The sequence below is a fragment of the Rhizobium terrae genome (assembly GCF_003425685.1).
GTDB classification, from domain to species: Bacteria; Pseudomonadota; Alphaproteobacteria; order Rhizobiales; family Rhizobiaceae; genus Neorhizobium; species Neorhizobium terrae.
The window spans coordinates 54,920-285,605 of record NZ_QJKM01000001.1 but is presented as its reverse complement, the minus strand read 5'-3'; the positions used below and the strand labels follow the sequence as shown (position 1 = coordinate 285,605).

The 230,686-nt window shown below is 62.0% G+C and carries 193 protein-coding genes and 5 pseudogenes (1 of these 198 only partly in view); 87 read left to right on the top strand and 111 right to left on the bottom strand.

The features are described from left to right. Positions 1 to 500, bottom strand: the 5' portion of a protein-coding gene (locus DMO26_RS01225; RefSeq protein WP_205421160.1) for a helix-turn-helix domain-containing protein. The gene continues 391 nt to the left of window position 1, outside the view; 500 of the gene's 891 nt are visible here — the first part of the coding sequence; its start codon is at positions 498 to 500; its stop codon lies beyond the left edge, outside the window. 299 nt (positions 501 to 799) lie between these two features. Between DMO26_RS01225 and DMO26_RS01220 the strand changes: the two genes are divergently transcribed. From DMO26_RS01220 to DMO26_RS01180, 9 genes are all read left to right on the top strand, one after another. Next, positions 800 to 1,237, top strand: a complete 438-nt coding sequence (locus DMO26_RS01220) for a DUF2231 domain-containing protein (protein WP_117190192.1) — start codon at positions 800 to 802, stop codon at positions 1,235 to 1,237. Further along, the gene (locus DMO26_RS01215) at positions 1,237 to 2,808 is read left to right on the top strand and encodes a PQQ-dependent sugar dehydrogenase (RefSeq protein WP_117190191.1); all 1,572 of its coding nucleotides are present in this window, start codon (positions 1,237 to 1,239) and stop codon (positions 2,806 to 2,808) included. The genes DMO26_RS01220 and DMO26_RS01215 overlap by 1 nt, the downstream gene beginning before the upstream one ends. 90 nt (positions 2,809 to 2,898) lie before the next feature. After that, a complete protein-coding gene (locus tag DMO26_RS01210; protein WP_162894662.1) occupies positions 2,899 to 3,222 on the top strand; it encodes a hypothetical protein in 324 nt (107 codons plus the stop codon). A gap of 517 nt (positions 3,223 to 3,739) precedes the next feature. Then, positions 3,740 to 5,527 (top strand): IucA/IucC family protein, encoded by a 1,788-nt coding sequence (locus tag DMO26_RS01205; RefSeq protein WP_117190508.1) that lies wholly within the window; start codon positions 3,740 to 3,742, stop codon positions 5,525 to 5,527. Next, on the top strand, positions 5,511 to 7,247 hold the full coding sequence (locus tag DMO26_RS01200; protein ID WP_117190189.1) for an IucA/IucC family protein: 1,737 nt from the start codon (positions 5,511 to 5,513) through the stop codon (positions 7,245 to 7,247). The genes DMO26_RS01205 and DMO26_RS01200 overlap by 17 nt, the downstream gene beginning before the upstream one ends. After that, positions 7,244 to 8,524: an AMP-binding protein gene (locus DMO26_RS01195; protein ID WP_117190188.1), complete on the top strand. Its 1,281-nt coding sequence runs from the start codon at positions 7,244 to 7,246 to the stop codon at positions 8,522 to 8,524. The genes DMO26_RS01200 and DMO26_RS01195 overlap by 4 nt, the downstream gene beginning before the upstream one ends. Then, complete coding sequence (locus tag DMO26_RS01190) at positions 8,521 to 9,819, top strand: DUF6005 family protein (protein ID WP_117190187.1); 1,299 nt, start codon at positions 8,521 to 8,523, stop codon at positions 9,817 to 9,819. The genes DMO26_RS01195 and DMO26_RS01190 overlap by 4 nt, the downstream gene beginning before the upstream one ends. A gap of 237 nt (positions 9,820 to 10,056) precedes the next feature. Continuing rightward, positions 10,057 to 10,572 carry a sigma-70 family RNA polymerase sigma factor gene (locus DMO26_RS01185; RefSeq protein WP_117190186.1) on the top strand — a complete coding sequence of 172 codons (516 nt, stop codon included), beginning with the start codon at positions 10,057 to 10,059 and terminating at the stop codon, positions 10,570 to 10,572. A 99-nt stretch (positions 10,573 to 10,671) separates the two neighbouring features. Next, the gene (locus DMO26_RS01180) at positions 10,672 to 11,646 is read left to right on the top strand and encodes a FecR family protein (RefSeq protein WP_162894661.1); all 975 of its coding nucleotides are present in this window, start codon (positions 10,672 to 10,674) and stop codon (positions 11,644 to 11,646) included. Here the strand turns inward: DMO26_RS01180 and DMO26_RS33490 are convergent. After that, positions 11,643 to 11,858 (bottom strand): hypothetical protein, encoded by a 216-nt coding sequence (locus DMO26_RS33490; protein WP_162894632.1) that lies wholly within the window; start codon positions 11,856 to 11,858, stop codon positions 11,643 to 11,645. The two genes, DMO26_RS01180 and DMO26_RS33490, sit on opposite strands and share 4 nt — an antisense overlap. A gap of 13 nt (positions 11,859 to 11,871) precedes the next feature. Here DMO26_RS33490 and DMO26_RS01175 point away from each other — a divergent pair, with 13 nt between their 5' ends. From DMO26_RS01175 to DMO26_RS01140, 8 genes are all read left to right on the top strand, one after another. Further along, positions 11,872 to 14,121 carry a TonB-dependent receptor gene (locus DMO26_RS01175; RefSeq protein WP_226951146.1) on the top strand — a complete coding sequence of 750 codons (2,250 nt, stop codon included), beginning with the start codon at positions 11,872 to 11,874 and terminating at the stop codon, positions 14,119 to 14,121. Positions 14,122 to 14,143: 22 nt separating this feature from the next. Next, positions 14,144 to 14,443: a DUF2218 domain-containing protein gene (locus DMO26_RS01170; protein WP_226951145.1), complete on the top strand. Its 300-nt coding sequence runs from the start codon at positions 14,144 to 14,146 to the stop codon at positions 14,441 to 14,443. Positions 14,444 to 14,483: 40 nt separating this feature from the next. After that, complete coding sequence (locus DMO26_RS01165; RefSeq protein WP_117190507.1) at positions 14,484 to 15,383, top strand: siderophore ABC transporter substrate-binding protein; 900 nt, start codon at positions 14,484 to 14,486, stop codon at positions 15,381 to 15,383. After that, entirely contained in the window at positions 15,380 to 16,357 is a 978-nt protein-coding gene (locus tag DMO26_RS01160; protein WP_117190182.1) for an ABC transporter permease, read from the top strand. Before DMO26_RS01165 ends, DMO26_RS01160 begins: the two co-directional genes overlap by 4 nt. Beyond that, complete coding sequence (locus DMO26_RS01155) at positions 16,350 to 17,291, top strand: iron chelate uptake ABC transporter family permease subunit (protein WP_117190181.1); 942 nt, start codon at positions 16,350 to 16,352, stop codon at positions 17,289 to 17,291. Before DMO26_RS01160 ends, DMO26_RS01155 begins: the two co-directional genes overlap by 8 nt. Then, complete coding sequence (locus tag DMO26_RS01150) at positions 17,288 to 18,046, top strand: iron ABC transporter ATP-binding protein (RefSeq protein WP_117190180.1); 759 nt, start codon at positions 17,288 to 17,290, stop codon at positions 18,044 to 18,046. The genes DMO26_RS01155 and DMO26_RS01150 overlap by 4 nt, the downstream gene beginning before the upstream one ends. A gap of 162 nt (positions 18,047 to 18,208) precedes the next feature. Further along, the gene (locus DMO26_RS01145; RefSeq protein ID WP_117190179.1) at positions 18,209 to 18,559 is read left to right on the top strand and encodes an antitoxin Xre/MbcA/ParS toxin-binding domain-containing protein; all 351 of its coding nucleotides are present in this window, start codon (positions 18,209 to 18,211) and stop codon (positions 18,557 to 18,559) included. Positions 18,560 to 18,568: 9 nt separating this feature from the next. Continuing rightward, positions 18,569 to 19,069 carry an RES family NAD+ phosphorylase gene (locus DMO26_RS01140; protein WP_117190178.1) on the top strand — a complete coding sequence of 167 codons (501 nt, stop codon included), beginning with the start codon at positions 18,569 to 18,571 and terminating at the stop codon, positions 19,067 to 19,069. A 237-nt stretch (positions 19,070 to 19,306) separates the two neighbouring features. Here DMO26_RS01140 and DMO26_RS01135 read toward each other — a convergent pair whose 3' ends face one another. The 5 genes from DMO26_RS01135 to hutI are packed head-to-tail and all read right to left on the bottom strand — an operon-like array spanning position 19,307 to position 25,203. Next, positions 19,307 to 19,909 (bottom strand): HutD/Ves family protein, encoded by a 603-nt coding sequence (locus DMO26_RS01135; protein ID WP_404947001.1) that lies wholly within the window; start codon positions 19,907 to 19,909, stop codon positions 19,307 to 19,309. After that, positions 19,909 to 21,594, bottom strand: coding sequence for a urocanate hydratase (gene hutU / locus DMO26_RS01130; RefSeq protein ID WP_117190177.1), 1,686 nt, complete (start codon positions 21,592 to 21,594; stop codon positions 19,909 to 19,911). Before hutU ends, DMO26_RS01135 begins: the two co-directional genes overlap by 1 nt. Then, complete coding sequence (gene hutG, locus DMO26_RS01125) at positions 21,591 to 22,412, bottom strand: N-formylglutamate deformylase (RefSeq protein ID WP_117190176.1); 822 nt, start codon at positions 22,410 to 22,412, stop codon at positions 21,591 to 21,593. The genes hutU and hutG overlap by 4 nt, the downstream gene beginning before the upstream one ends. Positions 22,413 to 22,414: 2 nt before the next feature. Beyond that, the gene (hutH, locus tag DMO26_RS01120) at positions 22,415 to 23,950 is read right to left on the bottom strand and encodes a histidine ammonia-lyase (RefSeq protein ID WP_117190175.1); all 1,536 of its coding nucleotides are present in this window, start codon (positions 23,948 to 23,950) and stop codon (positions 22,415 to 22,417) included. Then, positions 23,947 to 25,203, bottom strand: coding sequence for an imidazolonepropionase (gene hutI / locus DMO26_RS01115; protein WP_117190174.1), 1,257 nt, complete (start codon positions 25,201 to 25,203; stop codon positions 23,947 to 23,949). Before hutI ends, hutH begins: the two co-directional genes overlap by 4 nt. A 120-nt stretch (positions 25,204 to 25,323) precedes the next feature. On the opposite strand from hutI, the gene DMO26_RS01110 reads away from it, so the two are divergent. From DMO26_RS01110 to DMO26_RS01080, 7 genes are all read left to right on the top strand, one after another. After that, complete coding sequence (locus DMO26_RS01110) at positions 25,324 to 26,679, top strand: formimidoylglutamate deiminase (RefSeq protein ID WP_117190173.1); 1,356 nt, start codon at positions 25,324 to 25,326, stop codon at positions 26,677 to 26,679. A 73-nt stretch (positions 26,680 to 26,752) separates the two neighbouring features. Next, positions 26,753 to 27,466 carry a histidine utilization repressor gene (hutC, locus tag DMO26_RS01105; RefSeq protein WP_117190172.1) on the top strand — a complete coding sequence of 238 codons (714 nt, stop codon included), beginning with the start codon at positions 26,753 to 26,755 and terminating at the stop codon, positions 27,464 to 27,466. 162 nt (positions 27,467 to 27,628) lie between these two features. Then, the gene (locus DMO26_RS01100; protein ID WP_117190171.1) at positions 27,629 to 28,468 is read left to right on the top strand and encodes a metallophosphoesterase family protein; all 840 of its coding nucleotides are present in this window, start codon (positions 27,629 to 27,631) and stop codon (positions 28,466 to 28,468) included. Then, a complete protein-coding gene (locus tag DMO26_RS01095; RefSeq protein WP_117190170.1) occupies positions 28,465 to 29,631 on the top strand; it encodes an ABC transporter ATP-binding protein in 1,167 nt (388 codons plus the stop codon). Before DMO26_RS01100 ends, DMO26_RS01095 begins: the two co-directional genes overlap by 4 nt. Beyond that, a complete protein-coding gene (locus tag DMO26_RS01090; protein ID WP_117190169.1) occupies positions 29,624 to 30,556 on the top strand; it encodes a carbohydrate ABC transporter permease in 933 nt (310 codons plus the stop codon). The genes DMO26_RS01095 and DMO26_RS01090 overlap by 8 nt, the downstream gene beginning before the upstream one ends. After that, complete coding sequence (locus DMO26_RS01085) at positions 30,553 to 31,389, top strand: carbohydrate ABC transporter permease (protein ID WP_117190168.1); 837 nt, start codon at positions 30,553 to 30,555, stop codon at positions 31,387 to 31,389. The genes DMO26_RS01090 and DMO26_RS01085 overlap by 4 nt, the downstream gene beginning before the upstream one ends. A gap of 27 nt (positions 31,390 to 31,416) precedes the next feature. Next, positions 31,417 to 32,682 carry an ABC transporter substrate-binding protein gene (locus DMO26_RS01080; protein ID WP_117190167.1) on the top strand — a complete coding sequence of 422 codons (1,266 nt, stop codon included), beginning with the start codon at positions 31,417 to 31,419 and terminating at the stop codon, positions 32,680 to 32,682. Positions 32,683 to 32,999: 317 nt separating this feature from the next. On the opposite strand, the gene DMO26_RS01075 is transcribed toward DMO26_RS01080, so the two are convergent. Together DMO26_RS01075 and DMO26_RS01070 are read right to left on the bottom strand one after the other, a co-directional pair. Then, positions 33,000 to 34,196, bottom strand: a complete 1,197-nt coding sequence (locus DMO26_RS01075; protein ID WP_404947000.1) for a mandelate racemase family protein — start codon at positions 34,194 to 34,196, stop codon at positions 33,000 to 33,002. Positions 34,197 to 34,247: 51 nt separating this feature from the next. Beyond that, complete coding sequence (locus DMO26_RS01070) at positions 34,248 to 35,048, bottom strand: NAD-dependent epimerase/dehydratase family protein (protein ID WP_117190165.1); 801 nt, start codon at positions 35,046 to 35,048, stop codon at positions 34,248 to 34,250. Positions 35,049 to 35,234: 186 nt separating this feature from the next. On the opposite strand from DMO26_RS01070, the gene DMO26_RS01065 reads away from it, so the two are divergent. Both DMO26_RS01065 and kdgD read left to right on the top strand, forming a co-directional pair. Then, positions 35,235 to 35,972 (top strand): FadR/GntR family transcriptional regulator, encoded by a 738-nt coding sequence (locus tag DMO26_RS01065; RefSeq protein WP_226951144.1) that lies wholly within the window; start codon positions 35,235 to 35,237, stop codon positions 35,970 to 35,972. Between the two features lie 94 nt (positions 35,973 to 36,066). Beyond that, entirely contained in the window at positions 36,067 to 36,999 is a 933-nt protein-coding gene (gene kdgD / locus DMO26_RS01060; protein ID WP_117190505.1) for a 5-dehydro-4-deoxyglucarate dehydratase, read from the top strand. 275 nt (positions 37,000 to 37,274) lie between these two features. Here the strand turns inward: kdgD and DMO26_RS01055 are convergent, their stop codons facing one another. Next, a complete protein-coding gene (locus tag DMO26_RS01055) occupies positions 37,275 to 38,858 on the bottom strand; it encodes an ABC transporter substrate-binding protein (protein WP_162894677.1) in 1,584 nt (527 codons plus the stop codon). 241 nt (positions 38,859 to 39,099) lie between these two features. Here DMO26_RS01055 and DMO26_RS01050 point away from each other — a divergent pair, with 241 nt between their 5' ends. The 3 genes from DMO26_RS01050 to DMO26_RS01040 all read left to right on the top strand — a co-directional run bounded on the left by DMO26_RS01050 (position 39,100) and on the right by DMO26_RS01040 (position 42,156). Further along, positions 39,100 to 39,915 carry an NAD-dependent epimerase/dehydratase family protein gene (locus DMO26_RS01050; protein WP_117190162.1) on the top strand — a complete coding sequence of 272 codons (816 nt, stop codon included), beginning with the start codon at positions 39,100 to 39,102 and terminating at the stop codon, positions 39,913 to 39,915. A gap of 6 nt (positions 39,916 to 39,921) precedes the next feature. Then, a complete protein-coding gene (locus tag DMO26_RS01045; protein WP_117190161.1) occupies positions 39,922 to 41,007 on the top strand; it encodes a mandelate racemase/muconate lactonizing enzyme family protein in 1,086 nt (361 codons plus the stop codon). A 168-nt stretch (positions 41,008 to 41,175) separates the two neighbouring features. Next, a complete protein-coding gene (locus DMO26_RS01040) occupies positions 41,176 to 42,156 on the top strand; it encodes a substrate-binding domain-containing protein (protein WP_117190160.1) in 981 nt (326 codons plus the stop codon). 720 nt (positions 42,157 to 42,876) lie between these two features. Here the strand turns inward: DMO26_RS01040 and DMO26_RS01030 are convergent. The 10 genes from DMO26_RS01030 to DMO26_RS00985 form a co-directional block, all read right to left on the bottom strand. After that, a complete protein-coding gene (locus tag DMO26_RS01030; RefSeq protein WP_117190158.1) occupies positions 42,877 to 43,950 on the bottom strand; it encodes a dienelactone hydrolase family protein in 1,074 nt (357 codons plus the stop codon). Next, a complete protein-coding gene (locus tag DMO26_RS01025; protein ID WP_117190157.1) occupies positions 43,947 to 44,696 on the bottom strand; it encodes a FadR/GntR family transcriptional regulator in 750 nt (249 codons plus the stop codon). The genes DMO26_RS01030 and DMO26_RS01025 overlap by 4 nt, the downstream gene beginning before the upstream one ends. 57 nt (positions 44,697 to 44,753) lie before the next feature. After that, positions 44,754 to 45,512, bottom strand: coding sequence for an ABC transporter ATP-binding protein (locus tag DMO26_RS01020; protein WP_117190156.1), 759 nt, complete (start codon positions 45,510 to 45,512; stop codon positions 44,754 to 44,756). Further along, positions 45,509 to 46,366, bottom strand: coding sequence for an ABC transporter ATP-binding protein (locus tag DMO26_RS01015; protein WP_117190155.1), 858 nt, complete (start codon positions 46,364 to 46,366; stop codon positions 45,509 to 45,511). Before DMO26_RS01015 ends, DMO26_RS01020 begins: the two co-directional genes overlap by 4 nt. Positions 46,367 to 46,392: 26 nt before the next feature. Continuing rightward, on the bottom strand, positions 46,393 to 47,262 hold the full coding sequence (locus DMO26_RS01010) for an ABC transporter permease (RefSeq protein ID WP_117190504.1): 870 nt from the start codon (positions 47,260 to 47,262) through the stop codon (positions 46,393 to 46,395). A 49-nt stretch (positions 47,263 to 47,311) separates the two neighbouring features. After that, positions 47,312 to 48,328 carry an ABC transporter permease gene (locus tag DMO26_RS01005; RefSeq protein WP_117190154.1) on the bottom strand — a complete coding sequence of 339 codons (1,017 nt, stop codon included), beginning with the start codon at positions 48,326 to 48,328 and terminating at the stop codon, positions 47,312 to 47,314. A gap of 61 nt (positions 48,329 to 48,389) precedes the next feature. Then, positions 48,390 to 49,994 carry an ABC transporter substrate-binding protein gene (locus tag DMO26_RS01000; RefSeq protein WP_117190153.1) on the bottom strand — a complete coding sequence of 535 codons (1,605 nt, stop codon included), beginning with the start codon at positions 49,992 to 49,994 and terminating at the stop codon, positions 48,390 to 48,392. Positions 49,995 to 50,358: 364 nt separating this feature from the next. Then, positions 50,359 to 51,495 (bottom strand): gluconeogenesis factor YvcK family protein, encoded by a 1,137-nt coding sequence (locus DMO26_RS00995; RefSeq protein WP_117190503.1) that lies wholly within the window; start codon positions 51,493 to 51,495, stop codon positions 50,359 to 50,361. Between the two features lie 228 nt (positions 51,496 to 51,723). After that, positions 51,724 to 53,298, bottom strand: a complete 1,575-nt coding sequence (locus DMO26_RS00990) for a hydantoinase/oxoprolinase N-terminal domain-containing protein (RefSeq protein WP_117190152.1) — start codon at positions 53,296 to 53,298, stop codon at positions 51,724 to 51,726. Further along, positions 53,295 to 54,374 carry a DUF917 domain-containing protein gene (locus DMO26_RS00985; protein WP_117190151.1) on the bottom strand — a complete coding sequence of 360 codons (1,080 nt, stop codon included), beginning with the start codon at positions 54,372 to 54,374 and terminating at the stop codon, positions 53,295 to 53,297. Before DMO26_RS00985 ends, DMO26_RS00990 begins: the two co-directional genes overlap by 4 nt. Before the next feature lie 144 nt (positions 54,375 to 54,518). Here DMO26_RS00985 and DMO26_RS34265 point away from each other — a divergent pair, with 144 nt between their 5' ends. The 6 genes from DMO26_RS34265 (at position 54,519) to DMO26_RS00955 (ending at position 61,704) form a co-directional block, all read left to right on the top strand. Beyond that, complete coding sequence (locus DMO26_RS34265; protein ID WP_226951143.1) at positions 54,519 to 55,475, top strand: AroM family protein; 957 nt, start codon at positions 54,519 to 54,521, stop codon at positions 55,473 to 55,475. Positions 55,476 to 55,661: 186 nt separating this feature from the next. After that, complete coding sequence (locus DMO26_RS00975) at positions 55,662 to 56,342, top strand: AroM family protein (protein ID WP_162894660.1); 681 nt, start codon at positions 55,662 to 55,664, stop codon at positions 56,340 to 56,342. Between the two features lie 49 nt (positions 56,343 to 56,391). Then, positions 56,392 to 57,984 (top strand): ABC transporter substrate-binding protein, encoded by a 1,593-nt coding sequence (locus tag DMO26_RS00970; RefSeq protein ID WP_117190148.1) that lies wholly within the window; start codon positions 56,392 to 56,394, stop codon positions 57,982 to 57,984. A gap of 95 nt (positions 57,985 to 58,079) precedes the next feature. Further along, positions 58,080 to 59,087: an ABC transporter permease gene (locus DMO26_RS00965; protein ID WP_117190147.1), complete on the top strand. Its 1,008-nt coding sequence runs from the start codon at positions 58,080 to 58,082 to the stop codon at positions 59,085 to 59,087. Further along, complete coding sequence (locus tag DMO26_RS00960) at positions 59,087 to 60,049, top strand: ABC transporter permease (RefSeq protein WP_226951142.1); 963 nt, start codon at positions 59,087 to 59,089, stop codon at positions 60,047 to 60,049. Before DMO26_RS00965 ends, DMO26_RS00960 begins: the two co-directional genes overlap by 1 nt. Then, positions 60,046 to 61,704 (top strand): ABC transporter ATP-binding protein, encoded by a 1,659-nt coding sequence (locus DMO26_RS00955; RefSeq protein ID WP_117190146.1) that lies wholly within the window; start codon positions 60,046 to 60,048, stop codon positions 61,702 to 61,704. The genes DMO26_RS00960 and DMO26_RS00955 overlap by 4 nt, the downstream gene beginning before the upstream one ends. Before the next feature lie 13 nt (positions 61,705 to 61,717). On the opposite strand, the gene DMO26_RS00950 is transcribed toward DMO26_RS00955, so the two are convergent. From DMO26_RS00950 to DMO26_RS00875, 15 genes and pseudogenes are all read right to left on the bottom strand, one after another. Then, on the bottom strand, positions 61,718 to 62,776 hold the full coding sequence (locus DMO26_RS00950) for an ABC transporter ATP-binding protein (protein WP_117190145.1): 1,059 nt from the start codon (positions 62,774 to 62,776) through the stop codon (positions 61,718 to 61,720). A gap of 19 nt (positions 62,777 to 62,795) precedes the next feature. Then, the gene (locus DMO26_RS00945) at positions 62,796 to 63,626 is read right to left on the bottom strand and encodes a carbohydrate ABC transporter permease (RefSeq protein ID WP_117190144.1); all 831 of its coding nucleotides are present in this window, start codon (positions 63,624 to 63,626) and stop codon (positions 62,796 to 62,798) included. Between the two features lie 4 nt (positions 63,627 to 63,630). Beyond that, positions 63,631 to 64,566 carry a carbohydrate ABC transporter permease gene (locus DMO26_RS00940; protein ID WP_117190143.1) on the bottom strand — a complete coding sequence of 312 codons (936 nt, stop codon included), beginning with the start codon at positions 64,564 to 64,566 and terminating at the stop codon, positions 63,631 to 63,633. 33 nt (positions 64,567 to 64,599) lie between these two features. After that, a pseudogene (locus DMO26_RS35165) lies at positions 64,600 to 64,730 on the bottom strand (endonuclease domain-containing protein); the annotation flags it as partial. A gap of 20 nt (positions 64,731 to 64,750) precedes the next feature. Continuing rightward, positions 64,751 to 66,010 carry an ABC transporter substrate-binding protein gene (locus DMO26_RS00935; RefSeq protein WP_117190142.1) on the bottom strand — a complete coding sequence of 420 codons (1,260 nt, stop codon included), beginning with the start codon at positions 66,008 to 66,010 and terminating at the stop codon, positions 64,751 to 64,753. Positions 66,011 to 66,042: 32 nt separating this feature from the next. Next, positions 66,043 to 67,209, bottom strand: coding sequence for a PLP-dependent transferase (locus DMO26_RS00930; RefSeq protein WP_117190141.1), 1,167 nt, complete (start codon positions 67,207 to 67,209; stop codon positions 66,043 to 66,045). Then, positions 67,206 to 67,913 (bottom strand): FadR/GntR family transcriptional regulator, encoded by a 708-nt coding sequence (locus DMO26_RS00925; protein ID WP_117190140.1) that lies wholly within the window; start codon positions 67,911 to 67,913, stop codon positions 67,206 to 67,208. Before DMO26_RS00925 ends, DMO26_RS00930 begins: the two co-directional genes overlap by 4 nt. 901 nt (positions 67,914 to 68,814) lie before the next feature. Then, on the bottom strand, positions 68,815 to 69,627 hold the full coding sequence (locus DMO26_RS00910) for an aldo/keto reductase (RefSeq protein WP_117190501.1): 813 nt from the start codon (positions 69,625 to 69,627) through the stop codon (positions 68,815 to 68,817). A 2-nt stretch (positions 69,628 to 69,629) separates the two neighbouring features. Next, positions 69,630 to 70,478 (bottom strand): carbohydrate ABC transporter permease, encoded by an 849-nt coding sequence (locus DMO26_RS00905; RefSeq protein ID WP_117190137.1) that lies wholly within the window; start codon positions 70,476 to 70,478, stop codon positions 69,630 to 69,632. Further along, entirely contained in the window at positions 70,475 to 71,335 is an 861-nt protein-coding gene (locus DMO26_RS00900; protein ID WP_117190136.1) for a carbohydrate ABC transporter permease, read from the bottom strand. Before DMO26_RS00900 ends, DMO26_RS00905 begins: the two co-directional genes overlap by 4 nt. Positions 71,336 to 71,411: 76 nt before the next feature. Further along, positions 71,412 to 72,629 carry an ABC transporter substrate-binding protein gene (locus DMO26_RS00895; RefSeq protein WP_226951141.1) on the bottom strand — a complete coding sequence of 406 codons (1,218 nt, stop codon included), beginning with the start codon at positions 72,627 to 72,629 and terminating at the stop codon, positions 71,412 to 71,414. A gap of 65 nt (positions 72,630 to 72,694) precedes the next feature. Next, positions 72,695 to 73,819 (bottom strand): mannonate dehydratase, encoded by a 1,125-nt coding sequence (locus DMO26_RS00890; protein ID WP_117190135.1) that lies wholly within the window; start codon positions 73,817 to 73,819, stop codon positions 72,695 to 72,697. Between the two features lie 113 nt (positions 73,820 to 73,932). After that, on the bottom strand, positions 73,933 to 75,111 hold the full coding sequence (locus tag DMO26_RS00885) for a mandelate racemase/muconate lactonizing enzyme family protein (protein WP_117190134.1): 1,179 nt from the start codon (positions 75,109 to 75,111) through the stop codon (positions 73,933 to 73,935). Between the two features lie 34 nt (positions 75,112 to 75,145). Then, entirely contained in the window at positions 75,146 to 75,583 is a 438-nt protein-coding gene (locus tag DMO26_RS00880) for a VOC family protein (protein ID WP_117190133.1), read from the bottom strand. Positions 75,584 to 75,598: 15 nt separating this feature from the next. After that, positions 75,599 to 76,294, bottom strand: coding sequence for an RraA family protein (locus DMO26_RS00875; protein ID WP_117190499.1), 696 nt, complete (start codon positions 76,292 to 76,294; stop codon positions 75,599 to 75,601). Between the two features lie 146 nt (positions 76,295 to 76,440). Here DMO26_RS00875 and DMO26_RS00870 point away from each other — a divergent pair, with 146 nt between their 5' ends. Then, complete coding sequence (locus DMO26_RS00870) at positions 76,441 to 77,223, top strand: IclR family transcriptional regulator (protein WP_226951140.1); 783 nt, start codon at positions 76,441 to 76,443, stop codon at positions 77,221 to 77,223. Between the two features lie 32 nt (positions 77,224 to 77,255). Continuing rightward, positions 77,256 to 78,452 carry a mandelate racemase/muconate lactonizing enzyme family protein gene (locus DMO26_RS00865; RefSeq protein WP_117190132.1) on the top strand — a complete coding sequence of 399 codons (1,197 nt, stop codon included), beginning with the start codon at positions 77,256 to 77,258 and terminating at the stop codon, positions 78,450 to 78,452. A gap of 165 nt (positions 78,453 to 78,617) precedes the next feature. Here DMO26_RS00865 and DMO26_RS00860 read toward each other — a convergent pair whose 3' ends face one another. Next, positions 78,618 to 79,403 (bottom strand): class I SAM-dependent methyltransferase, encoded by a 786-nt coding sequence (locus tag DMO26_RS00860; RefSeq protein WP_117190131.1) that lies wholly within the window; start codon positions 79,401 to 79,403, stop codon positions 78,618 to 78,620. A 114-nt stretch (positions 79,404 to 79,517) separates the two neighbouring features. Here DMO26_RS00860 and DMO26_RS00855 point away from each other — a divergent pair, with 114 nt between their 5' ends. Genes DMO26_RS00855 through DMO26_RS00845 form a run of 3 tightly spaced genes read left to right on the top strand, consistent with a single transcriptional unit; the run spans position 79,518 to position 82,477 of the window. Then, positions 79,518 to 80,654, top strand: coding sequence for an ABC transporter substrate-binding protein (locus tag DMO26_RS00855; protein ID WP_117190130.1), 1,137 nt, complete (start codon positions 79,518 to 79,520; stop codon positions 80,652 to 80,654). Positions 80,655 to 80,660: 6 nt separating this feature from the next. Beyond that, positions 80,661 to 81,731, top strand: a complete 1,071-nt coding sequence (locus tag DMO26_RS00850) for a FecCD family ABC transporter permease (RefSeq protein ID WP_117190129.1) — start codon at positions 80,661 to 80,663, stop codon at positions 81,729 to 81,731. Continuing rightward, positions 81,725 to 82,477, top strand: a complete 753-nt coding sequence (locus tag DMO26_RS00845; protein WP_117190128.1) for an ABC transporter ATP-binding protein — start codon at positions 81,725 to 81,727, stop codon at positions 82,475 to 82,477. The genes DMO26_RS00850 and DMO26_RS00845 overlap by 7 nt, the downstream gene beginning before the upstream one ends. A 60-nt stretch (positions 82,478 to 82,537) precedes the next feature. Here the strand turns inward: DMO26_RS00845 and DMO26_RS00840 are convergent, their stop codons facing one another. The 6 genes from DMO26_RS00840 to DMO26_RS00815 form a co-directional block, all read right to left on the bottom strand. Beyond that, entirely contained in the window at positions 82,538 to 83,764 is a 1,227-nt protein-coding gene (locus DMO26_RS00840) for a c-type cytochrome (RefSeq protein WP_117190127.1), read from the bottom strand. Further along, positions 83,761 to 85,527: a GMC family oxidoreductase gene (locus DMO26_RS00835; protein ID WP_117190497.1), complete on the bottom strand. Its 1,767-nt coding sequence runs from the start codon at positions 85,525 to 85,527 to the stop codon at positions 83,761 to 83,763. Before DMO26_RS00835 ends, DMO26_RS00840 begins: the two co-directional genes overlap by 4 nt. A gap of 14 nt (positions 85,528 to 85,541) precedes the next feature. After that, positions 85,542 to 86,294, bottom strand: a complete 753-nt coding sequence (locus DMO26_RS00830) for a gluconate 2-dehydrogenase subunit 3 family protein (protein ID WP_117190126.1) — start codon at positions 86,292 to 86,294, stop codon at positions 85,542 to 85,544. An 830-nt stretch (positions 86,295 to 87,124) separates the two neighbouring features. Next, entirely contained in the window at positions 87,125 to 87,922 is a 798-nt protein-coding gene (locus tag DMO26_RS00825; RefSeq protein WP_117190496.1) for an ATP-binding cassette domain-containing protein, read from the bottom strand. Positions 87,923 to 87,939: 17 nt separating this feature from the next. Next, positions 87,940 to 89,004: an ABC transporter permease gene (locus DMO26_RS00820; RefSeq protein ID WP_117190125.1), complete on the bottom strand. Its 1,065-nt coding sequence runs from the start codon at positions 89,002 to 89,004 to the stop codon at positions 87,940 to 87,942. A gap of 273 nt (positions 89,005 to 89,277) precedes the next feature. Continuing rightward, positions 89,278 to 90,303 (bottom strand): sugar ABC transporter substrate-binding protein, encoded by a 1,026-nt coding sequence (locus DMO26_RS00815; protein ID WP_117190124.1) that lies wholly within the window; start codon positions 90,301 to 90,303, stop codon positions 89,278 to 89,280. Between the two features lie 332 nt (positions 90,304 to 90,635). On the opposite strand from DMO26_RS00815, the gene DMO26_RS00810 reads away from it, so the two are divergent. Beyond that, positions 90,636 to 91,868 carry an ROK family transcriptional regulator gene (locus tag DMO26_RS00810; RefSeq protein ID WP_117190123.1) on the top strand — a complete coding sequence of 411 codons (1,233 nt, stop codon included), beginning with the start codon at positions 90,636 to 90,638 and terminating at the stop codon, positions 91,866 to 91,868. 182 nt (positions 91,869 to 92,050) lie between these two features. Here the strand turns inward: DMO26_RS00810 and DMO26_RS34260 are convergent, their stop codons facing one another. The 12 genes and pseudogenes from DMO26_RS34260 to DMO26_RS00755 form a co-directional block, all read right to left on the bottom strand. Further along, on the bottom strand, positions 92,051 to 93,241 hold the full coding sequence (locus DMO26_RS34260; RefSeq protein ID WP_226951170.1) for a cystathionine beta-lyase: 1,191 nt from the start codon (positions 93,239 to 93,241) through the stop codon (positions 92,051 to 92,053). A 300-nt stretch (positions 93,242 to 93,541) separates the two neighbouring features. Next, a pseudogene (locus tag DMO26_RS34255) lies at positions 93,542 to 94,327 on the bottom strand (LLM class flavin-dependent oxidoreductase); the annotation flags it as partial. A 69-nt stretch (positions 94,328 to 94,396) separates the two neighbouring features. Next, complete coding sequence (locus tag DMO26_RS00800; RefSeq protein WP_117190121.1) at positions 94,397 to 95,332, bottom strand: ABC transporter substrate-binding protein; 936 nt, start codon at positions 95,330 to 95,332, stop codon at positions 94,397 to 94,399. 61 nt (positions 95,333 to 95,393) lie between these two features. Further along, the gene (locus DMO26_RS00795; RefSeq protein ID WP_117190120.1) at positions 95,394 to 96,332 is read right to left on the bottom strand and encodes an ABC transporter substrate-binding protein; all 939 of its coding nucleotides are present in this window, start codon (positions 96,330 to 96,332) and stop codon (positions 95,394 to 95,396) included. A 28-nt stretch (positions 96,333 to 96,360) separates the two neighbouring features. Continuing rightward, positions 96,361 to 98,151, bottom strand: coding sequence for an amino acid ABC transporter permease/ATP-binding protein (locus tag DMO26_RS34890; protein ID WP_117190119.1), 1,791 nt, complete (start codon positions 98,149 to 98,151; stop codon positions 96,361 to 96,363). Between the two features lie 10 nt (positions 98,152 to 98,161). Further along, positions 98,162 to 98,716, bottom strand: coding sequence for a GNAT family N-acetyltransferase (locus tag DMO26_RS00785; RefSeq protein ID WP_205421158.1), 555 nt, complete (start codon positions 98,714 to 98,716; stop codon positions 98,162 to 98,164). Between the two features lie 13 nt (positions 98,717 to 98,729). Next, positions 98,730 to 99,917 carry a M20 aminoacylase family protein gene (locus DMO26_RS00780; protein WP_117190118.1) on the bottom strand — a complete coding sequence of 396 codons (1,188 nt, stop codon included), beginning with the start codon at positions 99,915 to 99,917 and terminating at the stop codon, positions 98,730 to 98,732. Positions 99,918 to 99,978: 61 nt separating this feature from the next. Next, positions 99,979 to 101,316 carry an LLM class flavin-dependent oxidoreductase gene (locus DMO26_RS00775; protein WP_117190117.1) on the bottom strand — a complete coding sequence of 446 codons (1,338 nt, stop codon included), beginning with the start codon at positions 101,314 to 101,316 and terminating at the stop codon, positions 99,979 to 99,981. Positions 101,317 to 101,336: 20 nt separating this feature from the next. After that, positions 101,337 to 102,332: an MsnO8 family LLM class oxidoreductase gene (locus DMO26_RS00770; protein ID WP_117190116.1), complete on the bottom strand. Its 996-nt coding sequence runs from the start codon at positions 102,330 to 102,332 to the stop codon at positions 101,337 to 101,339. A 283-nt stretch (positions 102,333 to 102,615) separates the two neighbouring features. Further along, positions 102,616 to 103,593, bottom strand: a complete 978-nt coding sequence (locus tag DMO26_RS00765) for a helix-turn-helix domain-containing protein (RefSeq protein ID WP_117190115.1) — start codon at positions 103,591 to 103,593, stop codon at positions 102,616 to 102,618. Positions 103,594 to 103,944: 351 nt separating this feature from the next. Further along, positions 103,945 to 104,907, bottom strand: coding sequence for an aldo/keto reductase (locus DMO26_RS00760; RefSeq protein ID WP_117190114.1), 963 nt, complete (start codon positions 104,905 to 104,907; stop codon positions 103,945 to 103,947). Between the two features lie 155 nt (positions 104,908 to 105,062). Next, the gene (locus tag DMO26_RS00755) at positions 105,063 to 105,956 is read right to left on the bottom strand and encodes a BKACE family enzyme (protein WP_117190113.1); all 894 of its coding nucleotides are present in this window, start codon (positions 105,954 to 105,956) and stop codon (positions 105,063 to 105,065) included. A gap of 278 nt (positions 105,957 to 106,234) precedes the next feature. Here DMO26_RS00755 and DMO26_RS00750 point away from each other — a divergent pair, with 278 nt between their 5' ends. Further along, positions 106,235 to 106,702 carry a nuclear transport factor 2 family protein gene (locus DMO26_RS00750; protein WP_117190112.1) on the top strand — a complete coding sequence of 156 codons (468 nt, stop codon included), beginning with the start codon at positions 106,235 to 106,237 and terminating at the stop codon, positions 106,700 to 106,702. 119 nt (positions 106,703 to 106,821) lie between these two features. Here the strand turns inward: DMO26_RS00750 and DMO26_RS00745 are convergent, their stop codons facing one another. From DMO26_RS00745 to DMO26_RS00725, 5 genes are all read right to left on the bottom strand, one after another. Next, the gene (locus tag DMO26_RS00745) at positions 106,822 to 107,601 is read right to left on the bottom strand and encodes an enoyl-CoA hydratase-related protein (RefSeq protein ID WP_117190111.1); all 780 of its coding nucleotides are present in this window, start codon (positions 107,599 to 107,601) and stop codon (positions 106,822 to 106,824) included. A 27-nt stretch (positions 107,602 to 107,628) separates the two neighbouring features. Then, positions 107,629 to 108,063 carry a Zn-ribbon domain-containing OB-fold protein gene (locus tag DMO26_RS00740; protein WP_117190110.1) on the bottom strand — a complete coding sequence of 145 codons (435 nt, stop codon included), beginning with the start codon at positions 108,061 to 108,063 and terminating at the stop codon, positions 107,629 to 107,631. After that, the gene (locus DMO26_RS00735; RefSeq protein WP_117190109.1) at positions 108,056 to 109,198 is read right to left on the bottom strand and encodes a thiolase C-terminal domain-containing protein; all 1,143 of its coding nucleotides are present in this window, start codon (positions 109,196 to 109,198) and stop codon (positions 108,056 to 108,058) included. Before DMO26_RS00735 ends, DMO26_RS00740 begins: the two co-directional genes overlap by 8 nt. A 27-nt stretch (positions 109,199 to 109,225) precedes the next feature. Further along, positions 109,226 to 111,328 carry an acetate--CoA ligase family protein gene (locus DMO26_RS00730; RefSeq protein WP_162894659.1) on the bottom strand — a complete coding sequence of 701 codons (2,103 nt, stop codon included), beginning with the start codon at positions 111,326 to 111,328 and terminating at the stop codon, positions 109,226 to 109,228. A 123-nt stretch (positions 111,329 to 111,451) separates the two neighbouring features. Continuing rightward, positions 111,452 to 112,552: a LacI family DNA-binding transcriptional regulator gene (locus DMO26_RS00725; protein ID WP_117190107.1), complete on the bottom strand. Its 1,101-nt coding sequence runs from the start codon at positions 112,550 to 112,552 to the stop codon at positions 111,452 to 111,454. A 253-nt stretch (positions 112,553 to 112,805) separates the two neighbouring features. Between DMO26_RS00725 and DMO26_RS00720 the strand changes: the two genes are divergently transcribed. The 3 genes from DMO26_RS00720 (at position 112,806) to DMO26_RS00710 (ending at position 115,860) form a co-directional block, all read left to right on the top strand. Beyond that, positions 112,806 to 113,786 (top strand): Bug family tripartite tricarboxylate transporter substrate binding protein, encoded by a 981-nt coding sequence (locus tag DMO26_RS00720; protein WP_162894658.1) that lies wholly within the window; start codon positions 112,806 to 112,808, stop codon positions 113,784 to 113,786. 99 nt (positions 113,787 to 113,885) lie between these two features. Continuing rightward, on the top strand, positions 113,886 to 114,335 hold the full coding sequence (locus DMO26_RS00715) for a tripartite tricarboxylate transporter TctB family protein (RefSeq protein WP_162894657.1): 450 nt from the start codon (positions 113,886 to 113,888) through the stop codon (positions 114,333 to 114,335). Between the two features lie 4 nt (positions 114,336 to 114,339). Further along, entirely contained in the window at positions 114,340 to 115,860 is a 1,521-nt protein-coding gene (locus DMO26_RS00710; protein ID WP_117190104.1) for a tripartite tricarboxylate transporter permease, read from the top strand. Positions 115,861 to 115,925: 65 nt separating this feature from the next. Here DMO26_RS00710 and DMO26_RS00705 read toward each other — a convergent pair whose 3' ends face one another. Both DMO26_RS00705 and DMO26_RS00700 read right to left on the bottom strand, forming a co-directional pair. Next, entirely contained in the window at positions 115,926 to 116,822 is an 897-nt protein-coding gene (locus DMO26_RS00705) for an AraC family transcriptional regulator (RefSeq protein WP_319025385.1), read from the bottom strand. A 100-nt stretch (positions 116,823 to 116,922) separates the two neighbouring features. Continuing rightward, positions 116,923 to 117,324, bottom strand: coding sequence for a hypothetical protein (locus tag DMO26_RS00700; protein WP_117190102.1), 402 nt, complete (start codon positions 117,322 to 117,324; stop codon positions 116,923 to 116,925). 332 nt (positions 117,325 to 117,656) lie between these two features. On the opposite strand from DMO26_RS00700, the gene DMO26_RS00695 reads away from it, so the two are divergent. Then, complete coding sequence (locus DMO26_RS00695; protein WP_117190494.1) at positions 117,657 to 118,559, top strand: MurR/RpiR family transcriptional regulator; 903 nt, start codon at positions 117,657 to 117,659, stop codon at positions 118,557 to 118,559. Between the two features lie 5 nt (positions 118,560 to 118,564). On the opposite strand, the gene DMO26_RS00690 is transcribed toward DMO26_RS00695, so the two are convergent. From DMO26_RS00690 to DMO26_RS00635, 12 genes are all read right to left on the bottom strand, one after another. Further along, on the bottom strand, positions 118,565 to 119,278 hold the full coding sequence (locus DMO26_RS00690; RefSeq protein ID WP_117190101.1) for an aspartate/glutamate racemase family protein: 714 nt from the start codon (positions 119,276 to 119,278) through the stop codon (positions 118,565 to 118,567). A 24-nt stretch (positions 119,279 to 119,302) separates the two neighbouring features. Next, a complete protein-coding gene (locus tag DMO26_RS00685) occupies positions 119,303 to 120,208 on the bottom strand; it encodes an ABC transporter substrate-binding protein (RefSeq protein WP_117190100.1) in 906 nt (301 codons plus the stop codon). A gap of 14 nt (positions 120,209 to 120,222) precedes the next feature. Further along, positions 120,223 to 121,371 (bottom strand): ABC transporter ATP-binding protein, encoded by a 1,149-nt coding sequence (locus tag DMO26_RS00680; RefSeq protein ID WP_117190099.1) that lies wholly within the window; start codon positions 121,369 to 121,371, stop codon positions 120,223 to 120,225. A gap of 4 nt (positions 121,372 to 121,375) precedes the next feature. Next, a complete protein-coding gene (locus DMO26_RS00675) occupies positions 121,376 to 122,209 on the bottom strand; it encodes a carbohydrate ABC transporter permease (RefSeq protein WP_117190098.1) in 834 nt (277 codons plus the stop codon). Then, on the bottom strand, positions 122,209 to 123,108 hold the full coding sequence (locus tag DMO26_RS00670; protein WP_117190097.1) for a carbohydrate ABC transporter permease: 900 nt from the start codon (positions 123,106 to 123,108) through the stop codon (positions 122,209 to 122,211). The genes DMO26_RS00675 and DMO26_RS00670 overlap by 1 nt, the downstream gene beginning before the upstream one ends. A 26-nt stretch (positions 123,109 to 123,134) precedes the next feature. Further along, on the bottom strand, positions 123,135 to 124,388 hold the full coding sequence (locus DMO26_RS00665; RefSeq protein ID WP_117190096.1) for an ABC transporter substrate-binding protein: 1,254 nt from the start codon (positions 124,386 to 124,388) through the stop codon (positions 123,135 to 123,137). 52 nt (positions 124,389 to 124,440) lie between these two features. Then, a complete protein-coding gene (locus DMO26_RS00660) occupies positions 124,441 to 125,877 on the bottom strand; it encodes a M24 family metallopeptidase (protein ID WP_205421157.1) in 1,437 nt (478 codons plus the stop codon). A gap of 504 nt (positions 125,878 to 126,381) precedes the next feature. Beyond that, positions 126,382 to 127,164, bottom strand: a complete 783-nt coding sequence (locus DMO26_RS00655) for an ABC transporter permease (protein WP_117190095.1) — start codon at positions 127,162 to 127,164, stop codon at positions 126,382 to 126,384. A 4-nt stretch (positions 127,165 to 127,168) separates the two neighbouring features. After that, positions 127,169 to 128,029, bottom strand: coding sequence for an ABC transporter permease (locus DMO26_RS00650; RefSeq protein WP_117190094.1), 861 nt, complete (start codon positions 128,027 to 128,029; stop codon positions 127,169 to 127,171). Beyond that, on the bottom strand, positions 128,026 to 129,066 hold the full coding sequence (locus DMO26_RS00645; RefSeq protein ID WP_117190093.1) for an ABC transporter ATP-binding protein: 1,041 nt from the start codon (positions 129,064 to 129,066) through the stop codon (positions 128,026 to 128,028). The genes DMO26_RS00650 and DMO26_RS00645 overlap by 4 nt, the downstream gene beginning before the upstream one ends. Before the next feature lie 97 nt (positions 129,067 to 129,163). Then, positions 129,164 to 130,201, bottom strand: a complete 1,038-nt coding sequence (locus DMO26_RS00640) for an ABC transporter substrate-binding protein (RefSeq protein ID WP_117190092.1) — start codon at positions 130,199 to 130,201, stop codon at positions 129,164 to 129,166. 103 nt (positions 130,202 to 130,304) lie between these two features. Beyond that, positions 130,305 to 131,279 (bottom strand): isopenicillin N synthase family dioxygenase, encoded by a 975-nt coding sequence (locus DMO26_RS00635; RefSeq protein WP_117190091.1) that lies wholly within the window; start codon positions 131,277 to 131,279, stop codon positions 130,305 to 130,307. A 113-nt stretch (positions 131,280 to 131,392) separates the two neighbouring features. Between DMO26_RS00635 and DMO26_RS00630 the strand changes: the two genes are divergently transcribed. Genes DMO26_RS00630 through DMO26_RS00615 form a run of 4 tightly spaced genes read left to right on the top strand, consistent with a single transcriptional unit; the run spans position 131,393 to position 136,454 of the window. Beyond that, a complete protein-coding gene (locus DMO26_RS00630; protein ID WP_117190090.1) occupies positions 131,393 to 132,502 on the top strand; it encodes a carbohydrate kinase in 1,110 nt (369 codons plus the stop codon). A gap of 35 nt (positions 132,503 to 132,537) precedes the next feature. Next, the gene (locus DMO26_RS00625) at positions 132,538 to 133,467 is read left to right on the top strand and encodes a pseudouridine-5'-phosphate glycosidase (RefSeq protein ID WP_117190089.1); all 930 of its coding nucleotides are present in this window, start codon (positions 132,538 to 132,540) and stop codon (positions 133,465 to 133,467) included. 55 nt (positions 133,468 to 133,522) lie between these two features. Next, on the top strand, positions 133,523 to 134,332 hold the full coding sequence (locus tag DMO26_RS00620) for an enoyl-CoA hydratase/isomerase family protein (protein ID WP_117190088.1): 810 nt from the start codon (positions 133,523 to 133,525) through the stop codon (positions 134,330 to 134,332). A 13-nt stretch (positions 134,333 to 134,345) separates the two neighbouring features. Then, a complete protein-coding gene (locus DMO26_RS00615) occupies positions 134,346 to 136,454 on the top strand; it encodes an acetate--CoA ligase family protein (protein ID WP_117190087.1) in 2,109 nt (702 codons plus the stop codon). A 181-nt stretch (positions 136,455 to 136,635) separates the two neighbouring features. Here the strand turns inward: DMO26_RS00615 and DMO26_RS00605 are convergent, their stop codons facing one another. Genes DMO26_RS00605 through DMO26_RS00595 form a run of 3 tightly spaced genes read right to left on the bottom strand, consistent with a single transcriptional unit; the run spans position 136,636 to position 141,472 of the window. Further along, positions 136,636 to 137,595, bottom strand: a complete 960-nt coding sequence (locus DMO26_RS00605; protein ID WP_117190086.1) for a nucleoside hydrolase — start codon at positions 137,593 to 137,595, stop codon at positions 136,636 to 136,638. Positions 137,596 to 137,623: 28 nt separating this feature from the next. Next, complete coding sequence (locus DMO26_RS00600; protein WP_117190085.1) at positions 137,624 to 141,118, bottom strand: indolepyruvate ferredoxin oxidoreductase family protein; 3,495 nt, start codon at positions 141,116 to 141,118, stop codon at positions 137,624 to 137,626. Continuing rightward, complete coding sequence (locus DMO26_RS00595) at positions 141,119 to 141,472, bottom strand: hypothetical protein (RefSeq protein ID WP_117190084.1); 354 nt, start codon at positions 141,470 to 141,472, stop codon at positions 141,119 to 141,121. 163 nt (positions 141,473 to 141,635) lie between these two features. On the opposite strand from DMO26_RS00595, the gene DMO26_RS00590 reads away from it, so the two are divergent. Together DMO26_RS00590 and DMO26_RS00585 are read left to right on the top strand one after the other, a co-directional pair. Continuing rightward, positions 141,636 to 142,391: a FadR/GntR family transcriptional regulator gene (locus tag DMO26_RS00590; protein ID WP_117190083.1), complete on the top strand. Its 756-nt coding sequence runs from the start codon at positions 141,636 to 141,638 to the stop codon at positions 142,389 to 142,391. Between the two features lie 31 nt (positions 142,392 to 142,422). Next, positions 142,423 to 143,418: an MDR family oxidoreductase gene (locus DMO26_RS00585; RefSeq protein WP_117190082.1), complete on the top strand. Its 996-nt coding sequence runs from the start codon at positions 142,423 to 142,425 to the stop codon at positions 143,416 to 143,418. Positions 143,419 to 143,447: 29 nt separating this feature from the next. Here the strand turns inward: DMO26_RS00585 and DMO26_RS00580 are convergent, their stop codons facing one another. Next, on the bottom strand, positions 143,448 to 144,458 hold the full coding sequence (locus DMO26_RS00580) for a glycosyltransferase family 2 protein (protein WP_404947004.1): 1,011 nt from the start codon (positions 144,456 to 144,458) through the stop codon (positions 143,448 to 143,450). A 350-nt stretch (positions 144,459 to 144,808) separates the two neighbouring features. Here DMO26_RS00580 and DMO26_RS00575 point away from each other — a divergent pair, with 350 nt between their 5' ends. Both DMO26_RS00575 and DMO26_RS35015 read left to right on the top strand, forming a co-directional pair. Further along, complete coding sequence (locus tag DMO26_RS00575; RefSeq protein ID WP_117190080.1) at positions 144,809 to 145,666, top strand: DUF6502 family protein; 858 nt, start codon at positions 144,809 to 144,811, stop codon at positions 145,664 to 145,666. Continuing rightward, positions 145,585 to 146,184, top strand: a pseudogene (locus DMO26_RS35015) (DUF5666 domain-containing protein); the annotation flags it as partial. The gene DMO26_RS00575 and the pseudogene DMO26_RS35015, both read left to right, overlap by 82 nt. 570 nt (positions 146,185 to 146,754) lie before the next feature. On the opposite strand, the gene DMO26_RS00565 reads toward DMO26_RS35015, so the two are convergent. From DMO26_RS00565 to DMO26_RS00505, 13 genes are all read right to left on the bottom strand, one after another. Then, the gene (locus tag DMO26_RS00565; protein ID WP_117190077.1) at positions 146,755 to 148,449 is read right to left on the bottom strand and encodes a PP2C family protein-serine/threonine phosphatase; all 1,695 of its coding nucleotides are present in this window, start codon (positions 148,447 to 148,449) and stop codon (positions 146,755 to 146,757) included. After that, positions 148,449 to 150,521, bottom strand: coding sequence for a hypothetical protein (locus DMO26_RS00560; RefSeq protein WP_162894655.1), 2,073 nt, complete (start codon positions 150,519 to 150,521; stop codon positions 148,449 to 148,451). The genes DMO26_RS00565 and DMO26_RS00560 overlap by 1 nt, the downstream gene beginning before the upstream one ends. 3 nt (positions 150,522 to 150,524) lie before the next feature. Next, positions 150,525 to 151,559, bottom strand: a complete 1,035-nt coding sequence (locus DMO26_RS00555) for an ABC transporter substrate-binding protein (RefSeq protein WP_117190073.1) — start codon at positions 151,557 to 151,559, stop codon at positions 150,525 to 150,527. Positions 151,560 to 151,582: 23 nt separating this feature from the next. Further along, the gene (locus DMO26_RS00550) at positions 151,583 to 153,706 is read right to left on the bottom strand and encodes an MFS transporter (protein WP_117190072.1); all 2,124 of its coding nucleotides are present in this window, start codon (positions 153,704 to 153,706) and stop codon (positions 151,583 to 151,585) included. Continuing rightward, a complete protein-coding gene (locus DMO26_RS00545; protein ID WP_162894654.1) occupies positions 153,696 to 154,484 on the bottom strand; it encodes a hypothetical protein in 789 nt (262 codons plus the stop codon). The genes DMO26_RS00550 and DMO26_RS00545 overlap by 11 nt, the downstream gene beginning before the upstream one ends. Positions 154,485 to 154,627: 143 nt before the next feature. Continuing rightward, positions 154,628 to 154,996, bottom strand: a complete 369-nt coding sequence (locus tag DMO26_RS00540) for a hypothetical protein (protein ID WP_117190068.1) — start codon at positions 154,994 to 154,996, stop codon at positions 154,628 to 154,630. Between the two features lies 1 nt (position 154,997). Beyond that, positions 154,998 to 156,947, bottom strand: coding sequence for a tetratricopeptide repeat protein (locus DMO26_RS00535; RefSeq protein ID WP_162894653.1), 1,950 nt, complete (start codon positions 156,945 to 156,947; stop codon positions 154,998 to 155,000). 16 nt (positions 156,948 to 156,963) lie between these two features. After that, positions 156,964 to 157,611, bottom strand: coding sequence for a DUF3540 domain-containing protein (locus tag DMO26_RS00530; protein ID WP_117190065.1), 648 nt, complete (start codon positions 157,609 to 157,611; stop codon positions 156,964 to 156,966). A gap of 41 nt (positions 157,612 to 157,652) precedes the next feature. Beyond that, positions 157,653 to 158,690, bottom strand: a complete 1,038-nt coding sequence (locus DMO26_RS00525) for a hypothetical protein (RefSeq protein WP_117190064.1) — start codon at positions 158,688 to 158,690, stop codon at positions 157,653 to 157,655. 33 nt (positions 158,691 to 158,723) lie between these two features. After that, a complete protein-coding gene (locus DMO26_RS00520) occupies positions 158,724 to 160,241 on the bottom strand; it encodes a type VI secretion system Vgr family protein (protein ID WP_162894652.1) in 1,518 nt (505 codons plus the stop codon). Positions 160,242 to 160,295: 54 nt separating this feature from the next. Continuing rightward, the gene (locus DMO26_RS00515; RefSeq protein ID WP_117190061.1) at positions 160,296 to 160,700 is read right to left on the bottom strand and encodes a PAAR-like domain-containing protein; all 405 of its coding nucleotides are present in this window, start codon (positions 160,698 to 160,700) and stop codon (positions 160,296 to 160,298) included. Between the two features lie 2 nt (positions 160,701 to 160,702). Next, positions 160,703 to 161,821, bottom strand: coding sequence for a pentapeptide repeat-containing protein (locus DMO26_RS00510; RefSeq protein WP_117190059.1), 1,119 nt, complete (start codon positions 161,819 to 161,821; stop codon positions 160,703 to 160,705). After that, positions 161,814 to 165,032 carry a DUF2169 family type VI secretion system accessory protein gene (locus tag DMO26_RS00505; protein ID WP_117190058.1) on the bottom strand — a complete coding sequence of 1,073 codons (3,219 nt, stop codon included), beginning with the start codon at positions 165,030 to 165,032 and terminating at the stop codon, positions 161,814 to 161,816. The genes DMO26_RS00510 and DMO26_RS00505 overlap by 8 nt, the downstream gene beginning before the upstream one ends. A gap of 455 nt (positions 165,033 to 165,487) precedes the next feature. Between DMO26_RS00505 and DMO26_RS00500 the strand changes: the two genes are divergently transcribed. The 4 genes from DMO26_RS00500 (at position 165,488) to DMO26_RS00485 (ending at position 172,414) form a co-directional block, all read left to right on the top strand. Continuing rightward, positions 165,488 to 165,997: an Hcp family type VI secretion system effector gene (locus DMO26_RS00500; RefSeq protein ID WP_117190057.1), complete on the top strand. Its 510-nt coding sequence runs from the start codon at positions 165,488 to 165,490 to the stop codon at positions 165,995 to 165,997. A gap of 444 nt (positions 165,998 to 166,441) precedes the next feature. Then, positions 166,442 to 169,159, top strand: coding sequence for a type VI secretion system ATPase TssH (gene tssH, locus DMO26_RS00495; protein WP_117190055.1), 2,718 nt, complete (start codon positions 166,442 to 166,444; stop codon positions 169,157 to 169,159). Positions 169,160 to 169,280: 121 nt separating this feature from the next. Continuing rightward, a complete protein-coding gene (locus tag DMO26_RS00490) occupies positions 169,281 to 170,921 on the top strand; it encodes a sigma-54-dependent Fis family transcriptional regulator (protein ID WP_117190054.1) in 1,641 nt (546 codons plus the stop codon). Between the two features lie 164 nt (positions 170,922 to 171,085). After that, on the top strand, positions 171,086 to 172,414 hold the full coding sequence (locus tag DMO26_RS00485; protein WP_162894651.1) for a serine/threonine-protein kinase: 1,329 nt from the start codon (positions 171,086 to 171,088) through the stop codon (positions 172,412 to 172,414). A gap of 35 nt (positions 172,415 to 172,449) precedes the next feature. Here the strand turns inward: DMO26_RS00485 and DMO26_RS00480 are convergent, their stop codons facing one another. The 4 genes from DMO26_RS00480 to DMO26_RS00465 all read right to left on the bottom strand — a co-directional run bounded on the left by DMO26_RS00480 (position 172,450) and on the right by DMO26_RS00465 (position 174,630). Next, on the bottom strand, positions 172,450 to 173,223 hold the full coding sequence (locus DMO26_RS00480) for a MinD/ParA family ATP-binding protein (RefSeq protein WP_117190492.1): 774 nt from the start codon (positions 173,221 to 173,223) through the stop codon (positions 172,450 to 172,452). A 62-nt stretch (positions 173,224 to 173,285) separates the two neighbouring features. Continuing rightward, positions 173,286 to 173,738, bottom strand: a complete 453-nt coding sequence (locus DMO26_RS00475) for a hypothetical protein (RefSeq protein ID WP_117190051.1) — start codon at positions 173,736 to 173,738, stop codon at positions 173,286 to 173,288. Between the two features lie 84 nt (positions 173,739 to 173,822). Then, positions 173,823 to 174,254: an ATP-binding protein gene (locus tag DMO26_RS00470; RefSeq protein WP_162894650.1), complete on the bottom strand. Its 432-nt coding sequence runs from the start codon at positions 174,252 to 174,254 to the stop codon at positions 173,823 to 173,825. A 16-nt stretch (positions 174,255 to 174,270) separates the two neighbouring features. Next, positions 174,271 to 174,630 (bottom strand): STAS domain-containing protein, encoded by a 360-nt coding sequence (locus DMO26_RS00465; protein ID WP_162894649.1) that lies wholly within the window; start codon positions 174,628 to 174,630, stop codon positions 174,271 to 174,273. A 237-nt stretch (positions 174,631 to 174,867) separates the two neighbouring features. On the opposite strand from DMO26_RS00465, the gene tssA reads away from it, so the two are divergent. From tssA to DMO26_RS00395, 14 genes are all read left to right on the top strand, one after another. Beyond that, the gene (gene tssA / locus DMO26_RS00460) at positions 174,868 to 176,541 is read left to right on the top strand and encodes a type VI secretion system protein TssA (RefSeq protein ID WP_162894648.1); all 1,674 of its coding nucleotides are present in this window, start codon (positions 174,868 to 174,870) and stop codon (positions 176,539 to 176,541) included. Positions 176,542 to 176,709: 168 nt separating this feature from the next. Beyond that, positions 176,710 to 177,210: a type VI secretion system contractile sheath small subunit gene (gene tssB, locus DMO26_RS00455; protein WP_117190046.1), complete on the top strand. Its 501-nt coding sequence runs from the start codon at positions 176,710 to 176,712 to the stop codon at positions 177,208 to 177,210. Between the two features lie 79 nt (positions 177,211 to 177,289). Further along, positions 177,290 to 178,771, top strand: coding sequence for a type VI secretion system contractile sheath large subunit (tssC, locus tag DMO26_RS00450; protein WP_117190491.1), 1,482 nt, complete (start codon positions 177,290 to 177,292; stop codon positions 178,769 to 178,771). An 89-nt stretch (positions 178,772 to 178,860) separates the two neighbouring features. Continuing rightward, complete coding sequence (gene tssE, locus DMO26_RS00445) at positions 178,861 to 179,271, top strand: type VI secretion system baseplate subunit TssE (RefSeq protein WP_117190045.1); 411 nt, start codon at positions 178,861 to 178,863, stop codon at positions 179,269 to 179,271. A gap of 15 nt (positions 179,272 to 179,286) precedes the next feature. Beyond that, complete coding sequence (tssF, locus tag DMO26_RS00440) at positions 179,287 to 181,035, top strand: type VI secretion system baseplate subunit TssF (RefSeq protein WP_117190043.1); 1,749 nt, start codon at positions 179,287 to 179,289, stop codon at positions 181,033 to 181,035. 14 nt (positions 181,036 to 181,049) lie between these two features. Next, positions 181,050 to 182,120: a type VI secretion system baseplate subunit TssG gene (gene tssG, locus DMO26_RS00435; RefSeq protein ID WP_162894647.1), complete on the top strand. Its 1,071-nt coding sequence runs from the start codon at positions 181,050 to 181,052 to the stop codon at positions 182,118 to 182,120. After that, positions 182,117 to 184,138, top strand: coding sequence for a type VI secretion system-associated FHA domain protein (locus DMO26_RS00430; RefSeq protein ID WP_162894646.1), 2,022 nt, complete (start codon positions 182,117 to 182,119; stop codon positions 184,136 to 184,138). The genes tssG and DMO26_RS00430 overlap by 4 nt, the downstream gene beginning before the upstream one ends. Further along, entirely contained in the window at positions 184,135 to 184,632 is a 498-nt protein-coding gene (gene tssJ / locus DMO26_RS00425; protein ID WP_117190040.1) for a type VI secretion system lipoprotein TssJ, read from the top strand. Before DMO26_RS00430 ends, tssJ begins: the two co-directional genes overlap by 4 nt. A gap of 49 nt (positions 184,633 to 184,681) precedes the next feature. Continuing rightward, positions 184,682 to 186,013: a type VI secretion system baseplate subunit TssK gene (tssK, locus tag DMO26_RS00420; RefSeq protein WP_117190039.1), complete on the top strand. Its 1,332-nt coding sequence runs from the start codon at positions 184,682 to 184,684 to the stop codon at positions 186,011 to 186,013. After that, on the top strand, positions 186,010 to 186,894 hold the full coding sequence (icmH, locus tag DMO26_RS00415) for a type IVB secretion system protein IcmH/DotU (RefSeq protein ID WP_117190038.1): 885 nt from the start codon (positions 186,010 to 186,012) through the stop codon (positions 186,892 to 186,894). The genes tssK and icmH overlap by 4 nt, the downstream gene beginning before the upstream one ends. After that, the gene (gene tssM / locus DMO26_RS00410; protein WP_117190037.1) at positions 186,891 to 190,463 is read left to right on the top strand and encodes a type VI secretion system membrane subunit TssM; all 3,573 of its coding nucleotides are present in this window, start codon (positions 186,891 to 186,893) and stop codon (positions 190,461 to 190,463) included. The genes icmH and tssM overlap by 4 nt, the downstream gene beginning before the upstream one ends. Before the next feature lie 14 nt (positions 190,464 to 190,477). Then, entirely contained in the window at positions 190,478 to 191,239 is a 762-nt protein-coding gene (gene tagF / locus DMO26_RS00405; protein WP_162894644.1) for a type VI secretion system-associated protein TagF, read from the top strand. Continuing rightward, on the top strand, positions 191,239 to 191,943 hold the full coding sequence (locus DMO26_RS00400; RefSeq protein WP_117190035.1) for a PP2C family protein-serine/threonine phosphatase: 705 nt from the start codon (positions 191,239 to 191,241) through the stop codon (positions 191,941 to 191,943). Before tagF ends, DMO26_RS00400 begins: the two co-directional genes overlap by 1 nt. After that, entirely contained in the window at positions 191,936 to 192,895 is a 960-nt protein-coding gene (locus tag DMO26_RS00395) for a serine/threonine-protein kinase (RefSeq protein WP_117190033.1), read from the top strand. Before DMO26_RS00400 ends, DMO26_RS00395 begins: the two co-directional genes overlap by 8 nt. A gap of 90 nt (positions 192,896 to 192,985) precedes the next feature. Here the strand turns inward: DMO26_RS00395 and DMO26_RS00390 are convergent, their stop codons facing one another. Continuing rightward, on the bottom strand, positions 192,986 to 193,261 hold the full coding sequence (locus tag DMO26_RS00390) for an amphi-Trp domain-containing protein (protein WP_117190032.1): 276 nt from the start codon (positions 193,259 to 193,261) through the stop codon (positions 192,986 to 192,988). A 661-nt stretch (positions 193,262 to 193,922) separates the two neighbouring features. Here DMO26_RS00390 and pstS point away from each other — a divergent pair. From pstS to DMO26_RS00370, 4 genes are all read left to right on the top strand, one after another. Then, the gene (pstS, locus tag DMO26_RS00385) at positions 193,923 to 195,011 is read left to right on the top strand and encodes a phosphate ABC transporter substrate-binding protein PstS (RefSeq protein ID WP_117190031.1); all 1,089 of its coding nucleotides are present in this window, start codon (positions 193,923 to 193,925) and stop codon (positions 195,009 to 195,011) included. 39 nt (positions 195,012 to 195,050) lie between these two features. Then, complete coding sequence (locus tag DMO26_RS00380) at positions 195,051 to 196,781, top strand: Na/Pi cotransporter family protein (RefSeq protein WP_117190030.1); 1,731 nt, start codon at positions 195,051 to 195,053, stop codon at positions 196,779 to 196,781. A gap of 107 nt (positions 196,782 to 196,888) precedes the next feature. Then, positions 196,889 to 197,887 (top strand): DUF808 domain-containing protein, encoded by a 999-nt coding sequence (locus tag DMO26_RS00375; RefSeq protein ID WP_117190029.1) that lies wholly within the window; start codon positions 196,889 to 196,891, stop codon positions 197,885 to 197,887. 141 nt (positions 197,888 to 198,028) lie between these two features. Beyond that, complete coding sequence (locus DMO26_RS00370) at positions 198,029 to 198,994, top strand: magnesium and cobalt transport protein CorA (RefSeq protein WP_117190028.1); 966 nt, start codon at positions 198,029 to 198,031, stop codon at positions 198,992 to 198,994. Between the two features lie 305 nt (positions 198,995 to 199,299). Here the strand turns inward: DMO26_RS00370 and DMO26_RS00365 are convergent, their stop codons facing one another. The 8 genes from DMO26_RS00365 to DMO26_RS00330 all read right to left on the bottom strand — a co-directional run bounded on the left by DMO26_RS00365 (position 199,300) and on the right by DMO26_RS00330 (position 207,706). Beyond that, positions 199,300 to 201,030, bottom strand: a complete 1,731-nt coding sequence (locus tag DMO26_RS00365) for an ABC transporter substrate-binding protein (RefSeq protein WP_117190027.1) — start codon at positions 201,028 to 201,030, stop codon at positions 199,300 to 199,302. 74 nt (positions 201,031 to 201,104) lie between these two features. Then, entirely contained in the window at positions 201,105 to 201,386 is a 282-nt protein-coding gene (locus DMO26_RS00360) for a DUF2160 domain-containing protein (RefSeq protein ID WP_117190025.1), read from the bottom strand. Between the two features lie 16 nt (positions 201,387 to 201,402). Continuing rightward, complete coding sequence (locus tag DMO26_RS00355) at positions 201,403 to 202,230, bottom strand: carbohydrate ABC transporter permease (protein WP_117190024.1); 828 nt, start codon at positions 202,228 to 202,230, stop codon at positions 201,403 to 201,405. Between the two features lie 16 nt (positions 202,231 to 202,246). After that, on the bottom strand, positions 202,247 to 203,113 hold the full coding sequence (locus tag DMO26_RS00350) for a carbohydrate ABC transporter permease (RefSeq protein WP_117190023.1): 867 nt from the start codon (positions 203,111 to 203,113) through the stop codon (positions 202,247 to 202,249). A gap of 2 nt (positions 203,114 to 203,115) precedes the next feature. Then, positions 203,116 to 204,186 carry an ABC transporter ATP-binding protein gene (locus DMO26_RS00345; RefSeq protein WP_117190490.1) on the bottom strand — a complete coding sequence of 357 codons (1,071 nt, stop codon included), beginning with the start codon at positions 204,184 to 204,186 and terminating at the stop codon, positions 203,116 to 203,118. A 10-nt stretch (positions 204,187 to 204,196) separates the two neighbouring features. Next, complete coding sequence (locus DMO26_RS00340; protein WP_117190021.1) at positions 204,197 to 205,267, bottom strand: ABC transporter ATP-binding protein; 1,071 nt, start codon at positions 205,265 to 205,267, stop codon at positions 204,197 to 204,199. A gap of 40 nt (positions 205,268 to 205,307) precedes the next feature. Next, on the bottom strand, positions 205,308 to 206,822 hold the full coding sequence (glpD, locus tag DMO26_RS00335) for a glycerol-3-phosphate dehydrogenase (RefSeq protein ID WP_117190020.1): 1,515 nt from the start codon (positions 206,820 to 206,822) through the stop codon (positions 205,308 to 205,310). 101 nt (positions 206,823 to 206,923) lie between these two features. Beyond that, the gene (locus DMO26_RS00330; protein ID WP_117190019.1) at positions 206,924 to 207,706 is read right to left on the bottom strand and encodes a DeoR/GlpR family DNA-binding transcription regulator; all 783 of its coding nucleotides are present in this window, start codon (positions 207,704 to 207,706) and stop codon (positions 206,924 to 206,926) included. A gap of 426 nt (positions 207,707 to 208,132) precedes the next feature. Here DMO26_RS00330 and DMO26_RS34240 point away from each other — a divergent pair, with 426 nt between their 5' ends. The 5 genes and pseudogenes from DMO26_RS34240 (at position 208,133) to DMO26_RS00305 (ending at position 214,466) form a co-directional block, all read left to right on the top strand. Further along, complete coding sequence (locus DMO26_RS34240) at positions 208,133 to 208,441, top strand: helix-turn-helix domain-containing protein (RefSeq protein WP_226951167.1); 309 nt, start codon at positions 208,133 to 208,135, stop codon at positions 208,439 to 208,441. A gap of 525 nt (positions 208,442 to 208,966) precedes the next feature. Continuing rightward, positions 208,967 to 209,916 (top strand): annotated as a pseudogene (locus DMO26_RS00320) (cytochrome-c peroxidase). A 622-nt stretch (positions 209,917 to 210,538) separates the two neighbouring features. Further along, positions 210,539 to 211,834 (top strand): annotated as a pseudogene (locus tag DMO26_RS00315) (methyl-accepting chemotaxis protein); the annotation flags it as partial. 296 nt (positions 211,835 to 212,130) lie between these two features. Then, entirely contained in the window at positions 212,131 to 214,095 is a 1,965-nt protein-coding gene (locus DMO26_RS34095) for a sensor histidine kinase (RefSeq protein WP_205421154.1), read from the top strand. Further along, the gene (locus DMO26_RS00305) at positions 214,092 to 214,466 is read left to right on the top strand and encodes a response regulator (protein ID WP_117190016.1); all 375 of its coding nucleotides are present in this window, start codon (positions 214,092 to 214,094) and stop codon (positions 214,464 to 214,466) included. The genes DMO26_RS34095 and DMO26_RS00305 overlap by 4 nt, the downstream gene beginning before the upstream one ends. 188 nt (positions 214,467 to 214,654) lie before the next feature. On the opposite strand, the gene DMO26_RS00300 is transcribed toward DMO26_RS00305, so the two are convergent. After that, entirely contained in the window at positions 214,655 to 215,635 is a 981-nt protein-coding gene (locus DMO26_RS00300; RefSeq protein WP_117190015.1) for a mannonate dehydratase, read from the bottom strand. Between the two features lie 111 nt (positions 215,636 to 215,746). Beyond that, the gene (locus tag DMO26_RS00295) at positions 215,747 to 216,463 is read right to left on the bottom strand and encodes a FadR/GntR family transcriptional regulator (protein ID WP_117190014.1); all 717 of its coding nucleotides are present in this window, start codon (positions 216,461 to 216,463) and stop codon (positions 215,747 to 215,749) included. 486 nt (positions 216,464 to 216,949) lie between these two features. On the opposite strand from DMO26_RS00295, the gene DMO26_RS00290 reads away from it, so the two are divergent. The 6 genes from DMO26_RS00290 (at position 216,950) to DMO26_RS00265 (ending at position 223,261) form a co-directional block, all read left to right on the top strand. Beyond that, positions 216,950 to 218,548, top strand: a complete 1,599-nt coding sequence (locus DMO26_RS00290) for an ABC transporter substrate-binding protein (RefSeq protein ID WP_117190013.1) — start codon at positions 216,950 to 216,952, stop codon at positions 218,546 to 218,548. 7 nt (positions 218,549 to 218,555) lie between these two features. After that, the gene (locus DMO26_RS00285) at positions 218,556 to 219,653 is read left to right on the top strand and encodes an ABC transporter permease (protein WP_117190012.1); all 1,098 of its coding nucleotides are present in this window, start codon (positions 218,556 to 218,558) and stop codon (positions 219,651 to 219,653) included. Between the two features lie 5 nt (positions 219,654 to 219,658). Further along, positions 219,659 to 220,591 (top strand): ABC transporter permease, encoded by a 933-nt coding sequence (locus tag DMO26_RS00280; RefSeq protein ID WP_117190011.1) that lies wholly within the window; start codon positions 219,659 to 219,661, stop codon positions 220,589 to 220,591. After that, the gene (locus DMO26_RS00275; protein WP_117190010.1) at positions 220,588 to 221,439 is read left to right on the top strand and encodes an ABC transporter ATP-binding protein; all 852 of its coding nucleotides are present in this window, start codon (positions 220,588 to 220,590) and stop codon (positions 221,437 to 221,439) included. Before DMO26_RS00280 ends, DMO26_RS00275 begins: the two co-directional genes overlap by 4 nt. Before the next feature lie 2 nt (positions 221,440 to 221,441). Continuing rightward, a complete protein-coding gene (locus tag DMO26_RS00270; protein ID WP_117190009.1) occupies positions 221,442 to 222,218 on the top strand; it encodes an ABC transporter ATP-binding protein in 777 nt (258 codons plus the stop codon). 83 nt (positions 222,219 to 222,301) lie between these two features. Beyond that, positions 222,302 to 223,261, top strand: coding sequence for a dihydrodipicolinate synthase family protein (locus tag DMO26_RS00265; RefSeq protein ID WP_117190008.1), 960 nt, complete (start codon positions 222,302 to 222,304; stop codon positions 223,259 to 223,261). Positions 223,262 to 223,362: 101 nt separating this feature from the next. On the opposite strand, the gene DMO26_RS00260 is transcribed toward DMO26_RS00265, so the two are convergent. The 6 genes from DMO26_RS00260 to DMO26_RS00235 form a co-directional block, all read right to left on the bottom strand. Further along, a complete protein-coding gene (locus DMO26_RS00260; RefSeq protein ID WP_404946999.1) occupies positions 223,363 to 224,157 on the bottom strand; it encodes an aldose epimerase family protein in 795 nt (264 codons plus the stop codon). A gap of 73 nt (positions 224,158 to 224,230) precedes the next feature. After that, positions 224,231 to 225,418, bottom strand: coding sequence for a galactarate dehydratase (locus tag DMO26_RS00255; protein WP_117190006.1), 1,188 nt, complete (start codon positions 225,416 to 225,418; stop codon positions 224,231 to 224,233). Between the two features lie 12 nt (positions 225,419 to 225,430). Then, positions 225,431 to 226,663 (bottom strand): mandelate racemase/muconate lactonizing enzyme family protein, encoded by a 1,233-nt coding sequence (locus DMO26_RS00250; RefSeq protein ID WP_117190005.1) that lies wholly within the window; start codon positions 226,661 to 226,663, stop codon positions 225,431 to 225,433. Continuing rightward, positions 226,660 to 228,408, bottom strand: a complete 1,749-nt coding sequence (locus DMO26_RS00245; RefSeq protein ID WP_117190004.1) for an ABC transporter ATP-binding protein — start codon at positions 228,406 to 228,408, stop codon at positions 226,660 to 226,662. The genes DMO26_RS00250 and DMO26_RS00245 overlap by 4 nt, the downstream gene beginning before the upstream one ends. Positions 228,409 to 228,415: 7 nt before the next feature. Next, positions 228,416 to 229,540 carry an ABC transporter permease gene (locus DMO26_RS00240; protein WP_117190003.1) on the bottom strand — a complete coding sequence of 375 codons (1,125 nt, stop codon included), beginning with the start codon at positions 229,538 to 229,540 and terminating at the stop codon, positions 228,416 to 228,418. Between the two features lie 9 nt (positions 229,541 to 229,549). Next, positions 229,550 to 230,536 (bottom strand): ABC transporter permease, encoded by a 987-nt coding sequence (locus DMO26_RS00235; protein WP_117190488.1) that lies wholly within the window; start codon positions 230,534 to 230,536, stop codon positions 229,550 to 229,552. Between the last annotated feature and the right edge of the window lie 150 nt (positions 230,537 to 230,686).

Here is a 230,686-nt window from a genome sequence, read left to right as displayed (position 1 = left end):
CCGACGAGGCTTTCGGCATAGACCGCGTGCCTCGACGGCTTCGAGACCTCATCGACCACCAGGCTCGCCAGCGTTTCCATTGCTCCGGCATCCTGGATTTCGACGGGACGGCGCAAAGCCGCCAGCGCAGCCGATGCTCCGACCGAAGGTGACAGATACCGCAGCAGCCGGTCCTTGTGCATGTGCAAATTGAGATGCGAAAAACGATGCGCCGTATCGCTGTTGGTCCACATGGGGACGCCGGGCGGAACGTAGATCGCGCGCGTCATGGGGCGGTAATGCTGCTGGAGGCCGCCGTCCCGGTTCGACATTCGAATGCGCGATACATCGTTGAAAAAAATCATGATCCGCGGATCGTCCGACAGGTAATAGCCCCTGGCCCCAGACTGGCTTTCGGCTTCCCAGAAGACACTCACCAGGCCGTCGAACTGACGCCATCTAACCGGGGCAGTCACCCGAATCCCTTCGGTATGCCAAATCATGGAATGCCAATAGCTCAATGTCGGAATCCGTTCCTTGCCTAATCTGGACAATATCGCACCATCAGGCCGCGCACCGCCAAAAATGTTCGATTGCAGCAATTTTCTCCGGCAGCATTCTCAAGTTCGTCACAGTGCCCGCAAACCCGAAATAACATGACTATATTAATCATGTTTTATTTACGATCACAACCCGATCGGTGAATAGGCTTAAAACGTCCCTCTTAATACCGTCCGCGGCGGTACACCGACACATGGAACAAATCCGCTCGTTGCGGGTTAATTGTCGTCGATAAGCTCTTGCCTTCGGGAGCACTTCAATGGATGTATTTTCCTCTCCCAACCGAGACGCGGCCGCCTATCCGATCCAGGCCCTCTTTGTCCCCTTCCCATTCGTTTGTTTCACGCTCGCTTTGGCAACCGATATCGCCTTCTGGCAGAGCAATAATCTGATGTGGCAGAATTTCTCGGCCTGGCTTCTTTTCGCCGGGCTGGTGGTAGGCGCGGTCTCGATCCTCGCCGGACTGATGGATCTGATGCGTCCCCGTACCCGCCCGCTGCGACCGGCGTTCGGCTCCATCCTTCTTTATCTCGTGATCCTGGCGCTCGCCGTCGCCAACAGCCTCGTACATGCCGGCGACGGATGGACCGCGGTCGTTCCCTACGGACTGCTGCTCTCTGCCGTCACGGTCTTTCTGTCGCTCGTCGCCGCAGCGGTTTCCGCTCGCAAATATGCCAGACTGGCCTGGAGGGTATGATGATGAAGACGAACGTTGTCGGCGTATCGGTGCTGTCGGTATCGCTCGGCGTCGGTCTTGCCGCCTACGCACAAAGCGGAGGTTTCGACATCTCGCAGCAGATCGGTCCGAATCCGGTACTGCCGGAGCCCTCCCCTTCCCTGCTTCCCGATCTCAAGGTCGCCGAGGTCGTCGGCTGGAAGGATGGGGAGATGCCCAAGGTTGCGGATGGCCTGACGATCTCCGCCTATGCGAAGGATCTCGCCAACCCCCGCACGGTCCACACATTGCCGAACGGCGATGTGCTGGTGATCCAGTCGCGAGGACCATCCGGCGAACCCACTTCGCGCCCGAAGGATATGATCCGGGGATGGATCATGTCGATCGCCCATGGCGGCGGTGGGGGCGAACAGAAGGAAAGCAATATCGTCACCCTGCTTCGCGATACGAACCGCGACGGCACGGTGGACGAAAGGCACGATCTGCTGAAGAAGCTCGATTCACCGTTCGGCGTGGCCTGGGCCGACAATACCCTCTACGTCGCGTCGACGACCGCAATCCTGGCCTATCCCTATGAACTCGGCCAGAATGAAATCGCCGCCCAGCCGAAAATCCTGACCCCCCTGCCTGGCGGCCCGATCAATCATCATTGGACCAAGGATCTGGCGCTCAGCCCGGATGGACGGATGCTCTACGTCTCGGTCGGTTCGAACTCCAACATCGTCGAGAATGGGCTCGAAGCGGAAAAGGGCCGTGCAGCGATCTGGCAGGTCGACCGGCAAACCGGTGCTGCACGGGTCTTCGCATCGGGCCTGCGCAATCCGAACGGCCTTGCCTTCAATCCCGAGACGGGTGCGCTCTGGACGGTCGTCAATGAGCGCGACGAACTCGGACCGAACCTCGTCCCCGACTACATGACCTCGGTCAAGGACGGTGCATTCTACGGCTGGCCCTGGAGCTATTACGGCAATCACGTCGATGCCCGGGTGCACCCGCCGCGCCCCGACATGGTCGAGAAAGCGATCGCGCCGGATTATGCCTTGTCCAGCCACGTCGCCGCGCTCGGGCTCACCTTTTCGATGAATTCGGCGCTTCCCCCCGCTTATGCGAACGGCGCCTTCATCGGCGAGCACGGGAGTTGGAACCGCGACAGCTTCAACGGCTACAAGGTGGTCTATGTGCCGTTCGAAAACGGCAGGCCGTCCGGCAAGGCCCAGGATGTCGTAACGGGCTTCATTCAGGGCGATCAGGCGAAGGGCCGTCCGGTTGGCGTCGGGATCGACGGGACGGGCGCGCTGCTCGTTGCCGACGATGCCGGCAATACGCTTTGGCGCGTTGCAGGGGCCGACGGCAAGATCGTTCCGCAGCCGATCGGCACCGACCAGGTGTCGGCAAACCCGCAGGTGTCCGCGAATACGAAGACGGACCGGGCTCCGGGTATCGGAACGGAAACGACCGGTTCGACCTCCGCGTCCGCAGCGCCGCAAGCCGGTTCGGTGGACGAACGCCTGACCGGCCAGCAGCCGCTCGCAGGACAACCGGAAAAGCTGCAACCGTCGCAGACGCAGATTGCTCCGGCCACGGGTCCGTAAATCAGCTCGCTGCTGCGGCGATGCGGATTGGCGGAGTTTTTCGGGAACGACAGGCGCGGCATCCGGTTGACCTCCAAAGAGGATCAAGCCATGCTGAAGATATTGCCGAGACTGGCCGCGTTTTCCATCCTGCTGCCCATGGCGACAGCAGTCCTCCCCTCGACCTCGTTGGGTCAGGCACCCGCCGACAGATGCACCGCGCCGACGCCCTCCCAGCCGGGACAAAACGACGGATCTGCGGAGAAGCGTCGGGATTCCGTCGGCCAGCTTGATGCATGCGACGGCGAACTGAAAGCACCATCCGTCGGAGACGGCGGCATGGTTGAGCCTGCGCCCGAGACCGGCCCTTCCCGCGTCATTCGACCCGGAACACTACCTCCGGACACCAACCCCTCCAACGGTACCGGCGACTAATCCTGCGCAGCTGGTCTGCCGGTACGATCACCACGCCACGGTCGGAAGACGCCGATCGGCCTGCCCTTCAAATTCCCGGCGGCCTCTCCGAGGCCATCTTTTTCGAGGCCGCTGCGCGCGGAGCGATCGATAACAAGCGCGCCAAAAAAAGCCTGGGCAGTGAAAAAAACGGAAGAGCCGATCGTCTTTGTCCCTGGAATACGTGCAGAGCAGGCACGCAGAGCCGGATGCCAAGGAACGAGTTCGCGTCATGAAACCTCACCGTCATATCCCGCCAGGCGCGCCAGGCCGCTCAACCTCGCGATGCGACTTGCCGGCCATTACATCTAGCAATCCGCATCTTGGATATGTCCCTGTTCCCGCACGGCGCCCCGCAAGTCCCGGGCGAGGCTCGCAGCAGCCGGATCACTGTCGGTGACGGTTTTGCTGAGCGCCGGCACCGATTGCCGACGCTCGCCGACCGACGCCCGAACAAAGAGCCATTGAGTGGGCGTTGCCATGCGCAACAGGGATGGAAATGATGCAATCGTCAAGGCAGGCGGCAGAGGCGGCGACGTTCAAGAGTTTCGCCAATTGTTATCTGCGCGAGATCAATCCGGGGGCGCCGGTCGTGCATCGAACCGCGGCGGGTCCGTCCGATGCGATTGAATGGTCCCTGCCGCGGCAGCAGGCGTTCCTGCGCGCGGAAATCCTTTCCGCGTCGATCTGCGGACCGCAGCATTTCGGGCAATTGTGGGCGCGGACTGCGTCCGATGCCGCCTGGCGGTCGGTCGAACCCCTGGCGGGCCTGCATATGCTCATCCACGAAGCCTATCGCCAGATGGACGACGGTCGCCTCGATGTTCTGCGCACGTACGAACTCGAGCTTCTGATGCGGGTGCTCGACAGCTACCAGCAAATGACGGTCTATATCGAAAAGGCGGAACGAAAACCTCGCGATGAGGGGCATTTCATCGAGACGGAACAGTCGCTCGTCTTCGGCCATTGGCAACACCCGACTCCGAAAAGCAGACAGGGCATGACGTTCTGGCAACAGGAGCGATATGCCCCGGAGCTGCGAGGACAATTCCGGCTGCATTACTTCGCCGTCAAAGCCGGTTTGGTGCGCCAGGCTTCTGCAGGTGCAATGCGTGCGGAGGAAATGGCGCACGCCCTGGCCGGCGGAGCAGGCGATGCCCCCGGGATCGGATCAGACGAGCGCCTCATTCCCATGCATCCGCTTCAGGCCGAGGCGCTTCTGCTCGATGCGGATATCCAGAAGCTGCAGCAGAGCGGCGACCTGCGCCATATCGGGCCGGCAGGCCGGTGGTTCACGGCGACGTCGTCCGTCCGCACCGTCTACAGCGCCCAATCGGATTGGATGCTGAAATTTTCGCTTCCGGTACGGATCACCAATTCTCTCCGCGTCAACCGCCGCCAGGAACTCGAAGCCGGCGTGGCGATGGCGAAGCTGATGAACCGGATCGGTTTTGCGAAGCGGTCCGGAAATTTCCATATCATCCACGATCCTGCTTACATCACGCTGGACCTGCCCGGACGGGAGGAAAGCGGCTTCGAAGTCATCTTTCGGGAAAACCCTTTCCAGGGAGAGCGGGCACGCGGCGTGGCGGCCATCGCTGCCCTCACTGCCGATCCGCTTCCCGGCGGGCTCTCGCGGCTGGAGAAGATCGTGCGGACGCTCTCGGCGGCAAGCGGCGACGGAATCCACCACACCGCACTCGTCTGGTTCCGGCTTTATCTCGCCTGTGCGGTCGAACCGCTGATCCGTCTTTATGATGAGCATGGGGTAGCGCTCGAAGCCCATCAGCAGAACAGCCTTCTCGACATTTCCTCCGGATATCCGAGTGGCGGTTACTACCGCGACAACCAGGGTTTCTATCTTTCGGAACGCCATCGCCGCATGCTCAGTCACCATGTGCCGGAAACGGAAACGATCGCTTCGCTTTATTTCGCGGATGCCGAAATCCGGGACCGGTTCGCCTATTACTTGATCGTCAACCAGGTTTTTTCGGTCATCAGCCGGATGGGGCACGACGGTCTTTGCGACGAAGGCACGCTTCTGCGGGCATTGAGGACTCATCTCGAAGACTGCGCGCAAACGATGTCCGGTGTCGGCAGGGAATTCGTCCGGCATGTCCTCGACCTGCCGACGATTACCTCCAAGGCCAATCTCACGACGCGCCTTTTCGACGTGGACGAGCTGCAGTCCAGCGGCCCGCATTCCCTCTACCGGCCGATCGCCAACCCTCTCCGGGTTCCGGTCGCGCTCGCTTCACCGAGGACCGGCCATGCCATTGCCTCTTGAAGCCGTCGGCAAGCCACGCGACCGGGTGATCCGCCAGTTGGTGGCAGCGCTGCTCTTCGAGGGCATCATCAAGGCGCACGAAAGCATCGACGAGGGCACGACGCGATGGACATGGTCGCTCGGCGGAAGTGACTTTCGATGCCACGGCACGACCGGCGCATTCGGACGTTTCCACATCGCGCCGGGTTCGGTGGAGGTTCTGACGCGGCATGGTCATTGGGAGCCAGCCTCGCTCGGAGTGATCGTACCGTCCCTGCCCGGAAGCGGCATCACGCGCGGCAGGCTGCTTCGCGAACTGGAGCAGACGATCGCGTTTTCGGATTGGAACCACCTTCATCTTCCGGCGCGGGATCGCCGCGTCATGTCGCTGGTCGAGTTGGAAGGGGCGCTGGATGAAGGCCATCCCTATCATCCCTGCTACCGGGCAAGGCTCGGCTTTTCGTTTCAGGATCACGCGGCCTACGGCCCGGAAGCCGGACGGCCTTTCCGGCTGGTCTGGCTGCTGATCGCCCGGAAGCATCTTAGCCAGACGCTCCCGCAGAACGAAGAGGCCTTCTGGTTTGCCGAACTCGGTGCCGAGGCCTGGGCGGAGATCGAGGGCAAGCGGCGCGAACTTGGTCTTTCCGACGAGGACTTCGGACTTGTGCCGCTGCATCCGTGGCAATGGAAGACCCTCCAGGAGAGCGCGCTTGCAGAGTGGATCGCCGCCGGCGAGGGCTATTGTCTCGGTTTGTTTGGCGATCGTTATGTGGCAAGCCAGTCGGTACGTTCGCTGTTCAACATCGATCGCCCGCTTGCGGCGAGCATCAAGCTGCCGCTCAACATCGTCAACACGTCTTCGCAGCGCACGCTGGAGCCGCATTCCGTCTGCACCGCCCCCGCGCTCTCCGCCTGGATCGCGGGTATCGTCAGGAACGATCCGCTGTTCGACGCGGAATATCCGCTGACCGTCCTGCAGGAATATGCCGGAATCATCGCCGATCGCGACGGACCACTGGCGGGCGAGATCGGAGCGATCTGGCGCGAGAACGCCGAGGCGTCGCTCCGTCCCGGCGAAGCGATCATTCCGTTCAACGCCCTGATGATGATCGAGCATGACGGAAAGCCGTTTGCGGACGGGTGGATCACGCGTTTCGGCCTGATGCCGTGGATGAACAGGCTCCTCGAAGTGGCCATCCTGCCCGTCTGGCACCTGCTCGTCCGGCATGGGATCGCCGTTGAGGCGCATGGCCAGAACATGCTGCTCGTACATCGGGATGGCTGGCCGGTGCGGCTCATCCTGCGCGACTTCCACGAGAGCGTCGAATTCTCTCCCGGTTTCCTGCGCGATCCTGAAAAAGCGCCCGATTTCCCTGCACTCGACCCACGCTACCGCAATGCCGAACCGGACCAGTATTACTGGACGGACAATCTCGATTCGCTGCGCGAACTCGTGATGGATACGCTCTTCGTCTATAACCTGAGCGAAATCTCGCATCTCTTCGATGTTTGCTATGAACTTCCGGAATTTCGTTTCTGGCAGCGTGTGGAGAAATTGCTGGCCTCCTATGCGGAGGAGCATGGCGTGCTGCATCGCCATGAACAGCTTGGGTACGACCGCCCGCACATTCTGACCGAATCCCTCATCACCCGAAAACTGCTCGCGCTGAAGCCGGAATATCACCACGAGATTCCGAACGCCCTGACCACGAGAACATCCGAACGGAGGAGAAAGCCATGATCCGCATCGACGGCAAGCTTTACGACCGCGCCTATTTCGACCAGGCATCCGAGCGTATCGCCGCACAGATTGGCCTCAGCGGCCACGATAGTGGCCGTTATGCGGTGTGCTTTACCGATACGACACAGTGGCTCTCCTTCTTTTTTGCCATCCGCAAGGCTGGAGCGAGCGTCCTGCCCATCCACCCCGGCACGCCCTATCCCGCCGCCCGCAGGCTCGCGATGACGGCAAACTGCGACCGGCTTTTCTACAACAGCCTGACCGCCGAAGTGCTCGATGTTCGGGAAGAGGCGCCAGCGCCCGGCCGGCTTTTGCATATGAGCTCGGGAACGACGGGGGCCGCGAAATGTATCGCCCGGCCTTGGGACGAGATCGACCGCGAGGTCGAAAGTTATGTCGCAACCTTCCGCGAGCCCCAAGACATGACACCGGTCATCGCCTGCCCGACCACTCATTCCTATGGGCTGATCTGCGGCATTCTGGTTGCCCTGAAACGCGGGCAAGTCCCTGTCATCGTCGAGACGGCGAACCCGAAATACCTCCTGAAGGTGCTGCGCGAGACCGATCGGCCGCTGCTCTATTCCTCTCCGGCCATCCTTCACACCCTTTCCCGCCTTTTGCCCGAAGGCGAAAGACTTTACGCCGCCATGACCTCCGGCACCCTGCTGCCCGATCCCTGGTTTACGCAGATCCGCGCCCGGAGCGACCGTCTCTTCCAGCAATACGGCTGCTCCGAATCCGGCTGCATCGCCATCAATCCGGATGTGCGCGCCGCCGCTGACATGGGCTTTATCCTGCCCCACCTGCGGGCATCCACGGGAACAAGCGCCGAAGACGCCGGAGAGATCGTCGTGAAGGCCGAAGGCGGCTCTCTGATCCATACCCGCGACCTCGGTTACCGGCGAAAGGACGGCATGCTGGTTTTCCTGTCGCGGATGGACGACATGATCAATGTCTCCGGCCTCAACGTCTATCCGGGCGATGTAGAGGATGCGGTGATGGCCATGCCGGCAATCACCGATGCTGTCGCCTTCCGCAAGGCCGATCGTTTCGCGGGCGAGCGGGTCGCGCTTCTCTATAGCGCCGGCTTGCCGGTGACGCCCAACGACGTCCGCGAATGGTGCAGCCGCCATCTCGCGAGCCACCAGCTGCCAATGGAAATGATCGAGGTCGCGGAGATCCCGCGGCAGGGGAATGGCAAGATCAGTCGCCGCGATGTGGCGGCCCGCCATGCGGCAGGCGAATTCGGCACACCGGCAGCAGGAGTTGCCTCATGACCCGCGACGAAATTCTGGACTCTGTCCGCATCGTGCTTTCCGAACACATGACCCATCCGCACATGCAGGCTTTTGCCCCGGAAGCGCGGCTCAACGAGGACCTCTACCTGGATTCCGTTCTGATCCTGCAGATCCTCCTCAATCTGGAGCTGGAATACGGGCTGGCCATGCCGGAAGAGGCGATCGCCCGCCAGGAACTCGAAACCGTCGCGGATCTGGTCGGGCTCTACATTCCGAAATCCGCCGTTCCGTCCTTCGCCATGACCGGCGGCACGACCGACGAAGGGGTCCATGGGGAGGCCTATTACGACATCAAGGTACATTGCTTCGTAAGTTGCGTCTGCGACGGCCTGAAGCGGCAGGGGCTGGACCAGCGGCCGTTCTATTTCGGCGTCTGGGACGCAAAGTTCACTGTCAGCGATCGTTTCGAGCTTCTCTATCACTCGCCCGAGATCAGCCAGGATTTCTTCCGCGACTGGTTCACGCAGCTCTACCGGGTTCCCATCCGCGAATGGTACGATCCGGCAAGGTCGAAGGCGGAAAACCTTTCAACGTTGATCGACCTCGTCGAAAACCGTCCGGAAACCGGCTCGGTCATGGTCATGCTCGACATGTTCCATCTGCCCGAGCGCGAGAACAAGTTCAACCAGAACCCCTTCCCCCATTATCTCATGCTGCAGAAGACGGCCGATCCGGAAAAATGGTTCGTGCATGATCCGGACTATCGCTGGGAGGGCGAGATCGAGCGGGAAAAGGTCATCCATGCGATCATGCAGCCGACGGTCGGCGGCGGTTACGTTTTCGACAACGCCCTTGCCCGCAATCCGGAACCGCAAGACCTGAAAGCCTATTTCGAGGCATGTTTCGTGGCGGACACGAACCCGCTGGTCGATGCGGTCCGCGGCATCGTGAACGCCCATCTCCACGGCCGCGACGGCTTGACACTGGCGGAACTCGCGTCGGCGGTGCGCGAACTGCCTGTCATCACCATCCGCAAATATGCCTATGAGCACGGCTTCGCCTTTTTCTGGCGGGCGCTGAAGCTGCCCGCCGGTGAATTCGAGATCTGGTGCGAGGAGATCGAAGCACTTTTCCAGTCTCTCAAGAACCTCCACTACGCCTGCATGAAACTCAGCCAGACGGGTGACGGGGAGCAGGCCGCTGCGGTCTTCGACCGGCTGGAGGAATCCGACCGGCTGGAACGAAAGATCAAGGACCGGCTCGGCGAGGTTTTTGGCCTCTGGTGCGATCAAAACCTGCCGGCGATCCTGCTGCCGAGAAGGGCCGCCGGATAAGGCCGTTCGCCCGACGATGTGGGCGAACGCGACGCAAAAGGAATGCGCGAGGCGGCAAGGGTCGATGTCCTTGCCGCCGTCATCATAATATGACTATTGCAATCAACTTTTTAATGATAGATATCCGTCCGGCATGATGAGCCATTCGGACGTGCAATTCAAATCGACCGTTCAGCCGGGAGGCGTCAATGCTTCTGGCCGCCCGGTCCATGAGACAAGTTTCGCCCCCTCGATCATATGACCCTAGAAGCGGAAAACCGGCACAGTCTCTATCTGACCCACCGCTCGGCGCTGGTCGATTATGCGGCACGGATTCTCGGCTCGCGGGAGGCGGCGGAGGACATCGTTCAGGAAGCCTATCTGCGGTTCGCACCCGGAAAGGCGCCCGGCGAATCGGCACGCCAGGGCCTTGCCTATCTCTATCGCATCGTCCGGAACCTCTCCTTCGACGTGCTGAAACGCCGCAAGATCGAGCATCGGGGCCATACGGAGGATGCGCCCTTCTGGACCGTTCCGCAGCCGGCCGACAATCCCGAGCAGACGGTGATGTTCTGCGATGAAGTCCGCATCGCGGCTGCCGTGCTCGATGCGCTTCCGAGCGAGATCCGTATCGCGGTGGAAATGTACCGCTTCGGCGGCCATACGCTGGAGGGCGTCGCCGAACATCTCGGCATCTCGGTTGCCACCGCCCATCGTCACGTACGAACCGCCATGGTCAGGATTGCAACGGCGCTCGACAGGAAAAATGCCTGAGCGCTGCGGCAGGCGAAAAATTCCGGCCCGTCAATCGTTCCTACGCAAGAAGGGGAATTTCGGATAGAAGCGGCGGGACATCCGAAGCAGGTTGAAGACTTGGCTGGGCAAGACGAAACGGACGAAAGCATTCTGGAAGAGGCGATGGACTGGTTCCTGCGCCTGCGCGAATCATCCCGGATGGTGGTCGTCGAACGGGAATTCGGCCTGTGGCTCAACCGCTCGCCGGCGCATCGGGAAGCCTGGCTGAAGGCCTGCAAGACCTGGGAGCTGATGGGTGAGACGACGCCCGTCCACGAGGACCTCTGGCGATCGACGACGCAAATGAAAATGCTTGCCGTCCGGCGACGGCGGCGCGTCTGGAGTGTGGGTACAGCGCTGGCATTGGCGGCCTGTCTTGTGCTGGCGTTGGCCGGCCCCTCCCTTCTCCTCGCATATCGGGCAGATTTCCGAACGGTAACGGCCGAACTCCGCAAGATTACCCTTGAAGACGGCAGTGTGGTCGAACTTGGGCCTGCAAGCGCAATCGACACCGAGTTCGAGAACGGCATGCGGCACGTGGAGCTGCTTGCGGGCGAGGCCTTCTTCGATGTGAAGCGCGATCCGTCGCGCCCCTTCGTTGTTACCGCCGGCGGCGTGAAGGTGACCGTCCTCGGCACGGCATTCGACGTGCACATGAAGCCCGATGATACGACCGTTGAACTCGTCCGGGGCCTTGTCGGGCTCAGCGTCGATGGAACGTCGCATGCATTCGAGCTTTCGCCCGGCGATTCCGTCAGCATCAACCGCGGCAGCGGGCAGATATCGCGCAGAAAGCTGGCGCCCGAGGATATGGCCGCCTGGCGGAGCGGCCGGTTATTCGTCAACGATGTGACGATTGCCTCGGTCGTCGAGGAACTGCAGCGCTATCACGCCGCCTGGATCAGCGTCCCGAGCAGCGAGCTCGCCAATCGACGTGTGACCGGTCTCTACAGTCTTTCCGATCCCGATCGGGCACTCGAAGCGCTCGTCCAGCCTTACGGCGGCAAGGTACACCGCATCTCGCCCTACCTGCGGGTGCTCGCACTTTTCTAGGCGTTAAAATTTCCTGAAAATTTTCGCTGCTGGATGAAAAAAGCGCCGCGCATGGTCGTCTCTACCCTGAAACGCAGGCCGGGGGGCCTTTGCGACAAAAGCATACAGGAGACGGGGCGGATGATCTTGCCGGGAAGTGGAGTAGCGCGTGGGGTAAAGGCAAGCGGCAGGAGAAACGCTTTTGCTTGGAATTTAACGGCGGCGGTCGCCACCGCCGCGATCGTTGTGAGCCCTATTCTTGCCGCTCCCGCCCAGGCGCAGACGGCCACCCGCAATTTCAGTATACCGGCTCAGCCGCTCGCGTCGGCCCTTAATGCCTTTGGCCGGCAGTCCGGCCTTCAAGTCACGCTTGCGGCTTCCACCTCGCAGGGCGTCACGGCTCAGGCGGTCAGCGGCAATTTCACGCCGGATCAGGCGCTCGCACGCATGCTCGCCGGAACCGGTATCGGCTACCGGATCGTCAATGGCACTGCCGTCATCGGCACTGCGGGGAACGCATCCGGCAATCTCCCGGCACAGGACGCCACCACGCTCCAGCCGATCGTTCTGCAGGGCCAGCCCGGCGCGGAGGGCGGCGTCGCCGAAACCGTCATCGGGCCGGAGCAGCTCGAACGCCTCAACCCGACCAGCCTGGCGGACGTCTTCCGCGAGGAGCCGGGTGTGCAGGTCGGCAGTTCGCTTCCCATGTCCCAGAAGGTCTATGTTCACGGCATCGAGGAAACCAACCTTGCCGTCAGCATCGACGGTGCGCGCCAGAACAACAAGGTTTTCCATCACAACGCCACCAACCTCATCGATCCCAGCCTCCTGAAGGCGGTGGATGTCGATGCCGGCATCGCCCCTGCCGATGCCGGTCCCGGTGCGCTGGCAGGCTCGATCAACTACGAGACCAAGGATGCGATCGACCTGCTGGCGCCCGGGCAGTCGTTCGGCGGGTTCGTCACCTCGACCTACAATTTCAACAGCGACACGGTAACGACCGGGCTCAGCGCCTATGGCAGGCGCGAGGGTTTCGAATTCCTCGGCTTCTTCAACTTCGGCAAGGGCGACGACTTCGTCGGCGGCAATGGCAGCGAGGTGCCGGGTACGGAAACGAATATTCTCAGTGGCCTCGGCAAGCTTGCCTACGAGGCCGAAAGCGGCGATCGGTTCGAGATCAGCTACGATCGCTCGCACGACGACGCCACGCGGCCGTTCCGCCCGAATATTGGTTTCATCGCCGGTCGTCCGTTCTGGGAACCGCGCGTCCGCGACCTGAAGATCGACCGGCAGAACACGACCTTCACCTACACGGACACCTCGCCGGAAGGCTGGTGGGACCCGACGATCATGCTTTCTTACAGCCGCACCGAAGTCGAGACGCTCGGCTACGCCTGCCCGCGGGGGTGCCCGACCGGAATTCCCACCACCTATCCATCGACCGGGGAGACGGAAAGCTTCAACGGAAAGTTCGAGAACAAGTTTTCGTTCGACATCGGAAATATCGTCGCGGGCGTCGATTTCTACCGGGATCGCGCCGCGCTCGACGCGTCGAGCACGGTCCTCGGCTTTTCCGACTCCGGGCGCGAGAAGGCGAGCAATGTCGGCCTCTATGCTCAGGCGAGGCTGGAGCCTTGGGAACGAACCCGGCTTTCGTTCGGCGCCCGCGCGGACCATCAATGGTTCACGGGCATCAACGGGCAGGAGTTCGACAATGGCGGCCTCAGCGCCAACGTCTCCGGCGAGTATGACCTTACCGATTTCCTGACCGCCAAGGCTGGTTTCTCGCATGTCTGGGCCGGCATTCCGCTGGCCGAAAACTTCATCATGAACCCCGCTTGGACCTATGGGGCGAATGGTCCGGAAGTCGTGACGGCCAACAACTATATGATCGGTCTGGAGGCGGAATATGAGGGCTTCACCGCCGAGGGCAGCATCTTCCGCACGGATATCGATGATGCGCGCGTTCCTCTTTATGCCTACAACGCCACGACCCCGGCTCCCTTCCCCGGTGCCCTGGCAGCCATCCGCGCCCGTGATCTTGTCTCTCAAGGCTTCGAGATCGGTGCCGGCTATGAATGGGCAAGCGGTTATGTGAAGGTCAAATACGCTCATATCCGTGTCGATATCAACGGCGCGCCTGCCGATTCCGATACCGGCAACTATCTGGCGACGCCGGTCGGCGACATCGTCACCCTCACGGCCGCCCACACCTTCGTCGACTGGGGGCTGACGATCGGTGGCGATATCGAGATCGCCCCGGAATACGATCACGTCACGACCGGTTCGCCGCCCTACAAGGCTTACGAAGTGGTCAACATCTTCGCCGAATGGAAGCCGGAAGCGCTGCCCAATTTCACCTTGCGCGCGGAAGTCCAGAACGTCTTCGACGAGACCTATTCCGAACGTGCCACCTACGGCCAGGAATTCGGTACCGTCACACCGCTCTTCGAGCCTGGCCGAAGCTTCCTGCTGACCGCCAAGGCAACGTTCTGAAAAGCATGGGAAGGAGATGGACGTGGTGCAGTCGATTGCGGAATGGCGTACCGAACATGGCGGGAAATATCTCGTACAACTATGCAAGCATTTCGCGCACAAGATCGACGTCTCCTATTCCGAGACCCATGGCGAGTGCCGCTTCTCCTGCGGCACCGCGACGCTCGATGCGGACGACGACGGCCTGAAAATCATGGCGGTAGCCGCCGACGAAGAACAGCTCGCCGAGACTCAATCGGTGATCGAGAGACATCTCGTTCGCTTCGCCTTCCGGGAAAACCTGGAAGCCCTGCAATGGCAGGCGCCGGACCGGATCGCTTGAGGTGCGGTCCGGCATCCCGCCAAGGAACAGGACTATGGCAATGAAGTTCAGGATAATCGCGGCGTTTGCCGCCTTTGCTTTTTCAGCGATCTTTGCCCATGCGGCGGAAATTCTCACCGCAAGAGGGCCGGTCCAGATCTCCGCAGTGCCGGCCAAAGTCGCCGTGTTCGACATCGCGGCCCTCGATACGCTCGACCGGCTTGGCGTCAGGCCGGCCGGCGTGCCGGAAAAGCTCTATCTCCCGCAGTTCGAGCCTCTCAAACAGGGGGCGGAAATCGTCGGCGATCTCTTCGAGCCCGATCTGGAAGCATTGAGTGCGCTCGGGCCGGACCTGATCATCGTCGGCGGCCGATCCTCAACCAAGGCCCAATCGGCTGGCCAGGTCGCTCAGACAATCGACATGACGATGGATGGCGATGACCTGCTTGCTCAAGCCAAGGAGCGGCTGGCGAGCTACGGCACCCTTTTCGGCAAACGGCAGGAGGCGGCCAAGGCTGCCTCCGAGTTGGATGCGCAGATCGATGCGGCAAAGGCGGCGGTGGCCGGCAAAGGCAAAGGGCTGATCATCATGACCAACGGCCCGAAGGTGACCGCTTATGGCCCCGGCTCGCGCTTCGGCTGGGTGCATGCCGCACTGGGCCTCCCGCCGGCGGTTCCGGACGTACAGGCGGCGACCCACGGCGAAGCTGTTTCCTTCGAATTCATCCGTCAGGCCAATCCGGACTGGCTGCTGGTGCTCGACCGGTCGGCTGCGATCGGCTCCGGCGAGCAAAGCGCAAAGTCGACACTCGACAACGAACTCGTGGCCCAGACGACGGCCTGGAAAAAGGGGCAGGTCGTTTACCTGCCGGCCGCCGAGTTCTATATCGCCGCCGGCGGCGTGCAGTCCATGCAACGGGTGGCGGCGACGGTTGCCGAGTCCTTCGCCGCAGCCAGATGAGCACCGCTGCCGTCAAGCAATCGCCGCTAACGGGTTGGATCGCAGGCCTCGTCCTCGCGATCCTGTTCGTTTTGAGCCTCTTTACCGGGGTCGACGAGTTGCCGTTCGGACGTGTCCTCTCGGATGGAAGGGGAATCGAACTTGTCCTGGTCAGTCGCCTGCCGCGAACGCTTGCGGCGATCCTCGCCGGAGCAAGCCTCGCGATTGCCGGCCTCATCATGCAGACGCTGGCCCGCAATCGTTATGTGGAGCCTTCCACCGCGGGGACGGCCCAGAGCGCCGAACTCGGCATCCTTCTGGTGACCCTGCTCTGGCCGGCGGCAAATCTCCTCACCAAAGGTCTGATAGCCAGCGCCGCCGCTCTCATCGGGACTTCCCTCTTTCTGGCGACGGCGCATCGGCTGCCGCCCACGCAGCCTTTTCTCGTACCGCTTTTCGGGCTCGTCTATGGCGGGGTGATCGGCGCGGCGGTCACCTTCGTCGCCTGGCAGGCGGACCTTCTGCAATATCTATCGATCTGGACCAATGGCGACTTTTCCGGCGTGCTGCGAGGTCGTTACGAACTTCTGTGGCTTGGTGCGCTGATGGTGGTCTTCGCCTGGTTCATCGCCGATCGTCTGACAATCATGACGCTCGGCCGTGACGCCAGCATCGGGCTCGGCATCGATTATCGGCGCATGCTTCAGCTCGGTCTCGTGATTGTCTCGGTCATCTCGGCTCTCAGCGTCGTGATCGTCGGCGTCATCCCATTCGTCGGTCTCGTCGTGCCGAACATCGTCTCGCGGCTGATGGGGGACAACCTGCGCGGCACGCTCCCCGCCGTGGCGGCAAGCGGCGCGGTCCTGGTGCTGGGTTGCGACATCCTCGGCCGCCTGATCCGCCACCCTTACGAAGTCCCGGTCGGCACCGTCATGGGCTGCGTCGGTGGACTGATCTTCCTCTGGCTTCTCTTCCGGCGGCCTTCCGATGTGTAATCGCCGTCTTCTCTGTCTCGGCGCGGCAGCACTTGCCTGCGTGATCGCTTTCATGACCATCGGCCTGCGCGGCAATATCGGCTTCGTCCTCTCCCTGCGCGCCGCAAAACTTGCCGCGCTTCTGCAGGTCAGCGTCTCGATTGCCGTCTCGACGGTCATCTTCCAGACCGTCACCAACAACCGCATCCTGACACCTTCGATCATGGGCCTCGACGCTCTTTATCTCTTCGGCCAGATGCTGCTCGTCTTTATGCTCGGCGGGCTGGGTTATGCGGCGCTCGATAGCCAGCTGAAGTTCGGCGGCGAAGTCCTGGTCCTGATGGCGCTGGCGACCGGCCTTCTGTTGCCGATGCTCCGCCGCCGCACTGACATGGAGCTGATGCTGCTGGCCGGCATCATCTTCGGCGTACTGTTTCGCAGCCTGCATTCGCTGCTGGCGCGGCTGGTCGATCCGAACGACTTTGCCGTGGCGCAAGGTGCAAGTTTCGCCAATTTCAACAATGTCCGCACCGACCTGCTCATCTTTGCCGCCGTCCTGACCCTTATGGGTGCCGTGATCGCCTGGCGAGCCCGGCATGTCCTCGACGTCGTCGCGCTCGGAGCCGACGCGGCGACGGGACTTGGAGTCACTTGGTCCAAAACGGTCACCGGGTTGTTGGCGCTGGTCTCGGCTCTCGTTGCCGTTTCGACGGCGCTGGTCGGTCCGGTTGCCTTCATGGGCCTGCTGGTGGCAGCGCTCGCCGAACGCCTTGCCGATACACGGCGCCACGCGATCCTGATACCGGCTGCGATATCGACGGCCATCATCATTCTCGTCGGCGGCCAGACCCTGTTCCAGCACGTCTTCGGCAACAGCTCGACACTCGGTGTCGTCATCGAATTCGTCGGCGGCCTCGTCTTCCTTTTCCTGCTTGTTCTCGGGAGCCGCAAATGATCCGGATCGAGAATGTCTCGCTGCGGCATGGTTCAGCCGAAATCCTTCACGACATCTCGCTGACCATCCCCAAAGGCGGCATCACCGCGCTGATCGGCCCGAATGGAGCAGGCAAGTCCTCGCTTCTGTCCCTGATCGCCCGGCTGCAGCCATTGCAGTCGGGAACGATCTCCATCGACGGCTTTCCAGTCGATACGACTCCGAACCGGGATCTCGCGCGGATCATCGCCATTCTGCGGCAGGATTCGATCGTGGCAAGTCGTTTGAGGGTCCGGGAACTTGTCGGCTTCAGCCGCTTTCCGCACAGCCGGGGGCGGCTGACTGCGGAGGATCGCGTCGTGATCGACCAGTCGCTGCAGCAGTTCGATCTGGCGGATCTCGCGGACCGCTTCATCGACACTCTCTCGGGCGGCCAGCGGCAGCGAGCGCTAGTCGCCATGGCCTTTGCCCAGGCAACGGACTACCTGCTGCTCGACGAACCGCTCAACAATCTCGACATGTATTTCGCCCGAGACCTGATGCGTTCGCTGCGAAGGATCGCCGATGAGAACGGCAAGACGGTCGTTATCGTGCTGCATGATATCAATCAAGCTGGCGCCTATGCCGACCGTATCATTGCGATGAAGGCCGGGCGGATCGCCGCCGATGGGTCTCCGGCGGAGCTTTTGCGGCCGGAGATCCTGCAGGCGATCTTCGGTTTCCGGATGGAGGTCGCAGACATGGGCGGCACACCGGTCGTCTTGCACTTCCGCTGAATTCTGCCGGTATCGACATGCTCTGCAAACCGGAATTCGATCCCGGCGGTGCCATCTTGCGATGGAGTTCGCCCCCGGACTATTCCTTTCTCGATTGAAAGCCGCCGTTTTTGGCGCTATATAGCGTCATAACAAGAGGCATTCGAAAGTCGGAGTGAGAAAATGGGTCTTGCGCAATATGCTGACCACGGGCTGTTTGCACCGCGCAAGATCGCCGATGTTTTCCGTACGACCAGCGAGGAGATCGCCCGCACCGCCGGCCTCGGCAAGGACGCGATCCAGCGCAAGGACCGTATTCGCTCCGACAAGACGCAGCGGCGCCTGCGAGAGATGGTGGAGATCGTCAATAAGGCCGAGCCGCGTTTCGGTTCGGCTCTGATCGCCTATGCCTGGTATCGCTCGGAGCCCCTGTCGGGCTTCTCCGGCCAGACGGCCATGCAGCTGGTTCGCGACGGGCGCGCGGACGAGGTGCTCGATTATATCGATGCTGTCGATGCCGGCGTATACGCCTAGCCCCGGCCGATGCAGTTCGAAGGAAAGCTCTACCGGGCTCTCAACCCGATCTACGCACGTGAGCCACTCTCCGGCCGGGGAGCCGAGCTTTACGGCGGCCGGTTCAATCCGAAGGGCATGCCCGCTCTCTACACTTCGCTCTCGGTTCTGACCGCGTTGCGCGAAGCCAACCAGGTGGGCAACCTGCAACCGACGACGCTGGTATCCTACGATGGCGCGTTCGAGCGCATCTTCGACAGTCGCGCCGAAAATGCGCTCGATGCCGAAGGGATGGATGGCACGGCGCTTTCAGATCCGACATGGCGCGATCAGATGAAGACGACCGGCGAGGCCAGGACGCAGAGCTTTGCCAGAAGACTGGCCGCCGGCGGCTATCATGGCCTGCTCGTCAGGAGCTTCGCTCCCGGTGCGACCGAGCACGATCTGAATCTCGTTCTTTGGAAATGGGGCAAGCACGCTCCGGCGCGACTGATATTGATCGACGACGAGGATCGCCTCGGGCGTTCCTAACCGCGTTGGAAAGCGGCCTCTGCCCGTTTTGCCGGATCCGGCAGTCACCGGCTTTCAGGACTCTCGCAATGCCCGCATCATCATAGGAGGCGACACTTCGTCCCCCGTCTGAATGAACGCCTCCATAGGCATGCCCTGCACGATCGGAGCCACCTGTATTCCCTTCTTCGCGCTTTTTCCCGGGTTCGATGGAAAATGGTCACTACAATTACGCGAACGGCCGCCGATGATGCAGCGCTACTTCTGGCGCACCATGGCTGGCTCCAACTCTGTGATGAGCAGTTGAGCCGGATAATCCGGGGTGAACGCAACCCCACCCTCGCCCGGCGCCAGTGCCAGCGTATCGAAACGTTCCAGGATCGTGCCCTCTCCGCCGCCCAGGCCGGTGGTCCTGCAATGATCCAGGGCGAGGATGAAGCTGAAAGCATTTTCCGGCGCGGCGAACGGACCATCGGTCGTTATGTGAGGGGATACGTGATGCCGCCAGAGGCCCCGACGCGTCATGATATTGAGGTCGGTTATCGGCCCGCCGAGCAGGCGCGCGCTTGTCGCCGTATCCGCCGGAAAGCTGTGGGGAGCCGAATGCTGAAATAGATCGATGCTCCCCTGGCCATCCACCAGAAGCCGGATCCCATCGCCGCTCAGCACGCTCAGCGTCCGGTCGATACCGTCGAAGACCGAAAACGGCCCGTCTTCCGCGACGGTCGCCATGCTGATGCGCCAGTCGAAATCGTCGATCGCGGCATCCGGCGGGAAGACGGCGATCTCGACCGTCTCGCCCTTGCCGTTCTTCCACGGCATGCGCCTGTAATCCGTGGACCGCAGGATGCGCATCAGCATCAGTTCCCGAGAATGCCTGGTAGGCGAAGCTCCTTTTCCCTGGCGCAATCGAGTGCGATGTCATAACCCGCATCCGCATGGCGCATGACGCCGGTCGCCGGATCGTTCCACAGCACCCGTTCCAGACGACGATCTGCATCCTGCGAACCGTCGCAGCAGATGACCATGCCGGAATGCTGGGAAAAGCCCATGCCGACACCGCCGCCGTGATGCAGCGAGACCCAGGTGGCGCCCGACGCGGTGTTGAGCAGCGCGTTCAAGAGCGGCCAGTCGGAAACGGCGTCGGAGCCGTCCTTCATCGCCTCCGTCTCGCGGTTCGGCGAGGCGACGGAACCGGAATCCAGATGATCGCGGCCGATAACGATTGGCGCCGAAAGCTCACCGTTCCTGACCATTTCGTTGAAGGCGAGACCGAGTTTGTGGCGGTCGCCCAGGCCCACCCAGCAGATGCGCGCCGGCAGGCCCTGGAAGGAGATGCGCTCCCGCGCCATGTCCAGCCAGTTGTGCAGGTGCTTGTTGTCCGGCAGCAGTTCCTTCACCTTGGCGTCGGTCTTGTAGATATCTTCGGGATCGCCCGACAGTGCAGCCCAGCGGAAGGGACCGATGCCGCGGCAGAAGAGCGGGCGGATATAGGCGGGCACGAAGCCCGGGAAGGCGAAGGCGTTTTCGAGGCCCTCGTCCTTGGCGACCTGGCGGATGTTGTTGCCGTAGTCGAGGGTCGGCACGCCGGCTTCCCAGAAGGCGACCATTGCCTCCACATGTTGCTTCATCGAGGCACGGGCGGCGGCTTCGACCGATTTCGGGTCGCTCTCGCGCTTGGCCCTCGCCTCCTCCACCGTCCAGCCGACGGGGAGGTAGCCGTTGCGCGGATCATGCGCCGAGGTCTGGTCGGTGACGATATCGGGACGCGGACCGCCCGCCTTCATGCGCCTGACCAGTTCCGGGAAAATCTCGGCGGCATTGCCGAGCAGACCGACCGACTTCGCCTCGCCGGCCTTCGTCCACGTCTCGATCAGGGCGAGCGCCTCGTCGAGCGTCCTCGCCTTTTCATCGACATAGCGGGTGCGCAGACGAAAATCGATACGGGTCTCGTCGCATTCCACGGCGAGGCAGCAGGCGCCGGCCATGACGGCGGCGAGCGGCTGCGCGCCACCCATGCCGCCGAGGCCGCCGGTCAAAATCCATTTGCCCCTGAGATTGCCGTCATAATGCTGGCGGCCGGCCTCGACGAAGGTTTCGTAGGTGCCCTGCACGATGCCCTGTGTGCCGATATAAATCCACGAGCCGGCAGTCATCTGGCCGTACATGGCCAGCCCCTTCTTATCCAGTTCGTTGAAATGATCCCAGGTCGCCCAGTGCGGCACGAGGTTGGAATTGGCGATCAGCACGCGCGGTGCGTCCTTGTGCGTCCGAAATACGCCGACGGGCTTGCCGGACTGCACCAGCAACGTCTCTTCCTCCGTCAGCGTCTTCAGCGCCGCAGTGATACGGTCGAAATCGTCCCAGGTGCGCGCCGCGCGGCCGATACCCCCGTAGACGACCAGTTCGTGCGGATTTTCCGCGACGTCAGGATCGAGATTGTTCATCAGCATCCGCAGCGGCGCCTCGGTCATCCAGCTCTTGGCATTGAGGTCGTTGCCCCGCGGCGCGCGGACATCGCGGATATTGTGACGCGGATTGGTCATGGTTCGACTCCAGCGAGTGATTTCTTGAGTTCGGGTGCGAGGCGTTCGAGACGCGTCAGGATGTCCTTGAGATGGACACGCAGGCGGTCGGCCTTTTCGGGATCGTATGCGAAGGGCGGCTCCTCGGCGGCAAGGTGCGTCGATTGCGCCAGCTCCATCTGGATCGCATGCACCCCGGTCTCAGGCCTGCCGTAATGCCGCGTCGTCCAGCCGCCCTTGAAGCGGCCATTCAGGATGCCGGTAAAGCCGGTCGCCGATGCGACCGTCGCCAGGGCGGCGTCCTCGATCCGCCGGTCGCATGTCCTGCCGCCATCCGTGCCGATGTTGAAATCCGGCAACCTGCCTTCGAACAGGAAGGGAATATGCGAGCGGATCGAATGGCAGTCGTAAAGGATCACAACGCCATGGATCGCCTTCACTCTTTCGATCTCCGCAAGCAACGCGGCATGATAGGGCGCATGGAAGCGGTCCAGCCGCATCGCGATATCCGCTTCGGTCGGCGACGCCCCATCTCTCCAGATCGGCTTGCCGTCGAAATCCGTTTCCGGAACGAGACCGGTGGTGTTCTGGCCGGGATAGAGGCTGACACCGGCAGGATCACGGTTGGCGTCGATCACATAGCGGTGGAACGTCGCCCGCACGGCCGACGCGTCGTCGAGCAGGCCTTCGTAAAGTCTGTGAATATGCCAGTCGGTGTCGGCGAGCAGTTTTCCGTTGTCGTTCAGGCGATCCCGAATTTCCGGCGGCACATCCGTGCCGGTATGGGGCAGCCCGAGAATGACGGGCGACGTGCCCCGGCGGATTTCGAAAACGCTCATCGTCACGCCTCAAGCACCGGCAGGATGCCGTTCGAAACGGATGCGGCCAATGCTCCGGACGCGACGAGGCCGCTTGCCGCCTTGAGATCCGTTGCCATGTACCGGTCGTCATCGAGGGTCGGAACGCGCGCGCGCAGAACTGCGATCGCCTTCTGAAGTTCGGGACTGGTCTTCAGCGGCCCCCTGAGCTCGACGCCCTGAACTGCCGCAAGCGCCTCGATGCCGAGGATGGCGAACAGGTTTTCCGTCATGGCGAGTAGGCGGCGCGCGCCATGGCAGGCCATCGAGACATGATCCTCCTGATTGGCCGAGGTCGGCGTCGAGTCCACCGAGGCCGGATGCGACATCTGCTTGTTTTCGCTCATCAGCGCCGCAGACGTGACTTCGGCGATCATCAGGCCGGAATTGAGGCCCGGTCTCCGGGACAGGAAGGCCGGCAGGCCATAGGAAAGCGCCGGATCGACCAAAAGCGCGATGCGCCGTTGGGCGATGGCGCCGATCTCGCAGATCGCCAGCGCCGTCTGATCGGCGGCGAAGGCGACCGGCTCCGCGTGGAAATTGCCGCCGGAAACGACCTCGTTGTCGGAAAGGACCAGCGGATTGTCGGTCACCGCATTCGCTTCGATCTCGAGCGTGCGGGCGACCTGGCGCAAGACATCGAGACAGGCGCCGTCGACCTGCGGCTGGCAGCGGATACAATAGGGGTCCTGGACACGTTCGTCGCCTTCGATATGGCTGGCGCGGATTTCCGATCCATCGAGCAGCAGACGCAGCGCGGTGCCGGCATCGATCTGCCCCTTGTGTCCGCGAAGGGCATGGATGTCCGGATGGAACGGCGCCGACGAGCCCATCGCCGCATCGGTCGATAGCGCGCCGGTAATGAGCGCCGTCTGCGCGGCCCGGTGGGCGCGAAACAGTCCGGCAAGCGCCAGCGCCGTGGAGGCCTGCGTCCCGTTGATCAGCGCCAGGCCTTCCTTGGCGGCCAGGACAACCGGCGTCAAGCCGGCCTTGGCAAGCGCTTCGGCGGCCGGCAGCAACCGGCCGCCGAAGAAGGCCTCCCCTTCGCCCATCATGACGGCAGCCATATGGGCGAGCGGCGCAAGATCGCCGGAGGCACCGACCGAACCCTTTTCCGGGATTGCCGGAATGACGCCCTTCTCCAGCATGCCTTCGATCAGGCGGACCAGTTCCAGGCGAACGCCGGAAGCGCCGCGCCCCAGCGAAATGAGCTTCAGCGCCATGACGAGGCGCACGACATTTTCGGGCAGCGGACTGCCGACGCCGCAGCAGTGCGACAGGATGAGATTGCGCTGCAGCGTCGCTACATCGGCACTGTCGATCTTGATCGAGGCCAGCTTTCCGAAACCGGTATTGACGCCGTAGACCGGCGCGTTGCCGGCGGCGATCTCGGCGATGCGCCGGGCCGCCTTCCCGATTGCCGCATCGAAGGATCTGTCGAGGACGGCCGAACCGTTGTTCCAATATATATCGGCGAGATCGGCGAGCGGGACACGGCCGGGATGAAGTATGATGGTCATGCGGACACCTGCTCACCTTTGAAGATGCGGGCATGCAGCGGGTTGAACCCGATGCGGTAGACGAGTTCTGCGGGACGCTCGATATTCCAGATCGCAAAGTTGGCCGATTTTCCGGCCTCCAGCGTTCCTGCCTCGGAAAGCAGGCCAAGCGCCCGCGCCGCCTCGCGTGTCGCGCCGGCGATGCATTCCTCGACCGTGAGACGGAACAAGGTCGCCGCCATGTTCATCGCCAGAAGCAGCGAGGTGAGCGGCGAGGTGCCGGGATTGCAGTCGGTCGCAATGGCGATCGGCACGCCGGCATCACGCAGCGCCTGGACCGGCGGCTTCTGCGTTTCGTTTATGGCGTAGAACGCGCCGGGCAGGAGCACGGCCACCGTGCCGGAAGCGGCCATGGCCGCGGCACCCTCGGCATCGAGATATTCCAGATGATCGGCCGAAAGGGCTCCATAGGAGGCGGCCATCCTGGCGCCCCCGAGATTGGAAAGCTGCTCGGCATGCAGCTTGACCGGAATGCCGAGCCCCCTCGCCCTGTCGAAAACCCGGCGCATCTCTTCCACGGAAAAGGCGATCCCCTCGCAGAAACCGTCCACCGCGTCGACGAGGCCTTCCGCATGTGCCCGTTCAAGGCCCGGAAGAACGACGTCGGTGATATAATCGCCGTTGCGGCCCCTGTATGCGGCCGGCGTTGCATGGGCGGCAAGGTAGGAGGTGACGACGCGGACCGGCCGCACCTTCTCCAATGCACGAGCCGCGCGCAACATGTTCAGCTCGCCTTCGATCGACAACCCGTAACCGGACTTGATCTCGATCGTCGAGACGCCCTCCGCCAGCAGCGTATCCAGACGCGGGAGCGCCGCCGAAATCAGTCCTTCCACCGCAAGCGCATTGGTCGCCTTGACCGACGAAACGATGCCGCCGCCCGCCCGCGCGATCTCCTCGTAGGTGGCGCCCGCAAGCCGCATCTCGAATTCCATCGCCCTGTCGCCGCCGAAAACGAGATGGGTATGGCAGTCGATCAATCCCGGAGTGACGATCCTGCCTTGGCAATCGAAAACCTCCGCCGCCTCGGACAAGGCAGACGGCATGTCCGCTTCTCTGCCGACAGAGGCGATGCGTGTCCCGCGAACGACGATAACCCCATGTTCGATGAGTTCCAGCCCCCGGACCGGGGAGGCCAGCGTCAGGATGCGGGCATTGCGCCAGACGCGAAGCGGCCTGCCGGCATCGGCTTTGGAAATTTCGTTCCCGTCCATGGCGTTTTGCCTTTCTTTATACTGAAACATGTATATACATAATGAGCGACTGGCAAGCGGAAAAATCTGGTTTCCGGCCCGGATGACCTTCACCGGCCCCTTCGCAAGGAGATGAGTGGGATGGCGAAAACGAAAACGCTCCACGCGGCAACTGCGCTTCTGCCGCAGGGTTGGGAAAGCGGCGTGCGGCTGACGATTGCCGGCGACACGATCGCTTCGATCGAAACGGGGGTCGAAGCGGATGCGGGCGACGGCCGCCACCGGGTTCTCATTCCGGCGATGCCCAACCTGCACAGCCATGCCTTCCAGCGGGCCATGGCAGGGCTTGCCGAAGTTCGCGGGCCAACGGACGACAGTTTCTGGAGCTGGCGCACCGTCATGTACAGGCTGGCTCTGTCCATGACGCCGGAACATGTCGAGGCCGTCGCCGCGCAGCTCTATATGGAGATGCTCGAGGCAGGGTTTTCCCACGTCGGCGAATTCCACTACCTGCATCATGACAAGGACGGCCGCCCTTATGCCAATGTGGCCGAGATGGCGGAGCGGATCGGCGCGGCCAGCGCCGAAACCGGTATCGGGCTGACGCTCCTGCCGGTCTTCTACGCCCATTCCGGCTTTGGCGGCGCGGCCCCGATCGACGGCCAGCGGCGTTTCGTCAACACGCTCGACGGTTTCGCACGGCTCGTGGAAGGCAACGTCAATATCGTGTCCCGACTGTCTGGCGCGAAGCTTGGCATCGCGCCCCACAGCCTGCGCGCGGTCACGCCGGAGGAACTGGCGGAGCTTGTTGCGCTGGCAGGCGGCCGTCCCGTGCACATCCATGTCGCCGAACAGGTGAAGGAAGTCGAGGATTGCCTCGCCTGGTCCGGCGCACGGCCCGTCGAATGGCTGCTGGCCAATGCCCCCGTCGATCGGCGCTGGTGCCTCATTCACGCGACCCATATGACGGACGCCGAAACCCGGCAGATGGCAATGCGGGGCACCGTTGCGGGACTTTGCCCGATCACCGAGGCGAACCTCGGCGACGGTTGTTTCCCCGCCCCGGCATTCCTCGCGGCGGGCGGCCGCTTTGGCGTCGGGTCGGATTCGAATGTGTCGATCTCGGTGCCGGGAGAACTGCGCCAGCTCGAATATTCGCAGCGCCTGGCCTTGAAGGCACGCAATGTCGTCGCCGCGCCGAATGGCTCGACCGGGCGCCGGCTGTTCGACGATGCCATGACCGGCGGCGGAGCGGCGCTCGATACCACCGCGGCACTTGCGGTCGGCAATCGCGCCGACATGGTCTCTCTCGATACAGGCAAGGTGCCCTATCTTTCCGGCGACCGGGTCCTCGATCACTGGATCTTCGCCGGGAGCGTATCGGTCGACAGCGTCTGGGTGTCGGGAGAAAGGCATGTGGAAGCGGGCCGGCACAGGAAGCGCGATGCCATCAACCGCCGCTTCCTCTCCGCCATGCGGGAGTTGATGGCATCCTGATGGACCTTGCATTCTGCGGGTATTGCTGTAACCCGCGATCGATGCTGGCCACAGTGCGGGGACGACTTCGGATTTGAGCGACGCAACGCTGCACAGCAGGATATTGATCGATATCGAAGGCCGGATCGTATCGGGCGAATGGCCGCCCGGATACCACCTGCCTTTCGAGATCGATCTCGCGGCACGATACGGCTGCTCGCGCATGACCATGAACAAGGTCATGGCGCAGCTCGTAAGGGCGGGCTTGATCGAACGGCGAAAGAAATCCGGCAGTTTCGTCACCCAGCCGAAGGCGCAATCCGCCGTCCTCGACATCCATGACATCCGCGACGAGGTGCAATCGCTCAAGCTTCCCTATTCCTATTCGCTGATTTCGCGCACGCGGCGTCTGGCGAACGAGGATGATGTTCTGCATCTCGGGCTTGCCGAGGCGGCGGACATCGTCGATGTCACCTGCCTTCACTTCGCCGGCGCGGAACCCTTCTGCCTCGAAGAGCGGCTGATCAACCTCTCCACCGTGCCCGAGGCCGCCGACTTCGATTTCGAGGCGCTGGCGCCCGGCCCCTTTCTTCTGGCTCAGGTCCCCTGGACCGCCGCGCAGCACCGGATCCAGGCCGTGTCGGCGGGCAAGAAGGAGGCAAAGCTGCTCGCCCTGGAGAACAAGCAGGCCTGCCTGGTCGTCGAGCGGCAGACCTGGGGGCAAGGCGGCCCCGTAACCAAAGTGCGGCTGACCTATCCCGGCGATCGTCATGTCCTCACCGCCCAGTTCAAGCCCGGCGGTCTTTGAGGTCCGCACGCGGTTCGCAGGAGGCGTTGTTTGACAGTTCTGTGACCGAAATGAAAAAGAACCGGAAAACTCTGTAACCGGCCTGACACGAGAGCCCTCTAAAGAGGCTCGAAAGCCCACCTTCGCATCTGCGAAAGGCCTTTCGAGACCGGAGAGTTGCCCGTGAAAATCATCCAGATCACCGACACGCATTTCAGCCCGGAAAAGACCCATTTCAACGGCAACTGGGCGCCGCTGCTCAACTGGATCGAGGATGCCGGCGCTGATCTGATCATCCATACCGGCGACCTGACTGTTGATGGCGCCGACAAGGCGGAGGACATCACCTTCTGCATGGACCTGATGCGCCAGGTGTCCGTCCCGATGCTGATCGTACCGGGCAATCACGACGTGGGTCACCTGCCGGGTTCCGCCCAGCCGGTCAATGCCGAGCGCCTGAAGCGCTGGCGCGATCTTGCCGGCGAGGACCGCTGGTTTCATGACGCCGGCGATTGGCGCCTCGTTGGCCTCAACTCGCTGCTGCTCGGCCATGAGGACGACGAGGAAGAGGCGCAGTTCGAATGGCTGCGCGAAACGCTGGAGGACCGCAAGGGCCGCCGCGTCGCCCTCTTCGCCCATAAGCCGCTTTTCGTCGACGAACCGCAGGAAGGCGAGACGGGCTATTGGGGTGCGCGCCCGAGGGAACGCGCCCGGCTTTTCGATCTGATCGCCGCGCATGACGTGGCGCTCTTCGCCAGCGGCCATCTTCACTGGGCCTGGCGGGGTCGTTATCGCAACACGGCGCTGACCTGGGCCCCCTCTGCCGCCTTCATCATCGACAAGCTCGAGCGCGAAATGCCGGGCGAGCGCCTGATCGGCGCCGCCGTCCACAGCTTCGGCGACGATGTTGAGACCGAGATCGTCGCCGTGCCGGGCATGACTGCTTACGTCATCGACGATGTCATCCACGAGGTCTATCCAAGCCCGGCCAAGCCCCTGGTCGGGACTGAGGAGGAAGCATGAGCACGCTCTCCCTCCGCGGTATTCACAAGTCCTTTTCAGGCAACCAGATCCTCAAGGGCATCAGCCTTGATGCGGGCGAGAACGAGTTCATCGCGCTGGTCGGCCCGTCCGGCTGCGGCAAGAGCACGCTGCTGCGCATCCTCGCCGGCCTCGAAAGCGCCGATGGCGGGGAGATCATCGTCGGAGAGCGGGATCTTTCGCCGGTGCCCGCCGCCGACCGCAATATTGCCATGGTGTTCCAGTCCTATGCGCTTTATCCGCACCTGACGGCGGCGCAGAACATCGCGGTGCCGCTCGTCATGCGCAATCTGACCCGCACCCAGCGCCTGCCGCTCATCGGCCCGCTGATGCCCGGCCAGCGGAAAGCGATCGCCAATATCAGGCGTGACGTGCGCGAGATGGCGGTATCGCTGAAGATCGACCATCTGATGGACCGCAAGCCGGGGCAGATGTCCGGCGGCCAGCGCCAGCGCGTTGCGCTCGGCCGCGCCATGGTGCGCCGTCCGGCCGTCTTCCTGATGGACGAGCCGCTGTCGAACCTCGACGCCAACCTGCGCGTCCATGCGCGCGGCGAGATCGTCGACCTGCATCGCCGCGCCGGCGTGCCGACCATATACGTCACCCACGACCAGGCAGAAGCGCTCTCCATGGCCGACCGCGTTGCGGTGATGATCGGCGGCGCGCTGCGTCAGCTTGCTTCGCCGCAGGTCATTTACGACGATCCGGCCCATGTCGAAGTCGCAAAATTCATCGGCCAGCCGCGCATCAACCTGTTCGCCTCCCAGGTCGGCCCCGATGCCATCGTGGCGATCGGCGACAACCGGCTGCGGCTTGCCGAAACGATGGCGCCCGGAGCGCCGGTCACGATCGGCATTCGTCCGGAATTCGTGACCGTCAACCGCAGCGGCCAGCACGGCCTGCCCGCTCGCCTCGACCGCGTCGAATTCCTGGGTTCGGAAATCATCCTTTATTGCCGGCTCGATGCGATCGGCGAAACCGTCATCGCCAAGCTCTCGCCCTCCGAAGGTTCAGGCCTTGCCGCCGGCATGCCTGTACGCCTCGAATTTGCGGCCGACCGGCTTTTCGTCTTCGCGGAAGACGGCCGCCGCCTGCCTTCGCTCCCGGTGGGCGCGGATATCGCACTGGAGAAGGCGCATGGCTGAGGCGATCGCCGCTCCGCTCCCGCTCGGCAGTGCGTCGGCACGTTCGGCGGCCGAGAAACACGAGGCGCGCACCGGCTGGCTGCTCTCCCTGCCGGCGCTCGTGCTGCTCTTCGTGTTCATCCTGCTTCCGGTCGCAGCCGTCATCCTGATGAGCTTCACCGATTACGAGCTCGGTTATGCCGGCTTCCGCTGGGTCGGCTTCGACAACTACGCCGACCTCTTCACCAGCCGCACCTTCCGCAGGTCGCTCTGGAACACCACGGTCTATACGGCGATCGTCGCCCCCGTTTCGATCTTCATGGCGCTCGGGCTTGCCATGCTGATCGAGAGCGAAGGCATCGGCCGCTCCTTCTTCCGGACCGCCTTTTTTCTGCCGGTCGCCTCGCTGCTCGTCGCCATGGCGACCGTCTGGCAATATCTCTTCCATCCGACGATCGGCCCGGTGAACGCGCTCCTGCGGCTCGCCGACATCGAAGGACCGAACTGGCTCGGCGCGTCGAGCTATGTGCTCTACGGCCTGTCGATCATCGGCATCTGGCAGTCGGTCGGCTTCAACCTCGTGTTGTTCCTCGCAGGCCTCACCGCAATCCCCCGCGAACTCTATCAGGCGGCGCATGTCGATGGCGCGCGCTCCGCGTTCGACCGGTTCCGGCTGGTCACCTGGCCGATGCTCGGCCCGACGACCCTCTTCGTCACCACGATCAGCATCATCAATGCCGTGAAGGTGTTCGAGACCGTCAAGACGCTGACCGAAGGCGGGCCGAACAAGGCGTCCGAGGTGCTGCTCTTCACCATCTACCAGGAAGGCTTCGTCTATCTGCGGGTCGGTTACGCCTCGGCGATGACCGTCGTCTTCCTGATCATCCTCGTGATCCTGATGTTCCTGCAATACCGGATCCAGGACAGGCAGGTGCATTACACATGAACGCGCGCTCCTTCACCCTCGGGCGGGCGATCCGCCTCTTCATCCTGAGTTTCGGTGCGCTGATCTTCCTGGCGCCCTATATCTTCATGATCTCGACCGCCGGCAAGGCGCAGAGCGACATCTTCTCCTCGTCGCTCTCGCTCATTCCGCAGCATCTTTCCTATGTCGCGAACTTCACCAAGGCGCTGACCCGGGTCTCGATGACCACGCTCCTGTGGAACGGCGTGGTAGTCTGTGCGCTGATCTTCGTCATCCAGGTGGCGATTGCCATTCCCTGCGCCTATGCCATGGCCAAGCTGAAGTTCCGTGCCGCCCGGGCGATGATGGTGCTGGTCATGCTCGGCCTGCTCGTTCCGATCCATGCCACCGCCTTGCCGATCTACGTCGCCTTCGATCGCGCCGCACTGCTCAACAGTTATTTCGCGCTGGTCGCGCCCTTCACCATCTCGGTCTTCGGCATCTTCCTTTTCCTGCAGTTCTTCCGCGCCATGCCGGACGATTTGATCCACGCGGCAAGGCTCGACGGCATGTCGGAAACCGGCATCATCGCCCGCGTCATCGTGCCGAACGCGTGGCCGGCGATCACCGCGTTTGCGATCTTCTCGGTCGTCGCCCACTGGAACGATCTTTACTGGCCGCTGATCGTCGTTTCGAACCAGAGCTATGCCACGCCGCCTCTCGGCCTCCTCTATTTCAGGGCCGCCGAGGCCGGCGACGACTACGGCGCGCTGATGGCCGCCACTCTGATCATCACCTTTCCGCTCGTCGCAGCCTTTCTGCTGGCCCAGAAGCGCTTCGTCGAGGGCATCACCATGACCGGTCTCAAGGGCTGACCGGCATCAACTCAAGGAGAACATGCGATGAAGCATTTCACCAAATTCCTGGCCGCCGCCGCGGTCGCCATGACCGTGTCGCTCCCGGCCCAGGCCGAGACGACGCTGACCGTTCATTACCCGATGCCGGGCTTCTTCAAGGACGTGATGGACACGATCTCGAAGAAGTTCATGGAAGAGAATCCGGATATCAAGATCCAGTTCGCCAATCCGTCCGCCACGTATGAAGAAGGCATCCAGTTGATCATGCGCCAGGCCGGCACGGCGGAAATGCCGGACCTGACCTTCATCGGCCTCAATCGCCTGCGCATGGTGCAGGAACGTTCGATCCCGGTCGATCTCGCCCCCTTCATCGCCAAGGAAGGCGATATGGGCAAGCTCGGCTTCTCCGACAATATTCTGAAGCTCGCCCAGGTCAACGGCAAGCAGGTCGGCCTTGCTTTCGCGACGTCGAACCCGATCATGTACTACAATGCCGACCTGGTGAAGGCCGCCGGCGGCAACCCGGATCAGCCCCCGAAGACCTGGGACGAAGTCATCGCGCTCGGCGCCAAGATCAAGGCGCTCGGCAACGGCGTTGAAGGCATCGACTTCCGCTGGCAGGGTGACGACTGGATGTTTTCGGCACTTCTGTTCGGCGCCGGCGGCCAGATGCTGAGCGCCGACGAGAAGTCGGTCGCCTTCGCCGGTCCGGAGGGCGAGAAGGCCGTCAACGTCCTAGACCAGATGGTCAAGAAGGGTGGCCTGCCGATCTTCACGGCCGCCGCCGGCGAACAGGCCTTCTTTGCCGGCAAGGTCGGCATCGAGTTCAAGACCACCGGCGCGCTGCGCAACACGATCAAGAGCGTCGGCAACAAGTTTGACCTGCGCACTGCCCAGATCCCGCTGATCGATCCGGTTAGGGGCAAGCTGCCGACCGGCGGCAACGCCGTCGTCATCCTCACCCGCGACGCCGCCAAGCAGGAAGCCGCCTGGAAGTTCGCCAAGTTCTCCGCCGGCCCCTATGGCGCTTCCGTCGTCGTTCCGGGCACCGGCTACGTCCCGAACAACGAACTCGCCGCCAAGTCGCCGGAATATCTCGGCAACTTCTACAAGGAAAATCCGCTCTTCGTCGCCGGCCTCAGCCAGATGGACCGCATGGTTCCCTGGTATGCCTTCCCGGGTACGAACGGCGTCAAGGTCACCCAGGCGATCGTCGAAAACCTGTCGCGCATCGTCGAACAGCAGGCAACCCCGAAGGAAGCCCTGCAGGACGCCGCCGACGAAGTGAAGGGCCTGCTGCCGCGCAGCTGAGAAGCCCGCTTCAAAGACCGGAACCGCCGCTTCCGAGGGGAGGCGGCGGCCATTTGTCTGAAGACAGCGCTGATTGCTCCACGTCATCCTCGCCTTCGGGTTTAACCCGAGGGTGACTCGGCCCAAACACAGGCCGGAAGAAGTCATACGGCCTTTCCCTTGCAGGAAAGGCTCCAGAGCGATGGCAAGGGCCGTAAATCAATGAGACCGATTTCAACGGCCGGCGATCCCGGGCGCATGCCTGTACAAACGCAATCGGCGCTTGGCCAGAAACCAAGTGCCGATCTTTCCGATAAGGGCACACCCTCCCCTATCATTCAGCCGACGAGATTGGCGTTGATGAAGTCGAAGTTGATGTCTTCGCCCAGCCCCGGCTTGTCCGAGATGTGCACGAAACCGTCCGAGTCCATCGGGTCGACGAGGGCGTTCAGGTATTCGAAGCCGTCGTCATATTCGAGGAAGGGGTGCAGCAGGCCGCGCTCGTACCACTTGGCATTCTTGGTGCAGGCCGCAACGATCAGGTTCGGCGCGCCGTTGCCGTGAATTTCGCAGTTCATGCCGAAGGATTCGGCAAGATGCATGCATTTCATGGCCGGGCTGATGCCGCCGACGTCGTGGACGCCGGTGCGCAGGATGTCGCAGGCCTTGGAGGTGATCCATTCGGCGCGGCTGAAATGCTTGCCGCCGGCGCTTTCGGGTCCGAGGACGGGAATGTCGAGGTTTTCCGCCAGCCAGGCGTAAGAGGCCGAACTGTCCTCGTCCATCGGCTCCTCGATCCAGTCGAAGCCGAGCTTTTCGAGGCCTTTGCCGAGCTCCAGCGCTTCCGTGCGGCTATACCAGTGGAAGGCGTCGATCATCAGGTGGATATCCGGACCGACGGCTTCACGCACCGCGGCGCAGGCCTTGATGTCCATTTTCACGTCGGGCGCCCAGGAGACCGGCGGCATCCAGGTGTGCAGCTTGATACCCTTGTAGCCGCGCGCGACCAGTTTCTCCGCGAACCGGCCGTAATCCTCGGGCGTTGCGAGGCCGTTTTCCAGCTCGTCGCCGCACATGATCGAGCCATAGGCCGGGATCTTTTCACGGTACGAGCCGATCAGCTTGTGGACCGGCATGTTGAGCTTGCGGCCGGCGAGATCCCAGAGCGCGCAATCGACGATCGCCAGCGCCCGGTCGGTCAGCTGCATGGCGCTGCCGCGCTGCCAGTGGGCGAGGTCCTGCCACAGCCGTTCGCGCGCAAACGGGTCCTCGCCGATCAGCACCTTCTTGACGAACTTGTCGATGACATGCGGGCGGATGACTTCCGGCGGCGCAAAACAGTAACCTTCCGTGCCATCGTCGGCAATGATCGTCAGGAGTGCCAGGTTGACCTTGTGCGGCGGGCCGGGATGAGCATGGCCGGCGCTGTCCTGGTGGCGGCGGGTGGTGTGGGAGAATACCCGCACATTGACATCTACGATCTTCACGAACTTCCTCCTGTCAGAAGCGGAAGGAGCGAGCTTCCGCCATTTCATGTCAAAGCCCGGTTTTCACGGGCGGAACCGCCGGCCGGCGGCGAATTGCGTTTATGCGTCGTCCGGATGGCCGGCCGAGGCAAAGGCGCCGCCCTGGTAGATGACGGCCGGGTCGGTCGGATCCTCCCTTCCGGCCGCAGCTTCCACTTCAATGCGCCATTTCGCCGATGTGTCCTCAGGCTTCCAGCCGAGGAAACCGGCGTTGCGGTTGTCCCACCACTGTTCGTCGTTTGCCGAGGCGCCGTAGACGACGGTGTGGGCGATCCTCGGGGCGACAAAGGCCCGCTTACAGAGCGAGAAGAAGTCGCGGGCGCTGAGCCATGTCGCCAGCATGCGCGTGTTGACCGGCTTCTCGAAACAGGAGCCGCTGCGGACCGACAGCGTTTCCTGCCCGAACTTATCGAAATAGAGACTGGCGACCGCTTCGCCGAAAACCTTCGAAGCGCCATAGAGCGAATCCGGCTTCGGTGCGACGGTGTTGTCTAGCCTCTCGTCGCGCCGGTAATAGCCGACGACGTGATTGGAGCTGGCGAAGACGATGCGTGGCCTGCCGCTGTGCCGCGCCGCCTCGTAGAGATTGTAGAGCCCGACGATATTGCCCCCAACGATGAGTTCGAACCTCTTTTCGACCGAGATGCCGCCGAGATGGATGATGCCGTCGACATTCTCGACAAGTTTCGCCACGCCGGCGGCGTCCGCAAGATCGCAGCGGATGAAGGTCTCGCACGCGCCGACGTCGTCGATCTCGCCGATGTCCGACAGCACGACGTGTTCGGCGATGTCCCTCAGCATCGGGCGGATTGCCCGGCCGACACCGCCTGCGGCGCCGGTTAAAAGCAGTCTCTTGAGCATTCTTCCCTCGCGGCAAACCAACGGCGAATAGGCGTTGGTTTGCCATGTCATCATACCTCATAGGTCATCTCATACTATAGGTTCGGCGCCCAACGTCAATAAATTTCTTGTCCCGCGCTTGACAACCGGATGGGGTTTTACCCCTCTAAGTGACTGAAATGGCGAAGCGAGTGGAGCGGACAGGCCTTGAAGAGAGCAGATAACATCACTGGAGAAAAGGCTTCGCGAAGGGGTCGCAATCTCGTCGAGACGGTCGGTCGCCGCATGCGGGATGCGATCGCGAACGGCGAGCTGAAACCCGGTGACAAGCTGCCGACGGAGAGCGGCCTGACCCAGCAGTATCAGGTCAGCCGAACCGTCGTCCGCGAGGCGATCGCGTCGCTGCGCGCGGATAACCTGGTGGAAGTCCGCCACGGTGTCGGCGTTTTCGTCCTTCCACCTCAGAGTGGAGCACAGAGCGGCTTCCGCAGCGTCGATGTCAATCGCGTTTCCTCGATCATCGAAATGCTCGAGGTCCGCGCAGCGATCGAGATCGAAGCGGCTGGCCTTGCGGCGGTCAGGTCGTCGCCGGCGCAGCAGGAGCTAATCTTCGAATGTATCGAGACGATCAAGCGGCAGATCGCCGCCGGCGAGCCGACCGTGGAGAGCGACCGCGCCTTCCACTTGGCCATCGCGGATTCGACCAACAATCCCCGGTTCCGTGAGCTTCTGGAGGCGATCGGTCGGCAGATGATCCCGCGCTCGCTGCTGCAGGAAGGCGATGTAGAGATTTCTCCGGCGGAATATCTGGCCCAGATCCAGAACGAACACGCGGAAATCGCCAGTGCGATCGCCGAAGGAAACGATTCGGCTGCACGTGAGGCCATGCGTGCGCATCTGAAAGGAAGCCAGCAGCGGTATCGGTCTCTGATCCGGCGGACATGATAGGAGCGGTAGCAGGAGATAATATCAAATATTGACAGTCATAATATGACTTGTTAGCCTTCCGAAAATCAACCAGGAAGGAAAAGCCATGTCCATGGATCCCAACGAACTGAAGCATGCGCTCGGCGCGGGCCTCTTGTCGTTCCCCGTCACCCCGTTCGGCGCCGATGGCCTCTTCAATCGGAAGGCCTATGAGCAGCATGTCGGCTGGCTGGCTGGGTTCGATGCTTCGGTTCTTTTCGCTGCCGGCGGCACGGGCGAATTCTTTTCGCTGGAACCCTCCGAGATTCCGGAAATCATCGCCGCCGCCAAAGCATCCGCCGGCAGGACGCCGATCGTCTCCGGCTGCGGTTACGGCACGCGCATCGCCGTCTCGATCGCCAAGTCGGCGGAAAAGGCCGGCGCCGATGGCCTGCTTCTCCTGCCGCATTACCTGATGGACGCCAGCCAGGAAGGCCTCTACCAGCATATCAGGGCGGTCTGCCGGTCGGTCGGCATCGGCGTCATGGTCTACAACCGCGACAATTCGATCCTGTCGGCCGAGACGCTGGCCCGCCTTTGCGAAGCCTGCCCCAATCTCGTCGGTTTCAAGGATGGGTCGGGCGATATCGGCCTGGTGCGCAAGATCACCGCCGTCATGGGCGACCGGCTGACCTATCTCGGTGGCATGCCGACGGCGGAACTCTTTGCGGATGCCTATCTCGGCGCCGGCGTCACCACCTATTCCTCGGCGGTCTTCAACTTCGTTCCGGCGCTGGCGCAGCAGTTCTACAAGGCGCTCCGCGCCGGCGACACGGCGACGACCAACCGGATCCTCATCGATTTCTTCTATCCGTTCATGGATATCCGCAACCGTCAGAAGGGGTATGCGGTGTCCGCCATCAAGGCCGGCGTACGGCTGATGGGATTCGATGCCGGTCCGGTCCGCGCGCCGCTGACAGATCTGGCCGCCGAAGAGATCAGGATGCTCGATGCGCTCTGCGAGCCCTATCGCAACATTGCTCCCGGGGCGCAGGCGGCTGAATAAGCGTCCTTATCTCCACCCTCTCCCTGGAGCAGCCGGCAGGTTCGTCCTGCCGGCCTCTTTCGTTGGAGCCTGCATCTTTCCGCCGTCATGCTCGGGCCTGTCCCGAGCATCCATCCACGTCTATCGTGTCGAACCGGCTTAGATCCTCGGGACGAGCCCGAGGATCACGGCAACGCAGGCTCGAGTGCAAAGGCTTGGCAATCCAATCGATGCAACAAAAACGCCCGCGGCCGAAGCCACGGGCGCCGTCCTGGGAGGGACTTTTGGCTGGTTGACTACCGCTGCTTGGAGACGGTGCGCAGGCGGACCGTCCACCCGTAGTGGTTCACATAGCCTTTCACGTCGGCGCGGTAGACGACGCTGTCGACAACCGCGGAGATCGGCTGGAGTGCCGGAACCAGTTCCTCGTATCGCTTCTGGATGTCTTCGTACGCCGCCTTCTGCTTGGCCTGATCGCGCTCCACCAGAGCCTTGGCCGACATGTCGTTCAGCTGCTGGTCGAAGAACGAGGTACGCCAGCCGATGATGCCGCTGAGCTTGGCGTCGTCGGCATTGTTCGGGTTGATGACGAGGGCGCGCAGGTTGGAATGCGGATGCGGTTCCTGACCGCCGCCGCCGCGGCCGACGATCATCTCGAACTTGCGCTCGCGCATCGGACCGTAGATCTGGTCGCCGGCGCCCTGGACGATCTCGGCCTTGATGCCGGCCTGGGCAAGCGTCGCCTGGATCGCGGTGGCGGCGTCGGCAAACGGAGGCTCGTTGAGCGTCAGGAGCTTCACCGCGAAGCCGTTCGGATAACCCGCCTTGGCAAGCAGTTCCTTGGCCTTGGCGACATCGACCTTGTAATCCGGATCCGGCAGGCTGCCGATGACGCCTTCGGCGACCGGGCGAAGACGTTTGGTGCCGTAGTTCGGCATGATCGTCTTGTTGATGCCGTCATAGTCGACCAGATGACGGATCGCCATGCGGACGTCCTGGTTCTTGAAACGCTCGTCCTTCATGCTGACGGCGAGGAAATAGAAGCCGGAGCTCGGCGTGCTCTGGACCTCGACGTCCTTGTTCTTGCCGAGGGCAGCGATATCCGGAACCGAAAGGCCGATCGCCACGTCGACGTCGCCCTTTTCGAGCATCAGGCGCTTGGTCTGGGATTCCGGCATGTGCCGGAAGATGACCCGCTTCATCTTCGGCTTTTCGCCCCAGTAATCGTCGAAACGTGTCAGGATGAGCATTTCGTTGGAGGACCAGCGCGTCAGGCCGAAGGCGCCGGAACCGGCGGCATTGATCTTCAGCCAGGCGGCGCCCTTGTCGCCATTGGTCTCGTGGCTCATCACGGTCTTCATGTCGATGACCGCGCTCGCATCCGGCTTGCCGAAGATATCTAGGGTGAGCTGCGGGTCGGTCGGCTGGGCAGGCTTCAGGGTAATCTTGTTGCCGTTCGCCGTCAGCAATTGGTCGATATTGTTGGCCTTGTAGCCGAAGGACGACCAGACGCCTGCGCCGACGAGGCCGAGGCTGATATTGCGCTTGATCGACCACACGACATCTTCAGCCGTGACGGGATTGCCGGAGCTGAACTTCGCACCGTCGCGCAGCGTGAAGGTGATCGAGCCGTCGTCAGCGATCGCCCAGGAGCTGGCAAGACCCGGATTGACGGTCTTTTTGTCTGCGGCAAGCTCCACCAGCGTGTCATAAAGATTGGCGATGACGGCTGTCGCCTCGCGGCCCGAGATCGCAGCCGGGTCGAGCGTCAGGATATTGTTCATGCTCAGGCCGACGATCAACTGGTCCGCAGGCGTATCCGCGAACGCGACGATCGGCGCAGTCATCGACAGAGCCGTGGCGAAGACCACATGCCTCATCCATTTCATTGGGGTTCCTCCATTCGGGCACTCAGGGTATGACGTCACATGAGTTGCACTCTTGTATGAAGACCTAAATGGCGGCTTTCGTCAACAGATGCGCCCGGTGTCGCGTGAATTTGTCTCAGCATAAAAGAGCGAGCAGGTTCAGTCGCGCTGCAGCATCGTATTTCAGACGTCTTGTCATATTATAACTTGACTGGTATTCGCTGATGACGGCATGCAGTTTGAGGAGGAGAGGATGAAGCGGCTTCTGATCACCGGAGCGGCCGGCAACATGGGCATGGCCATGCGCCAGAAGCTTGGCCATCTGGCCGAAACCATCCGTATCTCGGACATCGCTCCGCTGGCGGACGTCGCGGCCAAGGAAGAACCGTTCACCTGCGATCTTGCGGATACCGACGCCGTCATGAAAATGGTGGAGGGGTGCGACGGCATCCTCCATTTCGGCGGCATACCGTCCGAAAATACCTTCGCGAGCATTCTCGATGCCAATATCCGCGGCCTCTACAATCTCTATGAGGCGGCCCGGCATAACGGCATGCCGCGCATCCTGTTCGCCAGCAGCAACCACACGGTTGGCTTCTACCGCCAGGACCAGTTCATCGGCGTCGACCAGCCGACTAGGCCGGACGGTCTTTACGGCGTCTCGAAATGCTTCGGCGAAGGCCTGGCGCAGATGTATTTCCACAAGTTTGGACAGGAGACGGCCATCGTCCGGATCGGCGCCTGTTGGCCGAAGCCGACGACGGTGCGCATGCTGTCGATCTGGCTGAGCTTCGACGACATGGCGTCGCTTGCCGAACGGGTGTTCAAGGCGCCTTATCTGGGATGTCCGACCATCTGGGGCGTTTCCGACAACCAGCCGAAATGGTGGGACAATTCAGCCTCCGCCTATCTGGGATGGGTGCCGAAGGATAGCGCCGAAATCTATCGCGCCGAACTGGAGCGCGATCCCGGCATACCCGACAAGACATCGTCGCAGGCCAGATGGCAGGGCGGCGGTTTCGTCGACGATCCGATCCATACCGAACCTCCCCGTTCTGCGAACCGGTAAGGCGTCATGAAAATCACCGACCTCCGCACCACAGCCGTCAGCCTGCCGCTTGCCGAACCGCTCGGCAATGCGACGGCCACCATCCGCAAGTTCTCCTGCATCGTGGTCGATCTCGTCACCGACGAAGGATTGCAGGGCGAGAACCTGATCTTCACCATCCGCCCGGAGCAACTGAAGCTTCTCGACGCCATGGTGCATGTGCTGCGCGATGCGGTGATCGGTCGCGATCCGGACGATACCGGTGCATTCTGGGCCGACGCCTGGCGGCGCATCAACTTCATCGGTTTCACCGGCGTCTCGATCATGGGCATTTCGGCGATCGACGGCGCCATGTGGGATCTGAAGGCCAAGCGCGCCGGGTGTTCGATCTCGCGGATGCTCGGACGCTGCCGCGACACTATTCCGGCCTATGCGAGCGGCGGACTGTGGCTCACCCAGGACATCCCCTCGCTGGTGCGGCAGGCGGAAGGTTTCGTCGCGCAAGGGTTCAGGGCGATGAAGCTGCGTCTTGCCGGCAGGGTCGAAATCGACCTGCCGCGCGTCAAGGCCGTCCGCGAGGCGATCGGCGACGAGATCGGCCTGATGATCGATGCCAACCAGGTGCTCGGCGTCGATGAGGCGATCAGGCTCGGCGACGCGCTGGCGCCGTTCGACATCGCCTGGTTCGAGGAGCCGGTCCCGGGCCATGCGCTGGAGGATTCGGCCAGGGTGGCGAAGGCCCTGCGGATGCCGATCGCCTCCGGCGAGAACGAATATACCCGCTATGGCTTCCGTCGGATGATCGAGACGGGCGCGGCCTCGATCCTGATGCCGGATTTGCAGCGGGTCGGCGGCGTCACGGAATTTGCCCGCGTCGGGGCGCTTGCCGCGAGTTTCGACCTGCCGATCTCGTCGCACCTCTTCCCGGAAATGAGCCTGCAGCTCCTGGCGCATGTTCCGACAGCGCATTCCCTCGAATACATGGAATGGTTCGCGCCGCTCTACGAAGAAAAGATCCATCTCGCCGGAGGCATCGCCCGGATTCCGGATGCGCCCGGCTGGGGCATGTCTCTGGATCGGAATGCCATTCACCGCCATCTCCTGGACACGTGAGAGAGCGGAATATCGGTGCGACGAGATGGGAATCCGGGGACGGTGCGAGGATATTGTCCATCGAACAGAAACCGGCCGCCACGCACTGACATAAATCTTTCACATGGCGAGGGGAAATCTGCAGCATCGGGCCGCGGCGGCCCGCGAGCGGAAAGGATTTTCTCTTCCATGACCACACTTGAACAGGTGGCACTCCGGGCAGGATGTTCGCTCGCCACTGCGAGCCGGGCCCTCAACCGCAACGGCAGCGTCAGTGACGGCATGATCCGCAAGGTCCGCCGGGCCGCCGCCGAACTCGGCTACCGCCCGGCGGGTTCCGCGGCCGGCAGGTTGGGGCGGCGGCCGGTCATCGGCGTCCTCATCCCGAGCATCACCAATCCCGTCTTCGCGTCCTCCCTTTCCAGTATCCAGAATCGCATGCTCGTGGCCGGGCACGGTGTCCTGATCGCGCAATCGAACTACGATCCGGCGCGCGAAGCCGATGCGGTGGCGGCCCTTCTCTACGACCATCCGACCGGCCTGATCCTCACCCTCTGCGATCCCGCCACCAGCAGCGTGCTGCATTCGGAACTGCCGCCGACCGTGCTTCTCAACAACATGCCGACGCCGCAGGTTCCCGCAGCGGTGACTGTCGATAACCGCAGCGCCGGGCGTGAACTGACGGAACTGCTGATCAGGCTCGGCCATCGCCGCATCCTGTTCGTTTCCGGCAATTTTGCCGCATCCGATCGCGCCCGGCTTCGGCATGAAGGTTATTGCGAGGCGATGGCCGCGCATGGAATGCCGACACTGGAAGCGGTCCAGATCCCTTTCGTCGGCGGATACGATCAGCTTGACCTCAGCGCCGCGATCAGTTCCTTTTCGCCGACCGCGATCATCGCTTCCAACGACCTTCTCGCTTTCGGCGTGATCGGGGCGCTCAGGCGCGAAGGCCTGTCCGTGCCGCGCGACATTTCGGTCGCGGGTTTCGACGGGATCGCCATCGGCCGGCTGATGGACCCACCGCTGACGACGATCGAAATGCCGGACGCCAGCATGGGCGCCGCAGCCGCCTCGCTGCTCCTCGACATGGCGGAAAACGCCGTGCCCGCCCGCCATCTCGACATTGCCTATATGCTCCGCCGCGGCGGCACGGTGCGGGCAATTTGACCCCAATCCGCTCGTGCCGAGCCAGCCTGTTCCGTCATGCTCGTCCTCGGGTTGGACCTGAGGATGTCCTGAGAATTCAAAGACAGGCGAACAGAGCGTGACGGAAGGTTCCTTGAACGCACTCATTCACCCCGCGCAGTTTCCTGCCGTGGTTTTGTCAAAGATCGGAGAGCCCACACGAATGCGGAACCTCATTTAGTTTATATGTGTGGCTCCGCATTCGCGTGGCCTTCGGCGTTTTCTCGGGACTTCCGGTCCCTACAGGTGATCACCTCGCCTCGCTGCGTAGTCTTCTCAGACCACTTGCACGGCTCAACCGAACCCGGCCCGGCGGCCAGGGGGAGGCTTGACAGGAACACCTGCCTTGCGGACACGCGCTCCATGGCTTTCACCTCTTCCACCTTCCCCGCACGTTACGGTTCCGATGAAAGCGCCGGCCCCCGCCTGCCCGCGAACGTCTCGCGAAACACTCCGGCGACGGAAACGAGGCAATTGTAGGCACAGGTCCGGGAAGCGGGAAAGCGGGGGATGAAATATCGCACGCCGCCGACCTTTCCGCTTGGGAAGAGGAAAGAAAATCAGCAGCTTACTGAAAAGACACGGGCCTGAATTTTAAAGCGAGGGGTTAAACCGTCCCCCTTGCCTGCCACTCGATTATACTGAGGTGTTCATCGACAATCGGCTGCCCCGACCATACCGAATCGCTTCTGGATGCCGCCTTCACATCGCAGCCGGATCATATACCCGGTCCAGCCAATCCATGGCATGGTCCTGCTGGTCGACGGGGAACGAATGGGCCGCGCCTTCGAAGAGCCGGGTTTCGACCTGTTCACCCGCCCCGGCCGCGGCCCAGATGCCATGGATCTGCCGATGTGCCGCCAGGGCGGCCGGCTCAGGGAAATGCCGGTCCTCCGCGCCGCTGAAGATCAGGGCCGGCTTCGGCGCGGCGAGCCCGGCGAAATGCGGGTAGTCCAGTTTTCCGGCGATCGGCGGATGCAGCATGGTAAAGGCGGACTGGCCGCGAAGCTGGTTGTTGCCCGGCTGCATGAGGCCCTGCAGCGTTCCCATCCAGCCGCCGGCGACGCAGGCCTTCACGTCGTCGGAAAGGGCCGCCAGTTGCCAAGCGCGCGAACCGCCCATGGAATAACCGAAGCTCGCCGTCCGATCCCCATCGACGCCGGGCAATCCTCGAAGCCACGCCAGCGCTTCGAGGTCTTCCCGCAGGATGACCGACGCATACGACACGCCGAACTGCATGAGATTGGCCGCGAGTGCCTGCTGGGCTTCGTAGCCGTTTCCCCTGCGGCTTCCCCAGCCGAGCGCGTCGGCGCACAGCACCGTATACCCGCGCCGGACGAGTTCGTTGCCCACGGGCCGGCCGCCATAAAGTTTTGCCGTCCAGTGGTCGATATCGGCTGCGATTTCGGGCGTCTCGCCGGGCCGCCGGATCATCTTTTCCTTGCCGATCGAAAAGAACGAGCCGTGGTCGTGCAGGAGCAGCGCGGCCGGCGTCACCACATCGGTGGCCGGTCGCAGCAGATAGGCCCCGGTGATCTCGCCGTTGGAAAAGCCAAGCGCAAGCTCCTGCCCGACGCAGCCTTGTTCCGACCATTCGCCAATGACCGAGGCGGTGGCTGGGGAAATCGTTTCCACGCCGAGGGCCTTCCTCACGGCCCTTCTCGTCCGGCCGCTCCAGACCGAAAAACTTTCCGTCGCCGGGTCGAAATTCCAGGGGAACGAGCGGTCGTCGCGCAGCCTTCTGGCGAGGCCGGACATGTTCTCGCTATCGATCATTGCTCCCGCCGCAGCCTTTCCAGCATGCGGTCGCGGCTGTCGCCGAGATGCTTGCGCATCGCCGCGCGGGCGCCTTCGACATCCTGCGCCTCGATGGCGCGCAGGATGGCGCGATGTTCTTCGTTGACCCGCGCAAGATGCACCGACAGGGACGCGTCATCCACCGCATGGGTCGAAAGCCGCATGCGCGGCATCAGCGTCTCGCCGAGATAGTTGAAGATGCGGAAGAAATGTTCGTTGTGGCTGGCGGTCGCGACCGCGCAGTGGAAATCGAAATCCGCCTGGGTGTCGCGGCTTGCATTGCGCACGGCAATATCCATCGCATTGCAGGCGTCCGCCATGGCGTTGAGATCGGCCTTGGTACGCCTCGCCGCGGCGAGCGACGCCGCCTCGGACTCGATGCCGATGCGCAATTCGAGCCCCTTCACGAGATTTTCGACGAGAGCCAGGTTTTCGTCGCCCAGCCGGAACGGCGTGACGCCGGCATCCTGGCGCACGAAGACGCCGATCCCGTGATGGATCGAAACGAGGCCGCTCGCCCTCAGGTTGGCGATCGCCTCGCGGATGACGGTGCGGCTGACGCCCAGTTCGTCGATCAGCGCCTTTTCCGTCGGCAATTTCGATCCGCGCGGATAATCGCCGCTCTTGATGCGCTCCGCGATGGTACGCACCACCTGGGAGCTCAGGGTTTCCCTGCGGGTCCAGGTGGCGGCTGGCAAGGCGGGCTTTCCGGCTTCGACTGTCATCGTGGCACCTCCCTGCCCTATTGGCCTGCCCCTTTTAGCCTGCCCTTTGCGGCCGAACTAGACGGCGTGATCGTATTCGAGGCTCGCCTGGATCAGTTCGCGGGCATAGGGATCCTGGGCTTCGCCTGTCGCCAGCACGTCTCGGTCCATGATCTCCACGACGCGGCCATGCTGCATCACTGCAAGCCGCTCGCACATATGATCGATCACCGCAAGATCATGGCTGACGAAGAGATAGGTGAGATTGCGTTTTGCACGCAGATCCGCCAGCAAATTGAGCACTTCCGCCTGTACGGAGACGTCGAGCGCCGAGGTCGGCTCGTCGAGCAGCAGGATGCGCGGCTCCAGGATGAGCGCCCGGGCGATCGCCACGCGCTGCCGCTGGCCGCCGGAGAGTTCGTGCGGATACCGCTGCAGGAAGGCCGGATTCAAACCCACGTCGATCAGCGCCCGCTCCATGCGCTCCACCTGCCGGTCCATGCGATGGATGCGCAGCGGCTCCTGCAGCGCGGTGCGGATCGACTGGCGCGGATGCAGCGAACCGTAAGGGTCCTGGAAGACCATCTGCACCATGCGGCAATATTCGGCAAAGGGCATGGCGCTGACCGATCGGCCTTCGAGCTGGATATCGCCATCCCAGGCATTCAGCAGGCGGGCGATGCAGCGCAGGATCGTCGATTTGCCGGAGCCGGATTCACCGACGAGACCGAAGGATTCACCCGCCTCGACGGAGAAGCTGACATCGCCGAGGATGCGCTTCTTCGCGGCGCCATAACCAAGGTCGATCGACAGGTTGCGGACGTCGATGGCGGTCATGCGCGCACCTCGTTGACTGCATTGGTCTGGGGCTCGCGATTCAGCACCGGAAGCGGCTTGCGGGGGCCGCCGATATGCGGCTGGGCGGCGAGCAGGCCTTGCGTATAGGGATGCGTGCAGTTCTTCATGTCGCGCGCCGCGCGCTCCTCGACCACTTCGCCATGGCGCATCACGAGAACGCGGTCGCAGAAATTGCGCACGAGGTTCAGGTCGTGGCTGATCATGATGAGGCCGATGCCCTTGTTGGTGACCAGTTCATTCAGGATGTTCAGGACCTGCATGCGCACCGTGACGTCGAGCGCCGAGGTCGGCTCGTCGGCGATGATGATCTGCGGTTCGGGGATCAGCATCATGGCGATCATGATGCGCTGGCCCATGCCGCCCGAGACTTCGTGCGGATAGAGGCCGAAAACACGCTCCGGATCGCGGATCTTTACCGCTTCAAGCATTTCGAGTGTCTTTTGTTTCGCCACCTGCGCCGAGGCTTTGGTGTGGACCCGATAAGCCTCCGCGATCTGGTCGCCGACACGATGCACAGGATTGAGCGAGAATTTCGGGTCCTGCAGGATCATCGAGATGCGCCGGCCGCGGATCGACAGCATCTGTTTCTCCGTGGCGGAGAGGAGATCGGTACCGCCGAAATCCATCCGGTCGGCCTCGATCCTCGCCGTCGGCAAGAGTTTGAGCAGCGCGCGACCAATGGTCGACTTGCCGGAGCCCGATTCACCGACGATGCCGAGGCGCTCGCGGCCGAGATCGAAGGAGACACTCTTGACGACGGTGTTGTAGGCCTTGCCGCTGCGATAGCCGACGCGGAGATTTTCGACTTTCAGAAGAGCCTGATTGTTTTCCATGGCGGAATCCTAACGCTGTTTCGGGCCTATCTTTGCTTGGGATCCAGCGCGTCGCGCAGACCGTCGCCCAGAAGGTTGAAGGCGAGGCTGACGAGCAGGATGGCGCCGCCCGGGAAGGCGACCAGCCACCAGTTGTCCAGCATGTAACGCCGGCCGGTGGCGATCATCGCACCCCATTCGGGAAGCGGCGGCTGCGCGCCGAGCCCCAGGAAGCCGAGGCCGGCGGCGGTCAGGATGACCGTCGCCATGGAGAGCGTGACGCGCACCAGGACGGAGGGAAGGCACATCGGCATGATCGACTTGACGATGATGCGCAGCGCCGATGCGCCCTGCATGCGTGACGCGGAGATGTAGTCGGCGCCGCGGAAGGTGAGCGTTTCGGCGCGCGCCAGGCGGGCGATCGGCGGCCAAGTGGTCAAGCCGATGGCGATGATGGCGTTCTCAAGGCCGGCGCCGAGCGCCGCCACGAAGGCGAGCGACAGGATAAGGCTCGGGAAGGACAGGAAGATGTCGGTGATGCGCATCATCACCGTATCGTACCAGCCGCCGAAATACCCTGCGGTCGTACCGACCAGCAGCCCGATCGGGCCGACGATCACCGAGACGATCGTGATGATCGTCAGGCTGATGCGGGTGCCGTGGATGATGCGGCTCATAATGTCGCGGCCGAGTTCGTCGGTTCCGAACCAGTGCTCGGAACTCGGCGGCTTCAGCGTATTGCCGAGGTCGACGACGTTCGGATCGTAGGGCGCGAGCAGCGGGGCGACGATGGCGGTCAGAAGCAGGATCGTGACGACCACCAGGCCGAAAGCGGAGGTCGGGCTGTCGAGCAGCTCGCGGATGATCGCGAGAAAGCGCCGGAAGGCCGAGTTTGGATTGGAGCGATAACCGGACATGAGCTTTTCCTGGGCGCCATCCTGAATGGAAAGGGATTCTGCTGCCATATCACCGCGTCCTCGGATCGAAGATCTTGTAGAGCGCGTCGGAAAGCAGGTTGAGCGCGATGAAGATGATGCCGACCAGGAGCACGCAGGTCATCACCGCGTTCATGTCGCCGATCAGCATGTTGTTGGTGATGTACTGGCCGAAACCCGGCCAGGAGAACACGGTCTCGATGAGCACGGCGCCCTCGAGCAGGGTTCCGTAGGCGAGCGCGACGATGGTGACGAGCTGCACCCGGATGTTCGCGAAGGCGTGGTGCCAGATGGTGCGGTTCTTCGACAGCCCCTTCACGCGCGCCGTGGTGATGTATTCCTGGTTCAACTGGTCCAGCATGAAACTGCGGGTCATGCGGGTGATGTAGGCGAGCGACGAATAACCGAGGATGCTCGCCGGCAGGAGCAGATGGTTCACCGCATCCCGGAAGACTTCCATGTCGCCGGCAAGAAGCGAGTCGATCAGCAGGAAGCCGGTCGCTTCCGGCACGAGGCCGATATAATAGTCGGACAGGCGACCGCCGCCGCCGACGAGGTCGAGCATGGCGTAAAAGACGATGAGGCCGATCATCCCGGTCCAGAAGATCGGCATGGAATGGCCGATCAGGGTGACGAAGCGGATGGCGTGGTCGATGGGGCGGTTGCGGCGCACCGCCGCGAGGATGCCGAGCGGGATACCGAGACCGGCCCCGAAGATGATCGCGAACGTCGCGAGTTCGATCGTTGCCGGCATCACATGCAGGATGTCGTTGATGACCGGCTGGCCGGTGCGGATCGAGGTGCCGAAATCGCCATGGGCCAGGTCGTTCACGTAACGGAAGAACTGCTGCCAGAGAGGCAGGTTGGCGCCGATCCGCTCCGCGACCATGTCATAGGTGGCCTGGTCGGCCTCTTCGCCGACGATGGCGCGGACGGGATCGACCGGCATCAACCGTCCGATGCAGAAGGTCAGGATCAGCAGCCCGATCAGGGTTGCCAATATGGTGCCGGCCTGCCGCGTGAAGGCGGTGAGACGCTCGTTTGTCATGGGGGCTTCCTCAGGATCGCAACAGCCGCCGCGGCGTTTCACACGCCGCGGCGGCTGACGATCATCTTTCTTTCTTGACCGTGCGGAGCTGGGTCGACCAGGACGGGTTGAGTTCCAGACCCTTGATGTCGGCCCGGAAACCGACGCTGTCGACCACTTCCGAGAAGGGCTGGATCGACGGCATCATGTCGGCGTAATAGGTCTGGATGGCTTCGTAGTCCTTGATCTGCTTGTCCTTGTTGCCTTCGACGAGAGCATCATCGATCATCTTGTTGATCTTCTCATCATAGAAGGACGTGCGCCAGCCCTGGAAGTTGGTCAGCTTCGCTTCATCCGCATTGTTGGGATTGTAGACGATGGCGCGGAAATTGGAGTCCGGATGCGGCAGCTGTCCGCCGCCGCCGCGGCCGACGAGAAGCTCATATTTGCGCTCGCGCATCGCGCCGTAGATCTGGTCCCCGGAGCCGGTGATGATCTCGGCCTTGATGCCGGCCTGAGCGAGCGTCGCCTGGATCGCCGTCGCAAGGCTCATGAACGGAACGTCAGAGATGGCGCGCAGCGTCGTCGAAAAACCGTTCGGGTAACCGGCCTCGGCAAGCAGCGCCCTGGCCTTCGCCACATCGAGCTTGTAGCCTGCATTCGGCAGGGCGCCGAATATGCCCGCCGGCACGGGTCGGTCGCGCAGCTTGCCGAAATAGGGCAGCACGCTGTCGTTCAGGCCCTGGTAGTCGATCAGATAACGCAGCGCCTCGCGAACCTTGGGCTTCTGGTACTTCTCGTCCTTCATGGAAACGGCGAGATAATAGAAGCCGCTGCCGCCGTTCGTCTGGATCCTGACGTCCTTGTTGTTTTCGAGCGCCTTGAGGTCGGCCGCCGACATGGAATAGGCGATGTCGATGTCGCCCTTTTCGAGCATCAGCCGCTGGCTCTGGGATTCGGCCAGATGCCGCATCATGATGCGGCGCATCGCCGGCTTCTCGCCCCAGTATTTCGGGTTCTGCTCGAGCGTGACGCGCTCGTTCGACTGCCATTGGCCGAGCGTGAACGGACCGGAGCCGGCGGAGTTGTTGGTAAGCCACGCCGTCCCCATGTCGCCGTTCTTGTCGTTTGCCATCACCGTCTTCATGTCGAGGATGGAACCGGGCCCGACGATGCCGAGCGTCTGGACGATGATCTGCGGATCGACCTTCTTCGGCAGCTTGATGACGACCGTATTGTCGTCCGGAGCGGTGAAGCTCTGATCGGCATTGGCGGCGGAGAAGCCGTGGGTCTTCAAGAACGACGCCTGGGCCAGGTTGAGCTTCATCAGCCGCTTGAAGGACCAGACGACATCGGCCGACGTGACCGGGTTGCCGGAGGCAAACGCCGCGCCCTTGCGCAGCTTGAAGGTGATCGAGCCGTTGTCTTCGGCGATCGTCCAGCTTTCGGCGAGTTGCGGATCGACCTGAGCGCGATTGACCGCATCGAGCGCCACAAGGTTGTCATATATGTTGGTGAGAACCTGTACGGTCTCCTTGCCGGTAATGGCGGCGGGATCGAGCGTCAGGATATTGTTCATCGAAAAACCGACGACCAGCATATTCGGCGGGGTTTCGGCATAGGCGGGCTGGAAAAGCAGCGTGGAACCCAGCAATGCCGGTGCCATTATCTTCATGAACGGCTTCATGGCCGATCCTCCCTTGGATTGCCGGTCTCCTCCCGGCAGATAGATAAGTACCTCCGAGAGATATGATGTCTTACGACAGGTGTCAATCGGGTGCTTGGATGTCGTCTGCGCCCGATTGACCGAATCCGGAGGCCAGGATTGGATTTCAGCATATTTTTTCGGATCTGACGGCTGGTCGATCAATACAGGCTGATGGTGTATCCGGTGGTCCTCGACAAGCGCTCGCCGATCTTATCGAGACCGTCCCGCCAAGGTGCTTGAACCGATCGGCTCGAAAGTCTTTGTGAAGGGCGCGGCGGCACGGATCTATCGGCCCGCGTGACCGGCCTGAAGATGTGGGCGTCCAACGGGCGGTCGGTTCGGATCAGTCCCCTGCGGCCCTTTCGCCGGAGGAGGCGATCGCGAGCAGGCGGTCCGCCACGAGGTCGCCGTCGTGCTGGCCGCGGTTCCACGCATCCTCCAGTTCGTCCAGAACGATCTCGTAACCGCCGCCTTCCGGTAGGTCGTCCGCAAGATAGGGGAAAACCCCGACCGTCTTTTCGAAGGGGAAAAGCAGCCGGTTGCCGAGGACATGCAGGAACGGAAGCTCTCCGGAGCCGCCTGACTGCTGCCAACGGTCGCCGAAGGCCGTGACGACATCCCTGAGTGTCATCCCCAGGGTTTCCCGGCATTGCAGAATGTTGCCGATCACCACCTTGGGGCAGTTTGCCCGCTCGACTGCCGCGACGATGCCGTCGACCAGCAGGTGCGGAAGGATGCTGGTGTAGAAGCTGCCCGGCCCGAAAGCGATCAGGTCCGCGCGCTCGATGGCTTCCAGCGCGGCGGGATTGGGAGACGGGGTTTGCCCCTGTTCGCGGGTGAGCTCGATTTCGCGGATGCCGATCCCGGCATCCTCCTCGGAAAGCCTGGTGATGACATCCTGCGGCGCGAGGCGGCTGCCGTTTTTCAGGGTCGCCGAAAGCACCAGGTCGCTGTCGAGGGACGACGGCCAGACATTGCCGTTGATGCCGCAGAGCTTTCGGAAGACGAAGATCGCCGTGTTGACGTCGCCGTTATGGGCGATGCAGGCTCCCGTCAGGATGAAATTGCCGATGCTGCCGTTGCGGAAGTCGAAGTCGCTGCCGACCGTCGAAGCGAAGGTCTTCAGGTAGTTGAGGATCGCGCCGCGCAATCCCGCTTCCATCCGCTCCAGCAACGGATGGCGCCCTTCGGCATAGAACAGGAATTCCTTCCACGCTTCCCCGATGCCCCGGTTGGCGGAGAGGCGCGTATTGCAGATCCGGACGACGTCGCCCGAGCAGCCCTCTCCATGCGCCATCGTCATCAACGCCTGCCGGATGTCGCCCACCGACAGGATGCCAAGCTTCTCCCGGATGACCTTCGAGCTTCCGCCGCTGTCCCATGCCGGCACGATGCGGGTCAGGTGAACCTGCCTGCGGCTGAGCGCGATATTGATGGTGCGGCAGGCACTGCCCCCGGAAAACAGGACGATCCGCTTCATGTAAACCTCGCCCCGGAAGGCCGCCGGACTGAAAGACCAATGCTGCTTACCGTGGAATGCGAAAGCGATAAAGCCCAAAGCCGGAGTTCCGCCGGGGATCGCAGTTCGCTGCGGCCCGGATCGGGATTTGTCGGCGCCGAATACGCATCGCGGTCTGAGGGACTGCGTCTCCTCTCCGGGGAAAGCCGGTCGGGCCAACATGGCCGGCCGGCCCTCTTGTTGCAGGCGTCAGCGCAAGCCGCCCGCCGCCCGCTTCTTCTCGTCCTTCATGAAGGCGATATCGCCGACGACGCGGACGCGGACGCGGCGCGCGTCGCCCGGCAGGTAGGCGATCGGAATGTCTTCGGTATCGAGCGTGACGATCGAGTTCGGATCGGCACCCGCCTCGACGGCGCGGTTGCGGGCGATCCGTTCGGCTTCGGCGATCGCCTTGTCGCGCGACATCTCGGAGAACACCTGGTCGACCTCGCCGGAAACCTGCGCCATGGCGGCACCGAGTGCGTTGGCGACGCCGGCATGTTCGACGCGCAGAACCTCGCTGGCACCCTTCAGCTTTTCCGGAATCAGGAAGGCCCCGCCACCGACGGCGATAAGCTGCACGCCTTCAGCCGAGGTCTTCATCCGGTCAACGCCGTCTTCCACCATCGCTTCGACGCGCTTCAGAAGATCGGCGACCAGCGCCTTGTCGAGATGTTTGACCCGATCCCTGTCGCCGATCTCGACGAGGCCGGCGGCGACCGCGACGTCGGTCGTGGTCAGGGTGTCGCCGCCAAACACCAGCGCCTTCTCGGTGATCCGGTACCCGACCGAACGCGGGCCGATCTTGCGGGTTTCCGGATCGATGATCGTGCCGCCGCCGAGCGCCATCGGCAGCAGGTCGGGCATACGAAACAGCGTCCGTACCCCGCCGACCTCGACGACATTGTTGGCTTCCCGCGGGAAACCGCCGACGAGGCAGCCGATATCCGAGGTCGTGCCGCCGACGTCGATGACCATGGCCTCCTTGAGCCCGGTCAGGAAGGCAGCACCACGCATGGAGTTGGTCGGGCCGGAGGCGAAGCTGTAGACCGGGTTGGCCGCCGCGACATCCGCCAGCACGACGGTGCCGTCGTTCTGGGTGAGGTAGAACGGCGCGTCGATGCCGGCCCGCAGCAGCGCATCCTTGAAGGCGTCGATTGTCTTGCGGCCGAGGCCCTGCAGCGCGGCATTCAGCAGCGTGACGTTCTCGCGCTCCAGAAGGCCGATGCGGCCGAGCGTGTGGGAGAGCGTGATGCGCGCACCCGGAATGATCGAGCGGACGATGTCCGCGGCTTCCAGCTCGCATTCCGCCGTCAGCGGTGAAAAAAGTGCAGTGATGCCGACAGACGTGATTCCGGCATCGTGGATCTTCATGGCCGCGTCGCGGATCTCGTCGCGCGCGAGCGGCACCAGCGGCCGGCCGTCATATTCATGGCCGCCATGCACCATGAAGGACAGCGGATCGACAGCATCGCGCAACTCGTCCGGCCAGTCGATCATCGGCGGCAGCGAGGCGCCGGCCGGCATGGCGATGCGGATCGCGGCAACGCGTTCCAGGCGGGCGCGCTCGACGACGGCATTGGTGAAATGCGTCGTGCCGATCATCACCGCATCGACCGGCGAGACACCCGGCGGCTGCGAGGCGACGACGTGGCCGATCGCGTTGACCACGCCCTGCATCACGTCGGCGGTGGTGGGAAACTTGATGGCCGAGAGTACCTTCTCGCCATCGATGAGCACGGCATCCGTATTGGTGCCGCCGACGTCAATTCCGATCCGCTTCATGCTGCAAACACCGATTTGAAATCCAGGTCATATCCGAAGGCGCGGGGGCCGACATGTTCGAGGCCCTTGGGGCTTGTCAGCACGTCCGGCGCCGGCAGGGCGACGACCGTCACGCGCTGACCGTAACGCACCGTTTCCGTACCGATCGCTTCGCCCGACACCGTGTCGAGCAGGCAGATCAGGTCCGGCGTCATGGCGATCGGCCGGCCGTCGCGGAAGGCGACCGCCCATTCGTTCTGGAAGGCGAGCTCCACCTTCGATCCCTTGTCGCCGTCAAGGCCTTCGATCGCCGCCGAACCCCGCAGGAAGCCGCCGGTCGTGGTTCGGTCCACGTCGGCGATCTTGCCCTTGAACAGTATCTTGCCGCCTTCATGGGCGAGCACGGCCTCGACCGGATCTGTATGGGCGGCGCGGGCATCGAGCACGGCGCGACCGAGGCTGACGGCCTTGGTGACCGTGTAGAGCACGCCCCAATCCTTGACTTCGCGACCGGTGCGCGGCGCCTTGCAGGTGGCTGCGGTCGAGCCGACTTCGGTGCAGATCTTGCGGGAGATGCGCTCCATCCACTTCCAGGACGCAGCCTTGGCGACGACGGCCTCGTTGTCGCGGCAATCGACCAAAGTCAGCGGATACATCGGTAGGTCGCCGATCGCGAAGCTCGTCATCTGCGCTTCCGGATAGGCGCGGCCCATCGCATCGGCATCGACGACGGGAATGTCCAGCATGGCGGCGGCGAGGAAGGGCGAGAGCGCGTTGCCGCCGCCGATCTCGACGCTCATCACGGCACGGAACCTGCGGCCGGTATATTCCTCCATGAGTTGCATGGCGCGGGCAAGATGCGCCGGGTCCACCAGCCGTTCCTGGCCGACCAGCGGCGCGCCCATCTTGGAGACCACCGCAACGGCATCGCCGTCATCGAGCGCCTTCGGATCGATGAGCTTGACGCGCCTGCCGTCCTTGTAGAGTTTTTTCAGGTTGAGCTGCGCCAGATAGGGGCTGCCGCCACCGCCGGTGCCGAGAATCCAGGCGCCCACGGCAAGCGGGTCGATCTCGCCCGCTTCGAAATCACGGATCATGTTTACCTCCGAAGAATGTGCTAGAACCTAGCCATGTGCGACGAAGGATGCCTATAGGGGACTGCCCCTAGAATGAGCTTGCCTTGATTTTGGGCACGCCTCAAACCATCATGCCAAGACGACGAAAGGACCGATTCCCTGCCCGTGACGAAGCATCCATACAATCCGTCTTCGCCCTTGCCGGAAGCAGCGGAATCCCGCCATCGCGTCATGTTCCTGAGCGTCGGCCAATCGCCGCGCACCGATATCATCGGCGACATGCTGGAAAACCTCGACATCCCGATCGAAGCGATGGAAATCGGCGCGCTGGACGGGCTTTCCAAGGCGGAAATCGACGATCTCCGCGTGCGTCCGGGCGAAACGAGCATCCTGACGCGCCTCTCCGACGGAAGCGACATCGTCGTGTCCAAGCCGCGCATTGCCGAGCGCATGGCGAAGATCGCCGCCAATTTCCAGCCGAATGAATTCGATCTCGTGGTCATCCTTTCGACCGGTCTGTTCCGGGATTTCGAGAGCACCTGCCCGACCGTCAATGCCCAGCGCGCCATGGAATCCACCGTCATATCGCTTGCGGCCCACGGTTCGGCCGTCGGCCTGATCCAGCCGCTGCAGCAGCAGATCGGCGAGCTCGAAATCCCGGCGCTGGCGCCCTACAAGATCAGCGCCAGCTATGCTGCGGACGGCGACAAGAAGCTGCTGGCGAGCGCCCTTGTCGATCTTGCCGACGCAGAGATCATCGTCCTGAATTCGGTGAGCTTCACGGAAGCCGATCGCCAGATGGTGGCTAAAGCCAGCGGCAAGCCGGTGGTGCTCGCCCGCCGCATCGTCGCAAGCGCCATCCGCCTTTTGCTGCACGGCACCCATCCCGTCACGCTGCCCGGCGTTTCACCGGAGTTTTCCGAAAAGCTGCTCAGGCTGACGCCCCGCGAACGCCAGGTGCTGTCGCTGGTCGCCGAAGGCCTGTCCAACAAGGCGATCGCCCGCCAGCTCGGCATCAGCCCGAAGACGGTCGAGATCCATCGCTCCAACGTGATGGGCAAGATGGAGGTCACCTCCTCCAACGCGCTGATCCGCATGGTGGTCGCCGCCGGGCATCCCTAAGCCATTATCCAGAAGAATTTTGTGGCTTGCGCAAGAAAATTGCTGTGAACGGCCCTTTTGCCTAAAATTTGGTCGCAACAAACATGTCAGAAACATGTCGCTCTAGGGGCATTACCCTATAGTGAAGCCGCGCTTCCGGGCGTTAGGCTCCCTGCCAATGATGCCATGCAGGGAATGAACGTGAGCATGCCTTCCACATCCAAGATCGCCTTCGTGACCATCGGCCAGACGCCCCGCGTGGACCTCGTTCCGGAAATGGTGGCGGAGATCGTCGCCGGACTGCCGGCCGGCCGCGTCGAATTTCGCGAGTTCGGCGTGCTGGACGGCATGAACACCGAGGAACTCGATGCGATACGTGCCAGGGACGGCGAACATTCCTTCGCCACGCGGCTCGCCAGCGGCGAGGAAATCGTCTCCTCCAAGGCGCGGACGGAGGAAAAGCTCAACGTGCTTCTCAAGAAGATCGACGGCGAAGGCTTCGATCTCGTCGTTCTGCTCTGCACCGGTACCAGGATCGATCCGCTCGAAAACACGCTGGTCGTGGAAGCGCAGCGCATCGTCGATTCCACCGTCGAGGCCTTTGCCGGCTCCTCCCGCAAGCTTGGCGTCATCCTGCCGCTCGAGCGGCAGGTGAAGGAATTCGCCGAACGCCACGTCTTCAGCGGCGAGCCGAAAATCGTCTCCGCCTCGCCCTATGCCGGCGAGAACGTCTATGAGCGCGCCAAGCAGCTCGAAGGCTGCGACCTCGTCGTTATGCACTGCATGGGTTATTCCGCCGCGATGCTGGACGAGGTCCGCCGCGCCGTCGATGCGCCCGTGCTTCTGTCGCGCCGCGTCGTGGCGGGCGTCGTACGCCAGATGATCTGACCACCCGTAAGTCTGACCAACAAGCCGCATCCATAAAGAGAGGGAACGAATGTTCGGCAAAATCATCAGGAATATCGCGATCGCGGGGCTGCTTGCCTCGTCGGTCCTCGCCTCCCCGGCCGCCGCCTTCGAGCGCACCGACAAGGGGAACGTCATCGTGTTCGGCGGCCGGCAGGCGATCCCGGTCCTCGATCCGCACGTCCGCTACGACTGGTCGACGCGCATGATCCAGCAGGCCGTCTACGATGCGCTTCTGAAATATGAAGGCGATCCGGCCGAGTTGAAGCCGTGGCTCGCCGAGAAGTGGGAAACCAGCGCCGACGGCAAGACCTGGACCTTCCACCTTGCCAAAACCGCCAAGTTCCACAACGGCGACCCGGTGACGGCCGAAGCCGTCCGTTATTCCTTCGAGCGGGGCCTGAAGCTCAACAAGGGCGTCGCCTGGATGCTCAAGGACTTCTTGGCGCCGGAAGGCATCAGCGTCGTCGACGACTACACCGTCAAGTTCGACCTGAAGGCACCTTACGCACCGTTCCTCTCGTTCCTCCCCTGGTGGTACATCGTCAATCCGGCCGAAGTGAAGGCGCACGAGGTGGACGGCGATTACGGCCAGAAGTGGCTGACCGACCATGCCGCCGGCTCCGGCCCGTTCAAGCTCGGCCGCTGGGAACCGAACGTCCTTTACGAAGTGGAATCCGTCCAGAACTACTGGAAGGGCTGGCCGCAGGGCGACAAGAACCGTCCGGCCGGCGTGATCTTCAAGATCATCCGTGAGCCGGCCGCCCAGAAGGCGGCCCTGCAGCGCGGCGAAGCCGATATCGTCGAGGGATTGACGCCCGACGACTACGTGCAGATCAAGCGCGTGCCCGGCGTCGTCATCGAAGACCACAAGGGCATGACCACGTTCGGCATCAAGTTCAACACGCAGAAGGGACCGACGGCCGACATCAATCTGCGCAAGGCGATCGCCTACGCGCTCGACTATGACGCGCTGATCCAGGTCTACAACGGCGCCGCGACGCTGGAGACGAGCCCGCTGCCGGACGCCATGAAGGGTCATGTCGCGGTTCCCGGCATGCCGCGCAAGGATCTCGCCAAGGCCAAGGAATATCTCGCCAAGTCCGGTTATGCGAAGGGCGGCATCACCCTGCCCTACGTTCACGTCGCCGGCCTCGAGGAAGCCCGCCGCATCGGTCTCGTGCTGCTCGACAGCCTGAAGCCGCTCAACATCAATGTCGAGATCAAGCCCGAGCAGTGGCCGAACATGGTCGCCAACGGCTCGAAGGTCGAGACTTCGCCGGCCATGACCTCGGTCTACACGACGCCGGTCTCCACCGATCCGGACGCCGTCGCCTACCAGTACCACAAGGCGAGCTGGGGCCAGTATTACGCGATGATGTTCTACGACAACCCGAAGGTCTCGGAGATGATCGACAAGGCGCGCGGCTCGACCAACTGGGATGAGCGCGCCAAGCTCTATGCCGACATCCAGACGCAGATCGTCGCCGATCAGCCGGAAGTCTTCGGCATGCTGCAGAACCGCCGCTGGGCGCGCCGCGACTACCTGCAGGGCTTCAAGTTCAGCCCGGTCCGCTTCACGGGCGAAGTCGATCTCTATCCGCTGTGGGTAAAGGCCGAATAACCACTGGCTGTCCTCCCACCTTGCAGCCAGAATGGCGCGCATGGCCCGGCCTCCCAGGGCCATGCGCGATCTAATGAAAAAGCCTGGAGAAGACGATGCTGACGTTCGCCTTCCGCAAATTGCTGACGCTGGTCGGCACGATGATCGGCATTGCCGCCCTGACGTTCCTCATCACCAATGTCGCGCCAGGCGATCCCGCTCGTCTCGTGGCCGGCCCGAACGCAACCGAGGACATGGTGGCGACCATTCGCACCGAATACGGCCTCGACAAATCGCTGCCGGAACAGTTCATCGTCTACATGGGCGACCTTATGCGCGGCGATCTCGGCCAGTCCATCGTCACCACCCGCCCGGTCATGGAAGAGGTGCTGCGTTATGCGCCGGCAACGCTCGAACTCGTCTTCGTCGCGATGGCGCTCGGCATCGTCGTCGGCGTGCCGCTCGGCATGCTCTCGGCCGTCTACAAGGACGGGCCGCTCGACCATGTGACCCGCATCTTCTCCATCTCCGGCGTGGCGCTGCCGGCCTTCTGGTTCGGCATCATCCTGCAATTGATGTTCGCGGTCGATCTCGGCTGGCTGCCGGTGTCCGGGCGTTTGCCGCTCGTTACGCGTCCGCCGGAAACCGTCACCGGCCTGCTGCTGGTCGACAGCCTGATCTCCGGCCGTTTCCAGACCTTCTGGACCTCGCTGCAGCACATCATCCTGCCGGCGGTGGTGCTCTCCTTTCCGTGCCTTGCCTCCATCCTGCGCGTCAACCGCGCGGAAATGATCGAGGTGCTGCAATCCGACTACATCGTCGCCGCACGCGCCCATGGCATCGCCTCCTTCCGCATCGTGGCGCTCTATGCGCTGAAGAACGCCATGCTGCCGACGCTCGCCATGATCGGCCTGCGTTTCGGCTGGATGCTCGGCTCCACGGTACTGGTCGAAACCGTCTTCGACTGGCCGGGCATCGGGCTTTACGCCGTTTCGTCCGCGCTCTCGTCCGATTTCAAGCCCGTCATCGGCGTGACGCTGATGATCGGCTTCTTCTTCATCGTCGCCAACACCCTTGTCGATCTCGCTTATGCCTGGATCGACCCTCGTCTCAGGAGCGCGTGATGACGACCCCGATTACATCCCCGTCGACGCCCCCTGCAGCTGCCATCACGATGATCGATCAGACGGAGCTTTCCCGGCCGCTGACCTTTCGCGAACGGCATGCGAGCCAGATCCGCCAGTGGCGGCTCTATGCCCACATGTTCCGCAAGAGCTTCTCCTCCATGCTCGGCCTGACGCTGGTCGTGCTCTTTCTGCTGCTGGCAGCCTTCGGCCCGCTGCTCGCCCCCTATCCGGAGGCGGCGAGCGGCGCGATCGACATGTCGAACAAGCTGATGCCGCCGACTGGCGCCAACTGGTTCGGCACAGACGAGATGGGCGCCGACATCTTCTCGCGCGTCATCATGGGCGCCCGTACCTCGCTCTGGATCGGCCTGATCATCACCGGCATCGGTGCTCTAGTCGGGGTGCCGCTCGGCATCATCGCCGGTTACGGCGGCGGCTGGCTGCGTGCGATCATCATGCGCATCACCGAGCTTTTCCTGGCCGTTCCGGGCCTGGCGCTTGCTCTGGCGATCGTCGCGGCCCTCGGCCCCGGCATCACCAACTGCGTTCTCGCGCTGGCACTCGTCTGGTGGCCGGGTTATGTCCGCCTCGTCGAGGCCAAGACGCTTTCCGTCAAGGAGGAGCTTTTCGTGGAGTCCGCCCGTTCGATCGGCGCCAGGACGCCCTGGATCCTCTGGCATCACATCCTGCCCAACTGCCTGTCTCCGATCATCGTCAAGATGAGCATGGACATGGGCATGGCCATCCTGTCCGCCGCAAGCCTCGGCTTCATCGGCCTCGGCGCCCAGCCGCCGGCACCCGAATGGGGCGCAATGATCTCGGTCGCCCGCACCTACATGCCGGACTGGTGGTGGTATTCGCTGTTCCCCGGCGCCGCCATCTTCCTCACCGTTCTCGGCTTCAACCTGCTCGGCGACGGCCTGCGCGACATTCTCGACCCAAGGAGCCGCGACAGATGACCGGACCTCTTCTCGACATCAGGGATTATCGGCTCGACATCGGCACGTTCGACGGCCCGGTGCATGTGCTCAAGGGCATCAACCTCACCGTCAACCGCGGCGACACGCTCGGCATCGTCGGCGAAAGCGGCTCAGGCAAGACGGTGCTGGTGCGCTCCGTGCTCGGCATCGGCCCGAAAAACTCCAGGGTGGTCGAAGGCGGCATCACCTTCGACGGTCAGGACATCACCCGGCTTTCGGAAAAGGACTGGACGAAGATCCGCGGCATCCGCATCTCGATGATCTTCCAGGACCCGATGACCTATCTCAACCCGCTCTTCACGGTCGGGCGGCAGATTTCCGACGTCATCGCCGCGCATGAAAAGGCCGCCGGCCAGGGCGTCTCCCCGAAAGCCGCACGCCGCGCCCGCACCGAGGAACTGCTCGACCAGGTGGGACTGCCGAACCCTTCGATGCTCTTCGGCCAATATCCGCACCAGCTTTCCGGCGGCATGCGCCAGCGCGTGCTGATCGCCATGGCGCTTGCCGGCAAGCCGGACCTGCTGATCGCCGACGAACCGACGACAGCGCTCGACGTCACGGTCCAGGCGCAGGTGCTCGATCTGATCAATTCGCTGGTTGAAAAGCTCAACCTCACCGTCGTCATGATCAGCCACGACATCGGCGCGATCGCCACGGTCGCGAAGCGCTGCGCCGTCATGTACAGGGGCGAGATCGTCGAGCAGGGCCTGACGGCCGATATCCTCAGCCGTCCGCAGCACGAGTATACGCGGCGCCTGCTTGCTGCCGTTCCAGATATCGATGCCGCCGCCGCAAAAATACCCGCAGAACCGGTCGCACCCGAACCTGCCGGACCAGGCGCGCTGCTGGAGGCGATCGATCTCAGGAAGATCTATCGCAGCCAGTCCGGCGCCGAAGTGGCGGCGGTCAAAGGGATCAGCCTTTCGGTCAGGACCGGCGAGATCTTCGGCGTGGTCGGCGAATCGGGCTCCGGCAAGTCGACGCTGGCCCGCATGCTGCTTCGCCTGATCGAGCCGACATCGGGCGACATCATCTTCGACGGCAGGAATATTTCGGGCCTTGCCGGCGAACCGCTGCGCCAGATGCGTCGTCACATGCAGTTCGTCTTCCAGAACCCGCATTCGGCGCTGAACGGCCGCCACACGATCGGCGATGCGATCGGCGAGCCGCTGCGCATCCAGACCGGCATGAGCCGCCGGGATATCGAGGCCCGCGCCGAGGCACTGCTCGACATCGTGCAACTGCCGAAGATGTTCAAATACCGTTACCCGCACGAACTCTCCGGCGGCCAGAAACAGCGCGTCTGCATCGCCCGCGCGATCGCGCTCAATCCGCGCCTGCTGATCCTCGACGAACCGACCTCGGCGCTCGACATCTCGGTGCAGGCGCAGGTGCTGGACTTCCTCCAGCAGCTTCGGGCCGAACTCAACCTCACCTACGTCTTCATCTCCCACAATCTCGCCGTCATCCGGCAGATCTGCGATCGGACGATCGTGATGAAACGCGGCGAGATCGTCGAACAGGGCGAAACGGAACGACTGTTCCTGTCGCCGCAGCAGGACTACACCAGAACGCTGATCGAAAGCGGACGCAAGACCTCACGGGCGGCGAACCTCGCCGATCACGCCGGCTGACGAACAGCAGACGCTAACCGATCCGCTTGCCTTCGTCGTCGAACAGATGAACGTGCTCGGCCGGGAACGACACCGTGACCTCTCCACCAAGGGCAAGCGCCTGCCGGTCGAGCGTGAACACTTTCACCGGCAACCCGTGCATGGAAAGATGCAGGATGATGCCAAAGCCCGTCGGCTCCACCAGTTCCACCCCGGCCCGCATGCCGCTGCCGTCGGTGGTGATCACGATATGCTCGGGGCGGATGCCGAGCGTCAGGCCGCTCCCTTCCTGAACGGCGGCGGGCGAATTCACGGCAATCCGGCTGCCGTCCTTCAGGATCGCGGCGCCGCCGAGATAGGCCGCATCGAGAAAATTCATGCCCGGCGAGCCGATGAAACCGGCGACGAACAGGTTGGCGGGGCGGTCGTAGAGTTCGAGCGGACTGCCGACCTGCTGCACCACCCCGCCATGCATGGCGACGATCCGGTCCGCGAGCGTCATCGCCTCGATCTGGTCATGCGTCACATAGATCGACGTCGCTTTAAGATCGGCATGCATCTTCTTGATTTCGGCGCGCATCTGCTCGCGCAGCCGGGCGTCGAGGTTGGACAGGGGTTCGTCGAACAGGAAGGCCTTCGGCTGGCGCACGATCGCGCGACCCATCGCGACACGCTGGCGCTGGCCGCCGGAAAGCGCCTTCGGCCGCCGTTCCAGCAGCGGTTCGAGCCCGAGCTTGGAAGCGGCACCCGCCACGGCCGCGCCGATCTTTTCCTTCGCCGTCTTCCTGAGACGCAGGCTGTAGCTCATGTTTCCGGCGACACTCATATGCGGGTAGAGCGCGTAGGACTGGAACACCATGGCGATGTCACGATCTTTCGGATGCAGGTCGTTGACCCGGTTTCCGGCGATGCGGATCTCGCCCTTGCTGACGTCTTCCAGCCCGGCGATCATCCTGAGCAGCGTCGACTTCCCGCAGCCCGACGGGCCGACCAGCACGATGAACTCTCCATCGCGGATGTCGAGGTCGATGCCATGCAGCACGGAGACGTGGCCGTAGGATTTTTCGAGTTTTTCGATCTCAATGGATGCCATCTTGACTAACCCTGCTTGACTAACCTTTGACCGCGCCGGCCGTCAGGCCCTGGACGAGGTAACGCTGGATGAGGAGAAAGAAGAGCCCGGCCGGGATGAGGGCGAGCACGCCGGCCGCCATCATCTGGCCGAAGTCGACCGAAAATTTCGACACGAAGGTGAGGAGCCCCACGGGGAATGTCGCCGCATCGTTGCCGTTGATCAGCATCAGCGCGAAAAGTAGTTCGCTCCAGGCGGCGGTGAAGACGAAGCCGAGCGTCGCGGCGATGCCGGGCAACGTCAGCGGCAGGATGATCTGCCGGAAGGCCGTGAACTTGGTCGCCCCGTCGATCATCGCCGCCTCTTCCAGGTCCTTCGGGATGCCGTCGAAGAAGGACTGCATCAGGAAGGTGGCGAAGGGCACGTTGAACGCCGAATAAACGACCACCAGACCCGTCAGGCTGTTGGTGAGGCCGAGCGGCGAGAGGATCTTGAAGATCGGCGCCACCAGCATGACCAGCGGAAACATCTGGGTCAGCAGCATCAGCGCGACGATCCAGTATTTCGCCCGGAAGCTGAAGCGGGAGAGCGCGTAACCGGAAAGCGAGGCGCAGGCCGTCACCACCACGGCCGTCGACGCCGAGACGATCAGGCTGTTCTTGAAGAAGGTCGGAAAGGCACTGTGCCGAAGCACGAAGGCATAATGGTCGAACGTCGTGCGCGACGGCCACATCCTGACACCCTCCGAATAAAGAAGGTCGTTCGGCGTCACCGACACTTTCAGCAGCCAGAACAGCGGGAAGAGCGCGAACACGATGTAGCAGAGGATCGCCAGGCGATGCGCCACGATCGGCAGAAGGGATTGCTTCATGGGTTCAATCCTTGTTCAGCAAGGTCTGCCGCAGCAGGATGATCAGCATCGAATAGACGAGCAGCAGCACGAGCAGAACCAGCGCGATCGCCGATGCATAGCCGAAATCGAGCGCCTTGAAGGCCTGGGTGAAGATGTAGCTCGCGACGATCTGGGTGCGGTCGGCCGGACCGCCGCCAGTCATGACGACGATGAGGTCGGCGAAATTCGAGATCCAGACGGTGCGCAGCAGCACGGTAATGGCGATCGTCGGCGCGAGAAACGGCAGAGTGATCGAAAAGAACCGCTGGGACCAGCTTGCCCCGTCGATCGAGGCCGCCTCGTAGAGATCGCGCGGGATCGCCTGAAGTGCGGCGAGCAGGGTGATGGCGAAGAACGGAATGCCCCACCAGACATTCGCGACGATCGGCCCCCACATCGCATATTGCGGATCGGAGAGGATGTTGCCCGGTTGCGCCATCAGGCCGAGCCCGGACAACCAGTGCGGTATCGGCCCGATCACCGGGTTGAACAGCCAGGCCCAGTTGAGGCCGGCGAGGAAGGAGGGAACGGCCCAGGGCAGAAAGACCAGCGCCTGGACGAGCCCCCTTCCCCAGAACGGCTTGTCGAGCAGCAGCGCGAGGACGAGCCCGAAGACGAACTGCAGGAGAACGGAGGCGCCGGTCCACCACAGCGTATTCCTCAGCGCTCCATAAAAGGCCGGATCCTCGGAGAGCGTCCGGAAATGCTCGATCCCGATGAAACCGCCGGAAAACGGATTGAGCAGCTGGATATCCCGGAAGGCATAGGAAATGCCGATGACGAGGGGCACCAGCATGACCACGACGATCAGGATCAGCGACGGCGCGCTGTAGAGGTAGGGCTCGGAGGCATGCGCGAGCCGCGTCAGCCACGGCCTGCGGTCGTGGCGCCTGCCAAGCGTATCGGCGGTCATGGTCATCGGTGGTCGGCTTTCGTTTTATTATGGGCCACAGGAAGCCGGAGCCCCCTCATCCGCCTGCCGGCACCTTCTCCCCGCTGGGAGAAGGGAATAAGCCGCGACGCCTCCGTCCCCTTCTCCCCCGCGGGGAGAAGGTGGCCCGTGGGGCCGGATGAGGGGGCTCCGAGCTCGAAGCCAGCCTGCGTTACTTCTTCGCCAGGAACTTCTGCTGTGCCTTGGTAAGATAAGCGGCCCACTGGTCGGCGAGCTGTTTCGGGGTGATGTCGCCGAGAAGCGCCTGCTGCGAGGTCTTGATGGCGAGCGAATCCTTGAAAAGGGCGAACTCTTCCAGGTAGGTCGGCATCACGGTCGGCACCGTGTTCGGGTCGGCCAGTTCCTCGAACCAGCCCTTGAACTGGTCGCCGGCGTAGAACGGGTCCTTCTCGGCGGAGGTATAGGCCGGCAGGGCGCCGATCTTCTTGTTCCATTCGAGATTGCCTTCCTTGCCCTCCAAGGTCGCGATCAGCTTCCAGGAAAGATCCTTGTTCTTGGTCGAGGAGAACATCGACCAGCCGGCGTAACCGATCGTCGGGTAAGACTTGCCGGCCGGGCCCTTCGGCAGCGGAATGACACCGAAATCTTCCTTCTTCATGCGTTCGGCAATCGCGATCAGTGCGTCGGGGTCCTGATCCAGGAAGGCGCAGGTGCCGGAATAGAAGCCGGCGACGACTTCGTTGAAGCCCCAGTTGACGCTGTCCTTCGGCGCATAACCCTTCTTATAAAGATCGACCATCCACTCGATGCCCTTTGCCCAGCCTTCGCTGTTCATAGTCGAGGTGCCGTCCTCCTTGAAATACTTGTTGTCGCCGGCCATCGAGGCGGCGAAGATCATCCAGCCGTTCAGGCCGCCGGGGCCGCCGCGCATGCAGTAGCCGTATTTGCCTGGCAGCTTCGAGACGGCAGCGGAAGCCTTGGTGAAGTCTTCCATGGTCTTCGGCGGTTCCTTGACGCCTGCCTGCTCGAGCAGCTTCTTGTTGTAGAACATGGCGCGCAGATAAAAGCCGTAGGGCAGCATATAGGCGGTCTTCTTGACGTCGCGGCCGAGTTCGAGCGCCCGCGGCGTCAGTTCCTTGGTGTGCTCCCACTTTGCCAGATACGGCTCAAGGCTCTCCAGCATGCCGTTATTGGCGTAGAGCGACAGCCATGTGTCCGGCATTTCCATCACGTCCGGCCTATCGCCGGCGGAAACCATGGTCGCGAACTTCTGGAAGGCTTCATTCCAGGGCAGCGAGATGATCTCGACCTTGGTGCCGGGATTGGCGGCTTCGAACTTGCCGACGATCGACTTCAGCGTCTCGGTGCGTTCCGGGCTGGTGATCACCTCGACCAGCTTGAGCGTGGTGTCTGCCATCGCGCTGCCGGCCATCAGCGTCGCGAAAAGCGCGGTCGTTATCAGTGTCTTCATTGTCGTTCTCCCAGTTGTTATCGGTTGATGTTCTAAGAAGCGACGGCGATCGCCTCCTGAAGATCGCTCCACAGGGCCTCGGTTCCCTCGAGGCCGACATGGAGGCGGACGGACCGCGCATGGATGCCGAAGGCATGCGCGGAATTCGGCTGGGCCTTCTGCTGCAGCACCACTTCGCCCGGGACGATCAGGCTTTCGTGGCCGCCCCAGCTGACGCCGAGCTTGAAGAGCTTGAGATGGTCGGCAAAGGCGCGGATATCGACGCCCTCGCGGAAGATGAACGAGAAGAGGCCCGACGTGCCGTTGAGCCCCGCCGGAAGCCGGTTCGCCAGGCCCGGATGGCAGACCGTTTCCACCACATCGAGCTCCTGCAGGCGGCGGGCGATAGTGAGCGCGGCGGCCTCATGCGCCTTCATGCGGATCGGCAGCGTTCTGAGCCCTCGGATCAGAAGCCAGGCATCGAAAGGCGAAAGCTTGCCGCCGAGATAGGGATAGGCTTCCGCCTTCAGCCGCGCGATCATCTCCTTCGAGCCCGCGACGACGCCGGCCACGACATCGCTGTGGCCGCCGAGATATTTCGAGGCAGAATGGATGACGAGATCGACGCCGAGGGTCACCGGCCGCTGGAAAAACGGGCTCGCCCAGCTGTTGTCGATCATCGAAACGACGCCATGCTTCCTGGCGAGCGCCGCCAGCGAACCAACGTCATGAGCCTCCATCACCCAGCTCGTCGGGCTTTCCATGTAGAACACCTTGGCCCCCGGCAGCGCCCTGGCGACGGCCTCCTCGTCGCGGCCGTCGACATAGGTGACCTCGACCTTCATCCGCTTGAGAATGGTTCCGAACAGCCTGAACGCGTCGGGATAGACATGTTTGACCGCAACGATCCGGTCGCCCGGTTCGACGAAGCTCAGGACGGCGGACGAGATCGCCGACATGCCGCTCGCAAAACCGAGCGCATCTTCCGCACCTTCGAGCTTCGCCAGCATTTCCTCGAAGGCCCGCACGGTCGGATTGAGCCCGCGCGTATAGATCGGCCGCACCTTCTCGCCGCGATAGGCGGAGATCATGTCGTCGTAGTCGGAAAAGGTGAACAGCGACGTCTGGAAGATCGGCGGAACGACCGCCTCGGCGAAATTGCCGTCATCATGCGCGGTGATCAGCGAGGCGAGTTCGAACGGTTCGAGGCCGTCTTTCATCTGGACATTTCCTTAATATCTTCCTCGACGATTCCGAGGATCTTCAGTGTCTCGCCCCGCGCCGCCTCGGGATCCTGCGCGACGATCGCGTTGAACAGCGTCCGATGAAACGGGAAGGACCGGCGCGCGAAATCAAAGCGCTCGAACGGATGGCTCCAGAAGCGCTCGAAGGTCCCGCGCATCTGTTCGAGAAGCTGGCGGAAGAGCGGATTGTGGGTGGCGTCGTAGACGGCGAGATGGAAGGCCAGGTCTTCCGGTCCGGACGCGCCCTTGGCGTGGTGGACACGCTCCATCTCTTCGAGCCGCGCCTCGATGATCTTCAGGTCTTCGGCCGTGCGCATCCGCGCCGCGACCATGCCGGCTTCGCATTCCAGCCCGCGCCGCACCTGCAGCGTCTGCAACAGTGCGTCACGCAGGTTCGCCGTGTCGAGGGAAAGCGGCATGTGGATCGTGCGCCGGGAAATCGGCTTCAAGAGATAATTGCCGCTTCCCTTGCGGGATTCGACCACGCCGAGCGCCTGGAACTGGCGGATGGCTTCGCGGATGGTCGAACGTCCGACGCCAAGCGCCGCCATCAGTTCCCGTTCAGCCGGCAGCCGGTCCCCCGCCTTCAGGTCGGCATCCTCCACATAGTCGGCGAGCGCATCGACGACCTGGCGGGCCCGGTCGATCGGCGGCAGCGAGGGGATCAGCGGCTTGTCCATGGCTCTCAAAAAATTGGTCTGACATCTGAGCAATAAAATCTACGCAACGATGCGTGTCAATGCTGCCGGCGGCGATCGGCGGCGATATTGGGGTGGCAATTCCGATCCTCAGGCAGCGGACCCGAAAGTGACCGACCTGAAATCGGCACCGGAGCGGCGGCCGCGGTCACGAGCCACGGTTTTCTCGTCGGGCTCCACCCAATGGGAGCCGACAATGAGGATGATGATCACGCCGGCCCGTGCGGCTTCGGAAGATCGGAAAGGCCGACACGGTGCAGCATTTCCGCCCGCGGCCGGTCGAGCACGGTGAAGCCGCCGCTGCATCGGCATTCTGGACCATATCGAGGATGCGGGGCGCGCCCGGCGGAAATCGGGATGCGGGCCGGCCGAACGGAGGCTTCCAGCTCACTGAGGCACTTCAATTCCGATGTCTTCGGACATTCGTGCCGGCAGGGAAAGTTATCGCCGAGAGGGGCGATGCCCTAGCAGCGGCCTTCCTCCCTCTCGCCGGTTCCGGTCTGCGGCGGTGCGGAGTTGAACCCAGGCCCCAGTTCCTCCCGGCTTCCCGGATGGGCGTCGGGCGGGCTCTGCTCCGTGTCCGAAGGCTGCGGGAAAAGCAGTTGCTCGAGACGGGCTCGGGTCAGGGTCGGGGCAAAACTACGCAAAAATATCATCCTCCGCTGGACGGGCTCCAATCGTGACCAACCGGGCCGCCATCGGCAACGGACTTTGATCGATTTCCCCAACAATGCTGCAACGCGCAGGCCTGCGCCCAATCTCCCGCAGCCGCCGTCGATGGCGATATCGACCGAAACGCCGTGGAGAACTTCGAGCGCCCCCCTTAGGTCTTGAGCGCCTGCCCGATGTTCACCGAGCCCAAGGATCAACTCCATTCAAGATTTCAATCGTCCCAGCGGGGTGATTTTTCGGGATCGATACGACGGTAGCCGCGATCGAGCGTGCGGATCTCGGCCATTTCGGCCGCGTCCAGCACGACGGTGCGGGCCGCGAAATTGGCCTTGAGATTAGCCTCGCTGCCCGAGGCCGGAATGACGATGTGCCCTTCGGCCATCAGGAAGGCGAGCGCGATCGCCGCAACCGTGACGCCGTGCTTCCCCGCGATGCGCATCAGGACGGGGTCGTTCGCGACCTCGCCCTTGGCGAGCGGTTGGTATGCTGTGAGCGGCAGGCCGATCTGCCGTACGTAGGCCGTGAGCTTCGGCGACTGCAGATAGGGATGGATCTCGACCTGGTTGGTGGCCAGAGCGTCCCCGCCGATCAGCGCCCGCGCCTTTTCCAGAAGGGCGATCGGATAGTTGGAGACGCCGATCAGGCGTGCGTATCCCCGCTGCTGCGCCTCGACGAGCGCCGACATATAATCCTCGAAGGGCACCATGTCGCGATGCGACGGCCAGTGGATGAGCAGCAGGTCGACCTGGTCGACGCCGATCGTGTCGAGGCTGGCGCGCACCGACGGCATGAACTGTGCACTGTCGAGGCGGGTGTCGGCAACCTTCGTCGTGACGAAGAAGTCGCCGCGCTTGAGGCCGGAGCGGCGCATCGCCTCGCCGACCGGCCGTTCGGTATTGTAGCTCTGCGCCGTGTCGAGATGGCGGTAGCCGATCTCGATCGCCTTCAAAAGCGCGGCAACGCCTTGGTCTCCGGTCCTGCCGAAGGTGCCGAGGCCAAGCCTGGGGATGGTCCTGTCGCTCATGATCATCCTTTCGTGGCGCCGGCGGTCAGCCCGCCGACGAAGAGACGCTGCATCGAAAAGAACAGAAGCGCGATCGGCAGCGTCATGACGACCGAGGCGGCCATGACCGCACCCCAGTCGGTGTTGAATTCGGTCGAGAACTCCGCAAGCCCGATCGGCAGCGTCTTCACCGAGGAGTCGGTTGCAAAGCAGAGGGCGAAGACGAATTCGTTCCAGGTGGTCACGAAGGCGTAGACGACGACCGCGACGATGCCGGGCGTCGAGAGCGGCAGCGTGATGCGGAACAGGATGCCGAGCCGGGAGGCCCCGTCGATGATCGCCGCCTCCTCCAGTTCCACCGGGATCGCCTTGAAATAGGAGGTCAGCATCCAGACCGAGAGCGGCAGGGTGATGATCATATAGACCAGGATCAGGCCCCAGTAGGTGTTGACGAGGCCAAGCACGCGCAGCGTAATGAACAGCGGCACGATGATCGCCGCCGTCGGCAGAAGCTGGCCGATCAGCACGAAGCTCTGCAGCAGCGGCTTGCCGCGGAAATTGAAGCGGGCGAATCCGTAGGACGCGAAGATCGCCAGGATCAGCGCCAGAAACGTCGAGCCGACGGAGATGATGACGCTGTTGACGAAATAGCGCGGAATGTTGCTCTCGAAGAGCACCTTGTAATAGTTGCCGAGCGTCGGCGTCGCCGGCCACCAGATCGGCGGAACGGTGTAGAGTTCCGGCAGGGTCTTGATCGACGAAACGCCCATCCACAGGAACGGGAAGAGGCAGGCGAACACCACAAGGACCACTCCGAGGATGGTGATCGGGATCGGCAGGCCGATGCGCTTGAGGGTGCTGGCTTCGCTCATTTCGCCTCTCCCGGCGTCGCGGCGAGCGCCTTGATGTAGATGATGACGATGATGAGCGCGACCGCGAAGAACATCACCGAAAGCGCCGCGGCCTGGTTGAACTGGGTGCTTTCGAAGGCGAGCCTGAAGATCTGGATCGGCGTGATCAGCGTGCGGTTGGCAGGGCCGCCGCGGGTGATCGCGTAGATGATGGTGATCGAGTTCAGTCCCCAGATGACCAGGAGCAGGGTCACCGCGACGATGACCGAGCGCACCTGCGGGATCATGATATGGTAGACTTCCTGCCAGAAGTTGGCCCCGTCGACGCGTGCCGCCTCATAGAGGTCGTTCGGGATGGACTGCAGGCCGGCGAGCACCATGATCGCCACGAAGGGAAAGAGCTTCCAGACGTTGATGGCGATCAGGACCGGCATCACCGTGTCGCGGTTGGTCAGCCAGCCGATCGGCTCCGGCATGATCCCGGGTCCGGTCAGCATGTAGTTGATGATGCCGAATTCGGTGTGGAACATCCAGGCCCAGGTGGTGGCCGCGACGATGCCCGGAACCACCCACGGGATGAGCGTGATGGAACGGACGATGCCGCGGCCGACGAAACTCTGGTTGAGCAGGATGGCCGTCGCGGTACCGAGAAGGACCTGGAAGACGATGGAACCGCCGACGAACCAGATCGTGTTCCAAAAGGCCTGCGGCGTTGCACGCGCGGCAAGCACGGCCCGGAAGTTGTTGAGGCCGACGAACTCGCCCTGCCGGTCGGTGACGCTCAGGAGGCCCGTATAGGCAACCGGATAGGCGATGAGCATCGCCAGCACGATCAGCGCCGGCAACACGAAGACAAGGCCCGTCGAATTGCGGTCCATCTCAGGCTCCTTCAGGAATTCGCATGCTGTCCCGCTCCGGAAAGAGGGGGCTTTCCGGAGCAGCGGCTTTCCGGCATTACTTCTGGTCGAGCAGCGCCTGGATTTCCTCAGCGGCGCCGTCCATCGCGGTCTGCACGTCCTCGTCGCCGAGCAGGATGCGCTGGATGCCGTCGAAATAGGCCTGGGTGATCTGCACCCAGTTCTTGTTGTTCGGTACGGCACGCCCGAAGGGCAGCATCTCCTTGAACACGCCAAGGATCGGATCGCTGAAGCGCGGCAGCGACATGGCCGACTTGCGGGCCGGGAAGGTATCTGTCAGCGCGCCCTGGTTGGGCGCTTCCGCCAGGAAGGCGACGAGTTTCTTGGCTTCATCGGGGTTTTTGGCCGATTTCGGCACGACGAAGCTCCAGCCGCCGAGGATGGCGGCCGTCGGCTTGCCCGGCGGATGCGGGATCTGCATCACGCCGATATCGATCTTCGGGTTTTCCTTTCGGATCGAGGCGATGTCGAACTGGCCGGACTGGTAAGCCGCGACCGTCTCGGCGATGAACAGGCGACGGTTCGCCGTGCCGTCGTTTTCGAGCGTCGATGCCGGCGACTGCTTGTTCTTGAAGAAGTCGGTGTAGAACTTGACCGCCGCCACTGCCGGCGGCTGGTTGACGACCGCCTTCTTGCCGTCCGCCGAGATGATGTCGCCGCCATTCATCCAGATGAACGGAAGCGAGCGGAAGATCGTATTGCCCACCTCGCCGCCACCGGTGATGGCGAAACCGGACACCTTGTCCTTCGAAAGCGCCTTGGCGGCCGCGACCAGTTCGTCCCAGGTTTGTGGCGGTTTGCTCGGATCGAGGCCCGCCTTCTTGAATTCTCCCTTGTTGAAGATGACCGCATGGGTCTCGATGCGATAGGGAATGGCCCAGAGCTTGCCGTTCCAGGTGTTGTAGTCGAGCGAGGCCGGGATGTAGTCGTCGCGGTCCTTCAGAACGTCATCGACCGGCAGCACCAGGCCGTTCTGCGCGTAACCGTTCACCCAGGCATGCTGCACGTCGATGATATCAGGCGCCGCGCCCGACTGCAGGGCGGTCAGCACGCGCTGCGGCAGCCCGTCGGTCGTGGTGATCTCGAGCTTGACCTTGATGCCCTGGTTGGCCCGTTCGAACCTGGTGACGAGTTCGCGCGCCCGCGCCTCGTTGAAGTTCGGCGTCCACCAGACGACTTCGCCCGCAAGCGAAACGCCGCTCGCAAGCAGCGTCATTGCGGTGGCCATGACGGCCAATTTCCCGAATTTCATCATCTCCTCCTCCTCCATGCGGCTTCAGCGCCGCCCTCCTTCAGACCGGCGTCAGCCGAATTTCATCGTCAATATGCAGCCTGCCTCGCCTCGAATGTCGCGGCCTTTGCGGAACGCGCAGGTCCGAGCGACGCCGCATTCGCCGCCAGCGCCTTCATGAAACCGATCGTATAGGCATTGCCGGCATGCCAGGGCGCGGGGCAGTCGAGGTCCGGCACGTGGTCGGGCACCATCACGCCGTCGAAACCCTCGTCCCGCAGCACGCGGACGATCTCCGCCATGTCGACGTCGCCGTCGTCGACGAAGCTCTCGACATAATGCGGGACCTTGCCACGCACGTTGCGGAAATGCACGTAGGCGACCGCGCTCCTCCGGGCGAAATGCCGGGTCGTCTCGTAGACGTCGCCCTCGACCATCTCCTGCAGCGAGCCGATGCAGAATTCCAGCGCATTGGCGGGGCTGCGCACGATATCGAGAAGCCGCTCATATTTCGCATGGCTGTTGACGAGCCGGGCATTGCCGCGCAGCCGTTCCGCCGGCGGGTCGTCCGGATGGGCCGCGAGGCGGACATTGGCCTTCTCGGCCACCGGCACCAGTTCCTTGAGGAACCATTCGAGACGCGACCAGAGTTCCGCTTCCGAGACGCGGACCGGCGCCGCGCCCGCCTCCGCCGGGCGATAGCGCATGTTCCACAGCATCCCGTCCGGGATCGGCGCCTGTGCATCGAATTCCTCGCCGAAGAAGACCGCAGTCGTCGCCCCGCCGCGGGCAAGGCGCCTGCGCTGCCAGCCCCAGACGCCGGCGATCGAGAAATTGTAGCCGATGACCGGGATGCCGGCCCGGCCCGCGTCCCGCACCAGCTGTTTCAGGCCATCCATCTGTTCGTGTTTCCGCGGCCCGTCGAGCAGGATGTCCGACCAGAAATTCGGCGACAGGTTTTCCATCGCCGCGACCTTGAGGCCGTGCCTTGCGAGCATCGAGACGACACCCGCCATATCCTCGTAGGTCCAGAGCGGCACGCCGATGCAATCGCCGTTGACCGGACCGACGCCGCCGTCGCGGTAGCTGCCGTTGTCGGCGTTGCGCGCATATTGCGTAAGATGGATGACCACGTCGGCGACACCGAGCTGGCTTGCGAAGCGCGCACCATCCTCCGTCAGATGATCGCCGAAAAGCGTCAGTCCTACCCTCACGCTCGCCTCCCCGATTGATGCCCGGCTTTGCTGCCAGCCAGTTCATATTTGAATGTCATCAATTCGAACTATAACTTGAGCCAAGACGACCGCGTTGTCAATCATTCGCCCGATCACGAGCGCGAGCGGTCCTTCAGGGTTGCGGCGCCGGTCGCAACGCCGCTGGTGTTCATGCTGCCGTCGAACAGCGGCACGTTATAGGGTGCGTAAGGGTAGCGCCCGCAGGCTTCCTCGATGAGCTCGACGCCGAGGCCGGGCGCCGTCGGCGCGAGAATCGCCCCGTCCTCGAACTGCAGCGTCTCCTTCACCAGTTCCTTGCGCCACGGCACATCCACGGAAACGGTCTCGAAGATCGAGAAGTTCGGGATCGCGACGGACATGTGCAGCGTCATCGCGTTCATGACGGGCCCGACCGGATTGTGCGGGGCGACCGGAACCAGGTGATGATGCGCCATATGCGAGATGCGCTTGGTTTCCCCGAGTCCGCCCGCATGCGAGACGTCAGGCTGCAGGACATCGACGGCCTTCTTGTTCAAGGCTTCCAGGAACTTGCCGGGCTCGTACCAGCGTTCGCCGGCCGCAATCGGAACCGGGCTTTTCTCTCGCACGTCGGCCAGTGCGTCGATACTTTCCGGCGGCGTCGGCTCTTCGATCCAGCGAAGATTGTAGGGCGCGAGCTCGCGGCACATGGCGATTGCGGTCGGCACGTTGAGGCGGCCATGAACGTCCAGCATCAGGTCCACGTCCGGGCCCACCGCGTCACGCACCGCCGCGACGATCTCGATCGTCTGCCGGCGCTGCCTGCGGTCCATCTCCAGGTCCGCCACATCGAAAGGGTCCCATTTCAGGGCGCGATATCCCATCGCGACCGCCTTGCGGGCGTTATCGGCATATTGTTCAGGGGTCACGGCCCCGAAGAACCAGTGATTGGCGTAGCACTCGACGCGATCGCGGTATCTGCCGCCCAGCAGCTCGAAAACCGGCACGCCGAGCGCCTTGCCCTTGATGTCGAGAAGTGCAGCCTCGATCGCCCCGAGCGCGGTGCGGAAGACCGCACCCGTGCGCCAATAGGAATCCCGGTGCAACTGCTCGACGATCGCATCGACCTGGAACGGATCGCGGTCGATCAGCACGCGCTCCAGCTCTTCCAGCGCCGAGACGACCGTCTTCGTCTTCCATTCCAGCGTCGCCTCGCCGACGCCCTCGTAACCTTCGTCGGTATAGAGTTTGACGAAGACGAAGTTGGTCCGCGACACGTTCGCGACGAAGACTTTCTGCCTGACGATCTTCATGAGGCCCCTCCCCGGGCGGCTCCCGGCCGAAACCCTATCCGCGCGCCGCGCGAAGCCGCTCGATCGCCTGGAACTGCAGGCTGTCGTCGGCCATCTGCATCAGCTCGATACGATGGCCGTCGGGGTCCTCGATCCAGGTCTGCCAGTTGTTGTCGGCGGCCTTGATGGTCGGGCGGATGCGTTCGATGCCGAGCGCGTCGAGTTCGGTCACCGTTTTCTGGATGTCCGGCACGGCGAGGCAGAGGTGATTGTAACCGACCGCCTCGCGTTCCGCCGCGCGCTCGCCCTCGCCTTCGGGAAACACTTCCAGATACTGGTCGTCGGTGATCCGCAGGTAGACGAGCCAGAGCCGGCCGTCCTTGTCGAGGCGCATCATCTCGGAAAAACCGAGCTTGTTGACGTAGAAATCGAGCGTGCGGTCGATATCCTTGACGCGGATCGCCACATGGGCAATCGAGGAAACGGTCAGCATGGCAGTCACTCCGGGTTAAAGGCGGCCGTATTTGGCATAGACGTCGGCGACATCGCCGCCGGCACGGATTTCGTTGCGGGAGCGGTTTTCGATCCCCATGATCTCTTCGGCCCGGTCGAGCACCGCGCCGACCTTGCCGGCCGGAACGACGACGACCCCATCCATGTCGCCGAAGATCCAGTCGCCGGGATCGACTCGGATCTGCGAGGTCAGCGTCCCGGTGACCGAGATCGGCACTTCGATGCCGCTGATGCGGGTGCGCTTGCGGGATTCGATCGGTGAGAGATAACGGGTGAAAACCGGCCAGTTCTCCATGCCCATCAGGATGTTGCCGTCGCGGATGCCGCCGTCGACGACGACGCCGACGGCGCCCTTGGCTTTCGATCCGGTGCTCATCAACTCGCCCCAGTGGCCGGCCTTGCGCTCGCCGGCCGCGGAAATCAGCACCACGCAGCCCGCATACATGCGGCGGAAGAAGGTGAAGGTCTTCACCTCCTCGTTGTCGTATTCCTCGTCGGTGCGCACATCCAGCGCGCAGGCGACGGTAAAGGCGGGACCGGCGATCCGCATGCCCCGGTCGAGCGCGCGGATATCGAGGTCCATGCACTGATTGGGCAGGCCCATCTCGTCGAGAATGTCGTAGACGGCAGCGGTATAAAGCTTTTGAAAACGCGCGGCCGTGGCCGCGATCGCCGCGGTATCCCTCTCCATGATGCCTGCCTCCTCCAGCAGAAACCCTGTCGCAACACCTGCGGATCGATCGCCTTCAATGTGTTGCTTATCCATATTTGAACTTCCAAAGTTCAATAATGCATGATAAGGAGATAAAAAATGGAAAGTCAACGGCGAAGATATGCATGGACCAGATGAATGATGCCGGTGCGGCCAAACACACCATTCCCGTCATCGACCGGATGATGGACCTGCTGGCCGCCCTCGAACGCAGGCCGAACGGCGTCACCATCCGCGAGCTGACCGCCGTTCTCGGCCTGCCCCGCACCACGGTCTACCGGATCGTCAACACGCTGCAGGGGCACGACATGGTCCGCCGCGACGATGCCGGCGCCTATCACCTTGGGCGGCGCCTGCTGAAGCTTGCCTCGCATGTGGTCGCCAGCGTCAGCGACATCGACCTTGCCGCCTTCGCCCAGCCTTTCCTCGACAAGCTTTCGGCCGACCTCGGCGAGGGTACCAAGCTCTCCGTCATCGATCCGGAAGGAATACTGGTGCTCGCCGCCTCGCAGGGACGTCGGGAATATGCGCTGACGGTGGCGCCCGGGCAGCGCATGCCGATCCAGGCCGGCGCCGCGAGCAAGATGCTGCTGGCGCACCTGCCGCCGGACGAACTGGCGGCATGGCTCGCCAAGCCGCTGATCGCCTTCACCTCGAAATCGATCACCGATCCGAAGCGGCTGATGACGGAACTGACCCGCATAAGGCGTCTTGGCTGGGCGCAGGACCGCGGCGAGAACGCACCCAGCATCCACGCTTTTGCCGCCCCCGTGTTCGACCGGTCCGGAAGGCTGGTCGCGGCCATCAGCGTGCCGTTCCTCGCCGGCGCCGAACCGAGCCGCATGGAGGAGATCCGCATCGCCGCGATCGACGCGGGGCGGGCGATGAGCGAGGCGATGCCTGTCTGACGGCGCGAAAACAAAAAACTCCGGGAGGAAGAATGAAGATTGTCGATCTCAAATGCGCGGTCATCGGCAAGAGCCCGATCGTGCGGATCGTTACCGACGATGGCATTTCCGGTTACGGACAGGCAGAGACCTGGAAGCCCTATCTCAAGACGCATATCCTGGCCTTCCGCGACGCGCTGATCGGCGAGGACCCGACCAATGTCGAGCGCGTCATGCTGAAGATCCGCCAGCGCGGCGGTTTCAAGCCCTGGGGTTCGGCCGTCAGCGTCATCGAGATGGCGCTGTGGGACGTGGCCGGAAAGGCGGCCAACCTGCCCGTCTACAAGCTCATCGGCGGCAAGGTGCGCGATCGCGTCCGCGTCTATAACGGCTCGATCCGCTTCCCGCTCGCCGACCACCGCCCCGAAGACCTTGCGGACGACCTGAAGAAGATGATGGCCCTGCCGGAGGGTTTCACCATCATCAAGCAGCCGATCGGCTTCCACTCGCCGATGAAGCGGGAAGTCGAGAATTTCTATTACCATGAACCGAATGCCGGTCCTTTCCACGGCGCGCTCGATCGCGGACCGATCACCGAAAAAGGCCTTCGGCATTTCGTCGATTGCGTCGCGGCGATGAAGGAGGTCGCCGGGGACAGGATCGGCCTGGCGCTCGACTGCGGTCCGGGCTGGATGCTGCCGGACGCGATCCGGCTGGTGCGCATGCTGGAGCCTTACAATCTTCTCTGGATCGAGGACCTCTTGTCCGGGGACTATACGCCCTGGGTCAATGCCGGCGTCTATCGCGAGCTCACCCGCATGAGCACCACGCCGATCCATACCGGCGAGCAGATCTATCTGCGCCAGAACTTCAAGGAACTGATCGAGGGACAGGCCGTCAACGTCGTCGGGCCGGACCCGGCCGATGTCGGCGGCATCGCGGAACTCAAGTGGATCGCCGAATACGCCGACCTGCACTCCATCCTGATGGCGCCGCACGGCACCGCGAACGGGCTGCTCGGACTTGCGGCGCTCATCCAGGTCTCCGCCACGCTGCCCAACAATTTCATCGCTTTCGAATATACGACCGGCGATCCGGACTGGTGGTACGACATCGTCGACGGCCTGCCGGAGACGATCGTCAGGGACGGGTTCATCGACGTCATCGACCGGCCCGGCATGGGTGTCGACCTCGTGCCGGAAAAGGCCAGGCGCTACCTCGCCGATGACGACCGGACATTCTTCGACTGACGCCCTCAACGCAATCGAGCCTGCACGCAATCGAGAAGGAAGAGAAGCGGCGGATCGAGACGATAGCGCCTGCCGCCGGACCGGGCATCGATTTGGGTGGACGCCCGCGTCAACCCAAGTCGCGTCGGACGCTCCCGGACAGGCCGGATCGGGCGGCTGTCCCGGTCACTCCGGCTTCGTCGCGCAGATCGCGAAACGGTCCTGCACCATGCGCTCCAGGCCGCGCAGGAAAGGCATCTTGCGCGCCTGGGCCCAATGGATGTCGGAAAGCTTGCGGTCCACGACGATGTTGACGAACCCCGCCTGCCTCAGCAGTTCGACGACCGCCTCGGCCGGCATTTCCTTGGAAAAATAGACGCGCGAGCGGATGCTCTGGTGCCGCGCCATCATTTCCGGCTTCATATGGCTTGCCGGCGCCTTGCCGGTCACCTTCGTCCAGAGCTTCTGAAGACCCTTCACCCAGGTATCCTTGCCCATGTTGCCGTCGACGATCAGCACCTTGCCGCCCGGCTTCAGCACCGAATACCACTCGCGAAAGGCCGCCGCCGGGTCGACCAGCGTCCAGACGAGATGCCGGTTGGTGATGACATCGTAGCTGTCCTTGGGCTCCATCGTGTTTTCCGCATCGCCCGAGACGAAGCGGATATCGGTGCCGCGCTTCTTGGCCTTGGCGCGCGCCTGGGAAAGCATCGCATCCGACCAGTCCAGGCCCGTCACCTGGAAGCCCACATCGTTCATGAGATGGGAGATCACCGCCGTGCCGCAGGCGAGATCGAGCGCCGCCCTGCCCCGGCCCTCGCCGAGATGCTTGCGGATCAGCCGCTGCCACCCGCGCCGCTCGTCTTCCGAGAATATTTCATGGCCTACACTTTCGTCGAAAGTCGCCGCTCTTTCCGACCAGAAGTCACGAATCTCGTCACGGATGGAATAGTTGGTGTTCATCGAATTCATCTTTGGCGTCCCGGCCCAGCACTACTTTGGAAAAGCTCTAAAACATAAAACTTGATTCCGAAAGTCACATTTCTTATGCCTGCGGACATTATCAGACATCGGGGGAGTTTCCAGATGAATCTCGTGAGAATGCTCGCAGTGTCCACGGCTGCGCTGGCCAGCCTTCTGCCGCTTTCGGCTTTGGCTCAATCTTTTACCGTGAAGGACGTGGCCGGCCGCGAGGTAACCTTCGACAAGCCTGTGGAGCGCGTCATCCTCGGAGAAGGCCGGATGCTCTACGGCGTCGCTCCGATCGAAAAGGAAGACCCCTTCGCCAAGATCGTCGGCTGGCGCAACGATCTGTGGACCACCGACAAGGACGGTTACGAGACCTATGTCGCCAAGTTCACGAAGGGCAAGGACCTGCCCTATCTCGGCAACCTGACGGACGGCACGCTGCAGACGGAAACCGTCGTCAAGCTGAACCCCGACGTCATGCTTCTGCCGATCGGCAACAAGAAGGCTGCCGACGAGGTCAAGCTCGAGGACATGCTGAACAAGATCGGCGTGAAGATCGTCTATATCGACTTCCGCGAACACATCCTCGCCAATACCGAGCCGAGCCTGAGGATCCTCGGCAAGATCTTCGGCCACGAAGACCGCGCCGAAGCCGTCGCCGCCTACTGGAAGCAGCAGATGGCCCGCGTCACCGACAAGCTGAAGGCAGCCAATCCCAAGAAGCCGAATGTCTTCATGTACCGCGCGGCCGGCCTCGTCGAGTGCTGCGGCACGTTCGGCCCGGACAATTTCGGCCTGATGGTCGACTGGGCCGGCGGCCACAATCTCGGCTCGGATTTCCTGCCCGGTTATACCGGCTCCATCAATGCCGAACAGGTCGTCGCCTCCAATCCGGACATCGTCGTCGTCACCGGCTCCAACTGGAGCAAGACCAAGGACGCCAAGGACTATGTCAATGTCGGCCCGGCGGCGGCCTCGACCTCCGACGACAGCCGCAAGGCGCTCAACGCGCTGATGCAGAACCCGGCCTTCACCGGCTCCAAGGCGGTCGCCGGCGGCAATGTGCATGCGATCTGGCACCAGTTCTACACCAGCCCCTACCAGTTCGTCGCCGTCCAGAAGATGGCCAAGTGGTTCCATCCGGAGCTGTTTGCCGATCTCGATCCGGACGCCACCTTCAAGGAATTCCACGAGAAATTCCTGCCGGTCGCCTATCAGCCGGGTTACTGGGTAGACGCCAAGGCGGCCAGGTAAGCTGCCATGGCCGAGATCGCCGCAACCTCGATCGAAGCAGGAGCCGGAAGGGCGCGCTACCGCGCCCTTGCCCGGCGCAAGCTCGTGATCCTCATCGTCATGACCGCAGCGCTGTGCCTGTCGTTCGCCGTCGATCTGGCCTGGGGACCGGCCCGCTACAGTCTCGGCGAGGTCGTTTCGGCCCTCCTCGATCCGCAATCCGTCTCGGCGCAGGTCCGCGCCGTCGTCTGGGACATCCGCATGCCGGTCGCCGTCATGGCGATCGTCGTCGGCGCAGCGCTTTCCGTCGCCGGGGCGCAGATGCAGACCATTCTCGCCAATCCGCTCGCAAGCCCCTTCACGCTCGGCATCTCGGCGGCTGCGAGCTTCGGCGCGGCGCTGGCGATCGTCACCAGCGTACCGCTCCTGCCGGTTGCCGCGAGCATGCTCGTGCCGATCAACGCCTTCATCATGGCGCTGATCGCGACCCTCTTCATTCATTTCATATCGCAGATGCGCGGCGTGACGGTGCAGACCGTCGTGCTGCTCGGCATCGCGCTCGTCTTCACCTTCAACGCGCTCCTCGCCTTCCTGCAGTATCTCGCCTCGGAACAGGCGCTGTCGGCGGTCGTCTTCTGGACCATGGGCAGCCTTACCAAGGCGACATGGCCGAAGATCTGGATGACGCTCGCCGTGCTGCTGATCGCCCTGCCGCTGTTTGCCCGCAATGCCTGGGCACTGACCGCCATCCGGCTCGGTGAGGACAAGGCGGCGAGCTTCGGCGTCAATGTCCGCCGCATCCGGCTGGAGACGATGCTGATTATCTCGCTGCTTGCAGCCGTCCCGGTGAGCTTCGTCGGCACGATCGGCTTCGTCGGGCTCGTCGGGCCGCATATCGCCCGCATGATCCTCGGCGAGGACCAGCGCTTCTTCCTGCCGGGATCGATCCTGTCGGGCGCGCTGCTCCTGTCGCTCACCTCGATCGTCTCCAAGTCGATCATCCCGGGTGTCGTCTTCCCGATCGGCATCATCACCGCGCTGGTCGGCGTGCCGTTCTTCTTCTCGCTCATCCTCTCGAACAGGAGCCGCTCATGGTAGCGCTTCAGCTGCAGTCGGTCGGCGCCTATCATGGCCGCAAGCTCTTCGTCGAAGACGTCACCACCCCGACGATCCGTTCGGGCGAAGTGGTCGCGGTGATCGGACCGAACGCGGCGGGCAAATCGACGCTCTTCAAGCGCATCACCGGCCTTCTCAAGGGGCCGGGCGACGTGGTGGTCGAAGGCTCGAAGGCGAAGAACGCCATCAGCTACATGCCGCAGGACACCTCGGCAAATGCGGTGCTGACCGTCTACGAATCCATCCTGCTTGCCCGCAAGCAAGGCCAGTCCTGGGCGGTCAGCGACCAGGATCTGCGCTTCATCGACGAGATCATGAAGGCGCTCAACATCACGTCGATCGCCTTCCGCGATCTCGGCGCGCTGTCCGGCGGCCAGCGGCAGCTCGTCTCGATCGCCCAGGCCCTGGTGCGCGAGCCGGAAATCATGCTAATGGATGAGCCCACCAGCGCGCTCGACCTGCACCGGCAGGTCGAGGTCCTCGATTTCATGCGCCGCCAGGCCCGAACGAAGGGCATGATCGTGCTGATCGCCATCCATGACCTCAATCAGGCGCTGCGTTTCGCCGACAAGGTGCTGATCATCGAAAACGGCCGGATGCGCGCCTGCGGCAATCCGCGCGAAGTGGTGACCGTCGAGATGCTGCGCGACGTCTACAAGATCCATGCCCGCATCGAAAAATGTTCGATGGACCACGACCACGTCATCGTCGACGGCACGGCCCACTGAACTGCCGGCGCTGCGGCTTTCCGCTGCGGCGTCCGTCATTGTCGGCAGGGCAAATCGCCATCACCGATGCGCGCCGATATCCGACGGACCGACCGAGGGTGCGGCATTGCCCCAGCTGTTGCGGATATAGGTCAGCACGTCGGCCACCTGCTGGTCGGAGAGCTTCCAGCCGAGCGAGGGCATCGCCGGTGTCGTCCTGGCGCCATCGGTGTGGACGGCCTGGCTGCCCTGCAGCACCAGCCGCATCAGCGTTTCCGAACTCGGCTGCTGCACGATGGCGCTGCCCGCAAGTGCGGGGAAGAGCTGGCGGGCACCCTTGCCGTCCGCTCCATGGCAGGCCGAACAGGTGTCGTGGTAGATCGCCGCTCCCATCTGCATGCGCCGGTCGTCCGCCGGGATCGGCTTCGGTTTCTCCGCCGGGCCGCCGGTGGTGCTCTTCAGATAGGTGGCGATCGCCTTGACGTCCTCGTCGGTCATCTGCGAGGTGGACGCCTCGATCGCTTCCGCCATCGGCCCGGAGGCGATCGTGCGGGCATTCGCGCCGGTCTTCAGGTACTGGACGATCTCCTCCTCGCTCCAGGAACCGATCCCGATATAGGGATTGCCGGTGATGTTCGGCGCGAACCACCCCTGCAGGGACGCGCCTTCCAGAGCCTGGCTCGTCTCGTCGGCGCCGAGCGAAGTCTTCGGCGAGTGGCAGGTGCCGCAATGGCCCGGTCCCTGGACGATATAGGCACCCCGGTTCCAGGCTTCCGACTTCGACGGATCGGGGCGGAACTCGCCCGGCGTGAAATTCAGCATGTTCCAGCCGAGCATCGACATGCGGATGTTGAACGGGAACGGCAGCTGGTTCGCCTCGACCGGATTGAACACCGGATCGACGGTGCGCAGATAGGCCCAGAGGTTGGAGATGTCCTCATCGCTCATCCTGGTATAGGCCGGATAGGGCATGGCGGGGTAGAGCCGCTTGCCGTCATGGCCGATGCCGTTCTTCAGCGCGTTGCGGAAATCCGCCTCCGTCCAGCTGCCGATGCCGCTCGCCTTGTCGGGCGTGATATTCGGCGGGATCAGCTGTCCGAAGGGCGTTTCGAGCGGCAGGCCGCCGGAGAGCGGCTTCGCCCCCGGCGCGGTGTGACAGGCTTCGCAATCGCCGAGGATCGCCTGGTAGCGGCCGCGGATGATCCGGTCGGCCTGGTCGGGCGCCTGTGCGAGGGCAGACGGCGCGACGGCGAGGCCGGCGGACAGGGCGCCGGCTGCGAGGGTGAGGGAAAGACCGAGCGTTTTCATGCCGACACCAGAGGCTGACCCGGGTTGCGGAGATACTGCTGGCGGATCGCGTCCGCCGCGAAATAGGCCAACGCACCCACCGTGCCGGTCGGATTCTTGCCGGCATTGTGCGCGAAGGCGGAGGCGCCGACGACGAAGACGTTCGGCACGTCCCAGCTCTGCAGGTATTTGTTGACGGCGCTGGTCCTCGGGTTTTCGCCCATGATCGCCCCGCCGGTATTGTGAGTGCTCTGGTAGGGCACCGAATCCCAGCCCTTCCGGCGCGGCGATATGTTGTACTGCCGCCCGCCGAAGGCCTTGGCGATCCCCTCCATCTTGTTCGTCACCCAGGCGGACATGCGGATGTCGTTGTCCGGGAAGTCGAAGGTGATGCGCAGCAGCGGCCTTCCGAACCGGTCCTTGTAGGTCGGGTCGAGGTCGAGATAGTTGCCGCGGGTCGGATAGCTGGACCCTTGCGAGGAAAAGCCGAGCGTCGCCTTGTAGGCTTTCACGGTCGCCTGTTTCCAGGCCGAACCCCAGCGCGGCGTGCCGGGAGGCGTGGGCCGCGTCTGGATCGGCCGGCCGTTGGACGGGATGCAATTGATGCCGGCGCCGCCGACGAAATCGAGCGGGCCGTGATCGAAGGCATCGCCGTTATAATCGTCGCAGGTCTGGCCGAGCGCACCTGCCGCGATGAACGGATTGAAGTTCTTGTCGTCGAAGAAGACCTGCGCGCCGGAATTGGTCTGGTAACAGTAATTGCGCCCGACCGTGCCTTCGCCGGTGCCCGGATCGTAGATCTGGCCGATGCCGGAGAGCATCATCAGGCGCACGTTGTGCAGGCCGTAGGCGCAGAGCAGAACCATGTCCGCCGGCTGGAAGAACTCCTCGCCGGACGTGTTCACGTAGGTGACGCCGCGGGCGTGCTTCTTCGAGACGTCGAGATCGACGTGCAGCACTTCGGAATCGGTGCGGACCTCGAAGTTCTTCTTTCGCATCAGCACCGGCAGGACGGTCGTCTGCGCCGAGGATTTCGAATAGTTGGCGCAGCCGAAACGCTCGCAGAAACCGCACATGGTACATTGGCCCATGGCGATGCCGAGCGGGTTGATATAATCCTCCGAAAGGTTCGCCGAAGGCGTGGGGAACGGATGCAGGTCGAGCGACTTCGTCACCTCGGCAAACAGCGTCGGGGCATAGGTCATCTGCATCGGCGGCAGGGGATAGTCGCGCGAGCGCGGATCTTCGAAGGGATTGCCGCCCGTCTGGATCTCGCCCTTGATATTGCCGGCCTTGCCGGAAATGCCGGCCAGATATTCGAACCGGTCGAAGGCACTTTCCAGCTCCTCGCCGGCCACGCCCCAGTTCTGCAATTGCAGGTCGGCGATGCGGGCCGCACCGTATTTCCGGGTGAGGTTGTCGACGATGCGGAAATCCGAATCCCAGAACCGCCAGGTATGGCCGTTCCAGTGGACACCGGCGCCACCCACCCCGTTGCCGGGCAGGAAGGAACCGTAGTCGCGCATCGGCATGGCCGTCTGCGACGTGTTGTTGCGCATCGTCATCGCTTCGGTGACCGGCTGCAGGAAGAGGTCCTTGCGGATCGCGTAGCGGAGTTCGTCCTGGGCATAACCGATGTTGAAGTCGGTCGCCGTATCGCGCCAGGGGCCGCGTTCGATCGCCACGACGTCGAGACCGTCCTCGGTCAGTTCGTGGGCAAGGATCGAGCCCGTCCAGCCAAGGCCGACGATGACGACGTCCTTGCGGGGTAGAATAGTGGTCATGATCGTCTCGTCCCCTACCTTGTCGTCCATTCCATCGAGCCCGCGATCGAAACCGGAGGCAGGGGATAGGGCTGGTTGTGCTTGGAAACGTGGTCGCGGTAATCGTATCGCGCGCCGGGAAAACCCAGCATCTTCCACGAGGCCATGTCCCTGTTGCCGCCATAGACGGGATCGGCGAAGAAGCCTTCCATCACGTTGGTCAGCATCAGGTTGAAGAAGGACCTGGCGTCCACCTTGTCGGGCAGCGTGATCTTGCCGGCCTCGAGGTCCTTCAGGACCGCGTCCTGATCCTCAGCCGCCAGTTCGGCGAAACGCTTGCCGCCCTTGGCTCCCGCCGTGAAGCCGTTCAACGCCGCGATACCGGCGCGGTAGCGCTGGGCGGGCGTATCCGGTGCTTGATACCCTTGCGTCGGCAGGCCGGGCATGAATGGCCCCTTCGTATAGAGCCGGCTCGAATTGCCGTAGGAACCGACGAGCTGCCGGTCGAGATAGACGACGCAGCCTGCATCCTTGCCGCCGATCGAAAGGTCGTCGGCCGGGATAAGCCGGTCCGCCACCGCCTCCATGGTCCGCGCCTCTTCCGGGGTGAAGAACAGCCAGCCCCCGGGCTTCACCTGCACCGGCGGATCGGCGGACCGCGCCTCCCAGGGCAGAGCGCCCGAGATGCTGCGGGCCAGAACCGGCGCGGCCGAGCCGGCAAGGATGGTGAAAGCGACGGAAGACAGGAATTGGCGCCGCGTCGGGCGCTTGAGACAGTGGGTTTCCATAAAGAAGACCTCCCCGGAGAAGAAAAGGTCGGTGACGCGTCAGGACAGACGTCATCGATGTGGGATCGAACCGAGCGGTTCTGACACTTCAATTAGAGGCGATCGCGGGGACGGCAAGCGCCGAAAATCGAATTTTTCGCGCGGGGGTAAAATTCGGGAGAGAGGCGATGCGGAGGCAAGGTCCCCGGCGTCGCCCGCTTCCATGGCGAATCCTGAAATTGTCCGAGATCAAAGCAACCGATATGCGCCGATGACCGGCGATCCCGATCTTGCGGGCATGGCAAATATCCACGGCGGAAGGGGTTCCGCCACGGTGAGCCAGGGATGGGCAGGCAGTCGGCATTGGGTATGGGATTGTCAGGCATTCTGCCTGCCCGATCGCCTCGGCATTTCCTGAAGACCCGGTGCCGGAGGGTCCAAATTACGACACCGGGGTCTTCCGGCGGTTGGCGCCCTGACGGCGCGGCCCCTGCCTTGAACGACCATCATCGGACGCCGGATTGCTTCCCGTGGAGAAGACCGGTTCGCGACCCGGTTCCCTGCCCGATGACCTCGCCATTATGCGGGCCATCCAAAACGCGGGGACGAAACGGGGACAATTTTACGCTCCTGCCCTTGAAATGGAACGGTAATTTCTTCCGGACAGGGTGAATTCGTCCCCGCTTCGCGTGCGATGCGGCCGGCTATGCGCAAGCCGGCTTCGGTGCAGTCCCCGTGCAACCTCGCCAAGGGCGCGTCTTCACCTGCGCGGGAAGTTCCGATCCTCTTCCGGTCACCTCCCGCACCTGTCTTGAAGCGACGGTACCAGAAACTATCCCTGTTCCGGCCGTTCAAGCCGCAACCGGTTCGGAAGGTGCCTTGGCGCCCGTCATGAAGGCGACGGCGTCGGACATCGTGTAGTCCTTGGGATTGATGACCGTCAGCCGCCGACCCAGGCGATGGATATGGATGCGGTCCGCCACCTCGAAGACATGCGGCATGTTGTGCGAGATGAGCACGATCGGAATGCCGCGGGAGCGCACGTCGAGGATGAGTTCCAGCACCTTGCGGCTTTCCTTGACGCCCAGCGCCGCGGTCGGCTCGTCGAGGATGATGACCTTCGAACCGAAGGCCGCCGCGCGCGCCACGGCAACGCCCTGGCGCTGGCCGCCGGAGAGGGTCTCCACCGCCTGGTTGATGTTCTGGATCGTCATCAGTCCCAGTTCGGAGAGTTTTTCGCGAGCGAACTTGTCCATCGCCTTGTGGTCCAGCTTGCGCAGCACCGTGCCCATGAAGCCCGGCTTGCGGATCTCGCGGCCGAGGAACATGTTGTCGGTGATCGACAGCGCCGGCGAGAGCGCGAGGTTCTGGTAGACCGTTTCGATGCCGGCATCGCGGGCTTCGAGCGGCGACTTGAAATTCACCACCCTGCCCTCCAGCGTGATCTCGCCGTCGTCGGGGCGGATGGCGCCGGAAATCGCCTTGATCAGCGAAGACTTGCCGGCGCCGTTATCGCCGATGACGGCCAGGATTTCGCCCGGATAGAGGTCGAAATCGGCATTGTCGAGGGCGGTGACACGGCCGTAGCGCTTGAAGAGGCCGCGGGCGGAGAGGATGGGCCGGACGTCCCGTTGCGTGTTCGTTTGCATATTCGCTTCCGGAGCCATCAGACGCCTGCCTTTCTGATCCACTGATCGATCGCGACGGCGGCGATGATGAGCCAGCCGGTCAGCATGACTTTCCATTGCGGGTCGGCGCCGAGCATGTTGAGGCCCATCGACACGACGCCGACGAGCATCGCCCCGAACAGCGTGCCGAGGATGGAGCCGCGGCCGCCGAAGAGCGAGATGCCGCCGATCACCGTCGCGGTGATGGCCTGGAGATTGTAGTCGGTGACCGCAGCCGACGGGGATACCGAGCCGTTGCGGCCGATCGACACCCAGGCCGCGAAGGCGGCGATGACGCCGGCCAGCGTATAGACGCTGAGCAGCACCTTACGGGTCTGAATGCCGGAAAGCTTCGCGGCTTCCGGATCGTCGCCGACCGCATAGACATGCCGGCCCCAGGCGGTGTGGTTCAGCACGTACCAGAGCACCCCGACCAGCACGACCATCGATATGACGCCGAGCGTCAGGATCGCGCTGCCGATCCGGAAGTTGATCGCGAAGAGGTGCAGGAGCGGCGCGTTGGCGTCCACGTCCGCGTCGCGGATCGTCTGATTGGCGGAATAGATGAAATTCGTCGCCATGACGATGTTCCAGGAACCGAGCGTGACGATGAAGGGCGGCAGCTTGACGATCGCGACGAGAAAGCCGTTGAAGAGGCCGCACAGCCCGCCAGTAAGCAGCCCGGCAAGAATGGCGATCGGTGTCGGCAGACCATAGGTGACGGCGACATTGCCCATGATCACGGCCGAGATGACCATGACGACGCCAATCGACAGATCGATGCCGGCGGTGAGGATGACCAGTGTCTGCGCCGAACCGAGAATGCCGACCACGGCGATCTGCTGCAGGATCAACGTCAGGGTGTAGGACGAGAAGAACCGCCCGCCGATCGTCAATCCAAAGATCAGGATCGACAGCACGAGCACGATCAGCGGCACGGCCGCCGGCGTCGAGTGCAGAAAATGCTGGGCGCGTTTCAAGAAAGAGATGTTCTGGTGCTCGAACGACGCGACGTTCTTGTCGCTGCCATCGAGGACGCGCTCGAATTCCTGTATGCCGCTCATGTTTCCTCCTCCGCTGTTTTTGTGGGGTGGGGGCTGCGGTCTCCCTTCCTCCCCCTTACGGGGAAGATGTCAGCGGAGCTGACAGATGGGGTGGTTCAGCACATTCTACCGTTCGGTTCATGGCACCACCCCCTCTGTCGCCGCTGGCGACATCTCCCCCGCAAGGGGGAGATGGGAGAATGCCGTACCGTCCGGCCCTTCGCTTACGCTTCGGGCGTTCAGCGCTGCAATCGATTCACTGAATCGATTGCTCAGGCTACGCCTGACCGCGCTTCACCCCCAGCACTTGTCCGTGCCTTCCTTGACGCTGATCGACTTCACGCCGGGGACCGGCTTGTCGGTGACCAGCGAGACGCCGGTGTCGAAGAAGGACTTGCCCTCGGTCGGCTTCGGCTTTTCCTTGGTGTCGGCGAACTTCTTGATCGCCTCGATGCCGAGCGAGGCCATCAGCAGCGGATATTGCTGCGAGGTCGCGCCGATCTGGCCATCCTTGACCGACTTGACGCCCGGGCAACCGCCGTCGACGGAGACGATCAGCACGTTCTTTTCCATGCCAACGGCTTTCAGCGCCTGATAGGCGCCGACGGCCGACGGCTCGTTGATCGTGTGGATGACGTTGATGCCGGGATCCTTCTGGAGAAGGTTTTCCATGGCCTTGCGGCCGCCTTCTTCGTTGCCGTTGGTCACGTCATGGCCGACGATGCGCTTGTCGGTCTCGTCGCCGATCTTGTCCGGGTTCTTGGGATCGATGCCGAAGCCGATCATGAAGCCCTGGTCGCGCAGCACGTCCACGGTCGGCTGGTCGGGCGTCAGGTCGAGGAAGCCGACCTTGGCATCCTTGGCCTTGTCACCCATGGTTTCCTTGGCCCACTGGCCGATCAGCTTGCCGGCGAGAAGATTGTCGGTGGCGAAAGTGGCGTCGGCCGAGTTGATCGGGTCGAGCGGTGTGTCGAGCGCGATGACGAGAACGCCGGCATCACGGGCCTTCTTGACGGTCGGCACGATGCCCTTGGTATCGGATGCGGTGATGAGAATGCCCTTGGCGCCGTCGGCGATGCAGCTTTCGATCGCCGCGACCTGGCTTTCCGAGTCGCCGTCGATCTTGCCGGCATAGGACTTCAGCGTCACGCCGAGTTCCTTGGCCTTGGCGGTCGCGCCTTCCTTCATCTTGACGAAGAAGGGATTGGTATCGGTCTTGGTGATCAGGCATGCGGATACGCCGGCGGCCTGGGCCGGCGCGGAAAAGGCGACGCCGAGCGCGAGTGCGCCGAAAGCGGCGGTCAGTACGGTTTTCTTCATGGTCTCCTCCCGAGAGTAAGCTGTTCGCAACGGACCAGGCCGCTGGCGGATCGATGGTCGGGCACAGGTGCCATCGAGTTGGACAGGTGCCTCCTCCAAAGCTTCCCGTGCCCTTGCGATGCTAATTAAGGACGAGTTCATTCAACCTGTCAATAATTAATTCCGATTGAATTATTTATCGCACGTGGCATAGTTCGGAAATTGGAGGAACCGAATTCCACCTGCCGCGATATGCCGCCTTGTCAGCTCACCGGGAATCTCGAACAAGCTGTCCGGGCAGAACAAAGGCACCTTCGAGGTCGAGCAGAATTCTGGGAGGAAGGCCGATTTCGATGTCGGACGGAATAGATCAGGGCCATACGCCGCTCGGCAGCTTCACCGGCGGGTCGAACCAGGTGCGGGTGCGGGCCTATAACGAAAGGCTGGTGCTTTCCCTCGTCCGGCTGAACGGCTCCATGTCCAAGGCGGAGATCACCCGCATGAGCGGGCTGTCGGCGCAGACTGTCTCGGTCATCATGCGGTCCCTCGAAAAGGACGGGCTGCTGTTGCGCGGCGAGCCCGTGCGGGGCAAGGTAGGCCAGCCGTCGGTGCCGATGCGGCTCAATCCCGACGCCGTCTATTCCTTCGGCGTCAAGATCGGGCGGCGCAGCGCCGATCTGGTGCTGATGGACTTCGTCGGCCGGATGCGGCTGCAATATCACGAAACCTATGCCTATCCGGTGCCGGACAGGATCATCGAGACCATCACCTCCGGCATCGCAAGGCTGGAGGGACAGCTCGACGAGATACAGCGCAGCCGCGTCGCCGGTATCGGGATTGCCGCACCCTTCGAACTCTGGAACTGGTCCGACGAGGTCGGCGCGCCGCCGGGCGCGATGGATGCCTGGCGCGACATCGACCTGCAGGCGGAAATCGCCGGCCGCGTCCGCCATGCGGTCTACCTGCAGAACGACGCGACGAGCGCCTGCGGCGCGGAACTGGTGTTCGGGGTCGGATCCTCCTATCCGGATTTCGTCTATTTCTTCATCGGCTCCTTCGTCGGCGGCGGCATCGTCCTGAATTCGGCGATCTTTTCCGGGCGCACCGGAACGGCCGGCGCCGTCGCGCCGCTTCCCGTGCGCGGCAAGGACGGAGAGACCCGCCAGCTTCTCGACATCGCCTCGATCTTCGTACTCGAAAACCTCCTCAAGGAGCGCGGCATCAATCCGCAACCGCTCTGGTATTCCGCCGACGACTGGATCGATTTCGGCGAACCGCTCGAACTCTGGATCCAGGAGACGGCGAATGCGATGGCGCAGGCGATCGTCGCAGCCGCCTCGATCATCGATTTCGGCGCCGCGGTCATCGACGGCGGCTTTCCGGTCTGGGTGCGCAGGCGCATCGTCGCCGCAACCATCGAAGCCGTCTCCCGACTGGATCTGCAGGGTGTCATCATTCCCGACATCATCGAGGGCCGCGTCGGCGCCCATGCCCGCGCGATCGGCGGCGCAAGCCTGCCGATCTTCGCCAAATACCTCACCGACCAGAGCGTGCTGTTCAAGGACGTGCGGGAGACCGCACGTTGACGACATCTCCGGAGAAGGGCCGGATCGCGCGCCTTCCGATCGATCCGACCATTCGGGCATGTTATCCGGTTGGCTACGCGTTGAGCGAACCGGCCATCGCGGCCAGCCGCTCGGCCCGTACCTTACCCGCCGGAGGTTCGGACGCCCGTAGCGTCTGTTCTGAACCGGAGCTTCGCCATGCGCTATGCCGCCGCGATCGCGGCAAATCCTTTTTCCAGATCGGCAATGAGATCGCTCACATCCTCAAGCCCGATCTGAAGACGCAGGACGGGCCCGCCGGTCGGGGGCGGAGTTACCTTGCGGTCGAACAGGTTGACGTGCAGCGCAAGGCTCGTGAAGCCGCCCCAGGAATATCCGAGCCGGAAGAGCGTCAGCGCATTGAGGAAAATCTGTGCCTTGCGCTTATGATCCTGCTTCCGCTCGACCGCCGGCACAAAGGAGAAGATGCCGCTCGCGCCCTTGAAATCCCGCTTCCAGAGATCGTGGCCCGGAAAGCCCGGCAGCGCCGGGTGCAGCACTTGCGCGACATCATCCCTGCTCTCCAGCCATCTTGCGACGGCGAGCGCACTCTCCTGATGCCGCTCCAGCCGCACGCCCATCGTGCGCAGCCCGCGCAGAACCTGGTAGGCGTCGTCCGGTGCGCCGCAGATGCCGAGCGCGCCGTTGGTTTCCTTGAGCCGCGGCCAATGCCTCTCATTGGCCGAAACTGTCCCCATCAGGATGTCGGAATGGCCAGCCGGATATTTGGTGACGGCCTGGATCGAGACGTCGACGCCGAAATCCAGCGGCCGAAAATAAAGCGGCGTAGCCCAGGTGTTGTCCATGGTCACGACCGCGCCGTGCCGGTGCGCCACCTCGGCGATCGCCGGAATGTCCTGCATTTCGAACGTGTTCGAGCCCGGCGCCTCTGTGTGGACGAGCCTGGTGTTCGGCCGGAAGAGCTTTTCGATATGGACGCCGATCATCGGATCGTAGAAATCCGCCTCGACACCGAAGCGCGACAGCATGGTCTCGCAGAAATGCCGGGTCGGCCCATAGACGGAATCGGCCACCAGCGCATGGTCACCGGGTGAAAGATAGGCAAGGAAGGCAATCGTCACCGCCGCAAGGCCGGAAGGCACGAGAATGGTCCCCGCCGATCCCTCAAGCTCGTCGATCGCGTCGCAGAGCGCGTTCGTGGTCGGCGTTCCGCGCGTGCCGTAGGTGTATTTCTGGGCATGCGTATCCATGATCTCGGCGGTCGGAAAGAGGACGGTCGATGCCCGGACGGGCGGCGGATTGACAAAGCCGTAGTAGTCGAAAGGATCGTAGCCCGTCCGCACCAGCTGTGTATTGATGCCGAGGCTGCGGGCCGGATTGCCGTCTTTGGTCATGCGGATGCTTTCACGCTGTTGAGGGCACGCGGTTGAGGGAAATGAGTGAGTGCCGGAACCCCTCTCCGGCGGGCACCAGCCGAGATGCGGTGCGATCTTTTGCGAAAAATCGGTGATGATCTGGATATATTCCTCGAGTGCGAACTCGTAGGGCAGTTCCAGCCTGAGTTCGTCGACTTCCGGCAGGACGCAGTCGGCAAACAGCCTTTCCAGGATTTCGTCCGAACTGCCGACCAGGTCGCGGCCGAAGAGCGTCCGGCGCGGTCCCTGCGGAGCAAGCGTCCGCTCGTGGAGGCTGGCGGCATAGGCCCGGTATTTCTCCCGGGTTCTGCCGTCGGCGCTGTCCGTCGGCACGATCACCCGGCCGGCGGCGACGCGAGGATGGCGCCCGGCCGGCAAGGCGGCGCGATAGGCAGCGAGCTGCTTGGCCTGTGCCTCGAAGAAATCGTCGGCAACGTCGCCGGAGGTCAGGCTGCCGATCATCAGGTTGAGGCCGGTCCGCCCGGCCCATTCCGACGACCGCAGCGACCCGCCGCCATACCAGACCCGTTCCTTCAAGCCTTTGGCATAGGGTTGAAGACGGGCACGCTGCCGATTGCCTGGCGAGGTGACGTAGGTCTCGCCGTCTCCCAGATAGTCGCCGGAAAGACTGGCGAGCAGCCGTTCCACGCGGGCGTAGGAAAAATCGAACGTCTGCCAGTCGCCGTCGAAGACCAAGGGTGCGACGATCTCGGCATGCAGCGGCGGCCCGGCGCTGACACCCACGTTCAGGCGCCCGCCCGAAAGCGCATCCGCCATGGAAAGATCCTCGGCGAGCCGGAACGGGCTTTCATAACCGAGCTGGATCACCGCCGAACCGAGCTCGATCCGCCGGGTGCGCTGGCTGGCGGCGGCAAGGAAGACGGGCGCCGAGGAAACGCCGTGCTCCAGATGCCGCTGGCGCACCCACGCACTGTTATAGCCCAGCGCTTCCCCGGCTTCGAACAGTTTCAGTGATGCTTCAAGCCCGGCGGAAGGATCGTCGTCGGGATAATTGCCGGGCGTGAGAAAACCGATGTGACGGATGTCGAACGAGGATTCTGCCATGGTTTCGTAAATGTCACGAGGAAAATGATGGAACCGCAAGCCCTTGCCGCGGCTCCAGGGACGAAAGGCTCAGCTCTTCGGCAGACCGGGCGGATTGGTGCGGGATTCCGGCAACGCTTCCTCGGAAAGCTGCCAGCGGGCGAGCACCTTGGCATAGACCCCGCTCTTGATGAGATCGTTGGTGGTAAGCGTCAGCGCATCGGCGAGCCCCGAGCCCTTGCGCGTGGTGATCGCCACGTCGGACCGCTCCGGCCAGCCGGCCGAAAGCGTGCCGACGCGCCGGATGTTCCTGTCGCGCGCCGCGATGTAGACGAGCTGGGCATGCGGCTGGACGATCACGTCGACGCGGCCGGAGCGCAGCGCAACGAGGCGGGCAGCATCGTCGTCGTGATACACGAGCTCGATCGGCCTCAGCCCGGCCTTGACGTTCTCCTCGCTCCACTTGAGCAAGATGCGTTCCTGGTTGGTGCTGGCGCCGACGGTGATGCGCAGGCCGGCCGCATCCTTCGGCTCCCTGATCTCCTTGATATTGCTGTCTGCCTTCACGAAGAACCCGTGCAGTCCCTGCCGATAGGTGGAGAAGTCGAACTTCTCCTTGCGCAGTTCCGTGACACCGACATTGGAAATCACCGCGTCGTACTTGCCGGAGACGAGGCCGAGCGGCCAGTCCGGCCAGGAGACCGGGACCAGCTGCAGTTCGAGGCCGAGACTGTCGGCAATGGCCAGCGCGTAATCGGGATCGGCACCGACGACGGTCTTGGCATCCGTCGCATAGGTCGCGAGCGGCGGACCGCCGGGAGAAACGGCGACGGTAAACTTGCCCGACGTCACGAACTTGAAGTCCTTGGGTATCGCGGCGATTGCGGCTGCGTCCTTTTCGGCGCGGATGCGACCCGGTTGGCCGGGTGAGAGATCGAAGATGTCGCCGGCACTTGCGGCCGAAAGGCCGAGAGTGAAGACCAGGCCTGCGGCGACGAAGCTGGCGGTTTTCCTGAAGAGGGTCATTGTAGACTTCCGTGTTCTATAAAAAGGACGCGGGCACAGAGAGGGACCCGCGCCAAACGAGTTATTTCTTCGGCAGGCCGGGCGGGTTGGTCTGCGATTTTGCGATGGCTTCGGCCGAAAGGTTCCAGCGGGCGAGCGTCTTGCCATAATTGCCGTTGTCGATCTGGGCGTTGATCGCCGCCGTGATCGCATCCGCCAGGCCGGCGCCCTTTCTGGTGGCGACGGCGATCTCGGCGGTCACCGGCCAGCCGCCGGAAAACGTGCCGACCAGGCGCGTCTTGTTACCCTGCGAGGCCTTGAAGGCGGAGATGGCATTGGGGCCGAGATAGGCGTCGGCGCGGCCGGACTGCAGCGCCAGATCCTGCACCACCACGTCGTCGTAATATTGAATCTCGGCGGGCTTCAGCCCCTTGGCGACATTCGCCTCGTTCCAGCGCAGGAGAATCTGCTCCTGATTGGTGCTCGCGCCGACGATCACCTTCAGGCCGGCGATATCCTCCGGCTTGCCGATGCTTTGGATCTTGCTGTCGTTGGCGACATAAAAGCCGAGCAGGTCTTTCCGATAGGTCGAGAAATCGAGCTTTTCCTTGCGCTCTTCGGTGACGGTGACATTGTGGATCACCACGTCGAACCGTCCCGAAACGAGGCCGAGCGGCCAGTCGGCCCAGGCGACCGGGACGAGTTCGAGCTTGAGGCCGAGGCTGTCGGCAACCAGTTGGGCGACATCCGGCTCGGCTCCGACGGGCGTCTTGGTATCGTTGCCGTAGATTGCGAAGGGCAGGTTTCCCGGCACGGAAGCCACCGTCAGCTTGCCGGAATTGGCGAACTTGTAATCCTCCGGCAGGAGATCGATCGCGGCCTGCACCTTTTCGGCCCTCACCCGGCCCTTCTGCTCCGGGGACAGATCGACGGCCTGCGCATGGGCAGATGAAGCGAAAACGGGCGAGAGCGACAGAAGACCGCCGGCGACGATGCTGAAAAGCCTGGTTTTATAAGACATTGCGGTGTTTCCCTTGGGTTTTGGTCGTTCAGAGGACTTTTGCGAGGAATTCGGCGGTGCGCGGATGTTCCGGACGGCTGAAGACCTTGTCCGGCGTGCCGGTTTCGAGGATGCGGCCCTGTTCCATGAAGACGACGAGGTCGGAGACTTCGCGGGCGAAACCGATTTCATGGGTGACGATGATCAATGTCGTGCCGGAACGGGCGAGTTCCTTGATGACGTCCAGGACTTCTCCCACCAGTTCCGGGTCGAGCGCCGAAGTCGGTTCATCGAAGAGCAGGACCTTGGGCTTGAGCGCCAGCGCCCGGGCGATCGCGACCCGCTGCTGCTGGCCACCCGAAAGCTGGCGCGGATAGACGTTCGCCTTCTCGGCGAGACCGACGCGGGCAAGCAGTTCGCGAGCCTCGGTCTCCGCCTGCTCCCGCGGAATGCCGCGCACGGCGACCGGCGCCTCGATGATGTTTTCGAGCACGGTCAGATGCGGGAAGAGATTGAAGTTCTGGAACACCATGCCGACTTCGACACGGCGCTTCAGTATGTCCTTTTCCTTCAGCTCGTAGAGCGTCTCGCCATCCTGGCGGTAGCCGATCAGCTCGCCGTCGATGGCGATGAAGCCGTCGTCCACTCGTTCCAGATGGTTGATCGAACGCAGGAGCGTCGACTTGCCGGATCCCGACTGGCCGAGGATGGTGGTGACGGTGCCGGCCGGCACGGAAAGGGTCACATGGTCCAGAACCCTGAGCTGGCCGAAGCTCTTCGAGACGCCGTGGATCGTCACTTCACCACCGCGGGTATGCAAGGGCGCGATATCGGGACGGCGCGCGACCGCACGGGCCTGGGGTTCCTCCACCGGCCTGGCTGCGGAAGCGGTCCGCGGCAGAAGGCGGCGATAAAGGCCGGAGAAGATCGACGGCGGCGGGTTGCGCAGCGCGCCGCGGGCATAGTGGCGTTCGATATGATGCTGGACGATCGACAGCGCCGTCAGGATGACGAGATACCAAACGGTCGCCACCATCAGCAACGGAATGACTTCCAGGTTGCGGCGGTAGATGATCTGGATCGTATAGAAGAGTTCCGGCAGCGCCAGGATGTAGACCTGCGACGTGCCTTTCGCCAGGCCGATGAAATCATTGAAGGCCGTCGGCAGAATGGAGCGCATCGCCTGCGGCAGGATGATGCGCGATGCCTGGCGGCCGCGCGGCAGGCCGAGTGCCGAGGCCGCTTCGAGCTGCCCCTGATCGACGGAGAGGATGCCGCCGCGGATGATCTCGGAGGCGAAGGCCGCCTGGTTGAGCGTCAGGCCGAGCACGGCCGCGGCAAACGGCGTGATCAGTTGCGTGGTGTTCCAGCTGAAGAAGTTGATGCCCGTATAGGGAACACCGACCGTGATCGTCTCGTAGAGATAGCCGAGATTGTTGAGGATCAGGAGCAGTACGATCAACGGGATCGAGCGGAAGATCCAGATATAGGTCCAGGATACGCCGACCAGCAGCGGCGAGCGGGAAACGCGCGCCAGCGCCAGACCGGTGCCCAGAAGAAAGCCGAAGAAGGCGCCGAGCAGGGTGAGGAGCAGCGTACGGCCGAGGCCGACGAGCACCGGTTCGGCAAGGAACCACTCGGCAAACACATCCCAGCCCCAGCGCGGATTGCCGAGAACCGAATGCAGCGTCGCGGCGATGACCAGAAGCGCGAAGACCGTTCCCGCAATGCGCGCCGGATACCGGGCCGGCACGATGCGGAAGTGGGAATAGTCGCCCTTGGTGGCGGCAGTTTTTCGCGAGGCGATCTGGATGTCGTTGAAATCGGTCGTGATCGTCATCGCCGTCTCCTCACGCCGCGCCTTGCAGGGTGGCCGAGACGACCGCCTTGCGGGCTGCATAGGTGCCGAAATGGAGCGACTTCTCGAAGGGCAGCTTGCGGATGGTCTCCGGGTCCGCCGTGGTGTCGAACAGTGCGGAATAACCGTTGGTGAGATAGAGGCCGACGGCCTCCGGCTGGCGGAAACCGGTCGTCAGGTAGATGCGGGAATAACCCTGGCGCACCGCCTGCTCTTCCAGCTCGACCAGAACCTTGCGGGCAAGCCCCTGCCGGCGATGGGCCGAATGGGTCCAGACGCGCTTGAACTCGACCGTGCCCTCATCCGCATGTTTCATGAAGGCGCCGCCGGCGATCGCCTCACCGTCGCGCAGGAGCAGAAGGAAATTGCCTTGCGGCGGCGCAAAGACCTCCGGGGCGTAGCGGTTCATCTCCTTCGTCGCGCCTTCGGCGTCGTAAAAGCTGCCGTAGCGGCTGTCGTATTCGAAGGTCAATTCGTCGATCAGCGGCTTGGCCAGCGGATCAAGCGGTGTGGTGTAGAGAAAACGATCGCTCACGGTGCTCTCCATGGATATGTGCCAATCAGGATAGGAAGGTTTCGGCGAGCCGCACCCAGAACCGGGCCGCCGGCGCGATGATCTCGTCGTTGAAATTGTATTGGGGACTGTGCAGGGGCGTGCTGTCGCCGTTGCCGACGAAGAGATAGGAGCCCGGCCGAGCCTGCAGCATGTAGGCGAAGTCCTCGCTCGCCGTGCGCGGGCGGAAATCCGCGGCGACCTGTTCGGCGGGGAAATTCTCCTCCGCCACGCGCCGTGCAAGGCGGGTTTCCTCGACATGATTGACGACCGCCGGGAAACCGCGTCGGTAGTTGACCTCGGCATGGGCGCCAAAGCTCTCGGCCTGGGCTCGGGCGAGTGCCGGCACCCGCTCTTCCAGCCTGTCGCGGACGGCGGGTGAATAGGCGCGCGCCGTCAGCTTCAGTTCGACGCTTTCGGGAATGACGTTGGAGGCCGAGCCGCCATGGATGGAGCCGACCGTCAGCACCGCCATTTCCAAGGGATCGACATTGCGGGCGACGATGCTCTGCAGGGCCGTGATGAAGGAGGCGGACGCGAGCACCGGATCGACCGCTTCGTGCGGAGCCGCGCCATGTCCGCCCCTGCCGACGATGCGGATCAGGGCCTGGTCGACGGAAGCCATGGCGGGGCCCTCGACGAAACCGAACTGACCCGCCGTCACGCCCGGCCAATTGTGCAGGCCGAAGATCGCATCGACGGGAAAGCGTTCGAACAGTCCCTCGTCGATCATCTTGCGGGCGCCGGCGCCGACTTCCTCGGCCGGCTGGAAGATCAGCGTCAGCGTGCCGGAAAACGTCCCGTGCTCGGCGAGATAACGGGCAGCCGCAAGCAGGATGGTCGTGTGGCCATCATGCCCGCAGGCATGCATGACCCCTGGATTGCGGCTGGAATAGACGAGGTTCGTCGCTTCTTCGATCGGCAGCGCATCGATATCCGCGCGGATACCGATGCGCTTGCCGCCCTGTCCTCGCCTCAGCGTCGCAACCACGCCGTAGCCGCCGACGCCTTCGGTTAACTCATAGCCGTATGAGAGGAGGTATTTGGCCACGATGCCGGAAGTCCGCCGCTCCTGGAACGACAGTTCGGGATATTGATGCAGATCGCGCCTTATGGCGACGAGCTCATCGATCGAGGCAAGGATCGCGCGTTCGGCGCCGTCGCGGTGACGCGCGTCGTCAATGTGGATATTCATCGTCTTGCTTTCCGAAGGTTGGAGCCGCGCGATCCGCGCGGCCGTTTACCTCTTCAATGCGTCAGGCACGGACCTTCTGCGTTTCCGGCTGCCCGGCGGCATAAACGCTTTCACGCCGCGGCAGTCCAAGGTGATCGCGCAGCGTCTCACCTTCTAGATGCGGATCGAAATAGCCGCGCTCCTGAAGGATCGGGACGACGAGACGGATGAAATCGTCGAGACCCTCGGCGATCACCGGGAAGCCGAGGATGAAACCGTCGGCCGCACCTTGCTGGACCCAGCCGATGATCTTGTCGGCGATGGCTTCCGCCGTGCCGACGAACCCCTCGCGCGGGGTCGCCGCCTCCAGCGCGGCCTCACGCAGGGTCTGGCCCTTCTCCCTGGCGACACGCTTGATGCGATCGGTGGTGGAGCGAAAACTGTTCTTGCCGATATCGCCCAATTCCGGGAAGGGCTCATCCAGCGGATAGACGCTGAAATCGTGATGGTCGAAAAAGCGCCCGAGATAGGCGAGCGCGTCGTCGATCGAGATGAGATTGCGGATGATCTGGTATTTCTCTTCCGCTTCGGCCTGCGTCTCGCCGACGACCGGGCCGATGCCGGGGAAAATCTTCACGTCGTCTGCCGAACGCCCCTGCGCGATCGCCGCCTGCTTCACCCGGCGGGAGAAAGTCTGGTTGTCTTCAAGTGAGACCGCGTTGGTGAAGACCGCGTCCGCGTGCTTGCCGGCGAGCCCGATGCCCGCGTCGGAAGACCCGGCCTGAAAGATCACCGGCTGGCCCTGCGCCGAGCGCTGGATGTTGAGCGGGCCTTCCACCTGGAAGAAGCGTCCCTTGTGGTCGAGCCGGTGCAGTTTGTCGCGGTCGAAGAACTTGCCGCTTGTCCGGTCCCGAATGAAGGCGTCGTCGTCCCAGCTGTCCCAGAGACCCTTGACGACCTCGATATATTCATCCGCCATCTCATAGCGCAGCGCATGTTCCGGATGACTGCGGCTGTAGTTCTTCGCGGTCCCTTCGAGCGGCGTCGTCACCGCATTCCAGCCGGCCCGGCCGCCGCTCAGGAGATCGAGCGAGGCGAACTGGCGGGCAATGGTGAAAGGATCGCTGTAGGAGGTCGAGACCGTGCCGGCAAGGCCGATCTTCGACGTCACGGTCGCGAGCGCCGAGAGGATGGTCAGCGGCTCGAACCGGTTGAGGAAATGCGGAATGGATTTCTCGTTGATATAGAGTCCGTCCGCCACGAAGGCGAAGGCGATGCCGGCGGCCTCGGCCTTCAGTGCCGTCTGCTTGAAGAAATCGAGATTGACGCTGGCATCCACCGGGCTCTTCGGGTGGCGCCAGGAATTCATGTGCCCGCCGGCGCCCTGCAGCATGATACCGAAACGAATTTTCTTGCTCATCTTACAATCTCCTTGGGAAATCATGCGGCTGCGGAAAGCGGCCTGCGCGCCAGAAGCTCGACGGACGCGAGCCGCTCGTCGGCACCGACCGCCGGCGGTTCGAGAATGAATTCCTCGATGCCGTGCAGCTTCGAAAGGCGTGCCAATTCGTCGTGGATGCTTTCCGGCGTGCCGTGCAGCACGCTCGGCCTGCGCTCCTCGATGCGGTACTCCCTGGCACCGGCCTGTTTGGCGAACTCCTCGGCCTGCTCGCGGCGCCCGAGGCTGACCGACTGGCCATTGTCGAGAAAGACCTTAAAGACCTTCAATTCCGAAACCTGGGCCGCGGCATGCGCCGCACTTTCGGAGGCGAATGCCGCCAGCGCCAGGATCGCCGACCTGCCGCCGCTTTCCTTCCGGTAGATATCAAGGCTGAGGCGCAGGTTTTCCGGATCGCCGTTGAGATGTCCGGCGAAAACGAAATTCCATCCATGGTTGGCAGCAAGCCGCGCGCTATCCGGACTCGCACCCAAAAGGAACCTATCGGCAGTCACCGGCGGTTTCGGCCCCGAGAAGGCCAGGGCCTCGTCAGGTTCACCGGCGACGGCATTGTCGAGAAATGCCGTGAGGTCCGAGAGCTGAGCCTCGAAATCCGGCTTGGCGCCGCGATAGGCCTGAAGAGCGGCAGTCGCTTTAGGAAGGCCACCCGGTGTCTTGCCGACGCCGAGATCGACGCGTCCGGGCGCCAGCGACGACAGGAGGTTGAAGACTTCCGCCACTTTGTAAGGGCTGTAATGCTGCAGCATGACGCCACCCGACCCGACCCGGATGCGGGACGTATTGGCGAGGATCCACGAGACCAACACTTCCGGCGCGGAACTCGCAAGCTCGGTGCCGCCGTGATGTTCCGCAACCCAGAAGCGCCGATACCCCAGTTCCTCGGCCCTTTTGGCCAGATTGACCGTATTGGAGAGCGCCCCCACGGCGCTTTCCCCGGAGGAAACGGGGCTTTTGTCGAGAAGGCTCAGGGCGTACATCGGGGACCTCATGAATCATCACTGGAATGCCCGACTATTTGTCTATGGATTTAATAGACATTGAAGGGCGATATTTCTGATTGCAGCGACGAAAGCGGAAAATCATTTTGCCATCCGGCCGGGTGATCCGCCGCGTATTTCCATGAACCGATCAGCGCGACCCTTGCTTGTGGTCGTCGCTTTGCAAGCTTCAACGATTGTCGAGATAATGCGAGGGGAGAGCCGGAGCATCTTGATGTTGTGGCCAGCTTCGACGCCGCAAAAACCCCTGCAGGACCGTGCCTCAGAACGCTGGTGGATAGTCCATGACATCGCCGTCAGCGATATTCACTTGGGATCTGCGGCGCCGCATGAAGGCGATGACGGTTTCGATCCTGTCAACCGTTTCCTTGAGCGGCTCGATGATGCGTTCCTCGATCTTGCTGCGCGGGACGGCGGTGATGAAGAAGCTGACAGTCATCGACGCCAGAACGGCGCCGTCGTGGCGGATCGGCACGGCGACGGTGGTATTGCGTCGTGGCTCCGTCCGAGGCGATCTCAGCGCGTAGCCGTTCCTGCGCACATTGGCGAGAAGGGCGTTGTGCTGCGCTTCCTGCTCGGGGCCGAAGCTCCCGCCGCCTTTGGCGCGGATCATGGCGAACAGCGATTCCCGCTCCGCCTCCCCGCAAAAGGCCATATAGGCCCTGCCCATGGCGGAGGTCAGCAAATTCGGCCGGTTGTGCAACAGGGTATTGACGTGCACCCAGGGGCTGATCGCTCCCGTCCAGAACTGCACCGCGATCGCATCGCCATCCAGCGTGCCGATGCCGACAGGCCATTTGATGCTGTTGGTCAGATCGATTGCGAAGGGCCGGGATGCCTCGATCACTTCAGCAATGCCTTCATAACCGGCATGGAGCTCCTCCACACGATGCGTCACGCGATAACCGCCGCACATGTTGTCGCGCACGACATATCCATCGGCAATCAACGTATCGAGCATTCGCACGATGGTCGGTTTGGGAAGCCTGGTGGCCGCGTGAATGTCGCCGACGCTGCCGATCCGCAGCCGGTTGAGTATGCGCAGGATTTCCAGCGCGCGGCGCACCGATTCCACCGGGGGATAGGAGGGTTTGATCGCATCCGTCGTGCCGCGGCGGGAATTGGCGCGGCAACTCGGCATCTCGCGGCGGAAGCCGTCTTTCCAGACCGGGGGACGATCGCTCCCGGGAAGGACGTCTTCGCCGGCAATTGCATCGCTCGTCTGCGCGCTGAACTCCATGACAACCTCTCCGCGCCTTCTTCCCGCAGCGCCGCGGTCACGTCACCGGACGACGTCGGTCTTTCCGGATCGTCCGGCGAGCCATGCCTCCCCGCAAGAGACTCGCCCTCTGCCGATCACGGCATCCGTCCCGCCGCAGCATGGGCCGTCGCACTGGCCGGTCGCAACGGAGGACCCAACGAGTTTCGCATCGCGAAATCTTTAGCGAGTTTTCAATGCCGGGCAACGGCGATACCGCAGCCGATCCCGGCATAGACGCGATCGGAATGCCGCCGCATTCAGCGGAGACGGCGAGCTCCGGTCAGGCCGATCGCCGGACCGGTCCGCGACAATATCTATTCAAGATCGCGTCTATTCGAGATCGCCCGTGGCGGACGTAACCTTGCCGAAAGCCGCAGACAACCTGTCCAGAACGCCTGCGGGCAACGACGTGCCGTTGATCGCCGCGATATTTTCTTCCAGATGTGCGAGGCTGCCGGTTCCGGTCATCACGACGCTGATGCCCGGCATATGGCGGCAGAACCTGTAGGCAGCTTCCGTGAGCGATCCGGCAACGCCGTTTTCCAGCAGGAATCCCAGCGGATCTTCGGGATCGAGTGCATCTGCCGGGACTTCGCCCTGCGCCACGAGCTTCGCAACGAGGCCGTTCAGCGTCTCCTTGCGGGCCAGCGCACCACGCACGGCATACATGGCCATGACGCCGAGGTTCTTTTCCGTCGCCTGCGGCAGGACGAAACGGGCAACCGAAGGGTTGACGAAGTTGCAGCCCAGCATGAGCACATCCCAGACGCCATCCGCGACGGCGCTCTGCGCCATCCTATGCTCCGGATCGACGCCGAATGCTTCGGTGACGCCGAGAAAACGCAGCTTGCCCTCGTCGCGCAACCGCTGCAGTTCCGGCAGCAATTCGCCGCGGCAGAACTCGTATTGATGCGGGCGCACCCCGTGCAGCTGCAATATGTCGATATGATCGGTGCGGAGCGCCTTCAAACTGGCTTCGACGCTCCTGCGCATGTCGCCGGGAGCAACGAATTCACTGCCTTCGTAGGAACTGCCCTGGACAGTACAGCGCGCCTTGGTGGCCAGGATCACGCTGTCGCGCCGCCCCTCGATGCCGGCGCCGACGACGTCTTCCGTGCCATAGGCCGGGGCGGTATCGATGAAGTTGACGCCGCGATCAAGCGCAGCCCGGACGAGATCGATCGCCTCCGCCTTGCTTCCTCCGCGGCGCAGGCCGAGCCGGCTGTTGCCGCCGGCTCCGAGGACCGCCACGCTGACCTTCAGCCCGGTCCGCCCCAAGATTGTCGTATCCATTGTCTTCCGCCTCAGCCGCGGGGCATGGGATCGTCGTCCCCGTTCAGGACCCTGCCCGGTTTTCGAAAGTCGTAACGGGGCAGAGCCGAGATATCAACCAACCGGCCGGCTCCCTCAACGTGTATCGGTCGCCCCCCGCTCATGCGAAACCTCCCTCAGCTCGCCCTGGGAAGCTGCTTCCTCAGCCCCAGGATTTCGCGCGCTTCCGCCGGCGTTGCGACCCGGCCGCCAAGTTCCTTGAGGATACGCACCGCCTTTTTCACGAGAATGGCGTTGCTTTCGGCAAGCACGCCTTTTTCGAGATAAATATTGTCCTCCAGGCCGACCCGGACGTGGCCGCCGAGAAGCCATGCCTGCGCCAGCATCGGGAACTCCCATCGGCCGACGCCGAAGGCCGCCCAATGCGAACCGGCCGGCAGCAGCGATTTCATGTACATCAGGGTCTCCGGCGTGGCGATCGCGCCATAACGAATGCCGAGCACGATCTGGAAGAGAGCCGGCATGTCGAGCCGCCCCTCTTGAAGGAAATGATTGGCGAGCTGGATATCGCCGCTATCGAAGACTTCGAGTTCCGGCAGAACGCCCGCTTCGCGGATGATGTCCGCCATGATGCCGAGATTGCGAGGCGTGTTGATGACGACCGACGAGCCGGAATACATCGTGTTGAAATCGAGGCTGCAGATCTCGGGCCTCAGCGCGGTGACGTGTTCGACCCGGCGCTCCGGCGGCAGGAGGGTCGTGCCCGGCGCGGCGATGCTCGGCTCCTCCTCGCCTGGGATGAAACGCCCGCCGGGGCCAGTGGTGAGGTTGATGACGACGTCCTCGTCGGCCGCACGCAGACGATCGACGACCTCCCGGTAGTGAGCCAGTTCCATGCTCGGCCTGCCGTCCGGATGACGGACATGGATATGGACGATTGCCGCGCCGGCACGCACCGCCTCGAGACATGCATTTGCGATCTGCTCAGGCGTTATCGGCAGATAAGGCGTCTGCGAGGGACTCGTGATATTGCCGGTCACGGCACAGCTGATAATCGTCGGATTGGCCAATACGTTCTCCCTGGAAGCCGCCGTTCGTATTTCGAACGGCCTCTGGTGCCATTTGCCGGCGACCAACGGCAAATGGTTTGCTTTTCCATTTCGCGGACAGAAAACCTGGCCGGCAATTCCGGCTCGCCGATCGATGCCGCCAATCTTTTCGCGATAAGAAATAGCCTCCGTCTTTCCGGACGGGAACCGAAGCGCTGCCCTAGAACGGCGCGAACGGGCTGCGTCACCTGCTTCCGGCAAGTCGATCCAGCCCCTCGCCCGGACGACAGGAGTCGGCATTGTTCAATATCGAAGGGTTCAATATCGAAGACCAGATGAGCCTTGCCCGGGAACTGGAGCTCCGCCTCCACGATTTCTGGCACGACGTCGACACCAACTGGGGACGCCAGGCCGCCGATTTCTATACCGAGGACGGCGTTTTCGAAGCGAGCGAACAGACCTACCGCGGGCGCGAAAAGATCCGGCAGTTCTATGAATACCGGATCAGCCGCGGGCCGCGTGTGGCGGCCCATATCGTGAGCAATTTCCGGGTGGGTTCGGTATCTCGGAACGAAGCCGAGACCACCTGGTACCTGACCCTCTACGCTCATGATGGAGAACCGGTTCAGGTGTCCGCGCCACCGATCCAGATCGCACTCGCGACCGACCATTGCGTGAAAGGCGACGACAGTGTCTGGCGTTACAAAAACCGGAAATTCGAGACCTGGTTCAAGGGCGGCGTACCGACGACGACGTTCAAGGGATAGGGACCGGACGCATGTCCGTTGCAGCTCCGCAAGGCACCGGACTTCCAACCGGCGGTCTGACAGGCTTCGCGACGCTTCCAAGCCCCGCAACAGCTGTTGCCGGACAACGGCCCCGAAATTTACCGGTTTTTCCAGACCGGCTTCCGTTTTTCGGCGAATGCCCGGGGGCCTTCGAGAAAATCCTCCGTTGCGTTCAGCGTCGAATGGATCGGGTAGGTCGCCCGGATCGCCTCTTCGAGGCAGGGCTTGTCGAGGCTTGCGTACACGGCCTCCTTTGCAGCGCGGACCGCGATCGGAGCCAATTCAAGAATCTGCTCCGCCCAGGCGAGAGCCGCATCCAGCGCCTTGCCCTGCGGGACGACCTCGTTGACGAAACCGAGCCGCCGCCCCTCCTCCGCCGGCACCCGGCGACCGGTCAGGATGATGCCGAGCGCCTCCTTCTGGGCAATGATGCGCGGCAGACGCTGCACGCCGCCACCGGAGGCCATCATCCCCACCTTGCCTTCCGGCAGGCCGAAATAGGCGTTTTCCGAAGCGACGATCAGGTCGCAGGCGAGCGCCAGTTCGAAACCGCCGCCGAGCGCCAGGCCGTTCACCGCGGCGATGACCGGCTTAGTCAGATCGCAGCGCATCGCCAGCCCGCCGAAGCCCGTATGCGGCCGCGGACCGCGCTTGCCGGCGGCCTGCGCCTTCAGATCGTTGCCGGCCGAAAAAGCCCGGTCACCTGCCCCCGTTATGATGCCGACCCAGAGGTCGTCATTGGCGGCGAAATCGTTCCAGACCGCTTCGAGTTCGTGGCTGGCCTCGCGATTGAGCGCGTTCGCCACCTCCGGCCGGTTGATGGTGACGATCCTGACGCGTCCCCGATCCTCGACCTTGCTGTAAAGCAATCCGTCCATTGCATCCTCCCTCGCCAGTCAGATCCGTTATGCGCCGTTCTCCGCCGGCGACCAATGGATAAGCGTCATTTCGCCATTCGGCCCGGCGGTCACGAAATGCCCCTCGAGGGCCATGCCGATCCGGATCACGGAAGGATCGACATCGACGACATTGCCGATGATGCGCACGTTCGAAACCGCGTCGAGCGTGACGAAACCGACCGTATACGGCACCGAGGAAAACCCCTTGGCCGTGGGGCGGCCAACGATCGTGTAGGTGAAGAGCGTTCCCTTCGGTTCGACGCTCACCCATTCGACCTCCGTCGAATGGCAGCTCCGGCAGGTGATGCGCGGCGGCCAGCGATGCATCTGGCAATCGCAGCACTTCTGGATCCTCAATTGATGTTCGCGCGTGCCTTCCCAGAAGGGTATGAAGTTCGGATCGGTGAGGTCCGGCACCTGTATCTGGTCGAGCTCAAACATTCCGTCCTCCCAAAACGGCGAAACTTCCGTCGCCCAGCTGTCCCCACCCGCTCACGGCGATGAGACGGGCATTCTCGACCTGACGGACGCCGCATTCCCCGCGCAGCTGCCGGACGGCCTCGACGACGTGGTTGAGGCCGGCCTGATGCGCCTCCGACAGCATCCCGCCATGCGGATTGACCGGGAGTTTGCCGCCGAGCCGGATGCCACCGTCCGCAATCAGGGCCGCTGCCTTCCCATGCCCCGCAAATCCCGCCTCCTCAAGCTGATGCAGCAGCTCGAACGTGAAGCAGTCGTAGATCATGGCCGCATCCATATCCTCCGGACCCATGCCGAGATCGTTCCATACCCGGTTGGCGGCATAAGTCAGGCCGATGTCCATGAACGGCTCGCGGTTCGAGGTGTCGTCCGGCGAGACGCCCTGAGCCTCCGCAACGGAAAGGATGCGGATATCCCGCGCCCCGTTGCGGGCGGAAACGATGATCGCGCTCGCCCCGTCGGTTTCCAGGCAGCAGTCGTAGAGGGTATAAGGGTCCGCGATCAGGCGGCCGGCGAGATATTCCTCCATCGTCAGCTCGCGCCCATGCATCTGGGCATTTGGATTGAGATTGGCGTGAGCCCGGGCGGCGATCGCGATTTCGCCGAGCGTGCGCCGGTCGAGGCCATATTCGTGCCTGTATCGCTGGCAGAGGACCGCATAGCGCTGAGCCGGCGTATTCATGCCGTACACATATTCGAGATGGCGGCGAAAAGGCTGTCCGGGAAGGAAAGAGGGGCGATCCGCCTTGCGGGCCCCCGAACTGCCCTTGAGGCCACGAAAGAGCAGTACGTGCCTGGCGGCGCCGCTCAACACTGCCATCGAGGCAAGCCCGAGGCCGGAAACGGCGCCACAGCCTCCCATGTCGATCGTGGCCCGGAAGCGTATGCTCAGGGAAAGTTCCGCCTGGATCACGTCGTCGCCGACATGACCCGGATAGGGGATGATGCCGTCGATCTCCCCCGGCTCTATCCCGGCGTCCGCCGCGGCCGCCAGAACGGCCTCCACCGCCAGAACGTCGGCCGGCCGATCTATCTTCCTACGGTATTCGGTATTGCCGACCCCCGTGACGCAAGCCTTGTTCACTCCCCCGAACATCTCTTTCCTCCCCTCGCCTCGCTTATCTCAACGCCAGACGGCCCGCGCATCGACGATCGATATGCGCCCGCCCGACACCATGACCGGGTTCAGATCCACCTCCTGCAATCCATCTCCCTTGCTCAGAACCCAGTCTGCAAAATCCGCAAGGAACGAAACCAATGCTTCGCGATCGACGGCAGGCTGGCCGCGATATCCGTCGAGCAGCATGTTCAGCCGGCTGTTTCGCGCCAGAAGCCTGCGCAGCATCGACGGCGTGGTGGGGAGCACGGTTGCGGCGATTTCGCCATGCAATTCAGCCAGGGTGCCTCCGAGGCCGACCACCAGGACCGGGCCGAATGACGGATCGCGCTTCATCCCGACGAGGATCTCGACACCCTGCACCATCTTCTGCACCAGAACGGCGGCGCCCCTCAATTTCCTGCGCGAAGCGATCCCGATGAATGTTTCCACGGACGCTTCGACGGCCTGCCGGTCGGTCAGGCGTATCGCAACGCCGCCATCATCGGATTTATGGTTCAGATCGGCTGAACTGAGCTTCAGTACGACGGAAAAGCCGATCTTTTCGGCGCGGTCGGCAACATTTTTCGGATCGAGTGTCGCGGCAACGTCGAAGGGAGCGCAGGGCAGACCCGCTTGACGCAGGTCTTCGAGGGCTTCCGTCACGGTCCAGAACGACGCCGCGGAAGCCGGCGCCATCGAACCGCGTTCCGTCGGCGCGTCGAGAAGGGCCAGCAAACGCTCGGCCTCCTCGCGGTCCGCCTGGCTCTCCGAAAATCTAGCACAGGCTTTCCCGGCGCGGACGGCAAGCGGAAAATCGGCGAAAACCGGGATGCCGGCATCATCGAAGACCGCCTTCACCGCCTCCGACATTCCGACCCACGAGACGAAGACGTCCTGGGTGATCGTCTCGGCCGCCGCGACGATCGCCCGCGCCACGCCTTCAGCAAAGACGCCGCCCGCACCCATGGACAGAAAGATGGTATCGATGCCGTCATCCGTCGCAATCGCCGCGATCGCGCGCCGCATCTTGTCCGTGTTCCGCCACGTCCCACCGAAATCGGCGGGATTGCGGACGCCGTCCTGCCCCGTCGCCTCGGCTATCGCCGCGACCAGTTGCGGCGAGAATTCCGGCAGCTGCCAGCCCAACGCCTCGATCTGGTCTGCGCCAAGCGACGCGGCGCCACCGGAAACCGTCACTATGGCTGCGCGCCGGTTGCGGGGCAGATTGCCTCGCCGCTGCGGGCACTGCGCCATGGTGCGCGCGGTGCCGAAAAACTCCACGAAACTTTCCGTCTCGATAATGCCGGTCTCCCGCGCCACGGCCTCGAAGACCTCCTTCGTCCCGGCCACCCGGCCGGTATGGGACTGGACCGCCTCGCGCCCCTTGTCGGATTTTCCGACCTGCAGCATCGTCACAGGCTTGCCTGCCATCCGGGCCGCCAACGCCGCCCGCCGGAATGCCCGACCATCGCCGACGCCTTCCAGGAACAGCATGATCGAGCGGACGTCGTCGTCGTCGACCATCGCCTGCATCAGTTCCTCGATGCCCGTTGCGCTCTCGTCCCCGGTGCTGACGAGCCATGAGAACCCGACCCTGGACTGACCGAACCATTGGAGCATCGTCGAAAGCGTCGCCCCGCTCTGGGAAAGGCAGGCAATGTCGCCGGGCGGCACGCGCCCTCCGACCGTGCCGGATGCGAAACTTCCGTTGAGGCTGAGAGTGCCGTTCATGACCCCCATGGAATTCGGCCCGATGATCCGCATGCGAGAGGTCCGCGCAAGTCCGGAAATCCGCTCGCGGAAACTGTGCCGCTCGCTTTCGCTGCCGCTTTCGGCCGTCACCACGACGCTGGTGGCAACGCCCAGCCGAGCCGCCTCCTCCAGCGTGGGGATGACGAATTTGATGGGTGTCACCACGAACACCATGTCGGGAGGCGACGGCAGGTCCGACAGGGAAGCGAAGACAGGCAGGCCGAGCAATTCGGAACCCGCCAACCTCGGATTGATCGGATAGATCCTCGCACGCGACCCGCCCTCGACGAGGTTCGCAAGCACCCGCGCGCCGTAATAATTGCCGCCCTCGATGTCGGAAGCCCCTGCGACGGCGATTGCCTTGGGGGAGACCATTGCACCGCCTATGGCAGCCGCTTTCAAGGAAGTTGACGACATCTGCGAGGAATTACCGGCTTAGACAACGTTGTCTCAATTGCTAAGCAGAGTTGTTACCGCTGTCAAGAGCAGCGAAAGATTTCACGCCCTGGCGATCCCCGGGTAGTCGGCGGCCTCGTTTCGAGGCTCCTCGGCGCCACCGAGGCGGACGAAGGATTCACCGATGACAAGCGAATGAGGAATGATCTCTCCGGATGCATCGGCGGTCGAGGCCGCGGGCGACGCGATGAAGTCCAGCGCCGCGCTGCCTGCCTTGTCGAAATTCATTTCCACCGTCGTCAGCCGCGGCGTGCACAACGTCGCAAGCCGCGTATTGCCAAGCCCCATCACGGAAATTCGCCCCGGAATGTCGATGCCTTCCCCGCGAAGGTAGCTTACTGCGCCGAAGGCAATCGCATCCGAACCGCAGATCAACGCGCTGAAATCCGGATTGCGGGCGAGCATTTCGGCAGCGCCTCGGGCGCCGGCTTCCGGCGTCGAATCGATGTTGGCGATCGCGTAATCCACCATGTGACCCGACAGGTAGCTGGTCATCGCCTGCATCCGCTGCTTGGTCATGTCGTTCCGCGCCGGCCCCAGCAGAATGCCGATCCTGGTGTGTCCGTTTTCGACGATGAACTTCGCCTTGGTAATTCCGATGGCTTCATTATCCGCTGAAAAAACAGGGACTTCTATATTGCGTGGCATGAGGGATGCCACGACCGTGCCCGACCTTTTCAGCTCGTCTATCGTCTCCGCCAGAGCCTCTTGATGGGTCCATTGGTCAAACCCGCCGCCGGCAAGGATGATGCCGTCCACCCGATATTCCAGGAGTTTGCGCAGGTATTTGATTTCGAGCAGCGGATCGCGCTGCATGTTACAGACGATCGCGAAGGTGGAGTGCGCCGTCTCTGCCCGTTTCGTCACGCTTTCCGCGATCATCCCGTAATGCGCATCCAGCATGTCGCCGATCACCAAGCCGACGACGCCCTGCCTGCCGCCTCGTAGCCTCCGCGCCACGAGATTGGGAACGTAGCCTACGGCTTTCGCTGCGGCATTCACCCTTTCCTTGAGCTTCGGGTCCACCGAATAGGTGGAATTGCGCAACACGCGGGCGGCCGTGCTGAGGGAAACTCCCGCCGTTTTCGCCACGTCGACCAGCGTCGGATTTTTCGTGTCTTTCTCGTCAGGGGCGTTGCTCACTGTCCTACCCGTGTTTTGGCCGCCGCGGCTCCATGCGATGCATCGCGAACCATCAGGGTCTACCCGATAGCTCGAAGGCCGTCAAAACACTATAGACAACGTTGTCTCGCTTCGCTAGTCTATCCTTCACATGCCCGTCGCAAAGCTCGCCGGACATCAGGGAGAGGTCACTGCAGCGCAGGTCACGCTTGGAGGCGCGCCTGCCGCCCAAGCTGCAGGAAAGAGAAAGAAATCCATTCGAGGAGGAGAGGGAATGGGACAGATTATCCGCACCTTGGCGCTGGCCGCCACCATGGCAGTGACATCGGCCATATCGATGACCGGCGCCCTCGCCCAGAACGCGTCCTATCCGACAAAGCCGATCAAACTCATCATCCCCTACGCCCCGGGCGGCGGAACCGACGCGGTCGCTGCGGTATTCTCGGACAAGCTGGCCAAGAAATTCGGCCAACCGGTGGTCAAGGAGAACCATGCAGGCAGCAATTCAGTCATCGGAACGGCCCTGCTTGCCGATTCCGCTCCCGACGGCCACACCCTGCTGGTCGTCACGGGTGCCATCGCCAACAATCCTTTTCTCTATGCCAAACTGCCTTACAAAACGCCGGAATCCTTCGTCCCCGTCTCCATTCTGACCGCCTATCCGTTCGTGCTTGGCGTACGCAGCAACCTGCCGTTCAAAACCATGCGGGAGCTCATCGATTACGCCAAGGCCAATCCGGGCAAGCTGACCGCAGGCACGTCCGGCCGCGGTGCGGGCGCCCAATTGGCGCTCGGCCTTCTTAACAAGAGCGCCGGTATCCAAATCCGCGAAATCCCGTTCAAGGGCGCCGGCGACAGCCTGAACAATGTCGCGGGCGGCTTCGTCGACATGGTCTTTTCCGGCTACGAGACCGTGCGGCCCTTCGCCGAAAGCGGAAAGATGAAGGCCTTTGCCCATACCGGCACCGGACCGCTGGGCAGCGAAAAGATCCCCGCGATCGCCGATACGCTTCCGGGCTTCGAGTATCAGAACTGGCTGGCCCTGGTCGCGCCCGCAGGTACGCCCACCGCCGTGACGGACAAGCTCAACGGCGCGCTGAAAGAGATCTTCGCGGAGCAGGAGGTCAAAGACCGGCTGGCCGGCCAGAATATCACGGGTATAGCCAGCAATTCGGCCGAGGCGAAGGATTACCTGGTCAAGGAAATGGCGACCAGCAAGACGATCATCGAAAGCATCGGGCTGAAGCCCGAATAAGGTTTCGCAATGTCGCGATTATCGATCCGGCGTCCTGCGCGTCATGCACCGGGCGGCGGATCGAACCAAGGTCATCGCATGGACGCCGGGAGGTTCAAGGTGTCTTCAAGGCTCAACAACAAGGCAGATGTCGAAGCGGGTCTGTTTTTCACGCTCTTCGGATGCCTGACCGCGGCATTGTCTCTGCAATACCAGATGGGCACCGTCGCCGCGATGGGTCCGGGCATGTTCCCCCTGATCCTCGGCGTCATGCTGACAATCCTTGGCCTGGCGATCCTGGTGAAGGGTATGCGCGGCGGCGGCGAGGCTGCGAAAAACCTGCCATGGAAACCGGCGATGCTGATCACCGTATCGCTGCTGGCTTTCGCCTTTCTTCTTCTGTCGGTGGGCCTTGTCGCCGCGGTGCCGGCGCAAGTCTTCATCGCATTATGGGCTTCCGACCATTTCACCATCAAACGCGCGATCGCGCTCAGCATCGGGCTCCTGCTCTTCTGCTACGTGGTCTTCATCCATTTCCTCGGCATTGCCGTGCCCATGATCGCGGTCTGAGCCCATGGACTTCCTGAACAATCTTGGCCTCGGTTTCGAAGCGGCCCTCTCGCTGAACAATCTCATTTTCTGCTTCGTTGGCGTGCTGGTCGGCACCGCCATCGGCATCCTGCCGGGGCTCGGCCCGCTGGCGACGATCGCCATGCTGCTGCCGCTGACCTATGCGCTGGAGCCGGTCACCGGTCTGATCATGATCTCCGGCATCTATTACGGCGCTCAATATGGAGGCTCCACGACGGCGATCCTCGTCAACCTGCCGGGCGAATCCTCCTCGGTGGTGTCGTGTCTCGACGGCCATCAGATGGCGCGCAAGGGCCGCGCCGGCGCGGCGCTGGCCATCGCCGCGCTGGGGTCCTTTTTTGCCGGGACGGTCGCGACGATGCTGATCGCCGCGTTTTCCCCGATCCTGGCGGAAGTCGCGTTCCTCTTCGGCCCCGTCGAATATTTCGCGATGATGGTGCTCGGGCTGACCGCCGCGACGCTTCTTGCCCACGGCTCGTTCATCAAAGGCGTGGCGATGGTCCTGACGGGGCTGATCCTCGGCCTCGTCGGCGCCGACGTGAACAGCGGCACGTACCGTTTCACATTCGGCTCCTTTTCCCTGACCGAAGGGATCGAGTTCGTCGCAGTGGCGATGGGCCTCTTCGCGTTCACCGATATCGTGACCAACATCCGTGACGACCAGACGCGCGAAGTGACCACGCCGTCGCTGCGCAATCTCTGGGTCAACGGCAGGGAAGCCAGGCAGGCCGCGTTTCCAGTGATGCGCGGCACGGCGATCGGATCCGTGCTCGGCCTTCTTCCCGGGGGCGGAGCGATGATTTCCTCATTTGCATCCTATGCCGTCGAAAAACGCCTTTCCAAACGACCCGAAGAATTCGGCCACGGCGCGATTGCCGGCCTTGCCGGCCCGGAGGCCGCCAACAATGCCGGCGCACAGACTTCGTTCATCCCGATGCTGACGCTGGGGATCCCGAGCAACGGCGTGATGGCGCTGATGATCGGCGCCTTGATGGTGCACAATATCGCGCCCGGCCCCTATGTCATGGTCTCCAATCCCGAAGTCTTCTGGGGGCTGATCGCGTCGATGTGGATCGGCAACGCGATGCTGGTGGTTCTGAACCTTCCGCTCATTCCGCTCTGGGTGCGGCTGATCCAGGTCCACTACTGGATCCTCTATCCGATCATTCTCACGGTGTGCTGCGTGGGACTGTTCAGCATCGAGAACCGCCTGCTGCCGATCTATTTCGCCGCCGGATTCACGCTGGTCGGCTGCCTGTTCTGGCGCTTCCGCGCCGAAGCGGCCCCCCTGCTTCTCGGCTTCATCCTCGGACCGCTGATGGAAGAACATTTCCGCCGCGCGCTTCTCCTCTCGAACGGCGATCTGGCGATCTTCTATCAAAGCCCCCTTTCGATCGCGATGCTGTCCATCGCGGCCGTCATGTGCCTGCTCGTCCTGCTTCCCCAGATACGCCGCGGTCGCAGGGCGGCTTTTATCGAGGAAAGCTTTGACTCGAACCGATGAGGCGGGAGCAGGCTGTCGCTTTCCTCTCACGAGACGTCATGAGGGGATGCAGTTCACGTACCGGATTATCTGCGCAGCGGGACGACATTCGGCGCAGTCTCGGCCGCTTGCGCGATGCCATGGTCAATGTCGCCGCGAGCCAGGAATTTTCGTTCACCGCGCTCCGAGGCGCCGGAGATCGTTTCACCGAAATAACGCGCAGGCGTCGTTCCAAGCATTCGTCTGAACATCGAGATGAACGCACTGACGCTCTCGTAACCGAGATCTCCGGCAATGTTGGTGACCAGATCGCCTTGCGCAAGACGCTGCAGCGCCAAGCCGACATGCAGCTGCTGTCTCCAGCGAACGAAGGACATGCCGGTCTCGCGCTGAAACAGCCGACTCAATGTCCTATTGCTTGCCCCGACGCGAGCGCCCCACTCGTCTATGGTGAAGCGAACACCCGGATTTTCGATCATGGCTTCCGTCAGCCGCCGGAGCCGCCTGTCGTTGGGCATCGGCAGGTGGATCGGTTCGAGCGGTGCCGCGGCCAGTTCGTCGAGCAGCACCGCTATGAGCCGCGCCTCGCGGTCGCAATCCATGGTCACCGGCGGCGATCCGATATCGAACCGCAGAATGAGTTCGCGGAGAAAGGGCTGCACGAACAGGATGCCGCAGTCTTGATCGAACGGAGTGACCAAGGTCGGATCGATGTACAGACTGACGATCTTGATGTGGCCGACCACTCTGCCGGCGTGGGAAGCGCCGCTCGGTATCCACAAGGCACAATGCGGCGGGACCGTCCAGACGCCGCGTGCCGCCCGCACCGTCAGGACCCCGCTGATGACGTACATCAATTGCGCCTTGTTGTGGCGATGGGGCTCCGTCTCGCCGACGAACGCCGCTTCGGCGGCGAGACTGAAGACAGGGCGCGGAACATCATCCACGTCGTCGACGCCAGGTATATGCGGAAACTCCATCATGTCATCCCGATCCGACCTTCACCCGGATGGCAGCGTATCTTACCCCTGATCGGGGGCGTTTCGCTTTCAGGTGCAGGGCAACACCATTCGATATAACGCCTCAGGCAGCGTGTTTTTCAAGCAAGACCGCGCCTTTCGCTGCAGCGCTCTCCTCGTCGGCGACAAACTGGACGGAAAAGCCCAATGCTTTGCTTGCCCCTGCCGCGGCGATCCGCGCAGCGGCATTTACCGGGGAGCGGCCTTCGATCACGATCAACCCGAGGCAGTATTTCCTCATCCGGTCCTTGATCCGCTTGAAGAACAGCGCCTTTGCCTTGCGCTCCTCGGGTGTTTCATCGTCGTGGTCATGGGCAGAGTGATCGGCGATCAGGACGAACGGCATCTGCCTGTCCAGGAGGCTTTCAAGCTGCGTGTTCCTTTCAAGCTGCTCATCGATGGAGGAGTCGGGTTCCTCGTGCCCACGCAGGAAGACAAGCGGAAAGCGGGAATCATCCAAGAGCATCGTCTATTTCCTTCTGCTAGCCGGGGGAACCACCAAGAGCCGCCGAAAACCGATGTCTCTCTTCGGTTCAACAAATCGGCCCATGGCAATAGCTGATGCATGCATCCCTATCATGGACAGTCGCCCCGCCGCTCTCGCGGTCCTGCCAACAAATGCCGCGATCCCGCCACGGCGGCAGGCGTCCGAGTGCCGGTCATCTGCCCGATCCCCCCGGGCGCCGATAGGGCGACCGTCCGAAGGCGCGCGATACGAACGAGTTCCCATGTTGAAAACTTGCCGGCCGATAATTTTCCAGGTTAGATCGCAGGAGAAACGCAAATAAGGGAAGCTTGGTGAGATCCGCTACAAAGCTGGAAGGCGTGCAACGCCCGCGATCGCTCGAAGCCCGTATCTATGCGATCTATTCGTCGTTATCCCCGGCCGAAAAGCGTCTGGCCGACGTGCTGCTGCAGTACCAGATGGAACTTCCCAGCTACACGGCCGGTGAACTCGCAGACAAGGCGCATGTCTCGAAGGCGACGGCAGCGCGCCTGATCCGGACGCTCGGCTACAAGACTTATCCCGACGCGAAACGCGAGATCCGCACCGACCAGCATTGGGGCTCTCCGCGGGCCGGTCTTGCAGATCCGGATCGCGCGCCTTCCGAAAAGGTCTCGATTTCGACGACGGTTCGGATGGATCTCGACAACATCAGGACCACAGCCGAAGGCCTGTCCGACAAAACGCTGGAAGACGTCAGCAACGCGATCGTAAAAGCGCGCCGCGTCTGGATCATGGGATTGCGCAGCGGCTATGGCCTCGCCCATCAGGCCGCCCATTATTTCACGCTGATGAAAAACGATGTGCAGGTGCTGCCGGCGGGAGGCGCAAGCTATTCCCACGAAATCGCTTCCATCGCGAAAGGCGACGTGCTGCTGATCATCGCCTTTCGCCGACGGCCCCGCCTGCTGCCGACGATCATCAAGGAGGCACGGGGCGCCGGCGCGGTGACGGTGCTGATCACCGATCTCAGCGCCGCCGCGAGCGCAAAGGCGGCGGAACATGTCCTGCGCTGCAGGTGCCAGTCCCCCTCCCCCTTCAACTCTTTCGTGGCGGCACTGACGATCATCAACTATCTCGCCTGGAGCGTCGCGACGGCGATGGGCGAGGAGAGCCTGAAGCGCTATGAAAAAATCGATCGGCTGGTGAAACTGCTCGACGACGTATCAACGCCGCAGACGAACATCGGGCGCTGAAGGAATCAGAATTTTTCAAGGACGTGACGCCGCGTCGGCTGCGCCCAGACACCGGACTTCGACGTGGAAAGGCGGCATCGCACAAGCGTTTCCGCCAGCCCGACGGCAGCCGTGACGCCATCCACCACCGGAATGCCATGGGCGCGCTGAAGGTCTTGCGCAAACTCCGTCATGCCGGCGCAGCCGAGAGCCACCCCTTCCGCTCCGATCTCCATGCCCTCGCGGATGAAGGCGGAGATCCGCTCGCCGGCGCCGTTTTCCGGTTTCTCCAGGTCCAGCACCGGAATATCCGTTGCGAAGACACGGCGGCAGCGCTGGCTGAAACCGTAGCGCAGGATATTGTCCTCGATCACCGACGCGGAACGCGACAGGGTCGTCACCACGCAGAAGCTGTGCGCGACGAGGCTCACCGCATGGAACGACGCCTCGCCGATGCCGATCACCGGCCTGGTTGCGACGGCCCGCGCGGCGTCTAGACCAGTGTCATCGAAACAGGCGATGATATGCGCATCGACGCCCTCAGCTTCGGCGGCGACAATTTCCTTCAGCAGGCCTGGCACCGACAAGGCGCCATCGAAAGGCCCCTCGATGGCATCCGGCCCAAGCGACGGCTGGCGTCCGACAATCTCCGTGTCGGGGCTTGCGACCCTGCGCGCCGCCGCGGTGATGCGGACGGTCATGGACTCGGTGGTGTTGGGATTGATGATCGCAATGCGCATGATCTTTTCCCGTTCCGCCTTATGTCAGGCCTTGACGAAGTCCGCTGTTGGACGGCTGTCGATCAGTTCGCCGTATGGAATCGGCGCGCTCGTCAAATGCCCATCGGAAATGCCCCGCTGCCAGCGGGCATAGGCATCGGGATCTATGCGCGGCGTCGTCCACATGCCATTGGCGCGATAGACATTCGCCAGCCTGACCAGAAGTTCCGGCGCAAATTTCGGAAATGTCCTTGCCAGAAAATCACGATAATTTTCCGCGTCGTTCGCGAGGATCCAGTCCATGCCGCGGCCGAGTGCCCGAGCAAAGCGGGTCTGCATGTCGAGTTGCGCTTCGCCTGCCTCGCCGTCCGTATAGTAGACGCTCCAGGGGACGTTGCCGCCGGTGATGGGCAAGGCCTGCACGACATAGCCGCCGCCTGCGGTTTCGAGCGTCACCGCAGATGGATAGTCGATCACGAGATAATCGCCCATGCCGCCGACGAAGAGGTCGGTCAGCATCCTGCCATCCAGATCCTGGACGAAACGCACGTCACGCGGATCGACTCCCTGCTCGCGCAACAGCAGCTTCATGAACAGGCCGACGCTGGCGCCGTTGCTGCCCTTCATGGAAATGAGCTTTCCCGACACGGCCTTCCAATCGAAATCCTCCGGCTTCTCGCGGCCGACGAACGCCAGCGGTGCGCGGGCGGCGACCTGTGCGAAAGGCACGTAACGCTTGCCGCGCCCATGAAACATCGAGGGCACCCAGATGCCGCCGAGCGCCGCCGCGGCCTTGCCGGAACCGATGTCGCTGAGGACGAGATCCCAGGGCGAGGGCACGCTTGCCGTGACATTCAGCCCCTCCTCTTCGAAGAAGCCCTGCCAGACGGCAACATATTCAGGAAGGTAATTGAGGCTATGCCCCGTAGCGGAAACGTGGAAATTCTGCATGTCTCTTCTCTTTGTCAGGACAGGCGCTGCCCATTGTCGATATCGAACCACAGGACGTCTTCGGCTCGGTAATCCAGGGAACAGGTCTCGCCGATCTGCATTTTCGGATTGCCCGAGACCCGGACGAAGACGAGATCGTGCTCGATCAGCAATTCTTCGGCATGTCCCCTGGCCGTCACGAGACGGCATCCGACGACCGTTTCAGCCCCCAGTCGCTCGACAACCGCGACCCGCGCCGGAAGGCGGCCTTCCCCTTCCGCCTTGAGCTCAAGCTTCTCAGGCCGGATGCCGAACGTCGCCTCCCGGCGGCCGGGCAGAGGGGCTGCGTGATCGACGGCAATCTCTCCCGAAAGCCTGAGCCCATCCGCCCGCAGCGAAGCCGGAATGAGGTTCATCGGCGGCGAGCCGATGAACCGTGCAACGAAGGTGTTGGCCGGATTGTCGTAGACGTTGTCCGGCGTATCGACCTGCTGCACCACGCCCTTGTCCATGATGATGATGCGGCTCGCCATGGTCATGGCTTCCACCTGATCGTGGGTGACGTAGACGAAGGTCTTGCCGACCTTGTGGTGCAGCGCCGAGATCTCCGAACGCATCTGGGTGCGAAGCTTGGCGTCGAGATTGGAAAGCGGCTCGTCCAGAAGATAGAGCGACGGGTTGCGGACAAGCGCGCGGGCGAGCGCGACCCGCTGCCGCTGGCCGCCGGAAAGGCTTGCGGGACGGCGGTCGAGCAGCGGCTCCAGCTCGAGCTGACGTGCCATTTTCAACGTCCGTTCCGCGATATCCTGACGCTTCATGAGACGATGCCGGGCGATGATGTTGACGACCGGCAGGTGATACCATTTGCGGAAGGCATCCATGACCAGCGGAAAGGCGATGTTTTCGCGGACCGTCATATGCGGATAGAGCGCGTAGGTCTGGAAAACGAAGGCCACGCCGCGCTGCTTCGGCTCCCAGTCGTTGGCGACATCGCCGTCGAAGAGCAGATCTCCGGAGGTAATGTCGCTCAGGCCCGCGATCATCCGCAGGAGCGTCGACTTGCCGCAGCCAGAAGGGCCGAGCAGGACGAGAAATTCGCCATCGTGGATATCGGCGTTGAATGCCTTGATGACGGTGTTGTCGCCGAAGGTCTTCGAGACGTTGTTGAAAGTCAAAGCGGGCATTGGGTTATCCCTTGACGGCACCGGCAGTCAGGCCGGCGACGATTTTACGCTGGATAAGGAGGAAAAAGACGATGGCCGGGATGCTGAACACAAGTGCTGCACCCATGACCGCCGACATCGGGGTTTCGTACTGCCCGACGAACGAGGCGAGGCCGACGCTGGCGGGCCAGTTTTCGCGGTCCATCAGGAAGGTGGAGGCAAAGAGGAATTCGTTCCAGCCTGCGAAGAACGCGACCACCGCCGCCGCAGCGATGCTCGGCATGATCAGCGGCAGGATGATCATCGTCAGTACGCCGAAGCGTGGGCAATTGTCGATGATCGCCGACTCCTCGATCTCGTAGGGAACCGCATCCATCGCTCCCTTGAGCACGAAGCAGGCGACCGGCAGCGAGAAGCCGACATTGGCGAGCACCAGACCGGTCAGGCTGTTCAGCAACCCGAAGGTGATGAACATGGCATAAAGCGGCACGAGGATCAGCGCTTCCGGCACGACCTGCGTCATGAACAGAAGAAAGCCGACAAGTCCCCTGCCGTGGAAACGGAAGCGGCTCAGGGCATAACCCGCCAGCGAACCGAGCGTCAGGCTGAGCACCGTGCCGCCCGCGGCGATCAGCAGCGTGTTGAAGAGCCACAACCCGATCGGCACCTGGCCGAGTTCGCGCCACAGCTCGGGGAGGTTCTGCACCTGCGGCCAGATGACCTGTCCGCTCCCGTAGAGTTCGGAATTCAGGGACAGGGCGGTGGTCGCCATCCAGTAGACGGGAAAGCCGGCGAGAACGACGAGCACTCCGATCAGCAGATAGCGCAAGAGCTTGAGCGTGAGTTTCTTGAACGGCATCAGCGGGACATCCACTTCATGCGGCGCTGTTCGACAGCGTAATGGAGAGCGGCGATCGCGAGCGCCAGGACGAGGCCGACGGCGCCGTAAGCGCTCGCCATGCCGAGTTCATGGCCCTCGAAAGCGGTCTGGCGGATCTTGACGACGAGCGTGCTGGTCGTACCGACCGGGCCACCGCCGGTGAGCAGATAGATGATGTCGAACCGGCGGATCGACCAGACGCAAACGAGAAGGGATGCGAGCTGGATGGCTGGCCGGATATGCGGCAGCGTTACCGCGCGGAAGGTGCTGAGCTCGTCGGCTCCGTCGATGCGGGCAGCCTCCCTCACCTCGTGCGGCACGGACTGCAGTGCCGCCAGCACGACGAGCATCACGAACGGTGCCACCTGCCATACGGTAACCGCCAGGATGGAGCCGAGCGCCAGTTCGGTGCTCGTCAGCCACGGAAACCGCCCGAGGCCGAGGAACTCCGTCATCCGGTTGAAGACGCCGGAACGGTCGTTGTACATCCAGAGCCAGATCAGCGAAGCCGCAACGTTCGGTACGGCCCAGCCGAAGAGCAGGATGGCGCGCACGATCGCCCTGCCCTTGAACGGCCTGTCGATCGCCAGCGCCGAGATGACGCCGAGCGAGACGCCGAAGACCACCGCGAGCACTGCATAGACAAGCGTTGCCTTCAGCGACAGGTAGAACGCCGGATCGTCGAAGAGCCGCTCGTAGTTGCCGAGGCCGATGAAACGGCCCCGGTTGGGATTGATGATCCTGGTATTGGTGAGACTCATGTACATCTGCCGCGCCAGCGGCCAGAACATGAACACCATCAGATAGATCATGGGCGGGAGAATGAAGGCATAAGGCACGAGGCGGGTCATGCCACTACGTATCTTCGAACCCGTCATGGCGGTTCACCCCTTTTCCGACAGGATCAGAACTGCTTGTCGACGGCCAGTTGCGCCTCGGCGAGCGCGGCCTTGGGATCGGCGTTGGACAGGATCACCTTCTCGACCGCCTGCATGACGAACCGCATGATCTGCGCCGTTTCCACCTCATAGCCCGGAATGAGCGTGCTGCGCGATGTTTCGCCAAGTTTCGCGAATGCCGGCGCCCATGGGTTGGCAGCCGCGAAGGCATCGGTGACCGGAACATCGGTGGCGAGCGCATCGGGGCCGGATGCGTCGCGCAGGGCCTGCTGACCCGGCTTGCTGACCAGCCAGCTGAGGAACTTGATCGCCTCTTCCGGATGCTTGCTGTGCGCGCTGACGCCGAGAAAGATCTGCTGGTGCGCGCCCGGATTCTTGAAGGGCATCGAAGCCGCACCGATCTCCAGGCTTGGCAGCGCGCCGCCTGAGGCGATGTTCAGCGTGCCGCCGGAGTTGTCGATCGAGAAGGCGACGTGCTTCTCCTTGAAACGGGTGCGCTGCGTCGGCATGCTGTCGCCGATCGGGATGATGCCGGACGCATAGGTTTCCTTGAAGGCCTGAACCGCGGCTACGGCTTCCGGGGTGTTGATGGTCAGTTTGCCGGACTTGTCGATCCAGTTGACGCCGTAGCCATAAGCCCAGTTCTGGAAGTCCATGAACCAGCCGCTGAAGTCGTTGATCTGATGACGGGCGGTAAAGCCGATGACACCGGGCGTCTTCGCCGAAGCCGCCTTGGAAGAGGCGATCAGTTCCTCCACCGTGGTCGGTACCTTTACTCCGGCGGCGTCGAGCACCGGCTTGTTGTAGATCAGCGCATAGGCGGCCCGCTGCCATGCAATGCCGTAGCGGGTGCCGTCGATCATGCCGTTGTCGTTCGTCTTGTTGAGCGTCACGCCTGCGGCAGCCTTGCTGATGTCGACCAAAAATCCGGCATCCGCCATGGCATAGAACAGGCCCTCCTGCATGATGGCGATGTCGGGTCCCTGACCGGCCCCCATTTCCGTCGTCAGCTTGTCGGCGAATTCGGCCGACGGAATCGCTTCCTGTTCCAGCGTGACGTTCGGCGCGACAGCCTGATATTTCTGGACGGCGGCCCAGAGGTTCTTGCCGCGCAGCGCATCGAGCCACTGCGAATTGGCGATTTTCAGAGTGACTTTTTCGCCCGACTGGGCGTGGCTGATGCCGGACGTGCCAACCGCGAGCGCGGCACCCAGGGCGGCAGTGGCAAGGAATTTGCGGCGATGAAGTGTCTTGAACATTCCGGTTCTCCTTCTGAGGTTTGTTTTTTCATTCTTGTTATTGTTCGGATCGTCAGCCCGCCCTGACGCGGTGCGGCGCTAGCGGGGTATGGCAGCTGAGGTTTTCGGCGCCATCGGCGGTAACCAGGTAGCAATCTCCGACATTGCAGCCCGCGACCTCCGGCTCAAGCCATTGGGAATGCAGGACGAAGGTCATACCCTCCTCCAGCCTGTCGTGATTGTTCGACTGAATGTTGTAGTTGGCGAACTTTTGCATGGACACCGAATGACCGACATTCGGGTTATGCGGCCCGAGCGTTGCCGGGTAGACATGCATGAGCTTTCGCCCCTGGCGCTCCCAGTCCTCGTCGACCACGTGCTTGCGGGGGATAAGCCGCGGCTTTCCATCGTCTTCGGAAACCCAGTTGTAGGGCATGGTGCGGCTGTCGGCAGAGGTCAGATAACCACGCGCGATGTAAGGCTCGAAGGAAGCATTGGCGACATCGGAGATCAGTGCGCCCGGCTTCACCAGCGAGGCGGCCTTCTCGACGCCCTCGACGCACATCTGCAAGACCTCTTCCTGTTTGTCGGTAATATCTCCGACCGCGATCATTCGGGCGATCTGGGCGGTGTACCCCTGGTAGATGACCGCGGAGATGTAGAGATTGATCAGGTCGCCGTCGCGCACGACGTGCCCGTAAGGCTTGCCGCAATGGGTGCCGTGGCGATTGATGCCGATCTGGTAGCCATCTCCGGTTTCACCGCCGCGCGACATCTGGGCATAGGTGAATGCGGCATAGATTTCATAATCCGTTACGCCGGGCCTGATGACGTGATAGGCCGCCTGGATGCCGATATCGGCAAGCTGGGCGGCGGCGCGCACGACGGCCCGCTCCCGCGGGGAGCGTATCTTCTGCATCCGGTCGACGATGGCTTCGCCATGGACGAAAGCGCTTTTCGGCAAACGTGCCCTCAGGCCGTTCCAGTAAGGTGTCGAGGTCGCGTCGCCGATCAGGCCGATCTGCGCGACGGCAAAACCTTCCCGTTCCAGGAACGAGGCAACGGCTTCGGCCACCTTGTCGACCGTCTTGCCGGGGCGGTTGTAGGTTTCACGACCCCAGGTACCGACCTGCCAGATATCTTCGACCAGAACCGGTTCCCCCGCCGGCGGCAGCAGGACGGAACTGCTGAAGATGGAGAACATGGTCAGCGGTCTGTCGTCGTCCGTCGGGATGACGAGGACGCCTTCGCGAGCCCAGTCGCAGACATAACGAAGGTAAGAGTTCGAGACCTTGTAGGACCCGATCGAGTCCGCATGGACCAGGATCACGTCATGACCGGCGACGACTGCCTCGCGCCGGATGCGGCGCAGCCGGTCGACGAATTCGCTCTCCGGCAGGGGACCGACCGGTTCGAACTCGAAAGTCGGCACGAAGCCGTCCAAAAGACGTTCGAACCGAGCGTCCGGATGCGGGATTGGCGTAATACGCGAGGCATTGGTGGCAGTCATAGCGGGTCTCATCGGTCATAGTCGTCACTTTAGATTATCGATGAAAATTAATTTGCAAAGAGGTGGATCCCGCTATCGGCTAGGCAATTCGCCAATAATTTAGGCAACGGTAATTTTTGGGCGAAAGCGGCAATGAAAATGGTCTTTCTTGGGAGGCACAACACATCCAGGCCTTTGAGAAAACATAATTATCCCGCGGTAAGCGCAATCCTTTAGAAAAAAATATTTCAAAAAACCTGCAAAAGTCGTCATCGACTTTTGGGAAGCGTGCTTAATAACTAGCACCGCGAAGCCAAAGCTTCGAAGCGATATCCATCTCGGCCTTGGCAACTGCGACGCAGTCTCGATGAAGCGAACCGCCGGCCGATCTTCTCGAAGCCGTAAAACCCATGCTGGGAATATCTTCGCAATGCGGCTGGGGAGGATGCAGATGCATCTCGGCTGGGCGTCCGGCTTGAACGCGAAGTCGATTGGCAGGGTATCGGCCCCGAAAAGCGGATACCGCTAAAATCGGTGTATCCGCAATCCCAGCACCTTTTCCGAAATGATCACCACGGCCATCGTCAGCACGATCGAGCAGGTCGAGACGGCCGCCGCTTCCGGGGTGAAATTGGTGCGCAGGTAATCGAATAACTGGATCGGCAGCGTCGACATGCCGACCCCCTTCAGCATGAAGGAGATGGTGAAGATGTCGAAGGAGATGATGAAGGCGAACAGGCAGCCGCCGATGACGCCCGGCTTGATCAGCGGCAGCATGATCCGCCGGAAGCGGGTGAACCGTCCTGCGCCAAGGCTCTGCGCCGCCATGCTCCAAGATGGATCATAACTTTCCATCGAAGCCGAGACGTTGATGAAGACGAAGGGCAGCGTGATCAGCACGTGGCCGACGATCATGCCGAACATCGTTTGCGTGCCAATGCCGACCGAATAGACGAAAAACAGCAGTGCGATTGCCGTCAGCACTTCAGGCAGAAGCAACGGCGCCAGCATCGCCACCCGCACGGCCTCCTTCAGCCGGCCGGCATATTGAACATGGAACATTGCCGCCATCGTGCCGATGATGCCGGAAATCACCATGGTGACCGCCGCGATCCACAGCGAGGTGCGGATCGCCCGCATGAAGACCTCGTTATTGAAGAACACCACGTACCAGCGGAATGAAAAGCCCTGTGGCGGGAAGGTCAGAAAAGCGCCCGAATTGAACGAGGCGATTACCACGACTGCGATCGGTGCCAACAGGAAGGCGTAGATGATCAGGCAATAAAGGGTGAGGAAGGGTTTCGACATTGACTCACACCTTCCATTTCATGACGGTGAGCCGCCCGAATGCGACCACCACGACCGCGCCGGTGATCGACAGCATCAGCGCCAGGGCCGAACCGAACGGCCACTGGAACGTGTCGATCAGCGCATCGACCACCGTTACCGCCATCGTCTTGACCCTCAAGCCCCCGATCAGCGATGGCGTGACATAGGCGCTCAGCGACAGCACGAAGACAAGGATGCAGCCCGCCTGGATGCCGGGCAGCGACAAGGGCAGCGTGATGCGCCGGAAGGACGTGACCTTGGACGCCCCGAGCGAACGGGCCGCGGACTCGAGCGACGGATCGATGCCCTGGATGGCGCTCATGATCGGCAGGATCATGAAGGGCAGGAAGACGTGCACCAGCGCGATGACGATGCCGAGCGCGTTGTACATCAGCGGCAACGGTGCATCGATGATGCCCCAGTTCGACAGCGTGCGGTTGATGATGCCGTTGTTGCCGAGCAGGATCGTCCAACCGTAGCTGCGGATGACAATGCCGACGAGCAACGGCGACAGAACCAGCCCGTAGCCCACCGCCCGGAATGCCGAATTGCCGCGCGCCAACTGCCAGGCGACGGGATAACCCAGCACGAGGCAGAGAAAGGTCGTCAGGAAACCGATCCAGAGCGTGTTGACGACCTGGAGGATATAGAAGCTGTCGGCGAAAAACTTGCCGTAATTGCCGAAGGTGAAGCCAGGCGCATAGGGCGTACCCTGCCCCGGCATGCGGAAGCTCATCACGACGATGTTGAGATAGGGCAGCACGAGGAAGAGGCCGATCAGCACCGCCGCGGGCGCGATTAGCAGCAACGGCCCGAGGCCTTTTCCGGCGGGAGCGGCGTTCATGCGGTGGCCCCGAGCGGCCAGAAACGCTCCGCCGGCGCATGAACCAGCACGCGCTCGCCATCTGCAAAACGCGTACGCGGAAAGGCCTGGACGTTCACTCTCGCACCGTTCTCAAGCTCCAGCCGGTAATCGACCAGACTGCCGGAGTAATAGCTGGAGAGGACCTTGGCGAATACGCCAGCGCCTGAACCGGCGGGCAGAAGCTCCACCGCTTCTGGACGAAGGGCCAGCATCAGCTCGGTGCCCTCGGCGAGGTTGCCGGACACCGGCACGTCGCCGAAAGCGGTGGCGACGATCCCTCCATTCACCTTGCCGCGGATGATATTCACCTGCCCGACGAACTCGGCGACTTCCAGACTGGCCGGCCGTTCGTAGATATCCGACGGCGTGCCGATCTGCGCGATACGGCCGCCGAACATCACCACGACCCGATCGGACATGGTCATGGCTTCCGCCTGATCGTGCGTGACGTAAACCGTGGTGATGCCGACCCGGCGCTGCAGGTCGCGGATGAAGACCCGCATTTCCTCGCGCAGCTTGGCGTCGAGATTGGCCAGAGGCTCATCGAGCAGCAGGATCTTCGGCTCGATAACCAGAGCGCGGGCGAGCGCCACACGCTGCTGCTGTCCGCCGGAAAGCTGGCGGGGGTACCGCTCGGCATAACCTGCCAGTTGCACCATATCCAGCACCTTGGCGATTTTCTCGCGGATCTGTGCCCTGGAAACTTTCCGCATTTCCAGTCCGAAAGCCAGGTTCTTCTCGACCGTCATATGCGGAAAGAGCGCATAGTTCTGGAAGACCATGCCGATATCGCGCTTCTCGACCGGCACACGCACCACATCGCTGCCGTCGAAGCGGATCGCCCCCTCGGTCGCGTCCTCGAAGCCGGCGATCATCTTCAAGGTCGTCGTCTTGCCGCATCCGGAAGGTCCCAGCAGCGAGATGAACTCGCCCTCGGCGATCTTTATCGAAATGGCGTTGACCGCGGGACCTTGCCCATAGTCCTTGGTCAGCTTTTCGATGCTAACCTCTGTCATGGAATTTCACTTTCAAAATCATGCCAAAAAGCCGATCATGGTTCGCCTATTGGGATGACGAGCCATGATCGCAGTGGGGGAAATCAGGCGGTGAAAATCACTTGACGGTCTTCGCCCAGCGTTCCGCAAGCTCACCTTGCTTTTCGTTGACGAATGCCCAGTCCCAGGTGAGGATCTTGTCCATATCGGCGCCGGAAACCGGCACGTCGGCCCTGAGATCCGCCGGCACGACGACCTTGGAATTGGTCGGCGAGATGAAAAACTCCTTCATCATCATCGCCTGCACCTCCGGCGACAGCAGGAAATTGGCGTATTGATAGGCCAGTTCCTTTTCCGGCGCATTGGCGAGGATGTTGATCGTCTGGTCGAACATGAACATCCCCTCTTCCGGAATGACGCAGTCGACCGGCAGGCCCTGGCGGCGCAGGCGGGCGATTTCGCCGAAATCGAACGGTGCGACAACGATTTCGCCGGAGGCAAGACCAGTCGAAAGGTTGAAGTCCACCTGGATCACCGAACCGAGCTTCTGCAGCGCCGCAAAGCCGGCATCGACATCATACTGATCCTTGCCGAAGATTTTCGAAAACAGCAGCAGCTCCATCTTGCCGGCGCTGTTGGCGAAATTGTAGAGGCCGATCTTGCCCTTGAGCTCCGGGTTGTTCCAGAGGTCCTTCCAGGACTTCGGCTTGGTCTTCACCAGATCGGTACGGTAGCCGATGCCGATCGGCGAAACGGCGCCGATCGCGCCCCAACCGTCGGTCTTCTTGGCGAGCGGGTAAAGGTCATTGTAATTCGGCAGCTTGGTCAGATCGAGCTTCTCGAAAAAACCTTCCTTGCGCAGGCCCGACGCAAAAACCTCGTTGGTCATTACGATCGAATAGGGCGGCTTGGCGACGCCTGCGGCACGCAGGTTGGCGCCGAAGACGCGGCCGTTGCCGACATCGAGCGTCACGGCAGCACCCGTCTGCTTGGTGAAGGCCGGCGCGACCGTGGAGCGCCAGTATTGTTCCCAGACCCCGCCGAGCGTCGGCACGATCAGCGTCTTCTGCTGCGCCCTCGCGGGCAGGCCCATCATGCCGGCCGCCGCAAGTCCACCCATTCCGGCAAGCATGTGCCGCCTTGTCAAATCCATCATGGCAGTTCCCCTTTTTGCGATCCTTGATCGGTCGGGGCCGGCGGTATTCCGCTTCGGCCCTCACTTTGTTTCAGATTTGCGTTGATCAGAGCTTAGTTCGTCCTCAGCCTTTCGAAAAAGCCTGTTTCGTCTTCAGGTCGATATATTCGCCATAGGTGATCGGCTGATATTTTGCTCCGCTTTTTACGAAAGGCGGCAGGCATTCGATTACCGTATCCTTCGACGGATTGAGGAAAAACGGGATCGACTGGCGGCGCGCCGTGCCCTTGAAACCGCTCGGCGGGTTAGCGACGCGATGCGGCGTCGAGACCCATTCGTCATTCGTCCAGCGCATGAACGCATCGGCGATGTTGATCACGTAAGCGCCCTCGATCGACGGCGCGTCCAGCCACTCGCCGTTGCGATTCTGCACCTGCAACCCGCCTGGAGACGCCTCGGAGCGCAGGATGGTCATGAAGCCGTAGTCGGTATGCACGCCCGCGCGCAGCTGGCCCGGCAACGGCGCCTCGCCCTGTTCGGGATAATTGATGACGCGCAGCGCCGAGAGGTGGTTTTCAAAGGAGGGTTCGAAATAATCCCGGTCGAGCCCGATCGCCTGGCAGAAGATACGGCGCATGTGCTTCGACAGCGTTTCCATTTCCCTGAAATAATCGCGAAAGGCTTTTTCGAGCCCCTCCGGCTTGTTCGGCCAGGCATCGCCCGGCAGGTTTTCGCCGAAATTCAGGCTCTCCTTGTAGTCGCCCGGCGTCTTGATGCCGAGCGTCGCGGCCAGCGCCTCTTCGGCGATCGGCGAGAAGGAAACGCCGCCCGTCACGCCCGCGCCGCGGCCGATCGTCTTCTTCCAGTCCTGCGGCTCATCAAAGAAGGCACGGGCCAGATTGTAGAGCCGTGAGGTCGCTTCCGGCGATACGCCGTGACCGGTGACGAGGAAGAAGCCGGTATCCCGGCAGGCAGTCTCTATGGCTTTCACCACACCAGCGGCGCCAGCCTTGTTTTTGATGAAAGGGTCGACATCGATGACCGGAATGCCGGCCACGGCGGCTCCGGATGGTACGGGGTTGGCATTCGAAATCGACATCGCACACCTCCATCACGTCATCTGACAAACAGATGTTGACAAAAACATCTGTTGTTGTCCATATCAAAAATAACGAAGTTTTAAGGCGTGCCTCGCCGGAAAGACAACTCAGGATGGATGACCTCGCCCCCCAGGAAGCGGCGGTCCTGGCGATCATCAGGGACAACCCGTTCGCGGGTCAGCAGGAGATCGCGACCCAGCTCGGCCTGGCGCGCTCCACCGTCGCAGCCCATATCGTCCAGCTCATGCAGAAGGGTTACATCCTCGGCCGCGGTTACGTGATGCCGGCGGAAACCCGCGCCGTCTGCATCGGCGGCGCGGTGCTGGACCGCAAATACCGCGCCAAGGCGGATCTGGTGTTCGAAACCTCCAATCCCGTCGACGGCATCCGCTCCATGGGCGGCGTCGCCCGCAACGTGGCGGAAAACCTCGCCCTTCTCGGAACCACGACCAGCTTCGTCTCGATCGTCGGTGACGATGAAGGGGGGCATGCGCTTTTGAAATACATGCGCGACCGCGGCATCGACATCAGCCAGGTCGTCACCACGACCGAGCGCCCCACGGCCGAATATGCGGCCATCCTCGACACCAGGGGCGACCTCGTGCTCGGCATTGCCGACATGGGCATTTTCGACCTCCTGCTACCGACCCATTTCGAGCGCATCTGGCCGCATCTCGCCGCCGCAAGCTGGGTCTTCTGCGATACCAACGTACCGGCGGAGACGCTGTCCGCGCTTATCGCAAAGCGCCAAGGTGCACGGTTCAAGCTGGCGATCGACGCCGTCTCGACGCCCAAGGCGGCCCGCCTGCCGAGGGACCTGTCCGGCATCGATCTCCTGTTCATGAATATCGACGAGGCGAACGCCGTCCTGCACCGCACGGCGCACGAGACGATCGACGACGCCAGGGAGGCGGCGCTCGCCCTTCAGGCCGCCGGCGCCCGCGAGGCGGTCGTCACCATGGGGCCACGAGGCATCGCCGTTGCAGGCACAGAGGGCGCCCGCACCTTCCCGGCCGTGCGCGCAACGCCGGTCGATATCACCGGCGCAGGCGACGCGATGATTGCAGGCACGTTGCACCGCATCCTGCATGGCGCAGACATCTACACTGCGGCGCGCACCGGCTCGCTGCTCGGCACGTTGACGATAGAAAGCACGGCCAGCGTCCATACCGAACTTTCCGAACGCTTCCTGGAAGCCAATATGCACCGTCTCGCCGGATAGGCCGGACGGTCAACATGACACTTGAGGAATACCCGATGACCCTTCTGAAGCCCAAGCTTAGCCGCGAAGTCGCCGAAACGATCGCCAGCGGCGGCCCGGTCGTGGCGCTGGAATCGACCATCATCACCCATGGCATGCCCTATCCCGCCAATCTCGAAACCGCGCTCGGCGTCGAAGCCGTGATCCGCGAAAACGGCGCGACCCCCGCGACCATCGCGGTGATCGAAGGCGAATTGCGCGTCGGCCTCGAACGCCATGAACTGGACGAGCTCGCCCAGGCCAAAGACGTGGTGAAGGCCTCCGGGCGCGACCTCGCCGTTGCCATGGTCAAGAAACAGTCGGCCGGCACGACCGTTTCCGCCACCATGCTGCTCGCCGATCTCGCCGGCATCGACATTTTCGCCACCGGCGGCGTCGGCGGCGTGCATCGAGGTGCCGAACAGACCTTCGATATTTCGGCCGACCTGACCGAGCTCGGCCGTACCAGGACCGCCGTCGTCTGCGCCGGCGTGAAATCCATTCTCGATATCGCCAAGACGCTGGAATATCTGGAAACCCAGCGCGTGCCTGTCATCGCTTACGGCACCGAGGATTTCCCGGCTTTCTTCACCCGCAAGAGCGGCTACAAGGCCGACCACCGTCTCAACACGCCGGAAGAGATCGCCGAAGCCATGTACCTGCACCACGAGCTCGGCACCGGCACCGGCCTGATGATCGCCAACCCGATCCCGGAAGCCGCCGCACTGACGCCGGAGTTCATCGACGGCACGATCGCCGACGCGGTGCGCGAGGCGGACGAAAAGGGCATCGGCCGCAAGGAACTGACACCCTTCCTTCTCGCCCGCATCAATGAGCTTTCCAGGGGCGAGAGCCTGAAGGCCAATATCGAACTGGTGAAGAACAATGCGCGGCTCGCCGCGAAGATGGCCGTCGCCTATGCGGCGCTGAAAAAGTCCGGCCGATAAATTGGCCGGCAACCAGCGGGACACGGCAAGTCATTCAAGAATACGGGGAACTGCCATGAGCTACGAAACGATCCTTTACGAAAAAGATGCCACCGACAAGTTCGCGACGATCACCATCAATCGCCCCGAGAAGATGAACGCGATGAACAAGACGGTGATCCGCGAGATCGACGCGGCGCTGAAGAGCGCCGTGGAAGACCCGGATGTCAACGCACTGGTCATCACCGGCGCCGGCCGCGCCTTCTCCTCCGGTTACGACCTGCAGGGCGGCGATTTCGATGTCGATATCGACTTCTGGCGCGAAGACATGACCGAAAATGCCGAGGCGCTGCTCAACATCTGGCGCGCGCCGATTCCTGTTATTGCGTCAGTCAACGGTTACGCTCTGGCCGGTGCTCTCGAACTGATGATGTCCTGTGACCTCGCGATTGCCGCCGACAACGCCAAATTCGGCGAACCGGAAGTACGCCACAATTCTGGTCCGCCGGCGCTCATGATGCCCTGGCTGCTCGCCACCCGCGACGTGCGCTGGCTGATGTTCACCGGCGACATGGTGGATGCGGAAGAGGCGTTGCGCATGCACCTGATCAACAAGGTCGTGCCCGCCGATCAGCTCACGGAAAAGACCGAAAACCTTGCGCGAAAGCTCGCCCGCATGCCGCTGCCGGCACTGAAATATACCAAAGCCTCAATCAACAACCAGCAGATGGTCGCGGGCCTGATGCCATCCTTTCAATACAATATCGAGGCGATCGCCGCCCTTCACGTCACCAAGCAGGGCCGCGAGTGGATGGCAAACCTCGCGAAAATGTCGCTCAAGGAATACCTCGCCTTCCGCGACAACCCGTTCAAGGGTCTCGACTGAGGAGGTTTTGCCGATGCCCGCAAACACATTTGATGCGATGCGGGCTTTGATGGCGCCGCACTCTATTGCGGTCGTCGGCGCTACCGAGCGTGCCGACGCCTCCTCCAGCTACGTGATGAAAAACCTGATGCGCTTCGGTTATCAGGGAAAGATCATGCCGGTTCATCCGAAGGCGGAAACGGTTTTCGGCTATAAAGCGGTTCCCTCCCTCTCAGCGCTGGATGCCGCCCCTGACGTCGCGGTCATCGGCATCGCCGCCGACAAGGTGATTGCAGCCTTGGAAGAGGCCGCCCAGACAGGCGTGAAAGCTGCCGTCGTGCTGGCCTCCGGTTTTGCCGAACTGGACGAGACCGGCCGCGAGCGCCAGCAGCAGTTGATCGAGATCGCAGGCCGCCACGGCATGGCCATCTGCGGCCCGAACTGTCTCGGCCTCCTCAATCTCGGCACGGGCGCGGCGCTTTATTCCTCCAGCCTCTCGACCAATCTCGAAAAAGGCCGCTTCGCGATCCTTTCCCATTCAGGTGCCAGTGCCATCGCGCTCGGCAATACCGGTCGTTTCGGCCTCAGCCACATCGTCTCCTCCGGCAACAGCGCCGCGACCGACATTCCCGACTATCTGGAATTCCTGGCGACGGATGAAGCCACGAACGCCGTCGGCATCGTCATCGAGGCAATCCGTGAACCGGAAAAGCTTAGCCGCGCGATGGAAAGGATGCATGCTGCCAACAAGCCGGTTATTGCACTCCGCGCCGGTCGCTCCGTCCGCGGCGCCCAGGCGACTGCCGCCCATACCGGCTCGCTTGCCGGCAGCAATGAGGCCTATCGATCCTTCTTCAAGCGGGTCGGCATCATTGAGGTACCAGACATGGACGGTTTCATGGAGACGGCGACGCTTTGCCTGAACCTGAAACAGCGCCCAGCCAAGCCGGGCGTTGCGATCGTCGGGGTCTCGGGTGGCGGCGTGGCGCATGTCTCCGACATCGCCGACGAGGCCGGCCTGTCGCTGCCCGACCTGCAGCCGGAAACCGTCGCGAAGATCAGAACCCTGCTGCCGCCCTTCGCGACGCCACAGAACCCGCTCGACACGACCGGCGTCGTCTTCGCCAACGGCGGTATCTATCGCGACGTGCTGCACGCCTTGGCAGATGATCCGTCGATCGGCCTGATCGTCGCCGCGCAGGATGCACCGGCAGGCCTCGACGGCTTCTGCGCCTCCGAATATCTCGGCATCGCCGAAGCCGTCTCCGCCTATGCCAAAACCGGCAGGGCGCCGGTCGTTTTCATGAGCAACCTCTCTTCCGGCCATCATCCTGCCGTCGAGGCCAAGCTTCCAGATGTGCCGGTATTGCGCGGCACGCGGAGCTCGTTGACGGCGATTGCCAGCCTGATCGCGCAAAGTCGCAACGTCTCTTGGCCCGGCCAGGCTTCCCTTGAAAAGAAGTCTTTGCCAGCCGGAGCCCTGACCGAGCGGGAAGCCAAGGCATTACTGGCCGCCGAAGGCCTGCCCGTTCCGAAAGAAGCACTCGTCACCACCGCCGATGCCGCCGCCGAAACCGCCACCTGGCTTGGCTTCCCGGTCGTGATGAAGATCGAATCTCCCGACATCCTCCACAAGACCGAAGCGGGCGGCGTAAAGCTCGGCATCGGTTCGGAAGCTGAAGCCCACACCGCCTTCGACGCCCTCATGTCAAGCGCCCGCGCCTATGCACCCGATGCCGATCTACGCGGCGTCTCGGTGCAGGAAACGGTGTCAGGCGGCGTCGAGGCCCTGGTCGGCCTCGTACGCCACGAACCCTTCGGTTTCGGCCTCGTCGTCGGCATCGGCGGCGTGTTGGTGGAATTGGTCAGGGACGGCGCCTTTGACCTTCTGCCTATCGACCTTGCCCGCGCGGAAGCGATGATCGGCGAGACGAAACTCGCCTCGCTGCTGGACGGCTATCGCGGTGCGCCGAAAGCGGATCGTAAGGTGCTTGCCGAATTGCTGGTTAAGCTCTCGGATTTTGCCGCGAAATATGGCGACGATATCGAAGCGATTGATCTCAACCCGGTCGCGGTGCTATCGGATGGCAAGAGCGTGCGGGTGCTGGATGCGCTGATTATTCCAAGAAATACGCTGCAATAGAGCCGACCTCATTGTCGGAGGGAGTCGCTTGCCCCATTCTCTGTCATTCCTGTGCTCGTCACAGGAATCCAGCAGCCGCGCGTCTGCGCGGCGAAAGACGCTTTTCAGCTCAAAGACTTGAGCTGGCTGGATCCCTGTGACGAGCACAGGGATGACGGAGAGAACAGGCCCTGGCGAAATCTCAAACTAAAGCCACCCGCTTCGCCGCAATCCCTGCCAACCGTTCGGTCAGCAGCGCATAAAACCCGTCAGCATCGACATCGCGCATGAACATCGCGTTCTTAGGCCGGCCGGAAACACCCCACCAGTCAGCCACCGTCATGCCCTTAGTCAGCTCGGATTCCGTCTCGATCTCCACATTGCAGAGTCGCCCGGAATAAAGCTCCGGCTTCAACAGATAGGCGATGACGTTCGGATCGTGCAGCGGCCCACCCTCGCTACCGTATTTCGCCACGTCGAAGCGCTCGAAATAGTCGAGCCAGCCGACCAGCACCTCCGAAAAATGTCCGCCGATCGCCCGGAATGCGTCGACGCGGGCGCGGGTCGTCAACGTCTTGTGGGTGACATCGAGCGGCATCATGACGATCGGTACGCCGGAGCCGAACACCACGGCCGCGGCCTGCGGATCGACATAGACGTTGAATTCCGCCGCCGGCGTGATGTTACCGCCCTCGAAACAGCCGCCGCCCATCAGCACCACCTGTTTGATGCGGCCGACAATCTCAGGCGCCTTGGTCATCGCCTTGCCGAGATTGGTCATCGGCCCGAGCGTACAGACGGTCACCGTGCCGGCCGGCTCTGTCATCAGCGTTTCGATGATGAAATCGACGCCGTGCTGCTCCTGCAGCGGCATCACCGGATCGGGCAGGTCGGCACCATCCATGCCGGTCGCGCCATGCACATATTCTGCCGTGACGAGCGTGCCGGACATCGGCTGGCTGCAGCCCGCGAACACCTTTACATCGGACCGGCCCGCCAGTTCGCAGACCTTGCGGATATTTACATTGGTCAGCGACAGCGGCACGTTGCCGGCAGCAGCGACGATGCCCAGCACCTCGATCTCCGGACTTCCGAGCGCCAGCAGAATGGCCAGCGCGTCGTCCTGGCCGGGGTCGGTATCGATGATGATCTTTTCTGCCATGCGGGTCACTTTCGGGATTTTGAAAAAGTCAGGCAACGTGGGTCATCGGTTCGTTGGCGCGCAATCGGGCCAGCAGCTCGGCCTTGCGCTTTTCAAACCGGTCGATGGACAAAAGTTTGACGGGGCCGAAACCGCGGATCATGTCCGGCAAGCCGGCAAGTTCAATGGCAGGTCCATGATTGCCGGCTTCCAGTGCGGAGGAAAGCCCGGCCACCAGTGCGAAATAATCTTCGATCAGCTTCCGCTCCATGCGCCGCTCGGCGGTGCGGCCGAAAGGATCGAAAGCCGTGCCGCGCAGGAATTTCAGCTTTTCCAATAGCGCAAACGCAGGCCTGATCCAGCCGCCGAAGGCGATCTTGGCCGGATGACCGGTGCGACCGTCGATCTTGCGGGAGAAGAGCGGCGGCGCAAGGTGATGCTTGACCTTGAAGTCACCCTCGAACTGCTCGGCAAGCTTCTTTTCGAAGCTTCGGTCGCGGTGCAGCCGGGCGACTTCATATTCGTCCTTGTAGGCCATGAGTTTAAAAGCGTTCTTTGCCACGACCTCGGCAAAACCCGTCATCCCGCGCAGCCGTATTTCGGCGTTTCTGGCGGTCTCAACAAGACCTGTATAGCGTTCGGCATAGGCCGCATCCTGGTAATCCGTCAGGAAAGCAATCCGCTTCGCAACGATCTCTTCCAGCGTCTCGGCCTTCGTCTCCGCCTTCACCAGCCCCGCCTCGCGCGCCACAGCCTCGACATCCACCGCCGCGCGCCGGCCCCAACCGAAGGCGGCACGGTTCATGGCGATGCTGGTGCCATTCAGCTCGATCGCCTTGTCGATCGCATCAAGGCCGATCGGCACGAGGCCGCGCTGCCAGGCATGGCCGAGCAAGAACATGTTGGCGGCAATCGCATCGCCCATCAGCGCCGTGGCAAGATCCGTCGCCGGAACGGTCTCGACCGCCTCGTCTCCGGCGGCACGGCGCAACGATTTCAGCGTCGCCTCCTGCCTGAAGTCGATCATCGTATCCTTCACAAACGAGGCCGTCGGCGCGAAATGATCGTCGATCACCGCACGCGTCCTGTTCTTTGCAAAAGAGGCCAGCGAATTCTTCTGCGCCGCCACGACGATATCGAAGCCGAGCACGAGATCGCTTTCGCCGGGGCCGATGCGTGCTGCATTGATCTGCGCCGGGTCCTTTGCCAGCCGGATATGCGAGACCACCGAGCCGTTCTTCTGCGCCAGTCCAGTCTGATCGAGCGTCACCAGCGCCAAACCGTCGAGAAACGCCGCCTGGGCCAGGATGGCGCTTACCGTAATGACACCCGTGCCGCCGATACCGGCAAGCAGCATGCCGTAAGGTTTCGCGAAATCCGTGACGAATACCGGTAACGGCAGGTCGTCCGTCCTTACCGATTTCGACTTCGCCGCCGGCTTGCGGACGCTGCCGCCCTCGACGGTGACGAAGCTCGGACAGAAGCCTTTGATGCAGGAGAGATCCGTGTTGCAGCTCGACTGGTTGATGCGCCGCTTGCGGCCGAATTCCGTCTCCTGCGGCTCGATCGAGATGCAGTTGGAGACGGCGGAACAGTCGCCGCACCCCTCGCAGACCAGTTCGTTGATGAAGGCACGCTTGTCCGAGACCGGGAAGGCACCACGCTTGCGGCGGCGCCGCTTTTCGGCAGCACAGACCTGGTCGTAAATCAGCACGGTGATGCCGGGGACTTCCCGCAACTCCCGCTGCACGGCATCCAGCTCGTCGCGATGGTGGACGGAAACCTCGCGCGGCAGATTGCCCTGCCATACCTCCGGCCGCTCGGCGACGACCACGACGCGCTTCGCCCCTTCGGCCAGCATCTGCCCGACAATGCCGGGCACGGTGACCTCGCCATCATGCTTCTGCCCGCCGGTCATCGCGACCGCATCGTTGTAAAGGATCTTGTAGGTGGCGTTGACCTTGGCGGCGATTGCGGCACGGATGGCGAGAAGGCCGGAATGGAAATAGGTGCCGTCGCCCATATTGACGAAGATATGCTTTTCGTCGGTAAACTGGGACAGCCCGATCCACGAACCGCCTTCGCCACCCATCTGCGTGAAGGTCGAAGTGTTGCGGTCCTCGTTGCCGATGATCATCATATGGCAGCCGATGCCGGTCGAGGCACGGCTGCCGGCCGGCAGGCGGGTCGAGACACTGTGCGGACAACCGGAGCAGAAATAGGCGTCCCGGCGAAGCGCCGTCGCCTCCACGCCGAGGGAGGCCGTCATCTCGTTCACGAACCGAGCCTTGGCCTGCAGATCCGCATCCAGAGGACCGAGCCGGGAGAGAATGACCCGCGCCACCGAAAGCGCGCTGATTTCGCCGGTCGAATTGAGAAGCGTAGTACCGTCGTCGCCAGCCTTGCCGAATACGCGCGGCCGCATTCCGTCGGCCAAGTTGAAGAGCTGCGCCTTGATCTGGTCTTCGAGGATGGAGCGCTTCTCCTCCACCACCAGCAGTTCGTCGAGACCGGAGGCGAATGCCGCAATGCCTTGGGGCTCCAGTGGCCACACCATGCCGACCTTGTAGAGCCGAATGCCCAGTTCCCTTGCGCGAACCTCATCGATGCCGAGCAGCGCCAGCGCGCTCATCAGGTCGAGCCAGGATTTGCCGGTCGAGACGATGCCGAGCCGGGCACGCCCGTCTCCGCCCCACACGGAGCTGTCGATCCGGTTGGCGCGTGCAAAAGCCTGCACTGCAAGTATTTTACGCTCCAGCCGAAGCTCCATCGCATGCGGCCCGTCCGGCCAGCGCAGCGACAAACCGTCCGGCGCGAAGACCTCGTCCGGGATGACGATTTCCGGCCTATCAGGGTCCAGATCGACCGTTGCAGAACATTCGACGATCTCGGTCTGGCACTTGAAGCCGATCCAGGCACCGGAATAGCGGCTCATGGCAATCCCGAGCAGGCCGTATTCTATATATTCGCCGACGCCGGCAGGCGAGAGCAGCGGCACCATGGCGGAGATCAGGTTATGCTCGCTCTGGTGCGGCAGCGTCGAGGACACCGCCCCGTGATCGTCGCCGACAAGCAGCAGTACGCCGCCATTCGGGTCGGTCCCCACCGCATTGGCGTGGCGGATGACGTCCATGCTGCGGTCGACGCCGGGCCCCTTCCCGTACCACATGGCGAATACGCCGTCGTAGCGCGAACCTTCGAACATGCCGGTCTGTTGCGTGCCCCAGATCGCCGTTGCCGCCATGTCTTCGTTGAGGCCCGGCTGGAATTTGATATGCGCCGCGTCGAGATATTTCTTCGCCTTGCCCATCTCGCGGTCGAAGCTTGCCAGCGGCGAGCCGCGGTAACCGGAAACGTAACCCGCGGTATTCAGGCCTTTTGCAAGATCGCGCAGGCGCTGGATCATCGGCAGGCGGATCAGCGCCTGCGTACCCGACACAAGGATACGGCCTTTTTCCAGCATATAGCGATCGTCGAGGCCGACCTTGCGATCAATAGAGGGGCGATCAGGGGAAGGTGTATCCGGTGCAGAATGGATGGACATCTAGGCTTGCTCCAGTGCCCCACCGCTCAAGGCCTGCGTTTCAAAGACAAGGCCACGGACGAGAACGTGATCGACTTCACATGTCTCCTTCATTCGCCGCACGGTGGAGGTTCCCATCGCGTTGCGAGCATATCCTGCATCGCTGTCGATGGGCTTTTCGCGCGCAGCCACATCGGCACGTCCTTCCGAAAACGCTTTCCCGACAAGGATGGCCGAAGGATTGGGCTTGCCTTCAGGATGCGCAGCAAACTGTATTAGCCAACCAGCCGGCGCGGGGACGGGCGAGGAGACATCCCCTCCCAATCCGGCTCTACAAAGCGCAGCGTCTTGCCAGGCCCGAGCCATCTTGCGCATATTCTTCCCCTTGCCTTGGTGGCTTTGCGAGAGACGTTATTCGCATTCCTCTATTTGTCAAACCTATATTTAAAAAGCGATAGCTTTTCGATTTCAGCCATGGCATGACTGACACGGAAGATACGGCCCAACGAGGCCGGGGCGCTTATGGGAAGGCCGCGACATGATCCTCAAATACGACGAGGTTGTCCGCACCGGGATTGCCAAACAGGTTGCCGACAACATCCGTTCGGCGATCATGGACGGCCGGCTGAAGGTGGACGAACGCCTGCCGACCGAAGAGGAACTTGCCCGCAGCTTCGGCATTTCCCGCCCGACAGTGCGCGAGGCCCTGAAGCGCCTCGCTGCCCAGAACCTTATTCATTCCAAGCGCGGGCCGACTGGCGGCAATTTCGTCAAGCGGCCGGACCCGGAAGGCCTGTCCAAGGCGATCACCGGTGCCGCGACCCTGCTTGTCGGGATCGGCGCCTTCGATATCGAAGAAATCATCACTGCCCGGCTGGAGACGGAGACTGTCTGCTGCCGACTTGCCGCAGAAAATCGCAGCGATGCCGATCTCGCCGTCATGGAAGAAGAGATCGCGCTGCAACTCGACGAGACGATCAGCGACGAGGATTTCTGCGCCTCCGACGTTCGCTTTCACCGGGCGCTGGTGGATTCGACCGGCAATGGCCCTCTGAAGCTGATGATGTATACCGTCATCGAGGCCTTCATTCCGATCACCAACATGATCGTCTTCCGCGTCCGCGAGCGCCACCACGTTGCCTCGCTGCATCGGGAAATCCTTGATGCGGTGCGCGAGCGGCAGGATGCCAGAGCCGCCGGCGCGCTCGCGCGGCTCCTCGCCTATGTGCGCGAAAGCTATTCCGCCGCGCTCGGCGCGCGTGCCGAGCGCGATGCCGTACAGGCCTCCGCCTGAACCCAATCCACCATAATATCGGGAGAGAGACATGACCGAGACGTTCAGGGCCATGGTGATCGACGCCGTCGACGGCAAGCCGCAGGGCATTTTCAGAGATATCTCCGTGGCCGACCTTCCCAACCACGACGTGCTGGTCGAGATCGCCTATTCGACTCTGAACTACAAGGACGGACTGGCGATCACCGGCAAAGGCCGCATCGCCCGACGCATGCCGATGATAGGCGGCATCGATCTTGCCGGCACGGTCCTCCAATCCCGCTCTCCCGAGTGGAAGCCAGGCGACAAGGTGGTATTGAACGGCTGGGGACTTTCCGAGACCGAATGGGGAGCCTATGGCCGCTACCAGCGGGTGAGACCGGAATGGCTGATCCCGCTTCCGGACGCTTTCTCCATGGAACAGGCGATGGCGATCGGCACCGCCGGCTACACATCCGCGCTCTGTGTCGATGCGCTCGAAAAATGGGGCTCGATCAAGCCCGGCGAAGGTGAGGTTCTGGTAACGGGTGCGGCCGGCGGCGTCGGCTCCGTGGCGATCGCCCTTCTCGCCGCCCGCGGCTATAATGTCACCGCCTCCACCGGCCGGCCGGAAACCCATGGATATCTGGCCTCGCTCGGCGCCACGAACTTCGTCGACCGCGCCGCGCTTTCGGAAAAGGGCGGCCCGCTGCAGAAGGAACGGTGGACAGGCGGCATCGACAGCGTCGGTTCCACCACGCTCGTCAACGTGCTTTCCCAGACCGTGCGCGGCTGTGCGGTCGCAGCTTGCGGCCTGGCCGGCGGCGCCGACCTGCCTGGCACCGTGCTGCCGCATATTCTGCGCGCCGTCACCCTGATCGGTGTCGATTCCGTCATCGCCACCCGCGAGCAGCGGCTTTCCGCCTGGGCACGGCTCGCCCGCGATCTCGATCCGGCCAAGCTGGCGGAAATTACCACGATGGAACCGATGTCGAACCTGCCGCAACTCGCCGAGGATATTGTCGGCGGCAGGATCCGCGGACGTGTGGTAATCGATGTGACGAGGTGAACGCAGGCTAAGCGGCTGCCAAAGTTGTCTCAACATGCCGGCCCTGAGATTCCGTCGGAGCCGGTAGCGGTCGCGGATTTTGTCGGCCGGCGTTCCTCCGCGCATTGAAGACGGTCGGCTGCTCCGAACATCCGCCTCATAAAACCGTATTCTATCATTTGCTCCGGCCCTTCGAACGACGCGGATGTGACAGGCTCGTTGAAATCCGGTCCAGCGCCTTTTTCGAGCATCGCCAGCATCCGCTCATAGGCCGCCGCGCCATCGAAATATTGTTTGTCCTTCACGGCCGCCAGCGAGCGGCTGCGCAGATCGGAAAAAAGCTTGAAATGCAGCAAGACCCCGGAAATCGGCGGGAAATTGCGCTGATAAGGCGTCGGCTGGTGGATACTCACTCCGAGGGAGCAACTCTGGTCCCATTTCAAAAGCGGATACTTCATGAGTTCGATCGCCTCGCCGAAAACACGCCGCCTCGGACCTCCGGTCATGCTCAAGTGACGCAATGTCGGGGTAATATGATAACCGGTGCGGTCGAAGCAGTTGGCGATTTCCCACGGCATGCCGCCGTCCGTTCCGTCGAATGCAAATTCGTCGATCGGGCCTGGCGGGTAAAGGTCGATCATCGGCGCGGCCAGGCGGTTTTCTCCCCGCCGTTCCAATTCTCCAATGAGGTCGGTGATGGGCCGATTGAAGCAATCGTCATAGATCAGGTATTCATCCGAATCGATGTTGAGATACCATCTGTCCGATCCGTAGAGAGCAAACAGTGCCTCCCGCCACAATTTGCCACGCGCCGCATGTCGGAAGCGGACGGGCGAAAGCCAAACGTCGACGTCACGCTCCTTGAACAAGAGGTCTCTGGTCGCGTCTTCGGATTGATCGTCAACGCAGATGAAGCGGGTAACCCCCAGGCGGCGATAGTGCCGAAGCAATGACGGTATGAACCGCGCGTCATTATGAGTGAGAACAACCAAGGGCACGTCCTGCGGCTGCAAGGGACGGACACGATACCCTGACGCTGGAACGAGAGTGACCGGCAATATTTCCCGCCGGCGGCGCCGGGTGACTTTCAAACTTTCACAATAGGTCCTGAGCCGCGTGAACCATCCATGAGGCCTGTGCCGCGCCCCTTCGCAGCCGCCGTCGCGGCTCGGATAGGAGAATCCCGAAATCGGGCCTCTGGATGGCGAACCCTCAAGGCCATGCTTCTGGAAATGGTGTCTCAGCAACTAATAGGCCCTCCGATAATAAGTGGGATTTTTTCCCACATATCTCATCGAAAGGCCGCAGTCTTCCCCTTTTCTCACATTCACCTTAAAAAGTGTGCAAATTTCCCACGCAGCTTGTCTGCCGACGAAAGGAAGCGTAGAGAAGCCTTATTCGGAAACCCAAAATGCCTCCACCGCGTCCCAAAGCTCCGTTCTCAGAAGATGGCCTTCAGAAGGCGCTGGTTCGCATTCTGCGCCCGCTGGTGCGGCTATGCCTGGCGAGCGGCTTCACCTTTCCGGCCTTCACCGCCCTGCTGCGCAGGCTGTTCATAGACGTGGCGGAGAAGGATTTCGCACTTCCTGACAAGCAGCAGACCGACAGCCGCATCTCGTTGCTGACGGGAATCCACCGGAAGGATGTCAGGCTGCTTCGGGTCGGCGAATTGCCAATGCCGTCGCTTCCGGCTCCGGTTTCACGGACGAGCAGCATCATCGCCCGCTGGCTGGCGGACCCGCGTTATTGCGACGAAAATGGTCGGCCGGCGTCGCTGCCGCGCAGTGCGCCCGAAGGTGCTCGGTCTTTTGAAACGCTGGTCACCGATGTGACCCGTGATCTGCGGGCTCGCGCGGTGCTTGACGAGTGGCTCGACCGTGGCGTTGCCGTGATCGATGACGATGACATGGTGCACCTGACCGCCTCGGCGATCGTGCCGCAGAACAGCGACGATGCAAGACACCACTACTTCACCCGCAATCTGCACGACCATGCGGCAGCAGCAATCGACAATCTGCTGACGGACCCGCCTCCTTTTTTCGAACGAGCGGTTCACTACAACAATCTCTCGCCGGAACTGGCCGCCAAACTCGAGTCTCTGAGCCGGGACGATGCAATGGAGCTCCTCCTCAACCTCAACCGTACCGCCAATCAATCGGTCCAATTGGATACGGGCGGCGCGGCGCGATGGACCGTCGGCATCTATATCTACCGGACGGAAGAAGCCGCAGTTCCTGGCGAAGACGAAGAGCAGAAGGAGGGTGTGTAGTGTCCCCCTTGTCGCGCCGTGGTTTCCTGTTTTTGGCCGCAGGCCTGCAGTTTTGTTCAGTTCGCGAAGTTCTCGGGAACGACCGGCCGATCGCGCAAAACGATCACGGGATCGGCGGTACGGGCCTCTCGGTCGACGGTGGTGACGACAATGGTATTGGCGGCACGGGGATCGTCGGGACGATCCAACGGTTTGGAAGCATCATCGTCAACGACAAACGCGTGACCTACGACCGGTCCACGCCGGTCTTCATGGACGGCGTAAGATCGACAACCGATGCGATGCGGCTCGGCCATGTCGTTCGTATCGTACTCTCGAACAATTCGATCCAGCCGCATGCCAGCGCCATTCACGTCACAAGCGAGGTAAAAGGCCGTATCGAGGCAATCGACAGGGGACGCATGACCGTTTTGTCCCAGTCGGTGGAATTGACGCAAAATGCGGCTATGCCCCGTCTTCGGAAAGGAATGATGGTGGCAGTCTTCGGCATTCGCAAACCGGACGGCACGATCGTGGCCAGCCGCGTTGAAGAGATTGCGCGAAACGCTATGCCGGCCTTGCGTGGCGTTGCGGAATTCGGCGGCGGCCGATTGACGGTAGGCGGCCTTCCGCTGGAGAGCGGTCTTCGCCAGATGGCGGGAAAACGCATCGTCGTGGAGTTTGCCCTGCGCGGCCAGCAACCCGTGATGAAACGCTTGCGGCAGGAAGAACTGGTTCCGGGCCTCAGGTCCGGAACGGTCAATGTGGAGACCTATGCGGACCGGCGCGGCGAACAGGTGCGCCTGGGCGTCGGGATCAACGTAAAAGTTCAGGGCGGTTTGCCGGCGCAGGCTTCCAGCCCCTCGTTCTTCGATCTTTCGGTGGATCCGAGAGGAAATCTTTCAAGTCCGGTACAGGATCACGGTGGAAGACTGCCTGGCTTGCAGGATCGGGAAGCGCCGCGCGGACCGGCGCCGCCCGATGCAAGCCCGCCCGGCTCTCCTGGAAAGGGTGGTCTTGGAGGGCTTGGTCCTCTGTAAAAAAATGCAAGCCGGCTCGCTGAGAAGAAGACGGCTATGCCTTGGACGGGCTATCAACGGGATCGGCCATCAGAAAGCGCAGAGGCAGAGCGTAATGTCGTCATATTGCGGCCGACCGGCTGCAAAAGAGATAACCGCGCGACGGTATTCGTCTATCAGGATGTTCGGCCTTAACTCAGTCTTTTCGGCGACCATCTGCATCAATCGCGCGTCGCCGAACTGTTCGTCTCCGGCATTGAAGGCCTCCGGAATGCCGTCGGTGTAACAGACCAGCAGGCTGCCCGGCGCAAGCGGAATCTCGACGGTTTCGTAAACCACTTCGGGGATCATGCCGAGCACAAGATCGCCGGTGACCGGCAGATACGAGACCGCCCCGTCGATCGTCTTCATGATCGGCGGTACGTGGCCGGCATTGGAGTAACTCAGGCGGCCGGCGCCGCGATCGACGACCCCGTAGAAGACGGTCACGAAAAGGTTCTTGTCGTTGGTTTCGGCAAGTACCCGGTTGGCCTTGGTCAGCACCTCGCCCGGCGACTGCCCGGTCATGGCGAGCGACCGCACGATCGTGCGCGACATCGCCATGAAAAGGGCGGCGGGCGTGCCTTTGCCGCAGACATCGGCAATCAGGAAGCCTGCGCGGTTCTCGTCGATGGTGAAATAGTCGAAGTAGTCACCCGCCACTTCCTGGGAGGGCACCATCTGGCCGTAGAAGGAGACGCCGTCGAGCACCAGCGGCCCGCGCGGCAGCAGCGCCTGCTGTAATTCGGAAGCGACGGAAAGTTCAGCCTGCAACTGTCGCAACGCCTCCTGGTCGAGATGGGCCGCACGCAGCGCCTCCACCGCTTCGGAAAGGCGTTGGATCTCGATCGTTCCCTTGTCGGTGTCGAGAGGCGGAGCCTCTTCGCCGCGGGTCAGCTTGTCGATCACCTCGATCGCCGCATCGAGCGGCCGGAAAGCGCCGCGCACCATCCACATCAATCCGCCGAGGACATGGCCGACAAAGACCACCACGAGGCCACCGAGGAGCCATTGCAGCCAGCGCGTCCGCAGAAAATCCTCGCTCCGGTCGTTGGAGACGCCGAGATAACCGAGCGTCCGACCATCGCCGAACCCGTCCTTCAGGGGAATATCGATCATCCGCGAACCGAGCCAGCCTTCGCTCATCTGCTCGGCTTCGGCAAGCGGCACCAGCCGGGCGTCGAGGTCCACGGTCTGATTGAGGCGTGCCACGATGCGTGAAACCGGCGCGGCGACGAGGGCGTAACCCACGATGCCGAAGCGGAAACGCAATGGCACAAGCTTGGTCTGGTAGATCATCTGGGATCCGCCGCCAAGATTGAGGCGGGCGAAGCCGTCCGTATCCGTGACCCGCACCATGCGCGTCAGGGAGGCGGCGAAATCGGACGGCAGGCGAAGCGAGGGAATGTGATGAAAATTCTGCAATGCCTGGTCGAACACGATAACGATCTGCCCCTCCGCTCCGGATTCGGCTTCCGCCATCCGGGCTTCCACGACATCGGGTTCATCGCGCGACAGCGCATTCAGGAGCTCGACATCGCGGCGGATGCGATTGGCGATTCCTTCCTGCGCCGCGGTCACGTCGGTGACATAGCTTCGCCACATCGCTTCGATCAGCAGTCTGGTGTCGCGTCGCGCGGATTGGTCCGTCACCCTGATGCTGAGCACCACCTGGACTACGAAGATGAGGCTCAGAAGCAATGTCGCCACGCCGACGAAAAGGGCAATGCGCGTGCGCAGGTTCATCAGCCGGTACTCCCGCTAAAGATACGGCGCGGCCTGATCCGCATACCGGCGATGATCGTGAACGCAAGCGGAGCCAGCATCATCAGATAAACGAGGATCGCCGGCAGGGCTGCTTGCTCAGGAATGGCAGTTTCCTGTGCAATTGCGCCCGCGGCGGCAAAGGCCGTCAATCCTGACGCAAGAACGCGCGCGCCGCGGAAATGGCCGGCGCCCAGCGTGAAGGGTAGCTGCGACATCCAGCGCCCGACCGCGCCCATCAGAACCGCGGCGATTGCGGTATTGACAAGGACAGGGCCACCCGCGGCGTAAGCTTGTGCGACGATGAGTGCGACGGCAAACACCGCGAGCTCAAAAAGTACCCAGCGAGCTCGCCGCCAAGTGCCGACCAGACCGGCCAGCAGTCCACCCGCGGCATAAAGCACGGCCGTCACGAGAAGGTAGAGCGCGGGGCCGGAATTGCCGAAAAGCAAGGCGGGCATCTGGCGGGCGGCAAGGGCCAGCAACAGGAAACCCGCCGTCTGCATCGCGAAGAGGCAGAGCCAGATCCAATTGTCCAACAGGATGCGCAAAGTGAACCCGGCTATCATTGGCGGCGATCGCGATGCTTCGACCTTTGGACGGATTTCCGCCAACACAAAAACGAGCACCATAAGCAGGGCAATCGCCCCTTTGGCCATGAGCGTTTCGACCGCAAAACCGACGGCGGTGATGCCGGCGAAGCATACCGACGGCAAGAGAGCGGCGCCAAGATGAACAGGCTTCGCACCGTCCTCATTCCAATGAAAGCCTAGACCGCAGGTGAGAGCCGAGGCCGCCATGAGCGGCAGGCCGTCGAGCCACAAACCGAGACCGCCTGCAGGGACGATGACGACGAGCGGAAAAAGCCGCACGCGCCGCTGCAAGGCAAGCCCGAGCACGAAAGCCACGGCGATGCTTGCAAACTGCGCGACGGGTGGCGCAGCCGACAATGCCGAAGGTCCACCCCAGCAGAAGAAGAGCAGCAGGAAGAAAAGACCGAGCGGCAAGGTGGATCGCACCGCCTCGTATAGCGATCGCCCCTCGCCTTGCCAGATGGCCCGCAGCATCGCACCGCCGCTGACGAAAAAAACGAAGGCCACGAGAGCAAAGGCTCCGACCTCGGCCAGAACGGGCAGAATGTTGACGGAGGCCTTGAGCCGCACGCCCTCTTCCAGCACCTGCTCCACGCCCAAACTGACGAAACCGGATAAACCAAGCCAAGATGTCCACTTGGCCAGGATCTGCCCGAGCGGATCCGAGCCTGCCGCATAGGTAACGCCGCTTGCGCCGCTTACCTCGATCGCCCCTATGGCAGGTTTGGACGCGACCTGCTGCTTGAGATAATCCAGCATGCCGACCAAATTATCGAAGGGAATGCCGAGCGAGAGCGCACGGTTGAGATGGCCTGCGGTATCGGCAACCGCGAGTGCCGCCGCCTGTCTTGATATGTCGGTCGCTTGCCAGCCCAGACTCGCCAGCATGAACAAAACACCGCCGACAAAAAGAACCGCCGGAACGCGAATGGCATCCCATGGAGGCGAGAACACCAGCAGGAGCGCAAGGAGAGCGGCGATGAGCGAAAGACCGATGGTGATCGCCCGGTCCCGTTCGGCCAGTGCGGCGTCGATGCCCGCCATCGAGCGCGTGACGTAAAGACGGGCGATGCTTTCGCCATGGCTGTCGGAGACGGCGCGTTCGGCTACCATGGTTCCGGCAATACGATGCCGGGAGTTTTCGACGGCACGATCAACCGTCTGCAGTTTTTCGAGCCGGAGCGACAAGGCGTCCGGACCTTCGGCCAGTGTCGACGGCGGCTGGAGCAGTTCCTCGGCACTGCCCAGTCCGTTGACTGGCAGACCGAAGTCCAACGAGGCCTCGGCCCTGGCGCGGTCGGAATCGGCGATCGCGTCGAGGCTCAGCCCGACGCGTGTTTCGATGGCGCGCGCGCCGATGTCGTTGAGCACCAGCAGCGTCATCGCCGCCAGGGCGCTCGCCGCCAACCAGAACGCAAGACGCGACAAGGCAAGGTCCAACCGTCTTGCTTCACTGCCCATGGATCATTTTTTATCCGGCTGATTGACGATTTCCGCATAGCTCAGCAGCGTCATCGGCGGGTAGAGCTTCAGCGCAGCGGCCGTCCGCATGTTGATGATGTAGGAATGCCGGTCGAGTGCCGCAATCGGCAGCTCCTCCGGTTTCACATGATCCATCAATATCCGCTTGGCCTGATAACCGGCAAGCCGGCCGACCATGCCGTATTTTGAAGCGATGGCGAGAAGAGCCGAGCTTTCCGTCACAGATGTTTCGTAACTGGATGCGACCGGAATGCCGAGCCGCACGGCCGTTTCGGTGTAGATATCCGCATTGACACTGATGAACGACGAGCTGCCGATATAGAGAAATTCGACGCCGCGATCCGCCGCTTCCTGGATCAGACTCGGAATGTCGTCACGGCGCGGCGTGCCGTTGTAGAGCGGCATCGGCAGCATGACGAGATCCAGGCCGAGCTCATCGGCCGCCCGCTTGACGATATCTGCATTGACCTTCGAATTCAGTTCATTTTCGTTGTAGATGATGCCAAAGCGCTTGAACGAGCGGTATTCGAGCATCGCCTTGAGCTGAATGATTTCGGAGACGCGGTTGCGTGTTCCGGTCACGAACGGCCGGTTGGAAATTTCCTGGGATTTGGTGATCTTGGCTTCGACCGGATCGGCGACGATCATGAAGATGCTTGGAATATTGCCGATGAACTTGGACGGATCGGGCGCATCGTAAGGACCGACCATCTGGGCCGTGACGTTCGTTCCCCAGGTCACGACCAGATCGGGACGGGTCGCCTTCACCTCCTTGATGAATTCATTCAGCGTGTTCTTATCAGTCTTGGCGTCGCGGACGACGACATCCGCCGGCATGCCGCTTTCCTTGACATAATCGATGAAGCCCTGACAGGCCTCCTCGCAGCCGCGCCAGGCCGCCATGTAGATGGTAAAACGCTTGTCCTTCGGTGCGTTTTGCGCCAGGGCTGAGTTCGCGCCGGAGAGCGACAGAGCCAGTATCGCAGCGAGGCCGATAAGCCGTCCAAGCAGAGTCATGGTAATTCCCCAATCCTTCTCAGTCAGCTCGACAGGGCAGGTTTCGCCCCGCTCGCACCTTCACGGGCGATGATCAAGTAGAAGAATGCCGATGCGGCTACGATGCCGATGCCGAAGAACAGGATGGCCTGCTTGAAGCCGAACTGGGCGACCAGGAAAGCGGCGAGCATCGGGCCGAGTACGCTGCCGATACGCTCCGTGGTGCGCAGCACGCCGAGCACTGTCGTGCGGCCGACCCGGATGGCCTCCTCCTCCGAAATTTCCAGCGCGTAGGCGATCTGCGGGCTCTTGGTTACCGAATGGCCAAGGCCCATGATCAGCACCATCAGCACGACGGACCAAATGTTTTCCCATCCGTGGAAGAGCACCAGGCCGATTGCCGACATGATGCCGCCGAGCGCCAGCATGAACCCGGTGCGGCCAAGCCAATCGACGATGCGGCCGCTCGCCGAGCCGAACAGGATGATCGTCAACGAATAAAGCAACATGACGCGGCCGATTTCCGCTTCGTTCGAGCCGAGGTTCGCGAGATAGAGCGGCACCATGTAGAAAAGGAAGCCAGTCAGAAGGACTTTCGACGGAATGGCGGCGAGCAGGACCATCGCAACATAACGGGTATTCTGCGTGAGCGCCTGAATGCCGCGCAGCAGGCTCATCTGCTTGGCGTTCTTGTCGGTTGCGAGTTCCGAGATCAGCATCGAACGGGCCAGGAAACCGGCAGCAAGCGCGAGACCGAGGGAAATCCAGAAAACTGCCCGGTATCCGACGCGGTCGGCGAGAACACCGCCGATCGCCGTGCCGCACATGGTGGCGCTCATCAGCACGCCGACGAACATCGCCATGGCACGGCCACGATTCTCGGCCGTGGCAATCGCCGCGATATAACCCTGGCAGGCGATGGTGATGATGGCGTAGCCGAAGGCGGTGACGCCGCGGCCGGCGACCAGGAACAGCGTATCCGGCGCCATGGCGCAGAGGATATAGCCGAGGACGGCCGGAAAAAGCCCGATCAGGAACATCAGCCGGGCGCCATATTGATCGGCCCAGCGGGAAGCGAAAGGCGTCACGACGGCGATCGTTCCCATATAGACGGAGATCGGCAGGCCGACGACAACCTCCTCGGACAGCACGGAATTCGGTCCGGCGAGGCTTTTGGCATAAAGCGGGAGCCAGGATTTCTGCAACTCGTCAGCGAAACTGAAAAGGAAAAGTGGCACGCGCACATCGACGAAACTGCCGATGAACAGGCGCTTGGGCCCTTCCGGACTCAAGCTGAAACGCGAAGACGTGTCGTCGATCTGGCTCCGCAACGTGGGCGTAGCGCTTGATATCGAGGCCACGAGACTGCTGAAGCGGCGATGCAAGGCAATCACGACATCTGAGACGCGCCGGGTGATCTGGCCGATTTCGTCGTTGTTTTTCGGCACGATATAGGTGTCGAAGCGACCGCGCGCGCCGTTGACCACGAGGAACATCAGCCGCCTGATCGGGCTGACGACATGGAAGAGGATGAAAGCGGTCATCAGTTCGAATGCAACGAGCAACGAGACGATGAGGATCACCACCATGTCGAACAGGATGTCGCGGAACTGGCCGTTGATGAAATCCTTGGCGACCTCGACCCTCAGCGTCGCATAAAGCACGCCGTTCCTCATGATCGGCTGGTCCAGGACAGGCGCCTCGGCCGAGAAGATTTCGAGGAGATTTTGAGCCGAGGAGAACAGGATGTCGCTCAGGCCATCACCCCCTTTCTCCGCCTCCTGGACGACCGCGGCTGGAGCCAGTTCGTCACCATAACGTGCCAGCATGGTGCCATCGGGCGCTAGAAGCTGAAGGGACTGGATCTGCGCATTCTGTGTCACGGTCATCTGGAACAGCTGGTCGACACCGCGCAGTTCCTTGGCCGGAATGCCGAGTTCGGCGGCGAACTCGACCGAATTGCTGAGCGACCGGGCGATCTGCGTGCCGGCCGCCCGGATGTCGGGCTCGAGGTCGCGCTGGAAGGACTGGATCGTCAGCATGAAGACGACGCAGCTGGCGATGACCACCAGAACGCCGACCGAGATGCCGATATGACGCGTAATTCTCTGCGCGGAGGAATCGACCAGCCGTTCGCTGCCGGCCATGCTTTCGCTGTCACTTGCCATGGCGGCGCCCCTCGGCGGTTGCTATTGCTTCGATTTCATTCAACGCGCTCAGGGCCTGGCCGCGCTGCTGCTCGAGATCGCCAAAAATCCGCCCGAACCAGTGCAGCGTCGGGGCAAGCGGTCCGCGCACCTCGCTGATGTCGGCTGGCTTCTGCTCCTCGACCACCGAGCGCATGGCCCTGATCGAGCGGCCGAGCGGCCGGAGGCTGAAGAACACGACGATGGCGGCGATGATCGCCGTCGGTAGCAGCGTGAGGGAGGAGAAGCTGACGAGATCCCGCAGCATGGCGGCGTTGCGGCTCTCGATGATCGCATCGGGCTGGATGGCGATGATCGCCCCCTCCGCCTCGCCAAAGGAGTTGATCACCGTGCTGCCCGCGACGAGATAGCCGTTTTCGCGCAGATGCCAGTCGGACTGTTTGGCTTCGATCCGGTCGACCAGCGCATCGACCGAAATCGGCAGGCCGGCCGCTTCCCCCGGCCGGCGGATGAGATCGCCGCGCGGATCGACGACGACAACACGCATGCCGTTCGGCAAAAGGCCGGCCGCCACTTCTATCGGCCCGCCCGGCTGCTGCGTCAAGGCCCTGAGCGATACGCCGAGCGCATTCGCCTTTTCGGCCGAGGCCCGCGCATCCTCCGTGACGGTCGTCAATCGCTTCGCCAGCGTTTCCGTCAGAATGTTTTCGTATTTGACGATGCTCATAAGCCCGAGAAGGGAGAGAGCCGCGATGATGACGAACATGCTGTAGATGTAGACGCGCAATCCTATGCGCATTTTCAGCCATCCCTTCAGAACCACCCCAACGCGTAAGCGTTATCACCGCCGATTGACGTTTCCATGACTATGTAAGCCATTCGTCACATCGCCGAACAAGAAAGCGCCCTGAAGCCGGTGGATAAGGCCAAATTTACCATTTATTACCCGTTATAAACTTCAGGTGCCGCAACAACGGCAGAGACAGTGACGTCGAGCAAGAGGAACGCAAGCGTCTTGCGGTCGAGAACGATCTGTCCGCCGATTTCATAACCGGCCTGGCGATTTGCAGCATGGCCACTGATGCCGAAGTAGATCGCGGCCCGTTCGGAAAAGGCGGCCGCCCGCTCGGGCGTCACGACCAGGTCGATCGTAAGGTTGCTGCCATCGCTCGCGACGACGGTGGCGCGTCCAAGCGGGCGGGCCGACGCCGTACCATCGAGGTAAACCTGCGCCGCCCGATTGCGCAGAAAGTCCAGGATGGCTGCGCGCAACGCATCCGGCTCGCGGGTGAAGGGGCGCCACGACGCCATATCAGAGCACTCCTTCCATGGGAGCCGGCAGGACGCTATCGGCCTGCATGACATGCGCCGTCCGATCAAAACGGGCAGCGGGCAGATCTGTCAGGAACTCGTTCAGCCCGCTTTTGAGGTCGCCGCACCGTTGTGCCCAATGGCCGATGGCGCTGCTTTTCAGGATGCTGATCGAAGGATACCAGAGGGCGCGCCCCCCGCGTTCGCACCAATACCAGGGAGCATTGGGCTGCACCAGAACCGCACCGCGCCTTTGCATCGCGCCGGCGAGATGCAGTGCCAGGCCGTCCGGGCCGACAAGGGCATCCACCTCGGCCAGAACTGCCGCCAAATCGCCAAGGCTCTCGAAATGAACGCCGGCGTCGACGATATGCGGTGCGTGCGCCAGCTGGTGACGGCTATCGTCCCAGATCACGCTGATCAGACTGCCTGTAAATTCGGAAAACAGCGGCAGGAGATCATCGAGCATCAGCCCCGGACGCGCAGCATTCCAGGACAGCGCAACCCAGGGCCGGGGCAGCTGCGCGAGGCTCTCCCGCCAGACCGCCCGTCGGTCCTCGGGAGCGACGACGTAGGGGCCGGTTTCGACAGGGCCGCGAACTTTCGCCGGCAGCGCGAGGATGGCCGGCAAGGGAAATCCGTCGATCCCGGGGATCGGACGGTCGCCTTCGACAGACCGAAAGTCCGTACCCGGCAACAGGGCGGCGAGTTCCGCGAACGCGGCAGGCCCCCGAAGCAACAGTGGCTCGGAAGAATCGCACGCCACGCGAAACCGCAAAAGCGGCAACGCCTCCAGCATGGACATATGCTCGCCGATCAGTATCGGCAGCGCCGCAAGCCGGGCCTGATCCGTGCTTGGCTCTGCACCGAGTGGCGTTTGCTCCGGCGGCCCGTCAGAAGCAGCGGTGGAGTGCCGACGACCGATACCGATCTCCTGCATCAGCAACGACGTCTCTTCGATCATGCCGAGCGATAGACGGCTTTCGCGCATGATCGCCAGAATGGCCTGCCTCTGCCGCAGGTCCAACGCCGAATGCTGAACCTTCAGCGGCTCGAGCAGACGAAGCGCTTGTCCATGCTGGCCTGCCTGACGATAGGCATCGCCGACGGCAATCAACGCATCGATCTTGTCCTTGTGACGACGGGCGGTCTCGGCCAGTTCAGCAAGCGCCTCGGCGACATCTCCCTGCTGAATCCGGATCCGGGCATGAACGCGCCAGGCGGCCAGCTGCTCGGGATGCAAACCAATCGCCCGCTTGGCGATCCTCATTCCCTCGGTCGGTTGCCCAAGTGCCGCATGCGCCTCGGCCATGAAGATCATCGGCAGGAGATTGGCCGGATCGATGAGACTGGCCCGCTCGAATTGTTCGAGCGCTGCCGCATGGTCTCCAACTGCCGAAAGCTGGGAACCCAGCAAAATCAGATGCGCGCTGGATTGGGGATCGATCCTGACCGCTTTCATCGATAATTCCAGCGCATCGTCCATCAGTCCCGCGGACATATATGTTCGGGACAGGGCGCCGAGCAATGCCGCATCTTCGGGATGCCGTCGCAACGCCTCCACGAGTATGCGCTCGCTGCCGGACATATCGCCCGCTGTCTGAACCTTTTCGGCACGCATGCAGGCCGTTGCGGGATGCAGCGGATCGATGGCTGCGGCCCGATCGAGCGCCAGAGCCTCGCCGGCCTCGTTGCCCGAAGCGCGCGCGGCGGCGGCCAACAGCGTGAGCGCCCCGAGGTCGGAAGGCGCAAGAGCAACCGCCTGCGCGGCAATCCTTGCCGCATCCTCGATCCGTCCGAGTTCGAGCAGGACCTCGCCAAGGCCCTTCAAGGCTTCTTTGTTGGCCGGGCTTATATCGAGGATTTCCTGATAGATGGCCAGCGCGTTCTCGCCACGCCCTTCGCTGCGATGTCTGATTGCGGCAGCCAATCGATGTTCGAGGAGGATCATCGCATTCGTCCTGTCTTCAACCGACGCTGACGCGTTCGCCGTCGAGGCGCATGTCGCGTCGCGCGGTAATAAGGGCGATTTCGCTTTTCTGGCTCGAAACGCTTTCGACATTCTGTACCAAACTGCCAGCCTCGAGCATCTCGACATCCTTGACGACGGCCATGCGGCTCTCGGCCCGCGTGGTAATGGTACGTGCCCCGACCATCTTGTCGACAACGGTCTCGACGATGTGGCGGAAATTGGTCGTCAGGCTTTCGCCCATCTGCACCAGGCGGCGCGCGACCAATTCCAGTCGATCCGCCTGGAGCGACACCAGAGGCGCTGTGATATCGATCTTGGCGGCTGCCTTGATGGTGATATGATCGGCATCCGGCACGGAGATTTCAGCGGCGTGTTCGGCACGACGAACAAGAACCGCAAGAATGAAGGCTTCGGTACCATCGGAGTGGACGAGCACCAGATCGCCGATCACCGGCGCCAGCAGACAGCTCGCTGCCTGACGGGCGATCAGGCTCTCGCCGGCTTCCGTCTCGACACCGGCTTCCGTTGCCGTCAGAAAGGTCCGCACATGCGCACGCTGCAGCGCCAGGGCGTCCGCCGTTCCATCAGCGGAGCGCACAGCCTGGGCAGCAGGGTTGGCTTGTCTGTCAATCAACTCTTCCATATTCGTCTCCCGCACCTGAGCATCTGACGATCGCGGCTGCCTTACACAGCGTTGATCACGCCCTTGACCCAAACCTGAGTTGCCCCTGTACCGACGCCTACGCCGTTGTTGGCCGATTCGACCCCCTTGGCCTGAGAATCGACGGCCGCGTCGGTTTTCTTGACGGCGGCCTGGCTGGCTTTAATGGCCGCCGCGCTCTGCCATATGTTCGTCGCCTTGCTGTTCCAATTGGACCATTGAAGGTTTCCTTCCTTCAGCTCCATTTTGAATTGAGTGAAGTCCATTTTCAGAACACCGACCTCGAATTTCAAAACATAAAGCAGGACCAGGGCAGCAAGGGCGATGGTGATTTCGATCGAAACCTTGAAGCTATAGGTCGCACCCATAAAGAAGCTCAAGGAATCGCCCAAGGTTACCGACTCCGAACGACCGAGCTTGTAGGCATAGGTATCGGCCTGCGTGTAGGTATATTTATCCTCGGTGATATATTCGTAACTGTTGCCGGCGACCGTGCGGGTCTCCTTCATCGCTTCGATAGAAACGTCACCGGCGCCACCATCCGCGCTAATGGTGATCGGCTGGGCATTGTTGGTCAGGATGGAGATGGTCGCATCGGAGGTAACCGAAATGTCGGCGGCGGCAAAAACGGTCAATGTGCTTTCGGTATCGACATGCATGGCCGATACCGCATGCAGGTAAAACCGCTCGCCGGCGCGCATCAGCATCCGGCCGTCACAGGCGAGCATGATTCCGCCCTTGTAGGTTTTGGCGGAAGACGTCGGGGTCGCGTCAACCGGAGCCCCGGCGGCATGTTCGACCACATTGGCGCCTGCATCGGTGATATGTTGGCGCGGATAGAAGAAAGCCGTGTTGTCCGCTGAGCCCTTCTTGTTCGGATTGGCCAGCGCATTGGATTCGATCCCGGAATATCCGCCGAGGCGAAAATAAGCGCCCGGCTGGCGGGCGTCGTCGGCCACGGACCGGGTCGGGCCGGCAGAATACGGCACGAACAAATGGGCCGAACTGTCCTGAACAGAAGTCTTCATCTCACCGGCTTTCGTCGGGCTCGTCGTAGCCATGGTCTTTCCTTTCCGTTATCGCCAAGCCGGCGCTCAAGCGCCACCATCGTAAAATTCGAAGACAATGCCTGTGGATGTTCGCGTCCGCTGGGCCACATTGGCGTTGGTATCGACGACAGGGTTGGTTTTTTCCGCGTTCGACAGCGCGCCCAGGATGATCGGCCGGTCAGGATCGCCGTTTACGAAAGCGAGCAGGACTTCCGTGCCGACCAGCAACGTCGAGTGGGAGCCGTACTGATCGCCGCCGCCGTAAGGCTCTGCCTTGCGGACGAGATGGCTGGCCTTGCCTCCCGACAAGCCGCTCTCTTCATCAACGATACGCACGTGATAGCGTCCATATTCGTCGATCTGCGCCTTGGTGGCGTTTTCGTCACCGTCGATGAAGGCGACCAGCACGCCGTCGACGACCGGTTTCGGAGTCGACTGCTTCGGCCGATAGGGCACATCGAAGGGTATGCAGGTGAAACGATTGGAATAGGGTTCCGCTTGTCTGTCGGACGAGGTGAAGCCGAGTGGCGTGGGCTCCGTGAGCCTATGTTCGACCTCGGTGACGACATAGAGCGTCTCCAAGGTACTGTCAGGATGATCGACGAGCTTGAAAAAGAAACCTGGCCGCAGCAGCGGAATATTACTTTCCCCGTGAAAGACGAGCTGCTCCGCCGCCAGTTGCTCGGCGCGCACGCGGGCCAAAGCCTGGCCTTCACCGGTCGTGCGGTAGTTTTCGCCGTAACGCACGGTCAGACCCTGGCCGGAAAACGCAGCCTTGGACGAAACGCCGAGATCGACGCTCGGGGTTATCTCGTAATATTCCCGCAGCTCCACCCGGTCGGTCGAGGCTCTGTAGCTCGAATTGAAGGCGCGGATGGCAAAGCCCCCCTCTCCCATCGACATCGAGCGGTGGCGATAGGGCAATTCGTTCGAGAGGGTCTGGCCGGACACTTGGCGGAAATGCACGTTTCGGTCGCAAAACAGCACGTCCTCGCGGCTGCCGTCGTGGTCGAAAGCGTAGAAGATGCCGAACTTTTCACACAATCTTGAGATGAAATCGAAATCGTTCTCCCGATACTGCATTACGAAATCGAGCTTGGGATAATCACCGCCGGCGAGCATCCGATAACCGATGCGGCGATCGGCCCGGTTGCCTCCCGTCCGCGAGCCGGCCTTGACCGCATCCTTCAGCTCGGTCTCGATGATTTCGATGACGGTGACGTCTCGATCCGTACCGTAGACCTGATTCTGCGCACTGAACCGCATCAGCGCCAATGAAGGCCCGATGACGAAACGGTAGCAGAATTGCCGGTTTTGGGTGGGATCGAGGCTTTCGGCCTTCAGCACCACGCCCTTCACTTCGGCCGTCTCGTCGAGACTGCGTATCTTCAACGCCACGGCCTGGCCGATCATCTCGCGGATGTTGAGTACCTTGGCCGAAATCACATCGACTTCGAACTCGTAGGGCGCGCTCAAGGCCTCGCGACCCCTGACCCGGTCGGCAAAGACATCGCCTTCCTTGAGGGTCGGCAGCGTGATCGAAATTTCCTGTGCGGTATCCATTGCGCTCATCTTGTTGGAACCTTTGCCTTCATCTGGTAACCGGCGCCGAAAGCCTCAGCCGCAGGGATTGAGAAAGCGCACCTGGGAGGGCACGATGGTCGCCCCGACAGAATTCGGCGTAACGCCGTTCTGGACTGTCGGGTCCATCAATGCCCGTGTCGCCGGTGCGGCCTGGATGATCAGCTTGACCGAACCCTTAACATTCCGACTGTTCGAGCAGACCATGCCGGAGGCTACGCCCGGCCCCGGCCCGCTGATCGTCACCGGCGCTATATTCATCATGTTGTGGGAAGGCATGCAGCTGATCAGGAACCGGAAATTGGTCGGAATTTCCGTGGCGCGCATGCCCATACTGAAAAACGGCACTGGGATGGGGCCGACGGGAGTGGGCTGCAGATAAACGTCCGGCACCGAAAAATCCATGCCCGGGATCGGTCCCTGCGAATTCACAAAAGGCATGATCACCCCTCCCCCTGGTTCAGCTCATCGCCAAGTGCCACACGGTGCGGCTTGTAGACCTCCGCGATCATGCGATCCTGATCCGTGCCGATCGTGCTGCCGCCTGCTCCCAGAAACAGGGTGCCTTCGGTCCGGGCACCATGGAATTTCGTGTGCGCGAAGGTGGCGGCAGAAAGATTGGCGCCAGTCAGATCGGCATGCGAGAGATCGGCCTGACGCAAATCGCATTTTTCCAGCCGGGCAGCGCGACAATCGGTTTCACCGAGATAAGCCGCAAAAAGCCGGCTACCGTCGAGAATCGCACCTGACAACGAGGCTTCCGCGAAATTCGCCATGGTGAGGTCGCTGCCGGACAGGTCGACACCGTCCAACCGGCTCTTCGGAAAAACGGCAACCTTCGCCTTGACGCCGGCAAGCGAGGCACCGGCAAAATCGCATTCGGAAAACACGCTGTTTTCGAGCTGTGCACCGGCCATGTTGGTGCCGACGAACCGAGCTTGATGGAATGTGCAGCGCTGCCAGGACTGCCCGCTCAGGTCGAGACCGGAAAGGTCGGCCTCGGCGAAGAGACCGGTGTCGATGGCGATGCCGGAAATATCCACCCGGTTCAGCGCCGCCTTGGTCACGGTGATGGTCGTGAGCGCCGCTCCGGCGAGCGACATCCCGTCGAGTTCGCAATCAAGCAGGCAACTGCGATCCAGCGCCGCCTCCTTGAAATTGCCCAGATGCAGGCCGGCCTTGACAAAGATTGCCCGGTCGAAGGAAGCCCTCTCGAAGCCGGCTGAACGAAGGTTGCCGGTCAGAAACTGCGTCTCACTCAGTTCGCAATCACAGAACTCGACCGCGATCAGGCTGCAATCCAGGAAACTTGCCCCGGTCAATTTGGCATCGGTGAAGATCGCCCGGTCGAGCCGACATTTGATGAAGCTTGCACGGCTAAGATCGACGCCCTCGAAATTGCAGTCGGTGAAATCGCACTGGATGAATTTTCCGTCCATCAGGGCAATACCGCCGAAATCGATCTGCCGGCCGTCGCGCATCAGCAGCGGCTGCTCGTGGACGACATAATCCAGAAGATCGTCCAAGCCGATCGGCGTGATTAGTTCCGTTTCTTCAAACATCAGTAGCGCTCGCCATGATCGTTTTTCCGAGATTGGCGCCGGTCAGATCGCAACTGCCGAGCTTGGCTCCGTCGAGATTGGCGAAATAGAGATTGGCGCCGCGCAGCGAGGCGCGGGTCAGATCGCAGCTCGCCAGCGACGCTGCATAAAGATTGGCGCCGAACAGGTCGCTGCCGGCGAGAGCCGAACGGTCCAGCCTTGCCTCGTGGAAGGAGGCGAGCCGTAGGTCGGATTCAGGCATGTCGCAGGCGTTGAAAAGGCTGCGGTTCAGCGTGGCGCGCAGGAAACAGGAACCGCCGAGCCTGGAGCCGTTCCAAGAGGAACCGGTGGCAGCCGCCTCGACAAACATGCCACCCGTCAAATCGCAGGCGCCGATGAAGCTGCTCCCCTCCAGATGGACGTGTGAAAAATCGGCGTTCGGGGCAATGACGTCGCCGAAGGTCGTGCGTTCGAAGCCGGCGCCCTTGAACACGCCCTGTTTCATCGACACTTCGATGAATACGCCGCGGGCCACTTCGGCCTCGGCCATGACAATTCCGTCGGCATGGCCGCGCAGGATCTGGAAATCGGCAAGCATGGCGCCGGAAAAGTCCACGCCGTCGAGCTGACAGTCGATCAGGACGACTTCGGAAAACGTCGTCCGACGGAACGACGTTCCGCGCATGTCGAGCCCGACCAGGGTCGTCTTGGCGATCCCGCAACCATCGAACCGGGCGCCGCGCATGTTGGCTTTGCTGAAATTGACGCCACTCACACGGGCGCCTGCGAAATTCGTCCCTTCGAGATCCGCCTCGGCAAAAACTGCGCCTTCCAGATCGGCACCGGCAAAGTTGGCGCCGTTCAGGTTGCACTTCTCGAAAAAGGCGGATCGCAGCGACCGGCCGCTGAAATCTGATCCGGCCAGATCGGCCCCGGCGAGATCGGCACCCGAAAAATCATGACCTTCGGCAAGCTTCGCCACGATGAATGCGCCGAGCTTCTGAGCCACGATCGGCTCAAGAGGCTCCAGCGGGAAGATGGCGGCCGGTGTCTTGCGACGTGTTTCCGACATGACCTCGTCCACCTTCGCCTCAATGGCGACGATCTCCTGCGAAGCATCGGCAATCTTATGTGACGTCATCTGGGCAAGTGTCTGGTCGGCCCGGCTCGACGGCGGGGCAGGAAGGCCGGCAATCAGCGAGGCCAGCATGTCGTCGAGGCTGTCGCTTTTCGCCGCTGCCGCGACGCCTGGAAGGAGATCGGCAAGGCCAGCAGCGGCAGATTGCATGCCCGCAGCAATCTTCGCAGTCTCTCCCTCGGCATTGCCATCGACACCAGGCATGCCTGAAAAGGCAATTTTTGGCGTCGAGCTCGGAGCAAATTCGCCGACCGGCCGCTCGGAGATTTCGCTCAGGCGATGCCCGACGTCCGCCATGAAGCCCGGCTCGTCGGGTCCGACCTCAAGACCATCGCCGATCGTCCGCACGCCAAGTCCTTCGACTTCCATGCGAATGTCATGAAGCAGCGACCCTTCGGGCAGTTTCATCGCCCGGGCGCAGGCCTTTTGATATTTCGCTTCGATGACCTTGGAATCTACGGCCTTCGGCACATTGAGCGTCGCAAGGATTTCATCGATCTGTTTCGCGACAGGGTCTACCTGTTCGGCGAAGAGATCGTCGGTCGGAACCCTCGTCCGCATAGCCGAGATGTCGACCCCAAGTTCGCCGGAGATACCTTCGAGGGGCGCAAGACCGGGATAACGCGCCAGATCCTCCTCGGAAGCTAGGGGCTTCAACAGGAATTCCGGCAGGAGCGAGAGCGGGGTCGCCTTGACCACGACCCGGCGGGAAAGTTCGGCCTTGGCCGTATAGAGGTGGTTCTTGGCCGCGATCGCCTCGCTCAGCGCCTCCACATCGTCCAGCAGTTCGGCGATGTCGACGTCCCCGCGCTCGATCTCTTCCCGGTCCGGCAGGGGCACAAGCGGCAGTTCGGCGAGCTCGCCGACCGTCATAGGCGGAGCGAGCGACGGCGAAACGCCTTGGTCCGCCATGGCCTTGCGGATCATCCAGTTCTGGTTGTCCACGAAGGTCTGGAGCTGGTCGCGAGCCTTTTCGAGCCGCGCCGCACGTCTTGCTCCGACAGCCGCTTCGTTGCGGAGCGGCATCAGTTCGAAATCGGAAAGCACGTGCCTGTGGGCCTCGTCGGGATCGCTTCGGAGCCGGAAGATACGCTCATAATATTCGGCCGGACGCGGCTGATCCTCCCCGTGCTCGCAGGCGAGCATGACCGAGCCGATATCCTCGCAGAACGGATCCTGCGCCCTAACAAGGCCGCGGAAGGTCATCACAGCCTTGGTGACGTTCGGGAAAAGCGTCACGGTATCGCAGACCATGCGCGTCTCGGTCAGACTGTCGTCGGCCGAACGGTGCACGAAGGCGCGGAGGAACATGTTCGGCAGAGCGCCGCCGACCATGGCCGCGCCTCGGCTCATGCCGCTCACCGAAAAGCGCTCGTCACCGGAGAAAAATGTCTCCAGGCGTTGGTCGTCGGGGGCATCGCAATGAAACAGCGGATTGAAATCGTCCGGTTTCATCGGCGCGCGGTTCTTGATCCAGCTCTGGTCGTAAGTACCGGCATAACGCATGCGGAAAGCTGAATCTGGGGCTAGCGGACCAAAATGGGCAGGACGCACCTGATCATCGGGCGAACGGATGAGGCGTTGCGGATTTTCCACGTTGGGAAGCGGCGCATCATAGCCCGCTTCCAGGATGGCGCGCGCGTCATGTCCCTTGCCGCGCGGGTTTTCGGCAAAACGCGGCCCGCCGAAAGCATGAACCTCATCGATCGGCATCCGGTCGAATGGAAGGGCGGGGGTGAGCGTGACACCGCGATCGGTGCGGCGCCAGAAGCGGTCGCCAAAGACGTTCAACGTCTTTTCGATCGATCCGAGGCGCGCCGCCACCTGCAGCCCGGTCACAGGGATATTCGAAGGCGCAAGTGCGGCGCCGACGACGATCAACTCGCCCCGGGGCTTCAGGTTACCCTTGTCGAAAATGGCCCCCGGCGACATCTGCTCCGTCACCATCGGCCAGAGAGCTTGCTCGCTCAACAGCAGGCGCGGGTTTTCGAAATCGAACAGGATGAATGCCGACACGGTCAGCAGGCCCCCTTGCAGGACAGGCTCGGCGCGCAGCGCCGCGGCGAGTCGAGAAGGCTTGATGAGCGCGGGCATTTCTCGATCTTCTCCTAAAAGACACCGATTGTTGGACGACAGGCCCGCTCAAGAAATCCGTTGGGCGGCCAATGGCGTTCACGATTTCATCGGGCGGATGCGGGGTCAATTTGCGAAAATATGCGCAGTGCAAAATACCACTTCCTGCATGCCCGGAAAAACGGAGCAAAAACAGGCTTGGTGAAACCGATCGACGGACGGCCAAGGCCCGATCCGGCCGTCACAGAAAATTCGTGTCTTCCGGGACGGATAGGAAAGCTGCGCTAGAGGCGGCGCAACTGAGAAGTTTCCTTCTCAGTCAAAACCACGTCGAGAATGGGCCGCCTTGAGATAAACATATGATTTAAAAAGGTCTTTCTCAGATGCCTCGAAACTGGCACGGCGCTTGCTGTTCACAAAACTATCGGCTGACGCTGATACCGGTTTCCTCATCCCCAAAACCATTGGAGAGAAAAATGGCAAGCATCGCATACATCACCATCAAAGGCACGACCCAGGGCGAGATCAGCAAGGATGCTTCTACCGCCGACTCGATTGGCAACATCTGGCAGGAAGGCCATGAGGGCGAATCCCTCGTTTTCGCTTTCGAAAGCAACGCAATCGTTCCGCGCGATCCGAACTCCGGCACGGCCATCGGTACCCGCCGCCATGAGCCGGCCCGCTTGGTCAAGCCGCTCGACAAGGCTTCCCCGATGCTGTGGCAGGCGCTTGCCACCGGTGAAAACCTGGAGATCGAGCTGAAGTTCTGGCGCACGTCCACCAAGGGTACGCAGGAACACTACTACACCATCAAGTGGGAAGATGCCGTTCTGGTCGGCGGCAAGGTTATCCTGCCCGACACCGCTGACACCGCAAACGATTCCCGCGGTCATTGCGAAGACTGGTCCTTCACCTACCGCAAATGCGACTGGACCCACGAAATTGCCGGCACGTCCGCTTCCGACGATTGGCGCAAGCCGGTCTGAGTCATTCCATCCAAAAGCACCTGCCGTCCGCTTTCTTGCGGGCGGCTTCCCTCACCGGCTGCAAGTTCTGCATGCTTCAGGCGCCGGTGAAAAATTCCTGTCATATGGATGTACTACCGAAATAGCGTGCCGATCGTCTCCGGTGCGGGGGTAAGCCGTGGCTGTTGCCGGATGCAGCAGGTTTCGGCCCGGGGCGACTGGAAACACAATGGGGGCCTTTAAAGCGATGTGTTTCGTTATTTCTCTGCGAATGCTCGAGCCGCTCGACGTCCTCCCGCGTGTCTCAAGACCAGCCTTCTGAAGCATTGCAAGAGTAGTTTCACATAACCTGCAATCAAGACCGCCCCGCCGAACCCTTGGGACAGGCCAAACTGACCAAATGGAGCGCGGATATTTGTCGACTATAGCCGGGCCGACAGCCTGGCTGAACACAGGGACACTGCAGTGTTGGACATCGATCTCCGTCGCCTTATCGGCCGCCTCAACACCTATTCGCGACGCTCGCTGGAATCGGCCGCCGGCGTCGCGGTTTCCAGGGGCCATTACGAGGTTTCGGTCGAGCATCTCCTGTGGGTGTTCCTCGAAGACGCGACGCATGACGTTCAGGCCGCCTGCCGCCATTTCGAGGTGGATACCGGCGCTTTCAAGCGCAAGCTGCAGGCCGTGCTGGAAGGCATCCGCAGCGGCAACCAGGGCCGCCCGGTCTTCTCGCCACTGCTGATCGAATGGCTCACCGAAGCCTGGCTCGTCAGCTCCGTCGAGCTCTCCCTCGACCAGACCCGATCCGGCGCACTTTTTGCGACTATCTTCGCCCGCCCGAACCGCTTCGGCGACGACCGTTGGCTGAACGGCCTCGAAGCGATCACCTATACGCGGTTCAAGGTAGAATTCAGTGCCATTATCGAGGGCTCACAGGAAACTGTCGCAGCCTCTGCCGCCCGCAGCGGCGAAGCCGGCAAGAGCGACGTGGCACCCGGCCTCAACGCCGACAGCGCGCTCGCCCGCTTCTGCACCAACTTTACCGAGCAGGCACGCAAGGGCAAGATCGACGCCGTTTTCTGCCGCGACCGCGAAATCCAACAGATGATCGACATTCTCGGTCGTCGCCGCAAGAATAACCCGATCTGCGTCGGCGAGCCGGGCGTCGGCAAGACCGCTGTTGTCGAAGGTCTGGCACTCAAGGTCGCCGAAGGGGATGTGCCCGACTTCCTCAAGGATATCGAACTGATCGGCCTCGACCTCGGTATGCTGCAGGCCGGTGCGGGTGTGAAGGGCGAGTTCGAAAACCGCCTCAAGAGCATTATCGATGAGGTCAAGGCCTCGCCGAAGCCGATCGTGCTGTTCATCGATGAAGCCCATATGCTGATCGGTGCAGGCGGCGCGGCCGGCGGTGCGGATGCGGCCAACCTGTTGAAGCCGGCGCTCGCCCGCGGCGAGCTGCGCACCGTTGCCGCCACCACCTGGAGCGAATACAAGAAATATTTCGAAAAGGATCCGGCGCTTGCCCGTCGCTTCCAGCTCGTCAAGCTCGACGAGCCGAGTCCGGAACAGGCGATCACAATCCTGCGGGGCTTGCGCAAGTCCTATGAAAAGGCGCATGGCGTCTACATCCGCGATAGCGCCGTCGAGGCCGCCGCAAAGATGTCGGCCCGCTATATTTCCGGACGCCAATTGCCCGACAAGGCGGTCGACGTTCTCGACACCGCCTGCGCGCGCGTAAAGCTGTCGCTGTCGTCGACGCCGCCGACGACCGAGCTCAAGCAGAAGCGCGTCGCCGAACAGAAGCGCGCGCTCGACGCGCTGGAACGCGACCATCATTCCAACCACGGTGCCGACGATGCCCGCATCGAGGCGATCAAGCAGGACATCGTTGCGCTCGAAGCCGAAATCGCCGGTCTCGTTTCAAAGCGCGAGGAAGAGCTGGCGCTGGTGCACCAGATCCTCGATATCCGCTCGAAGCTCGGCCTCTCGCTCGAGGGCGACAAGCCTGTGGCCGAGACGACGCCGACCCCTTCGGCCGGCGGCGAGCAGGAGACGCAGGAAACCGAGGAAGAAGCCGCCGGCATCGGTCACGATGCGTTGCGCGCCGAATTCCGTGAGGCTGCCGACAAGCTCAAGAAGCTGCAGAAGGGCAATCCACTCGTCTCCTTCGAAGTCACCGAAGAGGTCGTCGGCCAGGTCATCGCCGAATGGACCGGCATCCCGCTCGGCAACATGGTGAAGGACGAGGCCCAATCGATCCTGACGCTTGCCGAAAATCTCGGTGCCCGCGTCGTCGGCCAGGATCAGGCCATCGAGGCGATCGACCACGGTGTCCGCGTCTCCAAGGCCGGCCTGCAGAACCCGGATGCGCCGATGGGCGTCTTCCTGTTCGTCGGCCCGTCGGGTGTCGGCAAGACCGAACTGGCGACGGCCATCGCCGACCAACTGTTCGGCGGCGAACGTTTCCTGATCTCGATCAACATGTCGGAATTCCAGGAAAAACATACCGTTTCCAAGCTCGTCGGCTCGCCTCCCGGTTATGTCGGCTACGGCGAAGGCGGCGTGCTGACCGAGGCCGTGCGCCAGCGCCCCTATTCGGTCGTGCTGCTCGATGAAGTCGAGAAGGCCGACCTTGAAGTCATGAACGTCTTCTATCAGGTGTTCGACAAAGGCGTATTGTCGGATGGCGAAGGTCGCCTGATCGATTTTAAGAACACGATCGTCGTGCTGACCTCCAACCTTGCTACCGACCTGTTGACCGAACTCGGCACCCGCGGAGAGCGTCCGAGCGTCAAGGAACTGGTCGAGGCGATCCGGCCGACGCTGTCGGCTCATTTCAAACCGGCGCTTCTCGCCCGCATGCAGATCATCCCCTTCTACCCGCTGATCGGCGCGCCGCTCGAAAAGATCGTCCGCCTCAAGCTCAACAAAGTGGGGAAGCGCCTGCGCGAAAGCCAGAAGATGCAGTTTGCGTATGACGATGCGGTGGTGGCCGCGATCGCGGCGCGCTGCACCGAGGTTGAAACCGGGGCACGCAATATCGACCATATCGTCAACCGGACGATCCTGCCGGAGATGGCGACTGAACTGCTCAGTAACATGGGCGAGGACGGCAAGGCTCATACGGCAATCGATGTCGGCGTCAGCGAAAGCGGTAGCTTCACCTACACGTTGACCTGATATGCAGGGATGATGGAAAGGCCGCCCTTGCCGTTTGCGCTGCCGCAAATTGCAGAGACCGGCGGGCCAGCGGAATTGATGTGCGAATGGTCCGGAGCACCGCAACCGGGGAAGCGGGGAGATGAGCAGCGAGGCGATTTACGAGAACCTTCTCGAGCTGACGATCACGCTTGCCAAGGAGCGACGGGTCGAAGCACTGCTCGTGCATGTTCTCGAAGCCGCGCTCAGGCTCTCCAATGCCGAAGGTGCTGCCATCTTCACGCTCGACCGGCTGGCGCGCCATCTCCACCGCGTCTGCTTCAATTATCGCGGCATTACCAGCACCAATCAGGCCGACAACCGCATCGCCCTCTACGATAAGTCGCTGACGCCGAACCTGCGCGATCCCGCCACCTTCGCGGTCTCGACGGCGACGATCGTCAACGTCGCGGATATCGACAATGCGCCCGGATTCGATTTTTCCGCCATCCGCGAGATGGACAAGGCGATCGGTTTCCGCTCCCGCTCGCTGGTGATCATGCCGCTGTTCGTGGACGGGGAGGAGACGATCGGAACGCTGCAGCTCGTCAATATCCGTGAACGCGGCGGGCTGCCGAAATCGCTCATCAGACCGCTTCAAGGACTTGCGGCGCATGCTGCGGCGGCAATCCTCAATGCGCGGCTCTTCGAGGAGAACCAGCGCCTGATCAAGCAGCTTGGGCGCATGAACGAGGAACTGTTGCAGGAAAACACGCGCCTTCTCAGTAAGTCCAGAACGAAGTCGTCCAAACCGAAGGGAATGATCGGCAATAGTCCGCCGATCGAAAAGATATTCGACCTGATCGAGCGGGCAGCCGTCTCGTCGGTTCCGATCCTGCTGCGCGGCGAAACCGGCACCGGCAAGGAAATGATGGCAAATTACATCCATCTTTCCAGCGAGAGAGCCGAGCGCCCCTTCATCGCGCAGAACTGCGCGGCCCTGCCCGAAAGCCTGCTGGAGAGCGAATTGTTCGGCCATGTCCGCGGCGCCTTCACCGGCGCCGTCGGCAACAAGGCCGGCCTTGCCCATGAAGCCCATGGCGGCACGCTGTTTCTCGACGAAGTGGGCGACATGCCGCTTGGCCTGCAGGCCAAGGTGCTGAGGCTTCTGCAGGAAGGCGAGGTGCGACGGGTCGGCTCGACCAGAACCGAACACGTGGATGTGCGCATCGTCGCGGCTACCAATGTCAACCTGGAAGAGAAGATCGAGCGCGGCGAATTTCGCAAGGATCTCTATTACCGCCTCAATGTTTTCCCGATCGTGGTGCCGCCGCTGCGCGAGCGGCCGTCGGATATCCCAGGCCTCATCGACCATTTTCTGAAGGAAGCATCCGGCAGCCGCGAGGCGGCGGCGCTATCGGCCGAGGCGCTGAATGCCTTGTTGCGCTGGAGCTATCCCGGCAATGTGCGCGAGCTGAAGAACATTCTCGAAAGGGCCGTACTGCTCGTCAATAAGGGCCAGCAGATCGGCCCGCAGCACCTCCCGCCGGAGGTCGGCGGTTTTCGCGAAGAGCAGAACCTGCGTTTGCCTGGCTTCATTCCCGATGGCGACCTGAAGACAATTGTGGGATTATACGAGGCGCTGGTGATCGAGACGAAGCTTAGGGAAGCCAACTGGAACCAAAGCCATGCGGCTCGCAACCTGAAAGTCAGTCGCCGCACCATCGTCGAGAAACTTAACCGGTATGACATTCGCCGTCCCGGCACCTCCATGCGCAATGATTTCGAAAGAGCGGAAAACTGAGATTCTTCCAGGGCAAATCACGCCGCGGATCAGCGGATGAGGCGGTCGGGGCCGAAGGCGCTCTGCGGGCCTTCGTGACCGGCCGCCTGACCTTTGACGCACTGGTGGCGCAATTGAGATCCGAGGCCGATGCCGAGGCAGCGCGACGCGCGGTGACGGATGGGATGGAAACTGGCAGACTGCCGCTTGATATCGCCCAAATCCTGCTTTCGGCGCTTCCGGCTGGGGCACCGACCTCCCTATCCGTCGCAGACGATATATTCGACGAAGATACCGTCCCCCATGCTTTCGTGCCATCGCCCGATTGGCCCACGGCAAGGCCGGCGCCGGAGGCGACCGCACCCGTTTCGCCTCAACCTCCCCTGCCCGAGGATCGAGCGCCTGGCGTCCTGCCGCCTGTCACGGTCATATCGGCTGGCAATGCCCTGCCGAAGTTCGACGAATTGCGCAGCCGGGTCGAAGATGCGGTGCTCTCCGACCTGATTGGCGACTACAAGGGCCGGCGCGGCGGCGAGCGCGTGGACGACGGCGGATCACGGCGCAATGATGCGCTCGACGGCCTGCTCGGCAGTTATCGCAGCGTCCGCTTCCGCTCCGCTGCCAAAAAGGCCGTGCGCAACGGGGCAACGGAAGGCGCCCCGCTCGGCAAGCTCGGCGACGCCAGCGCACAGCGCGCCGGGATCGGCTCGATCCTTCGGGATCGTTTCATCCTCGACAGCGAGGTCGGACGCGGCGGCATGGGCATCGTCTACAGCGCTGTCGACCGGCGCAGGCTCGAAGCGGGCAGCGCCCAGCCTTATGTGGCGCTGAAGCTCCTGAACGACGAATTCCGCGCCAATTCCAATGCATTGAGGACATTGGAAGCGGAAGCCAGAAAATCCCAGAGCCTCGCTCATCCGAATATAGCGACGGTGTACGATTTTGACCGCGACAAGTCGGAAGTGTTCATCGTCATGGAGCTTCTGACCGGCAAGCCGCTCAACCGCCTGCTTGCCACGTCCACCGGCCAGCAGATGCCGGTCGGCCTCATCGCGCCGATCCTCAAGGGCATCTGCGCAGGTCTGGCCTATGCCCACGCCAATGGCGTGATCCATTCAGACCTCAAGCCCGGCAATATTTTCGTCGGCGAGGACCGCCAGGTGAAGCTCATCGATTTCGGGCTTGCCACGGCCGGCAATCTCGGAAGTTTTAATGTCGGCACGCTGGAAGCGTTGACGGTGGCCTATGCCAGCCCGGAAATGTTCGCCAACGCCCCGCGCGACCCGCGCGACGACATCTATGCGCTCGGCTGCATCGCCTACCAGATGTTCATGGGTTTTCATCCGTTCGCGATGAAATCCGGCGTCGATGCACAGCTGCTGGAGTTGACCCCGGAACCGATCGTCGATCTCGATCCCGATGCCTGGAGCGCAATCCAGGCTGCCTTGCGGTTCGATCGCAACGCGCGGATTGCGAGCGTCGATGCTTTCGCACAGGCAATATTCGAAAGCTGATCTGCCGGCCGGCGGACGGCAAGGCCGTCCATGCTCTATTCGATCGCATCCAGGATCGCTTCGATCCCTTCCGAAAAGGCGTGTTCGGGATGGATGGCGCGAACCAGGCCGGTGCTGCCGATCTGAACCAGTTCCGTCGACAGGGGCAGGACGGCGGCGACGGGCGTGCGGTAACTCGCAAAAACCCGTTGCGACAATTCGCGGAAATCGAAGCTCTCCAGCACCTTGTTGACGACCAGAAGCAGCTGCGGCACTTCGAGCTTGCGAGCCAGTTCAAGCGTCACGGCCGTTCCCTGATAATCCTGAATATCGGGACGCAACAGCAGCATCAGCGTATCGGAAATGGCGATGGAGAGAAGGGTTTCCTCGTTCACGCCCGGGTGCGTATCGATCAGCAGATAATCAAGCTCAAGTTCGCTGCAGAGATCGTGAAAGCCGGTGTTGAGATCCTCGACGTCGTATTTTTCCTTGAGGATGCGCGCAATTTCGCCGGTTTTGATACTGGATGGGACGAGATAGACCTTGCCGCCGTCCGGAACAATCTCGCGGCCGATGCCATCGACCACGCCGGCCGTGACGTCCAGCGCCGTTTCGGCGACGCCGCATTTGCCCCAAAGATAATCGTTGAGCGTGAAACGCAGCGCATGCGGATCGACCTTGAAGAGCGTGTGGATGCCCGGCGACTGGATATCGGTGTCGACGACACCAACCCTATGGCCGCGCAGCGACAAGCCGGCGGCAAGATTGGCCGTCAAGTTCGATTTGCCGGTGCCGCCGCGATACGAATGCGTGGAAATTATCTTCGTCATTTGATCTACCATGAAAGTGCAGATGAAGCGGATGTCGCCGGGCAAAGCCGGCCCTTGCGGCGTCAGGATTTTTCCTTGAAACGCGAGCGCAGCGACTTGGCGCGCTGCTGCAGGTCACGGAAATATTCGCTGTCGGCGATCTCGCGGATTTCCTGCTCGGCTTTTTCCTCGTCAAATTTCACGTCGAGTTTCTTCAGCCGCTGCCTCAGATCGGTGTTTTCCTTACGCAGCGCGCTCTGCGCCGCTTCGAGCTGCCGCTGTGTTTCCTTCAGCTCGTCGATGAGCTGATTGGCGTGGAATTCCCTCGCTTCGACCTGCACCACCATGCCGGCGAAAGTCTCCGCCAGCTCGCGGATATCCGCGGGAAGCGTTTCGTCCGCCACGATGCCGAAGAGCAGTTCCATGTCCTCGAACCGTCCCTGGGCGATCGCCTCGCAGGTGGAGCTGAGGCTCGCCATCGCCTTGCGCCGCTTGTTGTTGGCCAATTCCCTGATCTCCCCGCTTGCGCCTGCCATCCGACGCCACCACTTCAACGTTCGGCCGGATGCCTCGCTCAGCAAATCCAAACCTCTCCGAGAACCGCCGCCCGTCGCTCCGGTTCAATTCACCTCGGCATTCTTGAGGACGATCTCCGTGACATTGGTCGCGCCCTCCCGGTCCTGGGTGATGGACTGGGCGAACTCATGGACCAGGAAGAGCCCCAGCCCGCCGATTTCCATTTCCTCCAGGCTCAGCGTCTCGTCAGGCCGGCGCGGCGGCGCGGTAACGTCGAACGGCCGGGCCTGGTCGCGGATGATCACCCGCATCGTGCCGTGCTGATAACGGGCGGAAATGACGATCGTATCCGCCTCGTTCTCGTCGTAACCGTAACGCACGGCATTGGCGAACAGCTCCTCCACTACCAGGATGGTGGCATGCCGCGTCTCGGCCGTTACCCCGCAGACTTCGGCGAATTTCTCAAGCGCCGCATGGACCTGCACAAGCTCCTCAAGGCTGTTGTTTACCGAAACAGTGCAGGAAGCGCCGGTCATGATCCCGCCATGCCTCCTAGCCGATATCGACAGGCGGTGGACCAACCAGATCAAGCGCCTGCGCGCGGGTTGCGACCACGGAGATGATCTTGAGAAAGCCCGAAACGCGCAAGACCTCATGCACCTGCGGGTTGAGGCCGAACAGAATGTATTTGCGCCCGGCGGGAGCGAGCTGTTTTGCGGCAATCAACAGCGAACGAAGGCCGAAGCTGCTGACGTAGTCCACCGCGCTCATATCGACCAGCAAGGCGCCGGTCTCCCCGTCGATACGCTTCTTCATCTCGGCCTCGAAGGCCTTCGCCGTCAGTGTATCGATTTTTCCGGTGGGGGCGATGATCGTGGCACCCCTCTCCGTCGTCTCAGCAATCGCAAACATGCACGCAACAGCCTCCGTCATCCGCGCGCCCATCGGTCAACCACGCCATCCGGCGCCGCCATATCCAGCATCGATGAGAAGAAAAATCGCGACGCCCAACCATCGCTCATATGATCTTCAAACTACACGACTATGACGATTGCCACATTTTGCGGAAGCGGCCTCCATCTTCTTTCGACAATTCAGCTTGCGGACCGCCTTTTGGGAGTCCGCCATTCACATGACCGGGGATACTTCATGGCAGCAATCGATCTCGACGCCTTGCTTACCGACCCGCGCGCCTCCATCGGGGGACTTGCGATCGACGGTGCGCCCGCCGGCCGCGACCTGCGCGACGAAGCGGAATTCGAGGCATTGGACAGCGAGTTCCGCAAGATGGAGACGGGAGGCCCCTCGGCCGTCGACTGGAAGCGTTACAACACGAACACGATCGACATTCTGAAGAGCCGCTCGAAAGACATCGTGCTCGCCTCCCGGCTGATCTTCGGCCTGCAGCGCGAAGAAAGCTACAAGGGCCTTGCTGTCGGGATCACCATCCTGCAGGGCATGGTGGAAGCGCATTGGGACGGTCTTTTCCCACCGCCCGCCCGCGAAAGGGCCCGTGCCGGCGCGCTTGACTGGATGGCGGAAAGACTGGCGCCGCTGGTGGAAGCAACCCCGCCTTCCGGGGATGCCAAGCTCTTCGCACTGATCGCCCACGATCGGTTGGTCGCAGTCGATGAACTTCTCTCGGAGCGGATGCGCAAATATCCAGCCGCCATCGGCCCGCTGATCCGGGCGCTTCGTCCCCACGCCCGGGAGGCAAAGGCGGAGCTGGAGGCCCGGGCCGCGGCCGCCGCGGCTCAAGCAGAAGCCGCCGCACGGCCGAACCCGGAACCTACGCCCGGGCCCGTCGCAGCCGCGCCGGCAGCCGAAGCGCCGCAGCCTGCTGTTCCTGCGCCTCAACCGCAGCCTCAGCAGCGGCCGGTCGCTACGGTCGAAATTGCCGAGGCGCCGGTCGGCGAAGGCGTCGAAAGAACCTTCCAGGCGCTGTTCGCCAATGCCATGCGCGCCGCAAGCGCCCTGCGGCCGTCGGCCCCCACCGATCCGCGTATCTATCTCGCGACCCGTTTCGCCGCCTGGGGCGACATTCTGAAGGCGCCGCCCGATAAGGCCGGCCGCACCCAACTGCCGCCGCCGCAAAAGCCGCGGCTTGCCGAACTTGCCGCGCTGAAAGCCGCCGGAAACAACCAGGGCCTGCTGCTTTCCGCCGAAAGCGTATTGGCCTCTTCGCCCTTCTTCCTCGATGCGCAGCGTCTGGTCACCAACGCCATGCAGGCTCTGGGCGCCGAATACGACGCGGCGCGTGCTACCGTTACAGGCCAGCTTTCCGCCTTTCTGAAACGCATACCGGACCTGACACAGCTCTCGTTCAGCGACGGCACTCCCTTCGCCGACGGAGAGACCCGGAGCTGGATCGCCAGCGAAATTGTCGCCCGCGGCGATGGGCAAGCGGCGGGTTCCGAACGCGACAAGGCAAAGGCAGCCGCCGGCCAGCTTGCCCAGCAGGGCCAAGTGCTGGCGGGATTGAAGCTGCTCTCCGACTATGGCGAGCGCTGCCCCGGCGGCCGGGAACGGTTCTGCGCCAAGCTGGACATCGGCGAATTCTGCTTGCGCCACGAACTCCTGCAGCCGCTGTTCGCGCTCATTCCCGCCTTGGAACGCATGGTCGAGGAACAGGCATTGGCCCTATGGGAGCCGCCGCTCGCCGCCGCTCTGGCTGCCTTGTCGTGGCGGGGCTATTCCCACCGCAACGCGGTTCGCCACCTTGAGGAGCGGGAGATCGTGCTTCGAAAGGCACGCATCGCAGAAACGCTAAGCGCGCTCGACATCGTCCAGGCGGTGCGACTTACTTCTCCGCAAATTGCATAAAGATGCGCAATGCATCGTATCCGTTATAAAACCTACATATACAGGCGCAATTATAGCTGAAGTCTAGGCAAGGGCAGCCAGACCGGCAATCGCAATTTTCGCGGCAGATATAGGTTATCTGCTTGGATTTCATGAATTGCATTTGGGGTTTTACGGGGGAAATCAGACATGACGAAGGACTCGTCTGTGGCGCCGAAGGAGCGCGTCAACATTCGCTATAAGCCGGCAACTGGCGACAGCAAGGAAGAGGTCGAACTGCCTCTGAAGATGGTTTTCCTCGGCGACTATACGCTGAAGGGCGACGACACGCCGGTCGAAGACCGAGAGCTCATCAACGTCAACAAGGACAACTTCAACGACGTGATGAAGGGCCACAATCTGCAGCTTGATATTGCCGTCGAGAACAAGCTTTCCGAAGAAGCCGATGCCGGGCAGATGAACGTCTCCCTGAAGCTGGAAAGCCTCAACGATTTCACGCCCGAAGCCATCGTGCGCCAGACGCCCGAGCTCAACAAACTGCTCGAACTGCGGGAAGCTCTGGTCGCGCTCAAGGGTCCGCTCGGCAACGTCCCGGCATTCCGCAAGGCGATCCAAGGCGTTCTCGGTGACGAGGAAGCCCGCGAGAAACTGCTGGCCGAAATCACAGCCGCGGCCTCCAAAGATAAATAAATCGCTCCGATCCCTCGGGAAACTGCGGCACGATCGACGCTTCGTATGATTGCGTCCGAATTCGAAAGAAGGCTTTTTCATGGCTGAGAGAGAAACTGCCCAACAACAGGCTGTCCTTGAACAGGCAGAGGGTTCTCTGCTGGACCAGATCCTGCAGGAAACCCGGCTGGTGCCGAGCGACGACGGCTACGACGTGGCCCGCAAGGGCGTCAGCGCCTTTATCGCCGAGCTACTGAAGCCGACCCGCGCCGACAGCACCGTCAACAGCGCCGCAATCGACCATATGATCGCGGAAATCGACCGCAAGCTGTCGTCCCAGGTTGACGAAATTCTGCATAACGACCAGTTCCGGACGCTGGAATCGGCTTGGCGCGGTCTGAAATTCGCCGTCGACCGAACGGACTTCCGTCAGAACATCAAGATCGAGATCATGAATGTCTCGAAGGACGAGCTGCTGGCCGATTTCGAAGACAGCCCGGAAGTTGCGAAATCCGGTCTCTACAAGCATATCTATACTGCAGAATACGGGCAGTTCGGCGGCCAGCCGGTCGGCGCCGTCGTGTGCAACTACGCCTTCAGCCCGAGCGCACCGGACGTGAAGCTTGCCCAGTATTGCGCCAGCGTCGGCGCCATGGCTCACGCGCCGGTCATAGCAGGTGCCGCTCCAGCTATGTTCGGCGTCGATACGTTCGAAGAAATTCCGAACCTCAAGGATATGGAATCGATCTTCGAAGGCCCGAAATACGCCAAGTGGAACGCGTTCCGCGAAAGCGAAGACTCGCGCTATTTCGCGCTCGCCATGCCGCGGTTCATGCTCCGCTCGCCCTACGGCGCCGAGACCGTCCCGGTCAAGGCCTTCAACTATGAAGAACGCTCCGCCGGCGAAACCGAGAACTATCTCTGGGGCAATGCCTCGATCGCGCTTGCGACCCGCCTGACCGACAGTTTCGCCAAGTTCCGCTGGTGCCCGAACATCATCGGCCCGCAATCGGGTGGCGCTGTCGAAGACCTGCCGGTCCACAGCTTCGAGGCCATGGGCCAGCTGCAGACCAAGATCCCGACGGAAGTTCTGATTTCCGACCGCAAGGAATACGAACTTGCCGAACAGGGCTTCATCGCGCTGACCATGCGAAAGGGTAGCGACAACGCAGCGTTTTTCTCCGCCAACTCTGCCCAGAAGCCGAAATTCTTCGGCAACACCACGGAAAACAAGGCTGCCGAGCTCAACTACAGGCTTGGCACCCAGCTTCCCTACATGATGATCGTCAACCGTCTCGCCCATTATATCAAGGTTCTGCAGCGCGAGAACATCGGGAGCTGGAAGAACCGCGGCGAGTTGGAAAGCGAACTCAACAACTGGATCCGGCAATATGTCTCGGACCAGGACAATCCGTCCGCCGACGTGCGCTCCCGCCGGCCGCTGCGCAAGGCTCAGATCACCGTGTCCGACGTTGAAGGCGAACCCGGTTGGTACAGTGTCGGCATGGCGGTGCAGCCGCATTTCAAATACATGGGCGCCGACTTCACGCTTTCCCTCAAGGGCAAGCTCGACAAGGCCTGACGCGCGGTCGTCGCGGCCATGACGGCGGAGATAGACCAGTGGCCGGACAGTCGTGTCCGGCCAAAGGCTTTAGAGAGTGAGTAAGCGCAATGGTATCGGTAAGCTTGCTTCAGCGTCTGGAGCTTGACGGCGTCGGAGCCGAAAGGTCCGGCCCGCGGGACGATTCCGCCGTGCTTGACAGTATTCTCGCCAACCTTCTGGTCATCCTCAACAGTCGCAAGGGATGCTGCGAAACCCGCCCCGACTTCGGCCTTTCGGACTTCAATGCGACGACCGATTATCGCAGCCTCATCTCTTCGATCGCCCGGGACGTCGAAAAGCAGTTGCGCAATTTTGAGCCACGCTTGCGCAACATTGCGGTGCGGCCCGTTGAGGACAAGACGCGCCCCCTCGAGTTCATATTCCATGTGAATGGAGAATTGGCCGAGGATGATCGCACCGTCAGGGTTGCTTTCGACTCGGTCCTGGGCAGCGACGGGCGCATGCGGTTCAACGGCTAGTCGAGGGTTGGACCGATGGCGATCAACAACTATTACCGGGACGAGCTTTCCTATCTGCGCGAGATGGGAGCACTGTTCGCCAAGGCTAATCCGCGCCTTTCACGCCATCTCGGCAAGGACGCCAGCGATCCGGACGTGGAGCGCCTGCTGGAAGGCATGGCATTCCTGGTCGGGCGCCTGCGCCAGCGGCTTGACGCGGAAATGCCGGAACTGGCGCTGAGCCTGCTGCAGCTGGTCTGGCCTCATTATCTTCGTCCCGTCGCTCCCATCACCATGATACGCTTCGGTTTTGCCGAAGGCGCCAGCGGCATGTCGATCGACGTGCCGCACGGCACGCGGGTTCAATCGCGGCCAATCGAAGGCCAGGCCATTTCGTTCCAGACGAGCTTCGATCTCAGCGTCCTGCCCTTCGAAATCACCGGCGCGGAACTGGAAAACCGCAAGAACAGCAGCCGGATCACCCTCTCGTTCCGCCAGGTTGGCGGCGAAGGGCTGCGGGCGCTGGCCGCCGGCCCGCTGACCCTGTTCATCAACAGCGCCCGGGACACGGCCACAGCAAGATTGCTCTACCTGTTTTTCCGGGAGCGGCTGCGCAGCGTTCAGTTCATTACGCCGAACGGACAGCCAACGGAGGCTGCGCTCACCCTCGAGCCCATGGGCCTCGCGCCCGGCGAGGCAGTGCTGCCCTATCCCGAAGGCGCCTTCGACGGTTTCCGTATCATGCAGGAATATTTCTCCTGCCCTGAGAAATTCATGTTTCTCCGGATCAAGGGGCTCGAAGCCTTTGCCGATTCCGGAGCCGACCGTTTCAGCCTCATCTTTGAAATGTCGCAGGCCTTTGCGGAATCCACCCGCATCAGCGCCGATCTCTTCGCCCTCAACACGACGCCGGCAATCAATTTGTTCGAGTCCGAAGGCCGGCCGCTGACGGTGTCCCACGAACGTTCGGAATATCCGGTCCGGCCGGCCGGCGATTCCAACCATTTCAGCATTCACACCGTCGAAGCGGTCGAAGGCTGGGTACAGGGCAGCGGGCGGCGTATTATTTACGAGCCGTTCGAGAGCTTCCGCCACGATCTTTCCGAGGACGGCAGGCCGAAGCTTTATTACCGGACGCAGGTGAAACCGGGCGTGCTCACCAACGGCATCGACCATTCCTTGTCCTTCGTGACCCGGCTTGGCAAGGTCGGCCTGCCCGAAACCGAAATGGTATCGATGCGGCTCAAGTGTTCGAATGGGGCGCTGGCCAGCCGCCTTGGAGTGGGCAGCGTCAACCAGCCGACGTCATCGACACCTGCCAAGCTCGAATTTTCCAACATCACCCCGGTGCTGAGCGAAGTGTCGCCGCCGCTGGCGGAGGATATTCTTTGGACCTTGATCGCCAATCTGGCGCGCAATTTCTCCTCGATTGTCGACGTTGAAGCGCTTCGGACAGTGGTCGGTTCTTATGACTTCCGAGCCAGCACCGACCGACAGGCAGCCATGCAGCGCGACATGCTGCTGCAGAGCTTCAGGAGCTTCGAGCGAAGAAGCGTCGACGTCATCACCCGCGGCCGGCCGGTGCGCAGCTTCGAACTGTCGCTTTCCGTCTCCGAGGGAATGATGGGGGGTGAAGGCGAAATGTATCTTTTCGGCTCGATCCTCGATCATTTCCTGAAGTCCTATTCGAGCATCAACAGCCTGCACCGGTTCTCCATGACCGGGCTCGATTCCAACATCGTGTTTCGCTGGGCCGCCAAATGGGGTGAGGCCGCGACGCTATGAGTGGGATCGAGCGGATGGCGGTGGACGCGGACGCCGGCCAATTGGCCGGCGCACTCGGGGATGCACATCTTTCGCAACTTGCCCATTTCCGGTTCCACCAACTGGTTGCTCTGATGGAACTGAGGCGCGGCGACGCATTGCCTGTCGGCAGCCTCGGCGATCCCGCGCGCGAATATCTGCGGTTCCGCGCGGCCCGCTCTTTGAGCTTCGGGCCATCGGATGTCAGGGCCGTCGCCTATGATCCGACAGCGGACCTTCTCGACATCCGGGTCAATTTCTTCGGTCTTTACGGCCCGGCTTCGCCGCTGCCGGCTGCCTTCACCGAACGGATCATCGAAGCAGACACCGTACCGTCACCAGTCGAGGATTTCCTCGATCTCTTCAATCACAGACTAATCTCGCTGCTGCACGTCATCTGGCGGAAATACCGCTACTATCTGCGCTACGAGACCGGTGGCGCCGACCCGCTGTCCAAGCGTTTTCTGGCGCTTTGCGGTTTTCCGATCGAGGATCGCGACCGGATCGGCGAGATTTCCCGCTCCGCGCTCCTGCCGCATCTCGGGCTGATCTCGCTTTTCTCCAACTCGTCCGAGGTGGTCGGCGCGACACTCTCCAATTTCTTTGCCATCCCCTGCCGGATCGAGGAATTCATCCCGCGAAAAGTGGCAATCGGCGAAGAATCGCGGCTGGCGCTCGGCCGGGCGAACAATGTCCTGGCCGAAGACGCGATCCTCGGTTTCGAGCTGGACGACGACTTCGGCAAGTTCCGCATCCGTGCCGGGCGGGCGAGCTTTGCCGTGCTGGAGCCTTTCCTGCCGCATGGTGACAAGCATCGCCAGTTCTGCGAACTGCTGGTGATGGCGACACGCGAACCGTTGGAGTGGGAACTGCAATTCGCGTTCGACGCGGAAACCATTCCCATGGCAAGGCTCGGCGAATGCCGCCTTGGCTGGACGAGCTGGTTTTACGCGGACAATCCGGAACCGCTGGAAGACACGATCCTGCTGTCGGCCGACAGTATCGTGTCGTCCTTCGACAAGCAGCCTGCCGCTGCAGGTTTCGAAAGCATGGGAGGCCGGGCATGAAGATCAGGCTTTCCCTGGTCGGCGGCGCGCCGAGCGAACATGTGTTTGGCCCCGAAGGCGGCACGTTCGGCCGCTCGCTGAAATGCCAATGGGTGCTTTCGGACGACGAGCGCATTCTTTCCGCCATCCATGGCCGCGTCGCCTTCGAGAACAACAAGTTCATACTCATCGATGAGAGTACGAACGGCATTTTTCTCGATGGCCGGCAGCAGCCTCTTGGCCGCGGCAATGGCATCGCGTTGGTCAACGGCCTCAGGTTTCGCGCCGCTAAGCATTTGATCGAGGCGCAGATCCTGCCGGCCCAGGATGCTGCAGTCTGGAACGGGTCGCCGCCACCCATGCCGGTCATGCCGCAGGCCTATCAGCCCGTCTGGTCAAACGCCGCAACTCCATCAGCCGAACAGGCGCTGCGCGAGCGCGGTGACATGGGTGATGTCTGGGCCAAAAATTCGCAGGACCCGCTTGTTTATCTGGGATCGGCTCCATGGCCTGAAATCGCGGCATCGGCGCCGGCCGCACAAGCCGTTCTCCATGCCGATCCGCTTTTTTCGCTCTCGCCGCGTCAATCGGATCCATTCGCCGGCCTTCCCATCAATGGCTACAACCAGACGGCATTGCCAACCGCCCGGTCGATGCCGGCGTCTCTCATTCCGGGACCGATCCCTCGCGATCCATTGCCCGGATCGGATTTTCCGCCGCAGCCGCCTACGCTACCTCCGGCATCACCCATCCATTCCGCCCCCTCGCTGCAGCATCCGATTGCTCCATCATCGCCTGGCATCACGCCTACTTCCGTGTCCGCATCGCAGCCGGCGCCGATGCCGGCCGAGGCGCCTCGGAAGCTCATTCCCGATGATTTCGATCCGCTGTCGATCCTTGCCGGTCCGGTGCGACGCTCGTCGGAGCCGCGGCAGGATGTCTGGAACGGCGCGCCTTCCCCCGCTCCTCTTCCGGCAGCCTCAAATCAGGTGCTTGATCCGCAGTCTATGGCTGTTCTCCCACCGATACAGCCGGTCTCCAATATCCCGCCCGTTGCACAGACACCGCTGCCGCCTGTCCGCGAGTCGCTCAGCCCGTCGTTGATGGCAGATATGGCACGGCTCGGTGAGCCGGCGGCCTTCCGTCCACCCGCACAAGATCACGCCCTGGGCGACTTCGACGCGATCGGGGCGATGAGAGCACGCCGCGAGGAGCGTAAGGCACGGCTGATCGAGAAAGCCGCAGGTAACAACGGAAATCCACTGCCGGCCGTTACGCCGCCTCCAGCCGTGCCGGGCGTACCATTGGCTCCCATGCCGATACCGGCAGCGCCGCTCATGCCACAGCCGCCGCTCGATACCAACGCAGCCCTCTCTGCCGGACTGGGCTCGGTCCAATCGTCGTTGTCAGCCGTCCAGACCTCGGCGGCCGAGGACAATGCTGCGCTGATTGCGCTTTTTGCGGGCATGGGCCTGCCGGGTGCCGATATTGCATCAGGCCGGCAAGTGCAGGTGATGCGCGAGGTCGGCGAAATGGTGCGGGCTTTTTCCGAAGGCCTCATCCTGCTGCTTTCGGCGCGCCGCATGGTGAAATCCGAATTCCGTATGGACGAAACCCAGGTGCAGCCGGAAGAAAACAATCCTTTCAAGCACTTCAAGATGGCGGAACTTGCGCTTGACGAATTGTTCATAACCCGCGCCGGCGGTTTCCAGGCGCCGGGCGAGGCAGCCGCATCGGCCTTGGAAGACTTGAAACAGCACGTCATGCTGACCATGGCCGCGATGCAGCGGGCGATCAAACTGCTGATGGAGCGGCTGAACCCTGAAAATGTAGCCCGCGACAACGAGGCGGAAGGTGCCCACCGTCTCCGTGGTTTAGGCGTCCGCAAAGGGAAATGGGAAACCTATGTCGAAATGCATCAGCGCATGAGCGGTAATTTCGACGGCATGGCCCGCCAGTTGATCGCCGAAGCCTTCACCCAGGTCCAGGAGGAACAGGCAAGACGGGTCGCTTCGCAATATTGGGAGAGCAAGAAATGAGTTTAAAGAGGCTGACAGGCATCGGCATCGCCCTTGTTATTTTGGCAGGCTTTCTTGCGGCCTGCGGCGGCGTACCCAAGCCGACACCGGTCGAAGTCACCATCAATGCGGATGCCGCCGTCAATCCCGGCGAAACCCGCCTTGCGTCTCCCGTGGTGATCCGCATCTACGAGCTGAAGTCCCTCAAGGCGTTCAACAACGCCACCTATTTCGACTTCGACGACGAGGCCAAGCTGCTCGGCGCGGACCTGATCTCCAGCCGCGAATTCGAGATGCTGCCGGGAACCGAGAAGAAATACGATCGCGAGATCTCCAGCGAGGCGGCCTATATCGGCGTGGTCGCCAGCTTCCGGGATATGCAATCGGCGCAATGGCGCGATTCCGTAGAACTCGAGAAGGAAAGCCAGAACCGTTTCATGATCTATGTCACGAGCCTGGCGATCAGGATCCAGAAATACTCGCGCTTCAACTTCGGCAAGTCGCCAAATTCGTGAATTTGGAAGTGGTCATGGGGCTTCGGCCCAGGGGGTATGATTGACATCGATGGGCAAGCCACTCTGGCTGGAAGGCATGTTCCTTCGTCCGCAGCACCTGCAGCAATATGATCGCTGGATCGAGAGCAACCTCGACCAGCGTGTGACGGGGCTCGTTCCCTATCCATGGGGCGTGCGGCAGCTCGAGTTCGACAAGGAAGCGCTGAAGACAGGGCAGGTCCGCCTCAATGCCGCCGACCTCGTCTTTCCCGACGGCACGCTCTATAGCGCTCCCGGGCCGCAGCCCTTGCCGCCGGCAATCCACGTCCCGCCGGGCGCCCAGGGGAAGCGCGTGTTTCTGGCGCTGCCGATCCGCGCGCCGGGGGCAAGCGAAGTCGCCGAGGGCGCCAGCATGGCGCAGCGTTTCCGCAATACAACGGTCCGCGTCACCGACAATGCGCAGGCCGGCCGCCCGCCGGCCGAGATCGGCGTCGGCACGCTGAACGTGCGCATCGTCATCGAAGGCGAAAAGCTGGACGAACTCACCTATCTGCCGGTCGGCGAAATCGACGCTGTCGGTGCACTCGGCCAGGTAACATTGACCGAAAGCTACATTCCGCCGGTGATCTCGATCGGCGCGAGCCTCAAGCTCGTCTCGATCCTCGAACAGATCCGTGGTCTCCTGCGCAGCAGGGCGGTCTCTTTGACCGAGGGTGCAAGCGGACAGGCCGGCGACACCCGTTCCGGCATGCTCGATGTCATGCTGCTCGGCATCGTCAACCGAGCCGAAACCGTTTTTGCCCATTTCATTGCAAACGGTCTGCACTCTGCCGAGTATGCCTATCGCGAACTCATCGCGCTTGCCGCCGAAATATCGGCCTATGCCTCGCCGACCCGCCGGCCGCCGGAAATCCCGCCTTACAGCCATCTCGACCTCAGGATGAGTTTCGAAGGCCTGCTTGATATTCTGCGCGGGATGCTGAGCGTCATCGTCGAACGCAATGCAATCAGCATTCCGCTGACGGAACGCGATTTCGGCATCTGGCTCGGCGAGATCAAAGACCGGATGGCCTTCGCAAGCCGCCGCTTCGTGCTGATCGCGCGGGCCGACCTGGCGCTCGAGAGCATCCGCCAGCAATTGCCGCTGCATATCAAGATCGGTCCGGTCGAGCAGATCCGCGATCTCGTCAATCTCCAGCTTCCCGGCATCGCGATCCAGCCGCTTTCGGTGGCGCCGCGCGAAATCCCCTTCATTCAGAACGCCGTCTATTTCGAGGTCGACACATCCAATCCGCTCTGGGCAAGGCTGAGGGATTCCGCCGCCTTTGCTTTGCATGTCAGCGGCAGCTATCCCGCGCTCGGGCTGGAGCTCTGGGCAATTCAGCGTGAGGCCGGCCGATGAGCAGTTTCGGCGACGACGATGCTCCGACGGTTGTGCGCCACCTGAGCCCGCGGGCCAGAACGGCGCTTGGCGGAGACACGGGCGAAGATCCGACCGTCGTCGTACGGCAATCATTGCCGTCGTCGGCAACTGTCGGCGATGCCTCGTCGCTTCAAAATGCCATCAGCCTCGTCCAGCAGCTCGATACGGCGCCGGAGCGCAAGCTGGTGAGGGCTGCCGCCCCTCTGCTTCTGGTCGTGGCACAGCTGCGCAATTCGACGGAACGGGCGGATGTCGCGGCACTGCGACGCCAGGTCGTCGAGGAAATGGACCGTTTCCAGCAGATTGCACAGAAGAGCGGCACAGAAGCCGGCGACATCGTCGCGGCCCGTTACGTGCTGTGCGCAACGATCGACGAAACAGTGCTGATGACGCCTTGGGGCAGCCGCAGCGAATGGAGCTCCAACAGTCTGCTCAACCAGTATCACAACGAAACCTGGGGCGGCGAAAAGGTCTTCGTCATCCTAGATCGGGTCAAGCAGAGCCCATCGCAGCGGCTGCCTTTGCTGCTTCTCATTCATGCCTGCCTCATGCTCGGTTTCGAGGGACGCTACCGCATCATCGAACGTGGCCGGGACCAGCTGGAAGACCTGCGCAACGATCTTTCGCGCGTGATCGCCAAAGCGGCCGACAGCGGCCTGGATGAGCCGCTTTCGAAGGTTTCCAGGGGAGAACGGGGCGGCAAGAAGATTCGCGCCGTCTTTCCGCTCTGGATGGTGGGGGCGATCGCCGGGCTCTTGCTCGTCGTCGTCCACACCTATCTGGAGTTTTACCTCTCGGGTGCTGTCAGCCCCCTCCTTGCCAAGATCGCGACACTGACGCCGGGAGGAATCGGTCGATGATCAGAACCTATCTCGTCAGCATTCTCCGGCCCTCCAGCCTCATCATCCTGCTGATGATCATCGCGCTCGCGACGCTGTTCTGGCTGTTCGGCGGCCAGGTGACGGTCGGCGGCGTCACGCCTTTCGACACAGTGCCGAGCCGTACGCTTCTTTCGGTCGGCGCGGTGGTGGCCTTTTTCGTCGTCACCTTCCTGCGGTTTTTCCTGGCACGCCGCGCCAACGCCAAGCTGATCAACTCCATGCTCGTCAACGACGAGCTGATCTCGATGGGCAGCGATCTTTCGTCCGACGAGGTGGAACTCATCCGCGAGCGCTTCGAAAAAACCTTGAAGACACTGCGGGACAGCCCGCTCGACGGGCGTAAACGGCGCAACTATCTCTTCGATCTGCCGTGGTACATCATCATCGGTCCGCCGGCGACCGGCAAGACCACCATCCTGCAGAATTCCGGGCTCGACTTTCCGTTGGCGGAAACGGGTCACACGGCTGCCCTGCAGGGCATGGGCGGCACCCGCCATTGCGACTGGTGGATATCCAATGACGCGGTGCTGATCGATACCGCCGGCCGTTACACCACCCAGGACGTCAACCAGGGCATCGATGCCGCCGCCTGGGGCGGCTTCCTGAACATCCTCAAAGAGAATCGCAGAAGGCGACCGGTCAACGGCGTGTTGCTGGCGATCAGCATTGCCGACGTTGCGCTTGCCAGCGAGACCGAACGGCAGCGCCATGCCGAAATCCTGAGGCAGCGGCTGCGCGAGCTGCATCGCAGCTTCGAAATGCGGCTGCCCGTCTATGTTCTGTTCACAAAATGCGACCTGATCGCCGGTTTCGAGGAATATTTCGACGACGCGACCGAGGCAGATCGCGAACAGGTCTGGGGTATCACCTTCCCGCGTGACGAAGAACAGGCAACGTTCGGGGCGACATTCGAAACCGGCTTCCTGGACCTCGTCAACCGCATCGAACGGCGCTTGCCGGCAAAACTGGCGGCCGAACGCAACAACGGCCGCCGCTGCCGCATCTACGGCTTCCCACATGAATTCGCTTCGCTTTCCACGGTGTTGCGCGGTTTCATCACCGATGTCTTCCGCATCAACCGCTATGAGGCGCAACCGTTGCTGCGCGGCGTCTATTTCAACTCCGGCACCCAGGAAGGCACGCCTTTCGACCGCCTGCTCGGTGCCATGGGCCGCAGTTTCGCGCTCGCGCCGAGCCACCAGCCGCCGACAAGCGGCCAGGGCAAGGCATTCTTCATCAAGCGGTTGCTGACCGACATCATCTTCGCCGAACAGAATCTCGTCGGACGCAATACCAGGATCGAACGGCAATTTGCAGCCGCCCGCAGCGCCGCCTATGCCGGCATCGCCGCACTCGTCGCGCTTCTCTGCAGCTACTGGCTGATTGGCCTCGACAGCTCGCTTTCGCTGATCAAGCAAGCGAATGAATCCGCCGACAAGCTGAAGGCGGGCATGCAGCAGATCGGCAATAACCGGTCGCTCGAAAGCCTGCTGCCGATCCTCGACGAAGCGCGCAAGCTGAATGAGCTGCCGAATTCCGGCTGGCCGACGCCGGACATCCTGTCGATAGACGCACGCCCCGAACTGCGCCGCGTGACGCTGCAGAGCTACGATGCGCTGCTCAAGACCTATCTTCTTCCGTCCGTCGTCGCACGGCTGCAAACCCAGATCCAGCTGCTTTCCACCAGTGCCGACCCCAACAACTTGCTTCTGCGCAGCCAGCTGGAAACCTATCTGATGCTGACCACGGGTCAGAAGTTCGAGCGCGCCCGCGTCGAGGGCGAATTCGTGCGGCAGAACGAAGCGGCCTTCTCGCTCAGGCCCGACGCCAAGGCGCGCATGGATGATCACGCCGAAAGCCTCGCCGCCCTGTTGCCCGGCGGCACGGTGACCGACCAGGTGACGGTACAGGCGGCACGCACACGGCTGAGCGACGTTCCGCAGGCTTCCGACATATATGCGCGCATGGTGCAGGATGCGCAGCGTCGCTATCAGTTGCCGCCGATCAGCATCGTCAATATTCTCGGCCCCGGCGTGCTGCAGGTCGATACCGCCGCCGGCGGAACGAGCGTTGTCCCCGGCCTCTATACCAAGAGCGGCTTCTACCAGTTCTTCCTGCCGCGGCTGCCCGAATACATACGCAGTTCCACCGGAACCGACTGGGTTCTCGGCGAGAACGGCATGAGCAACGACGCCTACCAGAAGCTCTCCGAGGAGATCGCCAAGGCTTATGTGCGGGACTACATCACCATCTGGAGGAATGCAGTCAATCCGGTGCGGGTGATCGATTTCGACTCGCTCAACCGCGGGCAAGGGGTGCTGCGCGATCTTTCCAGCCCGCAATCGCCGTTGACGGCGCTGCTGACCACCTTGCGCGACAATACCGAACTGCCGCTGCCGGGTGACAATGCCGATAGCCAGAGACCGGGAGGTGCCCTTGCCCAGGCGGCCGCGCCGCCCGGAGCAGCTCTCCCCATTGCCGGCGCGGTCACCGATGCGATCGCCAAGACGGCGATCTCCACGGCCTTCGGCTCCACGCCGTGGCCGGGCACGACGATCCGCAACGCATTCCTGCCGCTCACGTCTCTCGTCGATCCGCAGAACGGCCCGGGCCTGGCGCAGATGCAGCAATTGTTCGGCGAGCTTTTCGGCACCGTCGCCGGCATTGCGGCGGCGCCAAGCCCCGAGGCGGCCGCCTTCGATTTTGTGCTCCAGCGGAGCAAGAGCCCGACCAGCGACAGTTTCTCGAGGCTGCGAGCCGACGCGGCCACGAAGCCGACGCCGCTCAGGCCGATGGTCGAATTCATTTCGAACCGCACCTGGCAGATCCTGCGCAGGCTTGCCTACACGCATGTGAACCGGCGCTGGCAGGAGGAGGTGCTCCCCACCTGCAATGCGATGCTGACCGACCGTTACCCCTTCTCGCTGGAAGCACAACAGGAAATCTCGCTTCAGGACTTTGCCGATATCTTCAAACCGGCCGGCATCCTCGACCAGTTCTTCAAGGACAATCTGTCGCCCTTCGTCATCATCAGGGGCCGGCAACCCGTGGCGCTCGATCCCGACCGAAGCGGCATCGGCCTGTCTCCCAATGCGCTGGGCCAATTTGCAAGGGCAGCGGCAATCCGCGAGGCGTTTTTCGGCGCAGCAGGCACGACGCCGGAAGCGAAATTCACCGTCGAGCCCGTCTATCTCGATCCGAAGGCGCTCAGATCGTCTTTCGCTGTCGACGATGCCGATCTCGTCTATCGCCATGGTCCGATCAGACCGCGCGATTTCGTCTGGCCCAGCAAACGGGATGCGAGCACGGCACAACTCAGCATCACGCTGCTCGACGGCAAGACCGAAACCGTGCAGCGGACGGGCAACTGGGCTATTTTCCGGATGCTGAGCGGAACCGGCATGGCCAGAACCAGCGGACGAGACCAGTTCGAATTCTCGATCGAAAAGGACAAGATCAGAGCCAGCTTCCGCCTGCGGGCAGCGAGCGTCGCGAATCCATTCAATGGTGAGCTCTACGCCTCGTTCCGCTGCCCGCCGGCCCTTTGAGGGAGATTGGCCACTTGGAATTGCTCGGCTATTTCGGCAAAGTTCCCTCCGCCCGGGATTTCGTCTTCCACGGCCTGCCGGCCCGTGTCACCGAAGCATGGGCCGGGATCGTGGCGGGCTGGATGGTGTCCATTCGCAACGAAGGCGACGACGCATTTCAGCGCGGCGTGCTTTCCTCACCCGTCTGGCGGTTCCTAGCACCGGCCGGTTTCGGTGGAGCGGCTGGCGTCAATGGTGCGGCGGGGCTGCTGGCGGGGTCGATCGACGGAGCCGGCCGCGTCTTTCCCTTTTCCGTGCTTATGGTTTCCCGCCATCCTTCCGGCGTCATCAGGCCGGACGCACGGCTGGACAAGGCGCTCGACCGGATTGAAGCCGCCATGTTGGCTTTCATGGAAGATCAGATTGCCAAGGAAGACTTCATTGCGGCGCTGAAAGCTGTCACGGGCGACCTTTCGCTGGTGGCGCGCGAGACGACCGCCAGTGGTTCGATGCTGTCCGAGACAGAGGCGGCCGCCTGTTTCACGGGCGTCGATCCCGCGTGGTCGGGTGAGCGGGCTGTCCAGGTTATCAGCCTTCCCTTCGATCCAGCAGCACCGGCGCTTCAGAAAGCCGTATCCTCCGAGAGCTACTGGTGGCACGATGGTCATGCTTCACGGCCGCCGCAATTTTACGTTGTTCGCGGTCTGCCTGCGGATGCGACCGTGCGCCCTCTTTTTCTTGCCGACTGGCCGGTGGGCTGGCAGATGCGGACGCATGATGGTGAGGTGCCTGCCTGATGGGAAGTCTGATGTCCGGTCCTCGTTCTCCTACGCGGCGCGTCGTAGAAGCTGAAGCGGCAACCCGTCGTGGATATTCCCATGCTCATAACGAGGATGCCTATATGGTGGACCTCGATGGGCGGCTCTTTGCGATCGCCGATGGCATGGGCGGCCATCGCGACGGCCACGTCGCCAGCCGGACCGTGATCGCTTCGCTTCAACAGCGCGGCGCCACCACCAGCCCCTTGGAAGCAAGGATCGGCGACGCGACATATGCGCTGGAAGAAGCGAATGCCGCCCTGTTCAGCCAGACGCTTGCCAATCCGGCGGCCGGCATTTCCGGTTCGACGGCCGTGGTACTGCTTGTTGGAGAAGACTATGCATGCTGCCTCTGGGTCGGCGATTCCAGGCTCTATCTCATGCGCAATGAGCAGCTTTACCTGATCTCGGAGGATCATGCGACGCCGGACGGCACGCTGACCCGGGCGATCGGCTCCGCAGACAAGGTCGAAGTCGAACGGCGGATCGTCGAACTCGCCGATGGCGATCTCTTTGTTTTGTGCAGCGACGGGTTGCTCAAGGGTATGGATGAGCACGAATTGATCGGCATTCTGTGCGAAGAAAAAGAAAACTCCGCGGATCGGCTGCTCGCCAAGGCAATTGCAGGCGGATCTGTCGACGATATCACGCTGGTGCTGGTCTGGGCCCTTGCCGATGAATGAAGAAGACACGTCGCGGTCGACGGCGCTGGTTCCGATCGAGGACCAGCCCCGGGTCGATCCGGTGCGTCTCCTGCGGGGACGGTTTCAATTGACTGCGGAAATCGGCCGCGGCGGTCTGTCGCGTGTCTTCAAAGCCCGCGACATGGTGGCGGTGCAGGCCGGCCTCGCCGATCCCTATGTCGCCCTGAAACTGATTGCAGCCGGCAAGGATACAAATCCCGATATGATTGCGCTGATGCATCGGGAGGCCCGGCGGTTGCGCGATCTCGTCCATCCGAACATCGTTCGTGTCTATGATATGGATGCAGAGCGGCGCCTTCACTTCATGATCATGGAATACCTTCAGGGGCAGTCCCTGTCGCATATGCTCCGCAACGCTCAGGGGCACCAGCTGGCGGTGTCGACGGTCGACCGGCTGATCGCGAAAATCGGGGCGGCGCTGGAGTTCGCCCACAGCAAGGGCATCATTCATGCCGACCTCAAGCCAGGCAATGTGTTTCTGGAAACGTCAGGCGGAATCAAGCTGATCGATTTCAATATTGCCTATCCGGTCGCGCGACCGATGAAGACCCGCGAGGAGGATACGGTCGCCATCCTCGGGCGGCTCGGCGCCCTGACACCGGCCTACGCGTCGCCGCAGCGGCTGACCGGCGCCGAGCCCAGTACGGGCGACGACGTTTTTTCCCTTGGCGTCATCACTTATCTCGCCTTGACCGGCAACCGGCCTTACGGCCCGGGCGGTGCGGAGGTTGCTGCGAAAGCGGAGCAGACTCCTGTCCGTCCCGAGGGTCTTTCAGGCCAGCGATGGCGGGCGCTTTCTCGCGCGATCTCGCTCGACGACGGGACCCGTACCTCTTCCGCCGCCCAATTTGTACGAGATTTTGCTGGTGGACCGTTTCGCATGTTCTCCGGTTGGCGCCCGAACATCGTTCGGATCCGATCCGCCGGATGATCTATTTCTGTTGCCTGAAGATAAAAGTTCCTCCCGCTTCGCATGGAGGAACTTTCTTCACTACCATATGATCGTTGGAGAGAAGCAGGCTTACGCGTCGGCTTCTTCGGTCTCGGTATCGGCCTCGTCTTCGTCTTCTTCTTCAGTCTCGCCGACTTCCCAGCTCAGTTGAAATTCAAGTTCCGCACGTCCTTCGTCGATTTCGAAGGCAACCGAAGCAACTGCCTCTTCCGGCACGACGACCTCTTCTTCGTCGATGCTCATCGTGAACCGTCCGTTTGCTTCCAGAGTATCCGCCAGCCGGCGGAGTTCGGCGACAAACTCGACCATAGAGTATTCCTTCTCAACTTCACGTTCGCCTTCCATGTCTCGCTCCTGTGATTGGAAATGGGCAATCAAATCAAAGCACAGTATTGTAAACCCGGCATGACGGTATAATAGAGCGCGCGAGAATTTATATCATAATAAATCAATATTACGTATTTCAGATACGCGAATTCATCTTAGACATATATCAACATAGAGCGCAGAAATATTTTTTATGCACAGAAGATAATTAAATTTGATCGTCCGATGCATGTTATGCCCAGTCATTCCGACTGATCCGGCGGCTTTTCAAGCTAATAGCGATGCTTCAGCCGTTTTACGCGCGTGACAACTGCGGCGTGCCCTGCAGGGCTGAAAGACTACTTTGATCAGACATCCGGCATCTCCGTAAGCTCTAAAAAACAATTGCTGAAAAAGGAATTCGCATCGACGGCGTGAGTAGGGCCAGTCGCCGTCATTTGACATGCAATTTGGAACACACCGGCATTTCACCAAGATGACAGCTCTGATTTGCATTGTTTTCATCACTTACCAAAAATTGTCATTTGGCCGTCAAGCAAGGCCGTTACTGAAAAACTCTTGAAATAAGCCGACTGCTAGTTGAACTCGCCAGTTTCTGGTGCGTACTGCGCTAGGTCTTGCTGTGCGCCTTCACAAGTCGGCTGTCGTTTCACGCGATACTGGTTTTGAGGGGCGGTTCATGTTGCGACTTTTCAAATTCTGCACATTCACGGAGTGGCGCAAAGCCGGTCGCCTGGCTGGCGTCATGGCGCTTGTCTCGCTGACGTCAGCCTCCGTCGTTCAGGCGGAGCCGATCCGCGGTGCCGGATCGACCTTCGCCGCCCCGATCATCAATCAATGGTCCCGCGACTATGAAGCCGTGCGCACGGACGGCGGCGACTTCACCTCGCCCGACTGGCGGGTCGATTATGAGCCGGTCGGCTCGCTGGCGGGTATCATGCGTCTCGATCAACCCGAGATGGACTTTGCGGCGACCGATGCGCCGCTGCCGCCGGAAGATCTCGGCAAGCGCCGCCTGGCGCAGTTCCCGATCGTCATGGGCGGCATCGTCGTCGTCGCCAACCTCGGTAATGTCGGATCCAGCCAGCTTCGCCTGTCGGGTCCCGTTCTCGCCGATATCTATCTCGGCAAGATCACGAAATGGTCCGATCCCGCTCTCAAGACACTGAACCCGGATCTGGCGCTGCCGGATGCGGCGATCGAGGTGCTGTTTCGTCAGGATGGCTCTGGTTCGACATTCACCTTCACCAGTTTCCTGTCGAAGGTAAGCCCCGAGTGGAAAGAGAGGGTCGGCGCCAATACGCTCGTCAACTGGCCGCAGGGCCGCGGCGAACGGGGCACCGGCGGACTTGCCGCGGTAGCGGCGGCGACCAGAAACAGCATCGCCTATCTCGAATACGGCCAGGTCGTCCGGCTTGGCCTTCCCTATGCATCGCTCCAAAACCAGTCAGGTGCCTTCGTCAAGCCGGAACCCAAGTCCTTCCAGGCCGGGCTTTCCGCCGTCGCCTGGGACGCCGCACGCGGCTTCAGCGCCGACACCACCAATCTCCCCGGCGCTGACGCCTACCCGATGGCGGCCGTCACTTATGCGGTCTTGTCGCTCAACCGCGGCGAAGAACGCATCAAGCGGGTGATCGACCTGTTCAGGCTGGCTTTCGCCCAGGGCGCCGACAAGGCGACGGCACTCGGATACATCCCTGTTTCCCGGGAACTCGCCAATCGGATCGAAGCCTACTGGTCAAACAGCCTGCGCTCGTTCAGCAACTGATCCTTAGACGCCTCTGCTCAAATAGAAACAGGTGTTTCCATGCAAATTGACATCTTCAAGGACATATTGGTGCCGGTGATCGGCGGGTTGGGCATCTTCATGCTTGGCCTGGAATTCATGGCAAACGGCATCCAGGCGCTCTCCGTCAACAGGATGCGTGAGTTCCTGGCCAAAACGGCCGGTACTCCGATCAAGGGCGTGCTCGCGGGAACGTTCATCACCGGCGTCATCCAATCCTCAACGGCGATGACCGTCATGGTCGTTGGCCTCGTCAATGCCGGCGTCGTGGGCCTGCGTCCCGCCATCAGCGTCATTATGGGCGCCAATATCGGCACGACGCTCGGCAACGGCCTGATCGCCCTGCCGCTCGGCCCGCTCGGCCTGATCCTCGGCGGTATCTTCGCCCTCATCTACTGCTTTGCGAAGAGCGAAAAGGTTCGCAATATCGCGCTGGCTTGCATGGGCTTCGCGCTGATCTTCTACGGCCTCAACCTGATGACCGGCGGTCTGCGCCCGCTGCGCAACCTGCCGGAAGTCATGGACCTCCTGCGCTCGCTGCAGGCCGACTCCTATTTCAACCTCATCAAATGCGTGCTGATCGCAGCCGCCGTCACTGCGATGATCCACTCGTCCTCCGCGACGATCGGTATCGTCATGGGCCTCGGCGCCGCCGGCATTCTCGACTGGACGACCGCCGTGGCCTTCTCGCTCGGCGCCGATCTCGGCACGACCATCACCTCCTGGATGGCATCGCTCAATCTTTCGAAGAACGCCAAGCGCGCCGCATACGCACATATCTCCTTCAACATCATCGGCGTCTGCATCACGGTCCCGCTCTTCTTCGTCTCGATTGGAGTGCTTGAATGGGCGATGCAGTGGTTTGGCGGCGATCCGGCCATCCCGGTCGTCGTCGACGGCAAGGAAACCTTCCCGCTGGTGCCGGTCGCGGTCGGCCTCTATTCGACCGTCTTCAACATCTTCAATACCCTGCTGCTCTTCCCCTTCACCGGCGTGTTCGAACGCGTGCTGTCGCGCGTCGGCCGCACCGACGAGGAGGATATCGAGGACTATTCGACGCCGAAATTCCTCGACCGCAAGCTCGCCAACGATGTCGCCAAGGCCGTGCCTGCCATCCAGCAGGAAACCGCCCGTCATCTGCAGGCTGGTGCAGTATTCCTCGACATCGCTCGCGGCGACAAAAAGGCTCCGTCGGACCCGGGCGAGCACTACCTGGCGACCGATATCCTCAGCCGCGACATCCGTCGCTACACGGCCGACCTGATGAAGGAAGACCTGCCCTATGAGCAGCTCGATCTCATCGCCAGCCTGATCGAAGAAGCCGATTTCACCGCAGCACTGACGGAATCGATGCATCAGGTCGCCCGCCGCGTGAAGCGCGAGAGCTTCGGCAGCCAGGCTCAGCCGATCGTCAACACCGCGCTCGACAGGCTCGATGCGGCGCTGCGCATGATCATGCCCGATTACGGCGTTGCCGACCCGAAAATGCCCGCCGGCCATGTCAGCTATCCGGAAATTGAGGAACTGCGCGCAAAAACCCTGTCGCTCGGCCCAAATGCCGGTGCCGGTGAGCGCGGGACGATCCTGGCTCTCCTCGGCTCGATCGAACGTGCGGAGATCCTGATCCGCCGCATCGATGAAGAGCGCAAGTCCGTCAACCGTCAGAGCGTTCTCGCACGCGCAGCCGCTCGCAGCGAAAGCCGTGAGCGTCCGATCGCCGAAAGCGGCCTGAGCCCGGTTCCGGCCGAGTAGGCCAAAACCTGCCATGGGGCGCCGCAATATCTGTTGTGGCGCCTCTTCCCGGTCGCCTTCCGGCTGGGTATCCTCATCACTCGTAATAGTGAAACGAGAGGTTCCCCGTGAGTGTCGGCCTGATTGCCCTCCTGGACGATGTCGCAGCGCTTGCGAAAGCTGCGGCCGCCTCCCTCGATGATGTGGCGGCCCAGGCTGGCAAGGCCGGCGCGAAGGCCGCGGGCGTCGTGATCGACGATGCGGCCGTCACGCCGCGCTACGTCACCGGCTTTTCGCCCGCGCGCGAACTGCCGATCATCGCCAGGATCGCGCTTGGTTCGCTCCGGAACAAACTTCTGCTCCTCCTGCCGGCAGCGCTCGCCTTGAGCCTCGTCGTGCCGCAGGCTATCACGCCGCTGCTGATGCTCGGTGGACTCTACCTCTGCTACGAAGGCGCCGAGAAGGTCTACGAACTCGTCGTGCCGCATGCGGCGCATGCCCACGAGGCCGAACTCAACACGACCGATGCCGATCCGAAGGCCTTCGAGGACCAGAAAGTAGCCGGCGCCATCAGGACCGATTTCATCCTGTCCGCCGAAATTATGGCGATCACCCTCGGCTCGATCCCCGAGGCCGGCCTGGCGATGCAGGCGCTGGTACTCGCCGTGGTCGGGATCGCGATCACCGCCGGCGTCTATGGTGTCGTCGCGCTGATCGTCAAGGCAGACGATCTCGGCCTCTGGCTCGCCGGCCGTTCTTCCGCTTCGCAGGCAGGGGTGTTTCTGCGCCTGCTCGGACGCGGTCTGGTGCAGGGCATGCCCTATCTTCTCAAGGCGCTCGGCGCGGTCGGCACGGCGGCGATGATCTGGGTCGGCGGCGGCATCATCGTGCATGGCGCCGAGGAGTTCGGCTTCGCCTGGCCAAGCCATCTTCTCCACGAAGCCGGCGAAAGTGCCGCACATGCCGTACCTGCCTTCGGCGAGCTGGCTTCCTGGCTGGTTCAGGCCGCAGGCTCCGGTCTCGTCGGCATCCTCATCGGATTGGCGGCAATCCCCGCCGTCAGCCATGCCGTAGCCCCCACATGGCGGTGGTGCATCACGCGCCTGCGTGGGACAAAGACCGCATAGCGAGCAGTCGCCGTAGCGGTAACAACCACAATCACCCGGTTTCGCTTGAGGCACGAAGCCTCCTCTCGGCTTTCACAACCATGTCAAAGCCGCGGACTATCCGATATGCCAGTGCTGCACCGATCCCAGCAAGGAGTCGCCATGACGGTCGTCGCATCTTATCTTTACCGCGATGGAAGACGGAAGGAGGAAATCCCCTTCCACTCCGCCGCCATACCGGCTGAGGAAACCGACTTCATCTGGATCGGCCTGCATGAACCGACATCGGACGAACTTGCCTTCCTGAAGGAAACCTTCGGCCTGCACGAACTCTCCGTCGCCGATGCGCTGAATCCGCTGCAGACCCCGAAAGTCAGTTCCTACGAAGATCAGATCTTCGTTCTCGCACAGACGGCCAAGCTCGATGGGGATCGCATCACCTACGGCCGCACGGCGATCTTCGTGGGTGATCGGTATATCATCACCGTCCGGCACGGGTCCGACCGCGGCCATGGCGAGCTGCGCGACCGGCTGGAGACCGCGCCGCATACGCTGCGCCACGGCACCGATTATATTCTGCACGCCATTCTGGATTTCATCGTCGACGGCTATCTGCCGATCGTCCGCACGATCGAGGATTCAGTGCTGGACATGGAACGGAAGATGCTCGACAGCTTCCTCGACCGCGCCCAGATCAAGCGCATTTTTCGGTTGCGCCGCGAGGTCATCCTCTTCCAACGTGTACTGGATGCCATGCTCGATCTCTGCGGCAAGCTCGTGCATCTCGACCTGCCCTGCCTTGATGTCGAAGCCAAGCCCTATTTCCGCGATGCCCTGCAGCATATGCACCGTGTCGAACAAATGGTCGGGGGCCTGCGGGACGTCATCACGTCGGTATTCGAGGCCAGCAACCTGCTCGAACAGCAGCGGCAGGGAACGATCACCCGTCAGCTCGCCTCCTGGGCGGCAATTCTCGCTGTACCGACCGCTATTGCCGGCATCTACGGAATGAATTTCGAGAACATGCCGGAGCTCCGAATGACCTACGGCTATTTTGTGATCCTTGGCGTCATCGCCATTTCATGTGCCATTCTCTACATTGGCTTCAAGCGAGCCAAGTGGCTATGAAGCTTAACACCGTTTGCTCCGCAGAAGCGTTTTGAGCATATGTCACAACTGGTTGTGTCGATCCGAGCTCTTGACGGGAACGGGCTGTTGGCCCTCGGCGATTGGGACACCGCAAACCGATGTAAACTTCCGAGGACTTAAAAATGGGCATTTTTTCTTCCAGCCGATTAATGAAGTCGACAGCATTGGAGAACCGACCGCCTCCCAATGCGAAGCGAGCGCTGTAAAAGTTTGCCGCTTGTAAGATCAGACGCCGCTCGCTCGCCTGAAGGCTGCCGGGCGCACGAGGCGCCCGGCGAACCGGTTTACTTCTTGGCGTCAGCCCAGCTCTTCACGAGCTCGTCATAGTTAACGGTGATAGGTTTTTCCTTCTCGTTTGCAACCTTGAGCTGAGGAGCAAGATTGCCTTTCGCAACGGCATCCTTGTTCCAGTATGCGAGGTCATGCTCCTCGGCGAGCTTCGGCCCCATGTCGCCCTGAACCTTGGCACGCTCCAGGCGCTGCAGAACCTTCTCCTGCTCGGCGCAAAGCGAGTCCATGGCCGCCTGGGCGGTCTTGGCGCCCGAGGACGCATCGCCGATGGCCTGCCACCAAAGCTGTGCGAGCTTCGGATAGTCAGGCACGTTGGTGCCGGTCGGCGACCACTGAACACGGGCCGGCGAGCGGTAGAACTCGATCAGGCCACCAAGCTTCGGCGCGCGATCCGTGAAGCTCTTGTGCCGGATGGTGCTTTCGCGGATCAAGGTCAGGCCGACATGGCTCTTCTTGACGTCCACCGTCTTCGAGGTGACGAACTGGGCATAGAGCCAGGCCGCCTTGGCGCGGTTGGTGGGCGTCGATTTCATCAGCGTCCAGGAACCGACGTCCTGATAACCGAGCTTCATGCCGTCCTTCCAGTAGACGCCGTGCGGAGACGGGGCGAAACGCCATTTCGGCGTGCCGTCCTGGTTCATGACCGGCAGGCCGGGCTTCACCATGTCGGCGGTGAAGGCCGTGTACATGAACATCTGCTGGGCGATTTCGCCCTGCGCCGGTACGGGGCCGGATTCCGAGAAGGTCATGCCCTGGGCCGCGGCCGGCGCATAGGCCTTCATCCAGTCGAGATATTTCTGGATCGAATAGACGGCGGCCGGGCCGTTCGTGTCCCCACCGCGCGCCACGCAGGAGCCGACCGGTTGGGATTTCTCGTTGACCTTGATGCCCCACTCATCGACCGGCAGTCCGTTCGGCAGGCCCTTGTCGCCGTTGCCGGCCATGGACAGCCACGCATCGGTGAAGCGCCAGCCGAGCGAAGGGTCCTTCTTGCCGTAGTCCATGTGGCCGTAGACTTTCTTGCCACCGACTTCGCGGCCGGTGAAGAATTCCGCGATATCCTCATAGGCCGACCAGTTGACCGGAACGCCGAGGTCGTAGCCGTATTTCGCCTTGAAATCCGCCTTGTTCTTTGCGTCGTTGAACCAGTCGTAACGGAACCAGTAGAGGTTGGCGAACTGCTGGTCCGGCAGCTGGTAGAGCTTCTTGTCCGGTGCTGTCGTGAACTTGAGGCCGATGAAGTCCTGGAGGTCGAGGCCGGGATTGGTGACATCCTTGCCTTCGCCGGCCATCCAGTCGGTGAGCGAGCGGGCTTGCTGGTAACGCCAATGCGTGCCGATCAAGTCGGAGTCGTTGACATAGCCGTCATAGATGTTTTCGCCCGATTGCATCTGGGTCTGTAGTTTTTCGACGACGTCGCCTTCGCCGATCAGGTCATGGGTGACCTTGATGCCGGTGATCGCAGTGAAGGCCGGCGCCAATACTTTGGATTCGTATTCATGCGTGGTGATCGTCTCGGAAACGACCTTGATATCCAGGCCTGCAAGCGGTTTTGCCGCATCGATGAACCATTGCATCTCCTTTTCCTGGTCGGCGCGGGAAAGCGTCGAGAGCTCCCCCACTTCCTTGTCCAGGAACTGCTTTGCCTCGTCCATACCGGCATAGGCGGAGCCGGTCAGAGCCAGCAGAACCGCTGCCGTCGTCGTCATAAGATGCCGTCGCATTTTATCCTCCCAGAGTTTGCGATTGCGATATTCGACTTGAGTGCCGGTCCTCCCGCCACCCTTTCAGCTTGCCTTTAGACGAAGCGGAAGACGCCGACGGCGTAGACCACTGCGATGGCAAGAGCCCACCACAGGTTGGGACCGACAAGCCCCAGCCATGCAAGATGAATGAATGCGGCGCCGAGCAGCGAGATGAAGAGCCGGTCTCCCCGTGTCGTCTCGAAACGCAGGATGCCGATCCGCGGCGAACCGCCTGGCGCGAAATATTCCCAGATGCTCATGCCGATGAGCAGGGCGAGGATCGTCAGAAAGAACATCGCCGTCGGCAGTGTCCAAGCCATCCACGAAAAGCTCATGCGTGGTTCCTCCCCATCAAACGCGACCGAGGGCAAAGCCCTTGGCGATGTAGTTTCGAACGAAATAGATGACGAGCGCGCCGGGGACGATGGTCAGTACGCCCGCCGCGGCGAGCACGCCCCAATCCATGCCCGAAGCAGAAACGGTGCGGGTCATGATGGCCGAGATGGGCTTGGCCGCGGTGGTCGTCAGCGTGCGCGCCAAGAGCAGTTCCACCCAGGAGAACATGAAGCAGAAGAAGGCGGCCACCCCGATGCCAGATGCGACAAGCGGCATGAAGATCTTCACGAAGAACCGCGGGAACGAGTAGCCGTCGATATAGGCGGTCTCGTCGATTTCCTTCGGCACGCCCGACATGAAGCCTTCCAGGATCCAGACTGCAAGCGGCACATTGAACAGGCAATGGGCAAGCGCGACCGCGATATGCGTGTCGATGAGGCCGAAAGCGGAGTAGAGCTGGAAGAACGGCAGCGCAAAGACCGCCGGCGGCGCCATCCGGTTGGTCAGCAGCCAGAAGAACAGGTGCTTGTCGCCCAGGAACCGATAGCGCGAAAAGGCATAAGCGGCAGGCAACGCCGCCAGCACCGAAATCACGGTATTCAGCACCACATAGATGATGGAATTGATGTAGCCGTTGTACCAGGAAGGGTCGGTGAAGATCACCATGTAGTTCCTGAGCGTGGGGCTTTGCGGCCAGAGCGAAAACGCGCCGGTGATTTCGGCATTCTCCTTGAAGCTCATATTGACGAGCCAATAGATCGGCAGCAGCAGAAAGACGATGTAGATCGTCGAGACCAGCCAAGAGAGGTTGCCCGCGGGCTTGTACTTGATCGTCGTCGCCATGGTGTTCCCCTTTCCCTCACGCGTCTGCATCATGGCTGGTCATCACGGTGTAGAATATCCATGACAGCAGCAGGATGATCAGGAAGTAGACGATCGACATGGCGGCGGCGGGCCCGAGGTCGAACTGGCCGACGGCCGTCTTGACAAGATCGATCGACAGGAAGGTCGTGGAGTTTCCCGGCCCCCCGCCGGTGACCACGAAAGGCTCGGTATAGATCATGAAACTGTCCATGAAGCGCAAGAGGACGGCGATCAGCAGCACCCGCTTCATCTTCGGCAGCTGGATGTAGCGGAAGACCGACCACCGCGAGGCGCCATCGATCTTGGCCGCCTGATAATAGGCATCCGGAATGGAGACGAGACCGGCGTAGCACAAGAGCACGACGAGGCTCGTCCAGTGCCAGACATCCATGACGACGACTGTGATCCAGGCATCCAGCGGATCGCGGACATAGTTGTAGTCGATGCCGAGCGCCGCCAGCGTGTGGCCGAGGAGGCCGATATCGACCCGTCCGAAGACCTGCCAGATGGTGCCGACGACATTCCACGGGATGAGAAGCGGAAGCGCCATTAGAACAAGGCAGATCGGCACGCCGAGACCCTTCTTCGGCATGTTCAGCGCTATGAAGATGCCGAGCGGAATTTCCAGTGCGAGGATGATGAAGGAGAAAACCAGATTGCGCTGCAGCGCCTCCCAGAAGCGGGCCGAATGCAGGATTTCGTCGAACCAGTCGGTGCCGGCCCAGAAGAACTCGTTGTTGCCGAACGTGTCCTGCACCGAATAATTGACCACTGTCATCAGCGGAATGACCGCCGAGAAGGCGACGAGCAGGAGAACGGGCAGCACCAGAAACCAGGCCTTGTTGTTCCAGGTCTTTTCCATGCTCAGGCCTCCCTGCCGACGCGCCACGAATTGGCGTAGATGTTGAGGGCAAGCGGATCGAAGCGGACGCGCGGCTCTGCCGGTAGCTCCGTATCCTCGGATGCGACGATCGCGATGGGCTGACCTGCGAGGCTTGCCCGGACGATCTTGCGCCGGCCGATATCTTCGACCCGCGCGATCGTCACGGGCATGCCTTCCCGACCGATGCGAATGAATTCCGGGCGGATGCCGAGTTCGACCTTGTCGCCTGCGGCGACATTCGGCGCATAATCGAGTGCAATCGTCTCGTTCCCAAGCCTGATCGCGCTGCCATCGATCTGAGCGGGCATGACGTTCATGCCGGGCGAACCGATGAAATAACCGACGAATGTATGGCTCGGCCTCTCGAACAGTTCGGCCGGGGTGCCGATCTGAACGATCTGCCCCTCGTACATGACGACGACCTTGTCGGCGAAGGTGAGCGCCTCCGTCTGGTCGTGGGTGACATAGACCATGGTGAAACCGAACTGCTTGTGGAGGCGCTTCAACTGCGAGCGCAGCACCCATTTCATATGCGGGTCGATGACGGTCAGCGGTTCGTCGAAGAGAATTGCATTGACATCGTTGCGGACGAGACCGCGCCCAAGCGAGATCTTCTGCTTCTGATCGGCGGTAAGCCGCCGCGCCCTGCGCTTCGACCAGTCGGAGAGATCGATGATCTCCAGCATTTCGCGCACGCGACGATCGACATCCGCTTCCGCAATGCCCCTGTTACGCAGAGGAAACGCCAGATTGTCGTAGACGGTCATCGTGTCGTAGATGACTGGAAACTGAAAGACCTGGGCAATGTTGCGTTCCTGCGTGGAAAGATTGGTGACGTCGTTTCCATCGAAGAGAATGCGTCCATGGGATGGCAGCAGCAGGCCGGATATGATGTTCAGAAGGGTAGTCTTTCCGCATCCGGAAGGCCCAAGGAGGGCATAGGCGCCGCCATCGGCCCATTCGTGGTCGACTTCACGCAGCGCGTAGGCCGCGTCGGATGTCGGGTTCGGACCGTAGGCGTGGCGGATGTGATCGAGCGTGATGCGTGCCATGTCCGCCTCCTCAAGCCGCCGCCGCGATGGCGCGGCCATCTGTTCCAAAAGCCATCAGATGGCGGGTATCCAGGAAGATCTCGATTTCCGTATCCGGATCGATGTCGTGGATGCCGGGAGCCAGCATGACCCAGCGCACGCCATTGTAGTTCATGTGCACGAAGCTTTCGGATCCTGTGATTTCCGAGATCTGCGTCTGGGCCTTGAGCCTCGCTGAGTTGGCCGTCTGCGCCGCAAGCCCCAGATGATGGGGATGAAATGCGATCGTCACCGGGCCGTCCGGCACGTCGGACAGATGCGTTGGTACGGCCAGACTGTCCGTTCCCTGGTACTGGAACGAAACGCCGGTTTTAACGACGTCGATGAAGTTGAGCGGCGGATCGGCAAAGGTCTTCGCGGTAACGAGATCAGCCGGGCGGCGGTAGACATCGATCGTCGGGCCGAACTGAGTGACCCGGCCCTCCGACAGCGTCGCCGTATTGCCTCCGAGCAGCAAAGCTTCGGAAGGCTCGGTGGTTGCATAAACGAAGATGGCACCGGATTGTGCAAATATCCTCGGCAGTTCCTCGCGCAGTTCCTCGCGAAGCTTGTAGTCGAGGTTGGCGAGCGGCTCGTCCATGAGCACCAGGCCTGCATTCTTGACGAGAGCGCGGGCGAGAGCGGTGCGTTGCTGCTGTCCGCCGGAAAGGTTGAGCGGCGTGCGGTCGAGATAGGGCACCAACCGCAAGAGTTCGGCCGCCTTGCGGACCTCCCGGTCGATCGTCGCAGCATCCTTGCCGGCAATCCGCATCGGCGAGGCGATATTTTCGTAGACGGTCAAGGTCGGATAATTGATGAACTGCTGGTAGACCATGGCCACGTTGCGTTTCTGCACGGCAACGCCGGTCACATCCGTGCCGTCGAAAACCACCGATCCGCTGGTCGGCCGATCAAGCCCGGCCATCAGCCGCATGAGCGACGTCTTGCCCGATAGCGTCGGGCCGAGCAACACGTTCAGCGAGCCGCGATCGAATGCAAGTCTGGTCGGATGAATATGATATTCACCCCCCACCATCTTGGCGACGTTGCGCATTTCCAGCATTCCGGTCCCCGTGCCTCCTCACACTGGGAACACATGCCACTTATCCGGCCATTCTTGCCGGCATCGCGACCATGTACTCCTCCAAAGATTTCTTCTCTTCCTCACTCAGACGCAGGCCTTCTTTGGTCCTGCGCCAAAGCACGTCCTCAGCGCTCCTAGCCCACTCGCGGGCTATCAGATATCTGACTTCCGCCTCGTAGAGGCTGCCGCCGAAGTGTCGCCCAAGATCCTCCATCTTGGTTGCACTGTCGAGGACCATAGTCGCATAGGTTCCATACCGCCGCACCAGACGCCGCGCATGCGCTTCCTCCAGAAACGGATAGCGGGTCGTGAGGGCCACGACCTCCGCCTCATAACCCTGAACCGCGAAATCGCCACCGGGCAGATGGCTTTTCGCCGTCCACGACCGGCCCTTTGCTCCGATCGCCTCGCCGATCTTCTCCAGCGCATGTTCCGAAAGACGGCGATAGGTCGTCAGCTTGCCGCCGAAGACGTTGAGCAACGGAGCATCCTGCGTACCGACGAGCTTCAGCACATAATCGCGCGTGGCCTCCTGGGCTTTGGAAGCGCCGTCATCGTAAAGCGGGCGAACCGCCGAATAGGTCCAGACGATGTCCTCCGGCCTCACCGGTTCTCTGAAGTATTCGCTTGCCGCATCGCAGAGATAAATCGTCTCCTCCTCGGAAATGCGGACTTCTTTCGGATCGTCCTTGTAGTCGCGGTCGGTCGTGCCGATGAGGGTAAAATCCGTCTCATACGGGATCGCGAAGATGATGCGGTTGTCGCGGTTCTGAAAGAAATAGGCCCGGGATCCCTCGAACTTCTTTTTCACGACGATATGACTGCCCTGGACAAGGCGGACATGGTGGGCATCGTCGTTGCCAAGCGCCTCGCGGATGACCCGATCCACCCATGGGCCCGCGGCATTGACCAGCATGCGGGCCCGATAGGTCTCGGTCCGGTCCGTGCCCGATTGGACGGTGTCGATCGTCCATAGGCCGTTTTCCCGGCGGGCGGAAACCACCCGGGTGCGCGGCAGGATCAATGCCCCGCGATCGGCAGCATCCCGCGCGTTCAGCACGACCATTCGGGCGTCGTCGACCCAGCCGTCGGAATATTCGAACGCCTTGGTGAAAAGCGGCTTCAAGGGTTTTCCGGCCGCATCGGTGCGCATGTCGAGGACGGCAGTCGGCGGCAGAAGCTTTCGGCCGCCGAGGTGATCATAGAGAAAAAGGCCGAGGCGTATGAGCCAGGCGGGACGAATTCCGCCCTTGTGATAAGGCAGGACGAAACGGAGCGGCCAGATGATATGGGGCGCCATGGCCCAAAGGGTCTCGCGCTCCATCAGCGATTCCCGCACCAACCTGAATTCGTAATGTTCGAGGTAGCGTAAGCCGCCATGAATGAGTTTTGTCGCGCCCGAAGATGTGCCGGAGGCCAAATCGTTCATCTCGGCCAGTGCGACGGAATACCCGCGTCCAGCCGCATCGCGTGCAATGCCGCAACCATTGATGCCGCCGCCGATGACAAAGATGTCGTGAATTTCGCGGGCCATCATCCCCTCGCCGAGCCGGCACGAACAGTAGGCCACCCGGTATTGTGAACCTGAATTTGATTAAATCGAAAATTTTTCGAATGTCAAACGAAACCCTACGACTATCCGCCTTGGGGATCGCCTTTCGCAGTTTCCACCAGTGCAACGTCGTTCTGCAGGCAGATTTCCCGAATGGACGGAAAACCGCAGCGGTCGGTGATGAAGGTCTGGACCTGGGAAATCTGGCCGATGCGCACGGGGGCGGTACGCTCGAACTTGGTCGAGTCGGCGACAAGGATGACGTGCCGGGCGTTCGCGATGATTGCCTGGGCAACCTTCACCTCGCGGAAATCATAGTCGAGAAGGGCGCCGTCCGGATCGATTGCCGAAGCCCCGATGATCGCATAATCGACCTTGAACTGACGGATGAAATCGACCGCGGCCTCTCCGACAATCCCTCCATCCGATTGACGAACAAGCCCGCCGGCGATGATCACCTCGATTCCGTCGAGCAGGCGCAACCTATTGGCAACATTTATATTATTGGTAATCACCATAAGCTCTCGATGGTTGACGAGCGCTTCGCCGACGGCCTCGGTCGTCGTGCCGATATTGATGAAGAGAGAAGCCTTGTCCGGAATGAGGCCGGCCGCAGCGATACCGATCGCCTGCTTTTCCGCCGCGGCGATCTGCCGGCGAGCATCATAGCGGACATTCTCGTTGCTGCGTACCAGGGTGGCGCCGCCATGAATCCTGGTCAGAAGCTGAGCATCGCACAGGTCGTTCAGGTCCTTGCGGATTGTCTGAGGGGTTACCGAAAACTGCGCTGCCAGATCATCGACGAGGACACGACCTGCTGAGTTCGCAAGCTCCACGATCTTCGTCTGGCGATCCGTCAGAAACATTGCACCCTCCATTCGATTTTCTTTCACTTTTAGTGGAAGCACGCGCAAAGGCAAAGGTTCTGGCTTCGATTTTTGGCTGTTGTAGGTATCCCCTTTCTCTGCGGCGCCAAGAAAGACGAAATCTCGGCAAATCGCTTCTCCGCTTCGCCGACGACCTCCACGGCACGATACGCGACGAGCGCTGCGGTTCCACATCCGGACAAGCAGCTTGAATAGCCGGTCATTGCCTCCTCGCCACGAGACGACAAGACAAACGGGCCGGATCCGTCAAGGATCGCCCTGAACACGTCACCTGAGTATGAACCCGAACCTTCGATTCTTTTCTCATCGAAATATTGTTTTGATACATGGATAGGCACATCCTAAGCATCATGTAGAAGCCCACGTAGTAGAAGCGATGGTTGCGTCGTGATTACTGCTGCTCAGATGCGGGCTGCCAGGGCCCTTCTCGGAATCGACCAGCGCGAACTGGCCGAGCTGGCGGGCGTTTCGGTGCCGACGATCCCGCGCATGGCGGCGAGTGCCGACGTCGTGCGAGGGAATGTCGATTCCTTGATGCGATTGCTGGCCGCGCTCGACAGCGCCGGAATCGAATTGATCAATCTGGGAGCCGTCAGCGAAGGTGGAGGACGAGGCGTAAGGCTGAGGATGGGAGCCGGATCTTCCGACGCCAAGACCGACGGGCCATCCGGACCCACGCAAGGAGGGAGGATTACCAGGGCCTGCGCTTTGTGAGAAACCGGAATGGCTCGCTGTCTTCAGGCGACACGGGTGGACGGCAGACAGACGGAAGGGACCGGTTGCGATCCCGCCTTCGTGGCTCTCAGCCATCTCAGGCGACTGTAGCTGGAGCCGCCCCACGATCACCTCGCCGCCGGGCCGGCGGCCGCATCACGGACCGGATGACGCAATCGGTGATAAGAAAAAGGGAATTCCAGCGTGAACGCGACCCGCCTCGGTCCCAAGGCCGACGGGACGCCGTGCAAGGGTAATGGAAATATGTCGAATTTCCTTCGTTCGTTATACTCTCTTCCCCGAGGCCTTGCCGGAACCAAACGCTTTTCTCATTTGTCAATTTTCAATACAAGGTTGAATTAGGAATCCTTTATACAAAAATTTTACCCTTTCTGGTTACCTTTATTCCGGACGACAACCAGATGGCTCCAGCCCAAGCCAATCCGGTCTTCGAGCGCTCAAATTCAGCTTCCGGATAATCCAATCATGCGCCGTTCGGTTCTCTGCATAACCCTCTTCTCAGTCATGTCATTCCAAGGTGCTGCTGCTGGTAATCTCGCCGATTTTAAGCGACCTCTGGCAATTCCGTTTGACAAGGTGATGCCATATTCGTTGCAGTTGGCCACCCTGGGAAAGATGTTGTTTTTCGATCCGCGCCTGTCGGGCGCGAAGAACATGAACTGCGCCAGTTGTCACAATCCGTCATTTGGGTTCGAAGTACCGGTCAAGACGCCAGTCGGCGCAGCCAACACACATCTGACCCGCCAGTCGCCGACAATTCTGAACGTAGCGTGGGCCACGTCTTTGTTCTGGGATGGCCGTGCGCCGACGTTGGAGGCTCAAGCTGCGGGACCGATCACGGCAGCAGCGGAGATGAATGGCAAGCTTGATCAGATTGTCGCCGATTTGAGAGCAATTCCAGACTACAATAACTGGTTCAAACAAATATTCCCGGACAAAGGCGCCACCAGGAGACGCTGTTGACGGCGATCGCAACGTATGAACGCACCGTTGTTTCCGCCTGGTCGCCGTTTGATCGCTGGGTGGACGGCGATGAAACCGCCGTCTCAGATAGTGCCAAGCGTGGTTTTGAACTGTTCACCGGCAAAGCAAATTGCTCCGCTTGTCACACGGGTTGGAATTTTACCGACAACAAGTTTCACGACACCGGGCTGCCCACAATCGACCTAGGGCGCGCCATACTGGAACCGAACAATCCCAAAGCCCTATATGCTTTCAAGACGCCCAGTCTGCGCAATACCCTCTATCGAGGCCCCTACATGCACGACGGCAGTCTGGCGACCATGGAGGACGTGATTGCTCTCTATGAGAGCGGCGGTGTCAACCGCCCGTCGCGCTCGGATAATATTTCTCCGTTTTTCTTCACTGATCGCGAGCGTGACGACCTGATCGCTTTCCTGAAGACCTTGACTCCCGAACAGCAGGATTTGCCCCTGCCGACATTACCAAACTGAGTGGCACACCATGGCACTGTCAGTCCGACTCCAAATCCTTCTTCCTCTCATTCTCTCCATTCTCGCGGGCCTGGGTGCCGCCAGTCTCGTTGGATCACAGGCGATCGAGGGCCAGGCGCATGTCGAGCGGGTCGTACAGGACGCCATCGCCGCCAAGACGCTGGCTGCGAAGACCGGAGCGCAATTCGAGAATGTGTCAGCCGTCGTCGCAAATCTCCTGGCGATGACGACATTTGTTTCGGTCGATGAGGTCAATAAACGGTTTGACAGGGCAAATGGAGCTCTTGAGACTACGCTTGCCGAGTTTGGCCGCAACCCGCTGTCGCCTGCCGTATCGGTAGATGTCAAGAATCTCAGCGATCTGCATGCTGTATGGCGCAGCAACGTGCGGATCATGCTTGGGATCGATCCGGCAAACGCAATTCCGACCGCGGAACAGCTGATGCGCTCGCGCGCGGCCATCCTGGCGAAGATTCTCGACATCGATACGCTCGTGGACAAGACAGCGTCTGATAGAGTCGTTGCAGCGGGGAATACACTTGAGACCGAAATCCGCAACGAACTGACGACCGCCGCTGCACTCGCGGCAATGGGCGTCGTCGTTCTACTGTTTGTCGCCCAGCGGATTGCCGGTCCGATCGTGCGGATCACCGCGTCGATGAAGCTGCTTGCGAGCGGTAACATCGAGGTCGTCGTGCCGAAACGCAGGGGTACCAAGGAAATTCGCGCCATGATCGACGCCTTGACCGTGTTCCGTGAAAACGCGCGGATGCGTGATACGCTGGAACAGGAAGCGCGAGCCCAGACCGCCAATCTTGCCAATGTCTCGGCGGAAGCCCGACTGCTGCAGAGTCAGGTGCGTGTTGTTGTCAACAAGGCCGCCGAGGGCGACTTTTCCGGTCGCGTCAGCGGACCGTTCGATCGTCCCGAACATCACGAGCTTGCCGAGAGCCTCAATACGCTGATATCGAGCTTCGAAGGTGGGCTCAACGAAACCAGCCGCGTTCTGGATGCACTTGCCAATGCCGATCTGACGATCAGGTTCGAAGGTGTCCACAAAGGCGCATTTGCCCAGCTGCAGAGCAATGCGAACGCGGTAACGAGCCGCCTTTCAGAGGTCGTGTCACGACTGGCCGATGCCTGCGCTTCCGTTTCGGCATCCAGCGACGAAATTTTGCGCGGGACTACCGAATTGAACACGCGATCTACGCGCCAGTCGTCGATGCTTCAGGATACGACTGTGACGACAAACGCCGTTGCGGAAACTGTCGGCCATAACTCCAAACGGGCGGGTGAGGCCACCAGCGTGATTTCGGATACCAGCCACATGGCGGAAAACGGCAGCCAGGTCATGAACGGCGCGGAAAGCGCCATGACGCAGATCACGGTCTCCTCCGGCAAGATTTCCGAGATCATCGGCGTCATCGAGGATATCGCATTCCAAACAAATCTGCTGGCGCTCAACGCAGGCGTCGAAGCTGCGCGGGCAGGCGAAAGTGGTAAAGGGTTCGCGGTCGTCGCAACTGAAGTGCGTTCTCTCGCTCAGTCGACGGCCAATGCCTCCAACGAAGTGAAGGCGCTTATTCAGAAAAGCCAGGCGGAGGTGAAGGCAGGTGCGGAACTGGTCCGCAAAGCGAGCGAGCAGTTTTCCCAGATCGTGTCGTCTATCGCATTTGTCTCTTCGCTCTCCAGCGAGATAACGACAGAGAGCAACAATCAAAGTGCCAACCTCCGGCAACTGTCGAGAGCCATGAAGGATCTCGATGAACTCAATGCCCATAACAACCGGCTTGTTGGTGATCTTTCGTCTTCCACCGAGAGAACAAGCCGGGAAATGGAGGCACTGGCCGAGATCGTCAATCTGTTCCGCATCGACAAGCGGGGGCAATCTCGCGCCAGAGCGGATCAGGCTGCGTGAGAGGTTCCTGCAGGCGGGATCATGGGCGGCTTGCTGTCGAACCGGCCACGAATAAAAGTGGCTGATCAAGGCGAAATTCCTTCACCTGTTTCCGTATAGCTGCATATTGGCAGTCTTGCACCCATCGGCCTCGCCGGGGTCAGGGACGAGGTGATTTCGACATCGTCTGAAAGGCCAGCACGGCATGTCGCAGAAAAGCAGCCCGTACAGTCCGAATCAGCGTATAGTTGCATTTAACGGTCGCAGGTAGGATGCTCGTGGACGAGCGCAAGGGCGGGGGTCCGAGGGACGATGATATGGACAGAGTTTCCAATCGAAAAGCTCTGCCGCGGTCCGCAGCTCTCGTATTGATCGCCATAGGACTTGCCAGCTTCGCGCTTCTCACAGTCGGTCACGGCGACTATCCCGACCTCCATACGATTCTCGATACCGGTCTGGCGCTGCAACTGATCGTGCTCACGCCCCTGCTGTGGGATATGGGGGAGCATGGGAGAAGTTCATTTCCGAAATGGCTTGCAATCACCTTCGCGGCAACATCGGTGCTGGCGATTGTCCATGTCCTGGTTACGGTCGAATGGTCCGGGCCGCTTGCCATCGTCGCGCGGCTCAGGGATGTTTTGCGCCCCTCCACTTGGCCGCCAGCGACCCATCTCCTGCCGATCGGGGTCGGTTGGGCCCTGTGGAGGATGCATCGCAAGGTCACCGGCGGATTTCTGCAATACGGCCTGGCGATCGTGTTTTTGGGCACGGCCTTGTTTGCCGCCTTCCAGCGGCTGCCGACCTATCTGCCGCCCGGACCGTTGGGCATTACCCGCCCGTTCCTGATCCTGTCGCCGCTTTTGTGGCTCGGCGTCGGTGCGGCGGCCTGGCGGCTGCGATCGATGGACCGCTTGGCACAGCCGCTGGTCTGGATGGCAGGGACGCTTTTCCTCGCCAACACCGTCATGCTCTATTCGCGCGCTCCCGCCGACGCGCCGGCCATGGTTGCCCATCTCGGCCGGATGGGCGGCTATCTGGTTCTGCTGCTTTCAGCCATGCAGATGGCGTCCAGCGATCTCGTCGAGCGCACGCGCGCCGAGGCGGCACTCGCCCGGCTTAACGAGGATCTGGACAGGCAGGTCTCAGAGCAGACGGCTCAGCTGCGGGAGGCGGCGGCGCAGTTGTCGGAGGCTCTGGCGCAGCGGACCAGCGCATTGCAGGAATTGGCGAAAAGCGAGGAGCAGTTTCGCGCCAGCTTCGAGGCGGCTGGCGTCGGCAAGGCCTTGGTCGAACCCGGCTCGGCGCGTATCTTGCGGGTCAACCCCGCCTTTGCCCATATGATCGGCTACGAGCCGGATGAACTGAAAGGCCGCAGCGCCTGGGAGTTCACCTGGGCGGAAGACCGCCCTGGCGACCAGGCCGAGTATGCACGGTTCCTTGCGGGCGAGGTTGCCGCCTATGTCCGTGAGAAGCGTTATCTCCGCCGTGATGGCGAGGCGGTTTGGGGCCGTATTTCCGGAACGCTCGCGCGCTCTCCCGAGTTGGGAGAGCCAGGCCTGATGATCGCGGTGATCGAAAATGTCGACGAAAGGCACAAGGCCGAGATGGCCCTCCTGGAGACGAAGAAAGACCTCGAAATCGTCGTCGAGGAGCGCACAGCCGCGCTCCAGCAGCGGGACATCCTGCTTCGCGAAGTCTATCATCGGGTGAAGAACAATTTGCAGGTGATCGACAGCCTGCTCATGATGCAGGCGAAAAAGCTCACGGATCCGGATGCCAAGGTCGCATTGCAAAGTCTTCGAAAGCGGGTTTACGCATTGGGGCTGGTCCATCATCAGTTGATGGGATCGGCCAACCTGAAGTCCTTCGATGTTGCACCGTTTCTTAAAGAGCTCACTGAAAATATCGTCGAGGGCGGCGCGGAACGGGGCATCAATCTGTCCGTAGACGCCATTCCCCTGGATGTCGGCTTGGATTTCGCGGTCCCGATGGGCCTCTTGGTCACAGAACTGGTCACCAATGCGCTCAAGCACGCCTTTCCTGACCGCACCGGAAATGTCTCAGTGACCCTTCAACGGGAGGATGACGGCAAGATTACCCTGGTCGTTGCCGATGACGGCCAGGGGCAGGCGGAAAGCGAGACCGCAACCGGCCAGTTCAGGCCAGGACTTGGCGCCGGTATCATCGCCGGTCTGGTCGCGCAGCTCGGAGGAACCATGACCATTCACAGCAACAACGGAACGCGAACCGAGATTCGCGTGAAGGAACCCAAACTGTCATGAGCAATCTGCAGAATCATGTCCTTATTGTCGATGACGAATATCTGATTGCCGAGGGATTGCGTGCACAGGTCGAGGAACTGGGCATGGTGGTTTGCGGAACCGCGGCGACGGCGGATCGGGCGGTTGCGCTGGCGCAGCAATTTCGGCCGATCATCGTGCTGATGGACATGCGGCTGCAGGGCGACAAGGATGGCGTCGATGCAGCTCTTGCAATCCACGAAACGGTCGGTTCCAAGCTCATATTCATCACCGGATCGAGGGAGCCGGCGACCATGGCGCGAATCCAGCTGGATCATCCCTCGGCCGTGCTGTTCAAGCCGATCTCGGACACGCAACTTAGCACGGCCATCAACGTCGCTTTGGGGCTGTAGGCGTGCCAACCTCTATGCAGGCCCGCCCAATCCTTCACTAAATTGCACACGAGCATCGGAAGTGGCACTCCGTTTCGCGTCCCCTCGATCTGCACCACGAAGGCAATTTCGGCATATCCGTTTGCCCCATGGTTTCACCGCTGTTCAGCGGCATTGCCGCGCATGTCAGGACTATGCGCGGCTTCACTTCAAGCGCCCTTCGCCTGCAGCACCTGCAGCAATGCCGTGATGTAGCCGTAGGTGAAGGCGAAAGCGGTGTTTTCCGGATCGGCGCCGGAAATCTGCGGTACGTGGTCCGGCATGACCATGTACCGGTAGCCGACCTCCGCATAGGTCTGAAGCGAACGCCACATGTCCATGTCACCCTCTTCCGGAAATGTCTCCATGAAGGAAAGTTTGCCGCCGCGGATGTTGCGGAAGTGAACGTTGAACAGCTTGCCCCGTTCTCCGAACCAGCGGATGACGTCGAAGATTTCCTCGGCGGGGTTTTCGAGCATCTCTCCGACCGTTCCCTGGCAGAAATTGAGGCCGTGATAGGGGCTTTCGCGCATCTGCACGAAGCGCTTCAGACCATCGACCGTGCCCAATACACGCGTAACGCCGCGATAGCCGGGTGGCGTATAGGGATCGTGCGGATGGCAGGCAAGACGTACCCTGTTGGCTTCCGCGACGGGCACGACCCGTTCGAGGAAGTAGTCGATACGCTCCCAGTTCTCTTCTTCATCGATTATGCCCGCGATGGTCGGCGGTGCATCGTGATCGGCCTTTTCCCAACGGAAAGCTTCGTTGCGCGAGCCGCCGCGGCCGATTTCAAGTTCGGTGCGGGGGATGCCGATGATGTTGAGGTTGTATTTGACGGCCGGAATGCCGACCTTCGCGGCGTTTTCTATCAGGCGGCAGATGGAATCGATCTGCCGGTCACGATTAGGCCCCTTGCTCAGGATGTCCGGACTATACTGCTGCTCGATGACCCGCGAACTCAGCGGAAGCTGGATCATGTCGAGGATAAGGCCGAAGCTTTCGATGTGCTCCCGGTGAGCGCTGAGCACGTCCAAAGTCCAGTCGTGCGGATTGCCCTCCGGGTCGGCGTTGACGTGCTCGACGCCGAGCTGCGCCATGATCCGGTAGTCGTCGTCGTTGCGCGCCCTATACTGCGTGCCGATATACATGCAGGCCCCTCCCCATTTTCACAATTACTGCTTCCTCAGCCTCTTCAGGCTGGGCTAACCCTCAAATCACGGATGATCACGCGCGGCGCGTCTTGCCATCACGCCTCCTTGTTAAGGATCCCGTTGCGCATCCGTAATTCGCTCGCGGGCGCGCAGCAGATGATAGCGCATATAGAGCGCTGCATGTTCGCCATTTCTCGCCTGGATCGCCTCGACGATCTGCTGGTGTTCGCGAAGTACGGCGAGTCGTCGTTCATCCGAGCCCAGTTTGGTTAGGCCGAGAGCCACCCCCATGGAACCGCTGATCTCACCGCGCAAGTGCTCAAAGAGGGAAACGAAGAGGTCGTTGCCGCTTGCAACCGCTACCTCGCGATGAAAGTTGAAATCGGCCTCGCTGGGCGACTGGCCGCTTAGGATCTTTTCGCGCAGAAGTTCGTTGGCTTCGTCGAGATTATGGAGGTGCTGGCTGGATCGGCGTTCTGCCGCCAGAGACGCGGCAGCGGCCTCCAGCGCAAACCGGACCTCGAAGGATTTGAGATAGCCTGCGACATTGGACGGCTGCACGAAGCGTGTGATGGCCGACGGCGGCACGGCACGCACGAATGTGCCGGAACCCCGGCGGGAATAGACGAGCCCATCGGCCTGCAGCCGGATCAAGGCTTGACGGACCACCGGCCGGGAGACGGAAAAGGCGGAACAGATATCGTTTTCCGCCGGCAGGCGATCACCTTCCTTGAAGGCACCGTTCAGGATCTGCTCCAGGATCTGGCCATACAATTTGTCCGCCAGCCTCTCCTTACGCGGCGGCGTCAATTGCAGTTCCGCCATTCAATTCCTCCCTTGGCCCAGCGGCCTTCCCCAGCGCGCGATACGGCAGGCCCGGCCACGGCTCAAGCCTACATATCAATCGATAGGCACAATTTCAAAGATGTCATCAAAAATTACTTCTTGAGGAGCTTTTTTTGCAAAATTTGAAATGCGAGTTGACAACTCAGGCTGCAGCTTGCTAGCGTGCCCGAAATTGTCGACGTGCATTCGACCATCTCAGGGAGGAGATATTCAAATGCAGCACCCGGCGCAAATCGGCCCTCATCGCTGGCGGGAAAAACGCAGCTAAGGTCGCAGAGCCAGTCTTCCGTATCACTCCTGTCGCACTCTTGGCCGCAAGCCCTTCAGGCCTCGGCAAGCTGATAACGTTTGCCCTTTTTGGCATTGGTCAACAGCGCATTGCCCCAAGCGCTGCACGTCGGAGTGCCGGAAGACAACAAGCAGAACGAACTGAAGAGCTCAGAGATTTCAATTGGGAGGTTGAACATGATGAAGCATCTATTGGCGGCGACATTTCTGGTCGCCGCGGCGCTGACGGTCCCGCAAGGCGCGGCGCTTGCCGCCTCGCCGCCGAACATGCTGGTGATCGGCACCAACCTGACCGGCATCCGCACGCTGGACCCGGCCGACAACAATGCCCGCACGGTCTCCGAGTTGATTTCCAATCTCTACGATAACCTTGTCCAGCTGCCGCAGAACGATCTGCAGAAGCTCAAGCCGATGCTGGCGACCAAATGGAGCGCCTCGCCCGACGGCAAGCTCATCACCGTCACGCTGCGCAACGACGCGGTGTTCTCCAGCGGCAATCCGGTGACCGCCGAAGACGCCGCCTGGTCGATCCAGCGCGTCATCAAGCGCGGTCAGGTCGGCTCGACCGATATCGCGCTGTGGGGCTTCACGCCGGACAATGTCGAGAAGCTGGTGCGGGCCAAGGACGCGCAGACGCTCGAAATCGAGCTGCCGATCCAGGTCAGCACCGATCTCGTGCTTTATTCGCTGGCCAGTTCCTCGCTCGGCATCGTCGACAAGAAGACTGCCATGTCGCATGAAGCGAACGGCGATTTCGGCGCCGGCTGGCTTGCCGCGAATTCCGCCGGCAGCGGTCCCTTCTCGCTTTCGCAATGGCGCCCGAACGACATCGCCGTTTTCGAGGCCAACAAGAAGTACTGGGGTGGCCCCCCGGCCATGACCCGCGTCATCGCCCGGCATATCCCGGAATCCGGCAACCTGCGCCTCCAGTTGCAGGCCGGCGATGTGGATGTTGGCCAGTATCTCGCCAGCGGCGACCTCGACGCGCTGGCGAATGACAAGAAGATGGTGATCGACAACGTACCGGGTCTGGGCTTCTATTATATCGCCCTGAACCAAAAGGATCCGGACCTGCAGAAGCCGCTCGTCCGCGAGGCATTCCAGCACGCCTTCGACTGGAAGGCGATCTCCGGCAACATCATGCGCTATACTGGCTTCCCCTGGCAGTCCGTCGTACCGAAGGGCATGATCGGCGCGCCGGCGGACAACACGTCCCGTTATGACTACGACCCCGCCAAGGCAAAGGCTCTGCTGGCGCAGGCCGGTTATCCGAACGGCCTCAAGAAGGTGCTGAACCCTTCGGGCGCGGCAACGCTGCCGTTCACCGAAGCCTTGCAGGCGAGCGCCCGGGCGGCCGGCTTCGACCTGAACCTGGTGCCCGGCGAATACACGCCGGCCTTCCGCGAGCGCAAGTATGAGGTCCTGCTCGGCAATTCCGGCGCCCGCCTGCCCGACCCGTTCGCCGTCGCGACCCAGTATGCCTACAATCCGGACAATCGCGACGAGGCCCGCCTCGGCAGCTATTACCTGTGGCGCACCGCCATGCAGGTTCCGGAGCTGAACACGCTCGTCGACCAGTCGATGAAGGAGCGCGATACGGCCAAGCGCACGGAAATCTTCAAGAAGATCGATGACGTCTACAAGGGAATGAACCCGCCGCTGATCGTCTTCTTCCAGCGCACCGACCCTTATGTAATGCGCTCCAGCGTCAAGGGTTATCAAGGCCATACAACCTGGTCGACCCGTTGGCACGGCGTAACGAAAACCAAGGAGTGATCCCGACGTGGCCAGCGTGGATATGACGACACGAGACAACTCGAAGGCGCCGACCACGAATGGCCCGGTCGACGACGCGCCTGATGATGGCATCAAGCTCGCCGTCCGCCGCTTCATCGGCCGCGTCGTCGCAGTCGTGACGACGCTGCTCGGGCTACTCTTCCTCACCTTCTCGATGGGGCGCCTGTTGCCGGCCGATCCGGTTCTGGCAATCACCGGAGCGGAAGTCAGCAAGGAGGTCTATGATAGGGTTTTCAAGCAGCTTGGTCTCGACCAGCCCGTTTACATCCAGTTCCTGAACTATGTGAGGAGGGTGCTGACCGGTGATCTCGGTGTCTCTGCGATCACCGGCCAGCCCATCGTCACGGACCTGATGACGATCTTCCCGGCAACGATCGAACTGACAATCGTGGCGATGATCGTCGGCACGATCGTCGGCGTGCCGCTCGGCATCACCGCCGCGGTCCATCGCGGCAAGCTGATCGACCATATCGCCCGCATTGTCGGTCTTGCCGGCCATTCCATCCCGACCTTCTGGATGGGCTTGATGGCGCTGTTCATCTTCTACGCCAAGCTGCAATGGGTGGGCGCGTCGGGCCGCGTCGATGTCTATTACGAAGGCATCGTCACGCCGGTGACCGGCTTCCTGCTGCTCGACTCCGCCATGGAGGGCAATTGGGACGTCTTCCAGAACGCGCTTGGCCACATCATCCTGCCCGGCTCGATCCTCGGCTATTACTCCGTCGCCTATATCAGCCGCATGTCGCGCAGCTTTATGCTGGAACAGCTCAGCCAAGAATATATCATCACGGCGCGCGCCAAAGGGCTCGCACCCCGCCAGGTGATCTGGCGCCACGCTTTCCGTAACATCCGCGTCCAGCTGCTGACCATCATCGCGCTGACCCTAGGCGGTCTGCTTGAAGGCGCCGTACTGATCGAGACCGTCTTCGCCTGGCCGGGGCTCGGCCAGTATCTCACCCGCGGCCTGCAGATGAACGACATGAATGTCGTGATGGGCGCAGTTCTCACCATTGGGATCGTCTTCCTGATCATCAACATCACGTCGGATGTACTCTACCGCATCCTCGACCCGAGAACACGGTGACGTAAATGGCGATGCCCATCTCCCAATCCCGCCCCACGCCTCCCGGCATTCGCGGCTGGCTTCTTGCCCCCGAACCGAAGGGTGTGGGGCAGGCGCTGCTGCAACAGCTCTATCAGGTCTGGCTGAAGTTTCGCGAGCATCCGCTCGGTCTGGTCGGCATGGCAGTGATCCTGCTGCTGATCTTCACCGCCGTGGCCGCTCCCCTGCTGACGCAATACGATCCGATTGCTCAGAACATGGCAATCCGGTTGGCTCCACCTTCCTGGGAATACCTCCTCGGGACCGACAACTTCGGCCGCGATGTCCTTGCCCGCATCATCTACGGCGCGCGAACGACCCTCAACATCATTATCCTTGTCACCATCATTGTCGCGCCGATCGGGCTGCTGATCGGCACATGTTCCGGTTATTTCGGCGGTATCGTCGACGAAATGCTGATGCGCATCACGGATATTTTCCTGTCCTTCCCTGGGCTCGTCCTGGCGCTCGGTTTTGCCGCCGCTCTCGGCCCCGGCATCACCAACGCGATAATCGCGATCTCGCTGACCGCCTGGCCGCCGATCGCCCGCCTCGCGCGGGCGGAAACGCTGAGCCTGCGGCAGATGGACTATATCGCCGCGGTACGCCTGCAGGGTGCCTCATCCGGTGCCATCGTCCTGCGGCACATCCTCCCGATGTGCGTTCCTTCCGTCATCGTCCGTGTGACGCTCAACATGGCCGGCATTATCCTGACCGCCGCGGGCCTCGGCTTTCTGGGTCTCGGCGCGCAGCCGCCATGGCCGGAATGGGGCTCGATGGCCGCCACCGGCCGCGAGTTCATGCTCGACAGCCCGTGGGTTATCGCTGCACCCGGCATTGCGATCGCCGCCGTCAGCCTTGCCTTCAACCTCGTCGGCGATGCCCTGCGCGACGTTCTGGACCCCAGAGGTGGCGAATGACCGAACCGCTCATCGATATCCGCAACATGGAAATCTCGTTTGCCAGCGGCTTCGTAAAAGCAGTCCGCGGCGTGAGCTTCCAGCTCGGCCGGGAGAAACTCGGCATCGTCGGCGAATCCGGCTCGGGTAAGTCAACCGTCGGCCGCGCGATTATGCGGCTCCTGCCGCCGACCGCAAAGGTGACTGCCGAGCGGATGACATTCCACGACACAGACCTTGTCGCTGCCGACGAAAAACGGATGATGGAAATCCGCGGCAAACAAATCGGCCTTATCCTGCAGGACCCCAAATATTCGCTGAACCCGGTCATGCGCGTCGGCGAACAGATCGCCGAGACCTATCGGTTGCACTATCCGCAAGCCGGCAAGAAGGCTGCGGAGAAAAAAGTGTTGGAAATGCTGGAAGCGGTGAAGATTCGCGATCCGCAACGCGTTTTCCGCCTCTATCCGCACGAGGTCTCGGGTGGCATGGGTCAGCGTATCATGATCGCCATGATGCTGATCGCCGAGCCGGAAGTTTTGATCGCTGACGAGCCGACCTCCGCGCTCGACGTAACGGTGCGGCTTGAAGTGCTGGCGCTGCTCGACGAATTGGTCGCGCGGCGCAACCTCGGGCTGATCTTCATCAGCCACGACCTGAACCTGATCCGCAAGTTCTGCGACCGGGTGCTGATCATGTATGCCGGACGCATCGTCGAAGTGCTGAAGGCGTCCGATCTCGACCGGGCGCAGCACCCTTACACCCAGGGTCTGCTTGCCTCGCTGCCGTCGATCGACAACCCGCCGGCGCGCCTGCCGACGCTGACGCGCGACCCTTCGTGGCTCACTCAACCGACGATCGGAGCATAGTCATGATCGACGTCGAAAATCTCACCATCCGGTTCGGCCTGCGCACGCCGCTCGTGGTCAAGGGCGTCAGCTTCACCGTCGAACGCGGAAAATCCTTCGGCCTCGTCGGCGAGTCCGGTTGCGGCAAATCCACAGTGCTGCGCGCCATCTCCGGCCTCAATCGCAACTACGGCGGCCGGATTTCTCTGGATGGCAAGCCGCTCGAACCGGAGAGAAACAAGGCCTTCTTCCGTGACGTGCAGATGGTCTTCCAGGACCCCTACGGCTCGCTGCATCCGCGCAAGACGGTGCGCTCGCAGATCATCGAACCGTTGCGCAACCAGAACCTGCCCATCAAGGAAAACGCGGTCAGCGACGTCTTGAAAGCGGTCGGACTCGATCCCGGACTCGGCTATCGGTTTCCGCACCAGCTTTCGGGCGGCCAGCGGCAGCGCGTGGCGATTGCACGCGCGCTGATCCTCGATCCGCCGGTTCTGCTTCTCGACGAGCCGACCTCGGCGCTCGACGTCTCCGTGCAGGCCGAAATCCTCAATCTGCTCGCCGACCTCCAGAAGGAGCGCGGGTTGACCTATCTGCTGGTAAGCCACGACTTGGCGGTCATCGCCCATCTATGCAGCCGCGTCGCGATCATGAATGCCGGCGAAATCGTCGAGGAAACGGGCATCGAACAGATCCGCTCGGGCAATGTCGAGCATCCCTATTCCCGCCGGCTCTTGTCCGCCAGCCGAGCTTACGGCAAGCAGGAGCAGCGCCCGGTCGAGATATTGACCTCCGTCTGACTGAAACGGTGCCCGACGACTTCGCGACGGGCAGAACCATTCCAGCGATTTTCCATTCACCCCTGAACCGGGAGCTTGAAGTCATGTCCAGTTTTGCCGTTACACCTGAAATGCTTTCGAAATCGGTCCTCTCAGTACCGCCTTTGGCGCGCAAGGCCGATTACGCACTCGACCGCGAAGGCAATGCCAAGATCCTGGCGCACCTTGCACAGGGTGGCGTGACGACGGCGCTCTATGGCGGCAACGCCAACCTCTACAACATCTCGGTCCGCGAATTCGCCGAGATGGTCGATATGTTGAACGCGGTTGCTCCGGCAGGCACCTGGCTCATCCCCTCCGTCGGGCCGGATTACGGCAAGTCGCTGGACCAGATTGCAATCCTGAAGGACCACGATCTGCCGACGGCGATGATCCTGCCGCTGAACTTTCCGGTGACCTCGGCAGGCGTCGCAACGGGCCTGCGCCGCATCGCCGACGCTTATGGTCGCCCGATCATCGCTTATGTGAAGTCGCTCGATTACATCTCTGCAGCCGATCTCGCGGCAGTCGTCGCTGATGGAGCGGTCTGCACGATCAAATACGCGGTCGTGCAGCGAAATCCGAAAGAGGACAGCTACCTCTCCGAGCTCGTCCAGAAGGTCGACCCCAAGATGATCATTTCAGGCATCGGCGAACGGCCGGCGATCAGCCACCTGATGGATTTCGGTCTGCAGGGTTTCACCTCCGGCTCCGTCTGCGTCGCGCCGGCCATGTCGACCGGTATTCTGAAGGCACTGAAGGCCGGCAATGTTGCGGAGGCGGAGCGGCTGCGGGCTTTCTTCATGGGACTGGAAGACCTGCGTGACGGCATCTCGCCGCTTCGGGTGTTGCATGAGGCGGTAGCGACCTCCGGGATTGCGGATACCGGCCCGATGCTGCCGTTCCTGGAGAATATCACCGACGTAAAGATGCTCGCTGCTATAACGGAAGCCTCGCAGACGCTGCTGGCGGCGGATAGGGTTTATCAATCTGAAAATGTTGGAAAGCAGGTTGAACGGGCTTAGGAAGCACATCCTTGTTTGGTTAAGTAGATCCGCCTGAACGCACTGTTTTAACCTCTCTCAATGGGAGAGGGGTAAAGGAGCGAGTCGAAAGGTCTCAATTTCTAAGCCGGGCCGATGGAAAGCCGCAGCCGCGCTGTCCGTTCCTTCCCCGGCTGGAGGACAAACAGACCTGCCGCATGCTGCTTATCCGATGGGAAACCAAAAACCCCCGCCACATGCGAAACTGGTTCTAAGCAAACATACGCCGGCGTCCGATGAGCCACCATATGCGGTAGTTCCGGGCCGGCGGTGACGAAGACTTTGGCACCGCCATTGGTAACCGCCGACGCCCGCTGCCAGTCGGATAGAAAGATCGTAAATCCTTCGCCCGGAAGTCTTTCGTCGGCACGATCATCCGGAGGCTTCCCGCTTGGAATACCCGCCTCCCCGATCGGCCAGATTTGCCTCGCATCACTGACCGCGGCATTCTCAAAACGGGTAGCGAAATACGGATGCCAGCCGAAACCGCCCGGCATGGAAACACTGCCGGTATTCGTCATCGACAACTCGACATCCAACCCATCGTCAGACATCAAGAAACGCTGCACCGCGCGAAAATCGAACGGCCAGTCAGCGTCGGCACGGTAATCGACCGCAAGCTCGATCCGATCTCGCTCCTGCGACACGACATGCCAAGGGCCGCGGTGTGCCGGGCCATGCTGAGCATCGGTGACCATTGCCGGATGCGGCAGGACTTCGTAGTGCCGCCCCTCATGGCTGAAGGCCGCGCCGACGAGCTTATTATGATAGGGAAACAACGGATAGCCGCCGGCCTTCGGCCAATTCAACGGTTCGAATTCCGGGCCTGTGGTCGGTACGAGAATATCTCCGAAACGGTCATGGACAAGATGAGTCATCCGCCCGCCGTTTTCAGGCAGGAAGCGGGCCTCGAGCGGCCCGCTCCTTATGCTTGTCCAGTCTCCTGACCAATCAGGCGAAGGCATAGGACCCGTCCGGCCGCTTCGGAACGCGTCGCTGCCAATGGACGTAACCATCCTCCTGCATCGCCTTTTCGTCCATCTCGACACCCCAGCCGGGACGATCGGGGCGGAGTTCGAGATAACCGTCCTTCGGCAGATAAGGATCGGCAACATAACGCGCCGCGTCTTGCCGTGTCTCGACCTCGGTGCCCCCATAGACATAGGCTTGTCCCTTCGGCAGGCGGTATTCGAGGATCTTGAAATTCTGCTGCGCCGCCGAGAAATGCACGTTCACGGCCGTTGCGAGCGGTCCCATCGGATTATGCGGCGCCACGCCGACATAGAAGGCTTCGGCGAGCGTCGCGATTCGGCGCATTTCCGAAAGACCGCCAACGACGCAGATATCCGGCTGGATCAGGTCGGCACCCTTCACCTGCAAGAGCCGCAGGAATTCGTAACGATTGTACAGGCTTTCACCCGTCGCCAGCGTGCATTCGAGACCCTGTTTCAACTCGCCCCAGGCCTCGATGTTTTCCGGCCGTAGCGGCTCTTCGTAGAACAACGGATCGTAGGGCGCCAGCGCATTGCCGAGTTGGCGGGCGGCGTTGGCCTCATAGATCTTCGCATGCGCATCGAACGCGATCTCGTAATCGTCGCGCACCGTCTCGCGCAGTTGGCGGAAATAGTCCGCCGAGGCCTTCACCACATTGCCCCAGCGGTTGGCATGCATGTCGATCCGCCACGGGCTGAGCTTGAAGGCCGTGAACCCCCAGTTCTCGTTCAGCCGGTCGAATTCGTCGCGCGCCGCCGGCGCATCGGGCGCGGTGTAGACGCCCGCATAGACCTTGATCCTGTCGCGCACCTCACCGCCAAGCAGCTTGTACACGGGCAGGTTCGCAGCCTTGGCCGCGAGGTCCCAGAGGCAATGGTCGAGGCCGGCGATCGCGGCCAGTCCCATCGCGCCGGGGGGAAACCGGCTCTGCTGGATCATCAGGTTGACGAGGTAGTCCACCCGCGTCGGATCTTGTCCGGCGATGAAGCCGCAGAGATAATCGAGGAGCGGTGGCAGCGCCTTGTCCGGGCCGTGATTGTAGCATTCGCCCCAGCCGGTCAGGCCGTCGTCGGTATCGAGCGCCACAATGACGCGTGGCCGATCCTTGTCGCGGGTCATGTAAACCCGCATGCGGTCGATTTTCATTGTCTCGGATCCTTACTTACTGAAATAGCGACGGCGGGAAACGCGGGTCTGCACATAGACATGCTCGCCCCAGGTACCCGGCGCATAGGCACCGCTGTCTGGCTGAACCTGCACCGAAAGATTGCCCTGGCTCGGGTGACGGGCGACGAATTCCTCGTCGATATCACAGCCGAGGCCCGGCGCGTCGGGCACCAGGATCGAGCCGCTTTCCTGGAGCGGATGCGGCACGATAACGCTTTTGCGCCCTTCCCAATCATCGTCGAGGCGTTCAAGGATCAGCGCATTGGGGATTGCTGCCATAAGATGCAGCGCCGCATATTCGGCGACCGGGCCGAGCGAGCCGGAATGCGGCGCGAACTGGATGTGATGGGCCTCCGCCATGGCGGCGATCTTCTTCATCTGGGTAATCCCGCCCGCACGCCCGGTATCCGGCTGGATCACGTCCACCAGTTCTTCCTCTATGAGCTGCCGCTCGCCGAAAATTGTCGCCGAGCGTTCGCCAGCCGCCAGCGGCACATGCGCCGCATCGCGAATGCGGCGGTAACCATCGACATTTTCCGGTGCGATGGGATCTTCCACCCACATCAGTTCATAGGGTTCGAGCTTGCGCACAACCCGGCAAGCGTCGGCAGGCGTCATCCAGGGTGCACCGTGCAGGTCGATCGCGATGTCCATCTCGTCGCCGACGGCCTCGCGCAACTTGTCGACCTTGCGGACCGGATCGGAGACGCCGCCGCATTTGATCGCCTTGATGCCGCGGTTCTTGACGGCAAGCGCCTGCTCCACGGTGTTGGCATGCGAATAGATGGGTATCCGGTCGCGCACCTTGCCGCCGAGCAAGTTCCAGACCGGCACGCCGAGCGCCTTGCCCTTGATGTCCCAGAGCGCCATGTCGATCCCGGTCATGGCGCCGCCGCCGACGGTGCCGAGCATGCCGTGCCCCATCATGGCGATCATCATCTTCTGCCAGAGCTTCTCGATATGGGTGGGGTCCTCGCCGATCAGAAGCGGCGAGATATCCTTGATCGCGGTTTCGATGACGCGCGGCCAGCCGGAGCATTCGCCGATGCCGGTAATGCCCTCGTCGGTATCGATCTTCAGAAACAGCCAGTTGCGCGTGCCGCCGAAATAACCCCGTTCCGATGTCCCCGGACCGGAAGAAGCAGGCGCATCGTCGGACGCCCACTTGGAGCGGTGCGGTTGGCCGACATGCATGAGAAAAGTGCGGATTCCCGTGATTTTCATCGCGCCGAACTTCCATTCTTGACATTGCTGGTATCGGTATTGGCAGGCTCGACGTAACGGAATCGCCGCGAGCGATCCCGATCGCGCGGATCGGGCCGCGGAATGGCCGAGATCAGTGCCTGAGTGTAGGCGTGATCGGGATTGTTGCAGACTTTCTCCGCCTCCCCGACTTCGACAAGCCGACCGCGATACATGACGCCCACCCGGTCGCACATGTATCGAATAACGCCGATATCGTGGCTGATGAAGATATAGGCGAGCTTCAGCTCGTCCTGCAGCCGCATCAGCAGATCGAGCACCTGGAAGCGTACGGAGACGTCGAGCGCGGAGGTCGCCTCGTCGGCTACGATAATACGTGGATTGAGGGTGATGGCACGGGCAATGCCGATGCGCTGGCGCTGGCCGCCGGAGAATGCGTGCGGATAGCGCTCCCGACCGGCGGGATCGAGGCCGACCTGCTCCATCAGGTGGCAGACCTTGTCGTCCAGCGCCTTGCCCTTCATGATACCGTTGACCAGCAGGGGCTCACCGATCACCTGCGCCACTGTCATGCGCGGATTCAATGAGCCGAACGGGTCCTGGAAGACCATGCGCAATTCCCGCCGCGCTGCCTTCAATTCAGCGCCCTCGAGTTTGGCGAGATCGACCACCTGGCCATTGGCGCGTCGGTAATGCATCTCGCCCGCGGTCGGGTCGTAGAGCCGCATGATCGAGCGGCCCATGGTCGTCTTGCCAGAACCACTTTCGCCGACGATGCCGAGCGTTTCTCCCGGCAGGAGAGAGATCGATACGTCGTTCAGCGCCTTCATCTCCCCGAAATGCATGGAAAGATTGCGGATATCAAGAATCGGCTCGGCACTGGTATCGAGCGGCGGCCGGGCGAGCCGGATTTCCGCCTTCTGCTCCAGCTTCAGCACGGAGCCGATCAGCATCTTGGTGTAAGGATCCTGCGGCGAATGGAAAATCTGATCGACGGGGCCGTATTCCTTGACGACGCCATGGTGCATGACCAATACGTCGTCGGCGATCTGCGCCACCACGCCCATATCGTGGGTGATGAACAGCACCGCCATGCCGGTCGTCTGCTGCAGGCGCTTGATGAGATCGAGGATTTCCGCCTGGGTTGTCACGTCGAGCGCCGTGGTCGGTTCGTCGGCGATCAGGAGCTGCGGTTTGCAGGCAAGCGCCATGGCGATCATGGCGCGTTGGCGCATGCCGCCGGAATACTGGAAGGCGTAGCGGTCCAACGCCTGTTCCGGATTGGGGATTTCCACCTGGCGAAGCAGTTCAGCCGCTTCCTTGCGGGCCTCGGCCTTGCTCATGCTGAGATGCAGACGCAGCACTTCGGTAATCTGGTCGCCGACCGTATGCACCGGCGAAAGCGACGACATCGGCTCTTGGAAGATCATCGAGATGTCACGGCCGCGCACAGCCCGGATCGCCTTGCTGCGCGGGTCGAGCTTGGCGAGATCCAGCGAGGTTCCGTCCTGACGGTTGAGGATGATCGAACCGGAGGCAATGCGGCCGGGCTGATCGACAATCTGCAGGATGGAGCGCGCTGTGACCGACTTTCCGGAGCCGGATTCGCCAACGACGCAGAGCGTCTTGCCAGGCTCGATGGCAAAGGAGATGTCGTTGACCGCCTTAAAGATGCCGGTGCGGAGCGGAAACTCCGTGACCAGGTTCTTCACTTCGAGCAACGGCTTCACGGTCTGGCGAGGTACGATGGAAACTATATCGGTCATCGGCGCCTCACTTGTTGTACGGATCGGCCGCATCGCGCAGGCCATCACCGAAGAGATTGAGCGCCATGACCGCGACGACGACCGCGATGCCCGGCATGAAGAGCCACGGCGCCGTGGCGATCGAACGGATGTTCTGCGCCTCGCGCAGCAACACGCCCCAGGAAATCGTCGGCGGCTGCAGGCCGAGGCCGAGGAAGGAGAGCGAGGTTTCCGCCAGGATCATTGCCGGCACGGCGAGCGTGACGGAGGCTATGATATGGCTCGAAAAGCTCGGCAGCATGTGACGGAAGATGATGCGTCCTTCCGAGACCCCGTCGAGACGTGCGGCGGCGACGAATTCCTCCGTCCGGAGCGACAGGAATCGGCCGCGCACGACGCGCGCGAGCTGCGCCCAGCCTGTGAACGACAGGATGATGGTGATCATCATGTATTGCAGCGTCGCCGGCCAGCCCTGTGGCAGGGCTGCGGCGAGCGCCAGCCAGATCGGAATGGTCGGCAGCGACAGCACGAAATCGATGACACGCTGCATAACGAAATCGATCCGACCGCCGTAATAGCCGGAAATGCCGCCGAGAACGACACCGAGGAAGAGCGACATCGCCACCCCGACAAGACCGATCGACAGCGAGACCTGCGCCCCCTGCACCGTGCGGCTGTAGACGTCACGGCCGAGGCGGTCGGCGCCGAACAGAAAGAGCGGTTTTGAAGGATCGGTGGTGGCGAGCAGATGGATGTTGCTCTCGAACAGGCCGAGAACCGGATAGGTATAACCGCGCCCAAAGAGCTGAAGCGGCACCTTCTCTTGCGTAGTATCCTCCTTGTAGATCGCCGCGAGCGTTTCCGGATCACGCGTCAGCTTCATCGGATAATAGTGCAGGCCGATCTCGAAGCCGTTGGTTGTATCGAACAGGTGCACCCGCTGCGGCGGATAGAACGTCGTGCGGGCATTCTGCAGGATCGGATCGTTGATCGCGAAGAAACCCGGGAAGATCGCGACGACATACATGCAGACCGTGACGACCATCGCCGCCATGGCAAGCTTGTGCCGCTTGAAAGCCCACCAGATCAGCTGCCATTGCGAGGCGACGGCAACGCGATCCGGGCGATCGTTGGTAATGGTGGCATCGACCATTTGAGCCTCCTATTCGAGCCGGATACGCGGATCGACCAGCGCCAGCAGGATGTCGCTGATCAGCGAGCCGATCAGGGTGAGCGCACAGATCAGGAGCACGAAGGCGCCGGCGAGATACATGTCCTGCGCCATCAATGACTGAAGCAGCAGCGGTGCAGCCGTCGGCAGGTTGAGCACGATCGCCACCACGACGGAGCCGGAGATCAGGTTCGGCAAGAGCCACGCGATCGTCGAGATGAACGGGTTAAGCGCGATGCGCAGCGGGTATTTGACCAGCAGACGGAATTCGGAAAGACCTTTCGCACGCGCCGTCGTCACATAGGGTTTGGGCAGCTCGTCCAGCATGTTGGCACGCATGACGCGGATGAGGCTCGCCGTCGACGAGACGGCAAGGATCGCCACCGGCAACCACAGATGCGACAGGAGGTCGAGCATCTTGGCGATGCTCCAGGACGCAGTCTCGTATTCCTGGGAGAAGAGACCACCAACATCCGCGCCGAATTCGACCGCGGCGACATACATCAGCACCAGCGCCAGCAGGAAGGATGGGATCGACAGGCCGAAGAAGGTGAAAGCGGTAAAGGCGTAGTCGCCGATCGAATATTTCTTGACGGCGGAATAGACGCCGATCGGCAGGGCGATAGCCCAGGTGGCGATGAGGCTCGCGAGGGCCAGCACAAGCGTCAGCGCCATGCGTTCCCAGATCAGGCCCGAAACCGGCTGCTGCCATTCGAAGGACATGCCGAAATCGCCGCGGGAAAGGATGCCCCACACCCATTTCAGGTATTGTACCAGCATGGGCTGATCGAGACCGAAACGCTCCCGCAGCTGGGCTGCGGTGTTCTGGTCGATCACTTCGTTAGAGGAGGCCAGCGTCGCGATATAGGTGGTGACGAAGTCGCCGGGCGGAAGCTGGATCAGGACAAAGGCCAGGAAGCTCACCGCAAATAAAGACGGGATCATCCAGAGCAGGCGTTTGACGATAAATTTCAGCATGGAGAGCTCGCAATTCGGATCGCGGGACATGCGGACAGACGACCGATGGCTGCCGCCTCAGCATGTCAGGCAATAGGACTGGAGGAGTGGGGCCGCGGGGGGAGAGGCGGCCCCGCCAACACAAAACACCAAGCAAAACAGAACATGTTA

What these genes read in the sequence shown, in the direction of transcription:
- DMO26_RS01220 (WP_117190192.1), top strand. Translation starts at nt 800, where the DNA reads ATGGATGTATTTTCCTCTCCCAACCGAGACGCGGCCGCCTATCCGATC.
- DMO26_RS01215 (WP_117190191.1), top strand. Translation starts at nt 1,237, where the DNA reads ATGATGAAGACGAACGTTGTCGGCGTATCGGTGCTGTCGGTATCGCTC.
- DMO26_RS01210 (WP_162894662.1), top strand. Translation starts at nt 2,899, where the DNA reads ATGCTGAAGATATTGCCGAGACTGGCCGCGTTTTCCATCCTGCTGCCC.
- DMO26_RS01205 (WP_117190508.1), top strand. Translation starts at nt 3,740, where the DNA reads ATGATGCAATCGTCAAGGCAGGCGGCAGAGGCGGCGACGTTCAAGAGT.
- DMO26_RS01200 (WP_117190189.1), top strand. Translation starts at nt 5,511, where the DNA reads ATGCCATTGCCTCTTGAAGCCGTCGGCAAGCCACGCGACCGGGTGATC.
- DMO26_RS01195 (WP_117190188.1), top strand. Translation starts at nt 7,244, where the DNA reads ATGATCCGCATCGACGGCAAGCTTTACGACCGCGCCTATTTCGACCAG.
- DMO26_RS01190 (WP_117190187.1), top strand. Translation starts at nt 8,521, where the DNA reads ATGACCCGCGACGAAATTCTGGACTCTGTCCGCATCGTGCTTTCCGAA.
- DMO26_RS01185 (WP_117190186.1), top strand. Translation starts at nt 10,057, where the DNA reads ATGACCCTAGAAGCGGAAAACCGGCACAGTCTCTATCTGACCCACCGC.
- DMO26_RS01165 (WP_117190507.1), top strand. Translation starts at nt 14,484, where the DNA reads ATGAAGTTCAGGATAATCGCGGCGTTTGCCGCCTTTGCTTTTTCAGCG.
- DMO26_RS01160 (WP_117190182.1), top strand. Translation starts at nt 15,380, where the DNA reads ATGAGCACCGCTGCCGTCAAGCAATCGCCGCTAACGGGTTGGATCGCA.
- DMO26_RS01155 (WP_117190181.1), top strand. Translation starts at nt 16,350, where the DNA reads ATGTGTAATCGCCGTCTTCTCTGTCTCGGCGCGGCAGCACTTGCCTGC.
- DMO26_RS01150 (WP_117190180.1), top strand. Translation starts at nt 17,288, where the DNA reads ATGATCCGGATCGAGAATGTCTCGCTGCGGCATGGTTCAGCCGAAATC.
- DMO26_RS01145 (WP_117190179.1), top strand. Translation starts at nt 18,209, where the DNA reads ATGGGTCTTGCGCAATATGCTGACCACGGGCTGTTTGCACCGCGCAAG.
- DMO26_RS01140 (WP_117190178.1), top strand. Translation starts at nt 18,569, where the DNA reads ATGCAGTTCGAAGGAAAGCTCTACCGGGCTCTCAACCCGATCTACGCA.
- DMO26_RS01135 (WP_404947001.1), bottom strand. Translation starts at nt 19,909, where the DNA reads ATGCTGATGCGCATCCTGCGGTCCACGGATTACAGGCGCATGCCGTGG.
- hutU (WP_117190177.1), bottom strand. Translation starts at nt 21,594, where the DNA reads ATGACCAATCCGCGTCACAATATCCGCGATGTCCGCGCGCCGCGGGGC.
- hutG (WP_117190176.1), bottom strand. Translation starts at nt 22,412, where the DNA reads ATGAGCGTTTTCGAAATCCGCCGGGGCACGTCGCCCGTCATTCTCGGG.
- hutH (WP_117190175.1), bottom strand. Translation starts at nt 23,950, where the DNA reads ATGACCATCATACTTCATCCCGGCCGTGTCCCGCTCGCCGATCTCGCC.
- hutI (WP_117190174.1), bottom strand. Translation starts at nt 25,203, where the DNA reads ATGGACGGGAACGAAATTTCCAAAGCCGATGCCGGCAGGCCGCTTCGC.
- DMO26_RS01110 (WP_117190173.1), top strand. Translation starts at nt 25,324, where the DNA reads ATGGCGAAAACGAAAACGCTCCACGCGGCAACTGCGCTTCTGCCGCAG.
- DMO26_RS01095 (WP_117190170.1), top strand. Translation starts at nt 28,465, where the DNA reads ATGAGCACGCTCTCCCTCCGCGGTATTCACAAGTCCTTTTCAGGCAAC.
- DMO26_RS01090 (WP_117190169.1), top strand. Translation starts at nt 29,624, where the DNA reads ATGGCTGAGGCGATCGCCGCTCCGCTCCCGCTCGGCAGTGCGTCGGCA.
- DMO26_RS01085 (WP_117190168.1), top strand. Translation starts at nt 30,553, where the DNA reads ATGAACGCGCGCTCCTTCACCCTCGGGCGGGCGATCCGCCTCTTCATC.
- DMO26_RS01080 (WP_117190167.1), top strand. Translation starts at nt 31,417, where the DNA reads ATGAAGCATTTCACCAAATTCCTGGCCGCCGCCGCGGTCGCCATGACC.
- DMO26_RS01075 (WP_404947000.1), bottom strand. Translation starts at nt 34,196, where the DNA reads ATGAAATGGCGGAAGCTCGCTCCTTCCGCTTCTGACAGGAGGAAGTTC.
- DMO26_RS01070 (WP_117190165.1), bottom strand. Translation starts at nt 35,048, where the DNA reads ATGCTCAAGAGACTGCTTTTAACCGGCGCCGCAGGCGGTGTCGGCCGG.
- kdgD (WP_117190505.1), top strand. Translation starts at nt 36,067, where the DNA reads ATGGATCCCAACGAACTGAAGCATGCGCTCGGCGCGGGCCTCTTGTCG.
- DMO26_RS01055 (WP_162894677.1), bottom strand. Translation starts at nt 38,858, where the DNA reads ATGAGGCATGTGGTCTTCGCCACGGCTCTGTCGATGACTGCGCCGATC.
- DMO26_RS01050 (WP_117190162.1), top strand. Translation starts at nt 39,100, where the DNA reads ATGAAGCGGCTTCTGATCACCGGAGCGGCCGGCAACATGGGCATGGCC.
- DMO26_RS01045 (WP_117190161.1), top strand. Translation starts at nt 39,922, where the DNA reads ATGAAAATCACCGACCTCCGCACCACAGCCGTCAGCCTGCCGCTTGCC.
- DMO26_RS01040 (WP_117190160.1), top strand. Translation starts at nt 41,176, where the DNA reads ATGACCACACTTGAACAGGTGGCACTCCGGGCAGGATGTTCGCTCGCC.
- DMO26_RS01030 (WP_117190158.1), bottom strand. Translation starts at nt 43,950, where the DNA reads ATGATCGATAGCGAGAACATGTCCGGCCTCGCCAGAAGGCTGCGCGAC.
- DMO26_RS01025 (WP_117190157.1), bottom strand. Translation starts at nt 44,696, where the DNA reads ATGACAGTCGAAGCCGGAAAGCCCGCCTTGCCAGCCGCCACCTGGACC.
- DMO26_RS01020 (WP_117190156.1), bottom strand. Translation starts at nt 45,512, where the DNA reads ATGACCGCCATCGACGTCCGCAACCTGTCGATCGACCTTGGTTATGGC.
- DMO26_RS01015 (WP_117190155.1), bottom strand. Translation starts at nt 46,366, where the DNA reads ATGGAAAACAATCAGGCTCTTCTGAAAGTCGAAAATCTCCGCGTCGGC.
- DMO26_RS01010 (WP_117190504.1), bottom strand. Translation starts at nt 47,262, where the DNA reads ATGTCCGGTTATCGCTCCAATCCAAACTCGGCCTTCCGGCGCTTTCTC.
- DMO26_RS01005 (WP_117190154.1), bottom strand. Translation starts at nt 48,328, where the DNA reads ATGACAAACGAGCGTCTCACCGCCTTCACGCGGCAGGCCGGCACCATA.
- DMO26_RS01000 (WP_117190153.1), bottom strand. Translation starts at nt 49,994, where the DNA reads ATGAAGCCGTTCATGAAGATAATGGCACCGGCATTGCTGGGTTCCACG.
- DMO26_RS00995 (WP_117190503.1), bottom strand. Translation starts at nt 51,495, where the DNA reads ATGAAGCGGATCGTCCTGTTTTCCGGGGGCAGTGCCTGCCGCACCATC.
- DMO26_RS00990 (WP_117190152.1), bottom strand. Translation starts at nt 53,298, where the DNA reads ATGAAGCGGATCGGAATTGACGTCGGCGGCACCAATACGGATGCCGTG.
- DMO26_RS00985 (WP_117190151.1), bottom strand. Translation starts at nt 54,374, where the DNA reads ATGATCCGTGATTTCGAAGCGGGCGAGATCGACCCGCTTGCCGTGGGC.
- DMO26_RS00975 (WP_162894660.1), top strand. Translation starts at nt 55,662, where the DNA reads ATGCCTTCCACATCCAAGATCGCCTTCGTGACCATCGGCCAGACGCCC.
- DMO26_RS00970 (WP_117190148.1), top strand. Translation starts at nt 56,392, where the DNA reads ATGTTCGGCAAAATCATCAGGAATATCGCGATCGCGGGGCTGCTTGCC.
- DMO26_RS00965 (WP_117190147.1), top strand. Translation starts at nt 58,080, where the DNA reads ATGCTGACGTTCGCCTTCCGCAAATTGCTGACGCTGGTCGGCACGATG.
- DMO26_RS00960 (WP_226951142.1), top strand. Translation starts at nt 59,087, where the DNA reads ATGACGACCCCGATTACATCCCCGTCGACGCCCCCTGCAGCTGCCATC.
- DMO26_RS00955 (WP_117190146.1), top strand. Translation starts at nt 60,046, where the DNA reads ATGACCGGACCTCTTCTCGACATCAGGGATTATCGGCTCGACATCGGC.
- DMO26_RS00950 (WP_117190145.1), bottom strand. Translation starts at nt 62,776, where the DNA reads ATGGCATCCATTGAGATCGAAAAACTCGAAAAATCCTACGGCCACGTC.
- DMO26_RS00945 (WP_117190144.1), bottom strand. Translation starts at nt 63,626, where the DNA reads ATGAAGCAATCCCTTCTGCCGATCGTGGCGCATCGCCTGGCGATCCTC.
- DMO26_RS00940 (WP_117190143.1), bottom strand. Translation starts at nt 64,566, where the DNA reads ATGACCATGACCGCCGATACGCTTGGCAGGCGCCACGACCGCAGGCCG.
- DMO26_RS00935 (WP_117190142.1), bottom strand. Translation starts at nt 66,010, where the DNA reads ATGAAGACACTGATAACGACCGCGCTTTTCGCGACGCTGATGGCCGGC.
- DMO26_RS00930 (WP_117190141.1), bottom strand. Translation starts at nt 67,209, where the DNA reads ATGAAAGACGGCCTCGAACCGTTCGAACTCGCCTCGCTGATCACCGCG.
- DMO26_RS00925 (WP_117190140.1), bottom strand. Translation starts at nt 67,913, where the DNA reads ATGGACAAGCCGCTGATCCCCTCGCTGCCGCCGATCGACCGGGCCCGC.
- DMO26_RS00910 (WP_117190501.1), bottom strand. Translation starts at nt 69,627, where the DNA reads ATGAGCGACAGGACCATCCCCAGGCTTGGCCTCGGCACCTTCGGCAGG.
- DMO26_RS00905 (WP_117190137.1), bottom strand. Translation starts at nt 70,478, where the DNA reads ATGAGCGAAGCCAGCACCCTCAAGCGCATCGGCCTGCCGATCCCGATC.
- DMO26_RS00900 (WP_117190136.1), bottom strand. Translation starts at nt 71,335, where the DNA reads ATGGACCGCAATTCGACGGGCCTTGTCTTCGTGTTGCCGGCGCTGATC.
- DMO26_RS00895 (WP_226951141.1), bottom strand. Translation starts at nt 72,629, where the DNA reads ATGATGAAATTCGGGAAATTGGCCGTCATGGCCACCGCAATGACGCTG.
- DMO26_RS00885 (WP_117190134.1), bottom strand. Translation starts at nt 75,111, where the DNA reads ATGAAGATCGTCAGGCAGAAAGTCTTCGTCGCGAACGTGTCGCGGACC.
- DMO26_RS00880 (WP_117190133.1), bottom strand. Translation starts at nt 75,583, where the DNA reads ATGCTGACCGTTTCCTCGATTGCCCATGTGGCGATCCGCGTCAAGGAT.
- DMO26_RS00875 (WP_117190499.1), bottom strand. Translation starts at nt 76,294, where the DNA reads ATGGAGAGGGATACCGCGGCGATCGCGGCCACGGCCGCGCGTTTTCAA.
- DMO26_RS00870 (WP_226951140.1), top strand. Translation starts at nt 76,441, where the DNA reads ATGGACCAGATGAATGATGCCGGTGCGGCCAAACACACCATTCCCGTC.
- DMO26_RS00865 (WP_117190132.1), top strand. Translation starts at nt 77,256, where the DNA reads ATGAAGATTGTCGATCTCAAATGCGCGGTCATCGGCAAGAGCCCGATC.
- DMO26_RS00860 (WP_117190131.1), bottom strand. Translation starts at nt 79,403, where the DNA reads ATGAATTCGATGAACACCAACTATTCCATCCGTGACGAGATTCGTGAC.
- DMO26_RS00855 (WP_117190130.1), top strand. Translation starts at nt 79,518, where the DNA reads ATGAATCTCGTGAGAATGCTCGCAGTGTCCACGGCTGCGCTGGCCAGC.
- DMO26_RS00850 (WP_117190129.1), top strand. Translation starts at nt 80,661, where the DNA reads ATGGCCGAGATCGCCGCAACCTCGATCGAAGCAGGAGCCGGAAGGGCG.
- DMO26_RS00845 (WP_117190128.1), top strand. Translation starts at nt 81,725, where the DNA reads ATGGTAGCGCTTCAGCTGCAGTCGGTCGGCGCCTATCATGGCCGCAAG.
- DMO26_RS00840 (WP_117190127.1), bottom strand. Translation starts at nt 83,764, where the DNA reads ATGAAAACGCTCGGTCTTTCCCTCACCCTCGCAGCCGGCGCCCTGTCC.
- DMO26_RS00835 (WP_117190497.1), bottom strand. Translation starts at nt 85,527, where the DNA reads ATGACCACTATTCTACCCCGCAAGGACGTCGTCATCGTCGGCCTTGGC.
- DMO26_RS00830 (WP_117190126.1), bottom strand. Translation starts at nt 86,294, where the DNA reads ATGGAAACCCACTGTCTCAAGCGCCCGACGCGGCGCCAATTCCTGTCT.
- DMO26_RS00825 (WP_117190496.1), bottom strand. Translation starts at nt 87,922, where the DNA reads ATGCAAACGAACACGCAACGGGACGTCCGGCCCATCCTCTCCGCCCGC.
- DMO26_RS00820 (WP_117190125.1), bottom strand. Translation starts at nt 89,004, where the DNA reads ATGAGCGGCATACAGGAATTCGAGCGCGTCCTCGATGGCAGCGACAAG.
- DMO26_RS00815 (WP_117190124.1), bottom strand. Translation starts at nt 90,303, where the DNA reads ATGAAGAAAACCGTACTGACCGCCGCTTTCGGCGCACTCGCGCTCGGC.
- DMO26_RS00810 (WP_117190123.1), top strand. Translation starts at nt 90,636, where the DNA reads ATGTCGGACGGAATAGATCAGGGCCATACGCCGCTCGGCAGCTTCACC.
- DMO26_RS34260 (WP_226951170.1), bottom strand. Translation starts at nt 93,241, where the DNA reads ATGACCAAAGACGGCAATCCGGCCCGCAGCCTCGGCATCAATACACAG.
- DMO26_RS00800 (WP_117190121.1), bottom strand. Translation starts at nt 95,332, where the DNA reads ATGACCCTCTTCAGGAAAACCGCCAGCTTCGTCGCCGCAGGCCTGGTC.
- DMO26_RS00795 (WP_117190120.1), bottom strand. Translation starts at nt 96,332, where the DNA reads ATGTCTTATAAAACCAGGCTTTTCAGCATCGTCGCCGGCGGTCTTCTG.
- DMO26_RS34890 (WP_117190119.1), bottom strand. Translation starts at nt 98,151, where the DNA reads ATGACGATCACGACCGATTTCAACGACATCCAGATCGCCTCGCGAAAA.
- DMO26_RS00785 (WP_205421158.1), bottom strand. Translation starts at nt 98,716, where the DNA reads ATGGAGAGCACCGTGAGCGATCGTTTTCTCTACACCACACCGCTTGAT.
- DMO26_RS00780 (WP_117190118.1), bottom strand. Translation starts at nt 99,917, where the DNA reads ATGAATATCCACATTGACGACGCGCGTCACCGCGACGGCGCCGAACGC.
- DMO26_RS00775 (WP_117190117.1), bottom strand. Translation starts at nt 101,316, where the DNA reads ATGAGCAAGAAAATTCGTTTCGGTATCATGCTGCAGGGCGCCGGCGGG.
- DMO26_RS00770 (WP_117190116.1), bottom strand. Translation starts at nt 102,332, where the DNA reads ATGTACGCCCTGAGCCTTCTCGACAAAAGCCCCGTTTCCTCCGGGGAA.
- DMO26_RS00765 (WP_117190115.1), bottom strand. Translation starts at nt 103,593, where the DNA reads ATGGAGTTCAGCGCGCAGACGAGCGATGCAATTGCCGGCGAAGACGTC.
- DMO26_RS00760 (WP_117190114.1), bottom strand. Translation starts at nt 104,907, where the DNA reads ATGGATACGACAATCTTGGGGCGGACCGGGCTGAAGGTCAGCGTGGCG.
- DMO26_RS00745 (WP_117190111.1), bottom strand. Translation starts at nt 107,601, where the DNA reads ATGGACGGATTGCTTTACAGCAAGGTCGAGGATCGGGGACGCGTCAGG.
- DMO26_RS00740 (WP_117190110.1), bottom strand. Translation starts at nt 108,063, where the DNA reads ATGTTTGAGCTCGACCAGATACAGGTGCCGGACCTCACCGATCCGAAC.
- DMO26_RS00735 (WP_117190109.1), bottom strand. Translation starts at nt 109,198, where the DNA reads ATGTTCGGGGGAGTGAACAAGGCTTGCGTCACGGGGGTCGGCAATACC.
- DMO26_RS00730 (WP_162894659.1), bottom strand. Translation starts at nt 111,328, where the DNA reads ATGGTCTCCCCCAAGGCAATCGCCGTCGCAGGGGCTTCCGACATCGAG.
- DMO26_RS00720 (WP_162894658.1), top strand. Translation starts at nt 112,806, where the DNA reads ATGGGACAGATTATCCGCACCTTGGCGCTGGCCGCCACCATGGCAGTG.
- DMO26_RS00710 (WP_117190104.1), top strand. Translation starts at nt 114,340, where the DNA reads ATGGACTTCCTGAACAATCTTGGCCTCGGTTTCGAAGCGGCCCTCTCG.
- DMO26_RS00705 (WP_319025385.1), bottom strand. Translation starts at nt 116,822, where the DNA reads ATGATGGAGTTTCCGCATATACCTGGCGTCGACGACGTGGATGATGTT.
- DMO26_RS00700 (WP_117190102.1), bottom strand. Translation starts at nt 117,324, where the DNA reads ATGCTCTTGGATGATTCCCGCTTTCCGCTTGTCTTCCTGCGTGGGCAC.
- DMO26_RS00690 (WP_117190101.1), bottom strand. Translation starts at nt 119,278, where the DNA reads ATGCGCATTGCGATCATCAATCCCAACACCACCGAGTCCATGACCGTC.
- DMO26_RS00685 (WP_117190100.1), bottom strand. Translation starts at nt 120,208, where the DNA reads ATGCAGAATTTCCACGTTTCCGCTACGGGGCATAGCCTCAATTACCTT.
- DMO26_RS00680 (WP_117190099.1), bottom strand. Translation starts at nt 121,371, where the DNA reads ATGCCCGCTTTGACTTTCAACAACGTCTCGAAGACCTTCGGCGACAAC.
- DMO26_RS00675 (WP_117190098.1), bottom strand. Translation starts at nt 122,209, where the DNA reads ATGCCGTTCAAGAAACTCACGCTCAAGCTCTTGCGCTATCTGCTGATC.
- DMO26_RS00670 (WP_117190097.1), bottom strand. Translation starts at nt 123,108, where the DNA reads ATGACGGGTTCGAAGATACGTAGTGGCATGACCCGCCTCGTGCCTTAT.
- DMO26_RS00665 (WP_117190096.1), bottom strand. Translation starts at nt 124,388, where the DNA reads ATGTTCAAGACACTTCATCGCCGCAAATTCCTTGCCACTGCCGCCCTG.
- DMO26_RS00660 (WP_205421157.1), bottom strand. Translation starts at nt 125,877, where the DNA reads ATGACTGCCACCAATGCCTCGCGTATTACGCCAATCCCGCATCCGGAC.
- DMO26_RS00655 (WP_117190095.1), bottom strand. Translation starts at nt 127,164, where the DNA reads ATGTCGAAACCCTTCCTCACCCTTTATTGCCTGATCATCTACGCCTTC.
- DMO26_RS00650 (WP_117190094.1), bottom strand. Translation starts at nt 128,029, where the DNA reads ATGAACGCCGCTCCCGCCGGAAAAGGCCTCGGGCCGTTGCTGCTAATC.
- DMO26_RS00645 (WP_117190093.1), bottom strand. Translation starts at nt 129,066, where the DNA reads ATGACAGAGGTTAGCATCGAAAAGCTGACCAAGGACTATGGGCAAGGT.
- DMO26_RS00640 (WP_117190092.1), bottom strand. Translation starts at nt 130,201, where the DNA reads ATGATGGATTTGACAAGGCGGCACATGCTTGCCGGAATGGGTGGACTT.
- DMO26_RS00635 (WP_117190091.1), bottom strand. Translation starts at nt 131,279, where the DNA reads ATGTCGATTTCGAATGCCAACCCCGTACCATCCGGAGCCGCCGTGGCC.
- DMO26_RS00630 (WP_117190090.1), top strand. Translation starts at nt 131,393, where the DNA reads ATGGATGACCTCGCCCCCCAGGAAGCGGCGGTCCTGGCGATCATCAGG.
- DMO26_RS00625 (WP_117190089.1), top strand. Translation starts at nt 132,538, where the DNA reads ATGACCCTTCTGAAGCCCAAGCTTAGCCGCGAAGTCGCCGAAACGATC.
- DMO26_RS00620 (WP_117190088.1), top strand. Translation starts at nt 133,523, where the DNA reads ATGAGCTACGAAACGATCCTTTACGAAAAAGATGCCACCGACAAGTTC.
- DMO26_RS00615 (WP_117190087.1), top strand. Translation starts at nt 134,346, where the DNA reads ATGCCCGCAAACACATTTGATGCGATGCGGGCTTTGATGGCGCCGCAC.
- DMO26_RS00605 (WP_117190086.1), bottom strand. Translation starts at nt 137,595, where the DNA reads ATGGCAGAAAAGATCATCATCGATACCGACCCCGGCCAGGACGACGCG.
- DMO26_RS00600 (WP_117190085.1), bottom strand. Translation starts at nt 141,118, where the DNA reads ATGTCCATCCATTCTGCACCGGATACACCTTCCCCTGATCGCCCCTCT.
- DMO26_RS00595 (WP_117190084.1), bottom strand. Translation starts at nt 141,472, where the DNA reads ATGCGCAAGATGGCTCGGGCCTGGCAAGACGCTGCGCTTTGTAGAGCC.
- DMO26_RS00590 (WP_117190083.1), top strand. Translation starts at nt 141,636, where the DNA reads ATGATCCTCAAATACGACGAGGTTGTCCGCACCGGGATTGCCAAACAG.
- DMO26_RS00585 (WP_117190082.1), top strand. Translation starts at nt 142,423, where the DNA reads ATGACCGAGACGTTCAGGGCCATGGTGATCGACGCCGTCGACGGCAAG.
- DMO26_RS00575 (WP_117190080.1), top strand. Translation starts at nt 144,809, where the DNA reads ATGCCTCCACCGCGTCCCAAAGCTCCGTTCTCAGAAGATGGCCTTCAG.
- DMO26_RS00565 (WP_117190077.1), bottom strand. Translation starts at nt 148,449, where the DNA reads ATGAACCTGCGCACGCGCATTGCCCTTTTCGTCGGCGTGGCGACATTG.
- DMO26_RS00560 (WP_162894655.1), bottom strand. Translation starts at nt 150,521, where the DNA reads ATGGGCAGTGAAGCAAGACGGTTGGACCTTGCCTTGTCGCGTCTTGCG.
- DMO26_RS00555 (WP_117190073.1), bottom strand. Translation starts at nt 151,559, where the DNA reads ATGACTCTGCTTGGACGGCTTATCGGCCTCGCTGCGATACTGGCTCTG.
- DMO26_RS00550 (WP_117190072.1), bottom strand. Translation starts at nt 153,706, where the DNA reads ATGGCAAGTGACAGCGAAAGCATGGCCGGCAGCGAACGGCTGGTCGAT.
- DMO26_RS00545 (WP_162894654.1), bottom strand. Translation starts at nt 154,484, where the DNA reads ATGCGCATAGGATTGCGCGTCTACATCTACAGCATGTTCGTCATCATC.
- DMO26_RS00540 (WP_117190068.1), bottom strand. Translation starts at nt 154,996, where the DNA reads ATGGCGTCGTGGCGCCCCTTCACCCGCGAGCCGGATGCGTTGCGCGCA.
- DMO26_RS00535 (WP_162894653.1), bottom strand. Translation starts at nt 156,947, where the DNA reads ATGATCCTCCTCGAACATCGATTGGCTGCCGCAATCAGACATCGCAGC.
- DMO26_RS00530 (WP_117190065.1), bottom strand. Translation starts at nt 157,611, where the DNA reads ATGGAAGAGTTGATTGACAGACAAGCCAACCCTGCTGCCCAGGCTGTG.
- DMO26_RS00525 (WP_117190064.1), bottom strand. Translation starts at nt 158,690, where the DNA reads ATGGCTACGACGAGCCCGACGAAAGCCGGTGAGATGAAGACTTCTGTT.
- DMO26_RS00520 (WP_162894652.1), bottom strand. Translation starts at nt 160,241, where the DNA reads ATGGATACCGCACAGGAAATTTCGATCACGCTGCCGACCCTCAAGGAA.
- DMO26_RS00515 (WP_117190061.1), bottom strand. Translation starts at nt 160,700, where the DNA reads ATGCCTTTTGTGAATTCGCAGGGACCGATCCCGGGCATGGATTTTTCG.
- DMO26_RS00510 (WP_117190059.1), bottom strand. Translation starts at nt 161,821, where the DNA reads ATGTTTGAAGAAACGGAACTAATCACGCCGATCGGCTTGGACGATCTT.
- DMO26_RS00505 (WP_117190058.1), bottom strand. Translation starts at nt 165,032, where the DNA reads ATGCCCGCGCTCATCAAGCCTTCTCGACTCGCCGCGGCGCTGCGCGCC.
- DMO26_RS00500 (WP_117190057.1), top strand. Translation starts at nt 165,488, where the DNA reads ATGGCAAGCATCGCATACATCACCATCAAAGGCACGACCCAGGGCGAG.
- DMO26_RS00490 (WP_117190054.1), top strand. Translation starts at nt 169,281, where the DNA reads ATGAGCAGCGAGGCGATTTACGAGAACCTTCTCGAGCTGACGATCACG.
- DMO26_RS00485 (WP_162894651.1), top strand. Translation starts at nt 171,086, where the DNA reads ATGGAAACTGGCAGACTGCCGCTTGATATCGCCCAAATCCTGCTTTCG.
- DMO26_RS00480 (WP_117190492.1), bottom strand. Translation starts at nt 173,223, where the DNA reads ATGACGAAGATAATTTCCACGCATTCGTATCGCGGCGGCACCGGCAAA.
- DMO26_RS00475 (WP_117190051.1), bottom strand. Translation starts at nt 173,738, where the DNA reads ATGGCAGGCGCAAGCGGGGAGATCAGGGAATTGGCCAACAACAAGCGG.
- DMO26_RS00470 (WP_162894650.1), bottom strand. Translation starts at nt 174,254, where the DNA reads ATGACCGGCGCTTCCTGCACTGTTTCGGTAAACAACAGCCTTGAGGAG.
- DMO26_RS00465 (WP_162894649.1), bottom strand. Translation starts at nt 174,630, where the DNA reads ATGTTTGCGATTGCTGAGACGACGGAGAGGGGTGCCACGATCATCGCC.
- tssA (WP_162894648.1), top strand. Translation starts at nt 174,868, where the DNA reads ATGGCAGCAATCGATCTCGACGCCTTGCTTACCGACCCGCGCGCCTCC.
- tssB (WP_117190046.1), top strand. Translation starts at nt 176,710, where the DNA reads ATGACGAAGGACTCGTCTGTGGCGCCGAAGGAGCGCGTCAACATTCGC.
- tssC (WP_117190491.1), top strand. Translation starts at nt 177,290, where the DNA reads ATGGCTGAGAGAGAAACTGCCCAACAACAGGCTGTCCTTGAACAGGCA.
- tssE (WP_117190045.1), top strand. Translation starts at nt 178,861, where the DNA reads ATGGTATCGGTAAGCTTGCTTCAGCGTCTGGAGCTTGACGGCGTCGGA.
- tssF (WP_117190043.1), top strand. Translation starts at nt 179,287, where the DNA reads ATGGCGATCAACAACTATTACCGGGACGAGCTTTCCTATCTGCGCGAG.
- tssG (WP_162894647.1), top strand. Translation starts at nt 181,050, where the DNA reads ATGGCGGTGGACGCGGACGCCGGCCAATTGGCCGGCGCACTCGGGGAT.
- DMO26_RS00430 (WP_162894646.1), top strand. Translation starts at nt 182,117, where the DNA reads ATGAAGATCAGGCTTTCCCTGGTCGGCGGCGCGCCGAGCGAACATGTG.
- tssJ (WP_117190040.1), top strand. Translation starts at nt 184,135, where the DNA reads ATGAGTTTAAAGAGGCTGACAGGCATCGGCATCGCCCTTGTTATTTTG.
- tssK (WP_117190039.1), top strand. Translation starts at nt 184,682, where the DNA reads ATGGGCAAGCCACTCTGGCTGGAAGGCATGTTCCTTCGTCCGCAGCAC.
- icmH (WP_117190038.1), top strand. Translation starts at nt 186,010, where the DNA reads ATGAGCAGTTTCGGCGACGACGATGCTCCGACGGTTGTGCGCCACCTG.
- tssM (WP_117190037.1), top strand. Translation starts at nt 186,891, where the DNA reads ATGATCAGAACCTATCTCGTCAGCATTCTCCGGCCCTCCAGCCTCATC.
- DMO26_RS00400 (WP_117190035.1), top strand. Translation starts at nt 191,239, where the DNA reads ATGGGAAGTCTGATGTCCGGTCCTCGTTCTCCTACGCGGCGCGTCGTA.
- DMO26_RS00395 (WP_117190033.1), top strand. Translation starts at nt 191,936, where the DNA reads ATGAATGAAGAAGACACGTCGCGGTCGACGGCGCTGGTTCCGATCGAG.
- DMO26_RS00390 (WP_117190032.1), bottom strand. Translation starts at nt 193,261, where the DNA reads ATGGAAGGCGAACGTGAAGTTGAGAAGGAATACTCTATGGTCGAGTTT.
- pstS (WP_117190031.1), top strand. Translation starts at nt 193,923, where the DNA reads ATGTTGCGACTTTTCAAATTCTGCACATTCACGGAGTGGCGCAAAGCC.
- DMO26_RS00380 (WP_117190030.1), top strand. Translation starts at nt 195,051, where the DNA reads ATGCAAATTGACATCTTCAAGGACATATTGGTGCCGGTGATCGGCGGG.
- DMO26_RS00370 (WP_117190028.1), top strand. Translation starts at nt 198,029, where the DNA reads ATGACGGTCGTCGCATCTTATCTTTACCGCGATGGAAGACGGAAGGAG.
- DMO26_RS00365 (WP_117190027.1), bottom strand. Translation starts at nt 201,030, where the DNA reads ATGCGACGGCATCTTATGACGACGACGGCAGCGGTTCTGCTGGCTCTG.
- DMO26_RS00360 (WP_117190025.1), bottom strand. Translation starts at nt 201,386, where the DNA reads ATGAGCTTTTCGTGGATGGCTTGGACACTGCCGACGGCGATGTTCTTT.
- DMO26_RS00355 (WP_117190024.1), bottom strand. Translation starts at nt 202,230, where the DNA reads ATGGCGACGACGATCAAGTACAAGCCCGCGGGCAACCTCTCTTGGCTG.
- DMO26_RS00350 (WP_117190023.1), bottom strand. Translation starts at nt 203,113, where the DNA reads ATGGAAAAGACCTGGAACAACAAGGCCTGGTTTCTGGTGCTGCCCGTT.
- DMO26_RS00345 (WP_117190490.1), bottom strand. Translation starts at nt 204,186, where the DNA reads ATGGCACGCATCACGCTCGATCACATCCGCCACGCCTACGGTCCGAAC.
- DMO26_RS00340 (WP_117190021.1), bottom strand. Translation starts at nt 205,267, where the DNA reads ATGCTGGAAATGCGCAACGTCGCCAAGATGGTGGGGGGTGAATATCAT.
- glpD (WP_117190020.1), bottom strand. Translation starts at nt 206,822, where the DNA reads ATGGCCCGCGAAATTCACGACATCTTTGTCATCGGCGGCGGCATCAAT.
- DMO26_RS00330 (WP_117190019.1), bottom strand. Translation starts at nt 207,706, where the DNA reads ATGTTTCTGACGGATCGCCAGACGAAGATCGTGGAGCTTGCGAACTCA.
- DMO26_RS34240 (WP_226951167.1), top strand. Translation starts at nt 208,133, where the DNA reads ATGCGGGCTGCCAGGGCCCTTCTCGGAATCGACCAGCGCGAACTGGCC.
- DMO26_RS34095 (WP_205421154.1), top strand. Translation starts at nt 212,131, where the DNA reads ATGGACAGAGTTTCCAATCGAAAAGCTCTGCCGCGGTCCGCAGCTCTC.
- DMO26_RS00305 (WP_117190016.1), top strand. Translation starts at nt 214,092, where the DNA reads ATGAGCAATCTGCAGAATCATGTCCTTATTGTCGATGACGAATATCTG.
- DMO26_RS00300 (WP_117190015.1), bottom strand. Translation starts at nt 215,635, where the DNA reads ATGTATATCGGCACGCAGTATAGGGCGCGCAACGACGACGACTACCGG.
- DMO26_RS00295 (WP_117190014.1), bottom strand. Translation starts at nt 216,463, where the DNA reads ATGGCGGAACTGCAATTGACGCCGCCGCGTAAGGAGAGGCTGGCGGAC.
- DMO26_RS00290 (WP_117190013.1), top strand. Translation starts at nt 216,950, where the DNA reads ATGATGAAGCATCTATTGGCGGCGACATTTCTGGTCGCCGCGGCGCTG.
- DMO26_RS00280 (WP_117190011.1), top strand. Translation starts at nt 219,659, where the DNA reads ATGGCGATGCCCATCTCCCAATCCCGCCCCACGCCTCCCGGCATTCGC.
- DMO26_RS00275 (WP_117190010.1), top strand. Translation starts at nt 220,588, where the DNA reads ATGACCGAACCGCTCATCGATATCCGCAACATGGAAATCTCGTTTGCC.
- DMO26_RS00270 (WP_117190009.1), top strand. Translation starts at nt 221,442, where the DNA reads ATGATCGACGTCGAAAATCTCACCATCCGGTTCGGCCTGCGCACGCCG.
- DMO26_RS00265 (WP_117190008.1), top strand. Translation starts at nt 222,302, where the DNA reads ATGTCCAGTTTTGCCGTTACACCTGAAATGCTTTCGAAATCGGTCCTC.
- DMO26_RS00260 (WP_404946999.1), bottom strand. Translation starts at nt 224,157, where the DNA reads ATGACTCATCTTGTCCATGACCGTTTCGGAGATATTCTCGTACCGACC.
- DMO26_RS00255 (WP_117190006.1), bottom strand. Translation starts at nt 225,418, where the DNA reads ATGAAAATCGACCGCATGCGGGTTTACATGACCCGCGACAAGGATCGG.
- DMO26_RS00250 (WP_117190005.1), bottom strand. Translation starts at nt 226,663, where the DNA reads ATGAAAATCACGGGAATCCGCACTTTTCTCATGCATGTCGGCCAACCG.
- DMO26_RS00245 (WP_117190004.1), bottom strand. Translation starts at nt 228,408, where the DNA reads ATGACCGATATAGTTTCCATCGTACCTCGCCAGACCGTGAAGCCGTTG.
- DMO26_RS00240 (WP_117190003.1), bottom strand. Translation starts at nt 229,540, where the DNA reads ATGGTCGATGCCACCATTACCAACGATCGCCCGGATCGCGTTGCCGTC.
- DMO26_RS00235 (WP_117190488.1), bottom strand. Translation starts at nt 230,536, where the DNA reads ATGCTGAAATTTATCGTCAAACGCCTGCTCTGGATGATCCCGTCTTTA.